The organism is Chitinophaga sp. SYP-B3965 (genome assembly GCF_009647655.1).
Taxonomy (GTDB): Bacteria; Bacteroidota; Bacteroidia; order Chitinophagales; family Chitinophagaceae; genus Chitinophaga.
In genome coordinates, this window is record NZ_WJFD01000004.1 from 1 (window position 1) to 230686 (window position 230686).

The following is a 230686-nucleotide window of genomic DNA, read 5'->3' on the forward strand; positions in this document are numbered from 1 at the left end:
ATGAGATGGGGACTAATACACAACATGGGCCTCCAGCCCAGTCACTCACTTAGTTCACCCCATCTCTTTCCTTCAATTTAATCCATTATTTTATCCATACAAATCTAAAGGTCACTCACTTCGGCGGTTTTTTTACTACTGAACGGCAGCTTTGTTTAGTCTGTCTCAACTCTTGACATAGGGTCAGTGTTTGACTGAGGTTTGTCCAGTCTTCGATAGCCGTATTTACTAATACTAAAGAAAAAGGCCGTCCTTTTCAGAACAGCCCCTTCCTTTTTAAGCAGGTATTAATTATTTCAACAGCGTTCCTTTCAAACGCATTAACTCAGTTTCAGAGATCTTTGTATTATACCGCGCCTGGATCAAACGGTAAGCTGCCAGCTCCAGACTTTGCTGCGCTTCTTTCAATTCCAGTGTGGTAGATACGCCCTGGCGGAAACGCTCCAACGCTACCATCACATTTTCCCTGGCGAGGTCCACACTTTCTTCTTCCAGCGTGAGGGACATCTTATAGTACTCATAATCCTTAAAAGCATTCCGCAGGAAAAGGTTCACCTGTGATTGCTGATTATCTAAGGAGAGCTGCTGATATTGAATATCCAGCTTTGCCGCCTTCACCTGCCGGTGTACGTTCAGACCATTGAAGATGGGCACGGTAGCAGAGAAGCCATAGTTAAAACCCTTATTCTGGTTAAACACCGGGCTGAACTGGTTCACCGCAGCATTGGCCCTTGATTGAGAAAAGTTATAAGCAGAGTTGAAAGAGAGGATCGGAAAGAAATCTCCTTTCGCTTCCTTCAAAGCAAGGCGGGAGATCTCCACGTTCTGTTTCGCCATCTGCAACTGCGGATTCGTCTGATACAGGTTTTCCTGGATCTCCCCAAAAGAAAGGGAGAGGTTCACCGGAATAGTATCCAGCACATCGTAATTGGTACTTTCATCTGCAATGGCCAGTAACTGGTTGAGGGAAGCTTTGCTTTGCTCAATGGTTGTCTGCTGGCGAAGCCACATAGCACGTTGCGCATTGTAATCCACTTTTGCCTGCAGCCAGTCCGTTTTAGGCCCAAGCCCCGTCTGGAATTTGGCGTCACTCAGTTTCACTCTTTCTTCAGAGATGCTCATCTGTTCTGCCAGTGCACGCAGCTGTTGTTTTTGTTGCGCAATGTTATAATAGCCATTGATGATAGCCGCGATCGTATTCTCCAACTGGTTCTTTACTCCCATCTCTCCTAAGATCTCAATAGCCTGGATACGCTGGCGGGTAGCAAACATCTTAAACCCGTCAAACAATGTCCAGTTAAGGTTTAGCGCTGCCTGGGCCTGCCGGTTTTTAATACCGCTGGTGTCCCGTTTAGTGCCATTACCAAACTCCTGTTTGGTGCCGGTGTTGGTCCATGTTTTTGATGCCGTTCCATTCAGGCGGGGAGCAAAAGCAAAGTTGGCATACGCATTATCATTGGCAGCAACAGCTGCGTCATTACGGGCTAGGCGGATGTCAAAGTTGTTCTTTAATCCCAGATCTATGGCCTGTTCCAGCGTAAGCACCTGTTGTGCTTTGGCGCCAGGTACAAGCAATAGTGAAATGATGCCGGCTAAAAATATTCTGATCAGTTTCATTGTATTGATTAATGATTCTTATGCATGTGCTGATGCGGCAGCCGCTTCCGGATTTTCCTGCAACAGCGCTTCTTCATATTCAACATTCTTTTTTCTGCGGCTCAGGAAAGTATACATCGCCGGGATCACATATAAAGTGAGCACCAGGGAGAACATAATACCACCTACGATCACAATACCCAGCGGAATACGACTGGTAGCAGCAGCTCCAAGACTCATGGCAATGGGCAATGCACCTAAGGCCATGGCAAGGCTCGTCATGAGGATGGGGCGCAAACGCATCACAGAACCTTCAATGGCAGAGGCCGCTTTTTCTTTACCCGCATCACGCATATGGTTGGCAAACTCCACAATGAGGATACCATTCTTCGTTACCAATCCTATCAACATAATTACCCCGATCTGCGAGAAGATGTTCCATGTTTGACCAAACGCCCACAGGGAAAGTAATGCACCCGCAAATGCAAGCGGTACTGTTAACATGATGATGAATGGATCTACCCAGCTTTCAAACTGAGCAGCCAGTACCAGGTAGATCAATACAAGTGCCAGCACCAATGCGAACATCGTATTGGAACCACTTTCCGCATAGTCACGGGAAGAACCGCTCAGTGCAGTTGCAAAAGATTCATCTATCAGTTTTTCTTTTTCCAGCTTATCATAAATGCTATTCATGGCCGCGATGCCATCACCGATCGTTTTACCCGGAGCAAGGCCTGCAGAAATAGTAGCAGATTTCATCCGGTTAAAGTGGTAGATGATGGGCGGGCTTGTTTCTTCATTGATGGTAACGAGGTTATCCAGTTGTATGGGTTCACCACGGGAGTTACGTACATAAATACTTTGCAGATCTACAGGATCATCCCGGTCGTCCCGGAATACCTGGCCCATTACCTGGTATTGTTTACCATTACGGATAAAATATCCAAAGCGCCTGTTACTCAGTGCCAGTTGTAATGTAGAAGAAATGTCTTCCACGGAAACACCTAATTCACTGGCTTTAGGACGATTGATCTGAATGCGTAATTCCGGTTTATTGAACTTAAGGTCCACATCCACACCCTGGAAAGTAGGATTGGCGTTGGCCTCATCCATAAAGCGGGGGATCACAGATGCCAGTTTATCAAAGTTCACATTCTGCAATACAAACGATACCGGCAAACCGCCACGACGGCCTACCTGGATAGTTTGTTGTTCTATCGCAAATACTTTTCCCAGCGGGAATTTGTACATGTTCCTGTTCACCATATCCACGATCTGCTTCTGAGAGCGGCTCCTTTCCTTTGGTTCCGGTAAGGTCACAAATATAAAGGCCGTATTCACAGAACCACCACCAGAAAAGCCAGGTGCTGTAACAGACATGATGATCTGCTTTTCCGGAATGGAGTCCAGCAGAAAATCTACCAGGCTATTCACATATTTATCCATCGCATCGTAGGAAGTTCCTTCCGGTGCGGTAACAGATAAACGGAAAGAGTTCCTGTCTTCCATCGGCGCCAGTTCTGATTGCAGCGTAGTGAACAGCCAGTAGATCATACCTAAGCAGACCAGGATGATCACAACCGCCATCGCTTTCACCTTCATAAATGCGGAGAGCGACTTCTGGTAACTACTTTCCATCCATTGGAAGAAAGGTTCTGTTTTTTCATAGAACCAGGAGTGTTTATGTGTTTTATGTGCCAGCTTAACGTTGAGCACAGGGGTGAGCGTTAAGGATACAAATGCAGAGATCAATACCGCGCCAGCTACCACGATCCCAAACTCCCGAAACAAACTTCCCACAAAACCCTGTAAGAAGATGATGGGTAAGAATACGAAAGCGAGTGTGATGGAAGTGGCAATTACCGCAAAGAAGATCTCTTCAGATCCTTCCTTCGCTGCACGCATCCGTGGTAAACCCGCTTCAATCTTTTTATAGATGTTCTCCGTTACCACAATACCATCATCCACCACCAGCCCCGTTGCCAGTACAATGGCCAAAAGAGTGAGGATGTTGATGGTAAAACCACAGACGTACATGATAAAGAAGGCACCGATCAATGATACCGGGATATCCAGGATAGGCCGCAAAGCCATCAGCCAGTCACGGAAGAAGAGGTATACGATCAGGATCACGAGCACTAATGCAATGATCAGTGTTTCCTGTACTTCGTGAATACTTTTCTTAATGAAAGCAGTATTATCTATCCCGATGTTCAGGCTAAAATCGTCTGGTATCTCTTTTTTAAGATGTTCATACCGTTTGTAGAATTCTTCTGAGATGGCCACATAGTTAGCACCAGGCTGAGGGATCAATCCCAATGCAATTTGTGCTATACCGGATTCCTTCAGCTGCGTTTCTTCATTTTCCGGTCCCAGTACAGCCTGCCCAACATCCCGGAGCCTTACTACAGCACCGTTCACATTCTTAATGATCAGGTTATTGAATTCATCTTCCGTATCCAGCCGTCCGAAAGTACGTACCGTTAACTCTGTGGAGTTTCCTGCAATTTTACCGGAAGGTAATTCCACGTTCTCTTTTGTGAGCGCGTCCTGCACATCCCCTGGTGTGAGGCTGTAAGCAGATAATTTGGAAGGGTCCATCCATATGCGCATGGCATATTTCTTTTCACCCATGATCTGGATAGAACTTACACCCGGAATAGTTTGTAATTTTTCCAGCAGTACGTTGGTAGCATATTCCGTTATTTCCAGCTGATTACGCGTATTACTCTGCACCGTCATCGAAATGATGTTATCAGAGTTGGCATCTGCCTTAGAAACTACTGGTGGTGCTTCCAGGTCAGGAGGAAGATTTCGTTGTGCCTGGGAAACTTTATCCCGCACATCGTTCGTAGCCGCTTCCAGGTCTTCTCCCAGTTCAAATTCCACCGTAATATTACTACTACCCTGGCTGCTGAGCGAAGAGATATTTTTGATCCCGGCCACACCATTGATAGCTTTCTCCAGTGTTTCCGTGATCTGTGTTTCAATGATATCCGAATTGGCGCCACCATAAGAGGTACGCACATTCACAACCGGAGGATCGATGGCCGGGAAATCCCGCACCCCCAGGAAAGTGTAACCCACAAGGCCGAAGATCACAATGATGATATTCATCACAATTGCCAGCACCGGCCGCTTGAGCGATATGGAAGGTAAACTCATGTTAATATTTTTGCGTTGTTCTACTGTACCTTATTGTACTTAAAAGGAGAACCGGGTTTTAATTGAAGAATACCACTTGTGATAACTGTATCGCCTATCTGAAGTCCACTTAAGATCTCCACATTACTTTCATTCCGGGAACCGGTTTCCACGATCACGAATTTGGCCCTTCCGCTGTCTGCCACGATCACCTGTTTATTACGGGTGCCGGGGATCACTGCCTGAGAGGGGATCATGATGGCTTTCGGTTTATCTTTTAAACGGATAGAAGTTTTAGCGAAAGAACCGGGGAACAGTTTGCCGGAAGGGTTTGGCACCAAAGCACGGATCATCACACTACGTGTGGCCAGATCTATCTTTGGGTCTATGGCATAAATGGTGCCTTTATATTTTGATGTATCACCTGTTACCGTGAAAGTCACCGGCTCTCCTTTACGGATAGCATTCTTGTATTTTTCAGGCGCCGCAAAATCTATTTTTAAAGGATTGAGCTGTTGCAAGGTGGTCATAATAGTAGCCGGACTCACAATAGCACCTTCACTCACATTCCTTAAACCCAGCGTTCCACTGAAAGGAGCACGGATCTCAGTTTTCTGCAATTGTGCCCTGTTAAATTCAATATCTGCTCCGTAAGCACTCACCTGGTTGCTGGTAACATCCACATCCTGCTGACTGATACCATTGATCTTCAACAGTTGTTGCTGGCGGGAGAGGGTGGTTTTGGATAATTCACGTTGTAATTCCAGTTTACGGATCTGTGCAGTGATATCTCCGTCATATATCTTAACAAGGAGGGCACCTTTACTTACGGTTGTTCCTTCTTTAAAATAGATATTGGTGATCCTGCCGGTGATTTCCGGTTTCAATTCCACTTCTTCATTACTCTGCAATGTACCGCTGGCTTCAATGGCTTCATCTAAAACAACGGGTTGAACAACATAAGCATCTGCGAGAATGGGTTTTCCTGCGCCGCGACCTGCTGCTTTTGGCGGACCGGCGGGTTCCTTGGGTTCACTCTTAGCGACCATTTTGTACACAAAAAAACCGGCTACCGCCAGGATTAGGAATAATAGAACGATTCTTAAGGTCTTATTGCGCATGATTAAATAAATATATTGTTTAGCTGGATTTCCTTTTCTGATTCAATTGCACGTGATCTGCGCCCATATGCAAGTTACGGTTTAGCCGCTGCACAAAATAGCGGCTAAAATTAATTATTGGACGTCAAGCGGACCCGGTTCCGGTTTTAAATGTGGTTAAGTGGTGCTATAAATGTTTGAATGGTCAACTTGTATGTCATAACATCTATAGTCCTAAAAGGGGGGTATAAGGATGCTTATACAATATATAATGGTGTATAATCGAGCAAAAGACGGTAAAAAGGAGAGCTGACATAAGGAATTTCACGTATATCGAAACCCGTTAAACAACCTCTCATCCCGCCACAAGGGCCATTCGTGAGGGATTTGGGGACATTGCCAAATTGGAAAATCTCCGTTAAAATTTGACTATGGTCTTGGCAATTCAATAAATATTATATTTTTGCAGTCAAGTTTTAAACCAAAAACACTTAAAATTATGTCAGACATTGCATCAAGAGTTAAAAAGATCATTATTGACAAATTAGGCGTTGACGAGGCCGAGGTAACTCCTGAAGCCAGCTTTACCAACGACTTAGGCGCTGACTCTTTGGATACTGTAGAACTGATCATGGAATTCGAAAAAGAATTCAATATCTCCATTCCTGACGAACAAGCAGAGACTATCACCACTGTTGGCCAGGCAGTAGCTTACCTGGAAGAACACGTAAAATAATCCAACTAATCAGAACTGTTTTAATGCAACCAAGACGAGTAGTCGTTACAGGTTTAGGCGCGCTGACACCGCTCGGCAATTCCGTTGATGCCTTTTGGCAGGGATTGGCGAACGGTGTATCCGGCGCTGACTTCATCAAGCAGTTCGACGCTGCCAAATTCAAAACCCGCTTCGCCTGCGAGCTTAAGAACTTCGATCCTACTCAATTCATGGATAAGAAGGATGCCCGCAAGATGGATCCCTTCACCCAAACAGCCGTTATTGCAGCCGATGAGGCAATTGCCGATGCAAAGATCGATCGCAATTCCGTGGATGTAGATCGCGTTGGGGTGATTTGGGGTACGGGGGTTGGAGGTATGATCAACTTCAGCCACGAGCTGAAGGAATTCTTTGCAGGAGACGGAACCCCGAGGTTTAGTCCTTTTCTGATCACCCGCCTTATTTTGGATATTGCCGCAGGGCATATATCCATCAGGCATGGTTTCAGGGGACCAAACTTTTCTGTGGTTTCCGCTTGTGCTTCCGCTACTAACGCTATTATTGATGCGATGTACCATATCAGATGGGGCAAAGCAGATGTAATCATTACCGGAGGATCTGAAAACATCATCAATGAACCTTGTGTTGGCGGATTTAACGCCATGAAGGCTTTGAGTGAAAGGAACGATGATCCTAAAACGGCTTCCAGGCCTTTTGATCTGGACCGTGATGGTTTTGTAATGGGCGAAGGTGCAGGAGCGCTTGTTCTGGAAAGTTATGAACATGCCATGGCACGCGGTGCAAAGATCTATGCAGAATTAGCAGGAGGTGGCGCTACCGCAGATGCACATCACATTTCTGCTCCCCATCCGGAAGGCCTGGGAGCTTTTAATGTAATGAAATCTGCACTCAACGACGCAGGAATGAAACCGGAAGACATTGATTACATCAATGTTCACGGAACTTCCACTCCCCTGGGAGACGTTGCCGAAGTGAAGGCTGTACAACAGGTATTTGGAGAAGCAGCATTTAAGCTGAATATCAGTTCCACTAAATCCATGACCGGCCACTTATTAGGGGCTGCAGGAGCAGTGGAGTCTATAACCGTTATCAAGAGCATTATTGAAGGCCTCGTACCACCCACCATTAACCACTTCACGGACGATCCCCAATTGGACGCCAGGTTGAACTTTACTTTCAATGTTGCCCAAAAACGCGAAGTAAGAGCTGCCCTCAGCAATACTTTCGGTTTTGGTGGACACAATGCCTCCGTTATTTTCAAAAAATTTGTTCCTTGATTGTGTGAAAATACTTCCAGGATTTCTATATAAGCTCATCTACGGGAAAAGGCAACTTTATAAAGACCTGTACAATTTACTCGGGTTTCACCCTGGTAACCTGGCTTTATATGAAGTAGCCTTGAGCCATCGTTCCAGCAAAGAGAAATTTCTCGAAAGCAACGAACGACTGGAGTACCTCGGTGATGCCATATTGGGAGCAATTATCGGAGACTATCTTTTCAAAAAATACCCCTACAAAACAGAAGGTTACCTCACTGAAATGCGGTCAAAGATCGTGAACCGGCAACAGCTCAATGATATTGCTATCAAAATGGGCTTGCGTAAACTCACTATCTACGATAAGTACAACAGTTTCTTAAAGATCAGCCAGATCTTTGGGAATACGTTGGAAGCATTGGTAGGAGCCGTTTACCTGGATAAAGGGTATAATCAAACCAAACAGTTCGTACACAAACGCCTGCTGGTTCCATACATTGATCTGGAAACGCTGGAGTCTGTGGAAATGAACCACAAGAACAAACTCTATGGCTGGGCTAACAAAAATGGCAAGACCCTGGAGTTTGAACTGATAGAAGAACAAATGGATAATGGCCGCCGTATTTTCACAGTGGGCGCCATGCTGAATGGTGAACTCATTTGCACCGGTAAAGCTTTCAATAAAAAAGATGCCAGCCAGATTGCAGCTTCCCAGGCTATAGAACTGCTGGGCATTGGAACAGATGATAAATAGGAGGTGGGCGTTTTTAAAACATCTTTACCTGCTACGTTAAAAAAATACCCCCCTTAAATTCTCTACTGGCTACTTCGATCTCATTTTTCCCCTCAGAGTTAGGGGAGGTAGAGTCTTTTTATTTTTTATGTCAATTTCACCTCAGAGCCAGGGAGTATGTCTTTTATATTTCATTTCTAAAAAAAAAGAATACCCCCCTTTACTCTCTGCTACTTAGACTTCACATCCAACCTTAAAATAGTCCTCAACTTCTCCATTGCTGTTTTGGAAGGATCTGTTATATACAGCTCATGATGTGGCCCGCATATATCCAGGTTATGTAATTTGATATAGGCCAGCAACTTCTCAATAGTGGGCAATTCATCATGGTAAGAGCCGGTATGTAAGATCTGCACAGCCAATGTACCAGGAAAATGTTCAAAGTGTAATTCATCCAGGTGGGCAAGTTTCTTGTTGCCAGCCAGCGCTGCTGCTTGCGTAAAATCATTCTTTGAAACAAAGTCCGGCAGCTGTATGCGCAGTTTCCACTGCCATTCATGCATCGGAGCCGCATTTACCTGTGCACCACTCTCCGTCCACCAAAAACCTTCCAGGTTGGCTACTTTGAAGTCTTTATCCTGCAGTTTGTTGATCTTTTTGATGTTGTACGCGGTGGCATACAACGCTTTTACTTTTGCATTGAACAGCGCGGAATTAGGATCGCCATCACCTTCAATGGTAATGAAGTTTGCAGCAGCAATCGTAACGATCTCCGGAGTGGCTTTCGCGCGATAATATTGTTTCTGTTCTTTGGCGAGGTCTGTCTTTTGCATATGTTGTTAGTTTATACAACAAAGAAAAGACGGGGTAGTGACAACATTATGTCAGCAGTGATGGGCTAATAATTCTTTAATTTTTACCTGCATGATGTCTTTCATATCCACGGGTGAAATAATGGTAGCCTTATTCCCCAGCATCAGCAACCAGCGGGCAATACAGGGAAGGCTGCCATAAAGGAAGGTCATTTCAATAAATTGCTCTTCCGTTTTTTCCTGCACAAAGCCATAGTAGTATTTCTGTTCAGTGAGGAAGCGCGCCACATCATGTGAAAACCGCACTTTCACTTCCGTAAGCTTTTCTTCATTTTCTTTATGTCCTTTGGCAATGAACTCCTGGAGGCTCATCCGCCCGTTCTTATTAAAAGTCTGATCTGTAACGGAGAGGCTCTTAATACGATCCGCCCTGAAATCCCGGTAATCCTGTCTTAAACGGCAGTAGCCGATCAGGTGCCAGCTGTTGTGCATGTGAAAAATACCGATCGGCTCAATATCCCGGCGGGCCGAAGTAGCATTGTAATGAGAATAATAATCGAGGGAAAGCACTTTCTGCCGGGCCAGCGCATCCTGGATCTCACTCAGGAAACGGTTAGGGAATTCTTCTCCCACATTGTTTGGCCGCGATTTGATCACCGCAATATTATCGTCCAGGGATTCCAGGAAATCCTTGTCCGTACCCCGCAGTACCGCTCTGATCTTTTGCATGGCATTGCTGAACTGCTGCTGATTGGAATGATCACTGTGTTTTTCCATCAGCTTTTCGCCGGTAAGGAGGGCAGCAGCTTCTGTACGATTGAACATGATCGGCGGCAGGTGGTAACCTTCCACAATATAATAACCGGTACCCGCCTCTGCCCCAATGGGAACACCCGCTTCCATTAAAGCTTTCACATCACGGTATACCGTACGGAGGCTTATTTCAAAGCGGTCGGCTATTTCCTGGGCCTTCACCACTTTTTTCCCCTGGAGCTGTACAAGTATGGCAGTTAGCCGGTCAATACGATTCATACCCCAAATTTACGTTTTCCGCAACGGCAAGGAAACCTCTGAATAACTTTTGACGTATTTAAACCTTGCCGGCCATTATTGGTCAAATAATGTGACGATTTGGAAAAGGGTGTTTCAACGCACATGTTTTTTAAAAGAACGTCGTCTAACTATTGAAAGGATAACCCCTTAACGATATTCAGCCTCCCGGAAGGGCGGTTTGTAAAGTACTAGTTGCTGTTACAGCATATAGTTAGGTTAAATGGTAAAGCCCTGGCAATTCCTTGCCGGGGTTTCTCTTTTTTAGTAACTCATCTCATTTAACTTCACTTTTCCCCTGAAGGTCCAGAAGACAAAAATAGTGTAACTCAGCACCAGAGGCGTCCCGATAGCAGCAATCAACAGCATGATCCTTAATGCTTTAGGCGAAGATGCGGCATGATAGATACTGATGCTGTTAGCCGGATCTGTAGTAGAAATAATAATATTAGGGTAGAGGCCAATGGCAAAAAGTATCAGCAGCATGGCCGTAATGCAGCTGGAGAAAACGAATGCAGTAAAGTATTTACGGCTGTCAATGTTCCGTTTGATATTCAAAACAGTCAGCACTGCCAGCAGGGGAATGGCAAACAGCCATGGATATTCCTTGAACTGGTCCGTCATATGGGGAATATAAATGAGGGTGGACATGGAAGCCAGGATAAAACAGAGGATGAAGAACTTGCTGCAATTGTTCACCAAAACAGTGAGTTTGGCATACAGCCGGTTTTCCGTTTTCATCACAAGATAAATTGCGCCATGCAGCATGAAGAGGGAAAGCGTGGTAAAAGCGATCAGGATGGAATAAGGATTAAAGAAAGTGAGCAGGTTGCCGGTGAACTCATGTTTCTCATTAAACGGCAGGCCATGGATCAGGTTGCCCAGTATCAACCCCAGCAAGAGGGTGATGAGTGTGCTGGAAGCCATGTAGCTGATATCCCACATTTTTCGCCACCAGGCCATGGTTTCCTTACTGCGGAATTCAATGGAGATGGCCCTGAAAATGAGCGCTACCAGGAACAGCATGAAAGGAACATAAAAAGTAGAGAGGATGGTACCGTATAATAAGGGGAATCCAGCAAACAGTGCACCGCCGGAAATCACCAGCCATACTTCATTTCCATCCCATACAGGCCCAATGGCATTAAGGGCAATGCGCCGGCTTTCTTCTTTATTAAAGAAAAGGTGCAGGGCGCCGGCGCCAAGATCAAATCCATCCAGTACACCGTAACCAGTGATGAGACCTCCAATCACCAGGAACCACAGGGTAGGGAGGTCTATGCCGAGAATTGTTTCCATTATGCCTGTAATTGTTTAATGTTACGTTTAGAGAATTCGTCACTGTCGTCTTCCTCATTGGGCGTCATTTCCGGACCATGAACGATCTTTTTATTCAGCAGGTAGAGGAAAAGCACCAGCAGTAAGGTATACACGAGACTAAATAATACGAGGGAGAAGATCACCTGTTCTGCTTTTACTTCTTTGGACAAAGCATCAGAAGTTCTCAGCAATCCATACACTACCCAGGGTTGCCTGCCCACTTCTGCAGAATACCACCCCACCTGGTTAGCAATCTGGGGCAGCATCACTGCCCAGACGAAAATGGTCATGAGCCATTTCTGCGAAAACAGTTTCTTTTTCCAGAGCAGGAAAGTGGCTGTGAGCGTGAGTGCTATCAGGAACATGCCGATGCTGATCATGATATGATAAGTCTGGAAAACGAAGTTAACGGCGGAAGGGCGGTCTGCTTTCGGGAAAGCATTCAGACCAGTAACGGGCGCGTTAAAACTGCCATGGGTAAGGAAAGAGAGTCCTCCCGGAATTTTAATGCCCGTTGTTTTCCCGGTTTTATTATCTACCCAACCCACAATATACATGGGCGCTACGGCGGAACTATCATAATGTCCTTCCATGGCAGCCAGTTTGGCCGGTTGGTATTTACTCACATAATGAGCGGAGCGGTGTCCGGTGAAAAGCTGTGCCAGTGCGGCAATGGTGGCTACACAAAGTCCCACTTTGAACATGGCCTGTGCAGCGGTAACAAAACGTTTTTTGATGATATACCAGGCGGCCACGCTCATCACGAGGAAAGAGCCTGCGAGGAAAGCACCAATGATCACATGGCTCAAACGGTCCATAGAAGAAGGGTTGAACACCATTTCCCAGAAATCCGTAATGATAGCGCGGGCTTGCATTCCTTCTCCTTCAATCACATAACCGGTGGGTGTTTGCTGCCAGGAGTTGGCAATCACGATCCACACGGCAGAAAACATAGAACCCAGGGCTACCATGATGGTTGAAAAGAAGTGCACTCCTTTGCTCACCCTGTTCCATCCAAATAAGAGGATGCCCAGGAAGCCTGATTCCAGGGCAAATGCGAAGATGCCTTCCGCTGCGAGGGCGCTGCCAAAGATATCTCCCACATAGCGGGAATAGACCGCCCAGTTAGTACCAAACTCAAATTCCATCACAATACCCGTGGCCACGCCAATACCAAAGATGAGGGCAAATATTTTGATCCAGAACCGGGTGATATCCTCATACATCTTTTTACCGGTACGGAGATACAGTCCTTCCATGATCACCAGGCAAAGGCCAAGACCTATGCTGAGCGGGGGGTATATATAATGGAAGGCAATCGTAAAGGCAAATTGGATGCGGGAGAGGATTTCAACAGAAGGCATGATCCAGGTATTTAATGATGGTCTTGCAAAGGTAGTCCGGTGACGATAGCATATAGTGATCTTCGTCAGGCATCGGGCCTGATGTTAGTCAAGTTAATAAAACAACGGCAGGAAAGGAAAGGTTTTCATACATAAATACGTGTATTACAGCTGGGTTTTAACCCAACAGGGCATTTTCGCATAGCACCTTCGTGTAATAACAAGCTTTTAACACTATCGCCCTGCCCTGATTTTTATATTTGAGCGTCATAGCAGCAGTACGTATAGCAGAACTGGCTGCCATGAGTTAAATTGGAGCGTATTTAACAGGTCTGGGGTTCCCCCCGGACCTGTTCATTTTTTGAACAAGGAAGATATTTATGTTAACCATCAGTTAACAATTCTTACCATTTTGTGTTATTAAATTAGGGTTAGAACACAAATAGCAAAACTGAACATATTATTATTACCAGATAGTTTAATAAGTTAAATTGGAGAGTAAACTTTACCCTGGCCCGATTTTCATCGGGCCATATTTTTTAAAGCGTGTGGATTTGTTAATCAATCGTTGCCCCGCCACCCGATTCATGCAGAAGAAAGAGCATTAATTTGTTGATAACCAAAATATTACTAAATAAACCGGTTTCATTTGTTTAGTTGATGGCATGTGAAAATGCCTTACATTTGATACAGGTATTTGTTTGAAAAATGATCTACCATCAATTCAATATCATTAAAAAAACAGGCCTTACCTCTGCCGTGAAAGACGATGATGCCCGCAAGGTGATGATCGTAAACTCTTTCAGCTTCCTAACCGCCCTGTTATGCACTTTTTGTGGTGTATCACTTTCTCTTATCTCTGGTCAATGGACCATCCTGTATACCGCCATGGCATTCGTTGCCGGCTTCCTCGGCATCCTGCTGCTCAATAAAAAACATCATTATTCCATGGCCAAGTTCGGGCTGTTGCTCGTGTATTGCATGGTGATGCTGTATTATGGCACAACTTTCGGCGAAAGCACACAAGTACATTTCCTGGGCCTTTTCCTCATAGGCGTTCCACTTTTGATCTGCTCCCAGAAGGAACGTGCATTGAAATGTGCCTGTATGGCCATGCCTGTTACCGGCCTTATTTTACTGGAAGCCAATTATTACTACGAGGTATTTGAACCCATGGAGCTCACCCGCGGTATGACCTTTGCCTTTCGCTGGCTGATCATGACCGTAGTAGTTGTATTAAATGGTATGGTGATCAGCTTCTACCAGATCAATATTGCCAGCCTCGTGAAAACACTGGGTATACGGAACAGGTCATTGCGGAAAACGAATGAAGAGATAGCCGGTAAAGAAGCACAACTGAAACTGGCCAATAAAGAACTGGAAAACTATAATGAGAAACTGGAAAGAGAAGTAGAGATCCGTACGGCGCAACTGAATATTAATTATAAGGTACAGGGAGATATGTTGCTGGACCTGCGGAACACCATGGCGCAGATGAAAAAGAAAGATCAGCAGCTGGAAGAATATGTGTCAGAACTCGAAGCGCTCAGGGCTAATCTTATTGTTGCCAGGGATGATGCGGAAAATGCCAATGCTGCCAAGTCCGCTTTCCTGCGGGAGATCAGTCATGAGATCCGTAACCCGCTCAACGCTATCATTGGTATCAGTTACCTGTTGCTGAACGACAAAGGCAATAAGAACAAGGTACCGCAGAGCATTGTAAGTTATATTGAGAACATCTATACCAGCAGCCACAGCCTGCTGGAGATCATTAATAATGTACTGGAACTGGCTAAGATAGAAGCGGGTAAAACAGATGATATCCGCCAGGAGTCCTTTGCCCTGAGAGAGTGGGTACGCAGTGTGGTGACCATTTACCAGAACGCGGCAAAACTGAAAGATGTAGGGCTGCAATTACAGATCGATAATGGATTGCCTTCCCATATCCTGGGAGACCGTGTGCATCTGACGCAGATCTTGAATAACCTGCTCGCGAATGCGATCAAGTTCACACCGGCCAATAAAAAAGTAACCCTCTACTGTTTCAAAAAGAGCTCCCAGCAATGGTGTATCAGGGTGGCGGATGAAGGAGTAGGTATTGCCAAGGAAAAACAAGGTTTGATCTTCCAGCCTTTTGAGCAGGCAGACAAAACTATTTATCACAAGTTTGGAGGAACAGGTCTTGGCCTGGCTATTTCCAAACGCATTGCAGAACTGATGGGCGGGGAAATTGAAGTATGGAGCCAACCGGGCGAAGGCACAGCGTTTACCGTAACGCTGCCATTGAAAATAGAGAAGAATCATCAGTTGCAGGAAATTGTTCCCGGTAAAAAACAATTCTCTGCATTGTCTTCCAGCAAACGGATCTTACTGATGGAAGATAACCAGACCAACCAGATGATCATGGAACGCTTCTTCTCCAATCTTGGTATCCAGATCATGATCGCGGATAACGGACAGGATGGTGTGGCCATGACCCGTGCCCATATGCCGGACCTGATCATTATGGATATGCACATGCCTAAACTCACCGGCCGCGAAGCATTGAAGCTGATCCGCGAAGATCCGGCGCTGCGTCATATTCCTATCATTGCTATTTCTGCAGATGCTTTCCGTGAGCAGCAGGAAGTAGCATTGAAAGCAGGGGTGAATGAATATCTCATCAAACCCGTGGAGTTCGATCGCTTATATGAAGTGGTAGATAAATATCTGGATGCACCTTGCTTTGCAGCAGCCAGTGAAATGATGGTGGCCAAGGTGAGTTAGCTATTATGGCGCCAGCATAAATTGCACCGTGCCTGCATGATCTCACAACGCCGGCAACCCTTCATACTCCACCCGCACAATCACTCCTTCATCATCCGGTTTTGCTTTTCTTACAGAATTCACCGGCCAGTATTCCAGATCGTCTGAAGGCAATGCGTATTGCAGGATGTTTTGTATCTCTATGTCTGTGAGATTAGGATTGAGCCATTCCTTTTCCAGTTCTATGGGAAGAATGAGCGGCATCCGTCCTGCATTATCTCCGCCGTTGTGAATGCGTTTCATGATGTCGTTCGCATCTCGTGTGAGTACCGTGAAGGTACCTGGCAGTTCTCCTGTTTCAGGATGCGGGATATGGGAATAAGCATACAGCCCTGCAATGAAGAACATGTTCCTGTTCTTTACGCGGATGTAATAAGGTACTTTGTTTTTCCATCCCGGTATTTCACGATGTTCAAAGAATCCGGTGGCCGGTATGAGGCAACGGTTCTTGCGGATGCGGCTCCAGTAGGCTTTCGTATCCAGCACTTTTTCAGAACGTGCATTCACCATCCACTTGCGGCCTTTCTTTATTTCTTCCGGTGTTTTCATATAACCGGGAATAACACCCCATTCAAATTTCAGCAGTTTCAGCTGGCCTTTGTCGAACACCACCACCGGCCACTTTGGATACCCCTGTGCCACTTTATGATAAGTGGGCTCAAAGTGCATATCCAGCTGGTTCAGGTCTTTTAGTTCCGGGAGGTAATCATATACAGATGCAATGCTGGCAGAAAAAGAGAGATCGTAACACATCGGGCTATAATTTTTCTATGTCAGATAAGGGTACTTTAATTTCTTCCTGATTCAATTTCAAGGTAATAAAAAGTTCTCCAAACTGAACGAAGAGTTCAGCCTGCACTTCATCTTTCCGTTCCGGTTTCCAGCCGGCTTCCGAAGTAATGTATCGTTTGATCTTTGCGCTGATATCATAAGAAGGTTTCCATGTTCTTTCTTTCAGCAGTGATACATATACCAGGTAACCGGATGGCTGCTCTGCTGCGCGGTAGAGTTTTTCCTGTTCCGCTAAAGTGTATAGATACCTGCGCGAATCTTCCGGTATGGCCTCATAATGCGCGAGGGCTAAGGACTTAGAATAGTAAGGAGAGAACAGGAACACTTCTTTCATCCGGGGATCTTTTCCGCGTGCATAAGATTGCCGCACAAAATAGACATGTCCGGCGGAGATCAATCCGTCGAGCACAACTCTGTCTAATAGTGCGAATGGATTATGCATGCTTTAAATTTTGATGTCTAACATTTCTCCCGGGCGGGTCGTGAAACAGGCAGATAATTTCTCCTGCCGCAGTTTCCACTTCCTGCCATTTCCCTGTATCGCAAACCGTACCATTTGTTTATTGTGAAAATGCTGGTTGATGCCATCCAGCACTTTCATTAAACGGGCATCCCTGGCAAGGTCTGCTTCAGAAAAAAGGTTCTGTTGCACCTGGTCTTCCGGCACAAGGTCCTGCGCCAGCACACCTACTTTCTTGAAATTGAAACCAGGTTTAAAGATCTTGTCCAGTCCCATCATGGCGTAATGGATCAGTTCTTTTGTGCTGTTGGAAGCAGTAGGCAATTGTATATTGATGGAACGGTAATACTGTTTATCCTGTGTGCGGAAATTATTGGTGTGCAGGAAGATGGTGATCAGCTTCGCACAACTTTTCTGGCGCCGCATTTTCTCTCCGCAGATAGCCATATAACTGGCCAGCGCTTCCCTGATATCATTTTTTTCCGTGAGTAATTTACCAAATGAGCGGGATACGCAAACGCCTTTTTTCGGTGGTGGTTCTTCCTGCATTTCAATGGAAGGGATGCCACGTAATTCATGCAGCATCCGTAATCCTACAACAGACATTTCTTTGCGCACCCAATCATCTGAGGCACGGGAAAAGTCCAGTGCAGTATGCATATTATGTTTATGCAGTAATGCAGCATATTGTGCGCCCACTCCCCAGATATCTTCTACGGGCGTAGCGGCCAGGGCGGCGGTTATCTTCTCCGGGGAATCCAGTACATGCACACCAAGATCGCGGGAATGTTTTTTGGTGAACCGGTTGGCGAGTTTTGCGAGTGTTTTGCTGGGGGCTACCCCAACAGAAACCGGAATACCTACATCTTGTGTGACCGTTGCTTTGATATTGACTGCAATATTGTAGAGGTCCTTCATGCCTGAAAAATCCAGGAAGGCCTCATCAATACTGTATATTTCCATGTTGGGGGAATAACGCGCCAGCACTGTCATTACGCGATTGGAAACACTGCCGTAAAGGGTATAATTAGAAGAATAAACAGCTACATTATTTTTCACCAGCATGTCTTCTATCTGAAAAGCGGCTTCTCCCATTTTAATGCCAAGGGCTTTGGCTTCTTCAGATCTGGCCACTACGCAACCATCATTATTGCTCAATACCACCACCGGCCTCGTTTTGATTTGGGGGTTAAAGAGCCGCTCACAGCTCGCATAGAAGTTGTTGCAATCTACGATGGCGATCATTGTCTTTTGCTAAGTTATTTAGCAAAATTAGGGAATAATTCTGGCACTATGCAAAATGTTTTGTAATCTCTTCCGCGAGTGCGGAAACGAGGGCCGCATCTACAGGATCCCCGCTGGTTAAAGCCCGCAGGTTATCTTCTTCATCCAGTTCAAAGATAATATTGCTGTTTTCCGTGCTGATGTGGAAGGAAATGGCGTACCCTTTGGCATAAGGGGTAATGAGGTAAGACAGTTCTTTGATGGTAACGGAGAAAGGCTCCATGCGTCGTCGGTTTATGCCTAAAGATACCAAATAAAGCCTCCGCTAAGGCCCGGATAACAACCGAAATTGCTACCCGGGTGGCCGAACGGAACTAGTCGAGTTACAAACGGTTAGGATTAAAAGGCCGGCTAGTCTTGTAGTCGCCTCACTTTCAGGAGGCCATTCACCTTTGATGCCAGTGCTTGCGGCACAAAGGGTTTATAGATGAATTCATCCGCTTCAATACCAAACCAGTCGTTGATAGCGGTTTCCATGAACGCGCCAAGGATAATGACCATGATCGGAAAAGGCCTTGCAGCCTGACTTCTGCGGATCTGGTCCGCCATTTCCCTCAGGTCATCGAACGGTAGTTTAAGATCTATCAGTACAAGATCATAATCGTTCAGTACAAGGTTAAGAATGGCTTCTTTGCCATTAAAGGCCAGCTCTGTGTCGAATCCTTCTCTCTTCAATATCAGCTCCAGCACACGGATCATCAGCAGGTCATCTTCTATCACCAGAATCTTTTTCATAAACTAAATACAATGGTTAACGAGGCACACATGAACATACGATGCCCTGCTGCTGTAGCCAGCGGCGCAATCCATGATGCTTCCATGAAAGTTTTTGTTTTGTTTTCTCTCGTTGTAGCGTGTATACGGTTCCGTTGGAATATGCTTATCGGTCCAGACGGTATACAGTTGCTCTATAGTGGCAAGGGCCTTAGGTTTCCAGTATCGGTATGGTTAAAACTATTTTGCAAAATGCATTTAGCTTCCATCATATTTGCCAATATTGTGCCAAAAATTATTACACTCTCACATGTTAATAGTCGTTAACAGCTTTCTGTTCAAATACCTCTTATTTAACGGCCACTTAACAAAGAGTAGGAAAATATTCTGCACCTTCCTATATTTGCCCCTGAGTTCTTTACTTATTCTTTCTTTCCACAGTGCGGTAGGCGATGAAAGTCGCCTTTAATTTGGAACCGTGTGTAAATCACGGGCTGTCGCGCAACTGTAAGTAACTGTATAAGTTACTGCCAATCATGTTCATTGCTCTAACCTGAATAGACGAGTGAGAAGAACGGTAGTAATGTTACAAGCCAGGATACTTGCCACACTGTGTAAGACAAATGCTTTCGCGAATTTGAAGCAGTAGTCGGGAACGGAAGGGCATGCCCTGACGTGTCTTTTCATTTCTCACCTCTACACAAGTCCTGAAAGCATACCAGAAACCGTAAGGGACATTAATTCACATTAATGTTTTAAAAGTTTTATGCGTATGCTCAAACACAATCTAGGCTACCCAAGAATGGGCGCCCAACGTCAGTTGAAGAAAGCCTGTGAACAGTACTGGCAAGGCCGTATTAGCCGCACAGAGCTATTTGTAACCGCTAAACGCCTGCAGGAAGAACACTGGGCTATCCAGCAGCAGGCCGGGATGGACCTCATCCCCTGTAATGATTTCAGTTTTTATGACCAGGTATTGGATATGACCTTACTCCTCGGGGCCATACCAGACCGCTATGCACCTGTGGTAACAGAAGTGGCAGACAATGCAGAAATAGACCTGTACTTTGCCATGGCACGCGGTTACCAGCAGGATGGATTGGATATCACCGCCATGGAAATGACCAAATGGTTTGATACCAACTACCATTACATTGTGCCGGAATTCACTGCCAAACAGGAGTTCCGCCTTTTCTCCAACAAAGTGTTCAGTGCTTTTGATGGTGCCCGCCACTATACCGGCAAAACACCTAAGCCGGTTTTGATCGGCCCTGTTTCTTACCTCCTGCTGGGAAAAGAGAAGGGGAGCGGCTTTCACAGGATCAGCCTGTTGAACCGATTGCTGCCCGTGTACATTGCTGTGCTGGAAAAACTACGGGCACAGGGCGCGGAATGGGTTCAGCTGGATGAACCTTTCATGGCCATGGACCTCACGGAAGAGGAAACAAAAGCCTTTAAACATGCTTACCAGGAGATCGCGAAACAATGCAAAGGGCTCAAGATCATGGTAGCTACTTACTTTGAAGGATTGAAGGAAAACACCACCCTGGCGGCTAACCTGCCGGTTTGTTGTTTACATATAGATCTTACGCGTGCGCCTCATCAGCTGGATGCTTTGCTGGCGGCTTTACCGCCAAAAACTTCCCTCTCACTGGGTGTGGTAGATGGCCGTAATATCTGGAAGAATGATTATGTGGAATCACTTACGTTCATTCAAAAGGCAGTAGCCGTTTTAGGAGAAGACAGGGTGATGATTGCACCCGGTTGTTCTTTATTACATACCCCGGCAGACCTCGATTTTGAAACAGACCTTGATCCGGAAATGAAGAGCTGGATGGCTTTTGCGCGCCAGAAGTTAGAAGAGGTGAATGAACTGAATGCGATCTTCAAAGGGAATGATGCCCTGTTGAAAGCAAACCAGGCAGCCATTCTATCCCGCAGTAATTCTCCGCGTATCCATAAGCAGGAAGTGAAACAGCGTACAGCTGCTATCACCAATGCAGATGCCAGCAGGAAGAGCGATTTCCCGCAAAGGCAAAAGGTACAGGAAGAAAGATTTCATCTTCCTTTATTCCCTACTACTACGATCGGCTCTTTCCCGCAAACAGATGATATCCGTCAGTTGAGAGCGCAGTTACGCAAAGGGGCTATCACACAAGCGCAATATGATACTGCCATTGAAGAGGCAACGCTTTCGGCTATACGCTGGCAGGAAGATGTAGGGCTGGATGTACTGGTACATGGCGAGTTTGAGCGGAATGACATGGTGGAGTATTTTGGCGAAATGCTGGATGGATTCACCTTCACCCGCAATGGATGGGTACAGAGTTATGGCAGCCGTTGTGTAAAACCGCCGGTGATCTATGGTGATGTGAGCCGCCCTGTGGATATGACCGTGAAGTGGACGAAATACGCGCAGGCACAAACGAAACTTCCCATGAAAGCAATGCTCACAGGGCCAGTTACCATTCTGCAATGGTCTTTTGTGCGGGATGATCAGCCGCGTTCTGCTACTACGAATCAGATTGCATTAGCGATCCGGGAAGAAGTGCAGGCATTGGAGAAAGCGGGTATTGGTATCATACAAATTGATGAGCCGGCTATCCGCGAAGGTTTGCCTTTACGGAAAGAAGACCGCGGGCAATACCTGCATTGGGCGGTGAAAGCCTTTAGGGTAGCGGCTTGTGGAGTGAATGATGACACGCAGATCCATACGCATATGTGTTACAGTGAGTTCAATGATATCATTGAACATATTGCAGCGATGGATGCAGATGTGATCACGATAGAAACATCCCGTTCACAAATGGAGTTGCTGGAAGCTTTTGCTGGTTTCCATTATCCGAATGAGATAGGGCCGGGTGTTTATGATATTCACTCTCCCCGTGTGCCAGGAGTTGAAGAAATGGTGAGCCTGTTGCAAAAGGCGGCGGTTCTCTTACCGGTTCGGAACCTTTGGGTGAATCCGGATTGTGGGTTGAAAACGCGCAAGTGGCCGGAAACGAAGGCTGCGTTGGAGAATATGGTACAAGCGGCTAAGGAGGCGAGGGTTATTTTTGAGGAGAAAGTGCCTTTATAAGGAAGGTGTCTCAAACACATATAAACCTTCTTCAGGAAGGCTCAATTTACCCTCCATGGAAGGTGTCTCAAATCACCCCTTCCCGTAAAATAAAAAACCTCCCCGTAGGGGAGGTTTTTTATTTATTTATTTTTCAAGAAAAGAGGTTTTTTCTTTCCCAATGGGAAGCCTTATTCCTTCCTAAGAAAAAAATCATCCTATTTCTTCTCCAACACCCGCCAAACAATCGCAGCTGCAATAGCCCCCACCAAAGGAGCCACAATGAACAACCAAAGTTGCTCCAGCGCTTTACCACCAGCAAAAACAGCCGGTCCAAAACTCCGGGCAGGATTCACGGAAGTACCTGTAATAGGGATCGCCACCAGGTGGATCAGCACCAGCGTCAAACCAATAGCCAGGCCGGCCATGGTGCCATTCCCCCATTTAGAGGTAGTGCCAAAGATCACAAAGAGGAAAAGGAAAGTAAGCACCGCCTCAGCAATGAAAGCGGAAACAATATTATATTCTGCCAGGTAGCCAGGTCCCCAGCCATTGGAACCTAAAGCCCATTCCCCCGGCATCCATCCCGGTAATCCTTTCTGAATAGCATACAAAACACCCGCCGCAATAGTAGCGCCAATGAATTGTGCAATGATGTAACCCAAAGCATCAGCCGCTTTGATCTTACCCGCCGTTAACATAGCCACCGTAATAGCCGGATTGATATGGCAACCGGAGATGCCGCCTATGGCATAAGCCATCACCACAACAGCCACACCAAAAGCGATCGCAATACCCAGTAAGCCGATCCCCGCAGGGCCGGTAGTAGAAATCCCGGACACCACAGCGGCGCCGCAGCCAAATAATACAAGGGAAAACGTACCTACCATTTCGGCAAAATACTTTGTGGATGATTTGATTTCCATAATAAAAGGGTTTGTTTTAGTTCTTCAATCTACAATTTAAACGGCTGTATTGTTCACCTACCCAAATGCAAACGGTTGCAAATGACGTCAAAGCATAGTAAATTAGCTACAAGATGAAAAAACTGCTATCCGCCATTTTGATCATGGCCACGTTCCACGTTTCCGCACAAACCGTACTGCTGGACAGTTATTTTAATAACGAACAGAAGACAGACGCCTCCGGCAAAACATTTTCCTGGCACTACAAATGGGGAGAAACGGCACTGAGCGGATTTTCGATCCTGGGCCAGGAATTCCTGAAAAATGGTGCGGACACCGCTACTTTATATGAAGCCCCTACCGCTGCCAATCTCAAAAAAGCGAATATTTATATTATCGTGGACGCGGATAACGCCAAAGAAAATCCCAACGCACAGCTGATCGAACAAAAACATATAGACGCTATTTACAAATGGGTAGAAAACGGCGGCGTATTGGTATTGATGGGAAATGACAGTGCCAATGCAGAGCTGCACCAGTTCAGCAAACTGGCCCAGAAATTTGGTATCACGTTTACAGACCGGAGCCGTAATATGGTGAAAGGGAAAGACCTTCCTACAGGCGCTGTGCCGATCCCTGCTAATCACCCTATCTTCCCTTCTATCAAAAAAGCCTATCTCAAAGAGGTAAGTATACTGGAAGTGAAAGCCCCCGCAAAAGCATCTGTGACCAAGGAAGGAGATGTGATCATGGCGGTTTCGAAAGTGGGAAAAGGAACCGTGTTTGCAGTAGGCGATCCCTGGTTGTATAATGAATATGTAAATGGTGATGGCCGCATTACGCCGGACTATGAGAATCCTGGTGCAGTGAAGGACCTGGTAAAATGGTTAGCGCAGCAAAGCAAACACTAATTTTGGAAAGCAGGCGGCAATATTTACCTTTAAGCGTTCAATTAAAAAGCCACCCATGCCTGATTTTTATTTTGATGATCCCGAAGGAGCTGGTCCCGCCAGGGAAACTTCTCATCCTGCTTTCGTTAGAATTATCAAAGAGGATTTTTACTATGATTGTATGGATGAATTTTCTCCCTTCGGCAATGACGACGGCGCAGATACTTTATTCAACTTACAGGACTGGTATGAAGAACACGGTAATTTGCAAGACCCGGAGAAATTCCTCAAAGACCTGATAGAAGGGGCTTTGGGAATGGACACACAACACCTGCGGCTCACGGACAGGAACCAGATCATCAAGATCCATGGCAACGAGGTATTCCTGTTCAACACCATCGATAATGTGATCATCGCTACTGCCTTTGGGCAATATAAGATAGAAGGAAGACTGGATGCATCTTTGCGCGAACTGGCACAAATTGCACTGGAAAGACAAAAAGTGATCACCCAATACCAGATAGATAATGATGAGCTGAGCCTGGAACAAGGTGGTGTAGACCCATTGTTCCTAACGTATCTTGCCAGGCTGGAGAAAATGCATGAGGATCTGCAATTGCTGAAATGATGAAGGATGATAACACGAAGATAATACACCGAAGAACACCGGAATCAGCAGCCATGCTGGCAAACACCAAACGGGCAATGGCCATCACGGCTACAATGAACCGGTTAACCTTCAACGATGTAGAAGAGATCCGCACCTTGTTCAGCGAACTCATCGGCAAAGAAGTAGACGAAAGTTTTATACTGATCCCTCCATTTTATACTGCCGGCGGCAACGAGATCCGCGTAGGGCAGAATGTTTTCATCAATCAGAACTGCACTTTATATGACCTTGGTGGTCTGGACATTGGGGACGATGTAATGATCGGACCGAATGTGAGCATCATCACAACAGGTCATCCCATTGATCCTTCAGAGCGCCGCAACGCCACTATCGGAAACCCCATCGTGATTGAGCGGAACGTTTGGATCGCAGCCGGTGCAACGATCATCGGCGGGGTAACAGTAGGCGAAAATTCCGTTGTGGCTGCAGGCTCCGTAGTAACCAAAGATGTTCCGCCGAATACCCTTGTGGGCGGAAATCCGGCAAAGATCATTCGCGAAATAAGGTAACTATGACCGTTTGTTAAATATAATTATCTTGCGATAGATACATACTACAACTATGCCTTTTCTCTGGTGGAATAATTCCTATTACCTCATCCTGATCTTACAGGGTATCTGCATCTTTCACGCGATGAAAACAGGGCGGAGAGATTACATCTACATCATCCTGTTCATACCGCTGATCGGTTGTGGTATTTATATTATCCGGGAGATATTACCGGAAATCAACCAGGGGGATTTCTGGAATAACCTGCAAAGGATATTCTTTCCGGGAGCCAGGGTGAGAGACCTGGAACGCAGGGTGCGTATTTCAGATACCATTACCAATAAGATGAACCTGGCGGAAGAATATATGCTGAGCAAGCAATATGATAAAGCCATCGCCTTAACACAATCCTGTATTGATCAGCGCCCTAATGATCAGGGCATCCTCCTGACGCTGGCAAAGATCCAGTTCCACAGTGGCCTGTTTGCAGAAAGCGCCGCCAATTTCCAGAAGGTGCTGTCTATTAAGAACAGGGTGAATAATTCCATCGATGAACTACTGTATGCGCAGGCATTGGAGCAAAGCGGGGAACTGGGAAAGGCGGAAGAAGAATATAAGCGCATCATCCGTTTGCATCATTCCCTGGAAGCCCGTTACCGCCTGGGGCTGCTGTTGAAACAACAACAGCGCAAACAGGAGGCCGGGGAACAATTCCAGGCGGCTGTAGATGAAATAGAATTGCATCCCAGATATGTAAGAAGGCTCCACGCACAATGGGCAAGAAAGTCCAAAAGAGAATTATCTTCCTTATAATGGCTATTTTTGCAGAAATTAAATCATATGGGAATTGCTGATAAACTGTTTAATATGAAGAATGAAAAAGCTGCTGCAAATTTGAAAGCCGGTGAAGATTTCCTGGAAGCGAATAAGAGCAAAGCGGGTGTAGTAGCCTTGCCCAGCGGCTTGCAGTATGAAGTGATCACAGAAGGATCAGGGCCCAAACCCACTGCCATGAACAAGGTGACCTGCCATTATCATGGTACCCTGATAGACGGGACCATCTTTGACAGTTCCGTACAACGTGGCCAGCCAGCCACTTTCCCCCTGAACATGGTGATCAAGGGTTGGACAGAAGGGGTGCAGTTAATGCCCCAGGGCAGCAAATGGCGCTTTTTCATCCCGCCGCACTTAGGTTATGGAGAAAGGCAAACCGGTTCTTACATCGGGCCAAATAGTACCCTGATATTTGAAGTAGAACTTTTAAGCATCAGCTAGATAAGAAAAGGCTCCGGGACACCGGGGCCTTTTTAAAAATATCGTAAATTAGGAGAAACACCCCCTCCAATGAAAAAAGCTTTTGGCTTCCTGGCCGCCTTTGTATTCGTCCTTTGCATCTACCTCGTTTCAGCAAAAGACAGATCCAGTTTCTCTGTTTCGGACAGCAATGAAACGTATAAGATCACAGCCTAAATTCTTCCCCGGTGAGTTGAAGATCAAACTGGATAAAACAAAGAACAGCGAAGCCTCTTATAGTAAGATCAAGAAAATGAGTGAAGAGTTGGGCGAAGCGCTGAAATAAAATTCACTTACCCAGTTTTTTACTGATAATAGGAACAGCCTGTTCCACTTGTCCGGCTGAAATTAATCCTGCTTTGAAAAGGTCCTGCGCAATATCCCTGCTCATGTAATCCCTGAGCCAGGAACTGATCGCTGCGAACTCCGCTGCATGTTCCGGGAATTGTTCCATATGAATAGCCCAGCCTATAGGGGTGCCTGAATATTCGCTGTCTTTCTTGTGAAGGTCTGCTCCCGCTTCCACCAATACGATCACGGATGCCAGGTCACGGGATGCAACTGCCTGGTGTAATGGCATGGAATGATCATGAAATCCCGGCGGACAGAAAGCATTTACATCAGCCCCTGCTTTGATGAGTTCCGTGAGTATTTCCGCATTACCGTAAACTGCCGCCAGCGCAAGACCTTGCTGTAATTCCTCTTTGCCGGCAGCCGTTATTAGCTGTTTTACTTCTTCCAGACGCCCTGTGCCAATAGCTGCCAGCAGGGTCATTTTCCCGCTTTTTTTGATCAGGTGTTCCAGGGCTTCTACTTCCTTGTGTATGGCGGCAGGTGCATAACTTTCTCCAGGATTTGCGCCTGCGGATACCAGCAGGTCTATCAATGCCAGCTGTTTGCCACTTTCCCGGGGTATCCTGCCTGAGCATACAAGCGCCAGGGTATAACCCACCTGTTCCGGCGTTTTCATGGCTTTAATGATCAGGGAAGCTACTGCTACAATGTTATCTGCCAGTTTGGGCTGGCGTACAGGATTGCCTGCAATGTACCAGAGCAGGTAAGGATCTTTAAAGTACCCTTCTTCCCCATTCAGCAGGCGTTCCGTTACCAGCCAGGGATTTTCTGCTAAAAGGGCTTCCAGGATAATGATATCGCCAGCATCTATGGCAGCTACTGCCTGACGGATGATCGGATCATTTTGCATGGGGGAAGATTTACTATTAAATTAACGATTCTTTTCAGCAGATGCAAGTACCTTAGTAATATGATTACCTATCGCACCCTAACCCCTGAAATGGCTGGCAAGCTGGCTGAAATTGACCGCTCAGAATCAATCGACAAGATCTATACCCTAAATGAAGGCAAACTCTCCACTATTGAAATGCATTGTGAAAGTTCCGGCTGGGATACTGTGGCATTAAGAGAAATGCAGGAACGTTTTGCATTTGAACTGAAGGAAGGTGGTATGGGTATCGGTGCATTTAAAGAAGAAAGGTTAGTAGGTTTTGGGGTATTGGGACATGCTTTTATCGGAGCAGCACAGGATCAGCTGCAGGTAGATCTGCTGTATGTTTCCCGGAATTACAGAAAACGGGGTATCGGAAAAACGATCCTGCAGATGATCAGTGAAGAAGCAAAGAAAAGAGGCGCTAAAGCACTCTATATATCTTCTACAGAAACAACCTCCGCTGTTTCATTTTATATGGGTAATGGTGCTGCGGTAACGGATACTGTAGATGAAGTGCTTTTTAGAAAAGAACCAAAAGACATTCATATGGTGAAGAAGCTGGAATAATTTTTTTTAGTACCGCAAATTAGAAAGAAGATCAAGGAGTGAAGTAACTCCCGGAATACTACCTCCATTCAGCACATACAGTACCCACAGCGGGAAAACAACAGCACCAAGAATAAGGATGTATTTCCCTTGCTTACGGGTTTCCTCAGAATAAGCAAACATCCTGGTGCCATCGGGCAAGGTCTTTTTTGCTATAATGATATATGCTCCAATAAAGAAGCCCAGCAGGCCGCCAATAGCAACAGACATATAACCAATGACGATCCATGTAACATTTCCTCTTTCAGGTGTAGCCAGTTGCTGTAGTCTTTTATCATTGATAGCCGCCAGTTGTACTGGCGTATAAGAGATGCCTCTTTTTTCCAATAGTTGCAATGCAAGCGTGTAATCATAACTTCCCCATTCGTCTTTCTTTTCTATCACTTCCTGTAATTCTTTATCTGAAAAAGATAACAGGTAATAATCTTCTTCCACATCTTGTTCATCGACCGTAATAGCTGCACGAAGAACCCCATCTGCTTTTCTGAAATAATCCGCTGGTATCTTCAGCAGAAAAGTATTTTCGAATTGCTGGCCTATCAATTGCTGATCCAGTAACACTGGCGTATTCTCCAGCTCAACAGGAATATTTTTCTCTTTTAACAATTCACTGATAGCGATGGCTTCTTCAGGTGTATCGAACTTGCGGAAAGTGAGAAACTTAGACATATAGGGATTTATATAATAGGATTAAATCTAGTGTAAATTTCCGTAACTTCCTTATAACAAAAACAATATCTTATGGCCACATTTGTTATCTCCCAAAGTTCAGATGGACAATTTCGTTTTACATTGAAAGCCACTAATGGCGAAACCATTTTGAACAGTGAAACCTACACGGCAAAAGCCAATTGTCTTGGCGGTGTTGAATCTGTCCGTGATAATTCCCAGCTGGATGAAAGGTATGAGAAGAAAAATGCTGCGGATGGAAAGCCCTATTTTGTATTGCTTGCAGCTAACAGGCAGCCCATCGGAACCAGTGAAACGTACGACAGTACATCTAACAGGGATGCGGGCATTGCATCTGTAAAAAAGAATGCGCCGGATGCTGACACAGATGATCAGACGGCTTAACCTCAGCGAAATTTAAAATGCCCGCAGATGTTTACCTGCGGGCATTTTTTTATAAGGGCATTTTGCTTAGCTGTACTTCCCTACCCACTTCGCTTTGATCTCTGCTCTTGCTTTGATGAATTCCACATCTGTTCCCTGCGCAATAGCATCCAGAGGATAACGTAAAGGCCGTGTTCCCTTATCCATATTGATCAGCTGTAACACACCATCCGCAATAGTTTGAGGATCCATCTTGAATTCAGCCATCTTACCAAATAAAGCGCCGCCCAAAGCATTGAACTGCTGTGTAGTGGCATCACCATATTCTGCAACGATGTCCGCTTTATCTGCATTGAATCCTGTCTTTGCACCCGTGTTCATTTCTGTAGGATACACACCAGGTTGTATGCTCACGTTCTCAATACCGTACTGACCTAATTCATCCTGCAAACCTTCTGTAATACTTTCCACCCCAAACTTGGAAGCCAGGTAAGGTACCATGAAAGGCAATGTATGACCGCTGGCGCCGGAAGTAAGGTTAATGATCAGGCCGCTTTTGTTTTTACGCATAGAAGGTAATACAGCCTGGTAAGTACGGATCACACCATAGAAATTTACTTCGAACAGATTCCTGATCTGGTCCAGCGTATAAGCTTCCAGTAATCCGAAACCAGCTACACCTGCATTATTCACCAGCACATCTATTTTACCGTGTTTACTTATTATTTGTGCTACTGCGCTGTTGACAGAATCATCGCTGGTAACATCCAGTTCTGCTACTGTTACATTGGGGAGGGCAGCGAGTTCTTTGGCAACCGCTGCATTTTTTCCGTTGATGCCACGCATGCCGGCTATTACAGTATGACCTGCTTTGGATAAGGTAATGGCCATGAGTTTACCAAAACCTGTACTTGTTCCTGTGATTAAAATTGTCTTTGACATGTTTGTTAAAATTGAGATACAAAATTACACCGGAGGGGAGGGGGCACCATTGACATTTGATACAATCCTTCTTGATAAATGTCAAGAACAAATAAATCCAGAGAGCATTATTAAACGTAATTAGATGTGTTGGTACATGTAACAGCCCTTGCAAAGCTTTATTTTAAAAACAGAAAAAATCATTTAACATGAACAACGTAAGATCTGTTGGGTTGATCCTGGCATGTATATTTTCAGTGAACATATCATTTGCACAAGAAAAAACTGTGATGGTGGGTGGTGCTGCCATGTATCCTTCAAAGAATATAGTGGAGAATGCTGTAAACTCTAAAGATCATACCACACTGGTGGCCGCTGTAAAAGCCGCAGGCCTGGTGGAAACATTACAAGGCGCAGGCCCTTTCACCGTGTTTGCACCCACTAATAAAGCATTTGACATGCTGCCGAAAGGAACGGTAGAAACCTTAGTGAAACCAGAGAACAAAGCTACCTTAACAGGCATACTTACCTATCACGTAGTAGCCGGCAAGCTGGGTTCCAAAGAACTCGCAGAGTGGATCAAAAAAGGAAATGGCACAGCGGAGTTAACAACCGTAAAAGGAGAAAAACTCTGGGTGATGATGAAAGGGAAAAATATAATTGTGAAAGATGAAAAGGGCGGTATAGCGATGGTGACCATCAAAGATGTGAATCAAAGCAATGGTGTGATCCATGTAATAGATCATGTGCTGATGCCATAAGTTTTTTTATTGGATAGGAGGAATGAAAAAAGGACTGGCTGAGGGGCCGGTCCTTTAATTTTCAGCCAGTACATGGTTGATTAAGGTATCCAGATTGGCAATTGCCTGATCAAAACCAGGCATTTTCGAAGTGGCCGCGTAGGACATTCCTTCCACGAAACGGTTATATTCGTTTTTGTATTCCTCATCTTCTTTGATAAGGGTAATAGCGCGTGCAAATTTTTCACCGGGCGTCAATCCCGTTAGTATTTCTGAACGACGGTCATCCTGTTCGAGAGTCGCTAATACCATATTTTTGAATTGCGGATGTGTTATCACTTTAGCCTGTAGCAGACTCAAATCATGCATATGCCTGACGATGGCGGGATCATCCTCATCTGTGCCTCGCTTACGCTCAACAGTCCGCCAAACAAAAGCACTCATTTTATCTGTTGCGTTTTCGACCGGATCTATGCATTCAATGGCAGCTACTTCTGGAGAAGTACCGGCTGCAATAGCTACAAATGAAGATACCGGAAGCGCGATACTGGGCAGCATAAGAGTGGCCACCGAGAATTCGAGCAGGACATGAGGCCGGAGGGCTGCCGCTGGATCAAATTGTGTAGGATAAGTGAGATTAATAGCAAAAAAACGATTGTTATCCCGCGCTGTAAGATCACTGTCCTGCAACTGCGGAAATTCGTTTTGCAGATAGGTAAGTAATGCCCTTTTTAGTGCAGATAATTTAGCCCGCCGCTGGCTTGGGTTCAAACCATCCAACTCTGGGCCGGTTATCCGGAAATCAATATCTTCTGAAAATCGATGTAAAATATTATGTGCTTTGGAAAGGGATGTTCCGCCGCTAAAAACCATGATAATGCCATCGAAGGAAAAATCTGCCATCAACTTTATCACCTGGGTAACATACCAATCCTTTTCAACAAAAGCGGGAGCAATTTCAAGTTCAGCTGCTACATCTTCAATAATCTGTTTTGCGGGCACCTCGTTCATAAAAAATAGTGGAATCTTTATAGCCAATCTTACGCGTTACACGATTGCTTACACCAATCATTCTACCTGTGGGTACTTGCGTCGTACGACCAGCTGCATAATCTTTTTCAGCCCTGGTTTGGAAAGTTTGTACCCCAAGACGTTTTAAGGCTCGTTTGGCCAAATTGGGCAAGGGCTCAGCGGGCAGGATTTTGCCATTTAGTGAAGAAATTCTGGTTTTTGCATACAGTCCATAGCCAAACCTCACCAATTTCCCTTTACTGACCAGATTCTTTAACGCACGGCCTACCTGGTCATACCCTCCGAGGTCATTAAAGTCCTCGCGCAGTAAAACCGGCGATTTTTTGCGTGCTACCCTGGCAGCAATCCTCCCTTCTATGGTGCTACTATATTTCATTAATTATCAACTAATTGAAAGCAAATAGTGACTTTCTCTTATTGCAAAAATACGACAATTTTCTGGACGGCCAAGGTGTTGGAATCGTACAATTACCCTTCTTTATTAGTACTATCCTCCTATATCCCTATATCACTGAAAGCCCATTCCTATAACACTCTTATAACATTCCTATATCGTTTCGATATACCTATGCTATAAGAATGATATAGCAGTGCTATAGGAGCGATATACCTGAGTATGGAGATCATCGAACTATTTCCCTGCTACTGTTGTTATAAAAAGCTGAAAAACAACCATTTTATGGCAAAAGCTGATAATAACGTACTGCTCAACGGGTTAACCGGCAGCATCGGTAAGCAGGTGACCATCAAACAAAGGGGTGGAAAAACCATCGTATCCAAAGCCCAGCAGCCCAGGGAAAAGGCCGCTACGGCAAAACAGCAGGAGGCACAGGACAAATTCTCTGAGGCTTCCGCTTATGCAAAAGGGATCATAAAGGACGAAGAAATGACTGCCATGTACAGATCCATGGCCCAACCGGGGCAAAATGCGTATAATTTAGCCCTGAAAGACGCCTATAATGCTCCCGTGATCGAAAACCTGGAAACAGGAAAATACCTCGGAAAACCTGGAGATACCATCCAGGTGCGGGCAACTGACGATTTCAGGGTATTCCGGGTAACCGTGGCCATTTATTCCGGGAAGGATGTATTGCTGGAAAAGGGGAATGCCCTGATGGCCAGGAATGGCAAAGACTGGGTGTATACCGCCACCGGGGAAACCAAAGGCAGCAAAGTGATCGTTACGGCAGAAGACCTGCCCGGGAATGAAACTAAGCAGGAAATAGAGATAGCGTAGTTTTTTTTCTATCTTTCTGCCAGATTAACGGAGGTATGGATAAGAAGGCTGCTTTTCCCGATTCTTTTTCGATGAGTGCACTACGGCGTGGAGATAAGGCTACGTTCAATTGCTTGTTTTCGGAATATTACCCCACTCTTTGTTTCTTCGCAGAAAAACTACTGAAAGACCGCTTCGCCGCAGAAGAAGTGGTCCAGGGTGTTATGCTTAAGGTCTGGGAAAAACAGGCAGATTTTGATGAATTCATCTCCCTCAAAGCATTCCTTTTTATCAGTACCCGCAACGCCAGTCTGAATTACCTGGATAAGATCCAGCGGCAGCGGAAACATGAACAAACCCTGGAAATGCTGGCCCCGGCTTCGGAAGAAGTGACCCTTACCACTATTTTTAAAGCAGAGGCGATGCGCGAGATCTATAACGCCATTGAACAGCTGCCGGAAAAATACCGCCTGATCATGGAACTGGCGTATAAAGAAGAATTGAAAAATGCAGAGATCGCAGAACGGCTGTCCATCCCCATCGGCACCGTGAACAAACAAAAGATGCGTGCCCTGAAAACCCTGCGGAAGCTCCTTTCCCCCAAATCTTTTTCCTTTTTGTTAAGTTTTTTTTAAAATAATTGACTCCGGTTGTCCCATTTTGGTTCCGGGGTCTGTTTCTATTTAAGTATATCGTCATTCACATGGAAGATCAGCAATTACACATTACTTTAAGGATGACGGGTTTACTGGCCGGTTATCTCCGGAACACCCTCAGCGATGCGGAGCGGCATGAACTGGAAGTATGGCTGGCTGCTAATGAACGCAACCGGGAAGTGCTGGAAGAATTGATGAGTGAAGAAAAGGCCGCAGCCGAATGGCGCAGTTTGGCCTATTACCGGGAAAGAACAGAAAAGGCCAGGGAAGAACTGGCGGCGGAAATAAAACGTCGCTCAGCCTCCCGTACAAGACGACTGTTCTTTTACAGGGCAGCGGGTGTGTTACTGTTCCTGTTAGGTGCAGCGTCCGTTATCTGGATGAAGACGTCCCGCAAACCGGATCATATCACCACAGCGGAGTATGCGGTGAATGTATTACCTGGTAGTCAGAAAGCACAACTGGTATTGTCTAATGGTAAACATGTAGAGTTGAATAAGGGTGGCGATACTTCTTTTATGCAGGGCGCTTCTATAAAGGTGCAACAGCAAAAAGGGATGCTGGCCTATGAAGATATTAATGAACAGTATGAAGAGATACAATTTCATCAGCTGATCACACCTAAAGGGGGAGAATATCATTTGTTACTGGAAGATGGTACGCATGTCTGGCTGAACGCTGCTTCCTCCATCCGCTTTCCTACCCGTTTTACAGGAAGGGAAAGAAGAGTGCAGCTAACGGGAGAAGCCTATTTTGAAGTCGCCAAAGATGCCAGCAAACCTTTTGTGGTGGATATCAACGACCAAACTTACATCCATGTTCTGGGCACCCATTTTAATGTAAATGCATACACAGACGAAGAGAAGATACACACTACACTGTTAGAAGGTTCAGTAGTCGTTTACAACGGCATTATGGCACAAGGAGGTACTCATGGACACCAGATACTTCCTGGCCAGCGGGCTGTTACAGATCCGAAAGGGAAAGGAAAAGGTGCTACCATTGTAGAACAGGCAGACACTGTTCGTGCCATAGCATGGAAAAATGGCGTATTTGATTTTAACGACACAAAGTTATCTGAAGTAATGCGCCAGGTATCCAGGTGGTACAACATTGATATTGTCTATGAAAAAGGAATACCAGATATAAAGGTTTGGGGCAGGATGGAAAGAAACCAAAATCTGCAACAATTAATAAGGATACTTAACGGGATGGACGTGAGAGTAAAACTGGAAAGTATCGATAAGCTGATCGTATTACAATAGCAAAAATCTAAAGAACGACATATGCCGACGCATGTATCGCGGACCATTCCTGGCCTGTGAGAGAAAGTGCGCCTTATTTATTCACTTACCAACCAAAGTCAATTACCTACTATGCGATTTAAAGCCTTAATGCTACTTGCATGCGCATTGCTCCTCTTTGACAAAGCGGCGGGACAAACTATTACCTATGCCGGTACAAAAGTACCCTTACAGGAAGTCCTTACCGAAGTACAAAAACAGACGAAGTTCCTCGTCATGAGCAACAGCCAGCTGATTAAAGAAGCCCCGCCTGTAACCATCAGTGCAAAGGGCACGCCATTAGTCTCTTTCCTGGATGAACTATTCAAGGGCCCTCATTTGGATTACGCCATTGAGAACCACACCATTATTATCCGGAAAAAAAGAGCCACGACTGTTATACCACGTGTGTATACAGATACCAGCCGCCAAAAAGAAATCGTTGGTGTGGTTACAGACAGCTCCGGACAACCATTACCCGGTGTGAGCATCCGCATTGTTGGCCGGCCCGGAGGAACTACCACCAATCAGAACGGACAATTTAGTCTGAAGGCAGATCATGATGCTGTACTGAGCGCATCTTATATCGGCTACAAGGCTGTAACGCTCAGGGTACCTGCAGTAGCGGCAATGGCCTCCATCAAAATGGCTGCCGCCTCCAATGATCTTAATACCGTATCGGTAGTGAGCAACGGTTTCCAGAACAGAAAGCAAATTGCTTCGGTAGGTTCCATCAGTACCGTCACGGCAAAAGACCTGGAGAATTCAGGCATCACCACTTTTGATAAAGCCCTGGCTGGAAAGATGCCGGGTGTTTATGTTCGAAGCGTATCAGGCCGCCCGGGAGAAACAGGGCAGATCATTATCCGTGGTGTGAACACCTTAACAGGTAATGCTCAGCCACTGTATGTACTGGACGGTATGCCTTTGCAGGGAGATGAAGTATCTGCCAGCATGAACAGCCTCATCACAAATGGTATCGGCAATGTACCGCCTGAAAATATAGAAAGCATCACCATTCTGAAAGATGCTACAGCCGCTTCTATCTATGGGTCGAGAGCGGCTAACGGCGTTATTGTGATCACAACCAAAAATGGAAAGATAGGTAGTGATTATATTAACTACACTGGCAAGTATGGTGTAACCATGCGCCCGGAGAATAGTTTCAACTTCATGAACTCCAAAGAAAAAGTAGCGTTTGAAAGGGGACTGCGGGATGATTATTATCCTCCTTATGAATCCGGTGGCCGTGTGATACAACTGCTGAGCCTGGCGGATAAAGGTGCACTTACTTATGATGAAGCAGAAGCGCAGATTGCACTATTGGAACAAACGAATACGGACTGGATCAAACAATTGTATCGGGTGGCGAACAGCCAGTCGCACAACATCAGCTTCAGTGGTGGTAATACCAAAACTACTTATTATGCCGGGTTCAACTTCCAGGATTCAAAAGGAAGCCTGATCGAAAATAAATTCCAGACCGGCGGCCTCACCATGAAACTGAGCCGTTTTGTTACCAGCAAATTACTGTTCAAAGTAAACCTCTATACGACTATTAAAAAGAATGTGGAAGGTCAGGCTGGTGTAGATCCATTCAAATATGCCGTATTTGCCAACCCTTATGAGAAACCTTATAATGCGGATGGCTCTTACGCTTCAGATGTTACGTATCGCGCTATTCCTTATGATGTGGGAGCTAATTCTGCGCTGTATTATAACACCTTTAATATTATCCGTGAGCTGAGAGAAAACAAACTCACGAATACTTATGGAAATATCAGGGCGCAGTTTGCGGTGGAATATGATTTCTTTTCACATTTCAAATACACCGGTAACGTAGTGGCATCTTATACAGCGGTACAGGATAAAGATGAATCTTTTGGCGGTACTTACCGGAGCTGGGTGAACAACTGGCTCAATCAAACATCTACCGGTGGTGGTGTTTTGCCTGAACATAACAGGGGATATTTACAGGAAGGGTCCGGCAGAACATTAGATTATACTGTTCGCAATACGGTAGAGTATACGAATACCTTTGCTGCGAAACATTTTGTGCAGGCTTTCTTCGCCAATGAATTCGGTGCTGTAACGAATGATAAGTTCTCTCATTTCAACCCGATCTATTTACAACAATATGGTATTGCCGGTTACCCCAGTTGGGACCTGGTACCGGATAACCGTTTCTCCAGTCTGCAGCTGGCAAAATTGGGAAGCACCTATACCCGCGAAAACAGAAGTGCTTCCTTCATTGGTTCCATGGCTTATGTATATGATAACCGTTATGTACTGAATGCTAACGTGCGGTATGATGGTGTGGATATCATTGGTTCAGATAATCAGTTCTCTCCTTTATGGTCTGCCGGTGTAAAATGGAATGCACATAGTGAAGAATTCCTGAAAGATTATCAGTCTACCATCAGCAGGCTGGTATTATCTGTGGGATATGGTTACAGGGGAAGCATCAACAGAAGTGTGTATCCTTTCCATACTTATGAACTCGGTACGGCAGTATATGCTAATATACCGGTGGCCACTAAATTTGCTTATGGCAACCCGGTGATCAAATGGGAAAAGAAAAGAGAAACCAACCTGGGCTTAGAGCTGTCCCTGTTTAATGGAAGGATCAATACAGACTGGCGTTATTTCACAGAAGAAGTAATAGACCTGCTGGATAATACAAGAACGGCACCTTCCGTAGGAAGGCCTTCTGCCATTGTGAACGTGGGCAATCTCACCAACAAAGGGCTGGAATTGAACCTCCGCGTGGAAGCCATTAAAACAAAGGATTTCCTCTGGGAAGTAGGCGCTAATATCACGAAGATCAAAAACAATCTGAGCAAGGTATTTGAAAAAGAGGTACCTGTTACCGGTAATAACTATACCGCTAATATAGAAGGTTATCCTATTAACAGCTGGTTCGGTTACAAGTTCTCCCATGTAGATCCTGTAACGGGCAGCCTGATCGTACTCGCGCAAAAAAGGAATTCAAAACTGGTAGACGGGAAAGTAGAAACTACTTATGCAGATGCGGAAGTAGATCTGAGCAGGACCAGCGCGGCAGATCTTACAGCCCTGTACAGGCCTTATTACCTCGGGCATAGCGATCCGGAATTATATGGCGGTTTCAACACAAGGGTTACTTATAAAACAATAGAGCTGACCGCCCAGTTTGTATATGCGGATGGAAATGACATCATCAGTTTCCGCGACAGAAGAGAAGGCCCCAGTGGCATTGTGAGTGATATTGTTGCGAGTCGTACCAACCGGTTGAAAGATAATCTCTACCGTTGGCGGCAGGCAGGTGATATCACAGATATCCCCGCTTACAGAACAGCATTGTCTAACTATACGCAGTATCTCATTTCCACAGATATTGAAAGTGGCGCTTACCTGAAATGTACGGAACTCGCATTGTCATGGAGAGCATCCCGTCAGTTGCTGTCCAGAACGGCTGTGAAAACATTCAAGGCTACTTTGTTAGCCAGCAATGTATTGGCACTGAGCCCTTACAGCGGAACGGATGCAGAAACAAAAACGCCGTTCGGATATCCTAACACAAGGAGTTACACACTGTCATTAACCGTTGGATTTTAAATTTTTTGTTATGAGGTTATTCTTATTAATAGTGGTATTAGCCACATCTTCCTGGAGCTGCAAACAATACTTAGACCTTCCCGCAAAGAACCAGCGTACCGTTGCAAATGTGGACGATATGAAAACGCTGCTGGCATCTTACCTGAAAGGTGTGGCGGAGTTACGGATAAAACCTTTATATGGTAACGTGATGTGCCTGGCGCCAGCCGCGGGCAACGTGATGTTTGAAGCCTATTCAGATAATATAGATTTTGAACTGGCCTTAACGCAAACTTACCTTAAACCCAATAACAATCACCTCAAGGTTGAACAGGGTTATGCAGACTTGTTGCTGTGGAATGATTTTAACACACCCGGTTTGATCTGGAATCAACACTATGAGATCATTGGTTTCCTGAACGCCCTGATAGATCAGATGGACGACATTGAAGCTACCCCGCAACAGCAGGACCAGTTATTGGGAGAGATGTATGTACATCGTGCTTATTACTTATTTAAGCTGCTCCAATATTTTGCGCCTTATAATAAAGGTGAACTGGGCATCCCCGTTTATCTCCATACAGGCGAAGGGGTTTTAGGAATTGATAATCCAAGGAAAACACAGGCGGAAGTATACAAGATCATCCTGGATGATCTGCTTGCGGCGGAAACCATGATCAAAAGAACAACGCCCGTTACCGGTTTCAACGTCTTTTATTCCAACCGTTATATTCATCACCTGATGGCGCAGGTATATTGGTTCAAAGCGGAATCACCTGCAAAAGAAGCTACAGATTATGAAGCTGTGAAAACAAATGCGGCCATTGCTATAGAAGGAACAGAACCTTTTATTCCTACAACGGTAACAGGCATGATCAATGCATATGGTGCTAAAGATCCCAATTATCCTGTCGTTTGCCAGGAGAGTAATTCACAAGGTGCCATCAGTTCTTTGTATGGCTCCTGTTATCAGTATCTCACCCCGGGTACTTTTGGTCCTGAAAATATTCCGTTGTCTGCAGAATTTGCGGCACTCTTCAAACCAGGAGATGTTCGTATCGCTGCGATCTTCAATGCAGATCCTGCGCGTGCAGGAGGGAAAGTAGGCACAGCGGGTAAAACATTGAACTGGGGATGGCCTTCTGATGGTACTGCCACCGGATCGCTCAAACGGGGAGATGTTTGCATCTTTAAACCGGAAGATGCATTCCTGATGCTGGCAGAAGCACAATTCAGGCTGAATGATGCAGGAGGGGCCATTACTACATTGAACAAATTCAAAGCATTCAGGAATGCAGGAACGGCAGATGGCCTTGCCGGCGATGCTTTGTTGCAGGAAATTGTGGATGAGCGCCGCAAGGAGTTCTTTGGTGATAATGATAAACGCTGGCTGGATCTGAAACGGTATGGTAAGAAAACCATCAACCGAAAATTCCTCTTCCTCAACAAGAATTATGATCTCACCGTAGCGCCCAACGATTATCGTTATGCACTGCCTATTCCTTTAACGGAAGTACAGGAGAACAAGGACCTTATACCAAATGAAGGCTGGGTAGCCATTGAGTATTAAACGCAAAAAAGAAACTTATGAACAAGCTATTAATAGGGCTTTTCTTCTTATTGGCGCTGGCCCAGGCCGGATGTAAAAAAGATGGATTCGCCTACAAAATGTACGAGCCAACAGCAGATGATGTAGATTCCATCTATTTGTCTGCCACAGATAAAATGATGATCGCAGATGGTCAGGCTACGCTGAACTTTATCGTGGAAGCGTATCGCACTGTGCATCTTCCTTCCGGGAAAGACACACTGGAATTCATCGACTACCGGAAATTACCTGCAGGCTCCCTGAGAATAATAGAAGAGAGATCAGGTAATGAAGTAGGGCTGAAATATTCCACCACTACCATTCCTTTTGATACCGTGAAATTCCATGCAGAGATAGGAGGAACGAAATCGCCCACCAAACCGGTGGCGTTAAGAGCTAAACCCGCAGACCCTGCCAAACTGTATGTAGATGTGATCTTTCATGTATGGGAGTTGAATACTACGCACCCTACTTACGATGTGTCTTCTTATCAGCCGGTGCAGTATGCACAGTTGGTAGAAGCGATAAGATACATGAACAGTGTGATCAATAATAAAGTGGGTAATAGCCCTAACGGTGCTACCGCTAATATTGAATTCCGTTTGGCCACAAAGAACCAGGCGGGGCAAACCTTACCAGATCCGGGAATTAACAAAATTATATATAGCGACAATGTGAAAGTGAATCCGTTAGCGCTTACTTTTAATGTAGCGGATTTCATTGCTTTCATCAACGCCAATAAAGCCACTACTATCTGGAGCCCGAAACAATACCTCAATGTGCAGGTAATTCCTTCCGGTGCCAATAACAGTATGGGTGTGGCATATCCTGCCAAACAACTGCCCCTGTTACCAGGCCAGCAGTCCATCCTGGGTGTGACTGCCACTGCGTTGAACGAAGATGATTTTATCACGGATTATGCCAACGCCTGTGTAGGTTTACCGCGTACGATGCTCTTCCCGGGTATTGAGCGGAAGATAGAAATATTCCGGTTTGTTGGAACGTTCTATGGATTGTATACACCTTCGTTGTCCACAGCCCGCTTGTATTCGGATTTTTGCTATGATACCCGCAAGTTCGACGGGCAGGATAAACGGAACAGTTATTCCTTTGCCGCCAAAGTAGGATTAGATAGTGAGAAATATATTGCAGACAATGCAATGGACGATAGCCGTTATCCTACATTGCTCAACTCTATCACAGCAGACCAGGTAACCAGGATGCGTGCAGTAATGACACGTTGCCCGGGAAGAATGAATTCCAAAAACCAATAAATATGAAAAAAGTAATGCTCTTAGCAGCGGCGGGATTGTTTTCCACCCTGCTGCATGCCCAGGAAGCTTTCACGCTGAATGGCAAGATCGATGACCTCGGAGAACCCGCCAAAGTAATATTAATGTATGCTTTCGATGGGAAGAGAGTATCAGATACCGCAGAACTGAAAGCTGGCGCTTTTAGTTTTTCGGGTAAGATCAACAAACCCCTCTCAGCCGTGATCACTATTGTGAAAAGCAGCGCCAACCCACGCATGAATTTCGGTATGGGATATGGTGGTGAGATCATTGGCCGTGATGGTTGTTCTTTTTACCTGGATAAAGGGAATATTACCATAACTGGTAAAACCATCAAAGAAGCTGAGATCAAAGGATCTGCTGCGCAGGAAGATTATGCTGTATTGCAGAAAGCGCGTAAGCCGGTAGTTGATAAACTCACTGCTATCAGCGATGAGATGAAACAATATGCTACAGACCGTGAAGGCGAAGCATATAAAAACCTCTATGCAAAACTCCTTGCTACCATGAAGGAAAATGCGCCTGTTGACAACGCTTTCATTGAGTCGCATCCAAATAGCTGGGTAAGCTTTAACCAGGTGACCGGTAAAAGCATGATCCCTAATCCAAAGGAAACAGAAGCACAGTACAAGAAGCTGAATGCTTCCATGCGTAATACCAAAGAAGGTAAAGAATTTGAAGAAAGACTGAAAGTTGCCTACAGCACTGCCATCGGCTCCAAAGCTCCTGACTTTGCGCAGAACAATACAGAAGGCGTACCTGTTTCTCTCGCTTCCCTGAAAGGCAAATATGTGCTGATCGATTTCTGGGCCAGCTGGTGCGGTCCCTGCCGTGCAGAGAATCCTAATGTGAAACTGGCATATGATAAATTCAAAGGCAAAAACTTTGAGATCCTGGCTGTTTCCCTGGATGAGAAAAAGGACGCATGGGTAAAAGCCATTGCAGATGATAATTTACCCTGGTTACATGTGAGTGACCTGCAAGGCTGGAAGAACATAGTAGCGCAATTGTACAATGTACGCGCCGTACCACAGAACTGGCTGATCGATCCTAATGGTAAGATCATTGCCGCCAACATGCGTGGTAAAGAACTGGAAGAACGCCTGGCGAAAGAATTACACTAAAACAATCTTATACTATGCATAAGTTATTATTAACACTGCTGGCCCTGCCATCTTTTGTTGTTGCTCAGCAAACAGTTACGATCAAAGGAAAGTTCTCCGGAGATACCAAAGGGTATAATAAAGTATACATCTACGGTACCGGCGTAAAGAACGATTCCTCCGTGATGACAGATGGCAACTTTGAATTTAAAGTGCCATTCGAAAAACCTTTCCTTCCGCTATTTTACACTGAGTACGACAAAACGGTAAAACGTATGTACTCCCCTTATCCGGTATTGGTAGAACAGCCCGGAGAGATCACACTTTCCGAAGGTGATATCACCAAAGGTATGGCGAGCTTTAAAGTATCCGGCCAGAAATCCGCAGAAGACTTCAGTGATCTTCGTACGCAGCAGAATGCCGTATACAAAAAAGTGAATGATAAGATCTCCGCAAAATTCGGCGATAAGTGGTACGACAGAAGTAACCCTAAAGCTGATGAAATTGGCAAAGAGCGGGAAAAACTGACAGGCGAAGAAATGGCTATCGTACTGAATGACTTCATTGGTTCACACCCTGATTCCTATGCTTCAGCACTGGCATTAAGCATGGGCCGTTCTTCCCTGAAAACGGAAGACATGGAAAAGCTGTACGCTAAACTTTCTCCTAAAGGCAAACAAACCGAAGAAGGGAAAAACGTAGCAGATTACCTGAATGGCCTGAAAAGCTCCGCTATCGGCAGCACCGTAAAAGACTTTTCCCTCAACACACCAGATGAGAAATTACTCAGCTTTGCTTCCCTCAAAGGCAAATATGTAATGATCGATTTCTGGGCCAGCTGGTGTGGCCCCTGCAAACAATCCTTCCCGCACATGAAGGAAGTATATGCCAAATACAAGAGCGATAAGTTTGAGATCTACAGCATTTCCATAGACAAGGATAAAGCTGCGTGGCTGAAGGGCTTAAAAGAACAAGACCTTCCCTGGTTGCAGACATTAGACACAAAGAACATTTCCCAAAGCGGTTTTGCCGTGACGGGGGTACCCACTACTTACCTGATAGACCCTAAAGGGAAGATCCTGATGAAGGAAGTTGGTTTTGAGCCAGGTGGAAATAGTCCGCTGGAGAAGAAACTGGTGGAGCTGTTTGGAGCGAAGTAATTGATTTTTGTTAATGAAAGCCACATGCATCGGAAGGTGTATGTGGCTTTTGGCTTTATAGCCCCTTCCGCTAATTTTTCTATCTTTATACCCTCAGATGGAGGAGCTGTTATATAAAGACAAACACTTGTTCAAAGAAATTGCCGATGGAGACGAAACCGCCTTCACGCAGATCTTTCATGAATATAACGCCCGCCTGTTCCCGTTTGTATGTAAGATCGCCAGGTCAGAAATGGTGGCGGAAGAGATCGTGCAGGAAGTATTCCTTCGTTTGTGGGTGAACAGGGAAGAGGTAGCCCAAATGGAACATCCGGTGGGCTGGCTTTACCGGGTGGCATCCAATCTTTCCATTTCTTACCTGCGCCAGCTGGCCGGCAAGGAAAAGAAATTGCAGCAGTTAGGAGAAACGCAGGAGCCTTCGGCCAATAATGTAACGGATGCCCTGGGGGCAAAGGAAATAGCAGCTTTAATTAATAAGGCCGTCGCGTTATTGCCACCTAAGCGCCAGCAGATCTATCAGCTGAGCCGGCAAACGGGGCTGAGCCATAAAGAAATAGCCGGGAAATTAGGCCTGTCGCAGAATACTGTCAAAGACCAGCTCGTCATATCGCTGAAATTCATCAAAGGATACATCCGCAAAGAAACCGGGATTTCCATTTCCATCCTTGTCATGCTTTTTAACCGCTGAAATATTTTTTTAGGAGGAACAGTCCTTCGTTACATCTGCTGCGTTCTATATTTAAAGGGTTTTCTAAGTGAAGCGAGAACAAATTTCCTATTTACTGCAACAATACCTGGAAGGTAAGATCACGGACAACGAGTCCGCGCTCCTCGTCAATGCATTACAGCAAGAGGAAAGTGAAGAGTTGGAGCTGGCATTACAGGAAATGGCCATGGCTAGTGAGAAAGACCTGGCCTACCGGAAAGAACGCTGGGATGATATGATCTCCGGCATCCTCCACACTGAAACTAAAAAACGCCCTGTCCGCCGCATCTTCCAATTCGCAGCGGCAGCGGCCGTGCTGGGTATCATCGCTACCGGCTTGTATTTCTGGAATGAAAACAAGATCAAATCCGCTACAGAAGCAACTTATGTAAAAAATGATGTAGCACCTGGCAGCAACAAAGCCGTACTTATCCTGGGAGATGGTTCCCAGGTGACGTTAGACAGCACAGGCAACCAGACACTCCGCCAGGGCTCCATCGCCATCCACCAGCAGGGCGGACAATTACAATATGATACACAGGGAGAGGAAACTTCCATTACCTATAATACATTAACTACCCCAAGGGGCGGTCAGTTCCAGATCATCTTACCGGATGGAACAAAGGTTTGGCTGAATGCGGCCAGCTCTTTAAGGTATCCAACCACTTTTACCGGCGGAGAGCGGAAAGTGGAAATAACCGGGGAGGCTTATTTTGAAGTAGCGAAGAATGCAGCTATGCCATTCCGGGTGAAAATGAATGATAACGCCACTGTAGAAGTACTGGGTACCCATTTCAATATCAATGCCTATGCAGATGAAAGCGCTATCAGGGCCACTTTGCTGGAGGGCAGGATCAAAGTGATGGATGTGGTATTAAACCCTGGTGAGCAGGCGCAAATAACAGCTGATGTAAAAGTCTTACACCAGGTGGATACCAGTGCCGTGATGGCATGGCGGTATGGCCTTTTCAATTTTGAAGGGCAGAACCTGAAGGAAGTGATGCGTCAGCTTTCCAGGTGGTATGATATAGACGTAATATATGAAGGAACAGTACCAGACATCGTATTCGGGGGTAAAATGCTACGGAACATCAACCTGTCCCAGTTGCTTAAAATACTGGAAGATGCGGAAGTGCACTTTTCGCTGGAAGAAGGCAGGAAGCTGATAATAAAGCCTGATTAGTAATCAACAGAAGAAGCCATAAAGAAAAAACCGGAAGTGATTGGACCCACTTCCGGCGGAAAGTTATGGTCAACCAAAAATTTCAAGGACTGAGAATTTTCTTATCAACCAAACCAAATGCAATTTATGCAAAAATCTCTTTGCTACGGCCACCCGTCTTGGTGGCAGCACCTTCACATTACCAAAATCGTGTTAGTTATGAAGCTAACGTTCCTTTTCCTCACCGTTGCTTTTCTAAGCGTACACGCTTCGGGCGTTTCGCAGACGGTTTCCCTTGCCGGTAAAGACCTGCCATTAAAGAAAGTGTTCTCTACCATAGAGAAGCAAACCGGCTATGTGGTTTTTTACAACAGGGAGTTGCTGGAAAATGCCCGTCCCGTTACAGTGGATGTCAATAAAATGCCGCTGACCACTTTCCTGGAAATTACTTTCAAGGACCAACCATTGAATTATCGCATTACAGACAAAATGATCACCCTGTTCCGCAAACAGGAAACACCTTCACCTTTCAAAATAGAAACGCTCTTTATGGAGTTCACCGGCACAGTGGTGAATAGTGCCACAGGGGCTCCTGTAGCTTCCGCTTCCGTAAAGATAAAAGGCGCCGGCACAGGTACTGTTACAGATGCTAAAGGTGCTTTCAAAATAGATCTGGAACCGGGTGGAATACTCGTGATCTCTTCGCTGGGTTATGAAACGAAAGAAATAAAAACAAACAGGAATGAAACAAGTATCACCATTCCATTAGCAGAGCAGGCATCGAAATTATCGGAAACAGTAGTGACGGCTTTCGGTATTGAAAAAAGTTCGAAGGAGATCGGGTACAGTGTGGCAAAAGTAAGCGGGGAAGATATTAACCGCGCAAATTCCGGCAACCTGCTCACAGGTTTGGCAGGAAAGGTATCCGGTTTGAATATCTCTATTCAGAGTGCAGATATGAATCCGCAGATGCGGGTGTTGTTGCGGGGTATCCGTTCTTTTGGAGCTACCAGTAATAACCAGCCCTTGTTCATCATGAACGGCACACCGCTGTCCTTTGGTTCTGATCAGGCATCCGCGAGTTTAGTAATGGATTTCATCAACAACATCAATCCGGCGGATATTCAGGATGTAACCGTTTTGAAAGGCGCAAACGGTACTGCATTGTATGGACCGGAAGGAGTGAATGGTGTGATCATCATCACCACTAAAAAAGGACAGAAAGGAAAACCGGTTTTCAATTACCGGAACAATGTTTCCTTTCAGCGGATGGACTTCCGGAATGATCTCAGCAAACAAAGATCGTTTGGTACCGGCACCGGCAATGTGGATGCAAATGGCAAAGGTATTTATAGCCCTGTAAACAATAATGGCTGGGGACCTGCTTATGATGGAACATTGGTGCCTATTGGCCGTCCGGATGAAAACGGAGATTACCAGCAGGTAACTTATTCAGATAAAAAAGATGCACGCCGGTTTTTCCAGGTGGGGCAAACGATACAGAACAATCTCTCCTTATCACAATCAGATGCCAACTCTGATTTTTACATGGGCTTGAATCATACCACACAGAAAGGGATGATCCCGGGAGACAAACAGAACGCGATCAACCTTTTCTTCAGTGGCGGCAGGAAGATGGGCAAACTGAATGTGCAGCTGAATATGAACTACACCCGCAATGTGTACAATACCGGACCGGAATTCTTATCACTGCTGAGTACACCTACTTTCATTCCGTTGTTGAGTTACAAGGACTATAAGAACGATAAATGGTCTGATAACAATCACTACTGGTATGATACTGACATGATGAGCCCTTACCAGGCTGCTGCCAATAACAGAAGTAATTCTACCGGCAATGCCATGGTGGCCGGGTTGGTATTAACCCTGAAAGTACTTCCCTGGTTAACGATCACAGAGAAACCGGGCATTGTGTACAACGGCATTATTGAAAAGAGCACCCGCGAGCCGATCTATTTTTCTGATTTCGCTAAGTTGTATGGCGGTTATCAAAGGTACCGTGATCAGCTGGCCTCGTTGAAAGAAGAATCCAGGTTGGCTACCTCCCTTAATAATGACCTGTTAGTAACGGCATTGAACAAAGCGGGGGATTTTAATTTCAGAACAACTTTCGGTGCTTCTGTACGCGAAAGTTTTACAAAGGAATTGATGGGTTCCGGTAATCCTATCGTACCGGTATTTAACCTGTCTTTTTCCCGGGACATTCCATACGGGAGTGAGAAATCCCTGCTGAGCCGTTTTTATTCTTTCTTCGGTACTTCCGGCATTGGGTACAAAGACCGTGTTTTTGTGGAACTGATGGCGCGGAACGATTGGGATTCCAAACGTGCGAGCGCCGGAAGAGGCAAAGATCTATACGTAGGCGCCAATACCTCTGTGATACTGAATGAGGTGATCCCTGCTCTCGGAGATCTCAAATGGTTATCCCGCCTGCAATTGCGCGCAGCGGTAAATGGTACCGCCAATATGAACATTGAGCCTTATCAGTCTGAAAGGACTTTGGAGCTGGCTTACGGCACTGGTTTCCCTTATGCCGGTACTACGGATGATGGTATATTAAGTTACGCGTTCATGGCCGGCAATCCCAATCCTTACCTGAAACCTGAAAAGATCCTGACACAGGAATACGGCGCTTCCTTCAATCTTTGGAAGGACCGTGTGTTACTGGATGTGTCTTATTACTCCCAGCGCAATAATGGGGTGATCATGAAAGTAGCCATCCCATGGTTAAGCAGTGGTAGTACCATCGATAACCTGGGCGTATTGCGCAATTACGGTTGGGAAATGGACCTTAAGTTCAATCCGATCTTCAAATCAAGAAGCGGCCTTACGCTTACTGCGGACGTACGACTGGCCATGAACAATAATAAAGTGATGTCTATCAGTGAAGTGTATGACGGCGTTTTCCCTTTGAAAAAACCTATGTGGGGAGCTATGTTTGGGATCATGGCCCGTACTGGCCAGACTGCGTTTGAATACCAGGTGTATGACTGGAAGCGTGATCCGCAGGGAAGGGTGATCGTGGATAAAACAACAGGAATGCCCGATCCGGATATGGCGAAGGAAATGTACAATGGCAAAACCCTTCCGAAATATACAGGCGGTTTGAACATAAACCTGTCCTGGAAAGGTTTCTCCCTGGCTGTGCTGGGTGAATTCAACACCGGCGCCATGCATTATTTTGAACAGGGAGGAGCGCAGATACAAAATGGTATGCATGTAATGACGACTTACAATAACCGCGAGCCCTTCATTATTCCCAATTCAGTGTATGAAGATGGTACACCCGGTAAGTATACAGAGAACACTTCTGTTTACGTGAGTAATACCAACCAGCAGCTCTACAGCCATTATCTGAATGCCAGTAGCCTGTATCTCACCAAAGCAGACTTCATTAAGATACGCGAGATCGTGATCGGGTATGAGCGCTTCTTTTCATCAAGGATCTTAAAGAAGGTGAACCTGAGCGTGTACGGAAGGAATCTTTTCAACTTCTATCCGAAAGACAATGTGTATGGTGATCCGCAATTGATAAAAGGCCCTGGCAGCAGAGGATACAGGACCATTCCTGATAACCTTACCGGTTCTTCTTCCGGCGTGTCTACCGTGGCTGGTGTTGCTCAGTATGGTGTTATTACCACTTTTAGTTTCTAATAAAATGAATGTTATGCGCAAACAATATAAATCACTGTTTATCACTTCTTTTATAGCTTGCGGGCTCTTATTCGCCGGTTGTAAAAAAGGATGGATCGATATCAACTATAATCCTATACAACTCACAGAGAATAACGCCACGCCGGATATTATCCTGCCGAACCTGCTTATTAGCAGCCAGTCTGCCGTTAACGAAGATTGGCTGCAGGGTTTGATGGGTTACTGGGCTTATGGGGAATATCCTACAGGTTCGCCGGAGATAGCGTATTATCCGCTGGACAATACTTTTATAGGTTCCGCCACACCAGATATCAATATATTTTTATTCGAACAAAATGCGCTGCGGCATGATCAGCCTTATTATGTGGGCATCGCAAAAGCGCTGAAGGCATTACAATGGAGCCGGGCCGTTGATATCAACAACAATATCCCTTATGGAGATGTGGGAAAAGTGGAAATAAGAAAACCCCGCTATGATGACGGCAGGGTAGTGTATGAAGGCCTGATGAAAGAGCTGGATGAGGCTACTACATTGATCAAAGGCGCATCGCAGGATAAGGCCATCCGTATTGGTATTGCGGATATCATGTTCAAAGGAGACAAGACCAAGTGGGTGAAATTCATCAACACCCTCAAGCTGCGTTTGCTGATGCACCAGGCCTGTAGAACAGACCGGGCTGCCTATATCCAGGCAGAAATAGCAAAGATCACAGCAGAAGGTTCCGGATTCCTGAATAGTGGTGAAGATGCAGATGTGAACCCCGGTTACACGGATCAGAAACCAGCCAGCTATTTTGCAAAGTATTCTGCTTTTGATATCTATGCCCGTAACTATATTCAAATAGGAGGAAATTGGCTTCCCGTTTGGCAAATGGCTTCAGCGAATGTAACGGCGATGAACATGCTGAAGGAAAATAACGATCCGCGCCTTGCTTTCTTTTATGGTCCTGCCCGCCTGCCTATGCCGGCTGGTGCTGCGGAACCATTTACACAACCCGGCCCGGTTGAGTACAGAGGTAATAAATTAGGATTACCGGCAGACAGGTTGCAATATCCTTATCAGCAAACAGATTATGTATCCCAGGTGGGAGGTGTGAGAGCACTACGGACTGCAGTATCTCCTGCATCTACCGGTATCATCAAAGGATACAATATGGATTCCTGGATCATCACCAGTATAGAAAGCATGTTCCTGCAAGCGGAAGCTGTTTACAGAGGCTGGTTGCCCGGTGATGCGGAAACAGCGTATAAAGCTGCGGTGAGAGAATCATTCCGCTGGCTGAACGTTGGTGGAAACAGTAATACACCTGCTTTATCAGATGCCATATTCAATAACTGGTACACACAGGAAGTGGCAAATACAAAAGTAAGCTGGGCAGCGGCACCTGATAAATACAAATTGCTCATGTTCCAGAAATATATGGCCTTCAATGGTATTGAACCTTTTGAATCATGGGTGGATTACCGGCGCAATGGCGCATTTCCTGCTATCCCTTTATCTTATGATCCTGCCCGCACGTCAGACAAAATGCCTATACGGCTTCCTTACCTTGTCAGCGAATTATTGCTGAACAAGGAAAATCTGCTGGCACAGGGAACGATAGATCCATTCACCAGCAAAATATGGTGGATGCCATAATTCAGTTAAAAATTAATGGGGTGTTTATGATACATTTTTGTGGCAGGATAGCCGCAGCGGCTATCGCTATTTCTATATTTTTTAATGGTCAGTTGTTTGCACAGGATGTGCCATTGGATGCAGCCGTGAAAGTAGGTAAACTCCCCAACGGGTTTACCTACTACATCAGGAAAAACGCTGTGCCTGAAAAGAGGGCCGTGTTGTACCTGGCAAACAATGTGGGCTCTATACTGGAAACCGATGCACAGCAAGGGCTCGCGCACTTCCTGGAACATATGGCCTTTAACGGTACCAAACATTTTCCAAAGAATGAACTGGTGAGTTATCTGCAAAAAGCAGGTGTGCGATTTGGTGCTGACCTGAATGCTTCCACTTCTTTTGATGAAACCATTTACCAGTTGCCGGTATCCACAGAAGATAAAACTTTGTTCCGGAATGCGCTGCAGATCATGCGGGATTGGGCACAGGATATTACGTTGGATGGCGAAGAAATAGATAAAGAACGGGGTGTGATCCTCGAAGAAAAACGCCAGCGGCTGGGTTCTGCCCAACGTATTCAGGATAAAACGATGCCGCTTTGGGTGAATCAATCCCGTTATGCTAATCGCCTGCCTATTGGTACGGAGGAAGTTTTGAAGAACTTTTCACATGAAGAGATCCGTAAATTCTATGAAGATTGGTACCGTCCTGATCTGCAAGCCCTCATTGTAGTTGGTGATGTGAATGTTGCCGCAACGGAGAAAGCGATCATCTCTCTGTTCTCTAATATGAAGTTACCACCCCATCCTAAAAAACGGGAGGAATATACAATCCCACTTTCCGGAAAAAATCAGTTCCTGATGGTGAACGATCCGGAAGTAGCTACTATGCGGATGGAGGTGATGGTTAAACATCCGGCCATGGAAATGAAAACTGTTGTGGATTTGCGTGAAGCCCTGAAAAGGACCTTGTTTGGTATGATGATGGCCAATCGTTTCAATGAGATCGTACAAAAACCAGACGCGCCTTTCCTGAATGCGAGTAGCAGTATCGGGCAAATGATGGGTGATCTGGATGCCTTTTCGGGCAGGGTAATATTGAAACCCGGTGGTGCGGAAAAAGGGATCAAAGCTTTCTGGATGGAATTGGAACGGGTAAAGCAATACGGATTCACAGCAAGCGAACTGAAGAGGGCTGGCATCAATTATATGAGCACGATTGAAAATGCCTATAAAGAAAGGGATAAAACACCTTCAGAGGGTTTTGTGCGGGAGTATGTGCAACATTTCTTACATGGTGTAGGCAGCCCCGGCGTTGTGTATGAATATGAACTGTATAAAAAGATCATCGCTGAGTTGGGTACTGATGAAATGAACCAGCTCGCTAAAAAATACATTACAGATACGAACAGGGATATTATAATTGTTGCCGATGATAAGCAAAAGGATTCCCTGCCTGTGATGCAATGGTTGCAGTCCGTAGGGCCTGTTACTGCATACGAAGATAAGAAGGTGACGAGAACTACATTATTAGATCAGGCTCCGAAAGCAGGTACAATCACCAGCGAAAAAGTGCTTAAGGAAGTTGGGGCTACCGAGTTGGTATTGAGCAATGGTGTGAAAGTAGTATTGAAGCCAACAGAATTCAAGAAAGACGAGATCGTATTTAATGCATTCAGTCCGGGTGGACTTTCCCTCGTAAGCGATGCTGATTTTTACTCCGCGAGGATGGCCTCAAGCCTTGTTTCCGCAAGCGGTGTATCTGATATGACATTGCAGGAATTACGCAATCTGCTGACGGGCAAAACTGTTTCTGTAGGGGCTTTCATAGATGAAACAACGGAAGGTATCTCTGGCGCGGCTTCCCGCGAAGACCTGGAAACAGCGCTTCAACTGGTGTATTTGTACTTTACCAAACCACGTAAAGACCCTGTTGCATTTTCCAATATGGTTGAACAGCTGCGTATTTCCTATTCCAACGCAGATCAATCTCCTGGTACCATCTTCAGAGATACGCTGTCTGCCGTTTTAGGCGATCATCATTTCCGTAAAATGAAAATGCCACCGGAGAAACTGGACATGCTGGATGCAGACAAGGCCTTACAGATCTATAAAGACAGGTTTGCGGACGCCAGTGATTTCACTTTCACATTCGTGGGCAGTTTTGATGTAGCGGCTATTAAACCATTACTGGAAAAATACCTGGGCTCATTGCCTGCTATACAACGGAAAGAAACCGCAAAAGACCTTCAGCTGAATTACCCGCAAGGAAGGATCGTAAGGAAAGTGATAAAAGGGAAAGAACAACAGGCAGTGGTAATGCTGGCTTTCGGGGGTGCTTTTGAATATGAAAAAGCTACTTCAGATCAGATGCGGGCACTGGCCTCCATATTGACCATCCGGTTGATAGAACGCCTCCGTGAACAGGAAGGTGGTGTGTATAATGCAAGGGCGAGTGTAAATATCAGGAAGTTACCTGCAGGAGAATATACTTTCCTCGTGAACTTCATCTGTGATCCCCGCAATGTGGAGCCGCTGATATTAAGTGTGAACAGCGAGATCATGAAATTGAAAATGGAAGGCGCGGCTGAAGAAGATCTTACCAAATATAAAGCCGGTGAAAAAAGCGGGCTGGACAGGGTAATGAAGGAAAACAGTTTCTGGTTGAGCTACCTCAGTGGTAAGTTCATAAATGGGGAAGAACCAGAGATGCCGGAAGTCCGCAACAGGATGAAGCTCATCACACCACAAAGCCTGCAGCAAACCGCCGTTAAGTATTTCAATAATGCAAATTACATCCGGGTCATATTAGTCCCGGAAACTAACTGATGATACTGAAAAACCCGCTATTATACCTGGTCTTCCTGATCCTGCTAACTGGCTTAAGTGCATATGCACAAAAAACCGGAACCGGCAGGATCAGGGGCCGGATATTGGATAAGGTTACCGGCAAAACATTGGAAGCAGCCAGCATTTCTGCCGTAGCTCGCAAAGACAGTACCTTACTGGCATACACATTCAGCAACAGTAAAGGGGAGTTTACACTTGGCGGGCTTCCTTTGGACCAGGAGCTGGAAGTATTTGTTTCCTTTTATGGTTTCAGGGATACGGTGATCTTACTGAAAGTCTCTTCTGATTATCAGACCTGGTCGTTAACACGGCAAAGTATAAATCTGAAAGAAGTGCAGATCTCCGGCCGCAGGCCTCCTTTTCAGATGAGGAATGATACGCTGGAATTTGATGCTACCGCTTTCAAACTATTACCAAACGCGGCTGTAAAGGACCTGCTGAAGAAGCTACCAGGTGTTGTAATAGACCAGCAGGGAAATATCACTGTGAATGGAAAGAAGGCCAATAAGATACAAGTGGATGGGCGGGATTTTTTTAATGGGAATATCAATGCGGCTACGGGAAACTTACCGGGCGATATGATCGATAAAGTACAGGTGATGGATACAAAGTCTGTTGAACAGCAACGTTCACTTGTTGTACGGCCTCCTTCAGAAGAAGTAACGATCAACCTGAAACTGAAAAAGAATAAGAAGGCGGGTGTGTTTGGGAATGCAGCTGTTGGTGGGGGTACAGCTTCCCGGTATGCAGGAAATGTTTCACTTAATTCATTTGGTGAAAAGGCGCGGCTTAGTTTTTATGGATCGGCAGGTAATGCACCGAATGCAGATGGGGGAGCAGTGATGGTGGCAAGTGTTGGTGGTGCCTCTTTTGGCGGGGTAGGTGGTATTTCAGATGATCAGTCTGCCGGGCTTAATCTGAATACGAAATATGGTCGCAAAGTTACTATAGACGCCAATTATAACTTCTCGCGTAATGAAAGCAGAAAGGAAACATTAAGGGACCGTATTAACCTTTTACCTGATAGCAGCTTCCGGTATATCAGCAGCGAGTCCGCCGTGAACCGTTCCCTCAATCATAATTTATCTGCGAGTGTTGTATACGAAGCGGATTCTTTTACAATGCTTACAGTAAGGCCCAGCCTCCAGCTGGGTAACTCACGTATGTTCTCTTCTATTGAAGTGAGTACTCCAGCTGTTTCGGCAATGAACCATAGTAAAGGAGACCAATGGAACTTTGGTAATGAGATCAGCTTCAACAAAACCACAAAAGACCGCAGGGTTAACCTGAATGTGGTTTGGAGGATGGGGGTAAATGACAGATCGGATCAGCAACAAAATTATTCAATCTTTCAGTTGAAGGATACCATAGATCAGCACACAGATCTACATGAAAAAACGATGAGCCATTATGCTGCTATTAGCTTGTCCGGCAAAATTGCCGGGCGTTTTTCGGCTGCATTGGAATATACGCTGGATCGTAATAATAATAGTCTGTTGAAAGAAACGTTTTCTTTTAAGCAAGGTTTAGATAGTGTTTTATCCGGTGATAACAGGAACACAAACCTTACGCAAGTGCCTTCTGCCCAGATCGCTTATAAGGACGATAAGCTGAGCATTGCATTGAATGCCGGCATCCGGTTCATGCAACAGGAAAACAGGCTGCTGTGGCTGGATTCAGTTGTAGAGATCAGGCAGCGGCAGTTTGCGCCCAATATCCAAATGAATTACTCACTGGGGCAAAATGGTAATGTAGGGTTAGGATATACCGTATCGTCCACAACACCAGCTGCAGAGCAATTATCTGCTGCAGTGGATAATTCCGATCCTTTATACATCAGGATGGGGAATCCAACATTAAAAACGGGGGTAACACACTCTCTGTATGCCAACATATATCGTTTCGTTCCACAAAAAGGAATAGGCATGAATATGAATGCGAATGGTTCCTTTGCACGTAACCAGGTGGTGAATGATGTGTTCTATGATACGCTGGGCCGGCAGGTGAGTACATACCAGAATGTGAGCGGAGGCAGGACGATGAACTTAATGGCCAGGGTGTTCATCACACGAAAATGGAAGGATTGGAATGTACAGGCGGGATTGAATACAACAGCCGGTAATAATCATGATATCGGATTTATAGAGAAACAAAGGAATGAATCCGACAGCTGGAGAGTGAATGCTTACCTCGATGTGTCCCTTAGCTGGAAAGATAAGTATTCCGTTTTCCTGACGGCAGACAATGGCTGGAATAAAACCACTTACTCACTTCCCCGGTTGCAGGATGTAACCTACAATACACAAGGATACACAACGCAGGTGCAGGTAACGGCTGTTAAACGATTGGAGATATCCTGTAACCTGAATTATAAATACAATTCAGCGATCAGGAGCGTGACCGTTTTGAATAGTGCGATTGGGTATCGTTTCGGGAAGAAAGAACAATTAACGGTACGGGCATCTGTGAATGATATATTTAATGGTAATACAAATATATCGCGTACAACAGGGCCGTCATTTATAGAGAATATGCAGGTGAATGCTTTGAAGCGTTACGGTATGCTTACTTTAAAGTATAATTTTAACCGGTTCAACGGTGAAGCTTCTCCTGCAGTAATGTTAAGATAAAAGCCGCCATTCTGATTAAGTTTCCTTTTCAGGTAACTTAAAGGGCTAAATGGTGGATTCCATTTAGCCCTTTTCTATTTATGCAGCTTGCGCCAAACTTTGTTGTGCTTCTTCCCTTGCCCTTGCTTTCACAAACAAGGTAAATGCCCCGATCAGTATCACTGAGAAACTAAGGTAGGCAGTGCCTAACAGGCTTTGGCTCTGAATAGGTATCGCGTTTACGATGCCGTAACTGAAGATCGAAGTAATGATATACATAGACCCTCCGGTAACACCACTTGCTATACCTGCGTTTTTGGTAAAACGTCCGAGACAAAAAGCAAATACATTATTGAAAATGAAACCTCCGAAAAAGTGGATAACCAGTGTGAAGCCCATGAATGTAAAGAAATTGCTGAACAAAGCAGATGTGCTTATCATGAGGACAGCCGCAATAGCCTGTAGTGCAATCGCTACACCTATCTTCCTGTTAAAAGGTTTTTTAATGAGCATCTTGGAAGTGATACCACCCAGCATCAGCGCCACACCTGAAAACAAGGAACTATAACCCGTTACCACGGGAGAAAAATGGAACACATGTTCAATGATGAAGGGGCTTGTCATACCATATACTACCAGCATTGCATAACTGATGGCAATGATCACCAGTCCTAATGCAAAATCCACTGTGGTGATGGTGGTGTGATAGACCTTCAGAATAGCTTTTGCTTTAAACGGCTGGAAATGTTTGAGGGATTCCCCGCTGTAGATCAGTTCAAATGCCAGTATAATAACGGCAAAGATGCCGAGGAAATAAAAGTTGGAAGACCAGCCAAAAACAGTTTGCAGATAACCACCGATGAAGGGAGCAATGATAGGGGCGGTGGCCCAGATGATAGAAAACAGGCTCACATAATGTTTTAATTTATCGCCGGAATAGACATCTACAAAGTAAGCTCTTTTACCTACTACGATCATGGCTACTGTGGTACCTTGTACAATACGCATGGCGTAGATCAGGTAGATATTGTGCGTGGCTGCGATGGTGAAACTGGCCAGTGCAAATATTAAAAGTGAACCGGTGCCTAATCTGAAACGGCCATAACTATCCAGCAGACTTCCTACAAACCATTGACTGATGCCATAGCTTACCATGAATAAGATCAGTGAAAGCTGCACCGCGGAATTGGTAACAGACAGATCACTTGCCATGGACGGCAATGCCGGAATATAAATATCCGTAGCGAAGCCGGAGAGGGGAAGCAGGGCAAACGATAAAAACGTGCTGATCCCCTGGTGATTGTCTTTTATGAGTTTCATGTGTGTGTGTTGAGAGGGCAAAAATAGACCATTTAGTTTATTTTATCCAAATATATTTTTACTGCTGATTGCTTCACTCTTCGTAATTAATTGATAATTAAGTGATTGTTTAGAGATAAAATAGACTGTTTGGTTTATTTTATTTAGTTTATATTTGCATTATTATGAGTAAAGCAGAACAAACCAGGCAATCCATCATTGAAACGGCAGCTGTTATCTTCAATGAAAAGGGGATTGCGGGTACATCTATAGATGATGTACTGAAAGCGGCGGATGTTGCCAAGGGCTGCCTGTATGGTCATTTTGAAAATAAAGAAGCGCTGGCTTATGCCAGTGTGGATTATATGCTGGACAAGATCCGGGCGAGAAGGGTGGCGGTGTTTGCCAAACATAAAGGGGCTATTGAAAAGATCCATGCTTACCTGGAAGTACAGCGGAATCCGCTGAATACTTTGCTGCAGGGTGGCTGTCCTGTTGTGAACCTTTCCGTGGAGTCTGATGATACCAATCCTGTGATCAAGAAAAAGTTGAAGGCTTTGTACGAAAGTGGCTTTAAGGCTTTTACGGAAGTGTTGCAGGAGGGAATTGATACAGGGGAGTTGTCTGACAAGCTGAATGCAGCAGAATTTGCTACAAAGCTGTATGCAGCAGTGCAGGGGGGAATAATGATCAGCCGCATTATGAATACGAATAAACCTATGCAGTTGGTGATACAGAGTTTGAAGGATGAGTTGGCGACTTATAGTTTACGTCCGATTCCAAATTGATCACCTGCACGTACCGCTTTATTTCCATCGAACTGCACTTCTATCATTTTCTCACTAGCCACACTGTTATTGAATTCATCCTTCAGTGTTAGTATAATTTTCCGGGTCTTCGTTTCGATCACCTCTCCACTTGAAGGGTAAGCATATTTGCCATCTATGCTGAATGTAACCCAGCCAGGCATATCCTGTACGGGGATAGTAGTAAGTTGCTGATAAGGTGCTGTTGCATTAAATACATGCAGGCGCATATTGTGACCATCACAAAGCCATATTTCTTTTTCGTCCGGTGTAAGACCAATGCCATGACTAGGGTTGCCATGTCGTCTTACCGGTCCCATTTCCCATCCTTCTACTTCTACATGGGCAATTTTTGTACCCTGCTTCAGATCACCTACTTCAAAACCAAGCAAGCTATCTACTGTTACATAAACAAGCGTTTCTTTTGAATTAATGGTAAAGGGCCGGATATTGCTATCGAAAATACCGACTTTCCGAACCAGCGTATGTGTTTTCGTATCGGCTATGTGCAGCCAGGGGCTTGCAATGTCTGCCATGTAAACAACGTTTCCTGATGGCCCATAAATAGTATTGTGGGCTCTTTTATGTACGTTGATCTTTTTAATGATCTCCCCTGTTTTGCAGTTTACTACATTCCAGAAACCTTTCTCGAGGGATGGGAGATACATGGTGAGGCCATCCGGAGAGATGGACATGCGATCACATCCTCCCTCGAATGCTTTTTCCCATATGACTTTTTCTGTGGTCAGGTCAATACGTTGTAATGATTCCAGGGTGCTTACATAAATGCTGTTGAGGGGTATGCTTACAGCGATGCCTTTTACATTGGAGGGTTTTCCGTTGGGGTGCAGTCCTTGGGTGGGGATCCTTTTAACAAAACGGTGGTTATCATTTATGTCAAAGACCAGGATACCATGTCCTCCGTATCCGAGGTAGTCGCGGATTCCAGGGGTGGCTACGTAGAGGTATTGCTTTTGTGCTGATGCTGTTAAAGAAATGAAATAGAGTCCGAAGAGTAATAGCAATGATTTCATGAGTATTAAAATACGGGAATTGCGGATATTTTAATAATTTATGTGATGGGCTGCTGCTATATAATAGCAGTATTGCTATGTAATTTTTAGCTATGAAGATCCTAGCAATGTACGAAGGGATGGCCAGTTTGTTCCCAAAGAAAGTATTGGTGACCCTGATCCATGCAGAGAGCGGCGCTGCCATAGGAGAATACAAAATTGGCCGTGAGCAGTTACCCGAAGTATTTAACAGGCCCACCACCCTGGATATGGGGGATCGTTCCTGGCGAATCGTGAAAGCCAGGCCGTTTTTATTGGAGGGGGTTAAAAAAATAACCTTACATGTAGTAGAACCGACAGCCCCTTTTGATAAATTCATAGTGCCTACCAAGAGTTATCCCCCTTCCGTGTTAATGGAAACCCCATCTAGTGACCTCATTATTAACATTTCACTGGAAGATTGGCGGCAGCTGGAGTTGCTTCCCGTTGCTCAACTGGAATTGATCCAGGAGCAAATAACCATTATTGAAGGCATGCTGGAGACTATAAATGAGGATGATGGATTGCTGGGATATGATACCATTCATGAACGGATTGATATAGAAGGTGCTGTTTTGAACATTCCCTTTGATGAATTCTTTCAGTTTGTAAATGGTGTTGAAAGAGGCTATGTACAAGGCGTAGCAGATAGCTTTGTGATCCGTTCAGAGAACTATCAATATTATGGTATTATGAGAGAGGGTGTGATAGTGAATTTATGCCTGTTGGAGTTTGATAGTGCCGAAGATGAATTTGCGGGAGTGGTGGAAAAATATGAGTTGCTACTTGCAGATTGGTGCAATGGGAAAATTATTTTTTAATTTTCTGATCCTCCACTTTTGTGTTATATTAGGAGTAGTATTCGAGAGTAACCATATCATCATTAACAAAAAGTTATTATTCTATTAACATTCCTGTAATAGTATATACTGTAATTGCACTCAGAAATTCTTGTAAATTTTTCTCCTCTTTATTTTAAGAAATCTAAAAATATCTGAAGTATATTGCCGGTCGAATAGAAACCTGCTAAGCTTTAAATATTTTATTTTTTGAATTTTCGAGGAAGCAAGGGTTTCCTATTGCTGTAACTTTTTTCTCCATGAGGTTTTCCCCTCCATACGTGTTAACCATATCACAGGCTGAGGCTTTAAGTTATTTTACTAGCTAATCGATTCTTTATTATGGACGATTCACTTATTCTTCAACGATTGAGGCAAGGTGATAAAAGTGCCTTCAAAGATCTATTTGACAAGTACTTTGATGCGTTACTTATTACGGCATTGCAATATTGCAAGGAGCCGAATGATGCACAAGATATTGTACAAGAGGTGTTTGTGGCGTTCTGGGAAAACAACCAGTTTGACAAAATGATCAACGACGCAGCTTTGCGCGGTTATTTATTCAAGACCTTACGAAATAAATGTTTGGATAAGCTGGATGCACAGAAGCGCCTGCAGCATAACCTGGACGCATATGCTTATTGCCAGCGGGAGGATACGGAGGAGTTTACTTTGGAGGCCCCTGGCCCTATGTGGCATGATCTGGCCAAGGGGTTGAAGATGCTACCTCCGCAGACCTTGAAAGTGGTGCAGATGGTGTACTTTAATCAGAAGAAACAGAAGGAAGCGGCGTATGAGCTGGATTTAAGTCCTAATACCATACGTAATCAGCTGGTTCGGGCAATGAGGCTGTTAAGGAAAAATCTTGAAGCTGGTAAGTAGTAGATTAAGGAGCAAATCGGGTCTATAAGTTATGACTGATAACAATTATTCGGATATTCAGGATCTTATTTCGTTGGAATTGGCTGATCAGACCAGCGCTTCAGAGAAAAAGTACTTGCATGATTTAATTCAGAATGATGAAGCAGTAAAGAAGCTGTGGGAGGAGAGATGCGCTCAGCATGCTTCCACAGCGGATGCGTATAATAGCGTGAATAGGGATGCTGCCTGGCAGACTTTTAGTTCCCGCATTGTTACCCCTTCTCATCGCCGCCGGCCTGTTTACAAGGTACTGCGGGTGGCAGCAGCAGCAAGTGTAGTTGTTGCTTTAGGTGTTTACACTTTTTTTAAGATTTATCCCTCAAATCCTACCCAGACATTTGATCATAACACTGCGCGGCTGACATTGGCCAGCGGAGAGGTAATTGATCTGAGTCGACCCCAAAAAACTATTGTTATACCGAATGGACCTACTGTTAATAATACTAACCGGAGTTTGAGTTACTCCGCTTCCGGGGCCTCTAATGAGATGAATGAACTTTGGGCTCCTGCAGGTTCTGATTACAAGATCGTGTTATCTGATAATACAGAGATCTGGCTTAACTCGATGACTCGGCTTCGTTTTCCTTTTCAGTTTACTCCAGGTAAGAACCGCGAGATCACCATTGATGGGGAGGCTTATATAAAGGTGGCCCCTAATGCTTCTTCTCCTTTTATTGTTCATTTACCATCTGGGGACGTGCAGGTGCTGGGTACGGAGTTTAATGTGAACACTTATAATCATACTACTGCTGTTGCATTAGTGAGCGGGTCAGTTAAGGTGCTCGTGAAGGAAGAAACAACTGTTGTGAAACCAGGTTACCGAGTTGTTTATAATGGTAGTTTTCAAACAAATGAGTTTGATTCTAAAGAGGTGCTGAGTTGGATGGAGGGCTTGCATTTGTTCAGCAATGCGAGTTTGGCGGAGATTGTGAAGGTGTTGCCCCGGTGGTATGGGGTGGAAGTTGTATTGGATGATGCTTCTACGGCTCAGAGCCGGTTTACGGGTTATATAGATCGTAACAGGCCAATCGGTGAATTTTTACATGAGATAAAGGCTACGGCTGATGCTGACTATTATTATAAGGACGGTGTGTTACATTTCCGTTAAGACAATTTTTGGATTGAAAGACTTCCTACATTCGCTTTTGAATATCGCTCCACTTTGATATAAATTCTATTTACTGTAAGCAAAACTGATTCGTGTTTAGGCATGGGTTGGGGTGCTGTGTGCTTATACGATCCATTTTAGCTTAAGTATATTTTTTTGTTAACTCATTGTGAATGTTTCTGAGGACTTATACTGTTGTTTAATACTACCGTTTATGGATATACGTAGAGTCACTTCTTCTTCGTTAATGAGTTGTTAATAAATGGTTGTTGTCTGCTATGGTGGCCGATTTGCTTAACATATAGGTAACATAACAGAGTAGTATTAAAATACTGATAACCGGTCTTTGAAGCATAGAATTTAAAAAAATGAAAACATCAAACTGCCGATCATGAGACTGACTTTTACTGCCTGTATTCGTAGGGTCCTCCTGCTAGTCCCTTTATTCTTATGTACCATTCTGTTGGCTAATGATACGCAGCATGGAGAAAAGATTACGCTATCTGAAAAAGCGATTCCGCTGAAATCAGTGTTCAAAAAAATTACGTCTCAAACAGGAATTAAATTTGTTTACAGTAACCGGTTGATTGATGATGAACAGAAGGTGAATGTTAGTGTGAAGGATGCAGATCTGGAGGAGGTGATGCAGCAGATATTTGTGGGGAAGAAGTTTGAGTTGCAGCGGACGAGTCCGAAGAGTGTGGTTTTGATTGTGCATGAGAAGGTGGTTTCTTCTATTCCTACCTCTGCTGTTACTAACGATATAGCTATCATTGATGTTTCAGGTACAGTTTCAGATGTTGCAGGGGAGAAACTTCCCGGAGCGACAGTATTGGTGAAGGGAACAAATAAAGCTACGATGACAGATGGCGAGGGGAGGTTTAGGTTGGCTGGAGTTTTGGCGAATGCGAGGATTATGGTGAGTTATACGGGGTATGAGGCAGAGGAGGTGAAGTTGCAGGGGCAACGGGAGTTACGTGTGAAATTACAGAGAGGGGAGAATAAATTGAGCGAGGTTGTGGTGGCTTATGGGATGAGTACCCAACGTTCTAATACCGGGGCTGTTACTGTTGTTAAAGGTGAACAGATACAGAATTTGCCTAATCGGTCGTTTGATAAGAGTTTGCAAGGACTCGTTCCGGGTTTGCAGATCACAAATGGAACCGGACAGCCAGGAGGAGGTGTGAGTAGCATGGTGCAACGTGGAATTTCAACAGGGGGAGATGCTTTTTCTGGGTCTACCGTAAGGAACCCACTGATTGTAATTGATGGAATTCCAGTTACACAAGATAATTTTCAGAATTTGATAGGAGTTTCGAATACTCCGATTAGTAACCCATTAGCTCAACTGAATCCATCAGATATTGAATCAATAACAGTTTTAAAAGATGCTGCTGCAATAGCATTATATGGATCTAAATCAAGTAATGGAGTAATACTTGTAACAACTAAAAAGGGAAAGATAGGGAAAACAGTTATTGGAATTCGCTCTCAATTGGACATGGCTGTTTTACCAAAACGAAACCTTAAAAATATTCCCACCCAAAATCAATATCTCCAGATGTTATTTGACAGTTACAGAGGAGCAAATCCAACGTGGTCAGATAACATAATAAAAAATGATTTATATAACAAATTTCCCTATCAAGTAATAGGAGGCGATACGGTATTTTATTCTACACCTGATTGGGGAGAAGTTATATACAACAATGCTGCTCCTACATTCAGTAATGAAATATCCGTGTCTGGTGGCAATGAAAAAGGAAATTTTTATATCAATTTAGAATATACTAAACAAGATGGGATTGTTCGATCAACAGGGTATGATCGAAAATCTTTGAGAATAAACTTTGAGAATAAGCCCATTGAATGGTTGACTTTAGGTACTAAAACCTCACTTTCTTACAATACTCAAAGCTATACAAATGCAACAGAAGGGGAAAATTCATATGGATTGGTTCAGACAATTTCGCCATTAAACCCAATTAGGAATTCTGATGGAAATTACATTCTTTATTATCCATGGGGAGGAACCTCCACTACTGGTGTATTAAATCCATTAGCGACTTTAGAGTATAATGCTTCTAAGAATACTTCCTATAGAGGAATTAGCAAGATTTATGGACAAGCGTCATTTCTTAAATATTTTAATTTTAGTTCAAGCTTAGGGATTGATTTCATGTTATCTGAGGCTATGGATAAAGTTGACCCAAGATTCAGAGGTGGGGTTGCAAATGCGGCAACAATAGTAGATAAGGATAGACGAAGGGCTAATGTTTTGACGACGAATCTTCTTTCAGCAAAGTTTCTTGTTAAGAATAACCATGATATTAATTTTTTGCTAGGTCAAGAGGCTCAGATATTATCTGAAAGGACAATTGGAGGAGAAGTTAAAGGGGATAGTACTGCATTGCCATATTATGATCAACTTACAAGCCCTGGATATACAGCCACGCAATTACAAGGATATAAATTTAGACAAACTTTGCTTTCCTGGTTTGGACAAGTTAATTATGGATTTAAAAGAAAGATCTTTTTTTCAGCCAGCATGCGTCGGGACGGTTCATCAAGATTTGGAAGTGGTGAGCTTTGGGGTACTTATTGGTCACTAGGTGGTGGATATGTCATGACAGAGGATATTCTTAAGAGCTACGCGAAATATGTTTCTTTCTTAAAGCTAAGAGGCAGTGTTGGGGTATCTGGGAATTCAGGAGCAGTAGATCCTTCTACAAAGTTTGATGTTTTGCGCCAAGGATTATATGTAAACCGAACTTCTGTTGTTAGTAGTGATGTGCCAGGAAACCCCGAGATAATGTGGGAGAAAACATTGTCATGGAATGTTGGTTTGGATGCTAGATTGTTTAACGATCGCTTAATGTTTAATATAGATGTATATGGGAAAAGTACTAAAGATTTAATCTATTCAATAAACCTGCCTACCATTAGTGGTTTTATATCAGTTAAGGATAATATTGGAGATATCAAGAATAGAGGAATTGAATTATCGATGGCAGTTGATATAATAAGACAACGAAATTGGCGGTGGAATGCTTCTGCAAGCCTGAGCTCTAATAAAAACATATTGGTTAGATCGTATGTCCCATTTTCATCACTAATTGCTGGAAACCTTGCAAATGAAGAAGGACGAAATTATAATTCTTTCTATTTGCGTCAATGGGTGGGTGTAGATCCTTCAGATGGAAAGCCATTGTGGGTCGATTCAACTGGAAAAAGTACAAGTGTTTATAATAACGCAAAAAGAGAGTTTGTTGGTAAGCCACAGCCAGATGGGTTTGGTACACTTAGTAGCACTCTATCATATAAGGAGTTTGAGTTTAGCTTTCAGTTCTACTATCAGTATGGGTTCCAAGTTTTAAATGAAAAAATGATGACACTTGTTAATGATGGAGCAACTCCATATATTAATCAAGCTAGCTATGCACTGGATTATTGGAAAAAACCTGGAGATATATCACCTAATCCGAGGAGGCTGCTTAATAATAAGGATGGTGGAAGAAATGCATCAACAAGATATCTCATAGATGGCGATTATATTAGGTTAAGTAACGTAGCATTATCATATAATTTTAATCCCAAGTTTCTAAATAGCATAAAGCTTAAAATGATCAAAGTTTTTGTTCAGGGGAATAATTTAGGCATTTGGACAAAGCTATCAGATCAAGATCCAGATAATGTTAACATAGCAGGAGGCTTAAGTAGCCCTTATCCGAATGCAAAAAATTATAGTATTGGTGTTCAAGCTAATTTTTAATATGAGTGTCATGAAAAAAAAGAAGTACAAATATTTACTGTTCTTATACATTATATGTTTTTCTTGTGGAAAGGATTTTTTGAATTTTCCAGTTCCAGGGGTATTAACAAGGCAAGATTATGTAAAAGATCTTCAAACAACACAAGAATTCCTGAATGGCATCTACAATAAGGTTTCACCTATTCTAGCTGGAAATACTTTATTATACCCAGAGGTGATTTCAGATAATATTAAGCCGGTTACTGGAGGTACAATGTTTAATGCACATTATAATTGGTCGCAACGTTCAAGCGATGTTAACTCAAACGATGCCAATTTGAATTTGCTTTCTGTTAATATATACAATGTCATATCAGGATGTAATTTTGTTATAGAATCATCTCTTAAGTTCGAGAAGGAAAATCAAATAAAGGCAGCTGATTTAAGAGGACAAGCTTTAACAATTCGAGCTTTAATGTATTATATGCTTGTTAACATTTATTCACAGCCATTTAATTATACTACTAATGCTTCTCATCCTGGAGTTGCTATAAATACTGAATCAGATTGGAACTCTATTCCCGTGAAACGTAACACTGTTTCCGAAGTTTACAACTTTATATTGGATGATCTAAAAAAGGCTGATGAATTACTTCCTCCTGTTACAGGAAATACTTTTTACATTAATTCTTATGCAGTAAAAGGGCTGTTAGCAAGAGTTTTGCTATCAAAAGGTGATCATAGAAGTGCTTGTGACTATGCAAGATATGTTTTAAGTGTAGTTCCAATTATGACAGCAAACTATCCCGGGAAATTATATACTCTGCAAGAGACGGAAGCGCTTTTTCAAATTCCTCAGAATTCTCAAGTTCCTATCCTTTTTTCATCATACTATTTTAGGACTTCTGTTCAGTTTCATGCATCATCAGACATTGCTAGCATTTTGAATGAAAGTACGACAGATTTACGTAGGAGCTGGGTGACAAAAAATGTAACAACAAATATATGGACTGTTACTAAATATCCACAAGGCATTATCGCTAATATATCTGTGCCTTCAATATCATATTATCATACTGTGATTAGATCTTCTGAAATGTGTCTCATCGCTGCGGAAGCATATGCTAAGCTTGGCGGTTCTTTTGAAGACAGTTCTCGATTTTATCTGAACGAGATAAGGAAAAGGGCTGATATTAAAGCAAAGGATATCGTAGCAAAAGGACCGTCATTGTTAGATTCGGTTTACAAAGAAAGAAGAAAGGAACTTGCTTTTGAAGGTTTTCGAATGTTTGATTTATTGCGATGGAACTTAGGTATAAATAGAACAGATGTGACAAACCCTTTATATAAGCAATTGCCATTCCCAAGTAATATGGCAATAGCACCGATACCAGAAAAAGATGTACTGCTTATTGGATTAGAACAGAATATGGACTATTAATCTTTAAATATTAAATTAAGTTAAAATGAATCTATTTCTTGCTGGTCTACTCTTTATACTCACAAAAAATACAGTAATCGAGCCACTTCCAGTCAAACAAAAAACTATCATTCAATTATCTGTCGATTCGACTGCTGCTGCTAATTATCATGAGTTACAATGGGTTGAAGCTGATTTTATTGGTGATAATCCGGAATGGGTAAAGATTAAACCAAAGGCAGGCAATAATATTTTTGAATGGGAAATTAACACAAGTGAGCCTATTATCATTAATAGTATTAAGCTATTAGGAACTTTTTTTAGTAATATGATTGAGCCTGGCGATAGTATCAGGATGGCATATTTGAATAAAAATTTGATTATATCAGGACGAGGAGCTGAAAAATTAAACGTCTTCAGAGAAATTCAAGACCACTTAAGTAAAAATAGAATAAAAAGTAAGGAATTGTTTGAGATTGGCTCGATCGATGATTATTTGGAATGCAGTAAGTATATAGACCATAGGCGATCCATTGCTGAGCAAGTATTGAAGAGATATGAATCACGCATTTCCCCTTTCGCAAATAAGTATATAGCAATAAAGGTCATATCTGCAATTGAACATGAATTAATACTTAAATTTATAACTCTTTATAAGAATCGTAATAAACTTGGATTATCTGAAAAGAATATTTGCGATATATATGATTCAACCATTGCAAAGCCTGAAGTGGCCTGGCTAAAGGAGTCGCAAGATATCTATTCTAATGTGTCATATCAGTATTATATGACTTTTTTTGAAATTTTGCGAGATAATAACTTTTCAGCACCGCAGATATTGAATGGAGGTAATGAAGATTATTATGCATATCGATGTAAACTTATTTTTGATCGTGTAGCTAAAACATTATCTGGTAGAATGAAAGAAGATGTGTTGAAGTATTTAGTTACGACATTGGGAATTCATGTAGCCAGCATGAACCCTATTTTTGAAGAACTTCTGGAACAGTATTACAATATGCCTGGTGATCAAAGATATAGAGATTTCGTTCATGAATATGAAGCAAAGCATATAAAAAGTAGTCTGCAACGGAATGCAAAAGCTCCTTTTTTCTCTTTGATGAATGAGCATAATGACTCATTTACTCTCCAGGAAAATTTGGGAAAAACAACGATATTATTTTTCTGGGAACCTAGCAATTTTGAGTGTAGAAAATCTGTAAAAGTAATTCGAGAAATCATGCAGCAGTATGATAAAGATTCAAATTTTGTTTTTGTCGGAATTTCTGTTGAAAATGATAGATTAAAGTGGACTAATTCATTAAATAGTAAATCTGAGATTTTCAGAGAGGGAGTACAGTTATATACAAATGGAAAGGGTAAAAACCATCCAGTAATTAAGGGTTATGGGATTAAAAAATTCCCGGCTCTGTTTGTAGTAAATGAAAAAGGTAAATTATTAGCCGACCAATTTGAAACACCGGGAGAAGACATGGGGAAACAATTGAGTTCAATATTATCTGTGCAAAAAGCCTCGTCTAATGATGGACCCTATGTGTTTTATTCAAGGGATTCTGTCGTTTCCTGGAAAGAGAGCGAAGGAAGTATCTTAAAACAATCATGGGAAGCAGGAAAAGATATCGAGTTACTTACTTATGGTGATAGTCCCGAAAGGAGATTTCAGTTTAAGTTGAAGAGAAGCCTAAAGAACGAACCGTCTGTTTATGAACAAGTAGACAAACTATTTGTTCTTTCTGATATCGAAGGTAATTTTGATGCTTTCAGAAAATTGCTCCAGGTAAACAAGATAATTGATAGTAATTATAATTGGATATTTGGAAATGGACATTTAGTTTTTGCAGGGGACATGTTTGATAGAGGAAAGCAAGTCGTAGAATGTTTATGGCTTCTTTATTCCCTTGAAGAAAAAGCAGACATGGCTGGAGGTAAAGTGCATTTCATATTAGGTAATCATGAAATAATGAATCTTAATGGCGATTTTAGATATGTTGATGGTAAATACCTTTCAAGCGCACAAAAGATGAATTTAACATACGGTGACATGTATAGATGTAATAGTGAATTAGGGAGATGGCTAAGAACAAAAAATATAGTTGAGAAGATCGGAGATTTATTGTTTGTGCATGGAGGAATTAGTAAGGAAATTGTTGATCTAAACTTACCATTGGAAGAATTGAATAAGATGGGGAGAGAGTATTATGACAAGGAGTTAGAAGGTCGTAATTCAGAGGAGGGATCTGTTTCATTGCTGTTCAACTTTAAGACTTCTCCATTCTGGTACCGGAAATATTATACGGTAGATACATCAGATATGTTAAATATTACATTAGTTATTGATGAAACTTTAAAAAGGTTTAATGTTTCTAAGATCATTACAGGACACACAATTGTTGCAAATGAGATCACTGAGCACCATGGGGGGACAGTAATAAATACGGATACGAAGCATTCAGCAGGAATGTCAGAAGCTCTGTTAATCGAAAATGGATTTTATTATCGGGTTGGATTAGATGGGATTAAAAAACCTTTGGAGCCAGCCCATTAGTGAGTTTGAAATTTGAATTATTAGCATACTGTACAATTTATTCAGTAGCGAAGAGTAAGTTTGTTCCTGTATGTAAATGGGAATGTCAACATTCCTTATCAGTTCAAGTTTAAAAAATTATAATTATGAAAAAGTATTCATTTCTTGGTATGGCTTTACTCGCTACTTCTGCCATTACCGCAGCTTTTATGCCTTCTAGTGCTAAATCAAGTTCAGGAGACGAATTAAATGGATTCTTACATCCTGATCCATTTGTTGTAGACAATGACCTGACTTGCACAAATTTGGATGAAGGGCAATGTTCCTATACTGTGACTACTGCGACTCCTGGGACAGTTCAGCAGGCAGGTGTTTCTGAAACTTTACAGTTCTCAGATACTCAGCTTCAAAGTGTTTATACTGAACCAGATGGAACTACACTGAATGAATCATAATCAAATGAAGCTATCGATTTGAATTAGTAAATAACTTTTCGTTTTTAGAGCGAAAAGTTATTTACTTGCTGTTTTTAACCCTCTTTTATTTTATAGCTTCTTAAGATGAAAAATACATTTATAGTTTACCTATTCATTACGCCTTTAATTTGCAAAGGTTGTAAGGAAGAACCTAAATCGAATTTGGTAGAAAGTTCCTATGAGTATATTGACCCAGAATACGACCAAGTTTCAATTGAAGCCACACCGGATAGCTTACATTTTTTGCTAAGCGATCATTTTTATAGTTCATTAAGATCTTTTAATGCATTCAGTTCAGGTGACTCGACTTATGTTTCCTTTTTCAATAAGCAGGCTCGTGCAATTGGCATTTATGATGTGGAAAACCAAAGGGTTGCGGGGTATGTTGAACTTGCAGATTCAATTATTGGGAAAAGAATGGATAACGTAACGGTCTTTTGCTATAATTTTGATACTATTCTGGTTGCTACAAAAACTAAACTCTTTTTAATCGATTCTTCAGGCAAAATTTTATCTTCATTCAAACTATTCGGAGATTATTTGGCATCTAAAGATCTTCAGGGTCAAAAGAGACTTACTACGCAAATTAATTTAGACAATACGAAGCCCCCCGTTTTTAAGGATAATGTATTGTATTCAGCAATTAGACCAGCTTATTATACTAATAGGACGTTATCTGCACAAAGACGGACTCATATCGCATATGCTATAGATTTGAGGGGGAACAAGGCAAGCTTGCTTTATAATTTCCCAAGATCATATTGGGAGAAATACTTTGGGTATTATTTTATTGATTTTTATTTTTGCCGTAATGATAAGGAGGACTTCATTATAAGTTTTAGTGGGGACTCAAATATTTATGCTACTGACCTTGCAGGAATTAGTCACTCATTCACGGGAAAAAGTAATCTGTTAAAAGGAGATATTTCCCCTTTGGGCAGAGAAACAGATTCAAGTGTAGTTGAAATAAAGCATTTTATGTCTTCGGATAAATATGGACCTATTTATTTTGATACTTATCGAAAACGCTATTTAAGAGCTGCATTGCAAGGGAATCAGGGTGATGATCAAACGTCTAGTAGGAAAGAGGAAATCAATCAATCTATACTTGTTTTTGACGAGAAATTTAAGATCATAGGTGAAAGCAAACTCCCTGGAGATATATCTTTGCGCCATATGTTTATTACTCCTAATGGGAAGATATATGCAAGGACACGAATGAGAGACGAATATAGAATTCATTTCGTTCGACTAGAGTATAAGGAAAATCATCTCAAAGTTTCAAAGAACTAAAATATATATAAAGATGAAAAATTGTAGCATTTTCATTAAAATGGTAATTTTTCTACTATTTTTTAGCTGTAATAATAGTACTTATAAAGGCTTATCAAATGAAGAGTTTATTGTCGATATGAAGCAGCAGAATTTATTATTTGAACAATTAAGCGAATTGGTTCAAGGGGAAATTCCAGTTAATAGATTGAATGACTCATTGATTTTTTTGATAGTCCCTCTAAAGGAAAGCTGCCCTTCATGTCTTAATAAAACACTTGATAGCATTTTAAAACATAAGAGCGATCTTTTGGCTAATAGACTCATAGTTCTGTCAATTAAGGGAGGGCGGAAAACCATAAACTCTTATTTTAGGGAGCGTAATGGGGAGCTACCCACCATTTCGGGTCAGTTGTTTCTAGATAGTACTAATCGTGCTTCTGATTTTAAATTATTTGAGGATAACCCTGTTTTTTATTATACAGTGAATAGAAAAGCATACAAGAAGGTGAAAGCTTTACCAGAAACAGTTAAGACCGATTTGAAAAATTATTTTTCTGGTAGAACAATATGATCTGAATTATGAGTAACCACGCAAAACTTCCATTAAAAATTCCTCATTCTGAGAATTCAAGAAGGTATTTTTCCATTAGGATAAAAGATATGCTCTTAAATGAAAATAGTTATTTTCAAGAAGCGGGAAGGATATTGGTAGTGTCAGCTATGGACGGGAACTTTGCAATACTTCTAGAAGTTTTGTATGCTGCTCGAGTAATTAATAAAAAGAATAACTGGATATTTGGTGATGGTAGACTTGTAATACTCGGAGGGTGCTTTGATAAGGGAGAACATGTCGTTGAGTGTTTGTGGTTAATCTATGATCTTGAGGAGAAAGCTAAGAGAGAAGGTGGGTATGTGCATTTTATACTGGGAGAACATGAAATTCTAAACCTGAATGGTAACTGGCGGCACATGCAACCTATATATGCTACGAACTTAAGAAAGCCAGGAAGTGCATATCTTACTTTATATGACGGAAATAATGAATTATGGAGATGGATTAGAACAAAAAATATTATTGAAAAGATAGGAAATTATTTATTTGTTCGCGGTGGGATATCTAGCAGTTTGGTGGAGCTAGGGTATTCCTTGTTTGATATTAACCGTATTGCTAGAAATCATTATTCTGAAATAAGTAGTCAATTTTCTGACCCATTACTGAACATCCTTTTCAATAGTGAAGAATCACCTTTTTTATACCGCGGTTATTATTTAGGAAATGAGAATTCTAGTACAATTGACAGGATTTTAGAAAGATTCAATGTTTCAAATATTATAACTAGACATAAACAGCCAGGAACAACTTCAATATTTTTTGAAGGGAAAATTGTAAATCTTGCTGGTAGTAGTGATGAAGATTATTACGCATTGTTAATTGTTAGCGGTAAATTTTTCCGACTGTATCGTGATGGCAGAATGGAAGATATTATTTAAATATTTCGTAATAAATCTTAAAATGGGGGTTTAATATTAGCAATATCACAATAACGAAGAAGGTAATAGAGTAGGCCACTTATGCCTTTGAAAAAATTTCCTACAGGTTGACGTTCGTCTTCTGTCAACCAATATGGGCCATGTAAAGGATGTGTTTTTTTGAGATGCATAATAGTTTGTGTGATTTTATCGGCATATGTAAGCCATTTTTCTTCCTTTAGTATCAAAAATGCTTCAAGGTATACATGACCTTTTCCTACAAGGCCAGTCATTTGATTGAGGAATTCTGGATGCTGTTCTTCTAATTGAAAGTTCAATGAATTTATTGCATATTGTCTGTATATTGGATCCTGAAAATATTCAAATGCTTTTAGAAAGGTGAAGCTTATACCAATAACTCCTTCACTCCATAGATTGGAGTATGTTTTCCCTTTTGAATTCACCCAATAACATGTCTCTCCTTGATTTTTTGCTTGAGAAATTAGCCATTTTAATCCATTCTTAGCAGCCTTTAGGGCCTCCGTATTATTATTCAGTTTTCCTACTTCAATAAGAAAGTAGATAACTCCCGCGGCGCCGTTATTAAAGCCTTTTGTTCTTCTTTTGCCGTAAGACCACCCACCATCAGATTGTTGATTTTCAATAATTTTAGTTGTAATCTTTTTTAATTTTTCCTGTACTTGTGCAGGTAGAAATTCTTGACATGCCAGATTGGCAATACCTTGTCCGGATAATCCACTAGAAAGAATAAGTGTTGTCGATTCTCTGCTAAGTAAGCGTTCCATCCATTCAATATGCTCTGAAGACCATGATAACAGCCCATTTTTTAGCGCATGGCTTAAAACAAACGCGATTCCGTCAGAGCCATTAAGTAAACCTATCCCTGATTTATCTATGTTCTTATTATATTTTTCATAAATTAATTCCCATGCCTTTTGAATTCCATATTCAGCTTTTGAAATATCAATCCCTGCTTTTTTTGCTATGGATAGAAAGTAAATAATTCCTGCTACCCCGATGCTAAAACTGCCATACCAAGCCTTTTCCATCTTATCTTTTTCAGGTTTGGGCTTTTTATTTTTAATCTCAGAGAACCATCCCTTTTCCTTATTGCAAAGTAAAGTGCTTCCAAATGTACTAATCGATTCTTGAACTGTTAAGATTATCTCCTCTTTGGTATAGGACTTTTTAATTGATGAAGGCCTTATTATATTTTTTTTAGCGTCATTTTTATATTCTGCGATAGTTTCTAGTAGATTATTGATATTAGGCCTTTCCTCTGGATCAGGATGAATACATTTTGTCACTATTTCAGCTATCCTTTTATCAGGTATAAAATATGATACTTTTCTCGTTATATCTTCTAACTTAACATCATTAAGCTTATATGCAGATATTCCAGCCCAAGACTGTAATGTTAACATTCCTAAAGAATAAATATCTTCTTTTTCAGATGGATTCTGGGACGCATTTTCTTGTTCAGGAGACATGTATCCTCTTGTACCAAGTAAAAAGGGGGGCGAAGGATATTGCAGTGTCATTGAATAGCTAAGTTCTAAATCAATGACAGCTACTCGGCCTCCAGGCATTATTATGAAATTATTCACAGTAATGTCTCTATGAATAATCCCAAAATTGTGCATGCGTTGGATTAGCTTGTATATTTGAATTAAATAATCAATAAATTGCAGCCCTCTTTTTGTCTTGTTGATTAAGTCGGTTCTTAGTTGCCTCTTCCCTTTTTTTAGTATTTTTCCCAAAGGGGATCCTTTTATGCGCTCAATCACTAGATAGTAATTACCATTTTCTTCAAAGGAACCTAATAGCCGAGGAATGCGTAGATTATTTTGCAGTAACTCATGCAATTCCCGTTGCCAAATTAATCGATCTCTAATATCTCGACCATAAGCATCTTTTGTATCTCCGTATGTCCCCTCCTTAATTACACAGGTACCAAAGTCAAATAAACTTTTAATATAAAAACATTTTACAACATCATTTTTCTGACTTTCTTTTAAGCTTTTTATAATGATATAATTATAGCCAATTCGCTTGCCAGCTTTTTTTTCTGCTTTTCCTTTAAATGTACTTTTCTCAGCTGTATCAATTATTTCCTCAACAGTTGTATTTCTATTATTATCAATCATACATAGGAATTTATCAAGAAGAATGTTTATTAAATAGTTATAAGTGATGATATCATTTTATTGATAGGACTTAAACTTAAACGATATTTTAAAGTATCCTTCCTCATCATAGTAATAACTCTGCCTACTATTATCAAACTTAATAGGCGCTCCAAAATCCTTCATCAGATTAAGGTATTTATAAACACATCTCTCAGATATGCCAATTCTACTGGCCAGTTTAGTAGGGGTTCCAGTGGCTTTAGTTTGGATAAGTCGGTCTATGCGCTCCAGGCGCTGCAGCGTGTCTTTTGTCATTGGATAACAAGAATTTTTAGGTAACTGTCTTAAAGCAATAATGAATGGTAGGGTAATAACATAACATAGCCACATCTAACTCTGCACTGCAATAGTTAAATATTCGCTCATATCTCAAGCTGAAAATATCGCCGGGTTAATTCTTCTGTGTCTTCAGTATAAAGTTGAGATATTTAACATTAAAATAAAATGGCTAAACAGACATATTTGTTGCCTAATTGGACTTTTCACCGCCGTATTACTTCACTGGGAGGGTGCCCGAAGTGTGCTCTGTACCTTCTGCTGAAGTTCCCATAGTCCCCGTAGCCCACCATTTCAGAGATCTTATGCATGGAGAGGTTGGTGGTAAGAATCAATTCCCGTGCGGTTTCCAGCCGGGCTCGCTTTACAAATGACTGCAGTGATTCGGCGTAAATTTTCTTGTATCCTGTCTTTAATTTGGATACGCTGATATTATAATCCCGCGCAATTTCCTGATTGCCTAGTTCCCTGGATAAATTATTCAGGATGTAAGCATGAATGGTGGTAAACAGAAGCGCATCGTCATTCATGGAAGAGGATGGAGAGGACTCCTCAGTATCTTTCAAGGTCAGGGCCAGTAACAGCGATATGTTAGCGGGCATTTCTATCTCCCTCATTTTATCGGAGGAAGGTGTCCGCCTTATTTCATTGATCAGTTCATAGAATTTGCTGGTCATTATACCTGTGGAAGAGGTCAGGTAGGTAGATTGATTTTTATCCGATTTGTCCAGCAGCTTTTTCATCAGATCTGAATAAGCGGAGAGTGTAAACAGCTGCTCTCTTGAGAAGTCAATGTGGAAGGACTCATATACCCCGCCCTTTTCCAGCCAGGCTTTATGTGATGCATTACTCACCTGGAAGAACCCAAACTGTCCTGCACGTAACCATAAGGATCCTGCATCTGCCAGCTCGCAGCGGATACTTCCCTTCATTGTAAAATGAAGCGCAGAGAGTGGTTCGGGGGAATGGGGAGCAATAAGTGTGTCTTTTTTAGGAAAGAATACGTGATTGCAAACGGTGAAGCCATTGATCTGCATTACCTGATGTAGGATATTTATGGATGTGGATTCTTCTAAAACGGCCTGGGCATAAGGATAAATATATGACCTATACTGCGATGGTATCTCAGTGATGATAGTGATCTCTGTCTCGGGAATGCCTTTAATGATAAACCGCATATGCGGTTTCGTAGAAAACGGGTAACTCAGCATATTTATATAGGGTTACTGTGATTTATGGTTACTAGGTTTTTAAAAAATATTCTGGTTCCAGGTTAAATAGTATGGTAATGCGTGGAAATCGATCTAGCTAAATTGTTATATCCGGTAATAATATGAGGGACTAACGAACGCAATTAAATGCAATTCTGCAATTATGCAGCAGTGAATGGAACAAAATCATAATTATTTAACATTGAGAGTAGTAGTTTTTCTACGCAGTACTTATTTATCTTGGCTCCTCCCAACTTTTTCGCTCGCGCAAACTGTCTACTCTTACATGAGCAAAGGTACAATATTCGAGATCGGCATGCATAAAGGGGAAGATACCGCGAACTACCTGCAGCAGGGATTTAATGGGTTGGCTTAACAACTAGTTTGACCTATAGTCTTAGCGACAAATAATTCTGAATCATTATTAATTTGAGGCATAATTAAGATATAAAACCAATGGAGCAATCAACGGTTAATAAATCATTTAATAAGTAACCATTATGTTCAATATTTCCAATTTTTATTTCATTTAATATAAAGTAGTCCTCAATAGATTTTTCTTTAGTATCAGGTTTAAAAAGAAAATCTATGAGTTCATTTAAAATGAAAGTCAGATAGTATCTCAGATTAGAGGCGATCTGCTCATTATTGGTATTGGTTGCTGCATCATGAATAATTTCGTTCCGAAGTCTGTAAATTCTTGTAAAATGAATCTCTAAGTTGTTTTTATGAATTCTTATATAGTCACTTGCATTAGCCGGTTTGCCAGCTTTGAAAAAGGATTGTTTATGTTTCATGCTACGATAGGCTAACAAGGGGGAAATGGTTAATAAATGCCGAAAAACTTCATCATAGAAGGTTTCCTTTTCCAGATAGCTATCATTAGATGAAGTATAAGAGGGAATCAAGGATTGATGAGGTCCGCTTAGCTGCGAAAACGATTTCTTGAAGTTATAGACGTTTCTTTTAACATACGCTAACGAATGTGCATTTATGAAATGGTCTTTAATTCTATTAATGGTGCTTTGGCTTTCATAATTAGAAAAAAGATATTCAAGCCCTATCCAATAGTTTATAAACTTGTGTTCAACTTCTGTTGATTGATTACCAAGTCTGAGATATCGAATAGCAGATTTTATTTTTTCTTTAGATTCATTTACAACTAATGGATTATTTAAGATGGCAGGCAATTTTTTAGTGAATTCAAGGTAATGGTCTTTAGCTACTCTATATTTACCATCTAGAATATTAACATTGTTTTGAAAATCGCCTCTTTGAGGTGAGCGAGAATCAATTACCAATGCTCTGTTATGTAATTGTAAGAACTCATCAGATAGACCAAGGTCAATTACATCTAAGTATTCTGATAAAATGCTTCTTGCCTTTTTTAAAGCAGCCAAATAATCTGTAGCAACTATTCTGCAGCGTATGAATTTTCTCGCATTAGCAGGGGCATTATACGAGGTTAGCTCACGTCGCTGAGGGCCATTTAACTGAATGTCATTAATATTATCTGAAAGGGTTAATTTTTGATGAGGAATAGCTGAGATGGAGTCATAAACTTTTTGAGTAGTATCAATTCTAAAAATGACTTCATAATCGCCTGGTAAATCTGAAATTCTAAGTTTAAAATTGCCAAAATGATCAGCGAATTTTTTTCCAGCATGTAGTGAATTGACAAATATTCCATAAACTAATTTATATAAAAAGCCCTTTGAGTAGCCTTTGCTAATTAGTTCGCTAAAAAGTATATTTAGTGTAGTGTCAATTTTTTCTAACTCGCACAGATTATCATCATTTGCAGTTAGTAGTATTTCTAATCCATCAATAACTGTTTTTAAGTATTGACAATTTTCTTTCAGTAGGATCTCAATGCAGGATATGACTTTTTTGTAATTATTTTCATCAATTGTTTTAAGGAGTTGTTCTAGATATTTATGTGAAATAGCGCCTAAAGTCAAATAATTTGGATGATAATTTAAAAGGGAACTTGCTTCATCTACTAACGCCTTTTTCTCTTTTTCTTTTGCTTTTAAGGTCTGGAAGTGCTTTATTCTGCCTATTTGAAATTCCTCTAAGCAGTATTTTAACTCTTCCAGTATAGTCTTGGGATTATTTAACTTAACTCTATAAGAATCAATACTTCCTAAATACAAAAGTTCTAAAGACTTCTCTATAAAAAACCTTTGACAAACAGTCAAACTTGCATTTTTATGGGCAATTATTTGCATGGTATCTTTATTTGGCCTAGCTTTGTATTAGAAATATTAAAATTATTTAAGATAAAAAAGGAAGATAGGTAGATTTGGATCTGGATGCAATTCCGCAATTCTTCGCTACTTCCTTAGATAGTAAGGGAACTTCATTGAAGTTCCCTTTTTTATTTTAACAGTATCTGTGCGAAATTTTTTGTTGCGTAGAACTTGTCTCAGCATTTCTATTTTATATTCTTCCTTTGATTTCAAGAACAACAAATACAAGTCGGCATTTTTGAATTTGTTATTCTTCTAGTTAATAAAGACCCTAATTACCTCTAATTGTACTACTGCAATAGTTCAGTTGTATAGAGAAATAATATTCAATTAAAAAGCCTTCAAATCTTTCGACTTGAAGGCTTTTTAGTTTTTCAGCGGAAAGGAAGGGATTCGAACCCTTGATACCTTGCGGTATACACGCTTTCCAGGCGAGCCAGATCAACCACTCCTGCACCTTTCCGGTTGCCGAATGAATAATTCGGGGCTGCAAAGATATACCTTTGTTCAAAAAATCCAAGTAAAAGCCGTATTTGTTTTAATTATATCTATTTGCCGTTATAAACCATATTCATATACTTCCCACCCTTCTTCAGTTCATCCAGCATCTGGTTTAGCCTTTTCAGCCTGGTTTCCTCCCGTTTGGCATTGCTGATCCAGTAGATATAGTCGTTTTGCTGGTAGGGTGGCCGGTTTTCGTAGGCTTCGAAGAGTTTATGTTTCGTCAGTGCTTGCTCTATGAAGGCCGGCATTGGATGTTTGGGGCGCTTTAAGGAACTGAAATCTTTTTTCATATGCTTCAAATGTAAGAATTTGTATTTTACTGAAAACCCAACATCATGCCATATAATCGCCGGGATTTTATTCAAACTATTGCCATGGCTGGAGCAGCATTGCCGTTTTCCTCTTTTGCCGCAGAAGCATTAAGAAAAGATTGGGAGATCCACGCTTTCTCCAAGCCTTTCCAGTGGATGGATTATAACCTGTTATGCGAAACATTCGCTGCCGCCGGTTTGGATGGGGTGGATTATACGGTGAGGCCGGAAGGGCATGTGTTGCCGGAAAGGGTCACCACGGACCTCCCAAAGGCTGTAGCCGCCGCTAAAAGCGCAGGCCTCAAAACAACTTTGATGACAACGGCCATCCGGGAGGCAAAGGACGCTGATACTTTACTAAAAACCGCGGCTGCTCAGGGTGTGCAATATTACCGCATGGGCTGGTATGATTACATAAAGGGGAAGTCAATTCAGGAGAGCATCCAAATAAGAAACCAACAACTAAAGGAGTTAGCGCAATTGAACAAGCAGTATAATATTCAGGCGGCTTATCAGAATCACTCAGGACTGAGAATGGGGGCCAGCGTATGGGACCTGTATGAAATGATCAAAGATGTAGATCCGAAATATGCCGGTGTGCAATATGATATCCGTCATGCTACTGTGGAAGGGGCCAACAGCTGGTCTTTGGGATTGGAGCTTATTCAGAAACACATCAATACACTGGTGATTAAGGATTTTAAATGGGTGAATAACAAACTGGAGAATGTACCACTAGGGGAGGGGATGGTAGATTTTAAAGCCTTCTTCCAAAAGGTGAAAGAGTTTAATATCCATGTACCCATCACGCTGCATCTTGAATTTGAAATGCTCAGCAAGGAGCAGGAAGCTTTGTCAGTGAAGGAAAAACAGCAGATCGTATTAGGCAAGTTGAAGAAAGATGTACAAACGCTGAAAGGAATGCTTGCCGGAATATGAAAGCAGGCTTAATGCAAAATGGCATCGTATAACTACAATGCCATGGTACAATATTGCGAAAGCGCAGTATTACTATAACTCCGGAGCCGCAGGTGTCAATTCCCCACGCAAAGGTTCCTCAATCAACCGCTTCATCTCTTCCATCGGAATATTCTGCCCCAGCAGGAACATCAACTTAGTAGTAGCCGCCTCAAAAGTCATATCATGCCCACTCACCACACCAACCTTTTGCAGCTGCTGACTGGTTTCATATTTCCCTAACTCAACAGAACCCCCATCACATTGTGTAATATCCACCATCAGGATCCCTTTATCCGCAGCCTTCTGCAGGCATTCTGTAAACCACGCTTGCGTAGTAGCATTACCACTACCAAACGTTTCGAGGATCAACCCCCGCATGCCAGGCGTATTCACAATAGCTTCAACAGCACGGCGTGTAATACCCGGGAATATTTTCAGGACACCAATGTTGGGATCGAGGTTTTTATGTACAGTAAGTGGCTTTACAGGCACAGGGAGTACATAGTTGTTTTTATATTTAATATCGATACCAGCCTCTGCCAGCGCAGGATAGTTCATGGAGTAAAACGCTTCAAACTTCTCCGCATTATACTTCTTGGCACGATTACCGCGGAAGAGCATGAAGTCGAAATAGATGCAGACTTCCGGTACCATACAGTGGCCATTGCTTTTGGTAGAAGCAATTTCCATGGCGGTAATGATATTCTCTTTAGCATCCGTACGGATCTTGCCGATCGGTAACTGGCTGCCGGTGAGGATCACGGGCTTGGAAAGATTTTCCAGCATGAAGCTGAGCGCTGATGCCGTGAAGGCCATGGTATCAGAGCCATGGAGGATCACGAAGCCGTCATAACGATCATAGCGGTCTTCAATAATACTGGCCAGTTCCGTCCAGATCTCAGGCAACATGTCTGAGGAATCCATGGGCGGATTGAAGGCGTAGACGTAAAAGTCAATTCCCATGCGATAAAGCTCGGGGAGGTTATTTCTGATCTCGTTGAAGCCGATGGGCCGTAATGCAGTCGTCTTTTCGTCGTAGATCATCCCTACGGTACCACCGGTATAGATGATTAAAATCTTCGTCATTAGCTCTTATAGAATTGCATGCAAATGTATTCACTTATCAGTTAGTGCGTTTTGAATAATTTCTGTGCATTACCTGTCGTTATTGCAGCTACTTCCTCAATTTTTAGATTTTTTATATCTGCGAGCTTTTGAGCGATCAATGGGATATAGGCACTTTCGTTCCTTTTTCCCCTGTAAGGTACTGGCGCCAGGTAGGGTGCATCTGTTTCTAAAACAACATGTTGCAGGTCGATATCTGCCAGCAGCACATCCAGTCCGGCCTTCTTAAAAGTGACCACACCACCTATTCCCAGGTAAAATCCCAGGTCTATAATTTCCTGCGCCTCTTCCTTAGTGCCTGAAAAACAATGAAATACGCCGGTTAAGGAACCGTTGTGCAGTTCTTTTACCACATCTATACAAGCCCTGGTGGCCTCGCGACTATGAATAGCAATTGGTAACTGATGCTCCATGGCCAGTTGGATCTGCCGGCGGAAAGCTGTGTATTGTTGTTCCCGGAACGTTTGGTCCCAGTAAAAATCCAGTCCAATTTCCCCTACGCCCCAGAATTTACGCTTTGATAACCAGTCCTGCACAATAGTTAGTTGTGCTTCCACGTTTTCTTTCACGTAACAGGGATGCAACCCCATCATCGGGAGGCATTCTTCCGGGAATTCGGCCTCCAGGGCCAACATTCCTGGTATGGAATCCTCATCAATATTAGGCATCAGCAACCTGTTCACGCTCTGCCGGATGGCCCTGGTGACCATTTCGCTCCTATCTGTATCAAACTCAGGGGAGTATAAATGGGCATGCGTGTCGATCCAGTTCATTATATATGGTTTTTTTCAATTAATTGTTTATCTTTAAGTTCTTAAAAATCCTAATATTTAAATTAAACCTTTTCACAAAGGTACAGTCTCAATTAGCCAATACCTATTAAAACCATTCTGATGAAACACTATTTTAACACCAATAAGGTGCTCTCCGTAACCGCATTAGCAATTGGCGCTATTACCATTTTCTTTGCATGTAAGAAAGATGATAAAGCAGGAGCCGACAACACAAGAGATAATCAAACAATAGCTGCAGCTACCCAGGAAGCTGAGATCAATGCTATATACGAAGACGCTTTCTCAGTTACCTTAGATTATAATACCACTGAATCAGATCTGAATGGTGGAAATAGAAAAGCACCGGACGCAACCTGGAATAATTACGCCAGGTGCACGGGAGTAGGTCTTAGTATAGTACCTGCAAACTGGGAAACTTATCCTAAAGTAGTGACGATCGATTTTCATGAAGGTTGTACAGATGATCATGGCCGTACCCGTAAAGGCAAGCTCATCATCACAGTAGATAAGATCTTTGTGAGCCCGGGCGCACAAGCGGTTGTTACTTTCGATAATTATTCCGTGAACGATATCAAAGTAGAAGGAACACAAACTATCCAAAACCTTTCTTCTGACGCAGGTTTCGGTTATTCCTATACTATTGTTGATGGTAAGCTGACCTACCCTTCCGGTAAGAAAGTTACTTACAGCGGCAACCGTAATGTATTGCAAAAAGAAGGCGCTACTACACCATGGGTTATCTTAGATGATATCTATGAACTGACTGGCAGCGCAAGTTTGAAAGACAGCAGCGTAATAGCGAATGTGACGATCAAATCCGGCCTGGTACGCAAGATCTCCTGTCCTTACATCAGTAAAGGTGTTGTGGAACTGATGGTGAATTCATTCAAAGCCAGTATCGATTATGGTAATGGTGATTGCGATAAGAAAGCCGTGCTGACAGTAGGTGATAAAACAAAAGAGATCGAATTACCGAGATAATACCTCTCCAAACAATATGCTCACGCCATAACCACAAGGTTATGGCGTTTTTTTATACAATTGCTTCTACCCGTAATCCTTTGCGGGCGCAATGTTCCAGTACCCTGGGCAGTGCATAGCTCATCCGGTCCCAGGCTTTTTCACTGTCGTGGAATACAACAATGGAGCCGGGTTGCAGTTTGAATACTACATTTTGCAGGCAGTCTTCTCCGGTGATGGATGTGTCGAAATCTGCGCTCAGGATATCCCACATAATGATCTTGTGATCATCTTTTAATTGTTTGATCTGAAAGGGGGAAATGCGTCCGTAAGGTGGGCGGAAGAGGTTGGAGCGAATGTATTTCGCGGCTTCTTTGATGTTGTCAAGATAAGCCTCCGTGCCGGTTTTCCAGCCATTCAAATGATTGTGGGTATGGTTTCCTACGGCATGCCCGTCCAGCAGGATCTGCTGATAGATCTCCGGGTGTTCTACCACGTTTTTTCCGATGCAGAAGAAAGTAGCTTTGACATTGTACTTTTTCAACTGTTCCAGTACAAAAGGGGTGGCTTTGGGATGTGGGCCATCGTCAAAAGTGAGATAGACGGTGGGCACGTCCGGAGAGAAGCTCCAGATGCAGCTCTTGTACAGTGATTTGAGGAAAGTGGGTGTTTTCGTAAAATAGAACATACTTTATAGGATTTGAAATCTCGTTCCCAAGCCCGAAATTATTATTTTTGCGCCGTATGAGTCAGAAAAAAGTAAGAGTACGCTTTGCACCCAGCCCTACTGGCGGTCTTCACCTTGGCGGTGTAAGAACGGTGCTGTTCAATTACCTGTTTGCCCGCCACCATGGTGGTGAGTTTGTGTTAAGGATAGAAGATACAGACCAAACCCGCTTTGTTGAGGGGGCGGAAGAATATATTTTGGAATGCCTCCGCTGGTGTGGCCTGGAGGCTGATGAAGGTCCTCATAAAGGAGGCCCTTATGCGCCTTACCGCCAAAGTGAGCGGAAAGCCCTTTACCGCCAGTATGGAGAACAACTGGTAAATGCCGGTTTTGCCTATTACGCTTTTGATACCCCGGAAGAGCTGGAAGCTATGCGGGAAGTGGAAAAAGCTCGGGGTAATCATTCTCCGCAGTATAACCATGCAGTACGCAAGATCATGCGGAACTCCCTTACATTGGAGGCTGCTGAAGTGAAAACCTTGCTGGATAAGGGCACGCCGCATGTGATCCGTATCAAAATGCCGGAAAATGAAGAAGTGAGCTTTACGGATATGATCCGGGGAGAAGTAAGCTTCCAGACCAATACTGTAGATGATAAGGTATTGCTGAAAGCAGACGGCATGCCCACTTACCATCTCGCGGTAGTAGTGGATGATTATCTCATGAAGATCACCCATGCTTTCCGTGGAGAAGAATGGCTGCCATCCGCTCCGGTACATATCCTGCTGTGGAAATACCTGGGCTGGGAAACGGATATGCCGCAATGGGCGCATTTACCACTGATCCTGAAACCGGATGGTAATGGTAAACTAAGCAAAAGGGATGGAGATCGTTTAGGCTTCCCCGTTTATGCCATGAACTGGCTGGATCCTAAAACAAATGAGCTCACCAAAGGATTCCGCGAAAATGGTTTCCTGCCGGAAGCTTTTGTGAATATGCTGGCTATGCTGGGATGGAACCCCGGTTCCGAACAGGAAATTTTTTCTATCGAAGAATTGGTGCAGGCATTCTCTATTGAAAGAGTACATAAAGGTGGCGCCAAATTCGATTATGATAAAGCGAAATGGTTCAATCACCAGTATATCGTAAAGAAGGATGATGCCACGCTGGCAAAGCTTTTCCAGCCTGTGCTGACAGAAAAAGGACTGGCACCGGAAGAAACTTATGTTGCTAAAGTAACGGGTCTGGTAAAAGAACGCTGCCACTTTATCAATGAGATCTGGGACCATGGTTTCTTCTTTTTCGTACGGCCGGATAAGTATGATGTAGATGCCGTGAAACCTAAATGGACACCGGAAAAACAAGCTTTCTTTGAATCCTGGATCACCGTGATCGAAGCACTGCCGGACTTTACGTTTGTTTCACTGGAAGAAAGTTTTAAACAACTGGCCACAGAAAAAGGTATCAAACCGGGAGAATTGCAATTGCCTTTCCGTATCATGTTGTGCGGAGGGAAATTCGGCCCGCCGGTATTTGTGATCGCGGAGACGTTGGGGAAGGAAGAAACAATTGAAAGGATCAAGCTGGCATTAGCAATTTTTGCTTAAATTCAATACATAAGACATAAAAAGGGCTGACTAATTACTATTAGTCAGCCCTTCTTTTTGATATTATTTTACCGGTTTGTTCCAATCGAAGAAGTAACAAACACGTAGCGAAGGCGTGATAAACACTAGACTTTTCCGGAGAAAGTTAAAAACCTATCAGTACTAAGCCTTTTTTACCTCTTTTGCCCAGGTATCCTTCAAAGTAACTGTACGGTTAAATACCAGTTTGCCGGGTGTTGAATCCGGATCCACACAGAAATAACCTTTGCGGAGGAACTGGAATTTATCTCCCTCTTTAGCGTTCAGCAGGAAAGGTTCGATATATGCTTTTGATACTACCTGTAAGGAATCAGGATTGATGAATGATTTGAAATCTCCTTCTTCGGCAGCAGGGTTTTCTACAGAGAAAAGCCTGTCGTACAAACGAACTTCAGCGGTGGCGGCATGTGCTGCACTTACCCAGTGAATGGTTCCTTTTACATTGATACCGCTGGTATCTGATCCGCTTTTGCTTTCCGGAATGTAAGTGCAGAAGATCGTAGACACATTCCCGTTAGCATCTTTCTCAAAACTATCGCACTTCAGGATGTACGCATGTTTCAAACGTACCATCAGGCCAGGGCCAAGACGGAAGAATTTCTTAGGCGGTTCTTCCATGAAATCTTCTCTTTCAATATAAAGTGTATTACTGAAAGTGAGGTTGTGATGACCGCTGGTAGGGTCTTCCGGATTGTTTTCTGCTGGTAATTCTTCTGTTTGCCCTTCAGGATAATTGGTGATCACCAATTTCACAGGGTCCAGTACAACCATTACACGATTAGCCGTTTTATTCAGTTCCTCGCGGATGCAGAATTCCAGTAAGCCCAGTTCTATCAGGTTGTCTCTCTTCGCAACACCCACTCTTTCTGCAAAGGTGCGGATGCTGGAAGGGGTATAACCACGACGGCGGAATGCACTCAGCGTTGGCATACGCGGATCATCCCATCCTGTTACATGTTCTTCTGTTACAAGTTGAAGGAGTTTACGTTTACTCATCACCGTATAACTCAGGTTCAGGCGCGCAAATTCATATTGGTGCGAAGGAAATATATCCAGTTGTTTAATGAACCAGTCATACAACTCGCGGTGTGGTATAAATTCCAGTGTACAGATGGAATGTGTGATCTTTTCGATGCTGTCACTTTGCCCATGGGCGAAATCATACATCGGGTAGATGCACCAGGCATCTCCTGTACGATGGTGATGAGCATGTTTAATGCGGTACATTAAAGGATCGCGCATATGCATGTTCACATGGGCCATGTCTACTTTAGCACGTAATACTTTTGCACCATCCGGATACTTACCGGCCTTCATGTCTGCAAATAATTGCAGGTTTTCTTCCACGCTGCGATCCCTGTGAGGGCTGTTCTTTCCTGGTTCGGTAGGCGTGCCTTTGAGGGCTGCGATTTCCGCAGCACTTAAATCATCTACATAAGCCAGGCCCTTTTTGATCAGCGCTACGGCAAAATCGTGCAGCTGCTCAAAATAATCAGAGGCATATAGTTCATTGGCCCACTGGAATCCGAGCCATTTAATATCCGCTTTGATAGACTCTACGTACTCTGTTTCTTCTGTTACCGGGTTGGTATCATCGAAACGGAGATTGGTCTTACCATTATATTTATTTGCCAGCCCGAAGTTCAGGCAGATGCTCTTGGCATGACCAATATGGAGGTAACCATTTGGTTCCGGAGGGAAACGGGTATGTATCCTGCCGCCATTAACGCCATTCGCAATATCATCTTCAACGATCTGTTCTAAAAAATTCAGGGATCTTTCTTCGCTCATATATTGTAGCTTTTGCTATAGTAGCTTTCTTTATTCTTTATATTTCTTGTAATTCTTATATTCCTTATATTTTTTGCAAATCTTATATTTCTTATATTTTGCCGAATTGCAAATGTAAGATAAATGGGCTTTTGTTGTCTATCGGCCCTCCTTGATCGCATCAACCCGGAAATCCTTACATTTACGATCCAATAAGGTAATATGGTCAACCAGGTTCAACGCCCCATTCGTGTATTGGTAGCCAAAGTAGGTCTGGATGGACATGACCGCGGCGCCAAAGTTATAGCAGCTGCCCTCAGGGATGCAGGGATGGAAGTAATTTATACCGGCCTTCGCCAAACCCCGGAAATGGTGGTGAGCGCAGCCTTGCAGGAAGATGTGGACGCCATTGGCATCAGCATCCTCTCCGGCGCACATATGACAGTTTTTCCAAAGATCATCCACCTCATGAAAGAGAAAGGGATGGACGATGTATTATTAACCGGCGGAGGGATCATCCCGGACCAGGATATGCAGGAATTATACGAAATGGGGGTGGGGAAATTGTTCCCCCCGGGTACTCACACCCAGGAAATTGCCACTTACATCACAGACTGGACAAAGGAACACAGAGAATTTTAACTTTTTTGAAACATTTTAAAAACCGGGTCGTCTTAATAAATAACGGCAACATGCTTTGGTCTTCCCCACACGGATCGGGAAGGCCCAAGCGGGTATACTGAGGCCTTATTCCATTAATAACCACGCAAAAGTTGAAAATTTATGAAAGTTATCCGCTACACTATGCTCCTCCTCCTGTTAGCAGCTACCACAGGGCTTTATGCACAGGATTCTACTGTAACTAAAAAGAAGATCTCCTACCATTTTCATATTTATGCACCCCCAAAACCGGGTAAAGGATACATTACCACAGGTGGTAACGGGCCTTTGCTTTCTTTTGCAGATATGAAGAATAATGGAGAGCACGTGAGGAATATCCCCCGTTTTACCATGTTCTTCAACGTTGGGAAGAACTATAACTACGATTTTTCCAACAATTTTGGGATCTTCTCTGGTCTGAACATCAAGAATATCGGGTTGATCAGCAAACCGAACGACTCCGTGAAGCTGAAACAAAGGGTTTACACCCTGGGTGTGCCATTAGGTATTAAAATAGGAAACCTGCGGGACGGCTTTTTCTTCTTTGCCGGTGGAGAGTATGACCTGGCCTTTAATTATAAAGAGAAATATTTCCTGGATGGCGATAAGAAAAGCAAGTTCAACGAATGGTTCAGTGACCGTACGGACCTGCTGATGCCCTCCGTTTTTGCAGGTGTTCGCTTCCAGCCTGGTTTTGGAGTGAAAGTACAATACTACCTGAACGACTTCTTCAATAAAGACTACTCCGAAACAGTGAATGGCGTTAAGCAACAGCCGTATAAAGATATTAAGGCACAAATGTTGTTTGTAACACTGAGTTATAACTTTACGGGTTTCAAATGTGACCCAGGCAGCAAACACTATCACAAGTCTAATAAAGAAAGAAAAGGAACTAAAGTGATCATTGAGAAAAGAACAGAGGTTGTTGACAAATAAATAATGTTTCTATATTTATGATCTGAGGGGCCGCATGCAAATGCGACCCCTTTTTTCATTTCGGCGCCTTGGGATTATGCGTTAATTTAGATGGAGATAAAAACGACTCATCATATGTATAACACGCTGACCACAAATGTTAAGGATGGCATCATGGAGATTGCCATCAATCGCCCGGACAAGATGAATGCCCTCAACCAGGAGCTCATGAAGGAACTGGCTCTGGCCATTGATGATGTGTATAAAAATACGGAAGTACATAGCGCCCTTATTACAGGCACAGGTCCCAAAGCTTTTGTGGCCGGGGCGGATATCAGTGAATTCCTTGCTTTGTCTGCAGAACAGGGAACTGAACTGGCAAAGCTGGGGCATATGGTATTTCAACGGATTGAAGAAAGCCCCAAACCCATAGCCGCCGCAGTAAACGGTTTTGCGTTGGGGGGAGGATGTGAACTGGCCATGGCTTGTCATTTCCGCGTGATGAGCGATAATGCAAAATTCGGGCAGCCGGAAGTGAACCTGGGGATCATTCCCGGTTACGGGGGCACGCAAAGACTGGTGCAATTGATCGGGAAAGGTAAAGCCCTGGAATTAATGATGACGGGAGATATGATCGGAGCGGAAGAGGCCAGGCGATTGGGATGGTCCAATCACGTGACCACGCTGGATGATCTGTTACCTAAAACCCGTTCTATCCTGCAAAAGATCCATGAGAAAGCACCTTTGGCCATTGCGAAAGTGATCAAGTGTGTGAATGCCTATTTTAAATTTGATGCCAACGGATTTGAAACTGAAATAGCGGAGTTTGCCAGCTGTTTTGCCACACAGGACCTGCAGGAAGGGGCTGCTGCTTTTATAGAGAAAAGGAAACCGGTTTTCAAAGGAGAATAATTGACTATTTTTGTGGCCTTAAAATTAAAACATGGACTATCGGATAGAGAAAGACACAATGGGAGAGGTGAAGGTACCGGCGAATGCATATTTCGGCGCACAGACCCAACGCTCCATCGACAATTTCAAGATCGCACAGGACATCAACAAGATGCCTAAGGAGATCATCAAAGCTTTTGCATACCTGAAAAAAGCAGCAGCTATCACTAACCTGGAAGCAGGCGTGTTGCCAAAAGAAAAATCAGACCTGATAGGAAAAGCCTGCGACGAGATCCTGGAAGGCAAGCTGGATGCAGAATTCCCATTGGTGGTTTGGCAAACCGGTTCCGGTACCCAATCCAATATGAATGTGAATGAAGTAGTAGCTTACCGCGCACATGTTATCAATGGCGGTCAGCTCACAGATAAAGAAAAAGCAGTTCACCCTAACGATGACGTGAATAAATCACAATCTTCCAACGATACCTTCCCTACGGCCATGCACATTGCGGCTTATAAGATGTTGATGGAAGTAACGATCCCCGGCATCAAAAAACTTCGTGATACCCTCGCTAAAAAGTCGAAGGAATTCATGCATGTGGTGAAGATAGGGCGTACCCATTTCATGGATGCTACCCCGCTCACACTGGGTCAGGAGATCAGTGGGTATGTATCTCAGCTGGATCATGGTTTACGTGCTATCAATAATACCCTGGCGCATCTGAGCGAACTGGCATTGGGTGGTACTGCTGTAGGTACCGGTATCAATACACCAGAAGGTTATTCAGAAAATGTAGCGAAGAAGATTGCGGAGTTAACAGGACTTCCTTTCATCACAGCAGAAAATAAATTTGAATCACTGGCAGCGCATGATGCTATTGTAGAAGCACATGGTGCTTTGAAAACAGTAGCAGTAAGCCTGATGAAGATTGCCAACGACATCCGGATGCTGAGCTCTGGCCCACGTTCTGGTATTGGTGAATTGCATATTCCGGATAATGAACCCGGTTCTTCTATCATGCCTGGTAAAGTGAACCCTACACAATGTGAAGCGTTAACGATGATCGCTGCACAGGTAATGGGGAATGATGTTGCCATCAGCATTGGTGGTGCTACGGGGCATTTTGAGCTGAATGTTTTTAAACCGATGATGATCTTCAACTTCCTGCATTCTGCACGTTTGCTGGGTGATGGTTGTGTGAGTTTCAATGATAAATGCGCAGAAGGGCTTGCTCCTATTGAAGCAAATATCAAAAAGCACGTGGATAATTCTCTGATGCTGGTAACTGCGCTGAATACGAAGATCGGTTATTATAAAGCGGCTGAAATTGCACAGACTGCGCATAAAGAGGGTACTACACTGAAAGAAATGGCGGTGAAATTGGGTTATGTGACGGCGGAGGAGTTTGATGCATGGGTGGATCCCAGCAAGATGGTAGGAAAGATCTGAGTGTAAAATGGGTATTCGAAACTGCTTGCGAGAGGTTCTTCATCCTAAAAAAATACCCCCCTGCACTCGTAGCTTAGAAAACACTCCTTATAAAATGAAAAGCGTCCAATCATAAGATTGGACGCTTTTTTTATGCAAGCAATTCTAAAACAGTTTTTCGAGGGAGCATGCCGCGCAGCAAAGGGCGGAGTTTTTTTCTTTTGAGAAGAGACTTTCTCTTCTTTTGGGAAGGGGTTTTTCTCTTCTCGGAAGGGACTTTTTTCTTCTTTTGGGAAGGCTTTTCTCTTCTTAGGAAGGGGACTCTTCTTTTGGGAAGGATTTTCTCTTCTTAGGAAGAGGGTTTTCTTTTCTTTTGAGAAGTGACTTTCTCTTCTTTTAGGAAGGGTTTTTTCTCTTCTTTTTTTAGCGGTTCTTATTTTCTAAACAAGTGGCTTTAAATTTTCCAGTGCCTCTTATTTCCAGAACACCAGAATAATAGTCCTGATACTCATGGCAATCACCAGCACACCCACCATGATCATCAGTGGTTTGCGCTTCATTTTCTTTACCAGTACGGCAGCAAAAGGAGACGCGATCACACCACCAAGGATCAATCCGATGATCACCTGCCAGCTGTCGATGCCATTAAATAAAAGAAAAGTACCTGCGCTGGAAACAGAGATAAAGAACTCTGCAGCATTCACGGAACCGATGGTATAATTCACGGTGCGGCCTTTGCTCAACAATGTAGAGGTAACAATAGGGCCCCAACCACCACCGCCAATAGCATCCATAAAACCGCCGAAGAAAGCCAGTGGCCCCAGTCTGCGGGTTTTGCTTTTTGGTTTTGTACGTTGTAAAGCTTTACGTAAGATCAATATCCCGAGGATCATGAGATAAGCACTCATGAAGGGTTTGATGATATTGCCATCTATTTTATCTGATAATAAATAAGCGCCGATAACGGCTCCTATCATACCAGGGATCAATAAATGCAGAAATAATTTCTTATTAACATTGCCCAGTTTAAAATGCGCAATGCCCGAGGCGCCGGTTGTGAAAACCTCTGCTACGTGCACGCTTGTACTCGTCATGGCAGGGGATACACCCAATCCTAATAACAGAGAAGAAGAAGTAGCGCCGTAAGCCATGCCCAGTGCACCATCAATCATTTGAGCCATTAAACCCACTCCCATAAAAAAGAGGAGCTTTTCGGTGAAAACACTTTGGGTGAAACGGGCAATGCGGGTTTGTGCATCCTGGGAGATGCCATAATTATAGGTGAAGTAGAGGCCGGCAGCCACTACCAATATAGAAACGCCAATGAACACCCAGATCCAGTGCTTCTTTTTATTGTCCTCGTTTACGAGGTCAATCAGCACCTTCTGTGTTTCAACGGTAGCTACGCGTTGCTCAACTTTATCGATCACCTCATTATGCGACATAATATATAGTAGTAATATAGTCTACAGGAATTGTGGACTAAAAATAGACTTAATCTATGGTATCTCCAAATATTTGGGGCACCCTTTTTTAAAATAACGGAGGCCTGGAATCAGGCCTCCGTTTGGTTGATAATGGTGGTGTTTGATCTGAGGGTTTCCAAGGTTAGAATCCCGATTGGCCTCATTGCTATTGGATAGCAGCAGGGGCAATTATTTGGTCAGCAGACCTTCCACGGTGATGGCTGCATAATACAATCCACCCAGGGTTGGCCCTGCTGCATATTGAATGTACCTGTTATTGAGGAGGTTAGATCCGCCCACTTTGATAGTGGTTTTGATCTTGGGGATGCGGTAATTTACCTGTGCATCTACTGTATTGTAAGCTGGCACATCTCCATTTGCCAAGGGACTTTCCCAATAGAAAGTATTTTGCCATCTCCATACCACATTGAAACCGAAGTTCTTGAGCAGCTCACGGTTACCGATAGAGATATTGGATACCCAATCAGGGGTATTGAAGCCGGTGGCGAATACATCTTTTTGCTTATTCTCTACAATGGCATTGTAATTCAGGTTACCTGCCAGCGTCCATTTTTTATAGAAATTATAAGTTAAACCGAGGGAGGCGCCGTAGTTATCATATTTCTGTTTGGCATTGGTGTACACCCGGTAGCGGGTTTGTTTGGTACGGTTAGCTGCCAGCATATCTATCACGGACTCATCGGTACCCACTTTTCCGGTAGAAGGCACAGCTACTTCCACCTGGCCCAGGAAGCCATCATAGCGGTTGTAGTAAGCATCTGCATCCACTACTATTTTGTTACCCAGCAATACACTGCGGTAACCCACTTCAAATGAATTGATACGTTCCGGCTGGGTAGGGGAGAGATTGGTGACCTCGAGCAATGCTTTATTTTTTACGGCTGCATTATTAGGTGTTAATCCATCAGCCACATCTTTATTTACGGCATTGTTGAAGTTATTTACGGAGTTAATGGTGTAGGAATTTTCCAGGTAACCCAGGCCTTCATTGATATAAGAAAGACCACCTACTCTTCTAACGTTACCGTTATTTACGAAAGACAATGCTTCAAATAATGCAGGGAACCGGAAACCATTCTGCCAGGATGCACGGAAATTGTGTTTCTCTGCAGCGGTATACACCGCTGCGATCCTTGGATTGATCTTGGGATCGAATTCTGTGTTATAGTCAACACGCAAAGACCCCACTAGTTTCAGTTTATCTTCAAAGAAGGTTTTGCTTACTTGTGCAAACCCGCCATATTTTTTATAGTATACATTCTTACCGCCAGGCTCTGTACGTTTATCCAGTGGTTTGCTAAAATCCACGAAGTTGTTACCGTCCGGGATTACTTCATACACACGTCCATCTACACCTACCAGCAGGTTAAAGATGTTCACTCTTTTGCTGAGGTCCCATTGTGCATCCACGTGATACACACGGCTATGTTGATCTAACCATGCACCACCTGTTGCAGGAGCGCCGGCCACTACATTTGCATGGTCCCAGTTATTGATACCGATGATGGTATTTTTCAGGGCATCGAATGCAGGTGTACCTGGTTCTACTCTTCCCTGATCGGCTACAGCACGTGCAAGGCGCATCGCTTCTGAGAGTTCTGTTCCGGCAGTGATCTCTGTTTGCAGTTTTGTTTTGAAAACATCTCTCCAGGCGTTGTTAGATTTGTTGGTGAGATCAAGGTTATCTGAAAGTGGTTTCAGGTTGTAAGAGTCGCCGGTGTTTTCAAGGGATACATATCCACGAATGAAATAATCAGCACCTTTTAATTCCAGTTTATGATTTTGTACTACTACATCATTCAGCTGGATCTTGTTACCACGTTGGAAAAGTCCGTCCATCTGACCACGGCGGTAAGTATAGGAGAGTTCTGCTTTTGAGCCCAGTCTCCAATATAAACCCGCGTCAAATTTTATGTTCTTAACAATAGGATCTGCGAGGTCTTTTTCCCAGTAGCCGGTACGGCGTACGTTGAAGGTTTCTGTTTTACCATTCAGTTGTACGGCAACGGAAACGTTGTTATTATTTTCATCGCCATATTTGTTCCATGCATCGTATGCAGGATTATTGGCAGCCCCGTTCAATGCAGGGAAACGTGTATTGGCAGCAGCATTCTGATCTGTGGGGGTGCTGGCGCGCCAGTCTGTTCCACGGAGATAACTCACATTCACTTTGAACGCAAACTTATCATGGAAGGATTGTGCATAGCGTATAGCCGTTTCCGTCAATACACTGGGATCTGCATCAATGCCATCCACATGATTTACACCTATCTTTTGATATACACTCAAACCTTTATAGAGGAAGGGGCTTTTAGTTTGAAGGTTGGCCATCCCGTTGATCGCATTCATGCCATACAGTGCGGAAGCTGCGCCAGGAGTGATCTCTACGCTGGCAATGTCCAATTCCGTTGGTCCGATAGCGTTACCTAATGGAACACCTAAAGTGGCAGCCTGCATATCCACACCATCTACCAGTTGCATGAAGCGGAAGTTGTTGGGGATGTTGAAACCGCGTGTGTTGGGCACTTTGAAGGTAAGACTGGAAGTGGTCATCTGTACGCCTTTCACATTCTCCAATGCATCATAGAAGCTGGGAGCGGGAGATTCTTTGATGGCGCGAATATCCAGTTTCTCAATGGCAACCGGAGATCTGAGGGCCTGTTCTTCCACGCGGGAAGCGGTTACCACTACTTCTTTACCCAGGAGGGTTTGTGTGGCTAATGCGATATCTAATTTAGAGCTGGTGCTTTTTACTTCAAACTCCTGGGGGGTAAAACCCAGACTGGAGAATACCAGTGTGAATGGAAATTTCAATCTTGTTTTAAGTGTGAAGACGCCTTTACTGTCTGTGGTGGTACCGGAAACAGTTCCTTTTACCTGGATGCTTACACCCGGCAGGGTTTCTCCTGTGGTTTGATCTCTTACCTGGCCAGTGATCTGAACGATACTGCTTTCCTGCGCAAAAGCGGCTGCAGTGAAGAGTAAGAGGAGCAAAGTAGATTTAATGGTATAGCTGATGACTTTCATGAACCTTAATTAATTGATATTAGATGCTCAATCCTATTAGTCTATAGAATTGGTGGACAAATGTAGATTGGGAATACTGAATTTGCAAATATTTCTGCAACAAAATGTTAAAACGCTTACTGGTGCGTGGTTTTGAGGGAAAGTTGGCTGCTGGATTTTAGCAGTACAAGCTGAATAGCGTACAAATTGTACAAGAGAGTGACACAACGGGGGCTGAGAAAAGAGCAGAAGCAGGTTACCAAAAAAGCCCTTAGATTGAAAAGACTATAAAAGAAAAGAGACGCTCATTAAGCGCCTCTCTATATATTTTTACATTACCTGTTGATGATCATCTACTACTGCGCCCGTTTCAATGGAAGGGGCTGCATCGTCTGCTTTCTTATGCAGGAATCTTTTCTGGAAGAGCAGGATGGTGATCACACCCACAGAAATGGCGGCATCGGCTATATTAAACACCGGGCGGAAAAAGATGAAATGTTCGCCACCCCAGATAGGTACCCATTTAGGAAAATTGCCATCAAAAATGGGGAAATAGAGCATATCTACCACATTACCATGGAGAAAAGTACCATAACCACCACCAGCTGGCAGGAATTGCGCCAATTCGTAACGGGTGCTTTCTGAAAAGATCATCCCGTAGAACATACTATCTATCAGATTACCCGCAGCTCCGGCCAGGATCAATGCGCCGCAGACCAGTAAACCTTTGTGATATTGCTCTTTCACTAATTTTTTCATGTAAATGAAACCCAGTACCACCGCCACTAAGCGGAAAAGGGTGAGGGCTATTTTACCGAATTCCCCGCCAAACTTCAGGCCGTAGGCCATCCCTTCATTTTCGATGAAATGGATGTAGAAAAAATTGGGTATAACAGAAAACTGCTCCGCAATAGTCATGTGGGTTTTGATCCAAAACTTCAACACCTGGTCCACCAGCAAGATGAGTACTACGATAAAGACTACGTGACGATATTTCAAAACTTCAAATTTTCTCAAAAATAACGTATTATTTGAAAGATGGTAACCGGAACATGTTATGATTTATTCCTGGAAATACACTCTTTTTACTCTTTGGGAAATTCCGGTGAGGATTTCATAGGGGATTGTATCCGCCCATTTGGCCAATTGCTGTACTGGCAGGCCTTCTCCAAACACAATTACTTCATCCCCTTCCTGTACATCAGCGATATGTGTTACATCCAGCATCAGCATATCCATGGCCACTACACCAATCACCGGTGCTAACTTTGTGCGGATCATCATTTTACCTTTTCCGTTACCCAGCATCCGGTCGTATCCATCCGCATAGCCTATACGAACAGTGGCGATCACGGAAGGAACTTTTGCTTTCCATTTACCGCCATATCCCACAGTATCCCCTATGGGTATACGTTTGAGCTGTGCCACGGTAGTTTTTAAAGTGCTGATATTCCGCAGTTTATCCTGGAAAGTGTCTGCACTGTCTATTCCATACATGCCAATTCCCAGCCGCACCATATCTAATTGCAGATCCGGGTGACGGTGAATAGCTGCACTGTTGGCAATGTGGCGGATCACGGCATAACCCAATTGCTGCTGCAATAGCGCACTCATTTGATTAAAAAGCTGCGTCTGCTTGCGTGTAAAGGCATCCATGGAAGGATCTTCACTGCCTGCAAGGTGACTGAAAATAGACTGCACCCTGAAGATACCATCTTCTTTCAGGCGGATAGCCAACTGATCCAGTTCGGCCTGTTCAAATCCCAGGCGGTGCATACCGGTATCCAGTTTGATATGTACAGGGTAATCTGTTTTATTGGCATACCTAACCACTTCCTCAAACTGTTCGAGGATGTGCATGGAATATAATTCAGGTTCCAGGTTCCATTGCAGGATAGCATCAAAAGTACTGGGCTCCGGGTTCATGACCATGATAGGCAGGGTGATACCTGCCCGGCGAAGTTCAACACCTTCATCTGCATATGCCACTGCGAGGTAATCTACACCATGGAACTGCAGCAGGCTCGCAATTTCAAAACTGCCGCTGCCATAGGAGAATGCTTTTACCATAGCCATTAACTTAATACCGGGTTTTAATAAAGCCTGGTATTGTTTCACGTTATGGGCGATGGCGCTGAGGTTGATCTCCAGGATAGTTTGATGCGCTTTTTGTTCCAGCAATTTGCCGATGCGTTCAAACTTGAATACCCGCGCGCCTTTCACGAGGATGGATTCATTCTGGAAATCTGCAGGATTTACTTCTTTGAGGAACTCTTCTGTGGTAGCATAGAAGGCGCTCTTTATTTTAGAGAAGCTCTGCTTTTCGCGGCTAATATTTTTACCGATGCCGATCATTTTCTGAATGCCTTTCTTTTCCAGCATGCCGGCTACTTCTTCATACAGGGAACCTTCGCTTTTTCCACTTTGCAGGATGTCGCTGAGGATCACGGTACGTTGCGGATGTTGCCGTTGTTGTTGCAGGAATTCCAGGGCTATGGCCAGGGAGCCAAGATCAGAATTGTAGCTGTCGTTAATGATGGTGCTGTTATTAATGCCCTGTTTCATTTCCAGGCGCATGGCAATATTGCCAAGGAGGTTCATACGTTCCTGGATCACTTCCTGTGATTTGCCCAGGTAGAGCATGAGTGCCCAGCAATGAATGGCATTTTCAATAGAACCTTCATCTACAAAAGGGATGCGGATGAAGAGTGGCTCCTGTTTGTATAATGCATCTATGCGGGTATGATTATCATTTTTATCTACACCAATGATGCGGAGGTCTGCATCTGTTTTTCGGCTCCAGGTAAGGAGCTGCAGATCATTATCAATTTCCCGTTTGCCTACCAGGTTATGGAAATTGTTGACGCATTCATTCAGGGCCAGGTAATCTTTGCAGTAAATGAGCACATCGCTCTTCATGAAGAGGATGAGTTTTTCATTTACTTTCTGCCGGATGTTCAGGAAACCTTCGTTATGTGCTTCGCCGATATTGGTAAAGATGCCAATGGTGGGGCGGATGATCTTTTCGAGGTTCACCATTTCTCCCGGCTGGGAAATACCTGCTTCAAAAATACCCATCTGATTCTCCGGCTTCATTTGCCAAACGGAGAGCGGAACACCTATCTGTGAGTTATAACTTTTAGGACTGCGTACGATGTTGTAATCTTTTTCCAATAACTGGAACAGCCACTCTTTCACGATGGTTTTTCCGTTGCTGCCGGTGATACCTATTACGGGTATCTGGAACTGGTGACGGTGATATGCTACCAGTGTATGCAGGGCTTGCAGGGAATTCTTAACAAGGATGATGTTAGCTTTGGGGTATTGGGTAGTGGACATAGGTTCACTACCCACGAAATTGCTGACACCTTTCTGGTACATTTCGTCAATGTACTGGTGGGCATTTCGCCTTTCACTAACAAGGGGGATGAACAATGAGGTTTCTGGAATAAGCAATTTGCGACTGTCCAGCAAAATTTGTTCTATCTCCGCATTTCCGGTCTGTTGCAACAATTCACCTTTCAGGATCTTGCTGATACTTTCTGCTGTATACAATTTTATATGGTTTTTTATAAAAAAGAAAGCGTTCAGGGACTCTACTCCTGAACGCTTTGGATCAACTATTTTTCTAACTCGCCCTCAGGCTGAACTGGTAATTTCTTGTCGTGATAAATGGAATAAACGATAGACCCTGCCAGGCAGGCTATGATCACCACCAATGATACCCATACTGGTAACTTGAAGTGGAAGATCTCCGCGAGCATCTTCAAACCGATGAACACCAGTACGATGGCAATACCTTGTTGCAGGTAATCGAACTTATCCACTGCACCACGCAGCAGGAAGAACAGCGAACGTAAACCTAATACGGCAAAGATGTTGGAAGTATATACCACCAGTGGTTCTTTTGAGATCGCAAAAACCGCGGGGATAGAATCCAATGCAAAGATGATATCTGTTACGGCGAGCATCACTACCACTACAGAAAGTGTGGTGAGGTATACTTTGCCGTTATGTTTTATAGTAAATCTGCCTTCTGGTTCCTGGTGAGAGATACGCATGTATTTCTGCATGAAACGGTAAGCAAAGTTTTCTTCCGGTTTAAATTCATCATGTTGATCCACGACGAACATTTTAACACCTGTGTAAACGAGGATGGCGCCGAATATATAGAGTATCCAGCCGAATTGTGCGATCAGGGCCACACCTACAGTAATAAAGATAGCGCGGAAAACAATGGCCATGAGGATACCGATCAACAGTACCCGGGCATAACTTGTTTCTTTGATCTTGAAGAAACCGAAGATGAGGATGAACACGAAAATGTTGTCAATAGACAATGACCACTCCATTAAGTAGGCACTCAGATACTCAACCGCCATGCGGCTACCGTCCTCATACCATATAAATGCGAAGAAGCCAAGTGACAGGGCAACCCAGAAAGAAGTTTGGACTAATGCTTTTTTGATGGAAATAGTTTCACCTTTTTTACTAAGCAATCCAAGGTCGAAAATAAGGGCCAAGACGATAACAATACCGAAAACGATGTACGTCCATTGTTGCGATGTCATGAAAGGAGGAAAATTTATTGAACTGCAAAGATAATGTATTATGGCATCCTTTTCCGGGGAAAACGGGTCTTTATGCTGCGTACCGGCGTTGGCGGATGAACTGGAACACCATGGCAAAGAGTAATATGGCCCCTATGGGCACTATAAAGGCGATCATTTGCCATTTGGTCTTATCCTGTTTTACTTTTTCCGCATCCAACAGCCGGAGGGTCAGTTCTTTATTACGGGTATCCATAATGGGTGTTTTGCTGGTGAGGTATTCCATGCTGTTGAGGAAGAACTCTTTATTGGCAAACACATATTGCGGATTAAACTCATTAACGCCCATTTGCATAGGGCCGTTCTTTTGGGAGAAAGCATTGAAGATCACATCTGCATCGCTTACCACGATCATCTTGTTAATGGTGTCGGCTATTCCTTTGAAAGGTACGCCGGATAAGGTTTGTATAGCTTGTTGTTGTGTACTGTTTAACCTGTGATTGAATAGAGAAGGGAAACGGCCTTCCAGCAAAACGGCTGTAGGAATGTTCCGCATACGGTATTCTCTTGGATTGGGCTGCTGTTGCACACTTTCCAGGCTGATCTCCACAGGGCCGGGAACTGTTTTGCTATGTTGGGAAGAGGTGAGCAGGATGGTTTTTTTGATATTCCCGTCCCTGATCGTATCTATTGAATTGGCAAAACGGCTCATCACCAGGTCCAGATTTTTGACGATGGGGTGGGCATTGGTGGAAGTAAAGAGTGGGAAATAAGGAAAAGGGACAGGCTGGATCTGTGGTTTGTCTCCAATATTCCCTACTACCAGCGGGATCATGTCGCTCTGCATATCCATGATCAGGTCAAGGTTTATGCGCACGCCGTATTTGAACAGGAGGTCTTCCAGTTTCAGATCCTGGTCGAAAGCTATAAAGCTTCGACCCCTTAAACTGTCTGTGGCTGCGCTGAGGTTATCAAGGAACCAGATCACCTTGCCACCGTTCATCACGTATTGGTCTACTTTCAGTTTATCTTCTTCTGTAAAGCTTTCCAGTGGACGGGCAAACAGGATGGCTGCAAACTCCCGGGGGATGAAGGTGCTGGTCTTCAGATTAATTGTATCTACCTGGTAGATCTCATGAAGGGTTTTGAGTGCATCATATATATTATTCCCTTCCGGTTCCCCGTGCCCCAGCATATAGCCCACCAGCGGGCGTTCCGGCTGTTGCAACTGGTAAATGGCATGGGCGAATTTATATTCCAGTAATGCTTCTGAACTGTTGAGTGCCTCCATGGGATTGAGGCCGCCCTGGCTTTTCAGCAGGTTGATACCACTTTCCTGTCCTTTATAAGTTAACAGGGCGCCGGGAAAAATGAGTCGCTCGGCGTAGGCATCTTTACTGTCCTCTTGTACCTGTAAATTGAAGGGGAGGATACCTTTGGACATCAGTGTATCCTGGTAACTCATGCGCATGGAGTCTGGTAATTCAGTACCGGGGTTTACAAAAGAGAAGCGGATATTATTACCCCCGTATTGCTGAAACTCCTCCAGCAACTCGCGTGTAGCATCAGCCAACTGACGGAAACCGGCAGGATAATTTCCTTTCAGGTATACTTCTATAGTAACGGGTGCATCCAGGTTTTTTAAGAGGGTACGGGTGGAAGGAGCAAGCGTGTAGCGCTTTTCAGCGGTAAGGTCCCAACGCCCGTGAAAATAAGAAGCAGCAATATTCACCGCTACCAGCAGCACCAGGATGCCCAATGTACGTTGCAGGTATTTCTTTCGTTTATCCGTTCTTGTTGCTTCCATAATTATCCCTGCCAGATTTTTCGTTCCAGCGAAATTTTAGTCAGATAGAGCATCAGCCCTGTTACGCTTAAAAAGTAAATGACGTCCCTGCTGTCTATCACCCCACGGCTGATAGAGTTATAATGGAAACGGATCCCGGCCATTTGCAGGTAATAATCTGCGCCGCCGCTAAAAACGGGCACTTTGCTTAACGCGTCAAAGCCATTATAGAATATATAACAGGTGAAAATAGCTACGAGGAAAGAGATCACGGCATTGCTGGTAATGGAGGAAGCCCAGATACCAATTGCGGTGAAAGTGCTGCCCAGTAAAAAGAGACCGAGATAGGAACCGATGATACTGCCATTATCCAAACCCGCATTGGTAGCGGAAAGCTGTGCCATGGCCACATAATAAACCACGGTAGGTAATAATGCAATGAGTACGATCAGCACGGCCGCCCAGAATTTGCCCCAAACGATCTGCCACCAGGTGATGGGTTTGGTGCTGAGCAATTCCATGGTGCCGGTTTTGAATTCATCCGCCAGGCTCCGCATGGTGATAGCGGGTATCAGCAAGAGGAATATCATGGGGGCCAGTTCAAAAAGCCCGTCCAGATTGGCGTAACCGGCATCCAGTAAACTGGTTTCCGGGAACACAAAGAGGAAGAGGCCATTGGCCAGCAGGAACAGGATAACGGCCAGGTAGCCGGTGATACTGCTGAAAAATTGATGGATCTCTTTTTTAAATATTGCTAACATATGGCGGTCAATGCAGCAAATATAATGGCCGCGTTGGATAAAATTATGTTAAAGAAAAAATATATTCAATGAAAAAGCCGTCTGGATACCATCCAAACGGCTTTTATACAATAAAATGTATGCTGCAAAGATTATACTGCGAAGCTTTCCCCGCATCCACAGGTGCGGCTGGCATTAGGATTGTTGAAATAAAATCCTTTACCATTCAGGCCATCAGAGAATTCAAGGGTGGTGTTGCAGAGGTACAGGAAGCTTTTCAGGTCCGTTACCACTTTAATGCCTTTATCTTCAAACACCTGATCTTTTGGTTTGGATTCATTGTCGAAATCCAGCTTATAGCTAAGGCCGGAGCAACCTCCGCCTACTACGGAAACGCGGAGGAAGGAGTCTGTTGCCAGTGTGCCTTCAGCCCTGAGCGCTTCTACTTTTTCCTTTGCTTTATCGCTTATGAAAATCATATCTTCTCCATTTAACTATTTAACGAACTCAATTCTCTTAAAGTATGTACCGTTTCCGTCACTACCCGGATGGTATAATCTATCTCTTCTTCTGTAGTGAACCTTCCTACAGCAAAACGTAGCGAAGAGTGTGCCAGATCATCACTCAGCCCCATTGCCTTTAGTACATAACTGGGTTCCGGAGAGGCTGAAGTACAAGCTGAGCCTGAAGATACGGCAATTCGCCTGTTAAAACCCATCATTAAGCCGTTGGCATCTGCATATTTGAACGAAATATTGCAGACATGTGGCAATCTGTGGGTAATTGACCCGTTTGTATGGGTTTCTTCGAGCGCCAGCAGGGCTTTTTCGAGTTTATCCCGCAATGCAGAAACCCTGTTGCTTTCTTCTGCCATTTCGGCACCTGACAGTTCACAGGCTTTGCCGAGACCAACGATCCCCGGCACATTTAAAGTACCGGAACGCATGCCTCTTTCATGACCACCACCATCCAGCTGGGCTGTTAATTTCACCCGCGGCTGTTTCCGGCGAACGTATAAAGCACCGACCCCTTTAGGGCCATAGAGCTTATGAGCAGAAAGTGCCAGGAGGTCGATGTTGTCCTGTTGCACATCTACGGGGATTTTGCCAACAGCCTGGGTAGCGTCCGTCATGAATATTACGTCCTGCTTTTTAGCGATGGCGCCAATTTCACGGATGGGGTTGATCACCCCTGTTTCGTTATTGGCGTACATCACGGCAATGAGGATGGTTTTCTCTGTGATAGCTGCTTCCAGCGTTTGCAGATCTACCAGTCCATCAGCGTTTACCGGGAGATAAGTTACCGCAGCCCCTTGTTTTTCAAGGTGTTTGCAGGTATCCAGTACGGCTTTGTGTTCTGTTTCTGTTGTAATAATATGATTGCCCTTGCTGCCATACGTTTCAAAAACCCCTTTGATAGCGAGGTTCACGGATTCGGTAGCGCCCGAGGTAAAAATAATTTCTGTTTTATCCGCTTTTATTAATGCTGCAACCTGTTCTCGTGCTACGTCTACCGCTTCTTCCGCAGACCATCCAAAGCTGTGCTGGCGGCTGGCCGCATTGCCAAAATGTGCTGTAAAATAAGGGATCATCACTTCCAGTACCCGCGGATCGCAGGGTGTGGTAGCATTATAATCCAGATATACAGGCAATTTTAACATATGTGTACCGGCTTTCACTTCCACAAAATTACGATATAAGTTCTACTTTTGGGGCTCTCTATAAGCCCATCAATAATAGCTATGTTAAAAGTGGAACACATTGGGATTGCTGTTAAATCGCTTACGGCTTCTATCCCCCTTTTCGAAAAACTCCTGAATGCCCCCTGTTATAAAAAGGAAGAAGTAGCCTCAGAAGGTGTGACCACGGCGTTTTTTCAGCAAGGGGACACTAAGATAGAATTGCTGGAATCCATGAAGGAGGACAGTGCTATTGCAAAATTCCTGGAGAAGAAAGGAGAGGGTGTGCATCATATTGCCTTTGAAGTGACTGATATTCACGCTGAAATGAAACGATTGGAAGGGGAAGGTTTTGAATTGATCCATAAGGTACCCAAACGCGGGGCAGACAACAAACTGGTTTGCTTCTTACACCCCAAAAGCACGAATGGCGTGCTGGTTGAATTAACCCAGGAAATTCAACCATGATAATCAGGCAGTTGGGCTTTAATTCCTAAAAAACATCTTTCTGTTTAAACCTTTTTGTTTTAATACATGTTGTATTAAAGTAAGTAAGGAAACTTACTTCATTTAGAGAAACGAATGCGAGCCACGTAGGCTTAAAAATACTCTAAAGTTGGCATAGGTTATGAAAACCTGTGGGTTTTTTAACTCGCAGGTTTATTTTTTTGCCCCCTTTTAAGCTTCCGGTAAAACCTTTTCCATTCCTACACTCCGGGACCCTTTCACTAAAAAATAAGTGTTTTCAAGACCCTGTTGGCGGACCCATTTTTTTGCACCTTCTGCATTTTGCAGGAAGATATAGGGATGGTTTACTTTGGCAAAATCGCCATCTACTAATATGACTGCTTTCCAGTGGGTGCGTTGTAATTGGTCTACCAGTGCCTGGTGTTCTTTCAGACTGTCTTCTCCCAATTCTTTCATAGCGCCCAGCAGTAACACTTTCTGTGGTGCATGGAGCCCTGCAAAATTTTCAATAGCCGCTTTCATGCTGGATGGATTTGCATTGTAAGCATCCATGATAAATACATTGCTGCCGCGATGCACCACCTGGGAGCGGTTATTGGAGGGAACATATCCTTCAATCACTGCTTTGATCTTTTCTGCCGGCACCTTAAAATGCAGGCCGATGGCGATGGCAGCCATTACATTCGGGAAGTTATAATCTCCCACCAGGTGTGTGCTGATATGCCCTGCGGCGGCTGCTTCCAGCTCCAGGAACGCTGTTCCGGGAATTGGTTTGCCTGTGTAATCTGCTTTCCCCTGGCCATAGGTAATGATGTGCTCAATACCCTTGCTCATGTCCAGCAGGTAATCATAATCACTGCAAACAAAAGCTGTTCCGTTAGTGGCCCTGAGATGATCATATAATTCTCCTTTGGCAATACGTACACCTTCTTCACTGCCAAAACCTTCCAGGTGAGCTTTGCCCACATTGGTGATGAGGCCATGGGTGGGAAGCGCGATGGTACAATATCCTGCAATTTCCCGCTGGTGATTGGCGCCCATTTCAATAACGGCCATTTCTGTATCCGCCGGAATACTGAGGATGGTGAGGGGAACGCCTATATGATTATTTAAATTGCCCACTGTGGCAGCCGTACGGTATTGTGCTCCCAATACGGTACGGATCATTTCTTTCGTAGTGGTTTTACCGTTAGTACCGGTAATGGCAATAAAAGGAATATTAAATTGTTGGCGATGATGCAGCGCCAGCTCCTGGAGGGTTTGCAGTACATCGTTTACAAGGATCATTTTATCCGGATCTGTATGAAAGGCCGGATCATCTATTACTGCATAAGCCGCGCCTGCTGCTAATGCTGCTGCCGCATACTGGTTTCCATTGAAGTTAGGTCCGCGCAGTGCAAAGAAGAGATCGCCGGTTTGTAGTTTCCGGGTGTCTGTTTGCACGCTGGGATGACTTAAGTAGATCTGGTATAACTGTTCAATATTCACGGCTTATCTGTTTGGCAGCAAAAATAATTATTATCTTTCGTGAAAGGCAACCGTTCCCTATATAGTTGCGTATTTAAATCCATGAAAACCTGTAATTCACCAACTCTCCAAAGTATGAAACAATTATTGACCGGCCTGGTTTTTATTTTCTGTATCAGTTGTACATCAGAAAAAGGACCGGCCCCAACGGACAATCCGGCCGACTGCGACACGGTATTAGTGACCAGTACACGTATGTATGCTATTATACAGGAAAACTGTACCAACCGTACCTGCCATCCCGGATCAGGATCTCCTGTGGTAGCTGATTTCTCTACCCTTGTCAAATTTAAAAATTACATCACTGATAATGGGTCCATGTTCCGCCTGCGGGTTACAGGCCCTAATGCGGATATGCCACAGATCATGGGTTATCCGCAACTTTCCCGTGCCACCAGGGATTCTATAGCCTGCTGGGTAGGAAAGGGCATGCCGGATTGATGAACCAAACCTAACCATTTATGAAGCAATTGTTATTAATTACCACCTTCTTACTGACCTGCCTGGCAGGTTCAGGCCAGGAGATCTACTCCTGCAAAGGACCTAAGATCAGCTTCTTTTCCAGCGCACCGATGGAAGATATCAGCGCTGTGAGTGACCGGGGTGTTTCTGCTATCAATATTAAAACGAAGGCTATTTATTTTAAAGTACACATGAATAGTTTTCAATTTAAAAAAGCCCTCATGCAGGAGCACTTCAATGAGAACTATGTAGAAAGTGAAAAATTCCCTTTCGCTGAATACAAAGGGAAATATGCAGAAGACGTGGACTTTTCAAAGAACGGCACTTATCCCGTAAACGTGGAAGGTACATTGAACCTGCATGGCGTGGAAAGATCGTATAAAGGAAAAGGCACCATTACCGTGAGGGACGGAAAGTTCAATGTGAACTCCAAATTCAATGTAACGGTGGCTGATCATAAGATCAAGATCCCCACCCTGGTAGTGAAAAACATTGCCGAGGTAGTAGAAGTTACGGTGAATGCCGATTATCAACCAGTTACCAAATAAATTTAAACCAACAATATGTTGCAGATCCGCATGCTGACAGCCCTTTTGCTTGTTGCGCCAGCTGTTATGGCCCAAGACGATCTTAGTAAGATGTTCGGAAAAGATTCCGTAAGCAGGCAACCCGTAATTGCCACCTTCAAGAGTACCCGCGTTATCAATGCGCAATCTAACGAAACCCTGAAAAAGGGGGAGCTGGATTTCCGCGTTGCTCACCGTTTTGGTGATCTTGCCGGTGGAGATGGCGGTGCCAAAACCTTCTTTGGAATGGATAATTCCAGCGATATCCGTATTGCTTTTGAATATGGTATCACAGATCGTTTGATGGTGGGGGTAAGTCGCGCCAAAGGAAGTGGTAATTTTTCTCAGCTGTACGAAGCGCTGGGTAAGTTCAAAATATTACAGCAGACCACGGATAACAGTATGCCATTGGGTGTGACCGTTTTCGGGAATGCTGTGGTAACCTCCATGAAGAGCAGTACAGAAGAACCGGATGCCAGTTATTTTGATAAGTTTAGCAGCCGCATGACCTATACGGGGCAGATCATCCTTTCCCGTAAGTTCGGTAACATCTTGTCCCTGGCGGTTTTGCCTACATATATTCACCGCAACCGTGTGGTGTTTATGGATCAAAATGACATGTTTGCTGTAGGTGTGGGAGGGCGTTTGCGTTTCTCCAAACGCTTAGCGCTGGTGGTGGATTACTTCCTGCCATTCCGTGAGCAGGCCAGCAAAGATTATTTTGAAGGCCGGGGCACCAAATTCTATAATCCGCTGGGTGTAGGATTGGAAATAGAAACAGGCGGGCACGTATTCAGTGTGAATTTCACCAATACCACGGCCATCCTGGAAAATCAATTTATTCCTGAAACCACCTCTACCTGGAAGGAAGGCCAGTTCAGATGGGGATTCAATATCTCCAGGCGTTTTTCTTTAGGGGGAAAATAATAAATTGCAGGAATGGATACCATTCGCTGCAGGATAAAAGAAAATTCAACCATTGCCCGAATAGCTGCCTGGAAGATGAAAGGCGGCAATATTGCTATTGTTTTTGGGCGGGTAATTCATTTACATGGGGTTAGCCGGGAGCGTTTCCTGGCTAATACCCGTTGGGTACGGCATGAGGTTTGCCATGTAAAACAGTACATGGAAAATGGCTTTTGGCGGTTTTTATGGCTATATATAGGAGACTGGATGAGGGTTGGATATTACGCGAATCGCTTTGAAAAGGCCGCCAGGCTTGCAGAGAGCAATGTTCGGGAATTGGATGGCGTAGAAATTACCTAAAGATTCGTTAAAACGAAACCCTTAGTGGAAAAAAAAGTTGCAACGCGGTTATTTTCCTTATTTTTACGGTAAAGGTTGATCATTATGGTAAAGAAAGTCACCGAAGGCATTACCATCAGCGTGGAAACGTTCTACCAGCCAGATTATTCCAATCCTATAGGTAGCGAGTTTATGTTTGCTTACAGGATCACCATAGAGAATAATAATACGTTTCCTATCAAGCTGTTAAGGCGCCACTGGTATATAATTGACTCAAATGGCTCCCACCGGGAAGTGGAGGGAGAAGGTGTTGTAGGGGTGCAACCACTGCTGGCACCATCAGAAAGCTATCAATATGTTTCAGGTTCCAACCTGCGCACGGAGATCGGGAAGATGTACGGCACCTATCAAATGGAAAACCAGCTGAATAAGAAATTATTCGAAGTAAAGATCCCGGAATTCCAGATGGTAGTTCCTTTCAAAATGAACTAAGGCCTGTACTTCGCCTCATTAAATATACTTATCACATCCTTCGTACCTAATAGCTTCTCCAGCGTTACATCAGGATGTTTTTCCATGAACTTTTTAACAATGCGGTATCCTGTGAATGAACCGATCTGACCGGGTACTTCTCCGGGTAATCCCTGTGTAGATGGCCCTTCTCCCGTATAACGCACAATATCCTGCCAGTCAGTTGTATACAGTAATTTATTCTGCACAAAGTATTGCCAGATCATCTGCTCATTCTCTTTACAATATTTCAATTGTTCTTTCGTGTAGCCTATCCTGATATCTTCGGGTACTTCCGGTAATACTTTCTCCAGGAAATACTGCTGCTTTCCTAATTCTATGAAACGCTCTATCAGCTTCACATTTTTATCATTCAGGGGAAAGTAGTTCTGGTATAATACCTTCATCACATTCGGTGTAATATTTTCTGGGGTGAACTTCCTCACGATATAATCAGGATAATCGGGTACCATGCCATAGATCGGGAAATCTGCTCCCATGTGCATATCCAGCCCTATGCCCAATATGGAATCTACCGTAATCGCAGCATAATTGCCGATGGCAGACATGAAGGTGATCACCCTCTTTGGTGCATGAAAAGCAGGCAGATAATATTTAGTAAGGCGAAAGGCCTGTGTGAGTTCTGCTTCCAGGGGCTTTATATCCGCAAAATGCACATCCACAGAATCCTGCAAAGCACGGAAATCCTTATTGGTAAGGAATTGATGTACCTGGGGTTCCAGCAGCCGGTTGGTATCAGACAGGGGGCCGAAGTTCATGATATCCTGTATGTAAGTAGGAAGGAATTCAGGATAATTAGGTTTCAGCAATTTTAAACCTTCCGCTACGTTATTGGTATCTATGAAGAAAAACTGGTTGTCAAAACGTTCTATGGTGACGTTGATCGGAATATGACTCACATTGGGCACATTTACCTTCGTACCGCAGCCAGATATCAGTAACACCACTAAAATGCCACGCAGGATATTTTTATTCGAGTAATTTTGCATCGCCTATTAAAATTGTAGAAATGGTAAAAATATTGAATAAGAACGTATTATCGAAATCTTTGATCTTCGTATTTGCATGTGTAGCCCTTTGCAGTAACCTTAACGCTCAAACACTGAGTGACCGGGCTTCCGGAGAAATTGGCCGTAAGGTACGGTTTGGTTTTAAGATCGACCCGGGAGTTTCCATCATGCGTCCACAGGAAAACGGTATAGAACGTAACGGGGGTAAATTTTATTTCAGCTACGGGATCATGGCAGATTTCTTCCTGGATGAATCCGGTAATTATGCCATTGCTTCCGGTTTGCAGATCAGCCATATGGGAAGTGTATTGATGTATGATGCCGGTAAAGGACTTGATAAATACAAAGCGGATCCTACCGAATATGATCTGCGTTTGCAGTATGTGGAGGTGCCCTTTGCGCTGAAACTTAAAACCAATACAAACAGCGGCATCGGCATCTGGGGCCAGTTTGGCACTTATGCCGGTTTCCCGATAAGAGCGAAGGCCAATGTGATCAGTGGTTTGCAGAAGTTTGAAAAAGAAAGTGTGCTACGGGAGATAACCCCTATCAATGCAGGTTTGCTGCTTGGCGCCGGGATTGAATATCCACTCACAGAAACCCTCACGGGCATAGTAGGTTTCAATTTCCAGAACGGCTTTGTGGACGCCACAAAAAATGGCAAATGGGACGATGGTAAAGTGAACATTAACAGTTTCGTATTGCGTTTAGGGGTGTATTTTTAACCGTACCTTTGCAGAGATAAAAACGAACGGATGAAAATCTTTTTAGCCCAGCAGAACTACCACATCGGGAACTTTGAAGCGAATACGGCAAAGATCATTACTGCCATTAAAGAGGCAGAGCAGCAGGGGGCAGACCTCGTAGTGTTCTCTGAATTGTGCGTGTGTGGTTATCCGCCAAGAGATTTCCTGGAGTTTGAGGATTTCATTGCAAAGAGTTACGCCGCTATTGATGAGATCAAAGCACATACTTCCAAAACGGCCGTACTGGTGGGTGCTCCCCACAAGAACCCCGTCAGAGAAGGGAAAGACCTGTTCAATGCAGCCTGGTTCCTCTATGAAGGTGAGGTGAAACAGATCATTCATAAAACCTTACTGCCCACTTACGATGTGTTTGATGAACACCGCTATTTTGAACCGGCGTATGAATGGAACATCGTGCCCTTCAAAGGGAAGAAACTGGCGGTTACCATCTGTGAAGATATCTGGAACCTTGGCAACAATCCATTATACCGCATCTGCCCGATGGACCATCTCATGGAACAGGCACCGGATGTAATGCTCAACCTCTCTGCTTCTCCTTTTGATTATGATCATGATGAAAGCAGGAAAGAGATCATCCGGGAAAATGTGCGCAAGTACCGCCTGCCCATGTACTATTGCAATACAGTAGGCTCACAGACGGAGATCGTGTTTGATGGCGGCTCGCTGATCTTTGACGGGCAGGGCAATATCGTAAAAGAACTGCCCTATTTTGAAGAAGCGATGGCGGGTGTAGACCTCAACTCCCTCGCAAAAGCAGATATCGCCACGGCCGTACCTTTCCATGGTACATCAGATATCACGGCACTGGAATTTGATCATAACATCCACCGCATCCATGATGCGATTGTATTAGGGATCAAGGATTATTTCGGGAAGATGGGCTTTAAACAAGCCATCCTGGGGTCTTCCGGAGGAATAGACAGCGCTGTTACTTTAGCCCTGGCTGTAAAAGCACTGGGCAAAGAAAATGTAAGGGCTGTAGCCATGCCTTCCCCTTATTCAACAGAACATTCCGTAGATGATGCCGTTGCGCTTTCCAAAAACCTGGAAACCCCTTTCGACATCATCCGCATCAATAACATTTACGAAACTTTCCTGGATACGCTGGACCCCTTCTTCCATGGCCTGCCCTTTAATGTGGCGGAAGAAAATACACAGTCCCGCATCCGTGGAAACCTGCTGATGGCCTTGTCTAACAAGTTCGGGTATATCCTGCTGAACACTTCCAATAAGAGTGAATTGAGCACAGGTTACGGGACGTTGTATGGAGACATGGCCGGAGGGCTTTCCGTTCTGGGAGATGTATATAAGATGCAGGTATATGCCCTCGCGGAATATATCAACCGGGAGAAAGAGATCATTCCTGCTAATATTATTCATAAAGCCCCGTCGGCAGAACTCAGGCCCAATCAGAAGGACAGTGATAGCCTGCCGGATTATGCTATATTGGACAGGATCCTGTACCAGTATATAGAACGCCGCCAGGGACCCCGTGAGATCATCGCGCAGGGCTTTGATGCTGCGCTGGTGGCCCGTACCCTGAAGATGGTGAATACCAATGAATACAAACGCAACCAATTCTGCCCCATTATCCGCGTGAGTTCCAAAGCCTTTGGTGTAGGACGCCGTGTACCGATCGTAGGGAAATATTTGAGTTAAAGTTATCTTTGTCCAAATCCAATAGGAAAATACAGATGTTACAGGTACAATTTATTCGTCAAAACAAAGAGCTGGTACTGGAAAGACTAGGGGTGAAGAATTTTAAAGAACCCGGACTGGTAGAAGAAATACTGGCATTAGATGATCAGCGCAAGAAGCTGACGCTGGAGTATGATGACACACAGGCGAAAGTAAATTCGGCCTCCAAAGAGATCGGAAAGCTGATGGCATCCGGTGATAAAGCCGCTGCGGAAGCGCGTAAACAGGAAGTAGCCAATTTCAAACAAGCCCTTGGTCCTATCAATGAATCACTGGCTGCTACAGAAAAATCACTGCACGATACACTGGTAAAACTGCCTAACCTGCCCGGTGCAAATGTACCAGCGGGTAAAACCCCGGAGGACAATGTAGAAGTACGCGGCGGCGGCGCTAAGCCTGTATTGGCACAAGGCTCCGTACCTCACTGGGACCTGGCTAAGAAATATGACCTGATAGATTTTGAACTGGGTAACAAGATCACCGGCAGCGGTTTTCCTGTATATAAGAACAAAGGCGCCCGTTTACAACGCGCACTGATCAGTTATTTCCTGGACTTCAACACCGCAGCGGGTTACATAGAAATGTTACCGCCTTACCTGGTGAATGAAGCATCTGCTTACGGAACCGGCCAGTTGCCGGATAAAGAAGGCCAGATGTATTTTGTAACAGAAGATAATTTTTACCTGATCCCTACAGCAGAAGTACCCGTTACCAATATTTACCGCGATGAGATCCTGAAGGAATCAGAACTGCCGGTAAAGATGACGGCCTATACGCCCTGTTTCCGCAGAGAGGCTGGTTCATATGGTAAGGACGTACGTGGTCTGAACCGTTTGCATCAGTTTGAGAAAGTGGAACTGGTACAGCTGGTACATCCGGACAAATCTTATGCGATATTAGAGGAGATGGTGATACATGTGGAAAAACTCATACAGTCCTTAGGGTTACCCTACCGCATTCTGAACCTTTGCGGAGGAGATATGGGCTTTACAGCTGCACAGACCTACGACTTTGAAGTATACTCTGCTGCACAGGAAAAATGGCTGGAAGTAAGCTCTGTATCTAACTTTGAGAACTATCAGACCAACCGGATGAAGATCCGTTATAAGGATGAGAATGGTAAGAACCAGCTGGTGCATTCTTTGAACGGCAGTTCCCTGGCATTACCAAGAATTCTGGCCTGTTTATTGGAGAATAATCAAACGCCTGAAGGCATTAATATACCGGAAGCGTTACAACGATATTTTGGAAGCGACCGCATAAGCAACGGTTAAGTATTTTATGCTATTTTGTTAACAGGTCCAAAAATGCAAATTATGAAGAAAACACTTGGTCAACTCTTTCTGATTGCAGTTGTATTATATGGATGCGCTAAAGGCATCAATCCTAATGATACCGCAAAAGTAGAAGCAGCTTTTTCAAAGTATGAAGATTCAGATGGTAAATCCATCTTCCGCGAGAAATGCGCAAAATGTCACGGTTACAGGATCCCTGAAACGCATACAGCGGGTCAGTGGCCTAAAATTATTGACAGGATGGCCTCTAAAGCAAAACTCACTGCTGATCAAAAATCGGCTGTATTGGCTTTTGTGACCAAACATGCGAAAGCATCCTGAGTTGTTACTTAAATGAACTTGAAAGGCGACCCCACCGGTCGCCTTTTCTATTATATTTGTATCCATGCAGCACTTCCTTCCCAATGGCAAAAAGCTGGTGATCCGCAGGCCGGAAGTCAGCGATGCGCAGGCTTGCCTGGACTGCTTTCTGCAATTGACGCAGGAAACAGATTTCCTGCTGTACACCCATGAAGAAGCAAAGAAATTTGACCTCGCGGCAGAAGAAGCTTTCATCCGTTCTTACCTTCATCATCCGGATAATTTATTCCTGATAGCAGAAGCAGATGGAGAAGTAGTAGGTACCTTAAGCCTGAACCAGGCACGTTTTCAGAAGCAAAAACACATGGCCCTGATGGGCGTGGCCGTATTGCACAGGTACTGGAATATGGGTATTGGCAGGCGATTACTTACCGCCGCCATCCGCTGGGTGGAAGAGCATCCGCATATTACCACCATTCATTTTGAAGTATTGGCCACCAATGAGCGGGCCATTCAATTATACCGTAATTTTAATTTTATTGAACATGGCCGTATACCACAGGGCCTGAGGCAAACGAATGGAGACTGGATAGACCTGGTGGTGATGAGTAAACGGATCAAACATTAATACCTATGCAAACTTACCAGGGAACTTATGCTTATGATTCTCCGGACAATGTTCAACCGGCAGCCATAACGGCCACCGGTAAACGAATTGAGATCCATCTGAAAGATGCAGATGGTAATCCCCGTACTGTATTCTGGTATTGGTATAATGTAGTGCCCGGAAAAGAAACCTATGGTGGCTGCACCCTTCATCACACAGGGCTTCCACAGCAAACCCTGCATGTTTCCTCCAATGAATTTGCTGCCTTCGCGTTGCAAAAAATGAAACATACTGCGCCTAATAATGCTTTAGCAGTTATGTTGGGTGCAGGTGTTTGTGTGATAGCATTGATTGCCATTGCGTGGTTCTGGTTATTACCTTTCGCTGCCGGCCGTGTGGCCAATACGCTACCTATTGAATACGAAGTGAAATTCGGAGAGCAATCTTACAACACCCTCATCAAAGATTTTAAAGTATTGCCTGAGCAAACAGAGCAGGCAAACGCATTCTATAAGGCCATGAATATTTCTTCCGCTTACCCCATACAGATCACCGTGGTGGAAAAAGCAGAGACAAATGCATTCGCTATTCCGGGCGGGCATATTGTAGTATTCAGTGGTTTATTGCAACAAATGCAACACCCGGAAGAACTGGCGGCATTGCTGGCACATGAATATTCACACGTGCAATTGCGGCATACTACCCGTTCCCTGGTACAAAGCCTGGGCACTTATGCCATGATCTCCATGGTGTTCGGTGATGTTACAGGGCTGGGGGCTGTGATCGTAGAAAATGCCAATACCCTCAAAAGTCTGGAGTATTCCCGCAAACTGGAAAAGGAAGCTGATCTGAATGGATTGCAATTGCTGCAACAGCGAAAAATTAACGGAGAAGGATATATCTGGTTATTCACTACCTTGAAGAAAGGTACAGGTTCAGGCGCCGCTACTTCAGAATGGCTAAGCAGTCATCCGGACCTTGAACGCCGCATGGAATATGTAAAAAGCAAACTTGTTGGAGTGGCTCCCATACCGGTTTCTGCCCCTATGCAAATAATTTGGAAGCAATTAAAAGCAGATTATTGACAGCAATAAAAAAATGCCGAAATTAGAGTAGAGAATACATCATATGAACCGATACGACCGACAAATTCGCCTGAATGGTTTTGGGCCAGACAAACAGGATCTGCTTCATGAAGCTGCTGTACTGGTAGTAGGTGCAGGTGGCCTGGGAGTGCCTGTACTGCAATATCTTACGGCAATGGGAGTGGGGAAGTTAGGGATCATTGAGCAGGATGCCATCTCTATCACCAATCTTCACCGCCAGGTTTTATATCGCACGGAGGATGATGGTAAACCGAAATTGCAAACGGCCATCAACCGCCTGAAAGAGCTGAATCCTGAAGTGAATTTTGTTGCACACAATACTTTCCTCACTACCGCCAATGCATTGGATATTGTAGCGAAGTATGATCTCGTGATAGATTGTTCCGATAACTTTGGTACACGTTACCTCGTGAATGATGCCTGCGTAATATTGGGCCGGCCATTTGTGTCCGGCGCTATTTTCGAATTTGAAGGGCAGGTGAGCGTATTTAATTACCAGGGCAGTGCCACTTACCGCTGCCTGTTCCCGGAACCAGGTATTGCACCGGATTGTAACGCCGTGGGCGTATTGGGTGTTTTGCCAGGAATTATAGGTTGCTACCAGGCCAACGAAGCTGTAAAAGTGATCTGCAACATCGGGGAGCCTTTGGCCAATCAGTTGTTAACGATCAATATCCTGGATAATACACAACAGATCTTTACTTTTCAGAATATCCCTGCCAACCACAAGATCAGTGAACTGCAGGAGAGTTATGGGGATAGTGTTTGCGATCCTCAGCATATGCAGCATCTTTCTGTAGAGGAATTACAACAATGGCTGGAACAGGGCATTGATTTTCAGTTAGTAGACGTGCGCGAAAAAGAGGAATGGGAGATCTGTCATATTGAGGGGGCCCTCCATATTCCTATGCGCCGTATTGAGGCCTCCATTGCCGGTCTTGCCAAAAAGAAACCCGTTGCCGTGATCTGCCATCACGGAATGCGCAGCAAAGCAGTAGCGCAACAACTGGTACAATCCGGTTTTAATGAGGTTTTTAATGTAACAGGCGGCATCCACGCCTGGGCCCTTGAAATAGACAAGAATATGAACGTCTATTAAATTCTCCCCCCTCTCTGGAATGAATTTTGTACTTTTTAGGAGAACCGGGCACACCCGGTTAAACTTTGCACGCATTAGTACGTCTCACTATCTATAAATTCTTTTGCATATGGCTGTTGTTCCAGAACAAACACAATTGCAGCACCTTGCCTGGAGAGCGGGATTTGGCGAAAGCCTCCCGGTAATTAATTCCTGGGCAAAGAAAAGGAGGAAGGAAGTAGTACGAAAGCTGATCCTTGGTCCTGAAGCTGCACTTGATCCCGTTAAAGTAATTGATGAAACTGATCTGCCGGATTACCAGCGCCAGCGTAATATGGGCGCAGAAGAACGCAAGGCAGTACAGAAAATGAACACAGATGGCATCAAAGACCTGAACGTGATGTGGACGCACGCCATGATCAATAATCCGCATCCCCTGCGGGAAAAAATGGCGCTCTTCTGGCACGGCCATTTTGCCTGCCGCACGCAAAACGTGCTTTTCAATCAACAGCTGTTACAAGTGATCCGCCAATACGGGCTGGATAATTTTGGCGGCCTGCTGCGCGAAGTGTCTAAAACACCCGCTATGCTGGCCTTCCTCAATAACCAGCAGAACCGCAAGCAAAAACCAAATGAGAACTTTGCCCGTGAAGTGATGGAATTATTCACCATGGGTCGTGGTAATTATACGGAAACAGATGTGAAAGAAGCAGCCAGGGCTTTCACCGGTTGGGGATATGATGAAGTGGGCCAATTCAAGTTCAGAAAGAACCTCCACGATGAAGGCACTAAAACCCTGCTGGGTAAAACCGGTAAGTTTGATGGAGATGATGTGATCAACATCCTGCTGGAACAAAAGCAAACAGCAAAGTACATCACCACCAAGATCTACCGCTACTTCGTCAATGAAGAAGTGAACGAAGCACACGTTAATAAACTCGCTGATAAATTCTATTCGTCTAATTATGATCTGCGTGCCCTCATGCAGGAGATCTTTTTAGCGGACTGGTTCTATGAAGAAAAGAACATCGGCAGCAAGATCAAATCTCCCGTGGAATTGCTGGTAGGATTGCGTAAATCCATCCCCATGCAATTTGAACAGGAAGAAGCGATGCTGGTATTCCAACGTGTGATGGGCCAGGTATTATTCTATCCGCCCAACGTAGCCGGCTGGCCTGGCGGACGCAGCTGGATAGACAGTTCCAGCCTGATGTTCCGCATGCGCGTACCACAGATCATTTTGTATTCGCAGGAATTTAATATCCGCCCTAAAGAGATCACACCAGAAATGGGAGAGGGCGCGAATTATAAAATGACGATGCAGGTGAATGAGTTCCTGAAAAAGCAATATGCACGAAGAGTGAATGCAAAGGTGGACTGGAATCCTTACCTGAAGGACTTCGAAGACACCCCGCGCGAAAAACTCGCCGATCAGATCGCGCAGTCTTTGCTGCTGAAGAATAATTCGATCAATAAAGAATTACTGGAAAAATATTCGGATAGTTCCTCACGTGAGAATTACATCAAAACAGTTACCATTGATGTAATGAGCACGCCGGAATACCAATTGTGTTAAACTGAAATCCGTAGTACTATGCAAGTTAACAGACGCAGGTTCTTACAAGTAGGATCACTCGCTTCAGCCAGCCTGATGCTGCCTAAATTCCTGAAAGCCATGGAGCAGGGCAACCTGGTCCCTCCCGGCAACAAAGTATTGGTAGTAGTACAACTATCCGGCGGCAATGATGGTCTTAATACCGTGATCCCTTACCGCAACGATATTTACTATAAAATGCGCCCTACCCTCGGTATCAAAAGAGAGCAGGCGCTGGCGCTCAACGATGAGCTGGGTATCCATCCCGCACTGAAAAGTTTCAAAGCTTTGTATGATGATGGCTCATTAGGTGTTCTCAATAGTGTAGGTTATCCTAATCCGGACCGTTCGCATTTCCGTTCTATGGATATCTGGCAAAGCGCCAGCGATTCCAAAGATTACTGGGGTACCGGCTGGTTAGGCCGTTACCTGGATGCGCAATGTAAAGGATGTGACATGCCAACGCAGGCGCTGGAAATAGATGATACACTCAGCATGGCTTTGAAGGGAGATGCCGTGAAAGGCCTTGCCCTCACAGATCCGCAACGTTTATTCGGCGCCAGCAATGATCGTTATTTCAAAGAGTTGCTGAAGCAATCTCATGAGGATGAACATCAGAATGTAGGGTATCTCTACAAAACAATGGCGGAAACTATTTCTTCTGCCGCTTACATTCAGCAACAGTTTAAAACATACAAGAGCAAGGAGTCATATCCTGCTACAGAATTAGGCCGCAATATGAAAACCATTGCGGAGCTGATCATGACGGATATCAATACCAGTGTTTACTATGTTTCGCATGGTAGTTTTGATACGCATGTGGGGCAGCAGGGACAACAGCAGCGATTGTTTGAGCAATTGAGTGATGCTTTGCAGACGTTCACTACTGATCTGAAAAAGAATGATCGTTTCAAGGATGTGCTGGTGATGACCTTCTCTGAATTTGGCCGCCGTGTGGGGCAGAATGCAAGTGGTGGTACGGATCATGGAACAGCGAATAATATGTTCCTGATAGGTGGTGGCTTGCAGCAGAAAGGTGTGCTGAATGAAGGCCCGGATCTGAATAATTTACAGGAGGGTGATCTGCAGTATAAAGTAGACTTTAAGAATGTATATGCTACCCTGCTGAAGAAGTGGCTGGGAGCGGATGATCAGGCGATCCTTAAAAAACAATACGAACATTTATCATTCATATAGTTTGTTGAAGAACCTGAATTTTGCTTATGAAGAAAGAAGCCGCCTCGATTGTGTTCGAAGGCGGCTTCAGATTTTTTATTTAAGACCCCTTCGGGGTCGGGGGTATTTTTTTACTGAAATTTAACTCCTGATTGGCTTTTACTTTTATACTTTAAAACCCACCCCGGAGAGGTGTTTTAATTGAAACTTAGCTCTTGATTAGCTTTTACTTTTATACTATAAAACCCACCCCGGAGGGGGTGTTTTTTGAAATTTGCTCTTGAGCGGCTTTTGCTTTTATACTATAACCAATTCCGGAGGGTGTTTTTTTATTGCAATTTAACTCCTGAGTAGGTTTTACTTTTATACTATAACCTACCCCGGAGGGGGGGTGAAATTAGCTCCTAAGCGGCTTTTGCTTTTATACTATAACCAATTCCGGAGGGTGTTTTTTTATTGCAATTTAACTCCTGAGTAGGTTTTACTTTTATACTATAACCTACCCCGGAGGGGGTGTTTTTGAAATTAGCTCCTAAGCGGCTTTTACTTTTATACTATACCCCCGAAGGGAGGTGTTTTTTATTGAAATTTAACCCCTGAGCAGCTTTTACTTTAATAGTATAAAACCCCACCCCGAAGGGGTGTTTTGATTGAAACTTAGCTCCCGGGCTACTTTTTATTGAAAGCCCTCAAGGCGCAGCTTTTACTTTTTATCAGAAGAAACCGCCTCATCATAAGCCGCCTTCGCCACTTTCGCAATCACTCCCTCTCTCGTTGCCTCATCGGCCTTACTCATAGACACAAACACCACAATCGCCAGCTTCTGGCCATTCGGCAGGAAAATGATCCCTGCATCATTGGTAGCAGCATACACCCCATCCTTACTCCCGGAAGTTCCCGTTTTATGCGCCACCACCACATTAGCCGGTAAAAGCCCCTTGATCCTGTGCGGCCCTGTAGAAGTCTCCGTCATGATCTTCCAAAGGAATGCATTGGTAGTTTTAGACAAAGCAGTGCCTTTGTTCAGGATCTCCAGCAGATCAACGATGGCGGTGGGTGTACTCCAGTTGGTAAATTGCACATCCCAGGAAGAAGCCATTTTAGCTTCGCTGGCGGCAATAGCAATATCCTTTACGCCCAGGCTGTGAATATATTCATCGATGGCACCTTCCCCACCGGCAAGGTCTATCAGCACATCACAGGCAATATTATCACTCTGCGAAACCATGAGGCTCAGCAAATGGGATAAAGTAACATCCATATTGCCGGCAGGAAATGAATCCCGCAGCGGGCTATGCGTATCCGGCACCATCCATTTTTTATCGATATAGATCTTTTGCTCCAGTTGTAATCTCCCCTGATCTACCTGGTGCAGGAGTGCCATGGCGATAGGGAATTTGAAAACACTATGCATGGCGTAATTAGTGGTATCATTAAAAGTGACCGTATCCCGGGTATCAAGATTACGGATAGATACGCCAACTTGTCCATCTATGGTAGCGGCGATCTGGGCTATCTGCAAACGGAGCCTGGAATCTGTGGAAGACTGAGTCGTGGGCGCATGGCACGCAGCCAGTACCAGTAAAGTGGTTGCGGATAAAACAGTGAATTTCATGGATGTAAGTATTTGGAAACGGAAGATAAAGGATAACGCGCATTCGTTTTGCTGTCATTTTGGCAAGTTTTTCATGTGGCTTGTTTTATGCGATAGAGGGGGAATAAAGAAGGAGGTTATATGGATGCGTATTCTGAAATCATCCATCATGCAGTAGAAGCTGCGAGCAGATCAGTTGTGAAGATAGAACGGCTGGATGCTCAAAGGAAAGTGACCGGAACCGGTTCGGGGTTCTTCTTTTCTTCTGATGGTTATTTATTTACGAACTCTCATGTAGTGCACAACGGCAGCTTTTTCAATGTAATGCTGCACGATGGCACTGTTTACCCCGCTACACTGGCGGGTGAAGATCCGGATACGGACATTGCCATCCTCAAATCTACGGCGTACGACTTTCAGGCAGCACAATTGGGCGACACAAACGATTTGCAGATCGGCCAGCTGGTGATTGCCATTGGTAACCCCATGGGCTTTCAGCATACTGTAACAGCAGGTGTGGTGAGTGCTTTAGGACGTTCCTTACTAAGTGAAACCGGCAGGTTAATGGATGACCTTGTGCAAACGGATGCGGCTTTAAATCCGGGAAACTCCGGTGGGCCGCTGATCAATTATAAAGGAGAAGTGATTGGTGTGAACACCGCTATGATCCGTGGCGCGCAGGGATTGTGTTTTGCGATCAGCATTAACACAGCCCGTGTGATAGCAGCGGAACTGATGAAATCCGGTAAAGTGAGAAGGGCTTATCTGGGCATGATGCTGCAACAGATCAACCTGGTGCCGAAGTTGCGCAGTGGCCTGGAGTTGAAGAACAAGAGCGCACTTTTTGTAACAGGTGTGGAAGCTGGCAGTCCGGCTGGAAAAGCGGGGATTGCAGATGGCGATATCATTGTGTCTTTCAATGACAACCCGGTAGAAACATCGGATGCATTATTCCGTCAGCTGGACCGTGAGAAGATCGGGCAATTCCAGTACATCCGCGTGATCCGCCAGAATCGTTTACTGGAACTGAGGGTAACGCCCACAGAGAAAAAAGCGGCTTAAAATTTTGCGGTCATCACTGACGAACCAATGATGACCGCAATTTTTTTATGGGTAATTCCTGTAGATCAATTTAAAATATCCATCCGTTACCTGCTTCAGCGATCCATCGTTCATACTCACCAGGGTGCCGCTAAACTGCCCTACTACCGTAGAGTCCTTCATTTCATGGATGGTTACGGACAAGTTGCCAAAGTTATAGTCAGCGCCTATCAGTTCCAGTGAGGGATTCATTTCCATGATCATTTCCGTACCATAGGTGGCGTTTGTATAAACACCAGGTGTTAATGTAGGATACGGAGAAGTGATGCGGATATTGATAGCGTCCCTGTTATAGGTATAACCCGTGATCAGCATTTCTGAATGATCATTGTCGGGATCAGCATCCGAGAGATTACCGGGAGAATAAAACACCCGGTGGACCTGTTCGGATAGGACTACTGCGTTATCCATCTTGAAAGAGATGAACTTACGCTGTGGCGCAACATCCGTGTCGTCTTTACAAGCTGTCAGCAATAGTGCAAATGCAGCTATTCCTAACAGGGTTAATTTCGTTGGCATAGGTAAAATATTTAAATATTGTCTATCGGCGCCTGCTTTTGCCGGCCAATACGGTATAGTACATAACCCATCACAGCAAAAAAGAGCACACCCAGTATCTGGTAACCACCGGCCCCAAACAAACTGGAAAGACCATGTTCCGCGCTGATGGACTTTAGGCCATCCGCTACTGTTTCGTTCACAGATAAAACAGCTACCACTACACCAGCTACTGCTCCTCCCGCTACGAGCCCTGTGGCAAAGAGATTGCCCTTACCCAGTTCCTCTTCTTCAGCGGTTAGTTTAATGCCGGAACGTTTCTGTTTCCACTCAACCAATCCACGGATCGCACCTCCTACAAAGATAGGCAAAGTAGTAGCCAGTGGAAGATAAACCCCTACGGCAAAAGACAGGGATTTTATGCCGCACAGTTCCAGTGTTATTGCAATGAACACACCAACCAGTACAAACTGCCAATCCAGATCGCCACCCAGGATGCCTTTGATGAGCGTAGCCATCAAAGTAGCTTGTGGGGCAGACAGATCTTCTGTTCCGATGGCGTGATGAATTCCGTTCGCCACCATTTCCCTTGTGGGGGTATCCAGGATATGCACTGTCCAGCCGATCACGAGGGAAGAAACAATAGCGCCGATAAATAACGCAATTTGCTGGTTCCTTGGTGTGGCGCCTACAAGATATCCTGATTTTAAATCCTGGGAAGTGGCGCCGGCATTCGCTGCAGCGATGCAGATCATACCTCCAACCACCAGGGCCATGGGTTCAAATACTTTCCCGGTCCATCCTACTGCTATGAATATCAGGCAGGTACCCATAATGGTGGCAATGGTCATCCCGGAAATAGGGTTATTGCTGCTACCGATCAATCCTACAATGCGGCTGCTCACTGTTACGAAGAAAGCGCCGAAGATCACAACCAGCAAACCTATCAGGAGTTTATTCCAGATGGATTCTCCGGGGATTTGCGGCAATAATGCCATCAATATCACCAGTGCAAGACTGCCGAATATCACGAATTTGAAAGAGATATCTTTTTCTGTTCTTGGTACTTCTGCCCCTCCTTCCTTTTTTTCTTTCAGGGAACCCATGCTGTCTTTGAAAGAAGATATGATGGTTGGAATGGTTTTGATGAGGGTGATGATACCACCTGCTGCTACAGCGCCTGCACCAATTTGTTTCACATAAGCTGCGTAAATGGCGCCGGCAGAATCTGCAAAAGTACGGGTAATAGGATTCCAGCCTCCGCTACCGCCGGCGGTATCCAAATTGGCCAGGAGCCCCAGTTTCACCAGTTGCGTGGCAATGATCTCGTTGGGAACAAGGGATGCCAGCAAGGGAATGAGGCAAAGCCAGGACAGTACGCCACCGGCCACCAGTACACCAGCAATCCTTGGCCCGATGATATAACCCACACCAAGATATTCAGGTGTAATGTCGCCACTCAGCCTCGCAGAGGGGAATACTTTATTGGCCTGGGCCGTAATAAAAGCAGGTGTTTCTGAGATCACGTGGAACACTCTTTGCAACATGGCATAGGCCAATGCAAAACCAAGGCCCAGGAAGGCTGTTTTGGCAAACTCCCCGCCTTTTTCACCAGCTTTCAGCACAGAGGCGCAGGCCGTACCTTCCGGATAGGGGAGTGTATCGTGTTCTTTTACAATGAGGGAACGCCTTAGAGGGATCATCATGAGCGTGCCCAGGATCCCTCCGAAAATAGCGAGTATGAGGATGGTGACGTAATCGAAATATGCTTCCCCGCCACTGATGCCAAATTCATTGGCAGAAAGGAAGAGAAATCCCGGCAAAGTGAATACCACGCCCGCGGCGATGGATTCTCCCGCAGAACCGGTAGTTTGAATGATATTGTTTTCGAGAATGGTGGTTTTGAAGAATTTGCGGCCTAACGTGATGGCTATCACGGCAATAGGGATAGATGCAGAAACAGTTAAGCCTGCTTTCAGGGCCAGGTAAACAGTGGCGGCGCCGAAGATCACACCTGCAAGACATCCCAGCAGGATGGACTTGAGGGTCAGTTCTTTCATCTTCACTTCAGGCGCAACAAAGGGTTTGAATTTGGTGTCTGACATAAGAAAGGTTGATAATCATTAAATATAGTAATAATAAATCAAAAGGGATACAAGTTGCCTTGTATCCCTTCAATATATAAGTTAAGATTTATTTTGATTCGTGCATCCATCTTCCCAAAAAGCGGGTCAGGAAGAAGAGGATGAGAGAGGCAACTCCCGCCATCACAACGAATAACATGAAAAAGTCGTAGAGTGAGGAGATGGAATAACCCAGGAAATGGGTGGTTTCGCCGGGAGGCGGGTACAAAGCACTCAATTTACCGGCTAATACATTCGCGGCAGCATTGGCCATGAACCATACCCCCATTAAGAGAGAGGCAAAACGTACAGGGGCCAGTTTATTTACCAGGGAAAGGCCAATAGGAGAAAGGCATAATTCACCCCAGGTATGTAAGGCATACATGCTGGTGAGCCACATCATATTTACTTTCTGCTGGGTAGGATTCTTTACGCCCATGGCTATCACTAAGAAACCCACTGCCAGTAAAAGCAAACCTATGGCCATTTTAGTAGGAGAATTCGGCTCTATTTTACGTTTGCCCAGGAACAGCCAGATAGCTGCAAACAACGGTGCAAAGATCACCACGAAAGCAGAGTTCAGGGATTGGAACCAGGAAGGCGGAACGGTAAAGTTCAGGAAAGGAATATCGCGGTCTGTTTGCTCATTGGCAAAGAAGGACAAAGAAGCCCCCGCCTGCTCAAATGCGCTCCAGAAGAAGATCACAAAGAAGGATACGATCAGGATCACACCCACTTGCTGCCTTTCAACAGTGCTCAGTTCTTTATCTGAAAAGATCACAAACAGGATCACTGCCAAACCCACTATCAGGAGAACGGTGATATCAACGATCTGATCAGCATGCAGATAGAGCAATCCAATTGCAGCTGCGGCGATGGCTAATATAAAGATCACAGACTTCAGGGAGAACGTTTTTTTAAGGAAGTGACTTTTGCCTTCCATACGTTCAGGGATAACCCCTACCGGTTTGCCATCATGAGATACAAGGTGTTTTTCCTGCAACAGTTTCATGGTGATCACGCTGAGTAACATGCCTATGCCTGCTGCCAGGAAAGCCCATTTGAAATCAGCAGGATTGCCTGTGTTACCTACAAGGCCGCAAATGAAGGGCCCGAGCATACCACCCACATTGATGCCCATGTAGAAAATGGTATAAGCAGCATCCTTTCTTGTATCTGTTTTAGCATACAGCTGCCCTACCAGGGAAGAGATGTTGGGTTTGAAAAAACCGTTACCGGCAATCATTAACCCTAATCCGGTATAGAACAACAGCCTGGATAGTTCCGGAGATGCCTGCAGTTCTGTGTAATAGCTGGCAAAACCAAATAAGAAGAACTCTGCCAGTGCCATGAAGAGACCACCTATAATAATAGATTGCCTGTTACCCCAATATCTGTCTGCTACATATCCCCCGATCAAGGGAGTAAGGTAAACAAGGCCGGTATAACCACCGTATAAATTAGAGGCAAAGGGTTTTGAGTACAACAACGCATCCGTCATAAAATAGATCAGGATGGCTCTCATTCCGTAGTAGTTGAAACGCTCCCACATTTCAGTGGCAAACAACACGTACAGCCCTTTCGGGTGCCCTTTCGGAGTAGCAGTTTGATTCATAAATGGTCAGTTAAATTTTGTTGTTTTCTGTGACGATAAGTTGACTATAAGCAGTATCAATATAAAATTTGCGCTGAAAGATAAAGAAAATCAGGCATCTCCATTAAAAAAGTGGCTTTTTTGACCGTACTTTGCAAAAATTTTCCGCTGGTTAAACATCGGTTATTATTATTGTAACTGGGATTCCCCTCATAACATTACGTTTCAATCCATTATGAATATTTTACTGTTAGGAAGTGGTGGCCGGGAGCACGCGCTGGCCTGGAAGATAGCACAAAGCACTGCATGTACACACTTGTATATTGCCCCTGGAAACGCAGGAACGGCAGCATATGGCACTAATGTGAACATGGGTGTAAGTGATTTTGAGAAGATAAAAAGCTTCTGCCTGGATAACCAGATAGATATGCTGGTGCCCGGTTCTGAGGAACCACTGGTAAATGGCGTATATGATTTCTTCAAGGCAGATGCGGCTTTACAGCATATTCCGGTGATCGGTCCTTCCCAGGAAGGCGCGCAAATGGAAGGCAGTAAAGCGTTTGCGAAGTTATTTATGCAAAGGCACAACATCCCCACCGCTGCATACCGGGAATTCAGTGAAGCTAATTTTGAAGAAGGCGTAGCCTATATCCGCCAGCATGCAGTACCTATTGTATTGAAAGCAGACGGATTAGCAGCCGGTAAAGGTGTAGTTATTACATCTTCTCATGATGAAGCTGTACAGGAGTTTGAAGAAATGATCCGGTCCGCCAAGTTTGGAGAGGCCAGTAAAAAAGTAGTGATAGAGCAGTTCCTCACGGGTATAGAATTGTCCGTGTTCGTACTCACAGATGGTAAACACTATAAGATCCTGCCTACTGCAAAGGATTACAAGCGGATAGGAGAAGGAGATACCGGTTTGAACACAGGAGGTATGGGTGCTGTTTCACCTGTTCCGTTTGCACAGGGTGCATTTATGGAGATGGTGGAAGACCGCATCATACGCCCTACAGTAGAAGGTTTAGCTAAAGAGCACATCATTTATCATGGTTTTATATTCTTTGGACTGATCAAAGTGGAAGGAGAACCCTTTGTGATTGAATACAATTGCAGGATGGGTGACCCGGAAACAGAAGTGGTGATCCCGCGCCTGCAGAACGATCTGCTGGAATTATTCACAGCCGTACAAAAGCAGTCCCTCAACGAAATGACGGTGTATGAGGATCCCCGCGCAGCAGCTACCGTGATGCTGGTGAGCAAAGGATACCCTGAAGCATACGAAAAAGGGAAGGTGATCACGGAAATACCAGCCCCTGCAAAGGATCAACTGGTGTTCCATGCAGGTACCAAAGCAGATGGAGATCAGGTACTTACAAACGGTGGCCGTGTGATAGCGGTTACATCTTTGGCAAGCGATTTGCAGCTAGCGCTCACCCACTCGAGGCAAACTGCCGAGCGCATTCAATTCGATGGCAAGTATTATAGGAGAGATATTGGATATGAATTTGTTAGTTAACAACTTCGTACATCTATCAGGTATAGATTATGTATAGTTGAGAAAATCCAATAATTGCATCGTATATTCGTTAGAATTATTCATTTTTGCATTCAAATATTTTTGACCGTATCAAACAATGGGCTTCTTTAACTTTTTAACTCAGGAGATTGCAATAGACCTTGGAACTGCCAATACACTGATCATTCATAATGATTCAGTTGTAGTAGACGAGCCTTCCATTGTAGCTATAGAAAGAGCCAGTGGCAAGATCGTTGCTGTAGGCAAAAAGGCGATGATGATGCATGAGAAAACGCATGAGTACCTGCGTACGATCCGTCCGTTGAAAGACGGTGTGATCGCAGATTTCAATGCGGCGGAAGGCATGATCCGGGAGCTTATCAAAATGATATACCCCAAAAAGCCATTGTTTGCACCAAGCTGGCGCATGGTAATTTGTATCCCTTCCAGCATTACAGAGGTAGAAAAACGTGCGGTGCGCGATTCTGCTGAGCAGGCGGGCGCTAAAGAAGTTTATCTGATCCATGAACCAATGGCTGCTGCCCTTGGTATAGGTATAGACGTAGAAGAACCTGTTGGTAATATGATCATTGATATCGGAGGTGGAACCACTGGTATCTCTGTAATTGCCCTGGCAGGTATCGTGTGTGACCAGAGTATCCGTATTGCCGGTGATGAGTTCACCGCTGATATCATGGAAGCCCTGCGCCGCTATCATAGCCTGCTGATCGGTGAAAGAACCGCTGAGCAGATCAAGATCGGCATCGGTTCTGCCCTGAAAGAACTGGATAACCCACCGGATGATATGCCGGTGAATGGCCGTGACCTTGTAACAGGTATCCCCAAGCAGATCATGGTATCTTACCAGGAGATCGCAGAAGCCTTAGATAAATCCATCTTTAAAATAGAAGAAGCCATCCTGAAAGCGCTGGAAACAACGCCTCCGGAGCTGGCATCAGATATCTACCGCCGTGGTTTATACCTTACCGGTGGTGGTGCATTGTTGCGCGGTTTGGACAAGCGTTTGGCCCAAAAGATCAAACTGCCTGTGCATGTAGCAGATGATCCGCTGCGCGCAGTTGTAAGAGGTACAGGTATTGCCCTGAAACATATTGGCAAGTATCCATTCCTGATGCAATAAAATTAGTACAGTCCCGGCAGGCCTCCCTGCCGGGATTGAAAAATCCGGAATCCTAAGACTCGAACCACAGTGCGAAATCTGATCATTTTCTTAAGGCGGTATTTCAACTTCTTTCTGTTCCTGCTGCTGGAAGTGATTTGCTTTATATTCGTATTCAGGAACAACAACTTCCAGCGTACTGTATACCTCAACTCTGCCAGTAGCATCAGCGGCAAGCTGTACACCAAATACAATGGCGTACAATACTACTTCCATCTTCAATCTACCAACGACAGTCTCGTAAAGGAAAACGTCCGTCTCCACAATGAACTGGCCTCCAGCTTCGATACCCGCGATACCGGTACCTTTATCAAATACGATACTTTAAGGAAATACAGTAATGACACGGCACGTAAACTGCTGAGCACCGAAATGCGTAAATACCTTTACCGGGAAGCCAAGGTGATCAACAACTCTGTGAACCGGGAGATCAATACCATCACTATCCGCCGTGGCAGCAAAGACGGTATCCGTCCGAATATGGGTGTGATAGGGCCGGATGGAGCAGTGGGCGTAGTAAGGAGCGTAAGTGAAAACTATGCCGTAGTGATCTCGCTGTTATATAAATCAACCGGCGCCGCTAACAACTCTAACTTTGGCTTTAGTGCCAAGCTGAGGAACTCCGGTGAAATAGGCACGGTGTACTGGGATGGCGCCAGTGGTGGTTATGGTTATATGAAAGATGTGCCCCGCAGTGCCAGATTGCATAAAGGCGATACCATCATCACCAGCGGATTCTCTGCTGTGTTCCCTGAAAATATAGCCGTAGGCTATATTGATACCTTCCGTTTGTCAGACAAGTCCAGCACTTCCTACAGCATCCGGATGAAATTTGCTACCAACTTTTACAACCTGCAATATGTGTATGTGATCGAAAACCTGCTGCGCGATGAACAAACGCGGCTGGAAGATTCTACACGCAACCTGCTAAAATGAGCGTACTGTTAAGAAATATTATCCGTTTTATACTACTGATACTTTTCCAGGTAGTGGTGCTAGATCGTATCCTGATCGAGCAGCATGTGAATCCTTATCTGTACATGCTCTTCATTTTGTTATTACCTTTTAACCTGCCCCGGCCGGCTTTGCAGCTCCTGGGTTTTTTACTGGGTATTACCCTGGATATGTTCTCGGATACATTTGGCCTGCATGCTGCTGCCTGTGTGTTCATTGCTTATCTGCGCCCGTTCATTCTAAATATCCTGTCGCCCCAGGGAGGGTTTGAAGTAACCCAGCGAACACCCTCTGTAACAAGTATGGGTACCTCGCAATATGCTATCTATGTTTCCGTTCTAGTACTGCTACACAACATCGTATATTTTTGCCTGTCCGTTTTTAGTTTTGCCGATCCCTTGTACCTGTTGCTGAAAATAGTGTTGTCCACTGTGGTGAGCCTGTTTTTGGTACTGATATATGAGCTGTTGTTCTTTAGCAGGAAATAAGCATATAATTATTTAATTTAGTTACCTGCATGTCTGTTTATAATCAGCCCAGAAAAAGAGTTATTCAAATGATCATCCTTGGCATGGTAACACTTATCGTGGTAAGGCTGTTCTTTTTGCAGGTAGTGGAAACTAAATACTCCAAACTTGCGGATGCCAATGCGGTACTCAAGAAAGTGATCTATCCCAGCCGGGGGATCATCTATGACCGCAAAGGGAGAAGCATTTTGCGCAATGAAGCCTTGTACGACCTGATGGTTATACCCGCCAGCGTCAAAAAAATAGATACTGCTTATTTATGTGAGATACTGAAGATAGACATGGAGGAATTCCGCAAACGGATCACCAATGCTATCAGAAGAGAAGGGCGTGTACGCCAATCCGTGTTTGCCAGTTTGCTGCCGCCGGAAACTTACGGTAAGCTCCAGGAAAGCATGTACCTCTTTCAACCCGGATTTGAATTATTACTTCGCCCCGTACGTTCTTATCCTTATGGCGCAGGCGCTAATTTCCTGGGTTATATAGGAGAGATCAATACCGAACAGTTGAAAAAACCGGCTTACAGTGCATACCAGCAGGGAGATTACATGGGCATTACCGGATTGGAAAATACGTATGAGAGCACACTCATGGGGCAACGGGGTATCCAGTATCTCGTAAAAGACAACCTGAACAGGCCACAGGGGCCACTGGAAAACGGAGAGTTTGATACGATTGCCATCGCCGGTAAGAATTTACGCCTGGCGCTGGATGTTGAATTGCAGATCCTGGGTGAGCAGATGATGAAAGGAAAGGTGGGCAGTATTGTTGCCATAGATCCTGCAACAGGAGGTATCCTGGCCATGGTGAGCGGCCCTACTTTTGATCCAAACTTATTATCAGGTTCCTATAAAGCCCTCAACCTCGGAAAGCTGATGGTAGATACTACCTCCCCGATGCTGAACAGGGCCATCCAGGCTTCTTATGCACCAGGTTCCACTTTTAAACCGGTGACCGGTTTGATTGCTTTGGATGAAGGAGTGATCACACCTGCTTTTGGATATCCCTGTGCTGGTGGTTATGCACAATGCGGACGGTTCATTGCCTGCACGCACAAAAATCCGGGTCACGCATCCAGCCTCCGGGTAGCCATGGCCAATTCCTGTAACTCTTATTTCATGCACCTCTACCGTTTGTCTGTAGATAACAATAAATGGGGCGGCACCATGAAAGGACAAGTAAAATGGACGGAGTATCTCAGCAACATGGGCTTTGGTCACAGGCTGGGTATTGATATCCCGAATGAAAAACCAGGTGTAATACCAGATACCGCACGCATGAACAGACGGTATACCGGCCGCTGGAATTCCTGCTCTGAAGTATATGTGGGAATGGGGCAGGGGCTGTTAGATCTTACGCCGCTGCAACTGGCCAATGCCATGTGCATCATTGCCAACCGGGGTTCTTATTACATCCCGCATTTTGTGGAAAGTATAGACACGGATAAATCTGACCTGCTTAAAAAGTATAAAGAGAAACACGACGTAGCCGCTCACATCAGTGCGGAAGCCTTTTCCCAGGTAATTTTGGGAATGGAAGATGTGGTAGTACAGGGTACGGCAAGAGGTGCACAGATAGAAGGAATAGCTGTTTGCGGAAAAACAGGTACAGCAGAAAACTACGCCAGGGTGAACGGGGTGATGACGAAACAACCCAACCACTCCCTGTTTGTAGGCTTTGCACCAAAAGATAATCCGAAGATCGCTATTGCCGTGATCGTAGAAAATGCAGGTTTTGGTGCTACATATGCAGTGCCTATTGCCAGCATCCTGATGGAGAAATACCTGACGGATACGATCTCTGTAAAACGCAGACCTATCCTGCAAAGGATGATGGAAACCGTTACCATGTCTGCTCCCATGCGTGCCAAATCAAAAGTGGATTCTCTGAACAGCGTAAGTTATACGGCTACCGCTGGAGAAGAGCTTCTGAAAAAGATCCTATCAAATTAACCGATAAAAATGAACCGCTCTCAAGCGAAACTTACCGCAGGAATTGACTGGCCCATTTTTGGGTTGTACTTCGCATTGGTAGCAATTGGTTTAATGGCCATTTTTGCTGCTGAGTACAGAGAAGGGGATGATGTGATCCGTAACCTGCTGAGCCAGAATAAAAACTGGGCAAGGCAAGTACTGTGGCTGGGCGTATCCATGGTACTGGCCACCGGCATATGGTTAACGGATAGTAAGTTCTTTACTGCTACGGCTAATTTGTGGTATGCATTCGGGATGTTATTACTCCTGATCGTATTGGCCGTAGGTACCGGTGTGAAGGGTTCTAATTCCTGGCTGGAATTAGGCGGTTTCCGTTTTCAACCGGCAGAGCTCACAAAACTATGTACCAACCTGGCTTTGGCGAAATACCTTTCCTCGATGGAAACGGATTTCTCCAAAATGCGTTCCCGTTTGATTGCTGCGGCCATGGTATTAATTCCCTGTGCTATCATTATCCTGCAGGATGAAACAGGGCTTGCCTTAGTGTATTTCTGTTTCTTCCTCGTCATGTTCCGCGAAGGTTTGCCTGCCGCATTACTGGTAATTGCTTTTTCTGGTATCATCTTAGTATTATCTGCTTTGCTGGTAGATAAATACATCCTCTTATATATTTTCACTGGTATCGCTGCATTGGTGATCTACTTTTCCAGGAGGGAGATCAGGCGAAAGAAGACCAGGCTGGCCTACATCCTTTCTATCTGGGCTTTCTGTTCTGCTTTCGTACTGTTCATTGTACCTTTTGCTTTCACCAAAGTGCTGAAAGATTACCAGGTGCGCCGTATTGAAGTAATGCTGGGGAAAGAAAATGATCCCAAGGCTACTTACAATACCCGCCAGAGTATGATTGCCATTGGTTCCGGCGGCTTCTGGGGCAAAGGATACCTGAAAGGCACACAAACCCGTTTCGATTTTGTACCGGAACAAAGTACAGACTTTATCTTCTGTACCATCGGGGAAGATTTTGGTTTTATAGGAAGCATCATCTTCCTTGGATTATATGTTGCACTGCTGTTCCGGATCATTTTCATTGCGGAACGACAGCGGTCTACTTTCAGCCGCGTGTATGCGTATGGGGTAGCCAGTATTATCTTCTTTCACCTCGCCATTAATATCTCCATGACCATTGGTCTTGCACCCGTGATAGGGATTCCGCTGCCCCTGGTGAGTTATGGCGGTTCCTCCCTCATGACGTTCACCATGCTCATATTTATTATGTTAAGATTGGACGCGGACAGGCAAATGGTATTACGATAAGCCCTACTTTTGTTGTATGGCACGAATCATACCTTTATCAGAAGGAAGTTTTACGGTAGACGGAACCAAGAAATTCCTTCCTTTTGATGATCATAAAGATTCCATGAAAGACAGGACCAGCGGCTCTTTGCTGGTAGAGATCCAACCTTTCCTGGTGATCACGGACCGGGATATCCTTTTACTGGATTCCGGCCTCGGTTTCCGCAATGCCAACGGCGTACTGCAGTTACATCAGAACCTTATTGACGAAGGCATCAACCCTATGGAAGTGACCAAGGTGCTGATGAGCCATCTTCATAAAGATCATGCCGGCGGTATCAGTGTGCAGGACCTGATCACAGGAGAACGCAGTCTGAGTTTCCCGCATGCTACTTATTATGTGAACCGGCAGGAACTGGATTATGCATTTGCCAATGATGGAAAATCTTACCTCAAAGAAGAAGTAGACCTGTTGCCCAAGAGAGACAATGTAGTACTCACAGAAGGCAATGGCACCATAGATGGTTATATTCATTACGAAGTAACAGGCGGGCATTGCCCTTACCACCAGGTGTTCCTGATAGACGACGGAGAAGATAAAGTGTTCTTTGGCGGAGATGTGGCACCGCAGATCTCCCAGATGAAAAGCAGGTTCATTGCCAAGTATGATTACGATGGCAAACGCACCATGGAATTAAGACAGGAATATATGGAGAGAGGTAAAGCAGAGGGTTGGACTTTCCTGTTCTATCACGATACAAAGCAACCCACTACAAAATTCTGATATGAGTAATTTTGCCAACGAATGGCTGCAGGCATGGAATTCACATGATCTGGACCAGATCATGGAACATTATTCGGAAGACATTGTTTTCTATTCTCCTTTTATCAAAAAAGTAAATGATGATATTACCGGGCGCATTACCGGTAAAAAGGCTTTACGCGAATATTTCCAACGCGCGCTGTCTGTTTACACAGATCTTCATTTTGAATTATACCATGTATTGGAAGGGGTAGATTCCCAGGTGCTCTACTATAAAAGTGTAGGGAACAGGCTGGCCGCAGAAATGATGGTGCTGAACAATGATGGGAAAATTGTAGAGGTAAGGGCGCATTATAAAGAGCAGTAACCTTTACGGGCGTTTCCGCAACATCCGGTTATCTTTCCTTTCTTTCAGCTGGCGGATCATCATGGCGCGGAACTCCCTTTCACTCCGGTAAATATTTCCCACTTTACGGGCAGGCAGTATTTTCATGAATTCCTGCTTGTAACGGGTTTTTATTTCCAGCATTTTACGCTCATATCCCAATTCTTTATCCAGGGCTTCTTCCGCTATGGCATCTGTACGCGGCTGGCCTTTCAGTTCTTTCGCCTTACGTTTCCGGTCTGCCAATAGTTCATTTACTTCTTTGGAGTATTTCTTATATACCGGCCAGAACTTCTCTGCTTCTTCAGAAGTGAGGTCCAGTTCCCGGGAAATATATAGCAATTCCAGTGCTTTGATCTTATCCTGCTTGGCATCTTCCTGGGTATTGGCATCCTGGGCCATTACCTGCCTGGCAGGTACCATTACCATGCTTAAAAATCCAAACACCAGCCATATCAGGTTTCTTCTCTTCATTATCATTATTGATTAAGAGGCAATTCTTTTAAAAGGTTATCCTCCAGGTAGCTGTCTATCTCTGAATCAGACAACTCATCCGGTAATACGGAGGGGGCATCATCTTCGAGTGAAACATTTGTAAAGATATTCTCATTATCGAATGCGTCTGTATTTGACTGTAGAAAATCTACAATTTCCTGGTCGCTGATCTGGGCCAGCTGCCTGTCCAGCGAATTATCCTTATAGGATTTGGACAACATCACGGCGCCCACACTGATCACACCGGCAACCGCTGCTGCGGCCAGGCATCTTTTAAACAGTTTCACCCTGCGCCCCATTGTTACGATCCTGCCCGGTTGTGTTTCATTTTTGCGGATGATCACCTCACGGCTCAATCCTTCAAAATAACCATCGGGAGCAGTAAAGGGTGTTTGCCTTGGCATGGAAGCCAAAAAAGGAGACAGTTCAGACAATTCTTCCGTCACTTCCTGCGTTCCTTCTTCAGCGTGGATAGCTGCCATGAGGCGTGCCGGGAATGCTTCAAAGTACCCGGAAGGCACTTCATATGCCGGGGGATCTCCCAAAACATCCAAAGAAGGCGCTACCTCCTTTAATTCATCCACTATGTCTTTCCCTTTGTGCATATTAATAAGACGATATTTATACCCTATGGTTTAATCAGTTGTTTTTTAGAAAATCTTCCACCTTTTTCACGGCATGATGATAAGATGCTTTCAGTGCCCCCTCTGATGTTTCCAATACCCTGCTCATTTCCTCGTATGGCATTTCCTCATAATACCGCAGGTTAAACACCACCCGCTGCTTTTCCGGCAGGCTGAGAATGGCTTTTTGCAGTTTCCACTCTATCTTATTCGCATCGTATTGGGTATCAGCTTGTAATTTGTTGCTCAGGCCAGTTTCTACGTCAGACAGGGAGATGGCTGATTTACGTTTCTGTTGATCCAGGAAAGTAAGGCTTTCGTTGGTGGCAATTTTATATAGCCAGGTATACAGGCGGGCATCTTCCCGGAAGGAGTCCAGGCTTTTCCAAACCTTAATGAACACGTTCTGCAATACATCGTTTGCATCCTCATGATCTATTACCAGCCGCCGGATATGCCAATACAATCGTTCCTGGTACTTCCGCACGATCAGGGTAAACCCCTTTTCTTTTGTATCCGGCTGCCCATATAGCGCTATTAACTCTTTATCTTCTTGCGTTACAGCCATAGACGGTTAAGCAGTGTAATTCCTTAAATATAACCAATATCCCTATAACAGAAAAAACCATCCTTAAGATGGTTTTTTCGCGGGAAAGTTTAATCTCCTTTAAATATTTAGCCTTTTTTACGGGCAATCACCTTTTCAGCAGCCGCTACGATCTGCGGTGTATCAAGGCCATATTTTGTTAATAATTCTGTGGGTTTGCCGCTTTCCCCGAATGTATCGTTGGTACCGATGTATTCAATAGGGATGGGGAAGTTACGGGCTGCCACCTGTGCAACACTGTCTCCCAAACCACCCAGCACGTTGTGTTCTTCTGCAGTTACAGCACAACCGGTTTTTTTGATAGATTTGATGATAGCTTCTTCGTCCAGCGGTTTAATGGTGTGGATGTTGATCAGTTCCACGCTGTATCCTTTTTCTTCCAGGATACGGCCGGCTTCTATACATTTCCATACCAGGTGGCCACAGGCAAAGAGGGTGATATCTGTACCTTCATTCAGGACCTGCGCTTTGCCGATCTGGAATTCCTGGTTCTCAGGAGTGAAATTAGGCCATTTTGGACGGCCAAAACGGAGATATACCGGTCCTTCATAATCAGCAATAGCGATAGTAGCCGCTTTGGTCTGATTGAAATCACATGGTACGATCACGGTCATACCCGGCAGCATTTTCATCATGCCGATATCTTCCAGGATCTGGTGCGTAGCGCCATCTTCTCCTAAAGTTAAACCAGCGTGGGAAGCACAGATCTTCACATTCTTGCCGGAATAGGCAACAGACTGACGGATCTGGTCGTACACACGGCCAGTGGAAAAGTTAGCGAAAGTAGTAGTATATGGGATCTTACCACCGATGGTCATACCGGCAGCTACACCTATCATATTGGCTTCTGCAATACCGCATTGTACAAAGCGGTCCGGGAATTCTTTGATAAAGGCCTGCAATTTCATAGAACCCAGCAGATCCGCTGTCAGCGCAATCACGTTAGGGTTTCTTTTGCCCGCTTCCAGGATCCCTTCACCGAATCCTCCACGGGTTTCCTTTTCGTTCAGTACTTGTATATCTTTTACCATTATGCCTGAGATTTGTGCCGCAAAGCTAGCAAAATAAAGAAATTAATTGTTCAAAACCCTATCACGCAGTGCTATCTCCCACTGCCAGGCTGTGCGCATCATATCATCGATGCCAAATTGGGGCGTCCATCCCAGTTTTTCCTTTGCTTTTGTATTGTTAGCATAGATGGCAATTACATCGCCGGGCCTTTCTGCGCCCAGTTCATAATTCAGCTTTACGCCGGAGATCTTTTCGAATGCTTTGATGGCTTCCAGAACGGTTACGCCGTCACCAGTACCCAGGTTGAATATCTCGAGTTTATCAGCGTTACGTTTTTCAATTAAGTATTGCAGCGCTTTTGTATGTGCGTTGGCAATATCACTTACATGCACGTAATCGCGGATGCAGGAACCATCGCGGGTATCGTAGTGAGTGCCGAAAACGGTTACTTTAGGCAGTTTGCCGATGGCAGTTTGTGTGATAACAGGTACCAGGTTATCCGGTTTGCCCAGCGGCAATTCTCCGATCAGGGCAGAAGCGTGTGCGCCTACCGGATTGAAATAACGGAGCAGGATGTTCTGTGTATCGTTCACCCGGCTGAAGTCCTCGATCATCTGCTCGCCCATTTGTTTGGTGCGGGCGTAAGGGGACTGGGCTTCACCCAGCGGCGTTTCTTCCACTACCGGTAAGGCAGTTGTGTTGCCATATACAGAGCAGGAAGAAGAAAATACGAAGTGAGGGATCTTATATTCCTTGATGCACTTCAGCACATTTACAAGGGAAGTAAGGTTATTCTGAAAATAGAATAAAGGATCATTAACGGATTCGCCTACGCTTTTCAGGGCCGCGAAATGAATAACACCCACAATATCCCTGTTCTCGTGGAATACAGCATTGGTATCTTCCAGGTTGCAAAGGTCCACTTTATAGTTACGTACCTTTTTGCCGGTGATCTTTTCCACGCCGTCCAGCAACTGCGGTGTGCTGCGGATATTGCTGTCTACGGAAACAACGTCAAATCCATTATTGATCAGATCTACGATGGTATGGGATCCTATGTATCCACAACCTCCTGTGACGAGGACTTTTTGCATTGCTTATTGGTTAGATGTTAAATGATGATTTATTTTATCAGGTTCATTAGATATTCTCCGTAACCGCTCTTCACCAAAGGTTTTGCGAGCTTTTCCAGTTGTTCTTTCTGAATGAATCCCTTGCGGTAAGCGATCTCTTCGATGCAGGCCACTTTAATACCCTGCCTTTGTTCTATCACCTGCACAAACTGGGAAGCCTGCATCAGGGAATCAAATGTACCGGTATCCAGCCAGGCGGTGCCGCGTGGCAGGATGGATACTTTCAATTTACCTCTGCGCAAATATTCCCGGTTCACGTCTGTGATCTCATATTCTCCACGTGGGCTCGGTTGCAGGTTTTCTGCAATCTCCACCACGGCATTATCGTAAAAGTATAAACCAGGCACAGCGTAGCTGGACTTTGGTTTTTCCGGTTTTTCCTCAATGGATACCGCCTGCATATTGGCATCAAATTCCACTACGCCATAACGTTCAGGGTCTGATACCTGGTATGCATATACGATACCACCATCCGGATTGGCGTTATTGGCCAGCTGGGTGCCCAGCCCTGCTCCGTAAAAGATGTTATCCCCTAATACCAGGGCTACATTGTCCTTGCCGATAAACTCCTTACCTATCACAAAAGCCTGGGCCAGTCCGTTGGGGATAGCTTGTTCCGCGTAGGTCAATTGCAGGCCAAACTGGCTGCCATCGCCAAACAGGCGTTGAAAAGAAGGAAGGTCGTGAGGGGTGCTAATGATCAGGATCTCCCGGATGCCTGCCAGCATCAGCGTGGAAAGGGGATAGTAGATCATCGGTTTATCGTAAACCGGCATGATCTGTTTGCTGATAGCATATGTGATGGGGTGCAATCTGGTACCTGAACCTCCTGCGAGGATAATTCCTTTCATGAGTAAACATTCTTTTGGAGGCACAAAAATAGGCGGTCTTCTTTACTTGCCATAATTTGATTTGTAAAAAAAGAAAAGCCATCCTGTGGGGAATGGCTTTTCTGGTATCTTAAAACATACATTATTTACATAAAAAGGCTCACGATAAAATACACCACAGAAGCCAGCAGGGCACTGATGGGAATGGTCAGGATCCAAGCCCAGAGCAGGTTTACCGTAACGCCCCAACGAACTGCGGAGAGCCTTTTGGTAGCGCCTACCCCAATGATGGAACCCGTGATGGTATGGGTGGTACTTACCGGAATAGCCAGGCTTTCAGAAAGGAACAACGTAATGGCACCGGCAGTTTCTGCACTCACACCTTCCAGGGGAGTTACCTTGGTGATGCGGGTTCCCATTGTTTTAACGATCTTCCAGCCACCACTCAGTGTTCCAAGCGCTATACAGGTAAAACAGGCAAAAGGTACCCAGGTTGGAACGTCCTTGAGGGTGTGAACCCCTTCAATACCGCCATGGGCCACCATCGCAGCTGCAATAATACCCATTACTTTCTGGGCATCGTTGCCACCGTGGCCAAGGCTGAATGCAGCGGAGGATACCAGCTGTAAACGTTTGAACCAGTTATCCGCCCGGTAGGGGTTGGCCCTTTTACAGATATTTACAATGATCACCGTAATGATAAAGGCCACTACCATACCAATGAAGGGAGCCAGCACAATGAAATATACGGTAGGTAATACTTTAGCGAAGTTGATCACATCAAAGGAACCACCTGCATTTGTAACGGCAGCACCAATGAAACCACCGATCAGGGTGTGGGAAGAACTGGAAGGGATACCATACCACCAGGTGAGCAGGTTCCAGGCAATAGCAGCCACCAGTCCGGAAAAGATCACTTTGAGGGTGATGTATTGTTCAAAGATGGATTTGGCAATGGTATTACCTACTTTAAACTCCCCGTACACATATTTGGAAATAAAGAATGCCGCGAAGTTGAAGAGGGCCGCCCAAAGTACTGCCTGAAAAGGAGTGAGCACTTTTGTAGACACGATGGTGGCAATAGAATTGGCCGCATCGTGAAAACCATTGATATAATCGAATATGAATGCCAGTATAATGATAACAACCAGAAAGACCATGGGAATAGAAAATTTACTGCAACTACGCGTATTTGATGATGATGGTTTCTATCACATTGGCGGAATCTTCGCACTTGTCAGTAGCGATTTCCAAAGCCTGATAGATTTCGCGCATCTTGATCAGTTCTACAGCATTGCTTTCCTGCTCAAACAGGTCTGCAATCGCTCTGTCGTAGATATCATCTGCATGGTTTTCCAGGCTGTTGATCTTTACGCAGGCATCTGTGATAATACGCATGTTGCTCATATTGCGCAGTTCAGGAATAGCACGTGCCAGTTCCTGTACGCCCTGGTTAATGAGATCAGCCAGTTTTCTTACACTGTCGTTGATCTCACCCACTTTGTATATATCGATCCTTTTAGCAGACCCATGGATATAATCCGCCACATCGTCCAGCGTGGAAGCGAGGTAGTGAATATCCTCCCGGTCAAACGGAGTAATGAAGTTCTGACCTAATTCAACAAAAATACGGTGTGTATAGTCGTCATTCTTATGCTCAAGGCGTTCTATGAGATGCACTTTGTCTTTGCGCACCTGCATATCCTTTGTTTCCACCAGTTCTACCAGCACTTTGCCCATTTCAACAAGGTTGGCTGCCACATCCTCAAAAAGTGAATAGAACACCCTGTCTTTAGGCATGAACAACTTAACGATAGAATTAAAGCCTCCCATATGTTTGTGTGTTAGTTGAAAAATTTGCCGCAAAAATAGACTTCAACAGGTACAGGAGCCAAGAAAAAATGAGAATTAATAATTTGGTAACACTGGGTTAATATAAAAGTAATATAGCAAATATTCCTTTGCATAAGGAAAATCATCCTACAACGCTCCCCTGTACTGTGAAATCAGCTTTGTCATATATTTTAACAATTATATATCAAAATAGTTTGAAAACAGTGCAAGTGGTTCACTTATAACAGAGAAATGTCCGATAAACGCCCATTAGATATAGTCGTAATCTCAGATGTACACCTTGGGATCTACGGCTGCCACGCAAAGGAACTGGTAAATTACCTGGATTCAATAGACCCCAGGATCCTCATCCTCAACGGTGATATCATCGATATCTGGCAGTTCAGCAAACGATTCTTCCCGAAATCCCATACCAAAGTGATCCGCCGCATCCTGAAAATGATCGGCAAGGGCACGGAAGTGTATTATCTCACGGGGAACCATGACGAAGCTTTGCGGAAATATGCCGGTTTCAACCTCAGCAATTTTGTGATCGATAATAAACTGATCCTGGATGTGGATGGCAAACGCCACTGGTTTTTCCATGGGGACGTATATGACGTGACCATGAAAAACTCCAAATGGCTCGCCAAACTGGGAGGGAAGGGGTATGATATCCTCATCATCCTGAACCGCCTCGTGAACCACCTGCTGGAAAAGATGGGAAGGGAAAAGATGTCCTTTTCCAAAAAAGTAAAAGAAAGTGTGAAGCAGGCCGTGAAGTTCATCTCAGATTTTGAACAAACAGTAGTGGATATTGCAGCAGATAAAGATTTTGATGTGGTTTGCTGCGGGCACATTCACCAGCCTATTATTAAAGAGATGGCGGCGAATGGCAGAACAGTTACTTACCTGAACTCAGGAGACTGGGTAGAAAGCCTCACCTCGCTGGAATACAGCCAGGGGGCATGGCAACTGTATCAGCATGCGGATAAAAAGGTAGTAACTACAGAAGAAGAGGAAGAAGGTGTGTTGGATTGGGGAGCGGCTGCCCGTGTGATCACTTTCCCTGCAAGTTAAAATAGCGTTTCAGCATATAATATATAAATACCTATGCTACTCTATCGCAGTCCTATGCCTTAGTATTCAATAAGTTGTTAATATTTAATTCATAATAACGTAACCTCCAGGTAATGTTTAATTAACCGTTAAACAGTAAGTTTGGGGAACCAGTAAGAATATATGATGAAGACGCTCAAGTTACATCCATTAATGACCATTTCCTTGTTACAGATGCAGATTCAGCGATTGCTCCATTGTAATGTGGCGGTATATATCCGTCACTCTCTGGCCAATACGTTTGATACTTTAAAAGAAGCTGGCCTGGAAAATGAAGCCATGATAGAACACCCGATCGATGAAACACTCAGTTTGCGGGAGTTCGAAGAAGAGTTGGAAGAGAAGTTCAACTTTTCCATGGAACTGTGCAACAAAGATTCCAAACCTTTTACTAATAAAAGCATCCGTTTATTCCAGATCACACCATGCAGTGAAGGAGAAACAGGAAGGCAACTGGATATTTCTTTAGAGTTACTGGCTAAACAGGCAAGATCATCTAATCAGCAAAACCGCGCTGTTTGAACTTTCAACCGGATCTAAAAAAAATAATTTGCAGCCCCTTACGAACTTTGTCCAGAATAAAGCGCGCACCTAACTACACTTAACAATTCCTTAATGCTTTGGTAACAATTCGATAATGGAAATTTAAAGGAGGCTTGTACCATTGCATCTACCTTTGCAGCATAAAATCCATACTTGTGGTGAAAAAATATCTACTATTACTCTTCATTTTAATCAGCGTTGTTCAAATTTCTCTTGCACAGAATGGAAAGGTGGAAGGCAAAGTGCTGAGTTCAAGAAACGAGCCATTGATAGGTGTTTCCGTGAGAGTGGTAGGTCTCTCTTCCGGTGCTACCACAGATGTGGAAGGCCGTTTTGTTATTACACTTCCTGCAGGCAAAAAGTACAGTCTTACGCTTTCTTACCTGGGATACACCACTAAAACAGTTGCAGACGTTAACATTGTAAAAGATGCTGTTGAGCACCTGGATGTTGTTTTGGAAGATAACAATAACCAGTTGAAAGGCGTAACCATTCAGGGTACTTCTTCTAATGCACAAAGGGAAACTACTAATTCCCTGGTTACCTTACAACGTAATAGTACGGCAGTAGCCAGCGTTTTAGCAGCAGATTTTATTCGCCGTACACCGGATAAGAACACAGGTGAAGTATTGAAACGTGTGAGCGGTGCAAGTATCAAAGACAATAAATTTGTAATTGTACGTGGCTTGAGTGACCGGTACAATGCGGCTTTCCTGAACAATGCACAAATGCCAAGTTCTGAGCCGGATAAAAAAGTATTTACTTTTGATGTGATCCCTTCAGTACTGATCGATAATATCGTTATCAATAAAACAGCCACCCCGGACCTTACAGGTGAATTTGCCGGTGGTATTGTACAGATCCAAACAAAAGACCTTCCTTCTAAAAAGATCTTCAACATAAGTGTGAGCCTGGGGTATAATACACAGTCCACTTTCAAGGATTTTACCAGTAACCAACGCAACAACCTTGACTGGTTGGGATTTGATAACGGCACCAGGCGTTTGCCTGCAGGTTTCCCTGAAAACCGCCAGCAGTATGCCGGTAAACCGGATGTTACTAAAGCAGAATACACGCACTTGTTTAAAAGTGATGTGTATAAAGAAGTTAAAAAAACAGCAGCGCCTATTCAATCTTATGCACTTACCTATGCAAATACAATAGACCTGAAAGGCGGCGCTAAGTTTGGAACAGTGGTAGGTTTAATCTATCGCCAGTCTCAAAATATTTTCCCCGACACAGAAAGGAGCCGGTATTATGCAGATCGCTCTAATACTGATAATGAATATATTTTCAAATACAGAGAAGACCAGAATGTATATAATGTAAACTGGGGCGCGCTCGCCAACTTCACTTATCTGAAAGGACGGCATAAGATCTCTTTCAAGAACCTGTTCAACAGGAACTTTGAAGATAAATATGTTACCCGTACAGGTACCAATGAAAATAATAATGCCAATGTAATGTTTAACTCATCCTTCCTGAATCAGCGGAGCTTATACAGCACGCAATTGGAAGGTGTGCACCAGTTAACTACTTCAGGCGTTCGTTTTACTTGGAACCTGAATGGTAGCATGAACTACAAAACGCAACCGGATTACAGGGTGGTGGAGTATCGTACTCCTCTTGAGAATCCTACCGCAACGCCTGTTCTAAATGATGACGAAACACGCCGTTTCTTTAGTGAATTGCAGGATTACAGCGCTGGTTTCAATGCTTCCCTGCTGATACCATTTAAATTATTTGACGAAAAGCAGTCACTGAAAATAGGTGGTTCCAGCTTATTGCGCCTGCGGAATTTTGAAGCAAGGAACTTCCAATATACTGGTAGCCAGGAAGCGCTGTTAAAACCAATTAATCAGATCTTTCAACCGGAGAATATAGGTGCGGATAAAATATTCCTGAACGAGGTTACGCAGAATACAGATAAGTATTTTGGTATCTCCGTAGTGGATGGTATGTACTTGATGTTCGACAATAAGATCACGGATAACCTGAGGGCTATCTGGGGCGTAAGAGCAGAATACTTTCAACAGTTCCTGCGTACAAGAGACCTCTCTGCAGAGAATGTGATCGTCAATACAGAGAAATGGGATTTCCTTCCATCCCTGAACCTTACTTATTCTCTCAATACAAAGAATCAACTGAGGTTGGCTGGTTCCATGACAGTAGCAAGACCTGAGTTCAGGGAAATAGCGCCATTCGCTTTCTTTGATTACGATGCCATTTATGGTGTGTCAGGTAATCCTGCACTGGAAAGAACACAGATTTATAATGCGGACCTGCGTTATGAATACTATCCTAAACCAGGAGAAGCTTTTTCATTCGGTTTATTCTATAAAGATTTCCGCAACCCTATCGAATTCATCATGAACCCTGCGAGCAATGCGGACAGGCAGAACTATGAATATGCGAATGCTGTAAAGGCAGTTACGTATGGTGCAGAAGTGGAAATAAGGAAAGAGCTGTTCAAGAATGTTTCTGTATTCAGCAACCTTACTTACTCTTTTTCAAAAGTGACTTTTAATAACGTGAGCGCTGGTGGAAAAGAAGAATCTACATCCCGTCCGTTACAAGGTCAGTCTCCCTACTTATTCAACGTAGGTTTCCAATATACCAATGTTAAAACAGGCCTTTCATCATCCATCCTGTATAACAAGATAGGCCCACGTTTGGCGTTGGTGGGCAGCCCTCCCCCAGGTGCAGGTTTCTATGATGTCTACGACAAGTCCAGGGACCTGGTAGATTTCCAGATTGCCAAGAGGATCATCAAGAGCAGAGGAGAGATAAAACTCACCGTATCTGATATCCTGAATCAAAGCATAACACAATACGATAATATAGGCGAAAAGGAAGGATACAATAGGGCACATGGAGACAGGTTCACGAATTCATACAAACCAGGCACAACTTTTACAATAGGATTTACCTATGATTTTATTAAGTAAACTACCAGCAAAACATACAACAATGAAACAACTTTTTGTTCTTTTATTTTCTGCGGCAATCTTTTCATCCTGTGTAAAGGTGAACTTTGAAGAAAATTACGGCAATAATAATGGTGGTGGTAAAGATTCTACCAGCACTGTGATCACTGGTAAGATCAGTACCAGCACAACGTATAAAAAAGGAAAATACACACTTAGAGGATATGTATATGTAACCAACAACTCAACCCTTACTTTTGACCCAGGTTGTGTGATCGTAGGTGATGTACAGGAAAAAGCAGCCCTGATCGTGGAAAGAGGATCTAAGCTGGTAGCAGAAGGTTCTGCCACTGAACCGATCGTATTTACTTCCGGTGCAGCATCCGGTTCCCGCAAGCCAGGTGACTGGGGTGGTATTATCCTGTTGGGTAAAGCACCTACCAACCGTCCTTTGCTTCCTGAGCCAATTATCGAAGGTGGTGTAAACCGTACATATGGCGGTACAGAACCTAACGATAATTCCGGTATCCTCCGTTATGTACGTATCGAGTTTGCAGGTATTGCTGCTGAACCCGGTTCTGAGATCAACGGTCTTACTTGTGGCGGCGTAGGTGATGGAACGATCATCGACTATGTACAGGTTTCTTATGGTAACGATGACGCCTATGAATTCTTTGGCGGAACGGTGAACGCTAAACACCTGATCGCTTTCGCAACAATGGATGATGATTATGACTTCGACTTTGGTTTTGGTGGTAAACTGCAATATGGTATTGCACTGAGAGATAAACCTTGCGATACGGATCAGGCAAATGGTGTTGAGTGTGATAATGATGGTAGCGGTACACTGGCTACTCCTTATACTAAACCACAAATGTCTAACTTCACATTGATCGGACCTTACGATACAACAGGTTCTGCTGCACTGCATGGTTTTGGTAACCGTTGGAGAAGAGCTACCCGTTTTGTTTTCCGTAACTCAATTTCTATCGGTCATAAACTGGGTGGTTTTGTAATGGAAAATGATCCTACGCTGGCTGGTTATGTAGCTGGTGAGTCTGAATACAAAAACAACCTGCTGCACGCTTATACCAAAGTATCCAGCAGCCCTAACCAAACGACCCTGACGGATGCTGCACTGCGTACCAAGATGCTGGCTGAAGGAACTGTTGTATTGGCAACAAGAGAAGACGCTCAGCTGGAAAATGCATTCAGCCTGAACACACCTAACTTCAAACCTAAAACAGGATCTCCTGCTTTAACCGGTGTTGATTACACTGGCATGCACGCCTTCTTTATCAGAGAAACATTCAGAGGTGCAATTGGTGCAACAGACTGGACTGCAGGCTGGAGCAATTTCAATCCGAAAACACAAGCGTATTAATTTTTTGCCATAATATTGTGGTTGACTAAAGGTGCTTTACTTTTAGTCAACCACTTTTTTTTACATAAATGCTGAACGAATGAGGAAGTACGGGATGATCCTTTTGCTGGCCATTTTTTGGAGTTGTGGTCAGCCATCCGATAATAAAACGAGTGAAAGCAAGGATACCCTTGCTGTGGAGAGATTTGATAAGGAGGTATTGAAAATGTTTCCTGAAACTGCGGATGTGGACAGTCTTGCTATATTGTATTTCACTGATAAAGTAAAGTTCCGTTATTATACCTACTATGCTACCGGAGATAAAGGAATCATAAATGCACTGTACAAAAACCTGGAAACAGTCACGGTGAGCCCGGATACCTGTACGAAGGACGGCACCATCTATTGTTATGTCAAAGGCAATGTGTATAATTCTATTTATTTCAATATTACAGATCCCTGTGCATACATCAGCATGATCGGAAATGGCCGCCTGCACAGGTATAAGATCTCCGAAGATCTGAAGGCGCAATTGCTGGATCTGAAAAGTAAAGCCGTGGAGCCTGTTGCCGCCGATGCAAAGAATAAATAACGCCTTTTATCTATCTGCAATAATTGTTTTTACCGCCAGGCATTAGCCGGGCGGTTTTTTTATGCCGGTTTGAAAGATTAACACACCCGTAATATTCTGGTAATATGGTGATGGTATATTCAGTGATGCGGATGCCCTATTTCACCATGTTTTAAACCTAGTTTATTTATGAAAACTCCACAGTTGAGAATTATTGCCATTCTCTTCACAGCCGCCATGTTCTTTGTGGCCTGTAAGAAAGAGACCAAATCCCATGAAGCCAAACCCGATACCGTATCCCGGCTGGAAGACAAATACCTCAAAGCCCTGCGCATTCTTAAGTATGATACTACAGGCGCCCATATTTTGGGAGATGGGGTTGTAGTAGAAGGAGACATACTGCTTGAATTGTCTTTTCTCGACCAGGTATTAAAAGATACCCTATTACCAAAAGACGCACGTCATGCGTTTTCGAGTGTGCTCCTGTTCGACAACAATACCAATATTACGATCAGTTTGCAGGATGACCTTATCCAGGATGCCGCAACCGTAACAGCATTGCGGGAAGCGATCTTTGAGTTGAACCAGATCAGTAACTGCCGTCTTAATTTCATGTACGCAGGAAATGACGCGGGTGCTGATATTGAGGTTCATCGTTGGTTTGATCCTGGATACTTTGCTTTAGCGCGGTATCCCCGTAATGGTCAGCCCGGCCCCAGGATCGATGTAAATATTGATCTGGTGAACACCAATGGCACATTGAGAACACCAAGCCAGCGAAAGCTGACGTTTGTGCATGAACTTGGCCACTGCGTGGGGTTAAGGCATGCAGATTGGGACAATATAGGAGAAGCTGCTAATGGCTCAGACTATGATGGATTTCCAGCCCACGCTGTTTATGTTCCCGGTACGCCTGCAGGAGTAGACCCTAACTCCGTCATGAATTCTAATATTGGTACTTTAGGCAGGTCATGGACCGGCTTTTCAGAATGGGACCTGTACACTCTCCATTATTTATTCCCCCTGCTTTCAACAAGTGTTTTTGAAAATTATATTTTAGGCCCATCTACCATTGGAGGCGGGCAGAATTTCCATTTTTCAGGCGCCCTTTATCCATGTGGCGCTTATTCCTGGAGACTATTGGATATGAACGACCAGTTGATCCAGAATTTCTCTGATGTGGATTGTGGCGGATTGGAATGGAGTTATAGTTTAGCGCCCGGCCAATATAAGCTGCAATGTTATCTCTGGGGAGAAGTCCCATCTACCTGGGTTACCAAAATTGTAACCAGACCTTAATCTTGTTTCAGGTATCCGCATACAGGGAAGATGGCTCTATGCTATCTTCCCTTTTTACTTACTTTTGCCCAAATATTTAGGGCAAAGCATGAAATTATTCGGCAAAATCTCTTTTTTCTTCCTGTTTTTGGTATTAACGACCACATCCGCGCGTGCGCAATTCCTTATGGATATGATAGATACCACTACAGACCTGGGAAAAGGGATGATCTCCATCTATAAGAAATTTGACCATCTGCGGATCAGCGGTTACATGCAGCCCCAGTTCCAGTATGCTTCGGGGAAAGGGATAGAAACCTTTTCCGGCGGCAATTTTAACCCGCAGGCCGATAACCGTTTTATGCTGCGCCGGGGCCGTGTACGCTTTGATTATGCGCATTTTAACAAACGGGACCTGCCCACTGTGCAGTTTGTATTTCAATTTGACGGAACAGAGAGAGGGGTGAATATCCGCGACTTCTGGGGCCGGGTGTTTGACGGAAAATGGGATGTGGCAGCTTTTACCATGGGGATGTTTGCACGCCCTTTTGGATATGAAGTGAACCTTTCCTCCGGGGACAGGGAAGCACCTGAACGCGGACGCATGAGCCAGATCCTCATGAAAAGCGAACGGGATATGGGGGCTATGCTCACTTTTGAACCCCGGAAGAAATCACATCCACTGCATCTGCTCAAAATAGATATCGGCGCATTTAACGGGCAAGGACTTTCCGGACCTTCGGACTTTGACAGTCATAAGGACCTGATTGCGAGGGTGGCCCTGAAACCCATGAACATTGATCACAGCGGATGGTTATTATCTGCCGGAGCCTCTGTATTATATGGCGGGATGGAACAGTTCACGAAAGTGATCTATACCATGGAAGATGCGAAGAATGATTTTAATGTGGATTCATCCGCGGCCAATGTGGGTAAAATTGCGCCACGCCATTATTACGGGGCAGATGCACAATTGCTCATTCCTAACGCACATGGGTCTACGCAATTCAGAGCGGAATATATCAGGGGATCACAAACCGCTACCAACAAAACAACAGAAACGCCCGGTATTATTCCTATGGAGAGAGACGTTCTGGCGCCACTGTATATAAGAGATTTTGATGGCGCTTATTTTTGTTTCCTGCAACATCTTGGCAGTGCCAAACACCAGCTGGTATTGAAATACGACTGGTACGATCCCAACACCCATATCAAAGGCAAACAGCTGGGCCAGCCGGGTACACACATCAGCCCCGCAGATATCCGTTATGATACTTTCGGCGCCGGGTATGTGTTGTACTTTAATGAGAATATGAAAGCCACTTTCTGGTTCGACAGGGTGTGGAATGAAAGCACTTCACTGGAAGGATTTACTTCCGATGTAGATGATAATGTATTTACTGCACGGCTGCAATACCGGTTTTAGGGTTGCCGCACAAAAGTCCTGCCCATAGTACCGCCCGAAGTCATAACAATGTGTGTGTTGGAAGCAACTGCAACGGTAAAGATCGTGGGGATGCCTGTTCCCGTTAATGTTACATCTAATACTCTAAAATCGCTGCTTTGTGCATTAAGCCGGTAAGTGCCCTGTTCTGTGATCACCAGGTTTATGTTGCGCTTTTCATAAGTACTGTCTCTCCGGAAGGTGAAATATTCAGACGTTTTGCTGGAATGCGGGGGCAGTAACTCTTTCCAGGTACCCTGCAAGGTTTCCGGTGATGCCGGTTCTATTTTTGATTTCTTACAGGCGGAAGCTACTGCTATTACGATCAGGAGGAATAGTATGATACGTTTCATAAAGGTGGTTTTTAAGGTACACGCACAAAAGGCCTGCCTGCAGTGCTGCCATTATAATAAAGAACAAAACGGTTCCGGGAAGTAAGTTCAATACGGGCATTGGTTGATACAGAAGTTCCATTTGCAGGAATCATTGTAATGTTCACGATACTTGCTGCAGTAGTACCGATGGGCACAAGCTGATAAGCGCCCTGCTCTGTGGTTATGCCATAGGACCTCATATAGGTACGATCTGTTTTGAAGGAATAAGTATTGGGGAGCATGCTGGAGGAGAGTGCCAGATTTTCGTCCTCCCAGTTACCGATCAGGTTCTCCACTGATACCGTGGGCGTGGGCTGTGGTTTTTTGGGCTTTCTGCAGGCTGCGGATACAGCTGCAATGAGTACGAGAAATAATAAAATACGTTTCATAAAAGTAGTTTAAGGGGATTATTAATTTACTACTGTACGCGGACGTAGGTTATGCCCATGGTGCCTCCAGACGATATGATCATCTGATTATGAGTCTTAAGTTCGATCGTAAACGGGGGAGTTGTTCCACCCGCCCTTGAGAATGTTACGTCTAATATCCTTACACCGCTCCCTGCTGCATGAGCACTGAAAGTACCATGCACTGTTCCCACAAAATCTCCTGCCACCATCGTATAGGTACTATCCTGCCGGAAAATGTAACCATTAGAACGTGCACTTGAAACAGGAGAGAGTTGTTCTTGCCAGGTGCCTATCAGGCTATTGATCGTTACGATCTCTTCTTTTTTAGATTTCTTGCAGGATGCGAGGATAATAACCGCAAGGGTAAGGTATAAAATTTTTTTCATGGTAGCTGGGAATTGTCTTGTGGAGCGGATCGGCCCCCCAAAATGTTACAGCCTCGGGAAAATTAACTTTCCCGGCCCAGTTCCAGCGTAAACCCAAAGGTAGAACCTACTTCTATCTTGCTGCGTACATTGATGGTCTGGTCATGTGCTTCCACAATGTGTTTTACGATGGCCAGTCCTAAACCGGTGCCGCCAATATCCCTGCTGCGGGCGCGGTCTGTTCTGTAAAAGCGTTCAAATACACGGGGGAGGTGTTCTTCTGCCATGCCGATGCCGGAGTCTGAGATCTCTATCAGCACGCGTCTGCCATCCATATTGTAAATGCTGGCAATGGTATGGCCTTCCTGTTTGCCGTATTTTACGGAATTCTCTATGAGGTTGATCAATACCTGGCGGATCTTTTCTTTATCTGCGGAAACGTGAATGGGGGCTTCACATCCTTTTTTAATACTGAATTTGATCTCTTTCTGGTTGGCTTTCAGGGAGAGAGTATCAAACACATCTTTCACAAGGTCCTGGATCACAAACACTTCCTTGTTGATGGTCATTTCCCCGCTTTCCAGTTTGGAGATCTCATCCAGGTCGTCTATCAGTCTGCAAAGGCGGTCGATGTTCTTGGTGGCGTTCTTCAGGAACATCTTGTTCACGGCGGGATCATCAATGGCCCCGTCCAGTAAAGTATGGATGTATCCCTGTACGGCAAAGATGGGTGTTTTCAGTTCATGGGAAAGGTTGAGCAGGAACTCCTTGCGGAAGGCTTCGTTCTTACGCAGGTTTTCCAGTTCTTCTTTCTTTTGAGACGCCCATTTTTCTACGTCCTCACTTACCTCGTCTATCGTTTTCAAGGGCAGGATGTTCTTGTTGAAGAAGTCTTCCCGTTTGGAAGCTTTGGTTTGGTAAATGAACTTGTAGATCAGTTTGATCTTGCGGTAGATAAAGTTCTGTAACGTATAGAGATACAGGTAGTAAGCTACCAGGAAGGTAAGGCCGAAAGCGATCAGGGTTTCCCGATAACCTACTTCCAGGATCAGGCAACCCAATCCCATTATAAGTGACAGCACAAGCGCCGTGAAAGCGGCCAGCTTCTGCGGTGAAAGATTTTTAGCTTTGAACATGCTCCAGAGTGAGTAAAGATTGTAATACCGGGAAATTAACTCAAATTTTTTATTCGCCATAATCAAACACTATCGCCCGGCCCCCGGGAGAGCTTTTCACTGAACAGTAAAATAGAAAATTGGGGGTTATTACATCTCGAATTTGTAGCCTACACCTTTAACAGTTGTGATCAGGTCAACGCCCAATTTCTGGCGGATCTTACGGATGTGTACATCAATGGTACGGTCTCCTACGATCACTTCAGTGCCCCATACCTGGTTCAGGATCTCGTTGCGGAGAAATACCCGGCCTGGTTTGGATGCCAGCAATGTTAACAGTTCGAATTCTTTTTTGGCGAGAACGATCTCTACACCTTTATAGGTAACAGTGAATTTTTCGCGGTCAATGATCAGGTCGCCCAGATGCATTTGCTGTTCTTCCACTTTGTTGAGGCGGCGGAACAATGCGTTGATCCTGCTTACCAGCAACTTGGGTTTAATGGGTTTGGCGATATAATCATCTGCACCCATTTCCAAACCTTCAATCTCACTTTTCTCGTCATTCAGGGCGGTTAAGAACAATACCATTGTTTCTTTAAACTCAGGCAACTTACGGATCTCTTTACAGGTGTCTATTCCGTTCTTGTTGGGCATCATGATGTCCAGCATGATCAGGTCCGGTCTGAAGATCTTGGCTTTTTGAATGGCTTCGAGGCCATCCTTGGCTGTCACTGTTTCGTAACCGGCACTTTTGAGATTGTAACTGATGATTTCGAGGATATCCATTTCATCATCCACTACAAGAATTTTACCTACTGCTACTGCTGGTTCCATCAACATAATGAGTTTTTTAAGATGGCACAAAATTAACTTGCTAATTCCCGATTAATAGAATGATAACATTATAAAATTGTTAAGTTAAGCCATCCTGGCATTTTTCATGCCTGTATGTAAGGTACGGAATTCAAAACGGATTTGTGCATTTGTGTACCTAGTTCGTTGGTATGATGGAATTTTTAAATGACAGTAAAATCTAATAAATATGAGGGGATTGCTATTTCCACATAATTGGTAGTAAATTTGCAGTATAGCGAGGAGTAATACACTTATATGAGAAAATTATTACTGATTATATGTTTGGGAATTGTATACAGCAATTGGGTATCGGCGCAACCACAGCAGATCAAGATCCCCATCCAGCGGCAGATCTTCCACGATAACATTGATAAAGAACAGGTTACTGCAGATAAATTCGACAGTAAAACGGATAACTATATCAAAGTGGGAGATGATGAGGCTATAAACCTGCAGGTGACCAACGCCCTCATCAAACAGGTAGATGATATTCAGATAGAAATAGAAAAAGATACCGCTTTAGACCAAAGGCTCAAGGTGAAATACCTTTCCGGCCTCCAACAGGTGCTCAAAGATTATAACAGCAAACGTGCTTTCCGGAGGATAGATGCCGCAGAGGCACCATCTATCGTACAAGCCTATCGCAGCATGATGCTGGCGGACATTAAAGGCCAAAGCATTTACCCCATTGCCCGCAAACTGAGCTTTGAATCAGGTGATAAACTGGTAGAGGTGTTCAACGATAACCCCGGCTACAAAGAATCCCGCCAGGAGATGTTTTCCAAATACGCCTTTAAGAACCTGGAGGATATTATGCCCAAACTGGGGCCTTACCTGGATTACCCGGTTACAGACTCCGTGATTGCCACGGTAGCCCGCCTGTACCCCAATAAATTACTCACTTACGCTACTTCTTATACTCCCACAGCCAGCGCCATCCGTCGTAATCCGGACCACCTGGTGCAACAGATCGTGCAGATAGGCCGTTCCAGCCAGTCTACCAAGCTGATGCCTTTCATTGATCAGTTACTGGATGGTTCTTCCACCGTAGCTGAACTGGAAGCCTCGGTAGAGAATGATGACAACTACTTCCGCCAGATGGTGAAAACCTCCATCCTGCTCCAGAAGAAGAAAGCAGAAGGGCAGAACCCGCTGGGGCTGAAATCCATGAGCGAGAATATGCGGGCTAAATCTATGCGGTATATCCGGGAGATGAATGACCTGCATGAGGAACCTCATCCCGTACGTTTCCGGATCGTAAAGGATTTTACGCCGGAAGAGCTCTATTACCTGATCGTGAACGGGCAGGAGGAGCTTTATACCTCCAGCTATACGAACGCTGCTAAAATGGGCTTATATGACCAGATGATGGCGCGTATGAAACCTCCCCGGGGAGATAGTCTGCTCATGCTGGTAAGTTTTGATAAGTTCAAGAAGTTCATTGCCATGGCGGCGGGCTTCAACACCTTAGATAATTTCCTCAAATCCATGGATCCCGAAAACGCCAACTACCTCATGGTGAAATTCGTACGGAGCCTGGAGAAAACGGAGGACCTGGAAGATGCGGTGGATGTGGCCAATTCCTTTGGCAGTATCAGAGACCCCAAACTCCTGGACTTCCTTCGCACAGAAGTGAAAAAGAACCTGGTATTTGTTACCGGCAAAAAGGATAAACGCGGGATCACCATTTACGAATTGCTGAACAGTATCTTTACGGAAGAAGGGAAAGGCAATGACTCCACTGTGGCATCTGACATGGCGGCCAAATTATCACTGCCTCCCATCAATTACGTGGAATACAGTACCCTGCCAAGTGATAGCGGCCGGGTATACCAGCAGGTTTTCTTCTATGGAGATGAAGATGGGGCCAGTTCCTACGCCAGCTTTATGGGTAATTTCCCCAGTTCTTCCTGGAGCGTGAGCAAAAACGCCTTCTGGACTACTATTACTTCTACCAAAGGGAAACCTACCACGATATACGCCAATCTCCCTCTAAAAGAGCCGGAAGATAAAACCGCCATCGAGAAGCTGGCGGAATATCTGGATGAAAAAGATATTCATCCCACGGTGTTCATTCACCGTGGCCACAGTTACCACGTGAACACTACGCTGGATAACCTGCAAAGTACTGCCCGCATCGTGATCTTAGGATCTTGTGGTGGCTACCATAACCTGGCCACCGTATTGGAAAAAGCCCCGGAGGCACATATTATCTCTTCCAAGCAGGTAGGTACCCGCTGGGTAAATGAGCCCATAATCCTGAGCTTAGAAGATATTATCCGTGCCGGCAAGAATGTGGATTGGGTGCAAATGTGGGCCGGCCTGAGCAAGAAATTTGCCGGAGACGCCCGCAACAAACCCCTGTTTGATGACTATGTACCCCCGCATAAGAACCTTGGGGCTATATTCATCAAGGCTTACAGGCAGGTGATGAAAGATTAAGAATTGTATTCTTCTATATGAGAAGGCTCGCCGGCAGGCGGGCCTTTTTTTGTTTAGGGCGCCCCGGCGGCAGAGAGGGAGTTTTTTATTTAAGGGAATTCCCTGCCGGCAGAGAGAGGTTTTTTATTTAAGGAAACTACCTGGCGGTAAAGAGAGGTCTTTTTATTTAAGAAGCTCCCCCCTGCCGGCTGAGAGGGTATTTTTTATTTAAGAAAGAAGTTCTTTTAAAAAAGTCGCCTATCTGAAAAAGAGAAAAAAAACCGCCCTTTCCTGCGCGGCAAACTCCCTGCCGGCAAAGAGTTTTAGGGAGGTTTCTTTTTCATAGAAAGGTACTTTTTTGCCCAAAAAACCTATCAGGGGCGAAAATATCGCCATTATCCCATCAATGCACCCTCCATCCCGGCTCTATAGTTGTATATCCCTATATCACTGAAAGCCCATTCCTATAACACTCCTATAGCATTCCTATATCGTTTGGATATACCTATGCTATAGGAATGATATACCAGTGCTATAGGAGCGATATAGGAGAGAGCCGAAATAGTACCAGGATAACCCTGCCAATCACCCACTTCTTTGCGAAATAGATTTATCAATTTACTTTTACAGGAATGGACAACGTAAAGGCTAAAAAGCAGGTTTTTGATTTCAGTTTGCTAAAGCGGGTATTTTCCTTTGCAGCGCCATACAAGCGCTACTTTTATCTCTCCATGTTCCTCACGGTGATGCTGGCCTTGCTTTCACCCGTACGGCCATACCTCATCCAGCTTACAGTAGACAAATACATCACAAACCAATGGGCACAGATGCTGATGGTGATGACCATCATCCAGGTGGTGATGCTGCTGATCGAAACAGCCGTAAGGTTCTTCTTCTCTTTCCTCACCAACTGGCTCGGCCAATCCGTGATCAAAGACCTCCGTGTAGCCGTCTACCGCAAAGTCACCCGCCTCAACCTGGCGTATTTCGACAAAACCCCCATCGGTACCCTCACCACCCGTACCATCAATGATATTGAAGCCATCAACGACATCTTCTCAGAAGGCATCATCTCCATCGTGGCAGATCTGCTCATGATCCTGGCCATCCTTGGCGTAATGGTGTACGAAGATTGGAGGCTGACACTCATCAGCCTTTCCCCATTCCCGGTATTGATCCTGGCCACCTGGTGGTTCAAGGAAAGCGTGAATAAATCATTTCACAGGGTACGTAATGCCGTGGCGGCTTTAAACGCATTTGTGCAGGAGCATATCACCGGCATGCTGGTAGTACAGGCCTTTTCAGCAGAAAACAGGGAGTTCGGGAAATTTAGGACCATCAATAAAGATCACCGCAAAGCCAATATAGACGCCATTTTTGCTTACTCGGTATTCTTCCCGATAGTGGAGATCATCCTCGCTATCTCGCTGGGGCTGATGGTTTGGTGGGGTGCCAACAAAGTGCTCAACTATGAAGTAACGCAAGGGGTGATGATCGCTTTTATTATGTACCTGAATATGCTGTTCCGCCCGCTGCGGATCCTCGCGGATAAGTTCAATACCCTGCAAATGGGTATGGTGGCCAGCGAACGGGTCTTTAAAGTGCTGGACAGTGATGAATATATTGCAGACCATGGCACGCATACCGCCAATGGCATGAGAGGAGAGATCAGTTTTGATCATGTGTGGTTCGGGTATAAAGAAGACCGGTTTGTGCTGAAGGATATCACCTTCCATGCAAAACAGGGGCAGACGATTGCCCTGGTAGGGCATACCGGTTCCGGCAAAACCACTATCATCAGCATCTTAAACCGGCTATACGAGATCCAGAAAGGCCGGATCATGATAGACAATATTCCTTTGCAGGATTACAAACTCTCAGAATTACGCAGCAGGGTAGGGGTAGTGTTGCAGGATGTGTTCCTGTTCTCCGGCTCCGTGATGGATAATATTACCCTTAGGAATCCTGCCATTAGCAAAGAGCAGGTGGAACATGCGGCCAAACTGATAGGCGTGCATGATTTCATTCTAAGATTGCCGGGTGGGTATGATTACCAGGTAATGGAAAGAGGCGCTACCCTCAGTTTGGGGCAACGCCAGCTGATCTCTTTTATCCGGGCCTTGTTATATAACCCCGCTATCTTAATTTTAGACGAAGCCACTTCTTCCATCGATACAGAATCAGAAATGCTCATCCAGCATGCCATCGATAAACTGATTTCCGGCCGTACGGCCATCGTGATCGCCCACAGGCTGAGCACCATCAGCAAAGCAGACCAGATCATTGTGCTGGATAAAGGAGAGATCAAAGAAATGGGTAACCACGAAGCACTTATGAAACAGGAAGGATATTATTATAAATTATATACGATGCAATTTCAGAAGGCAGGTGCTGTTGTGAACAACTAGCTTCGTGTATATTTGACATATTGATATACGATCCTAACGCGTTATGAATCAATGCAAAAGAACGAGCCACCCCATCGTTGAAAAATACCACATGATCCTCGTCAGTTTTTTCATTCTGCGTTACTATTTTATTTAAAATCGCCTACCTTTGCACAAAATTTCAGAAAACTGTGATTTCTTTCAATCGGTTCAAATATAAGCTGGTAGCCCTGATAATGGTCTTTTCAATGGCCGTTACGGGTGTATTTGCCAATGGCAATGAGGATCCCCATACAAGTGGTGATCATCCCAAAAAGGAAAAATTCAACGTAAAGGAAGTGATCTTCGGGCACGTTAAAGACGCGCACGACTGGCACGTGATCAGCATTGGCGAGTTGCATGTAACCGTGCCTTTGCCTGTGATCATGTACAGCAAAACACGCGGTATTTCCAGTTTCTCTTCTTCTGAATTTCATCATGGCCATGATGCGCACGACGGTTACCGCCTGGTAACAGCGCATTACCTGAAAGAAAAAGGCCTGAGCGATAAAGTATATACAGACGGCAGTGTGATTGCAGTAGATGGCAACGATATGCCAACCAATGAAAAGGTGTACGATCTGTCCCTGACCAAGAACATCACTTTCATGCTGATAGGCGCTTTGCTGCTGGTAGTATTGATGCTGAATGTAGCCAAGAGTTACCGCATCCGTGGTTCCAAACAGGCGCCTAAAGGTTTCCAGAGCCTGATAGAGCCGGTGATCATCTTCATGCGTGATGAAGTGGTAAAACCAAATATCCCCGGTGGTAAAGCAGACAAATACGTTCCTTTTATATTAACTATTTTCTTCTTCATCCTGATCAACAACCTGATAGGTTTGTTGCCGGGTTCTGCTAACGTAATGGGTAATATTGCCGTTACAGCAGCGCTGGCACTGATCAGTTTTGTAGTAATGATGGCCAGCACCAACAAGTATTTCTGGGGCCACATCTTCAACCCTCCGGTACCCGGCGGTGTTAAAGTAATCCTGGCGCCTGTGGAACTGATCGGTGTGTTCACTAAACCTGTTTCCCTGATGATCCGGTTGTTTGCCAATATCCTGGCGGGCCACATCATCATCCTGAGCATTATATCCCTGGTATTTATCTTTGGTTCCCTGAACGCAATAGCAGGTTATGCATTTTTACCGATCACGATTGCCTTTAACATTGTGATGATGTTGCTGGAATTGCTGGTAGCTTTTATCCAGGCGTTCATCTTCGCCAACCTTACCGCTGTATTCATCGGTCAGGCTATGGAGCACCAGGGTGATCATCATCATTAATTATGTGGAATTCATAACCGAATTTTACAACCAGAACAACAAACGCGTTAATTTTTAATTTCAAATACACATTTCATTATGGCACTTTTATCTGTTTTAATGCAGGCTACTGAAGCTGCTGCTTCAACCGGACTGGCTCAAGCTGGTGGTGCAATCGGTGCTGGTATCGCTGCTATCGCAGCTGGTATCGGTGTTGGTAACATCGGTAAGGCTGCACTGGAATCTATCGCTCGTCAGCCAGAAGCTGCGAACGACATCCGTGCAAACATGATCCTGGCTGCTGCACTCGTTGAGGGTGTTGCACTGTTTGGTGTTATCGCCGGCCTGTTGGCTGTAGTTCTTTAAGAACATCTTTATTACTGCATCCGGCGCACAGGGCAATGGATGCAGTAATACCTTTTCCCGAAAGCATAATAATATATAAACACTGATATATGGATTTGTTGTTACCGGCCTTTGGCCTGTTTACCATCTCTCTCCTGATCTTCATTATCGTTTTCCTGATACTGAAGAAATTTGCCTGGAAGCCTATCCTTTCTGTTTTGAAAGAAAGGGAAGATTCCATCACTGACTCCATTGCTACTGCAGAAAGAGTAAAAGAGGAAATGGCGCAGATGAAAGCTGAACATGAGCATGTACTGGCTGAAGCTAAAGCGGAACGCAGCATGATATTGAAAGAAGCGAAAGAAGCAAAAGATAAGATCATCAGCGAAGCCAAAGCAACTGCTCAGGCTGAAGCCAAGAAGATCATCCAGGATGCTTCTGTAGCCATCGAGAACCAGAAAATGGCAGCGTTAACAGACGTGAAGAATCAGGTGGGTAACCTCGTGATAGAAGTGGCAGAGAAAGTGTTACGCAAAGAACTGTCAGACAAGCAGAACCAGGAAGCTTACATTAAGCAACTGGCTACTGAAATCAAAATGAACTAATTAACCGGCTGAATAAAAGATTATGCAAAATCCCCGTTTAGCAGGCAGATACGCTAAATCACTGATAGAACTGGCGGTTGAAAAGAACCAGCTGGAAGCTGTGCATAGTGATATGCTGCTGTTAAAAGCTATCAGCCGCAGTAATGCGGATGTGGTTGCTTTGCTGAAGAGCCCTGTTATCAAAGCCGATAAAAAGGTGAAGATCCTGGGCGCCATCCTGGATGGTAAGATCAGCGCCATCACTTCCGGTTTTATCCGCCTGCTGGCAGTAAAAGGCCGTGAAGGTGTACTGGACGAAATTGCCGTGGCATTTGAAGAACAGTATAATGTACTGAAGAACATCACCCGCGTGAAACTCACTACTGCCGCTCCTTTAGACTCAGTGCTGCTGGCTCTGATCCGTGAGAAAGTAGAAACTTCCGCAGGCCGTAAAGTAGAGATCGAAACCTCCGTGAATCCTGACCTCATCGGCGGATTTGTACTGGAAACAGGTAACGAACTCTTTGATGCTTCCGTAGTGCGCGACCTGAAGGATATCAAAAAACAATTCCTCAAGAATATTTATATTCCTGAGATCAGATAAAGTTCTTAACAGCAGCCGCTGCGTAACCGCAAAGCTGTTGTCGTTATATTTAGTTTAAACCTTAACGACTCTTTAAAAAAAGCATAAAAATGGTTGACATTAAGCCAGACGAAATTTCGGCGATATTACGCCAGCAACTCAGCAACTTCAACGCTTCTGCAGATTTGGAAGAAGTAGGTACCGTGTTGCAGGTGGGTGATGGTATCGCCCGCGTGTATGGATTGAACAATGTGCGCTCCGGTGAGCTGGTAGAATTTGAGAACGGTACACGTGCTATCGTTCTGAACCTTGAAGAAGATAACGTGGGTGTGGTATTGATGGGTCCTTCTGCAGGAATTAAAGAAGGTGCTATTGTTCGCCGTACTAAACAGATCGCTTCCATTCAAGTGGGTGAAGGTCTGGTTGGCCGCGTATTGAACACACTGGGCGAACCTATTGATGGTAAAGGCCCTATCACAGGTGATCTGTATGAAATGCCGCTGGAGCGTAAAGCACCGGGTGTTATCTTCCGTGAGCCCGTAAAAGAACCACTGCAAACAGGTATCAAAGCCATCGATGCGATGATCCCTATCGGCCGTGGTCAACGTGAGCTGGTGATCGGTGACCGTCAGACTGGTAAAACTGCCATCTGTATCGATGCCATCATCAATCAGAAAGAATTTTATGAAGCCGGCAAACCGGTGTATTGCATATATGTAGCGATCGGCCAGAAAGCATCCACTGTTGCAGGTGTGATGAAAGTACTGGAAGAAAACGGTGCAATGGCTTATACTACCATCGTATCAGCTTCCGCTGCAGACCCTGCTCCTTTGCAGTTCTACGCGCCATTCGCAGGTGCTGCGATCGGTGAATTCTTCCGTGATACCGGCCGTCCTGCATTGATCATTTATGATGATCTGTCTAAACAAGCCGTGGCTTACCGTGAGGTTTCCCTGTTGCTCCGCCGCCCTCCGGGTCGTGAAGCATATCCTGGTGACGTATTCTATTTGCACTCCCGTTTACTGGAACGTGCAGCTAAGATCATCGCAAAGGATGAGATCGCTCAGCAAATGAACGATTGCCCTGAATCTATTAAACACCTCGTTAAAGGCGGTGGTTCCCTGACAGCTTTGCCTATCATTGAAACACAAGCTGGTGACGTATCTGCATACATCCCTACCAACGTGATCTCCATCACGGATGGTCAGATCTTCCTGGAAAACAACTTGTTCAACGCCGGTATCCGTCCCGCTATTAACGTAGGTATCTCCGTTAGCCGTGTGGGTGGTAACGCGCAGATCAAATCCATGAAGAAAGTATCCGGTACTTTGAAACTGGATCAGGCGATGTACAGAGAGATGGAAGCGTTCTCCAAATTCGGTGGTGACCTTGATGCTGCTACCAAATCCGTTCTGGAAAAAGGTGCACGCAACGTGGAGATCCTGAAACAGGCACAATTCAATCCATTCTCCGTGGAGAAACAAGTAGCCATCATTTACCTCGGTACAAATGGTTTGCTCAGTGGTATCCCCGTGAAAAATGTGAAAGCGTTTGAAGATGCTTTCCAGCATGAAATGGAAGTAAGACTGCCTGAAGTATTAGGAGAGTTTAAAAAAGGTAACCTGCCTGAAGATGGTATCAAGAAAATGGTAGCATTGGCTGACGAACTGAAACCAAGATTTGCGTAATCGCAAAAAGTTAATATACTTAAAATGGGCTGTTCCTGATCATCGGAACAGCCCATTTTTTTGGCCACAACCCTTGTAGGATATGTACTACAGGTTGACGAGTTAAATTATATTAATATATATTAATGCCTGCAAGTAAATAATAATTTTGGATAAATAAGTTTGTACACTTATTTTAGTTTAAACATTGAACCCAATAAGCTCTTATTGTTTTGTAGTATTCGTTTTTTCTCCTCCCACTTAAGCAATTCACCATTATAACCTATAAGCCTTCCTAAAGAGTGTTATTAAAATCTAGCTGTATGCGCCGCATTGGAGCATCGCTATCATTCATTATAACGCTTCATGCATGGGGAATTTCTACAACTTTTTTCGCGCAATCGAGATAAGCAAAGCCGCGCGTTTTATTTTCATCCTTTTGTTTTCATTACTGCCACTGCAGTATGCAATGGCGCAAGCTACCTGTTCAGACCCGCAACGGGTTTGTGAAACGATTAACTTTCCAGCCAAAACTAATACCACCAGCCTGGGTACTATCCGCTGTTTGGTAACCACGCCCAATCCCACCTATTTATTTTTTGAAGTAGCCACTGCCGGAAATGCTACTATCCGGGAAACAAACTCTACTAACGTAGATGTGGATTTTACTTTGTTAGGGCCTTACTCTTCTGTTAGCAATATGCTGGCAGCCTGCGGTAATTTGTTAGGGAATGCACAACCGGTGGAATCCTGCAGTTACTCCACCAATGCAAGCGAAAACATTACTTTCACAGGTGCCGTTGTAGGTGAATTTTACTTGCTTATCATTACCAACTTCGAGAATAAAGCTACTAATATAAACCTGGCAAAAACGGCAGGTTCCGGTAATGCTACTTTTAAATGTTGTACGTTAGATGCCACTGCAGTGGCTACACCAGATTGTACAGGCAGTTCAGGGTCTATCACCGTAACTGCTACCAACACCAGCACCAATGTGCAATACAGCAAGGATAACGGGGCTACTTTTCAAACCAGCAATGTCTTCAATGGTCTCACGCCTGCTACCTATTCATTAGTAGTAAAGGACGACAGCCGTTGTGTAAAATACCTTACTGCCACAGTTGCACAACCTGTGCAGAATAATATTGTAACACCCCCTTCGCAAGACCTTTGTATTAATACACAACCCGCTACATTACAGGGAACAACACCTACAGGCGCCACCGGCACTTATACTTACTTATGGCAGCAAAGCACCACCAGTGCCACAGCAGGATTTACGACGGCTGCTGGTGTGAACAATCAACAGAATTATACACCGGGGCTTATCACGCAAACAACATGGTATAGAAGAGTAGTTACTTCCGGCCCCTGCAGCAGTACTACCACCGGTGTTCCCGTGAACATCACACAAGCCACTACCATAGCGGCTGCGGGCAATGATCAGGGTTTATGTAACGTAACATCTGTTACACTTGCCGGTAATACACCTGCAGCCGGAACAGGTACCGGTACATGGACCAAACAATCAGGCCCCGCTGCAGTGATCACTACACCTTCCAGTGCCAGCACAACAGTAACGGGCCTTACACCCGGTACTTATATTTTCAGGTGGACGATCACGAACACCCCCTGTGGTTCCAACTTTGATGAAGTACAGGTGGTTGTTAACTCGTTACCTATTGCGGCGGCAGCAGGGAATGATCAGAACCTGTGTAATGTTACATCCACTACATTTGCAGGCAATGCGCCACCCACAGGTACTACATCCACAGGCGCATGGTCAAAGATCAGTGGCCCTGCTGCTACGATCACCAATGCAGCCAGTCCTACGAGTACTGTTACAGGATTAACACCAGGCACGTATGTCTTCAGATGGACGATCTTTAATGGCACTTGTACGCCCACTACAGATGATGTAACGATTGTAGTGAATGCATTGCCTACTGCTTCAAATGCAGGTACCGATCAAAGCTTATGTAATGTAACTGCTGCCACACTGGGTGGTAACACACCCGTAGCAGGTACCGGCGTTTGGACCAAAGTGAGCGGCCCAACAGCTACTATTACCAATCCAGCCAATGCTACTACAAGTGTTACGGGTTTAACACCCGGTACCTATATTTTCCGCTGGACGATCAGCAGCGGTAATTGTACTGCTTCCTCCGATGATGTACAGGTGACCATCGCAGCCAATCCCACTACTGCCAACGCAGGGCTGGATCAAACGTTATGTAACGTAACCAGCACTACCATGGCTGCCAATGCAGCCGCATCAGGAACAGGGCAATGGTTTCCCATTTCAGGCCCAACAACCCCTGTATTTACAACACCTGCCAGCCCCACAACCACTGTTACAGGATTGGTTGCGGGTACTTATGAATTTGTATGGGTGATCAACAATGCACCCTGCGCAGCCAGTACGGATAATGTGAAAGTGGTGATCAATGCATCACCCAGTGTGGCAAATGCAGGAGCAGATAAAACACAATACAATAGCGGTGCTTTTGTGATGACGGCCAATACGCCAACCGTTGGTGTTGGTACATGGACGGTAGTAACGGGCAGTGCAACGATTGCAAACCCCAATGCACCGAACTCGAATATTACCATCGCTCCTAATACCACTGCTACTTTACGCTGGACCATCAGTAACGGCAATTGTACTGCTTCAACAGACGATGTAACGCTCACCTATACACTAAACACTGATCTGAAGATCACAAAATCTGATGTGGGTAGTGTTTATCAGACCGGTAAAAAAGTAGTGTATACCATTACAGTGGAAAACCTTGGCCCATCAGATGCGCAAGGATTCAGCATACAGGATAATCTGCCAGCTCAGCTGGAGAACTATACCTGGAGTGCACAGGCAGATGGGAATGGAGTGGGCATAACCCCTTCCACCGGAACAGGAAGTATTAATGCGCTTGGTACCATACCTTTTGCAGCCGGGAACAAAATTGTTATTACGGTAGAAGGTTTTGTAAAACCCGGCGTAGTGGGAGCAGCTGTAATTCCTAATAGCGCCAGTGTTACTGCCACCGCTGGTGTAACTGATCCTGTGCCTGGTAATAATAGTTCTGCCGTAACAGGCACCGTGCAGAACAATCCGCCGGTAGCCAATAATGATCAGTACACCACTGTGAGAGATGTAGCTGTGAGTGGGAATGTTTTAACGAATGATACCGATCCTGAAAATGATCCGCTTACAGTGACCATTACGCCGGTAACACCACCTGCACATGGTACGCTGCTATTAAATGCTAATGGTACATTCACGTATACGCCAACGCCAGGTTTTGCCGGTACAGATGGTTTTGTTTACACGGTATGTGATAATAAGGGTGGTTGTGCGCAGGGCACCGTAACCATTTCAGTAACGGCACCAGTAGCAGATCTTTCTGTTACTAAAATAGCTACGCCTGCGCAGGTGGTAGCAGGTTCTCCATTATCCTATACCATCACTGTTACCAATGCAGGCCCTTCCACCATTCTTGCCGCTGAAAGATTTTTGGTAGAAGATAATCTTCCTGCGGAATTCACAGCAGATACCTATACTGCCAGCGAGGGAACATTTGATGCAGTGAGTGGTGGCTGGACCGGTGTGCAGTTTACACCGGGTAAAAGTATTACGCTCATCATTGCAGGGCATATCAGTGCTTCATTCACCGGTAATTCCATTGTGAATACGGCTAATGTAACGCCTCCGCCAAACTTTACAGATCCCACGCCTGCCACCGGCAGTGTAACCACACCAGCCAGCAGGGTGATTGAATTACAGCTCACCAAAACAGATGGTAAAACATCCTATGTACCGGGTACTAATACTACTTATACTATCACGGTTACAAACACCGGACCTTCAGATGTAGTGGGTGCACAGGTGAGTGATGTACTTCCTGCAGGCATTTCCGTTGCATCATGGACAGCAAATGTTTCAGGTGGTGCCAGTGTTCCTGCCAGCAGTGGTACGGGTGCCATCAGCCAGTTAGTGAACATACCGGTGAATGGCACCATCGTGTATACGTTCACGATGGTAGTGCCACCTGCATTCACCGGTAACCTGGTGAACACGGCAACGGTAAGTACACCATCCGGTTATACAGAAAATAATACAGCCAACAATACAGCTACGGATACAAATACGCCAGACCTGCAATATGATATCAACATTTCTAAAACAGCACCATCAAGTGCAGTGGCGGGTGCTGCTATTCATTATGAAATAACGATACAGAATGCAGGACCATCCAATGTGGTGAATGCAGCCATTGCAGATGTGGTGCCAGCTTCTGTTCAGAGCGTTACATGGACGGTGAGTACACAAGGCGCCACCACCGCCAGTGTAGCCAGTGGTACAGGGAACGATATCAGTTTTACCGGCAGCCTTCCTGTTGGCAATGCGAATATAATTGTAGTGGCCGTGAATGGTACTATCAGTGCCAGCGCCACCGGTGTAATTCAAAATACGGCGAGTATAACACCATCGGGTAAACCAGTGATCAACTCTAACCCGGCTGTCACTACGTTGCTGAAACAAACGGGCCTTACTGTAGTAAAATCCGGCCCTGTTTCAGGAAGCAGTGCTGCGGGTGCTCCAATAGAATATATTATTCAGGTCACCAATGCAGGCCCTTCCGATGCAACAAGCATTGTGATCACAGATGTGGTACCTGCAGATGTTACCAACGTTAGCTGGACGGCCACGCCACGTGGAAGTGCCAGTGTAGTAACAGGCAGCGGTACCGGTAATAATATCAGCACAACAGGTGCTGTTGCTGCCGGTGCTGGTAACATGATAGAGATCCGTGTGAACGGAACCGTGCGGCCATCTTTCACCGGCGTACTTACCAACGTAGCTACTGCCACACCGCAAACCGGCACACCAGCAACGGATTCAGACGTTACAACTATTGAGAATACTCCCGGCCTTGTTATTACAAAAGCAGGCCCCGCACAGGTAGATGCAGGTGGCGCTATTTCATATACTTTATCAATTAGCAATACCGGGCCATCAGATGCAGTGAATGCAAGCATCACGGATGTTATTCATACAGACATTCAGAATGTACAGTGGACGGCTACCGCAGGTGGTGCAGCTACTATACTTTCAGGTGCCACCGGTACAGGAAGTAATGTTGGCTTAACGGCAAATATTCCTGCAGGTAGTGGTAACACTATTACGGTGCAGATAACAGGTACGGTGAAGCCAGGCGCATCAGGCAGTGCCAGGAATACGGCCAGTGTGCAGGTACCAGGCCAGCCACCTGTTATATCCAATGAGATCAGCACACCTATCAGTAACCGCCCCGGCATCTCTATTATCAAAACTGCGGCGGACACGGTGATTGCCGGTGAACAGATCACGTATCTCATAACAGTTCAAAACGCAGGCCCGTCTGATGCATTCAATGTAGTGATCAGGGATACATTACCTGCTCAGTTACAACATGCCGTGTTGAATACAGTAGACAATGGTAATGCAGAAGTATTGTCTGATGCGGTGAACGGCCAGATCGTTGAAGTGAGGGCCAACATTCCTGCTGGCAGCGCCAACAACGTGTTGATAGTAATTAATGCCACAGTAGCTCCTTCTTATACCGGTGATATTTTCAACAGGGCTACGGCGGTATTGGCCAACGGAGATATTATTCCGAGTGCACAGATAAAAACAGTAGTGAAGAGCGAGCCGCTCATTAAGATCTCAAAAGCTGCACCTGCAGAAGTGGCGGCTGGCGATAATATTACTTATGTATTGACGGTGACCAATGAAGGGCATTCTGATGCGCCTGAAGTGAACATAGAAGACCTCGTACCTGCGGAGATCAATAATGCTACATGGATAGCGCAAGCAGAGGGTAGCGCATCTGTTTTGTCCGGTGCAAACGGCACTGGTAATGTTGTAAGGGTAAGAGGTGCATTACCCGCAGATCCGCAGGGCAAGATCATTGTTACCATCACCGGCAAAGTAAACCCTGCTGCTACGGCAAACCTGGCAAACTTTGCAACTGCCACACCACTGGGCAAACCTACTATCAACTCAGATACAACAGATACCCGGCTTATTTCTGAACCAGCATTACAGATCTCAAAAGCTGCTCCTGCAGCTGTTTCAGCAGGTAACGCGATTGCTTATACGATCATTGTTAGCAATAACGGTTTGTCTGATGCAAAAAATATAACCATTACGGATCTATTGGAAGCAGAAGTGAAAAATGCAACATGGACGGCTACAGCTGCTAATGGTGCAACAGTACTGAGTGGCGCAACAGGAAATGGCAGCAATGTAAATGTAACGGGAAATATTCCTGCCGGCAGCGGCACCATCACTATTACTATTAATGCTACAATAGACCCTTCTTTTAAAGGGGTAGCGAATAATACAGCTACTGCAACCGTGAGTGGCCAGCCACCGGTGAGCAGTAACGCCAATATCAGGATAGATAATACGGCAGCAGTGCGCGTTAAGAAAACAGGCCCGGCTGCTATCATTGCAGGCAATCGCCTTACTTATGATCTTGTGATCACCAATGATGGGCCTTCAGATGCCACAAACATTAAGATCTCAGATATAGTCCCTGCAGCTATATTAAATCCTGCCTGGACGGCTACTGCCATTGGATCAGCTACTTTGTTATCCGGTGCAACCGGGAGTGGTGCTAATATGGAGGTCAGTGGAAATATTCCGTTTGGAAGCGGAAACCGTATACAGATCACTATAGCCGGAACAGCAGATCCTGCATTTGAGGGAAATATTACTAACAGCGCAACGGCCAAAGCAGACGATCAGCCGTTGGTATATTCAGATACCGTATCAACAAGTATTACCAATAAGCCCAACCTCTCTGTATCTAAACAGGGAAGTGTATCACTTGCAGCCGGCAGCAGGATCAGCTATATAATAGCTGTTGCAAACAATGGCCCCGCATCTGATGCAAAGAACATTACTATCACAGATGTAATACCTGCACAAATTAAGAATGCTACATGGGCAGTGGTAACAACAGGCAGTACACAGGTATTAAGCGGTAATAGCGGCAGTGGCAATAATGTAACTGTAACGGCCAATATACCTTCTCAGCCTGCTTCCACCCTGAGTATATATATAGACGGAGATGTAGACGCTAACTTTACAGGAACAATGGAAAACCATGCCAGTGTGCAGGTTCCGGGTCAGCCATTGCTTGTTTCTGATACAGTGAGAACTACGGTTACCAATGAAGTGGATATGCAGATAGTGAAGAGCGCACCACCTAAACTGGCGGCAGGTGAGCAGATCACATATACTGTGAATGTCACTAATAACGGGCCTTCCAACGCCAAGAACCTGCAAATAAGGGATACCGTACCTGCTGCTATCGCGAATATTACCTGGGTAGCTACTGCCAGTGGTAATGCGCAGATCGTTGGCACCGCTAACGGCACTGGCAATATTATCGGTTTAACAGGTAGTTTCCCTCCGGGTGTTGCCAATGCAGTGATCGTAACTGTTACGGGGGTGATACAACCTGGTTATACAGGCGCACCAATAGAAAACCGTGCTTACGCTTTACCCGTTGGCAAACCGGTGGTATCAGATACCGCCACTACCATTATAGAAACCAGGCCGGGCATCAATATTACCAAGTCTGGCCCCGTTTCCCTGAAAGCTGGTCAGCCGGTTACCTATAATATTCACATCACCAACGCAGGGCCTTCAGATGCAATAGGGCTGGCCATAAAAGATACCATCAATGCAGCTATTCTTAATCCTGCATGGACAATTGCAGTGGCTGGTGCAGGCACTACCATAAGCAGTGCCAGTGGCACCGGCAATATTAATGTAACAGGTAATATTCCTGCAGGCGCAGATCGTGTGATTGATATCACCATAACGGGTGTGCTGGACCCTACCTTTAGCGGAACTTTTATCAGGAATGTGGCGTATGCAGTGCCGGTTGGTTTACCAGGCGTATCTTCTTCCGTCTTTACCAATACCAGCAAGTCTGCCGATGTACGTATTTCTAAAAGCGGGCCTTCTAATGCAACCGCCGGGGAGAACATTACATATACCCTGGAAGTTACCAACAACGGGCCTTCCAATGCTACTAACATCAACATAAAAGATACCTTGAATGCATTGATCACCAATGTAGTCTGGGGAGCTTCCACCACTGGTGGTGCAACTGTGAGCGATGCCGGTAGTGCCGGAAATGTGATCAACCTTATCGGTAATCTGCCTGCGGATGGAAGTAAGCTGATCATTACCATCAATGGTAAAATAAATCCCGCAGCACCAAACGGCGCCATCACCAATACGGCGAGAGTTGTGCCGCCGGCAGGTGTAACAGATTTTGCAGCAGATGCGAGTACTGTTACCACCAGCGTGTTGAGGCAGGCAGATCTTGTGCTCGTGAAAAGCGGCCCGGCCAACAGGACCGCAGGGGAAAGCATTACTTACAAACTGGTGGTTACAAACAAAGGTTTGTCTGATGTTACCGGAGCAGCTATCATTGATTCCTTACCGGCAGATATCCTCAACCCGGTAGTAACTGCAACACAAACGGGTAGTGCCACATCTGTGATCTTACCGATTGTGAATAATGTAGTACGTGTAACGGGCAATATACCTGCCGGCAGTGCTAATTCTATTACGATCACTATCACCGGCCTGGTAGATCCCGGATCACAACCTGTAGCTATTCGTAATACCGCGAAAGTGCTGCCTCCAGCTGATGTGACGGAAACCATACCGGAAACAAACACCAGTACCATCCAAACGAATATCACTACTGATGTGGGTGTACTGATCTCAAAATCCGGTCCTGCATCTGTAAATGTGAAAGATCCTATTACATATACAATTGAGGTCACCAATACCGGCATCTCCCTTGCAAGCCCTGTAAAAATAGCAGACACGATTCCACCAGAGATCACAGGTGTAACATGGACGGTAGCTGTGGAAGGAGCTGCCACCAGTGCCACACCGCTAAGCGGATCAGGTAATATCATAGCTGTGACAGGTGCCATTGAAGGGCTTTCTGCAGGGCCGCGCGGACGCATCATCATTACGGTGAACGGAACGGTGAGCACAAGTGCAGGATTAACCATCACCAATACTGCCAGCGCAGAAATTGATGGTAAGAGAGAAAGCACGGTGATCACCAGCGTAAATAAATCTGTAGATCTTTTCCTGAATAAAACGGCGCCAACCAGTATTGCTGCGGGCCAGCGGATCGTATATGGATTGACGCTTACCAATAACGGACCTGCGGATGCCGTGGGTGCATCTCTTACAGATAATGTGCCGGCTGGAATACAGAATGTAACCTGGACGGCGACGCCAACCGGTGGCGCAACCGTAAACACGCCTGCCGGTTCTGGTAATAATATTGCAGTAACTGCAGATGTACCTGCCAATACAGGGATGGTGTTCTTTAGGATTGAAGGCACCGTAGATCCTGCATATGCCGGTACACTGATCAATACTGCCACCGCAGTGCCTGCTGCCGGTGTTACAGACCCACGGCCTGCAACGGTGAGTGTGTCTACTATAGTGAATAAACAAACCGGCCTGTCTATCACTAAATCTGGTCCATCTGTTGTACCAGCTGGTTTGCCTGTTACATACACACTGAATGTGATGAATGCAGGGCCTTCCAATGCTACTGCCGTAAATATTACAGACCTGGTACCGGTACAGATCACCAATGTAACCTGGTCTTCTTCCGTAAGCAACGGAGCGCTTGTAACTGCCAATGGAACCGGTACCGGCAACCCGGTAGCGTTAACAGCCAACATACCCGCAAATGGTGCTGTGGTGGTAAGGATAGAAGGAACGGCCGATCCGTTGTTTAATGGTACTATCAGCAACGTAGCCACCGCAGGTAATAATGATCAAACGGTGATCAGTGATTCACTTAAAACACAGATCAGCTATTCACCTACACTGGAGATCTCTAAATCCGGCCCTGCTAATATCAATGCAGGTGAACGTATTAATTATGTGATCACACTTTCCAACAACGGGCCATCCGTTGCGCAAAATATAAATGTAGTGGATGTGATACCAACTGCATTGCAGGACGTTAAATGGTCTGCCGTAGCAAATGGTACTGCAGCCATCAGTGGTGGTGATCTTACAGATCAAACAGGTAATGTTGGTTTTGCGGCTACTTTACCTGCGGGCACCACCAACAATATCATCATCACCGTGAATGCACAGGTGGATCCTGATGCGGTAGGTAATATCATGAACATTGCACGTGCCATTCCGGGAGGAGGATTACCGGAAACAGCAGATACAGTGGTGACCGCTATCCGGAATATACCCACATTACGCCTGGAAAAATCCGCTCCTGGAGCAGTAAGTTCCGGCAGTGAGCTGAACTTTAGTATCAATGTATTTAATGATGGTCCTTCCAATGCGAAGAACGTAACCATCACGGATACATTATCTGCCCAAATGCAGAACGTTACCTGGTCTGCCACAGGGGTGGGTGCAGCTACGATCATTGGCGGAAATCTTGTGAACCAAACCGGGAATGTGAACTTCGTGGCCAACATACCTTCCGGTACTGCGAACATCATTAGTGTAACTATTAATGGTAAAACAGCTGCTGCATTTGCCGGTGTACTGCAAAACACTGCTTATGCCAAACCATTAGGTGAACCACTGGTAGCATCCAATACTACCAGCACTACTTTAACAAATCAACCGGGATTACGCATCATCAAAAATGGCCCGCAAACTGCCAGCGCAGGTACTGGTATCAGTTATATGATAGAGCTTTCCAACAGCGGCCCATCTGATGCAGCAAACGTAACAGTAGCAGATGTGATCCCTGCGCAATTGAAAAATGCATTGTGGTCTGCAACCGCAACCGGCAGTGCTTCCATTACCGGTGGAAATATTACAGACAGCAATGGCGATGTGAATTTCACAGCCAGCATTCCTGCAGGAGATGGCAACCGTGTAGCAGTAACTATCAGAGGAACATTGGATGCAGGAGATACAAATACCGTCACTAACATTGCCACATACACAATACCCGGAGCGCCACTGGTAAGCAGTACACCTGTTGTAACAAAAGTTACGCTGGACCCTGGTATTGAACTGAGTAAATCAGGGCCGGACAGTATTGCAGCAGGGAACCGTGTACGTTATGTGATCATGGTAGAAAATACAGGGCCTTCCAATAGTGGTAACATCAATATTACAGATACAGTGCCTGTTCCTATCCGTGGTATTACATGGACGGCCACCGCTACAGGAACCGCTACTATTCAGGGAGCCGCTAATGGTGCAGGTAATCTCATCAGCCTGCCGGTGAATATTCCTGCAGGCAGTGGTAATACTATCATGCTCACTGTTGAAGGCACTGTTCCTGCAACATATGCAGGCCAGTTGAAGAATATTGCCACCGCTAAAACAGGAAATGTGGTGCTCTCCATAGATTCCATTACCACACTGGCTTATGTAAGCACCAACCTGAATATTACAAAATCAGGGCCGCAGGTGATAGCAGCTGGTTTACCTGTGCAATATACCGTGAGCGTTAATAACAGCGGTGTATCTGATGCCACTAATGTAACGATCAAAGACCTGGTGCCTCCTCAGATCAGGAATGTAGAATGGACGGCAACCTTACAGGGAGCAGCACAACTGATCAATAATAGCCCGGCTAACGGAACAGGTAATGATATTCAATTACAGGCCTACATTCCTGCAGGTACAAATAATGTGATACAGATTGAAGTGAACGGAACAGTTGATCCTGGCTTTACAGGTACCATGCTCAATACGGCCATTGCCGGAAATATAAATGGCGATGCAGATACAGCTGCTGTAAGTACAAGTGTAACAAAAGAAGGCCGTATCCTGATCAATAAAACAGGCCCGCTGAAGATCGCTGCAGGCAATACGGTGAGTTATAACCTCAGTATCACCAATGCAGGGCCTTCAGACCTGGAGGACCTTGATATTACAGATGTGGTGTCTCCTGCTATTACAGATGTGAACTGGACTACTTCCACTACCGGTAATGCTCTCGTAACAGTTGGCAAAACCGGCCAGGGAAATAATGTGGTGATCAGGGGAAATATAGCCGGTGATGTGGGCAATACCATAACGGTGCAGATCACAGGTAAATTAAATGCAGATGCAACCGGCAGTATCACCAATATGGCCTTCGTTAAAAAACCGGATGGCAGCGTAGATCATTCAGATACGGCAACGACACAAATAGAACAGGAAGCAGATCTGCAGATAAAGAAAGTAGCACCGGATAAAGAAGATGCCGGTACGCCAATGGAATATGTAGTGACCTTGCAAAACAATGGCCCTGCCAATATCAAAAACATGACGGTGAGGGATACTGTAGCTGCACAGCTCACCAATGTTACCTGGACGGCTGCTACCAGCGGTAATGCAACGGTGAGTACACCAAATGGTACAGGTAATCTCATTGTTTTCAATGCAGATCTTGCTGCCGGTAGTGCCAACCAGATCCGCTTGCGGATCACCGGTACTATTGACCCTTCATTTGCCGGTATTGTGTCAAATATGGCAGTAGCAGAAACTACAACGGGCAAACGGATCACTTCCAATATCACAGAAACAGTTGTCGGCAGAAATGCGGATATCTCCATCACTAAAACAGGAAAGGATAACGTGATCAATACAGACAGTATGTCTTACATCATCACTGCATCCAATGCAGGTCCCGGGGTGGCAGATGGAGCTGTGATCACAGATCAGTTGCCCGCAGCCATGAATAACATCAACGCAAGGGTGGTAGGTACAACAGGCAATGCAGGAAACGTAACACTTAGTGTGGTGAATAAACTACTGAGTGGAACAGTGGGAACTTTCCCTGCCGGAAGTAGTGTAAGGATCCTGGTATCCGGTACAGTGAGCGGAACCGGGCGAATGACGAATATAGCTTCCATTGCTCCGCCATCACGTGTACAGGATGCAGATACCGCAGATAATAAAACACCGGGTGTAAATACAGACATCGTACCGCAAACAAAACTGAAGGCTACGAAGGAAATATTAACCGCTGCACCTTATCCTGTTGGCAGCACCATTCGTTACAGGTTAACAGTGAATAACCCTGGCCTGCTGGCATTAAACCCTGTTGTTTTCACAGACCAGTTACCTGCACGCACCAAAGTGTCTGCCCCTGTTATAACAGCGCCTGCAAAAGGAACGGCGGTGTATAATGCAAATACACAGCAGATAAATTGGAACATTGGTTTAATGGATGGCAACACCAGCGCACAACTGGAATATGCATTAACGATCATAGATACGGGCGCTATTTCCAACAAAGCAGTAGTAGATGTTCCGGGCACCAATGGTTTCACACCAGCCATCCCGGATTCAGGGTTGATCAATGTTACGAGCGAATACCTGGCTAATCTGAAAGTGGTGAAAGAGCTGAATACGGCGGCGCCTTATAAGATCAGGGACGTTGTTACGTTCACCATCACTTTAACGAATGCAGGGCCGAATAAAGCTACACGTGTTATTGTGGAAGATGTGATTGCCGCCAACCTGGATGTTCCGAGAGATATCATTGTAAGTGCTGGTGCTACCAGCTACGATCCAGGCACCCGCCGTTTTATATGGACGCTGGATAGCCTGGCCGCAAATGGCACCGCCACCTTACGATTCGGTATCAGGATCAACAGCGGGGGTAGTGTTACCAACACGGCCAGCGGTACATCCGCAGAAAAAGACCTGGTGCCGGGAGATAATACTGCTGTGGTGCCAGAACAACCCATCACCGGAGAAGTAGTGTTCATTCCGAACACCTTCACACCAAACGGAGATGGCAAGAACGATAAACTCGTGATCCTGGATATCACGAAATTCCCAGGCTCTGCTTTGGTAGTGTATAACCGTTGGGGAAACATAGTATATCAATCCAAAGATTATCAAAACCAATGGAATGGTTCCGGACTGAATGAAGGAACCTACTACTATACCCTGGAAGTAAAAACACCACAAGGTGTGAGAGTATTTAAAGGATGGATTGAATTGTTACGATAGCTATTAAAAGAACATCTATGACGCGCTTGAAATACAGGATATCCATATGGCTGATCATGTGCTGCACAGCAACCGGTTCTTTGCAGGCACAGCAGAATGTGCAGTTCAGTCAATATGTATTCAACGGACTCAGTGTAAATCCTGCCTATGCAGGTTATAAGGGAGACTGGTACCTCAATACCATTTACCGGCATCAATGGGTAGGGATCCCTGGCGCTCCGCGCACAGGCGCCATCTCTGTAGACGGGCTCACCAATGCAAAAGATGACAAGGTGGGCGTAGGGTTACAGGTGATGTTTGATAAACTTGGGCCGCAGGAAGCACTGTCTGCCTATGCTTCCTACTCTTACCGCATTCCATTGGATGATGCAGATACCAGGCGTTTATGCATTGGTTTAGGTGCTGGCATCACGCAGTATTCGATAGATGGGAAGGCGCTGACCTATGTAGACGATCTGGATGAAGCCATCCCTGCCGGCAAAACATCCGTACGTATTCCGGATGCACGTTTTGGTGTGTATTACTACACGTCTTCTTTTTATGCAGGTGTTTCCGTGATGGACCTTTTCTCTTTGTATACAGACAATAGTAAATATTACTGGAACGGTTACAGTTATAAGGTGATCAAAAAAACACAACACATGTACCTCACCACAGGTTTCCTGTGGAAGCTGTCTGAACACCTGCAATTAAAACCATCCCTGTTAGTGAAAGAAGATTTCAAGGGGCCTACCAATGTAGACCTCAATGCTTTCCTGCTGATAGAGGATAAGATCTGGCTGGGTGCCTCCTACCGTACAGGCATGCGTTTATGGAATAAACCACAACTGGAAAAGGGCCTTGATCCTATTGATGCTGCCAGTTTTATGGTGGAGTATTATGCAGGAGAACGTTTCCGTTTTGGTTATGCCTATGATCTTACGATCAATAAAATGGCCAGCCAGCAACAGGGCTCACATGAGATCTCCATCGGCGTATTTTTCACGAATCGTAACAACCGTTTGCGGGTGAGCAGTCCGCGTTATTTCTAATTGTAAAAGCGAACTATGTTCTTGAGACGCAGCATTATCATTGTATTTATTGTATGGGGTGCATCTGCGAATGCGCAGGAACAACGTTCCCTGCAACAGCGGGCGGATGCGCATTTTCAACGTGCGGAATATGCACCCGCAGCTGCATTATATGAAGTGATCGTACGGAAGGAACCATCTGCAGCGATCATGGAAAAGCTGGCCACTTCTTACAGGGCCGTCAATAAATATGAAGCCGCCGCAGGATGGTATGAAAAACTATTACAACAGCCCGGTGCGGCAACCATCAATAAAAAATACTATGGAGATATGCTGAAAAGCATGGGGCAATATGAAGCCGCTAAAGTACAATACGCTTCAGACCCTGCTGCAAAAACACTGATAGCCGGTTGTGATTCTGCATTGATCTGGTTGCAAAACCCGGTACCCTTGCAATGGCAGGACCTTACTGCCCTCAATACGCCCAATAGTGATTGGGGAACGGTGAAGTATGGAGATAAAATTGTTTTTGTATCAGACCGGGGAATGAATAAACGCACGTATAAACGCAACAAACATCCTTTTCTTAAATTGTATACAGCAGCACCCAATGGCGCGTATGTAAGTTCTTTCAGTTATGCCATGGACCATTTCCCCTATCATTCAGGCCCGGTATGTTTTTCAAAGAACCAGGATACGGCATGGCTCACCGTTACGCATCCATGGAAAGTGAATTTTGAAAAAGCAGAACGCCCTGCTGTATATGGCAACCGCAGGCTTGAATTACTCACCTATGTAAGAAAAGGTGCTACCTGGACTTTGCTGGCTCCCTTTCCCTATAATAATGTGGCTGCTTTCTCATTAGGCCATGCGGCTATCAGTAATGATGGTAATACACTTTATTATACATCAGACCAGCCGGGTGGTATTGGGCAAACAGACATCTGGTATAGTACCCGGATGGGAGATGGAAGCTGGTCTGCACCCATCAACTGTGGCCCGCAGATCAATACAACGGAAGCAGAAGAATTTCCGGTAATAGCGAGTGATGGTACTTTATATTTTTCCAGTAAAGGGCATGCAGGAATGGGAGGGTTTGATGTGTTTGCTGCAAAGGGTTTAGGTAAAGAATGGGGTACGCTGGTGAATATGCGTTTCCCTGTAAACTCCTCCGCAGATGATTTTTCTTTCATGATAGATGAACAATCCCGCGGGTATTTATCTTCTAACCGCAAAGGAGGGATGGGTGATGATGATATCTATGCTTTCAAAATGGAAGTGAGCAGTACGCCATGGCAACAACCAGTTAAAAAAGTACAGATCCTTGCTGTAACAGTAATTCCACCGACGGATGCCATTACATTGATCAAACAACCATCTAAAGAAAGGCAATGGACAGGAACCAATTATCTCGTATTAGACAGTGGCAGCAAGTATACCGTAGAAGCATATAAGGGAAACCAGAAAGCGTTGCCGGTGGAAGTACCAGCTTCTGATGACGATACCATTCATGTAACGCTTTACTTAAATGATGAAGAGCTGGCCATTTATTACGACTACAATAAAAGTTTCATCCGCACAGATGCAGCTGCCATATTAGATAAGCTGGTAATAATGCTTAATGAAAACCCAACTACTACCGTATTACTCACGGCACATACAGATGCAAGGGGCAGTGATGATTATAATATGGCCTTATCCCGCCAGCGGGCAGAGAAAGCAAAAGAATACCTGCTGCAAAAAGGTATTCCCGCCGGCAGGATCACCACTAATTTCCAGGGAAAAAGAGTCCTTAGCGAACATTGTGCCCCTTGTGAGGAAGCCCAACATCAACGCAATCGGAGAACAAATATCCAAATTATCAAAAAATAATGCGCTCATAATCAATGCATAGCGAAATTATTATACTGGTATTTGGTTTATAACATAAACTACTTTACTTTTGGTTCACAAACCTAATCTAACTATATGTTTAAGTTATTCCCAACCCTGATCTTCTTCACCTGCATTCCCCTGCTGTTGCAAGCCCAGTCGACAATAAGCGGTAAGGTAACAGATGCAAAAAAGAGACCGCTTGCCGGCGTGAACATCAGCATCAAAGGTTCTTATGATGGAACTACCAGTGCTAAAGACGGCACCTTTTCCTTTTCCAGTACTGCTAATGGAGAAAGGATCATCACAGCCAGCCTCACCGGTTATCAGTCCCTTGAAATAAAAGCAGAGCTGGGCACGGCACAACAGTTTATCCTGGTATTAAAAGAAACGGTGAACCAGTTAAACATGGTCACCATCTCGGCAGGGAGTTTTGAAGCCAGCGATGAAAAGAAGAACACTGTATTGAAACCGCTGGATATTGTAACTACTGCCGGTGCCAATGCAGATATCGTAAGTGCCTTGAAAACATTACCCGGCGCACAACAGGTAGGAGAGAAGGAAGGTCTTTTTGTAAGAGGTGGCACCGGTTACGAAACGCAAACTTTTATTGACGGGATGATGGTGCGGAATGCATTTTTCAGCGGTATGCCGGATTTTGCGGCACGCGGCAGGTTCTCCCCATTCCTCTTTAAAGGCACCACTTTCAGCAGTGGCGGTTATTCCGCACAATACGGACAGGGCTTATCTTCTGCGCTGGTATTGGAATCCACTGATCTACCGGAGCGTTCTTCTTATTCCTTAGGTATCGGTAGCGTAGGTCCCAGCGTTGGTGTGGACATTCTGACGAAGGACAAAAAGAAAGCCTACGGTTTTGAAGCAGATTACTTCAATCTCTCTCCTTATTACAAACTGATGCCTCAGAAGCAGGACCCTACCATTGCCCCACAGGGCACAAATGGTTCTGCTAACTATCGTTTAAAAACATCCAAGACGGGTATGCTGAAGATCTTTGTTACCGGCAGCTACCAGCGTTTTGGATTTGAAGGAGAGAGTTTGGAGTACCCCGGTTTTAAAGAAGCATTTGAACTGGAAAGTTTCAATGTGTACACGAACATCAACTACAAAGAAAACCTGGGCAAGGGCTGGCGTATGAACCTCGGTACTTCTTACAGCACCAATCGGGACAGGATCTATATGGACACGATCAATAAAGTACCTGCGCCCACCCGCATCAAAGCACGGCAGGACCTCAGCCAGGTAAGGCTGATGTTCACAAAGGGATTGGGGAAATTCTCCGTACTCCGTATTGGTAGTGAGTATCAGTATGGCGATGAACGTTCCCGCTTTAATGAATTTGATGCAAATTATGTGGATGGCTATACAGCAGGTTTCGTGGAGAGTGATGTGTATTTTACACCGCGCTTTGTAGGCCGGTTTGGAGCAAGATATGAGTACACTTCTATACTGGCGAAAGCAAGTATTGCACCGCGGGCATCACTGGCCTACAAGCTGGATAATAAAAGCCAGGTAGCATTTGCTTACGGGGATTTTTATCAGAAGCCGGAACCGCAATACCTGCGCTTTACACATGAGTTGGGGTTCATGAAAGCCACGCATTACATTGCCAGTTACCAGCGCCTCGCACAATTCTACACCTTCCGTGCAGAGGTTTTTTATAAGAAGTATCACGATCTCCTGAAAACCACACCGGATTATAATAACAATGGTACGGGTTATGCTAAAGGACTGGAGATCTTTTGGAGAGACAGGAAGTCCATTAAAAATGCAGATTACTGGATCTCTTATTCTTACCTGGATACCAAACGGGATTACCTGAACTATCCATTTGAAGTGCAGCCAGATTTTGCCGCCAAACATACGGCTACACTGGTGTACAAACATTACATCCCATCCACCCAACTGAACCTGGGTGCAACGTATACATTTGCCACCGGCAGGCCTTATTACAATCCCAATCGCCCGGAAAGTGAATTCATGAAAGATCGTACGAGGTCTTTGAATACACTCAGCATGAATGTGAACTACCTTACTTCCATCGGAAAAGCATTTACCGTATTCGTATTCACCATGACCAATGTACTGGGGAATGACCAGGAGTATGGATTCCGTTATTCTTCGGACAAGTTGCGCCGTAATATGGTGGGGCCTATGGCACCGCGGTTCTTTTACCTGGGCATGTTCATGAGCTTTGGTATTGACCGCCGCCAGGAACAAATAGACAGACAATAATTCATCTTCTTAAAATCTACAATCATATGAAACAAATCCTTTTTTCTCTTTTAATGGTTACCGGGATCACATTTGCCGCCCAGGCCCAGAGTGAACAATACCAGCAAGCCATGAATCAGCAGGTAGCCCTGCTGGACAGTGCCAGCTATTTTACACAGGGCGGCACGCAGCAGCTGGCCAATACATTTGAACGGATCGCTGAAGCGGAAAAAACGCAATGGCTGCCGTATTATTATGCAGCTTACTGCCGCGTAAATGAGGCTTTTCTTACAACAGATAAAAGTAAAGTAGACGAAATAACGGATAAGGCTCAACTGAATATTGAAAAAGCATCCGCATTGAAAGGAAAGGATTCAGAGATCAGTTGTATATTGTCCCTTATCGCATCCGCCCGCATAGGCGTGGATCCGATGACCCGCGGTATGAAATACGGTATGGAATCCGGTCAGCACCTGGAAGAGGCCAAAAAGCTGAACCCGGAGAATCCAAGGGTGCCCATGCTGGAAGGCCAGGCCTTACTGTATACACCGGAAGCTTTTGGCGGCAGCAAATCAAAAGCAAAAGAAAAATTTGAAGAGGCCCTGTTAAAATTCGCAGCGGATAAACCAGGAGATAAGATCACACCGCATTGGGGTGAAGCTTATACAAAGATGCTCATGACGGAGCTCAGCAAATAAATTATTACAGCATACAGGCGGGTGGTCCTTGCCTGTATGCTGATTCCATCTTTTACACGCAACTGAACTAAATGGACTTTAAAGAATTGGATCCGGTGTTACATTCCCAGCTACGGCTGGCGGTGATGTCTGTATTGATCAGCGAACAGGAAGCAGAATTTACGCATCTGAAAGAAAAAACAAATGCTACGGCAGGCAACCTGAGCGTGCAGATCAATAAATTAAAAGATGTGGAATATATTGAAGTACACAAGCAATTCAAGGATAATTATCCGCAAACGATCTGTAAGATCACACCCAAAGGAGTGAAAGCATTTCAGGGATATGTAAAGTCTATACAATCCTATTTGCATACCGGTAAAAAGTAACGTCACTGTTACATCAATGCAGCGTAAACCCCTATCTTCATTATCTTAAAGACACAGATAATGGAACTTGTTGACCATACCCTGAAAGTGGCTCCTACGGCCGCTCTTGTGCTATACCATGCACGCTCGTTATATGAAAGTGGCCCAGCAAAAGCCTACTACTCCCATATTGATTTCAGTGATATTCAATCGCTTTCCGAAAAGATGGAAGCATCGTATAAAGACCTCGGCTATACGGTAATGTGCCGCAAGCGTTTTATCCGTTATTTGCTGGAACAGAATTTATCGGAAGATGCTCCGGTACAGGTGTGTATTTTGGGAGCAGGCCTTGATCCGATCTCTTTTCATCTGCTGGAAGAATATGATAATGCCGTCACGCATATTTTTGAAGTGGATATGGACCATATGGATATGAAAGCGCAACTTTTTGAGCGTTTGCTGCCGGGCAATAAAAAAGTGGATTTTATTCAGGCGGATATCACAGATACCCTGCATTTGCTGGATCGCCTCCGCGATGCGGGGTATTCTTCTGAATTGCCTGCGCTGGTGATTTTGGAAGGAGTGGTGCCTTATATTCCCGATGAACAGTTCCTCAATATCATGCAGTTGTTCAGGACCCCGAATAAAACGAACCTGGTATTGATGGATTACATACTCCCGGAAGAGTATCTGCCGGATAGTGCTTTGCCGGCTTACTTTGCTATAAAGAAAGGCCTTGAATCTTTTACCGGATGCAGCCTATCTGCTTATGCCCGCCAGCAGGTATTTAACATGGTAGCCATTTTACACGGAGATGTTGCCAGCGTTGATTCCATGCAGGACGTGGAATTCAAGCTCAATGGCCGGAATGAGGTGTATTATGAAGATGGAGAAGGTTTAATTGAAATGATATCGTTCTACATCTGAGTTACAGACCTTCTGATGCCAGTTCTGATTTCTTCAGCGGATTGCGGGTTGCTTCCGCATAATCTTCCCTTTGCATAATGATGTCAATGCAGGTGTATACTGCCTGCCTGAAAGAGGCTTCGTCCGCCGTATTCTTACCGGCAATGTCAAATGCAGTACCGTGATCAGGAGAGGTGCGTACAATAGGAAGGCCTGCGGTGAAGTTGATCCCTTCTCCGGTGGCTAAAGATTTGAAAGGGATCAGGCCCTGGTCGTGATACATGGCCAGTACGCCATCGAACTTCCTGAACATTTCCCTTGCAAAGAAGGCATCTGCGCTGTAAGGGCCAAAACAAAGCAGGCCATTGTGTTTGGCTTGTTTGATGGCAGGGCCGATGTGTTTGATCTCTTCGTCGCCAATGAGACCTTCATCTCCGGCATGGGGGTTGAGGCCTAATACAGCAATACGGGGTTTATCTATTCCAAAATCCTTGATCAGGCTGTCCTTCATGATGTTCAGCTTGCTCAGGATATTTTCTTTCGTAACATATTTTGCGATCTCGGAAACGGGCACATGTTCCGTGAGCAGGCCCACGCGCATGTTCTCTGCCGTCATGAACATCAGTACATCCTTGCTCTGGAAAGCATCCTGGAGGTAAGGCGTGTGACCGGTGAAATTGAAATCTGCACTTTGAATGTTCTTTTTATGGATAGGCGCTGTTACCAGGCCATCGATATCTTTATTTTTCAGGCATTCAATGGCCACTGCCAGGGAACGGGCGGCATACTTGCCACCAGTTTCGTTCAGGATGCCGGGAGTGATCTGCACTTCTTCTTCCCAGCAGTTGAAAACGCTCACCTGCTTTGGATTGAGACGGGAAAAATCTTTAATGCTCTGGTAATTGAAGTTGTTTTCGTTGAGGAGCTTCCGGTAGAAGTTCACCGTTTTGTTGGAAGCAAATATTACAGGCGTACATAGTTCCAGCATGCGCGGATCAGCGAAGGTCTTAATGATGATCTCAGTTCCAATGCTGTTAAGATCTCCAACGGAGATCCCGATCACGGGCCGGTTTATTTGTGCGGAGGCTGTTGTACTCATGCGTTTTCCTTGTAAGAATATTCCAACAAATATACATGGAATTGTTGACAGATTAGGAGCGAGGCGGCCAAACTCGGTAGTATTCCTTAATTTTGCGGGATGTATACGCTAAAAAAATCACTGGGTCAGCATTTCCTTAAAGATGAGATCATCTGTAAACAGATCGTAGGATCGCTGCCTGTGGAAAAGGGTATGCAGGTTTTGGAAGTAGGGCCGGGGGCAGGTGCTATAACCAAATACCTCCTGGAGATCCCGGATATTCACTTCAAAGCCGTGGAACTGGATGCAGAAAAAGTGGAGTACCTGGAGAAAACATTTCCGGCCATCCGGGGCAAACTGGTACTGGATAGTTTCCTGGAAACACCGGTTCCTTTTGAAGGCCAGTTCTCCGTGATCGGGAATTTCCCTTATAATATTTCCACACAGATCATGTTCCGGGTGCTGGACTGGAGAGCACAAGTACCCAGTGTGGTGGGCATGTTCCAGAAAGAAGTGGCGGTAAGGATAGCAGCAAAAGAAGGAAACAAGGACTATGGGATACTGAGCGTATTCCTGCAACGGTTCTATGATATAGAATTCCTCTTTGAAGTACATGAAGATGCTTTTAATCCTCCGCCGAAAGTAAAATCAGGTGTGATCCGCCTTACCAGGCTGGAAAATCCGCTGGCTGTGAAGAGTGAAAAGAAGTTCACCCTGCTGGTGAAAACAGCATTTGGCCAGCGCCGTAAACAACTGCGCAATCCGCTGAAGGGATTTTTTGATAAGGAATATTTAAAGGAACCAATATTTACAAAAAGGGCAGAAGAGCTCACTGTAGCAGACTTCGTAGGCCTTTGCGAACACATGTTATGAGCCAGAAAGTTTTAATTACCGCCAAAGTACATGAGTACCTGATCAATCAGCTGGAAGCAAAAGGATACACCGTGAATTACCAGCCCTCCATTACTTACGATGGAGTGATGCAGGAGATCCATGATGTGAAAGGGATGATCGTTACCACCCGTATCAAAGTAGATAAGGCCATGATAGACCGTGCGGCAGAACTCTTATGGATAGGGCGTTTGGGCTCCGGTATGGAATTGATAGACGTGCCTTATGCAGAAAGCAAAGGCATTCATTGCGCCAGCAGTCCGGAAGGAAATATGGATACGGTGGGCGAGCAGGCGGTAGGTATGCTTATCATGCTCATGCATAACCTGCTCCGCAGTAACCTGCAATTGCGCGAAGGGATTTGGGAGAGAGATGGTAACAGAGCCTGGGAGTTAGGCGGTAAAACGATCGGCATTATTGGTTATGGCCACACCGGCAGTTCATTTGCCCGTAAGCTGCGTGGGTTTGATATGCGCATCCTGGCTTACGATAAATATAAAAAAGGGTACGGTAATGACTTCGTGGAAGAGGCGGACATGGAAACTATATTCCGGGAAGCAGATGTGGTGAGTTTTCACCTGCCGCTGACAGAAGAAACCCGGCATCTGGGGAACGCAACATTCTTCGGCTCATTTACAAAACCGGTGTATGTAATGAATACTTCCCGCGGAAAAGTGGTGAACACTGCGCACCTGGTGCTGGCACTGGAAGCAGGTATAATTGGAGGCGCCTGCCTGGATGTACTGGAGAATGAAAAACTCGAAACCTTCAATGCAGAAGAGAAAGCACAATTCCAATATTTACTGCAAAATGACCGCGTGATCCTCAGTCCGCATATAGCTGGTTATTCCCATGAAGCCAGTATAAAAATGGCGCAAATTGTACTTAAAAAGCTAAACGTTTAGCCCCTCTGTATTAGGGATTTTTATATGTGAAAGGGGCTAGGGATCGGAATAAATTTTAGTTATATTTGCAATAATCACTACTTAATGACGTCTTTGCGCAAGCGGGGGCGTTAATTTTTTTTTCTAATAACTAAATCATAAGGTTATGTCAGGCGTAAATTATGTAACCAAGGTAACCCTTGATTCAATGAGGGATGAACTTACGCAGCTTAAAACAAAAGGCCGCTCAGAGATTGCCAAGGCTATTTCCGAGGCACGTGAAAAAGGGGATCTGAAAGAGAATGCAGAATACGATGCCGCAAAGGAAGCGCAAGGCATGCATGAAGCCAAGATCGCTGTCCTGGAAAATGCTATTGCTACTGCAAGGATCGTGGAAGCGGATTCTATTGATACATCCAAAGTATCTGTACTCTGCAAAGTAACGATCACCAACATGGCGAATAAAAAAACAATTACCTATCAGCTGGTGTCAGAATCTGAAGCAGATCTGAAACTGGGTAAGATCTCTGTAACTTCCCCTATCGGAAAAGGATTGCTGGGTAAGAAAGTAGGAGAGGAAGCGAGTATCATTGCGCCTAACGGCAACAACATGAAATTCAAGGTAGAAGAGATCACGATCTAAGTAAACGAAATTTATAAGCATGAAGGCCTTCCGATGAGACCGGGAGGCCTTTTTTAACTCAACCCGTTATGACCATCTTTTCAAAGATCATCAAAGGAGAAATTCCTGGTTACCGCATTGCTGAGAATGACAGGTTCTATGCTTTCCTGGATGTTTTCCCCTTAGTGAAAGGGCATACCCTGATCGTGCCTAAAGTAGAGACAGATAAATTTTTTGATGTGGCGGACGATCTCCTGGCGGAGTGGCTGTTGTTTGCAAAACCTATTGCCAGGGCGATAGAAAAAGCCATCCCCTGCAATCGTGTAGGATTGAGCGTGGTAGGGCTCGAGGTACCACATGCGCATATGCACCTGGTGCCCATCAACTCTGCTGATGACCTTAATTTTACCCGTTCCAAACTGAAGTTATCTCCGGAAGAATTCAGGGAAGTACAGGAAAAGATCCTGGCTCAATTATAATGTTGATACATAGAACTTGAAGCCGATCCCGTGGAGTGTTTCGAGTTTTACTTCTTTATCGTCACTGAAGTGTTTTCTGATCTTGGTGATAAAAACATCCATGCTTCTGCCGAGGAAATAATCATCTTTTCCCCAAACGTGGTATAGGATCTCTTCGCGTTTAAGCGTTTTGTTTGCGTTTTCGCAAAAGAATTTCAATAGGTCTGCTTCCTTTTGTGTCAGAGAGGCTTTCAATTTGCCGCTCTTGTCTGTCAGCTTGAGTTCTCCATAATCAAAGGTAGTTTTACCTACCGCAAACGTAGTCCGTTTATCTGCATTGAGCGGACGGGTACGTTTCAGGAAAACTTCAATACGGAGTAATAATTCCTGCATGCTGAAAGGCTTGGTAACATAGTCGTCTGCACCATGTTTGAATCCGCTGATCTTGTCCTCATCCAGTGACTTGGAGGTAAGGAACAGTATAGGGATCAAGTCGTTCCGCTGCCTGATCTGCTTAGCCAGTTCGAAGCCGTTTTTCTTAGGCATAACAACATCCAGCAGGCATATATCATACAGGCTTTTCTGAAACGTTTTCCAGGCTATTTCGCCATCTGAACAGTGGGTCACCTCGTATCCGGATTCTTCCAACCGCTTTTTGGTAATTGCACCCAGGTTATAATCATCCTCCACTAGTAATATTCTAGCCTTCGTATCCATCTACGAAAAATATTAGGGGTGATAAAAGAGATAAACAATCATTATTTAACATGTGTAACATTCACTTAATACGTGTTCTTTAAGTGACTCAGCCATAATTTAGTTCAAAATAAGTACATTTTCCCAATTAACAAACAGCAGCTATGCTCTATTTGTTCAAAAGGTTAGCTAACCCTTTGATACTCTTTCAGGGTGTTGCTGCAGGAATTTATCCCAACCCTTGGCTTTTCCGATGCCGGCGAGGGGATTATTTTCCTGAAAATGATGACAAACCGCCACTGCCAGCGCATCTGTAGCATCTAAGTACTCTGGTTGTTCCGTAAAGTGGAGAATCCTTTGTAACATCTGCCAAACCTGTTCCTTATTGGCATTACCGTTGCCGGTAATAGACTGCTTCACTTTTTTCGGGGAATATTCGGCTACCATTACCCCGGCCTGCATAGCTGTGGCAATAGCCACGCCCTGAGCCCGGCCCAATTTTAGCATACTCTGAACGTTCTTCCCAAAGAAAGGAGCTTCAATGGCACAACTGTCCGGCTTATGTTGCAGAATGAGTTCATTCATGCGATGGTGGATCTTCTGCAGCCTTTCATAGTGATCTTTCTTGGGGTTGAGCTTGAGTACATTCATTTCAATGATCTGAATTTTCTGGCCGGTAACGGCAATCAATCCATAACCCATGATAATAGTACCTGGATCAATGCCGAGAATTATTTTAGTGTTGTTTGCCAAGCGAAAGTTATTTTTGCCAAAATCCGTACGTCTGAACAAAAGTACCAAATTAATACTCAATTACGTGTTGGGCGCTGCCCTCTTCATCTGGTTAACCTTTGCACTGTATCAGCAGATCATGCATCAGCCAGATCTTCCTGCCGCTTGGAAGCACATGAAAGAGTCCTTAGTACAGAAAGGTGTTTTCCTTTTATTACTGGTGCTGGTGCTCATGTTCGCCAACTGGGGGCTGGAAGCCCGAAAGTGGCAATTATTAGTGCAGCCATTGGAAGAAGTGCCCTTTCACAGGGCCTTTGGGGCTATCCTGAGCGGGGTATCCTTATCGGTGAACACCCCCAACCGGATGGGTGAATATGGAGGCCGCATCCTCTATCTGAATAACCGTAACAAGCTGAAAGCCATTGCTGCCACCATCGTGGGCAGCTTTTCACAGTTGATCACCACCATCGTGTTCGGCATGATCGGGCTGATCTTCTATATTAATAATTACGCCATGAACGAAGGGGACCATCAGTTTGTTCCCCATTTCAAGGAAAAATTATTGTTAGCAATTCTTCCGGTGATCATAGTATTGGTGTTAATGCTCTATTTTCGGTTACGGATCATCGTAGTTATATTTGAAAAGATACCCTGGCTACGAAAAGTGAAGGTGTTTATCCAGATCATAGCCCGTTATTCACCCAAAGAACTGGAGAAGCTTTTACTCCTGAGTGCCATACGGTACGTGGTTTTTACGGCACAATATTTGATTTTATTATATGCGTTGGGTGTGACATTTGTGTGGTGGCAAGGGTTCTTTATGATCAATGTTATCTACCTTGTAATGGCCATGGTACCCACTATAGCCATCGCAGAAATAGGCATCCGCGGAAAAGTGAGCGTGAGCTTCCTGGGGCTGTTAAGCGCTAATGCGGCCGGAATTCTTGCTGCAACAGTAGCCATCTGGCTGATTAACCTGGTATTACCCGCTGTAATGGGCAGCATTTTGCTGCTGGGCGTAAAAATTTTCAAGGATAAATAGCGATTGATCGATGAAGTATTTTTTAATGTTACTTATCGGGTTAACCCTTTCTGAACGCTCTCATGCGCAGGATAACTTCTGCGGGACAAAAAACACCAGCTTTAAAGCCGGCGAATCCCTCACCCTGAAAGTATTCTACAACCTCGGCAGTATGTTCGTAGGGGCCGGCGAAGCCACTTTTAACACTAAACAAGAAAAGTATAACGGCAAAGAAGCTTATCATGTGACAGCGGAAGGCCGTACTTATCGTACGTACGACTGGATCTTTAAAGTGCGGGACAAATATGAAACTTATATGGATACCGCCACCATGTTACCTATCCGTTTTATCCGGAATGTGAATGAAGGCGGATATAAGATCTATAATAATGTAGGCTTTAATCGTGAAGCAGCCAGCGCCACCAGTACTAACGGTACTTTTAAAGTACCTCCCTGCATCCAGGACGTGATCAGCGCTATTTACTACGCCCGCAATATCGATTTCTCCAAATACAAACCCGGCGATAAGATCCCTTTCAGCATGTTCCTGGACGATGAAGTGTATGAGATCTATGTGCGTTATATAGGGAAAGAAGAGGTGGATACCCGTTACGGTAAATTCCGTGCCATCAAGTTCAAACCCTTGCTGATAAAGGGTAACACATTTAAGGGTGGGGAAGATATGACCGTTTGGGTGAGTGATGATGCTAATAAGATCCCGCTTCGTATAGACAGCCCCATTTCTGTAGGAAGCATCAAAGTGGATATGATCGGTTATGCCAACCTCCGTCACGAACTGACCTCTCTGGTGAAGAAAAGATAAGTTATATTTGTTTTAGCCTAAAAGCTTTTAATTATGGAAGAACGCAAACCTAAGATACTGTTGGCGGAAGACGATACCAACCTTGGCATGGTACTGAAGAACTACCTGGAGCTGAACGATTATGAGGTGGAACTTTGCAGGGATGGCATTCTGGCCCTTGCTGCTTTCAGGAGAGAGAAATTTGATATATGCCTGCTGGATATCATGATGCCCAATATGGATGGGTTTAAACTGGCCGAAGAGATCCGGGACGTTGATCCGGATATTCCACTCTTCTTCCTGTCTGCCAAAACCATGAAAGAGGACATTATCCAGGGTTATAAACTGGGCGCGGATGATTACATCTCCAAACCTTTCGACAGTGAATTACTTTTACTCAAAATAAAAGCCATCCTGAAACGCAACCAGGAGCTGAACAGTAAAGAAGAAGAAACTTTCGAGTTCAGCATTGGCTCTTACGCCTTCAATTCCCGCCTCCGTACGCTGCAGAAAGATGGTGCTGATTCGCACACGCTTTCTCCTAAAGAGAATGAACTGCTGCATATGCTTTGCGAACATAAGAATGACCTGTTACCAAGAGAAGTGGCTTTGAAGAAGATCTGGGGCAGCGATACTTATTTCAACGGCAGGAGCATGGATGTGTATATTGCGAAACTGAGGAAGTATCTGAAAGAAGATACGAATATCGAGATCGTGAATATCCATGGGAATGGGTTCCGGTTGGTGGTGAAGGATTAGGAGATCTTTTTATTAAAAGAAACGCTCGTTGAGAAAGACCTTTTCATCAGAAAAATAATAAAAAGCGTCCCGCAGGGAATAATCTTTTCATCGAAAAAAAAACAATAAAAAAGCATCCCTACGGGATGTTTTTTTATTTTATGAGAAGGGTTGGCCAGTTGTAAAAAATGAGGGCGGTCTTTTTAAAAGTCAGCCCTTCGTTTTTTCAGAATAACATATTTGGTCCTCTTAAGGGCGTTTTGCCCATGTGGGTATAAGCTTTCTCCGTTACTTCCCTTCCCCGCGGTGTGCGTTTGAGAAACCCTTCCTGGATCAGGAATGGTTCATATACTTCTTCCAATGTTCCGGCTTCTTCTCCTACAGCCGTAGCAATCGTGGTAAGTCCAACCGGGCCGCCTTTAAAGTTTTCAATGATCACATTCAGGATCCGGTTATCCATTTCGTCCAATCCGTATTCATCTACACTCAGCGCTTTCAGGCTATACTTCGCAATCTCCATATCTATCACCCCATTCCCGATCACCTGTGCAAAATCCCGCACACGGCGCAAAAGCCCATTGGCAATACGCGGAGTACCACGGGAGCGGCGGGCAATTTCCATCGCAGCATCTGATGTGATCTTGGTGCCCAGAATTTCTGCAGCGCGCCAGAGGATCTTTTGCAAGGTAGCGGAGTTATAATATTCCAAACGGGATTTGATCCCGAACCTGCTTAAGAGGGGAGCGGTGAGCAACCCGGAACGGGTAGTAGCACCGATCAGTGTAAAAGGATGAAGGTTGATCTGTACAGAACGTGCATTAGGGCCGGAATCGATCATGATATCTATCCGGTAATCCTCCATGGCAGAATACAGGTATTCCTCCACTACCGTGCTCAGGCGATGTATCTCATCTATGAACAGTACGTCTTTCGGTTCCAGGTTGGTAAGCAACCCTGCCAGATCACCGGGCTTTTCAATAACAGGGCCGGAGGTTTCGCGGATGTTTACGCCCAGCTCATTGGAAACGATCCGGGAAAGTGTTGTTTTCCCTAAACCGGGAGGGCCATGAAAGAGGATATGATCCAATGCTTCGTCCCGCAACTTGGCTGCCTGGATAAAGACCTTCAGGTTCACAATGATCTGTTCCTGCCCGGAAAAATCAAGGATCTCCCTGGGCCGGATCGTATTTTCGAACTCCTTCTCTGCGGCACTTAGCCGATTCTCATCTGGTCTTATGTTTGAATTGGTCATTGGATCACCTTTCGGATTCATCAAATGTAGTTAGAATCTAGTATTTTTAGGCAAATACAGAACCCGCTCATGAAAATTAAAGTACTTAGCCTGTTCGGTTTGTTACTGGCAGGAATGATTCCATTAAAAGCACAACAGATCAATGAACAGGAAGTTAGCCGTATTATCAGTGTGCTTGCAGCAGATAGTCTGCAAGGCAGAGGTACCTATACACCTGGTATTGAGAAAGCATCTTTGTTCATAGAAGCAGAATTTGCAAAAGCCGGATTGGTACCCCTGCCGGGTGCTTCCGACTTCCGCCAGCGTTTTGCTACTGTGGGCAGAAAGATATACGCACTGGATTCTATACCTGCAGGGCAGGACCCTAAGTTCCTCCACAATGTGGCAGGTATGATCAAAGGCAGCAGCAAACCAGATGAGTATGTGATCTTTTCCGGCCACTATGATCATCTTGGCATCATAAAAGCAGATGGTACAGATAGTATTGCCAATGGTGCAGACGATGATGCGTCCGGCATTACAGCCGTGATCCTGCTGGCAGATCATTTTGCAAAACATCCCCCGGAACGCAGTGTGATCTTTGCCGCATTTACAGCAGAAGAAATGGGCGGTTTTGGTTCCCGTTATTTTTCACTGCAACTGGACCCTGCAAAGATCATTGCCATGTTCAATATAGAAATGATCGGTAAGGAATCTAAGTTTGGAAGGAATAGCGCATTTATCACCGGTTACGAGCGATCTGATTTTGGAAAGATCCTGCAAAAGAACCTGGATGGTTCCAGTTTTCAATTCCACCCGGACCCTTATCCGGAGCAGCGTTTATTCTATCGTTCAGATAATGCCACACTGGCTAAGTTAGGTGTGCCGGCACATACTATTTCCACTACACAGATAGATAAAGATACTTTATACCATTCCGTGAATGATGAAATAGAGAGTATGGACATGAAGAATATCGCAGATATTATTGAAGCGATTGCCGTGAGCGCCAAGAGTATTGTGGGAGGAAAGGATGCGCCTACAAGGATTGAAGAGGAGAAGGATCGTGCTCCGGTGAAGGCACAATAGCAAATTTTTTAAAAAAGGGTGTTCTCTTCACTAGAAAGAGAACACCCTTTTTTTTATTTATCTAAAGTAAGGTTGGCGATCTGTGCAAAGTGGTCTGAAGCAAATAAGCCAGCCCATGATTGTGTGAGGCAGGCATGTTGCCATACTGTCCATTTTCCACCTTTCAGGAAAATATAATCGATCGGTTCGGTACCTATCTCTTTTGCCTGGAAACCACTGAAAGTACTGGTAGGCCCGTAATGCGGCGTTTTGCTCAGGAATTTTGCATCTTTCAGGTGTAAGGGATTTTTAGTATCCACGATCACCTGGATCGGCTCATCATTTGGCTTGGAGTTGAAATCTCCCGTGATCACAACAGGCATTTTCCCTGCTATCTGATCTACTTTTTGCAGCAGCAGTTTAGCGCTTTCGCGGCGGGCGATGGGGCCTCTGTGATCAAAGTGTGTGTTGAAATGATAGAATTCTTTTTTTGTTTTTCTATCCCGGAAGCGGGCATAGGTAACAATGCGGGGGAGCATGGCATCCCAGCCTTTGCTGCCCACTTTATCAGGTGTTTCAGAAAGCCAGAAAGTTTTTGAATCTAACAACTGGAGGCGGATGGTATCATAAAAGATGGCGGATAGTTCTCCTTTTTTATCACCATCGTCCCGGCCTACACCTACATGTTTATATTGCGTGAGGGCTTCAGAAAGATCAGTGATCTGACCCCAGAGGGCTTCCTGCAGGCCAATGGTATGCGGGTGATGGAAGAGTATCTGTGAGGATACTTTATCCTTGCGGTTTGGCCATGCATTGATACTGTCTCCGGCGTTATTGTAGCGGATGTTAAAGGTCATTACCTGCAGGCTGTTGTCCTGTGCCATGGCTGAAACAGCAATGAAAAGGCATAACAGGAATGTAGATGTGGCTTTTTTCATAATAAACAAGATAGTGTTTTTAAGCTCGATTTTCTAAGAGTGATATATTGTTGCTGAAAGTGATAAAGTGTTCGGGTATTTCGAGTGCATACTATACATTTTGAAATAGATTTGATATTATAAAATCATTACCAGATGCCTAAGATAATTTCAGTAAGCGGGATGCCTGTCAGGAGTACTTATCTTCCGGGGATACTCTTTAAGGATGATCAGTCTTATTACCACGCGCATGTTCCGTCACTGGATATTACGGGGTATGGTAGTACGAAAGAAGCAGCGAAGGATTCGTTGCTGGTAACCATGAAAACTTATTTTGAGAAACTGATGCAGGAACGTGGATTGCTCAAAGACCTGCAGGAACTTGGCTGGATGATAGGGCCCCATGATATTGTACCACCTGATCTTTTGAAGAGTGGTTTAGGCGGTCTGGAAAAATGTATTGAAAACGGGGCCAGTGTTTACCAGATCGGTTGCCGGATAAAGTGGCCGGAGGGAGGATTGTTCAGATGATTAAATTGTATTGTTAACCCATAAAAACACACTATGAATTTTATTGCTTTATCTGATGTGCCACTGGATGTTTTCCGGTCCTTCTTACAGGAGCAGGGATATCGTTTTGGATGTATTCCCTCCGGGCATGAGAAGTGGTGTAAAAAAGGAAAACTGCGGCCCATTGTTATAAGGATGCATGCAGATCCTGTGCCCGCGTATATTATAATGAATGCATTAAGGGCAATGGGAGTAGCAGTAGGTGAGCTGCTGCATTTTCTGGAGATGAAACGTTATGCTATAAAAAATGGGCCGGATATACCGGCCCATTCGTAAGGATATTTTATTTCAGGTCTTTTAATATTTCCTGTACAGCTCTTTCCAGTTGGGGGTCTTTGTCTTCCAGCCGGTCTGTAAAGGAGGTCTTTACATAGATGTCTGGCGCTACGCCTTCTTTCTCCAGGTTCTTGCCATCCAGGGTATAACATCCCCAGGAAGGTAAGCGATAGAAAGATCCGTCTACCAGTCCTTTGCCGGAAGTGAAAATGATCCAGCGGTAAGATTCTGTACCAATGATCTTACCCAGTTTGAGGGCTTTGAAACCAGCAGCCGTCATTTCTGCATCGCTGAGGGATTGCTCATTGATCAGTAATACAATGGGTTTACCTGCAGGTGCAAAGTTGGGTTGCGGAGATAATTTTCCTCCGCGATATTGCCATTGCAGGTAAGGGCGTTGGGAGAGGAATTTCAATACTTCATCGTGCACATTACCGCCGGTATTGTAACGGAGGTCCAGGATCAGCGCATCTTTGCTGTCCAGTTTGGCGGCCATGTCAATGAGGAATTTTTCCAGTTCGCCACCACCCATGTTCTTCATGTAAGTGTATGCGATCTTGTTGTTGCTGAGTTTGTCTACGCGTAACTGGTTGTCGTAGATCCATTCATCGTAGAGCTGTGTGCTATTGGCATAGAAGTTTTGCGGATGCAGTCTTACATCGTAAGGTTTACCGTCCCGCTCAAATGTAAGCGTGATCTCTCTTTCCATCGCCGGGCGTGTAAAGTAGAGGTCCCTGTTGCGGTTTTTGTCTACAGTAACGCCGTTTACTTTGGTCAATACATCACCGCTGCGTACCGTTACACTTTGCTTGTCTGCATTACTGTTTGCCAGTATGCGGGATACAGTATATGGTTGCTTTGGTTCAAAGAGGATACCCGTTTCCATGGTGCGGTAACTGAGTGTGATGTTCTCTTCTGCGCCAAAGGAATTGAAGCCCAGATGCGAAGAGTTCAGTTCGCCCAGCAGGTCGTTCAGCATGATGCGGAGGTCTGCCCGGTTATTGAGGTAAGGAAGATATTTGCCGTATTGGTCCCGTAGCTTAGCCCAATTGGCGCCATGGAATTCTGCATTGTAGAAGTTCTCTTCCACATTGGCCCAGGTTTCGTAAAAGATCTGGTCAAATTCCTGGCGGAGATTGCGATAGAAGGATTGGCCGATATCGATCTTGTCTACTTTGTTGGCGTCTGCATTTAACTTGTGAATGTTGCCGCCTACCAGTATGAAGAGTTTGCCGTCCACTTCTTTTATTTCATCTACACCGGATTCGGTACCTACTATCCTATCCGTCTTAGGCGCTTCAAATGGTTCCAGTACTGTTTTCCAGGCACTGAATCGTCCGTCTGCATGGTTGGATACATAGTAGATAGTGGTTTTGTCGCCCTTTTGCGAAACATGCATTGGGCCATATTGTGTGCCAAAATCAGGACTGATCCTTTCAACGCGTTCCATGATCCGGGCAGTATTAATATTGATGGTATTAGGTGCCGGAACAGGTTTGGTCGTATCTTTTTTGTCGTCTTTCTTATCATCTTTCTTCTCGTCCTTTTTCTCTTCTTTTTTGAAGAGTTCATCAAACTTGTCCGCGCGGAAAGGATCATCGAATTTATCCAATGCAACGCGGTATACTTTGGCATTGTTCAGGCCAAAAGGATAAGCCGGTTTGGTGCGGGAAGAAGTGAAATAGATATATTTCCCGTCAGGAGACCATATGGGATTTGTTTCTGTAACCCCTGTATTGGTAAGGTTTGTGGTAGTGTTCTTTTTCAGGTTATGTACCAGCACGTCCTGTTCAAAATTGCGGTAAGCAGTGAAGAGTACATACTCGTCGTTAGGAGAGAAAGTGGGTTCTGAATTCTGGAAGGCCCAGATCTCATCTTTCACAATGGTTTTGGATTCCAGTGTTTTGAGGTCCATTACCCGTACTTCGTCACGGCCGCTGAGGTATACTGCCTGCGTGCGGTTTTTGTTAGTGTTCAGCGAACGGTTATTTCTTTTGTCGCTGGTATGTTGTTTAGGTGTGCCGTTCCCGTCTGCAGCAACAGTAAACCAGTTCAGGTAACCATCCACGGTTTGGTTAAAAAGCAGCGTGCGGTTATCTGCCAGCCATTGCACCTGTACGGCGCGTTCTGCAGAACGGGGGATCTGGCGTATGAACTTACCGTCGATATCAGAAACAAAGATCTCTCCCCTGGAAATGAAAGCGAGTTTCTTGCCATCAGGAGAAACATCATAATAAGAGATCCTGTCCCGCACTTCAAAGCCTTGTTCTTTAGGCAATACAAGGTTGCGGAAAAGGTTCAGTTCCAGTTTTTCTGATTTGCCGGAAGCTATATCATACAGCCATACCTGGTAATCTTTTTCGAAAACCACTTTGCCGCCATTAGCGTTTGCGAAAGGACGTTTGATAGAAGTAGGGAAATTGGTGAGGGCCTTTTTCTGGCCGTTCGCAAAAGTATAGAGATTGTATTCCCCATTGGCTTCGTCAGACGCAAAGAAGACCTCTCCTTTCCGGTTGATGGTAGGCCACATGTCTTTACCGATGTATGTTGTATAACGTTTGTATGCTTTGGTGGCAGGAATATAAGACTGGATATCAGGGTTGAACTCACCTTTATACCTTTTACGGTTAGCGGCATTGCTGCTTTCCCAGGTATCGTTGAAGAACAGTTCACCACTGGTAGGATGTTCCGTTACATTGTGAATGAGGTTGAAGAAATGATCAAATACCCTTACCGGTGTAGTACCTTCTATGCTTACTTTAAAGCTGGTAGTATTGCCCTCCCGGCCGGAAGTAATGTAAACAGATTTGGAATCCCAACTCCAGGATTCCAGCTGATCACCTGCTTCATGCACCGTGAGTTGTTTTACTTCCCCGCCCTCTATGGGTAACAGGAAGATATCCGCATTGCCATACTGGTAGGCCGTAAAGGCAATCCACTTGCCGTCCGGGGATACTTTTGGTGCTATCTCAGTTCCCTGCATGGCGGTGAGGCGCACTGCCTGAGGGTTTTGTACATCTGCTTTCCAAAGGTCTCCTTCATAGCTGAAAACAACAGTTTTGCCATCCGGGGTTAACGTTGGATAAGTAGTGAAATAGGTTGCTGTGCTCTGGGCAATGGCCGGCAGGGATAAAGCGGTGGCCAGCATGCCTGTAAGTAAGGATCTCATGAAGGGTTTATTTTGGTTGCGACAGTAAATTAAGAAGGAATTGGCGGTTATAGAAACCATTCATCCAAATATAGGTAAAAAACAGGGGCAGGTTCAGCACCAGCGCTGAATCTGCCCCATAAGTATTATGCTTAAAATGGTTAGATCACCACATTGATCATCTTACCCTTTACAAAGATCACTTTCTTCGGCGTTTTGCCTTCCAGCCATCTTTGTATCACTTCATTGGAGAGCGCAATCTTCTCTACATCTTCCACACTCGCATCCAGTGAAATATTAATGGTTGTGCGCAGTTTACCATTTACGGAAACAGGATATTCCTTCGCGCTTTCTGTTACATGTTTCGCTTCAAACACAGGGAATGGAGCATCCAGTATGGAACCGCTGTTACCTATCAATGCCCATAACTCCTCGCTTACGTGTGGTGCATAAGGAGTAAGTAACACAAGCAATTGTTCCAGTACCGCTTTCTTATTGCATTTGAGGTCTGTCAGTTCATTTACGCAGATCATGAAAGTACTCACCGCTGTGTTGAAAGAAAGTCTTTCCGTATCCTCTTCTATCTTGCGGATAGTGTTGTGTAATACTTTCAGTTCTTCCGGCGTAGGCGCTTCATCCTTCACCAGTAATCCTTTTTGTTCATCTGCAAAAAGGCGCCAGAACTTTTTCAGGAAACGGTGTACGCCTTCAATGCCTTTGGTTTCCCAAGGTTTGCTTTGCTCTACCGGACCAAGGAACATTTCATACATCCGGAAGGTATCAGCACCAAACTTCTCTACGATCACATTAGGGTTCACCGTATTGAAAAGGCGTTTACTCATTTTCTCAGTGAGTGTTCCGCAGATGTATTTGCCATTCTCTAAAATGAACTGCGCAGTAGCAAAATCCTGGCGCCAGTTTTTGAAGGCCGCCGTATCCAGTTCCAGGCCATCCACGATGTTCACATCCACATGGATCTCATCTGTTTCATATTGTGCACGCAAACCGGCAGATACGAACTGGTTAGTACCACGCACCCTGTAAACGAGGCGGGAACTACCTTGTATCATACCCTGGTTCACCAGTTTCTTGTAAGGTTCTTCAAAGCCGATGTGTCCGAGGTCAAATAACACCTTCGTCCACATGCGGGAATACAGCAAATGCCCTACAGCATGTTCTGTACCACCAATGTAAAGATCCACCTGGCCCCAGTAATCTGAGATCTTGCGGTCACAGAATGTTTCCGTGTTATGAGGATCCATGTAACGCAGGAAATACCAGCTGCTGCCGGCATAACCGGGCATGGTATTGGTTTCGCGGCGTAAAGAAGAACCGGGCGCTGCAGGCAGGTTCACCCAGTCTGTGATATTGGCCAGCGGGCCTTCACCATCTTCGCCAGGTGTGTAATGTTCCACGTGCGGGAGTTCCAGCGGAAGGTCTTTTACATCCATCGCTTCCGGAATGCCATTGCGGAAAACAATGGGGAAAGGTTCTCCCCAGTAACGCTGACGGCTGAATCCTGCATCCCGCATCCTGTAATTGATCTGCCTTTTACCGATCCCCAGGTTTTCTATTTTAGTGGTCACGGCTTCCATCGCTTCTTTCATTTCCATACCGGTAATGAAATCGCTGTTGAAGAGTTTGCCTTCTTTAGTTGGATTGGCTTCTTTACCATCAAAGGCATCGCCCAGGATATTAGTAACAGGGATGGAGAAGTGATTCGCGAAATTGAAGTCCCGCTGATCACCACAAGGCACCGCCATGATGGCGCCGGTGCCATATCCTGCCAGTACATACTCGGAGATCCAGATGGGTATTTTACGCCCGTCGAAAGGATTTACGGCATATGCACCCGTAAAGCAACCTGTTATCAGTTTCACTTCGGCCATCCGCTCTCTTTCAGAGCGGCTTTGTACATATTCTTTATAAGCCGTGATGGCTTCTGCTTGTTCGTCTGTTGTAATCCCGTCTACCAGTTCATGTTCAGGGGCCAGTACCATAAAGTCCACACCAAAAATGGTATCCGGGCGGGTGGTGTACACCACTACGCTTTCCATAGAACCGGCTATGTTGAACTTGATCTCCGCGCCCTGGCTCTTGCCGATCCAGTTGCGTTGCATATCTTTCATGGCATCGCTGAAGGTGATCTCATCGAGGCCTTTCAGTAAACGGTCCGCATATTCCGTGATCCGGAGGAACCATTGCCGCATTTTCTTTTTCTGTACAGGATGGCCGCCGCGTTCGCTTACACCATTGATCACTTCATCATTGGCCAGTACGGTCCCCAGGGCAGGGCACCAGTTCACTTCTGCATACGCCAGGTAGCCCAAACGGTACTGCATGAGGATCTCCTGTTGCTGCTCATAAGTGGATTCGTTCCAGGTTTCTGCACTGAAGCGGATGCTGCGGTCTCCGGGGCATTCATGATGATGGTTGCCGGCTGCTTCAAAGATGCGTACCAGCAGGTCGATCGGCTCTGCTTTTGCGGCATGGCGGTTATACCAGCTGTCAAACAGCTGCAGGAAGATCTGTTGTGTCCATTTATAATATTCGGGCTGGCTGGTCTGGATCTTCCGGCTCCAGTCATAGCAAAAACCGATATTATCCAGTTGTTTCCGGAAAGTTTCGATATTTTCTGCTGTGGTTACGGCAGGGTGCTGACCAGTTTCGAGGGCATATTGTTCCGCAGGGAGGCCAAAGGCGTCATATCCCATGGGATGCAACACGTTAAAACCCTTCAGGCGTTTAAAACGGGCATAGATGTCTGAAGCAATATAGCCCAGGGGATGCCCCACATGCAAACCGGCCCCGGAGGGGTAGGGGAACATGTCCAGCACATAACATTTGGGTTTGTTGCTGCTGTTGCTGACAAGATAAGCCTGGGTGTCCACCCAGCGTTGTTGCCATTTCCGTTCTATTTGCCTGAAATTGTATTCCATACTAAAATCTTTGATTGTCGCGCGCTTTCAGTAATTTAAATCTTTGTTCCTCAATTTCCAAAGCGGCGCAAAACCTATATAATAAAAAATGTTAAAATACCGTTTGGGAGGGCAAAAGTAAACATAACTGCCAATTTTTATTATTTTCGCCCATAAACTATAGATGAATGGCTCAATCAGGGAAATCGTCAGCTAAGAAATCGAAGCCTTCCTATGTATATTCCATTATAGGCATCACCCTTGTGCTTTTGTTGTTAGGGGTTCTTGGTCTGTTCATGATCTATGCCAAAAACCTAAGCGACTATTACAAGGAAAGCATTGAGTTGCAAGTGATCCTGAGGGATAATGTGAAGGAAAACCAGGCTTTACTATTGAAGGACTCGTTGGCTGTTATGCCGGCTGTGAAGAAGATCCAGTACGTATCTAAAGAGATGGCGGCTGAAAAGTTTAAGAAAGAAAACCCGGAAGAGAACTTCGCCGTATTGGGTTTCAATCCGTTATATTCCAGTATCGATATCAGTCTGTATGCCCGGTATGTACATCCGGACAGTCTGAAGATGATCGAACAAAATATTGTCGGCCGCAGCATGGTCCGGGAGCTTTATTACCAGCGTACCCTTGTAAGTGAGGTGCTGGATAAAGCCAAACAGATAGGTCTGGTGATCCTGGTGATCAGTATCGTAATGGCTATTGTGGTGCTGTTCCTGATAGATAATACCATCCGCCTGGCTATGTTCAGCAACCGTTTCCTCATCAAAACCATGCAAATGGTTGGGGCTACCCGCTGGTTCATTGCCAAACCTTTCGATATCCGGAGCATTATTAATGGTGGGGTGAGTGCCATTCTGGCCATTGGCGGCCTGATCGTGCTGATCTATTACGCAGAATCCAGCCTCATTGGTTTAAGGGGGATGCGGGATTATTTCATCACCGGGTTATTGTTCCTGACCCTGATCGTGATAGGTATAGGTATCTCACTGGTGAGCACACACCGCTCCGTGATGAAATACCTGAAATTGAAACTGGATGATTTATATTGATTAAAAGTTAATTTGCAATATGTCTAAAGAAATTAAACACACAGAAGAACGCAGCCTTTTCGGCAAAAGTAATTATCAGCTGATGCTGGCAGGCGTGGTACTGATCGTGATCGGCTTCCTGCTGATGATGGGTGGCGGCGGAGAAGGCCGTTTTGATCCTAAGGAAGTGTACAGCTTCCGCCGCATTACACTGGCTCCTATCGTGATCCTGCTGGGTCTGGTCCTGGAGATCTTTGCCATCATGCGCAAGCCCAAACAATAATCTTAAAAAGATAACATAAACATAGCGATGAGCCTCTCATCGCTTTTCTTATTTTGAGCACCATGAGCACAATAGAAGCCATTATCATTGCGATAGTAGAAGGATTGACGGAATTTATCCCGGTGTCTTCCACCGGGCATATGATCATTGCCAGCAGCCTGATGGGCATCAATAAAGACGAATTCACCAAACTGTTTGAAGTGTGTGTGCAGCTGGGAGCCATCCTGGCCGTAGTAGTGTTGTACTGGAAAAAGTTCTTCAACTTCAGCAAACCCGCTTTCTATTTTAAATTGTTCCTGGGTGTTTTGCCCGCACTGATCTTAGGATACATGTTTGGGGACCAGATCGATAGCATGCTGGAAAAACCGGAAGTAGTAGGGGCAGCCTTATTGCTGGGTGGGATCGTTTTGCTGTTTGTAGATAAATGGTTCCAGAATCCTACCATCGATTCAGATGAAAAGATGAATTACTTCTCTGCCATCCGTATTGGTTTCTTTCAGTGTATGGCGCTGATCCCCGGTGTAAGCAGAAGTGCGGCCACCATTATTGGCGGTATGCAACAGAAATTAACCCGCCATGCTGCGGCTGAATTTTCTTTCTTCCTGGCAGTGCCTACCATGGCTGCCGCCACCGGTTATAAAATATTAAAACATCACGACCTCCTGCTGAGCTCCTCCGAAAACATCAAATTGTTGCTGATAGGGAATGTGGTAGCTTTTATCGTAGCGATGCTGGCTATTAAGTTCTTTATCGGCGCGTTGCAGAAATACGGATTTAAGATCTGGGGTTATTACCGCATTATATTAGGCGCCGTTATCCTCGTGGCCTTTTTTGCGGGGTATAAAATGAGCGTGTAGGAGGCAATATATAAATTATTTTTATATATTGCGGGTAATGAATCCTATGAAAAACGATGCATTCCTCGAATCCCTGAAGGAAGCTGTTCTGCTAAAAGAAGGCTATGAGCTTCAGGCGGCAAAAGGACAGATCAAGATCATTAAGCAGGCCGGGGAAGTAACAGAAGGTGTTTTCTTCAAGTATGATACAGCTTTCCTGGTGCAGGGGCTGACCTTTTTCAAACGCTTTCCTTCCGTAGAAAGGTTCTTCATCGAGATCATGGGTGGAGATCCTGAACAGTTCAATACGCTTGTCCGCGTACACCCGGAAAAGATCCAACTCAATTCTCCTGATGAGGTCCGGAAGTTTGTACAGGATTCACTGCCGGTGCTGGCTGAATTCCCCACACTAAAAGAGGTGAACAACTGGCTTTCCGCCACTCCCTTTGAACAACATCCTGAATTAATAGGAAATAATGGCAATACCGTTACGATGCGGGAACTGGTGATCCTGCGGCTGGAAGGGAATGCCCGTTATAAAGAATTATATGCAAGGTTCAGGAGCATGTTATGCCTGAAGGCCGCAGAGGGGCAATCTCCTTATGTAAAAATGTATAAGGTGTTCCAGAAACTGGAAAAGGACCTGAAAGAAATGGCGCCTTAACCTTTTACGGCCAGCAGCAATTCCAGGTCTGTATACTTCAGTTTGAACTTCTCGCTCAGGTGGTAATTGGTGAGCGCTCCTTTATAGAGGTAGATGCCGTTCCGTACTCCTCTCTTGATCCATACGAGGTTTTCAAATCCTCCATCTTCCGCAGCTTCCAGCAGCAGGGGCATCAATACATTACTGATAGCCTGGGAAGCGGTACCTGCAAAACCGGAAGGGATATTAGGTACACAATAGTGGATCACATCATATTTCTTGAAAATGGGATTTTCGTGTGTGGTTACTTCAGAGGTTTCAAAACAACCGCCACGGTCAATGCTCACATCCACGATCACAGAACCGGCTTTCATATTACTCACCATGGATTCACTCACTACAATTGGCGTACGCCCGCTTTGAGAGGAAAGTGCACCTACGGCCACATCTGCATTGCGTAGCTGTTCTGCCAGTACGCGGGGCTGGATCACGGAAGTAAATACCCTCACGCCTATATTGTTCTGCAGCCTTTTCAGCTTATAGATATTATTGTCGAATACTTTTACGGAAGAGCCCAAAGCCAGTGCAGTGCGGGCAGCAAACTCCCCAACAATGCCAGCGCCGATGATCACCACCTTGGTAGGAGGGATACCGGTGATCCCGCCCAGCAGGATGCCTTTGCCTTTGTTACTATTGCTGAGGTACTGACCTGCTATCAACATCACGGCACTTCCGGCAATTTCGCTCATAGCGCGTACAATGGGATAAGTGCCCGCATCGTCTTTCAGGTTCTCGAAGGAGAGCAGGGTGATCCTTTTATTCATCATCTGCTGCAGCTGCTCTGCTTTGAGCATGGAGAGATGAATAGGGGAAATAACGATCTGGTGAGGATGGAGGAGTTCTATCTCTTCGTCATTCAGTGGAGCTGATTTAACGATGATGCCTGCTTTGAACACTTCTTTTTTATCGTACACTATCTCGGCGCCTGCCTCTGAATAGTCTGTATCATAAAAGTGGGAACCGTCCCCTGCCTTATGTTCCACCACAATGTGGTGGCCGTTATTACTAAGTATATTAACGGCGTCCGGCGTTAGCGCTATCCTACTTTCCTGGAAAGAAGTTTCCTTTGGTATACCGATGAATAAACGGGAATTTTTTTGTGGATATTCCAACGTTTCTTCCATTGGTGAATAAGTAAAGCCCGCACTCACAACAGGTTTTTGCCTTTGCTCCATAATCGTAGACAATTGTGTTAGGTCTGTTTCAAAGATACATTTATTATTGAAGGGAAGGTTCAAATTCGCCGGGGTTGGCGGAACCGGCTATAAGCTTCCTTTTATGGTCTGGTGTAACGGATAAAAAGAGGTATACGGTATCTGCAGGTAAGAGTGGTGCCACCATGTCCGGCCACTCTACAAAACAAATGGCATCCGGATGGTAGAGGCAATCCTCCACGCCGGCCTCTACGGCCTCTTCCAGGCTTTTTAAACGGTAAAGGTCCAGGTGGTAAATGATCCGTTCCCTTTGCCCGTTCTCTTTAAAACGGTATTCGTTGATGATAGAAAAGGTGGGACTCCCCGTGGTGTCTTCCACCCCTTTAGCCGCGCACAGGGCTTTCACGAAAGTGGTCTTTCCCGCGCCCATTTCTCCGTTGAGGGCAAATACCTGCTGCTGTGGAAATGTTTCCCAGAAGCGTTCTGCTACCTGGGCAAGCTCTGCATGTGAAAACGTCAGTCTCATAAATGATAATGCCTGATCAGGGGCTAAAATTAGCAATTCCGTTGCATTAAATGTTGCCGCTTCCGCGGCTTCCTGCAAAATGGGCTGCTATGGCCTCAAATGCCGCTGCCAGTATGGCTAAAAGCACCTGCGTTGCATTAATTTCTCTATGATAAGATCAGCTATATGGTAATTTTGGGGCATGGAAACGATCAGTTGTAAAGTAAAAGGAATGAACTGCTCCAGCTGTGCGCTTACCATCTCCAAATACCTGGAGAAAAAAGGCATGGAAGATGTGGCCATCAGCGTGGCTACAGAAGAGTTACGCTTTAATTTACCACAAGGCAAAGATGCGGAAGAAGTGATCAACGGGATCAATAGCCTGGGGTATGAAGTGATCCTTCCCAACCAGGGCGCTAAAAAACGCCCTATCTATACTACACTCACTTTTAAGTTCATATTCTGCGCCATCTTCACAGCCCCTTTGTTATTACACATGTGGGTAAACTGGCACTGGCTGCATAATGCATGGGTACAATTAGCTTTAACCACTCCTGTATACCTGGTGGGCATGGCGCATTTTGGCCGCAGCGCTTTCCGCTCTTTACGTAATGGCATGGCCAATATGGATGTGCTCATTACCATCGGGGCCACGGCGGCATTTGCTTACAGCCTTACGGGTACATTGCAAAACCTGGGCGCTGATTACCTGTTCTATGAAACCACGGCAGCCATCCTTACCCTCGTTTTCCTGGGTAACCTGCTGGAAGAAAGGTCCGTGAAATCCACCACAACTGCCATTGCAGAACTCGCAAAGATGCAGTTTACCACTGCCCGCCGCATTCATTCTGTGGAAGGGGTGGAACATATAGACGAAGTAGATAACAATGATCTCCGCACCGGAGACCTGGTATTGGTGAATACCGGAGATAAGATCCCTATGGATGGTACCATCTATTGGGGAAGCGGGCATGTGAACGAATCCATGATCACCGGGGAAAGTGAACCGGTGGCCAAAAATGAAAAGGACAAAGTAATAGGCGGCACCATCCTGGAAGATGGTAATCTCAAAATGTATGTTACCGCTATTGGCAAGGATACGGTGCTCTCTTATATTATAGACCTCGTAAAACAGGCGCAGAGTAACAAACCGCCCATGCAAAAGCTGGCGGACAAGATCAGCGCCATTTTTGTACCCCTCGTGCTCGGTATTGCACTGGTTACTTTCCTGGGCTGGTACTTCATTGGCCACACTACATTGGATGTAGCCATTATGCGAAGTGTAGCCGTGCTCGTTATTGCCTGCCCCTGTGCCATGGGATTAGCCACACCGGCTGCCGTAATGGTGGGCCTTGGCCGGGCTGCCCGGAATGGCATCCTTATAAAAGGTGCGAATACGCTGGAAATGTTCCGCAATATCCGCCAGATCGTATTTGATAAAACAGGCACGCTCACCACCGGTAAATTGCAACTGGGAGAATGGAAAGCGATCGGGATGGATGAAACTATGTTCAAGTCTACCGTACTCAGCCTGGAGAAATTCTCCTCACATCCCATTGCCCGCTCTATTACCACTTTATGGAAAGGCCACCCGGAAGTAGCTTTACAGCAGATCAGGGAACAAAAAGGCCTGGGCATGAAAGCCGTAGATAAAGAAGGAAACGAATGGCAGCTGGGTTCTTATATTATGGCAAAGAATACGACAACAGACGATGGACATAATATCTATCTGCTCAAAAATGGTGTGCTGGCAGGCTGGATCGATTTCATTGATGAACTGAGACCCGAAGCAAAGAGCGTGATAGAACAGCTGAAAAAGAATGGTATCCGTACCATCCTGCTTAGCGGGGATATGAAGCGTAAATGTGATCAGATCGCGGAGGAGTTGGGTATTGATGAAGTATATGCAGAACAGAGCCCACAGCAAAAACTGAATAAAATAGACGGCCTTATGCAAACAGCTCCTACCGCTATGATAGGAGATGGCATCAATGATGCACCTGCACTGGCCAAAGCCAGCATCGGTATTTCTTTGAGCGATTCCACACAGGTAGCTATGCAAAGTGCCAATGTGATCCTGCTGAATAATCACCTTGGGGCTTTACCATTGGCCATGGGGCTGGGTAAACACACCTACCTTACCATTAAGCAAAATCTCTTCTGGGCATTTATATACAATGTGGTGGCCATTCCTGTGGCAGCTTTAGGTTACCTCAATCCCATCGTGGGCGCGCTCATTATGGGTTTATCAGATGTGGTGCTGGCCATTAACTCCGTGCGTTTGAGATTTAAAAAAGTGCTGTAAGGATTTTTATCGTTAATTCGTATATCATAATTCGTTCAGGAAATGATATACTGGTTAGACCTTATCGGCACATTCGTATTTGCCATATCCGGCGCACTCGCCGCCTGGGATAAGAAAATGTACCACGATATCTTCGGGGTGAGCTTCACCGCTTTCGTGACTTCCATTGGAGGCGGTACCATGCGGGACCTGATACTTGGTGTAAGGCCGGTATGGGTAGGAGATAAGAATTATATCATTGCCATTGCCGTGGGCGTTTTGGTGACCATCCTGTTCCGCGCACGCCTGCTGCGTTTCCGCAGATCCATTTTTGTATTTGATACCATTGGTATTGGTTTTTATACGGTGATAGGTTTGCAGAAAGCATTGTTCTATGGCGTGCATCCCTGGGCTGCAGTGATCCTGGGCATGATCTCTGCCATCTTTGGTGGTGTGATCAGGGATATGATGGTGAATGAGATCCCATTGATCTTCAGCCGCCAGATCTATGCCACAGCTTGTTTAGCGGGAGCTGCATTATACATCGGGTTGCGTTATGCCGGTGTGGATGAAGACTGGAATATGGTGGCCAGCATTTTGCTGGTGATCGCTATCCGTTTAACCGCTTTACGCAAAGGCTGGTCTTTACCTTATTTACAGAAAGAGTGAACATGTCATCTGCACTTTCCATATTACACAAGTTCTGGGGGCACCAGCAATTCCGGCCCATGCAGGAAGAGATCATCGCATCCGTGGTCAGTGGCCGGGATACGTTGGCGCTCTTACCTACCGGCGGCGGTAAATCTATTTGCTTCCAGGTACCAGCTATGATGAATGATGGGCTTTGCATGGTGATCACGCCACTCATTGCACTCATGAAAGACCAGGTAGAGAACCTGAATAAAAGAGGTATTCCGGCTTTTGCTATCTATGCCGGCATGCATGCAAAAGATGTAGAGAAAGTGATGATAATGGCGCGGGAAGGAGAAATAAAATTCCTCTACGTTTCCCCGGAACGTTTGCAGAGCAGGCGTTTTCAATGGTACTGCGAAGTATTGCCTGTGAAACTGATTGCAGTGGATGAAGCGCATTGCATTTCCCAATGGGGATATGATTTTCGTCCGGCCTATCTGCAGATCGCCACTATCCGTCAGCTTTTCCCTGAAGCACCTATCCTGGCACTAACGGCTACGGCCACACCTAAAGTGAAAGAAGATATCTGTGAACGGCTGCAGCTGGATGATCCTGCCATCTTTGTGAAAAGCTTCGCACGCGCCAACCTCTCTTACAGCGTTGCGGAGGAAGAAGGTAAACTCACCCGCATCCGCCAGATCCTGGACCGTGTACCCGGCAGCGCTATTATCTATTGCAGGAATCGGCGGCAGACAAAAGATATTGCCGGATTACTCAGTGGCCAGGGGATCACGGCCAGTTATTATCATGCGGGTTTATCAGGTATAGAAAGAAGCACCCGGCAGGAAGCCTGGATCAATAATGAGATCCGGGTGATGGTTTGTACCAATGCTTTTGGCATGGGTATCGATAAACCGGATGTGCGTATGGTGATCCATGCGGATGTACCGGATAGTATTGAAGCCTATTACCAGGAAGCAGGCCGCGCCGGCAGGGATGAGCAAAAAGCATATGCCGTACTGTTGTATAATGAACGGGATATTGTGGAAATGAAAGAGCGTGTTGCCCTGCAATTCCCCACACTGGAACAGATAAAGGAAGTGTACCAGGCAGTCGTGAATTACCTGCAGGTACCTGTTGGCAGCATAGAAGGGGTGTATTATGATTTCGATATCAACGATTTTGTAAAACGCTTTTCCCTCAATATCACCGTAGCATTCAGCACCCTGCGCATCCTGGAACAGGAAGGTGTATGGCAGCTTAGCGAGAGTGTGTTCATGCCTTCCAAGCTGGAATTTGTGACCAGCAGAGATGGGTTATATGAATACGAACAGGTGAACCCTTCCATAGAACCACTCCTCAAAACATTACTCCGTACTTACGGCGGCATCTTTGATAATGCAGTACCCATCTTTGAACGCCAGCTGGCTAAACTGCTGCGCATAGATGAACAGGATGTGATCCTCGATCTGCAGTTATTACACAGGCAGGCAATTGTAAAATACCAGCCCCGTAAAGATCAGCCGCAATTGAGCTTCCTGCAGGAGCGGGTGGCAGTACAACATCTCACCATTGATTATGCACTCCTGAAACGCAGGCGGGAAGCCATGGAAGAAAGGATCGAGGCAGTGGCCCAATACCTGCGGAATCATGATACCTGCCGTACGCAACAGCTGGTAGCTTATTTCGGGGAGAAAGATGCGGCGCCTTGCGGCGTTTGTGATGTATGTGTAAAGAAACAAAAAGGAGAACTCCGGCCTAAGGAGTTTGGAGAACTGGCTACGGTTATCCTGGCTGCATTGCAAACACAATCTACCATAGAAGTATTAATGCAAAATATAAATGCGCCGGAAGACAGGGTGTTGGAAATACTGCAGTTTTTGATCGCGGAGAAATCTGTGTTACGTGATCAGGATGGACTGTTAGTAGCAGTGAAGGTACTTAAGGTATAAGTTAAGCACCTTCACTGATTATAATTAAAGTGTTACGATCTTACCTTCTTTGCTGCTCAGGAAACCAGCTTCTATCACCTTCACTACATTCAAACCTTCTTCTGCTGTTACCGGGTTCGGTTTACCTTCTCTGATAGCCGCGTAAATACCCTGGTAATAATCGAGGTAATTACCATTTACAGAAGGCAGGAATTCTTTTACAGCAACGCCATCTATTTCTGTATGTAATAAACCCCATTCAGCAGGTGTTTCTGCTCCCCAATCTGGTGTATCGGGCAACACGCCTTTCATGAGCAATGCTTCCTGCACGTCTGATTTCGATTTAATGAAGGAACCTTTTCTGCCATGCATGATATAAGAAGGCAGTGCTTCTCTTACCAGGTAACTGGATTTAAGACGCACGCGTAATTGATCATAATACAGCAGCAGTTCAAAATAATCATCTACCACAGAATCTCTGCGGATGATCCGTACATCTCCAAACACAGCCTTCGGCATACCAAAAATGGTCAGTGCCTGATCTATCAGGTGAGAGCCCAGGTCATACAAACAACCGGTGCCATTGTTGGCTAATTCTTTATGTGCTTTGTAGCTAAGCTCTTCTTTAAAACGGTCGTAATGGAATTCTACTTCCAGGATATCGCCTAATAACCCTTCCTGCACTACTTTCTTTACGATCTTGTAATCACTATCATAACGGCGGTTCTGGTAAACACTCAGCAGGAGTTTCTTAGATGCTGCCAATTGCATCAGTTCTTCGCCCTGTGCAGAATTAACCGTGAAAGGTTTTTCCACGATCACATGTTTGCCCGCCAGCAAGGCGGCTTTTGCATAATCGTAGTGGGTACTATTGGGTGTGTTCACCACAATTAATTCGAGGGATGCATCATTGAAGAGATCCTTTACATCTCCGTATATTTTCACGTACGGATAGCGTTGTTGTGTGAGGTGTTTGCTGCGTTCTACTACGGCAGTCAGTTCAAATCCCGGATGCACATGTATGAAAGGTGCATGGAAAGCGTAACCACTATGGCCATAGGAGCAAAGGCCTGTTTTAATCGGTGAAGGCATATCAATAGTTGTATTATTTTTTAAAACCAGCTTGTTCCTTTTTTCTTGCTGCGGCCGCCTAAACCTAATGCGCCCAGCAAACTCCGCGTGATCACATTAGCAGCAGTACGCCCTACCTGGCGGGCAGCAGAGCTGCTCATCATGGTTTCCAGCAAACCCTTTTCTTCTTTCACTTTACCTTTTTTTGCCGGCGCCGCTTCTTCTTCCTGTTTACTCTTTTCTGCGGCTTCTTCCAGTTTGGCGTTCAGGATCTCGTAAGCGCTTTCGCTATCTATTTCCTGGTTGTATTTTTTAACCAGTTTGGAAGAGTTTACCAGCGTATCTATTTCCGCATCACTCAATATATCCATACGGGAACGCGGAGATACCAGCATAGTAGCGGCCAGTGGTGTAGGCGTACCTTTTTCACTGAGGCAGGTCACCAATGCTTCTCCAATCCCAATCTGGGTAAGGAGCTCATCTGTTTTATAGTAATCAGATAAAGGATAGTTCTCTGCCGTTTGTTTGATGGATTTACGGTCGTTTGCAGTAAAGGCGCGCAATGCGTGTTGTACTTTGAGACCTAATTGTCCCAACACAGAAGCCGGTACATCCATCGGGTTTTGCGTACAGAAGAAGATGCCTACACCTTTTGAACGGATCAGCTTGATAATGGTTTCAATCTGTTGCAGCAAAGCATCACTGGCTTCCTGGAAGATCAGGTGGGCTTCGTCTATGAACATCACCAGCTTCGGTTTGTCCAGATCTCCTTCTTCCGGCAGGCTGGCATATAATTCTGCCAACAGGCTAAGCATGAAGGTAGAAAAGAGTTTGGGCCTGTCCTGCAGGTCCGTTACCCGTACGATGGAGATCTTACCACGGCCATCCTCGCTGATGTGCATCAGGTCATCTACCTCAAAGGACTTTTCTCCAAAGAACAATTCAGCGCCCTGTTGTTCCAGTTCTATCACCTTACGCAGGATAGTACCGGTAGAAGTAGTGGAGATCTTACCGTAATCTTTTTCCAGTTCCTTCTTGCCTTCGTCGCTCACATATTGCAGTACCTTTTTGAAATCTTTCAGATCCAGCAAAGGCAGTTTATTATCATCGCAATATTTGAAGACCATGGAAACAAAACCAGATTGCGTATCGTTCAGTTCCAGTATTTTAGACAGTAACACCGGCCCGAATTCACTTACTGTGGCCCGCAGGCGGATACCTTTCTCATTACTGAGGCTCAGTAATTCCACCGGATACGCAGCCGGTTTGTAAGTGCCGCCTATCTTTGCATACCGTTCTTCTATTTTTGGATTGGAAGCACCTGCAGCAGCAATGCCACTCAGGTCTCCTTTAATATCCATCAGCATAACAGGCACGCTGGCATCACTCAATCCTTCTGCAATTACCTGCAGGGTTTTGGTTTTACCGGTACCGGTAGCGCCTGCTATCAGTCCGTGGCGGTTTAATGTTTTCAGGGGAAGGAGTACGTCTGCACCAGCTACTACTTCACCATTCAACATGGCGCAGCCCAGCTTGAAATGCTCTCCTTTAAAAGTGTAACCGTCCCTGATGTATTCGAGAAATGCTTCTTGATTTGCCATGGTGGGTTATTTATTATTCTTCTTTCAAAAGGCTCTTGGCGTCCTGGATACTCTTCAGCATCAGGGCTCTTACTTCTCCTATCTTCTTCTCTTCTGCTTCCAGGTAAGCTTTTTTCTCTGCCATGGTTTTACCCTGCATCTGCATATCGTATGCATGCATCCAGGTGTTCATGGCGTTGTTGGCACTGTCCAGCAAAACGCCGGTAGCGGTATATATATCTGCACTGGCTTTCTTCTTTTGCAGGCTGTCTGTTACTTCTGTTACACGGGTCCTGAGACGGCGGATCACCATCATTTTGGCCATACCTTCGTCGTGGATGCTCATCACCACACCTGAAAGCGAATCTACTGCCAGGGAATCTTTGATCACCGCATTATCTTGTGCAGGCGCTTTGTTGCTACCCTGGCAGGCCGCCAGGCCTATCATTACGGCAACGGGTAAAATGTATTTAAACATAACATATGGATTTTAGGATTAAAGTGCGCTCAAAGGAAATGCTTCCTTCAGGCGGATACCTTTTTCAGTAGACTCTAAGATACCACATTCATTAGCAGCATCATGCTCAAAATAGAGCACGTACTGTTTTTCATTTGCTTCCGTGAGGAAACGTTTTTTCTCTTCCAGTGTGGTGAGCGGGAACATATCATATGCCATCACATAAGGCAATGGAATATGCGCTGCAGAAGGTAAAAGGTCCGCCATATAGATGATGGTATGACCCTTATAACTGATCTCCGGCAACATCATGGCATCTGTATGACCATAGGCAAAACGTACACGGATATGGTCCGAAAAAGAAACACCGTCGTGCTGGTCTATAAATTTCAGCTGCCCGCTTTTTTCAATGGGCAGGATGTTTTCTTTCAGGAAAGATGCTTTCTCGCGGTCGTTGGGGTTTACCGCCCATTTCCAGTGTGCCGTATTGCTCCAGTAATGCGCATTTTTGAAAGCGGGTACCAGGTTATCACCTTCCCGCTCAATACTGCCGCCGCAATGGTCAAAATGGAGATGGGTGAGGAATACATCTGTGATATCGTTTCGGTGGAAGCCTGCGGCCGCCAGGGACTTATCCAGCGTATCTTCTCCATGGAGGTAATAATGACTGAAGAATTTATCATCCTGTTTATTACCGATGCCATTATCGATGAGGATAAGGCGGTTGCCATCTTCTACCAGCAGGCAGCGCATGGCCCAGGTGCACATATTATTTTCATCCGGGGGATTCAATTTCTGCCACATGGTTTTAGGCACTACGCCAAACATGGCGCCCCCGTCGAGTTTGAATAATCCGGTGTTAATTGTGTGTAGCTTCATGTTTTGCTAATCTACGTTGTTTATCTAAAGCAGAAAAAAGCCAGATGAGCCCAATGGTGAAAAAGCCTATCAGCACGAGTACAGAATTACGCATATTACCTGAGATATGATCTATCCAGCCAAAGCTGAACAGCCCTATCACGATCGCGAACTTTTCTGTTACATCATAATAGCTGAAGAAGGAAGTAGTATCCTTTGTTTCCGGGATCAGCTTTGCGTAGGTAGAACGGCTGAGTGATTGTATACCACCCATTACCAAACCTACGAGTACCGCAAGGAAGTAGAATTGCATTTCAGTTTGAACGAAATAAGCACAGATACAAACACCGATCCATAACAGTACGGTAAGGATCAGTATTTTGAAGTTACCGTGCCTTTCTGATAAGCGTGCCATACCCCAGGCGCCAAGGATAGCTACCAGCTGGATCAGTACCACACAGGCGATCAGGTTGCTGCTCTCCATTTTCAATTCTTTGCTTGCGAAAATGGTAGCTACCATCATCACGGTTTGTACACCCATGCTATAAAAGAAGAAAGCCCGTAAATATCTTTTCAGTACAGGCATCACACGCACCTGAGCATATACTTTCTTCAGTTCGATAAACCCTTCTGTAAATACATTTTTGGAATGCTGCTCTACGGCAGGTTGTGATTTAGGCAGACGTTTAAAAGTGATCTGTGCAAAGCCCAGCCACCATAGCCCTACCAGGAAGAAGGTAACCTGTACGGCCATCGGTTCATCTATTCCAAAAGGCTTGATCAGTACGATGGCAAATCCTATCAATTGTAATATTACACTTCCAATATAGCCAAAGGAGTAACCCCGGGCACTTACCCTGTCGCGATATTCTACAGGAGCTATTTCAGGGAGGTAGGAATTATAAAACACCAGGCCTCCGCAATAACCAATTGTTGCCAGTATGAAGAAAATGGTACCGTATTCAAGATTGTCTTCTGTAAAATAACAGAGCGCTCCGCAAGAGATAGCTCCTACATAGCAAAAGAACCGGAGGAAGTTCTTTTTATTACCCCGGGTATCTGCAATGGAAGATAGAATGGGAAGACTGAGAGCGATGAGGAGGTAGGCAAAAGCCAGCGCATAATCGAACAATACGGAATTCTTGATGGAATACCCGAAGAAGCTGACAATATCTCCACCGAATTTCTTCTCCGTTACGCCAATAAAATATATTGGGAAGAAGGTAGTGGTGATCACCAGATTATACACTGAATTGGCCCAATCGTACATGGCCCATCCATTAATGACTTTTTTGTTCGGCAAGCTCATAGGTTGTGCAGTTACATGAATTAAAAATTCGCCTGCAAAATACCATTTGCAAGGCACTACTTATAGTCCGTAATATGAATTCTTTCTTTACAAAAACCGTATTCTGCTTCATCATTTGAACTGACGATCACCATACGCTGGCTGCAGTATTTGCTGATGAGTTGCTGGTAAAGGCTTACGCCATCTGCATCCAGGTTGGTGCAGGGTTCATCCAGCAGGAGTACGGGAACGTCTGAAAAAATGGCCATGGCCAGCCTTGCACGTTGTTTCATACCGGAAGAAAAATTGCGTACCTGTTTGCGCCAGGCTTTTTCCAGGCCAACGGTTTGAGCAATTTCCTTTGGTGTTAAGCCAGGGAGAAAAGATTTGAAATGGAGATGGAAATCGAAACATTCTTCCAGGGTGAATTCTTCCACCAGCTCCAGGTAGGGTGCTACTATGGCGCTATGGCGGAAGAACTGTTCCTGTGGGAGGGGTTGCCCCTCCTCTGATTTGTATTGTATGTCGCCCTCACTGTGGTGGTGATGGCCGCTGATAATTTGCAGCAAAGTAGATTTACCGGAACCGTTGGCTCCAAGTATGGCATAATGTCCCGTACCGGTGAACGTAAAGGAGAAACGACGGAAGATCCAGTCGTAATTATATCGCTTTCCTACCTGGTTAAGCGAGATCGTCATTAGCCCTCGTACTATATCCTCTCATAATACCACGACCGGAATCGCGGATGAAGGAGAGTATTTCATCTCTTTCATCTGTGGCCGGAAATTCGGCTTCTATGATACGGATAGCTTTGGAAATATTGTTTCCTTTTACAAAGAGGATACGATAGATATCCAGGATGTGATTGATCTTTTCAAGGGTAAAACCTCTGCGTTTCAGCCCTACGGAATTTACACCCACATAGGAGAGAGGTTCGCGGGCAGCTTTAACATAAGGAGGCACATCTTTACGTACCAGCGAACCGCCGGTTACAAAAGCATGGTTGCCTATTTTGCAGAATTGCTGAACAGCTACCATACCTGCCAGTACAACATGGTCTCCCACGGTAATGTGCCCTGCAAGGGTGGTATTGTTAGAAAAAACGCAATAATCACCAACATGGCAATCGTGCGCAATATGGCTATAGGCCATGATCAGGCAGTTATTGCCGATGATGGTCTTCAAACGATCTTTTGTACCACGGTTAATGGTTACATATTCGCGGATAGTAGTATTATTTCCTATTTCCACACTGGTGTCCTCACCTTCAAATTTGAGGTCTTGCGGAATAGCAGAGATAACAGCTCCGGGGAAGATGCGGCAATTTTTGCCGATGCGGGCACCTTCCATGATGGTCACATTGGAGCCAATCCAGGTGCCTTCCCCGATCTCAACATTCTTGTGAATAACGGTAAACGGATCGATCTTGACATTGGGCGCAACTTTGGCGTCCGGATGAATGTACGTGAGCGGATGAATCATGCTGTTATTTTCCTTCGCGTTTAACAATTTGGGCAACCATGTCAGCTTCTGTAGCTACTTTGTTGCCAATGAATACCGTACCGCGCATTTCAACGAGACCTCTGCGGATAGGGCTTAACAGCTCCATCTTCAGGATCATGGTATCACCGGGTAATACCTTTTGTTTGAATTTACAATTATCGATCTTCAGAAAATAGGTATCATAGTTTTCAGGATCCGGTAACGGATTGAGGGCCAGTATACCACCTACCTGAGCAAGTGCTTCACATTGTAATACACCAGGCATTACGGGGTTTCCGGGAAAGTGACCCTGGAAGAAATGCTCATTGAAGGTAACATTCTTGATACCTACCACACGGGTGTCGCTCAGTTCAATGATCTTGTCCACCAGCAGCATCGGATAGCGGTGGGGCAAGGTTTTTTCTATACGGCGGATATCAAAAATGGCAGGCTGGTTAGGATCGTAAATAGGCACGTCCTTATTGTGCTTGTTCTTTTTGATGTATGCTTTGATCTTACGGGCAAACTCCACATTGGAAGCGTGGCCGGGACGGTTAGCAATGATATGTGCCTTGATAGGATATCCGATCAGGGCAAGGTCTCCTACAATGTCCAGCAGCTTGTGGCGGGCTGGTTCATTGGGGAAATGCAGTTGTGCGTTGTTGAGGATGCCTTCGCGTTGTACGGAAATGGTATCACGGCCAAAAGCAGTGGCGAGGCGTGTCAGTTCCGCTTCCGTCATCTGCTTATCGACCACCACGATGGCATTGTTGATGTCTCCCCCTTTGATGAGGTTATTGGCAAGCAGGTATTCCAGTTCGTGCAGGAAAACGAAAGTACGGCAGGGCGCAATTTCCGTTTTAAAGTCGGCCAGGCTTTTGAGGTTGGCGTGCTGGGTGCCCAATACCTGGGAGTTGAAGTCGATCAGTGCAGTGATGCGGTAATCTACAGCAGGCAAGGCAACCATTTCCACTTTTTTCACATCATCATAATAGTTGATGTTGGTATCGATGGAGTAATAGATCTTTTTAGCATCCTGTACCTGTATCCCTACTTCTTCTATGAGCTCAATAAAAGGCATGGAACTTCCATCCATGATGGGGATCTCGGGGCCATTCAGTTCAATCAGCACGTTATCTACCCCCATACCTACAAGTGCAGCCAGGATATGTTCTACAGTGCTTACACGGGCGCCATTGTGCTCCAGTGTTGTACCCCTGGCGGTATCTACCACATAATCCACATCGGCCTTTACGATCGGTTGATCCGGAAGGTCAATGCGCTGGAATTTAATACCAAAGCCGGGCATTGCCGGCTTAAGGGTCATATTCACGTGCGATCCTGTATGCAAACCAACACCCGAAATGGTTACGGGGCCTTTTAGGGTTTGTTGATTTGGCTGCTGATTTTCCATCATTATAGCTTCGTATTCAATGCGTTTTAAATCCCTGACTAACGTGGTTACACCCCTTCTTTTTCAGATAACAGTTGTTTTACCATCTCTTCCAATTCTTTCACGCGCTTTTCAAGATCGGGCAAATTTCTAAAAATTGCCTGACTTTTCAGTGAACTTTTATAATCATATGCCGGAGAACCGGTCAAAGACGTGTTGGGAGAGGTAATTGATTTAGAAAGGCCGCTTTGCGCATTGATCTTTGTTCCATCAGCGATCTGGATGTGGCCAACAATACCAACCTGTCCGCCGATCACACAGTTCTTACCGATCTTGGTGCTGCCGGAAACCCCGGTTTGTGCAGCAATCACAGTATTGTTGCCTATTTCCACGTTGTGGGCTATCTGGATAAGGTTATCCAGTTTTACACCTGAATGTATGATGGTAGAGCCCATAGTGGCCCTGTCTATCGTTGTATTGGCACCAATTTCTACGTCGTCGTGGATCACCACGTTGCCCACCTGGGGGACTTTTTTATAGGTACCATCTGCCTGGGGGGCAAATCCAAAGCCATCCCCGCCAATTACACAACCTGCATGCAGGATCACCCGGTTACCCAGTACACAATTATCATAGACCTTTACACCAGGGTAAAGAACGCTGCCACTATTGATCTTCACATTATCGCCCAGGTAAACTCCCGGATAGATCTTCACATTATCTCCCAGTACCACGTTTTCGCCGAGGTACGCAAAAGCGCCAATGAACACATTCTGCCCCATTTTAACGGTAGCAGGCACATGAGAAGGTTGCTGAATACCGGTTTTTGCACCAGCGCCCACCATTTGCTGGTATTTCTCCAACAACAACGCAAAGGAGCTGTAAGCATCCTTTACCCTGATCAGTGTGGGCTTAATAGTGCCTTCGATCTCCAGGGAATCATTTACGATCAGGATAGATGCCTGCGTCGTATAAATGAACTCCTCATACTTGGGATTGGCAATAAAACTCAACATCCCATCCCCTGCCTCTTCGATCTTGGCGATATTGTGCACCTTCACTTCCGGGTCTCCTTCCAGCTTCCCATTCAGGATGGTAGCCAGCTGTAATGCGCTAAATTGCATAGTTAATAATTGAAATGTTACCTTCTAGGCCGCCTCCGCTTAATATGAATAGATTCAATAACATGTTAAGTTCGTATAAAACGTTGTTAGCCTAGAATTTTGGATGACAAATGTAGAATTTTTTTATCGGTCTTGCCAATGTATGCGACACAAGGGCATTATCTACCGAAGAAATATCTCTAACTGTACCATCTTTAAATAGAATATTGATCTTTTCATCTATTGAGTCATAGGCTTTTAGACTGGCAGTATCCGTAAATACTAAATATTCTGCCTCTTCATTGGTTAGCGCCCATCTTTGCTTCACTTTTTCTTTCAGATCTGTTACCTGGCTGCCTTCAAATGGCTCATTACTGAGGGTGACTTTGAATAATTCCCTGTTTACCAGCCATTTGCATAGGAGGCTGAGGACTTTATCCGGATGTTGGCTCCAAACTTTAATGGCCCCCATAATATCATAGTCGTCTAATAAACAAAATTGTGTCAGGCATTCTTCGCCCCTTTCAAATTCCACCCTGCCTATCTTATTATATAAGAAGTAGCGGAGGGCGGGAGAGCAAAAAAGTTCTTCTCCCTTGATTGCCAGTGCTTTAGCCCGGTGAAGGATCTGTACCAGCATATTTTCCGCACTTAATACGGTTTTGTGGAGGTACACCTGCCAATACATCAGCCGGCGGGCTACGATGAATTTCTCTATGGAATTAATGCCTTTCTCTTCCACCATCAGCTCACCATTATATACGGTAAGCATTTTTATGATCCTGTCGTAGCTGATCACCCCTTCAGAAACGCCTGTATAAAAGCTATCCCGGCTCAGGTAATCCATCCTGTCCACATCCAACTGGCTGGAAACCAATTGATGGAGGAACTTTTTAGGATACCGGTCATTAAAGATCTCTATGGTAAGGTCCAGTGCTCCGTTCATTTCCCGGTTGAGGCGCTGCATTAATAATTGAGAGATCTCTTCATGTGATACGCCTTCCACCACGGTATGTTCCAAAGCATGGGAATAAGGACCGTGCCCTATATCATGCAATAATATGGCCATTTTAGCGGCTACTTCCTCTTCTTCCGTAATATCCACCCCTTTCGACTTGAGTTCAGTGAGGGCGCAACTCATCAAATGGAAAGCGCCCATACTATGGTGAAAGCGGGTATGCATAGCTCCGGGGTACACCAGGTGCGCCAGGGCCATTTGGTGGATCCGGCGTAAACGCTGGTAACAGGGATGAGAGATAATGCTGAATATCAATGGATGATCGATGGTAATGAACCCGTGGACAGGGTCGTTCACAATCTTTCGTTTGCGGTCAGTCATTCGGATGTTTTAAAAACTATCGGTGCAAAGCTACAGATTTGGATGTAACTTTTCCGGTAGAAAGGTATTTCGTGACAGTCTGTAATTTACAAAATAGACGCGGCTCAGCTGATGTTCCCCTATGAAACCAGCTGCCTTTCCCCATTTTTTAACAAATTGTTGCAGATTGCCATATTTTGGAGGAATGATTTTTGACAGATAGTGGTAATTTTAAGCAGTACCAAAAAAGTTACATGAACCAAATCAACATACTCTGGGTAGATGATGAAATAGAATCTTTGAAATCGCAGATCATTTTCCTCGAAAGCAAAGGCTATAAAGTTTCCGCCCTTACAAATGGCTACGACGCCCTGGAATTCCTGAAAGAAAATATTGTAGATGTAGTGCTGCTGGATGAATCCATGCCCGGCATCACCGGTTTGGAAACATTGAGTAAGATAAAGGAGATCAATCAGCAGATACCTGTTGTAATGATCACCAAGAATGAGGCAGAGAATGTGATGGACGATGCGATCGGCTCCCAGATCACGGATTACCTGATCAAACCTGTGAACCCGAACCAGGTGCTGCTTTCCCTTAAAAAGATCATAGACAATAAAAGACTGGTAGCTGAAAAGACCACCACGGCCTATCAGCAACAGTTCCGTACCCTGTTCATGGCCCTGAACGATAATCCGGATCATGCGGAATGGGCGGACATCTATAAGAAACTGGTGTACTGGGAAATGGAAATGAGCAAGAGCGATAGTCCTGAGATGATGGAGATCCTCCATTCCCAGAAAGCGGAAGCCAATGCTGAATTCGCCAAGTTCATTGCCCGCAATTACAGCAGCTGGATGCAGCCTAAAGCAAAGGATGCTCCCATTATGAGCCATACACTGTTTTCTCAGAAAGTAGTGCCCAACCTGGATCCTAATGTGCCTAACTTCTTCATCCTGATAGATAACCTGCGGTACGACCAGTGGAAAACGATCCAGCCTATCTTCGCTGATTCTTTCCGTCTGGTAGAAGAAGAAACCATTTACAGCATCCTCCCCACCTCTACGCAATATAGCCGTAATGCCATATTTGCCGGGATGTTGCCCATTGATATTGAAGCTAAATATCCCCAGGAATGGCGGAATGATGATGAGGAAGGAGGGAAGAACCTGCATGAAGAGTTTTTCCTGAAAGAGCAGCTGGCGCGACTTAAAATGGACCCACGGTTCTCTTATACCAAGGTAACCAACCATGCGGACGGGCAGCATATGGTGAACAATTTCCATAACCTGCTTGATTTTCCGCTGAATGTGATCGTTTATAATTTTGTGGACATGCTCAGCCATGCGCGTACGGAAATGGAAGTGCTTAAGGAACTGGCCGCAGATGAAATTTCCTACCGTTCCATTACTGCCAGCTGGTTTGAACATTCCCCGCTTTACCAGGCTTTGAAGCGGATAGCGGATAAAAAGGTGAACCTCATCATCGCCACAGACCATGGCAGCGTAAGGGTGAAAAACCCGGTGAAAGTGATCGGGGACAAGCAGACCACTACCAACCTGCGGTACAAACATGGCCGCAACTTAAATTATGATCCGAAAGAGGTGCTGGCCTTCCGTGATCCGAAAGAAGCCGGCTTGCCAAGGCCGAATGTCAATTCTTCTTATATCTTTGCGCGCGAAGACGGGTATCTTTGCTATCCCAACAATTATAATTATTTCGTGAACTATTACCGCAATACATTCCAACACGGCGGCATTTCCCTGGAAGAAATGATAGTACCGCTGGTACGGATGGTAAGTAAATAGCGGATAAAAAAAGGAGAAATCATGAACCTGAAAAGTACCCCCAACAATCTGGCGAAGCTGGAGAAGATATTTGAGGAGGCGAAGTATATACTGCGGTACGAGAAAGGCACCTTCAATTCCGGTTACTGCATACTGGAACATAAGAAAGTGGTAGTGGTCAATAAATTCCTGAATATGGAAGGTAAGATCAATACACTGATGGACATCCTGCCTTCCATTACCCTGGAAGAAGGTTTTCTGACGCCGGAATCGCAGAAGATGTACCGGCAGATCAAGGATAACCGGGATGCGGAAGATGCTGCGGACCTTGCGGAAGATGAAAGGCGTGATGCAGAAAATGCTGCCGCTGCTGAAGAAAGCAGTAATGCGGAAAATGCTGCTGCTGAAGCAAGTGGTGATACAGAAGAGCCACCCGCAACTCCTGCAGAAGAAAAACCAACTGAAACACCAGAATAATTACGTTTTGAAAGTTACATTCCTCGGAACGGGCACTTCACAAGGCGTACCAGTTATAGCCTGCCCCTGTAAAATATGTGCATCTAATGATCCGCGCGATAAACGATTGCGCAGCAGTATCCTCATTGCCTCTGATGCAGGGAACATTGTAGTTGATACTACACCCGACTTCCGTTACCAAATGTTACGCGCACAGGTAAAACACCTGGAAGCCGTATTGATCACGCATTCCCACAAAGATCATATAGCCGGGATGGACGATATCCGGGCTTTCAATTATTTCCAGCAACAACCTATTGATATCTATGCATCAGACTTTTCACAGAATGTGATCATTCGTGAATTCTCTTATGCCTTTGCCGATTTTAAATATCCCGGCATTCCGGAAATGAACCTGCGCACCATCATGGACGATCCCTTTGTGATCAATGGCCTGCAATTCATTCCCATTAATGTGATGCATCATAAAATGCCCGTACTGGGTTTCCGCTTCGGAGATTTTTCTTACATCACAGACGCTAACTTCATTGCGCCGGAAGAGAAGGAAAAGATCAAAGGTTCAAAGGTGTTAGTGTTAAACGCACTCCGCCGGGAACAACACATCTCCCATTTTACGCTGGATGAAGCCATTGCGTTAGGTAAAGAGTTAGAAATACCCCAGGTGTATTTCACCCATATTAGCCATCAGCTTGGATTACATGCGGAGGTGAATCCCACGTTGCCGGAAGGGATGGCCCTGGCATACGACGGCTTGGAAGTGGATTTGTAAGGATGAAATAAAAATGCGACCTTCCCTTACGTAACAATCCATTGTTTGTGCCGAAGAATTTTTTCACCTTTTCCCGCCGTGAGCGTACGGGAATTGCCTGTTTGTTAAGCCTGATCGTATTGCTCTACTGCATACCCATCGCCTGGTCTTATTTCCGTTCGGATATTGCTTTTACTGATACTATTGGATTCCATCATGCTGCATTCGAGTTGCGTGAGATGATGAAAGATACGGTTACTGAGCGGCCGAGGTATAAGAAACAATTCTATAAACATAAGGAGTTTACGCCTTTCAAACGGGATAGCTTTCGCCGGTTTGAAAAGTTTGAAAAGAAGGTATTGGTTGTAGATATTAATAGGGCGGATTCCTTACTATGGGAACAATTACCCGGCATCGGACCCGTGCTCGCCAGAAGGATTTTATACTTCCGGGAGCGGCTGGGAGGCTTTCATTCCATCACCCAGGTAGGAGAAACCTACGGATTGGCGGATTCTGTATTTAATAAAATTCAACCGTTGTTACGGCTGGGTGATGTTTCACTAAGAAAGATAGACCTCAATGAGACAGATGAAAAATCTTTGGCCGATCATCCATACATCAACACGAAACTGGCCCGTGTGATCATAAGGTATCGCAGCAGCCACGGGCCTTTCAGGCAGGTAGAAGGCCTTAAAGGCATCGCTTTGGTGGATGATTCTATTTATCGTAAACTTGAAAAATACTTAGTGGTCAATTAAAACATAAATTCTGGTTATGAACTTTCAGCCAACGGAAATGCAACAACAGATTGCGCAAGTGATCCGCGATTTCGGTAAAACACACATCCAACCCCATGTTTTGGAATGGGATGAAACACAGTTTTTTCCGGTAGATCTATTTAAAAAATTGGGAGAACTGGGCCTGATGGGTGTACTGGTACCAGAACAATATGGCGGCTCCGGGCTGGGGTATCTTGAATACGTTACTGTAGTGAGTGAGATCTCCCGTATCTGTGGTGCCATCGGATTGAGTGTGGCAGCGCATAATTCATTATGCACAGGGCATATCCTCCAGTTTGCAAACGAAGAACAAAAACAGAAATATCTCCCCAAACTTGCTTCCGCAGAATGGATCGGCGCATGGGGTTTGACAGAACCCAACACCGGTTCTGATGCCATGAACATGAAATGTGTGGCCAAAAAAGAAGGTAATGAATGGGTGCTGAATGGCACCAAATGCTGGATCACACATGGAAAGAGCAGTGATGTAGCGGTTGTGATAGCGCGTACAGGAGAAGTTCGGGATAGCCGTGGCATGAGTGCTTTCATTGTGGAAAGAGGTACGCCAGGCTTTAGTGGTGGCAAGAAAGAAAACAAGTTAGGGATGAGGGCTTCTGAAACAACGGAGATGATCTTTGATAACTGTCGCATTCCTGCAGAGAACCTTTTAGGCAAAGAAGGAGAGGGCTTTATCCAATCCATGAAAGTATTGGATGGCGGTCGTATTTCTATTGCAGCGTTATCATTGGGTATTGCAAAAGGAGCGTATGATGCTTCTCTCAAATATTCAAAAGAACGCCATCAGTTTGATCAGCCTATTGCAAATTTCCAGGGTATTTCTTTTAAGCTGGCGGATATGCATACAAATATTGCTGCTGCTGAATTGCTCACCCTGCAGGCCGCAGATATGAAAAACAAACACCTGCCTATGACGAAGGAAGCTGCGATGGCTAAATATTATGCTTCGGAAGTGGCGGTGAGCACAGCAAATGATGCGGTACAGATCTTTGGTGGATATGGCTATACAAAAGATTTTCCTGTTGAGAAATATTATCGGGATGCGAAGTTGTGTACGATAGGGGAGGGAACTTCGGAGATACAGAAAATAGTGATAGCGCGGGAAGCGTTGAAATAATAAAAAAAGGGGGATGGTTTTAAACCATCCCCCTTTTACTTTATCAGCACCTCTATTTTTTATTATAGATCTCTACTTCCGTCACATTCAGGTTACCATCTGTTTTGATGGTGAATTCCAGTCTCATGTAGCGTCTTGTTACCGTAGTGAAGTTGGCATCTTCTGTTAGCACAGGCGCAGATGTTTTCTCATACAGCGTTTCCCAGATAGCTTCATCGTTTGATACAAGTACCTTATAGCTTTGTATTAGAGCATTCCCCACCGTCCAGTAATGTTTCACCTGGTTGAAAGTTTTTGGCGTTCTCAGATCTACAGTTACCCATACCTTTTTATCATCTGTGCGGTCTGCTGCCAATGGCTGCCAGAAAGTAGTCAGATTGCCATCTACTAATGTTGTAGCAGCGGATGAGCTTTGCTTCACAGGTTTGGCAAGTGCCATATTCAATGCCTTGGAGGAATAAGCTGTATAGAAAGTGTCTAGACTCAGAGGAGATGGTTTGTAAAGAGAACGGAAAGTTACGGAAGAACCTTCCTGTACATCTTCCAGGAGTATTACACTTTCGTTGGCGGCAATATAGGTGCGGCGGTCAACACCAGCAATGTCCACATAATTGATCTCGGTACTGAAGGATGCTGTATCTCCGGTCAGCCAGTTCAACGTTACATCGTCTCCTGCAATGGCAACGGTGCCAATGGTGCGGGAAAGGATCACAGATTCATATACTGTGTTGTATACCGTGCCCTGCACATCTACCCGGATAGACCTGTTCTTGTCAGCATCCAGTGTGTAGATACTGAATGTATAGGTATTCTCCGGCATGTTGTTCAGCATCACGCTTACAGTGTCCTTTGGATTTTTTTGTGTAACCGGAAAAACAAGCGAATCGGCTTTATTATTCCAGTAAACTACTGCTTGTGTTGTTTTAGGATCAGTACCACGTAACCATGTTATTTTGATCCTTCCCCTGCCCGGGTGCACATTTATTGAATCCGCTCTTCCCACATAAGTGATACCATTCGGCACTACATAGTCTTTGAAAGTGGCATCCATTTTACTGCAGGATATGAACAGTACGGCCAGCAATACTGGTAGCAGCAGGCGGCATACAGGATATTTTTGCATTGGATTTGAATTAATAAGTTGAAAAATGTCTTTATTTTTTAGCACCCCAGAACATCAATTCTGAAATATAGATATACTGGAACAGTCCCCATGTTTCAAGTGTTTTGAAACGGAGATACCTTACGGAAGGAGTGCCAGGCGGAAACTCAAAATCCTCCCCGTTGATTACGGCAAATGCTTCATCTTCGGTGGTATTAGTACCTAATGCTGCGCCGGAAGGTTTAACGGAGTTGAAAGTGGCTAATAACGTCCAGCTATCCCAGCTACCGTCTGTATTCGGGCTGTTGCTTCCCCATACTTCAAATCTCTTGGGATCTCCTCCGCGGTAGAAACCACTGGTACCCCCACGATGATAAAGTTTGAACCGGCTCAGGTTGCTTTCTGCACCAATGTCAAAAGTGAACCATTGTGGCATTTTGGGTTCATTGGGCCTTGTGTGGAAACAATCATTTGCGTTAGCCGTTCCATAGATATTGTTGAATAAAAAGCTGATGTTACGTGGGCTCAGGTTAGAGAAAACGTGGCCTATGTTTACGTCTGTAGGCAGTAAAACTTCTTTAAAGCCAAGACGGTCCAGTTTTGTTTCAAAAATTGGTTTGAGCGTTAGGGTGAGTGTATCGGACTTATTATTCCAACGGTCCCGTATATAAGTGGCAAACTTAATGGGAATAGTATCAAAGCCGCGTGCAGAGAAAGCTCCCTTGGCAGATGCGGAATAATAGGTAGTTACGTCTGCCCAGTCTCCTCTTCCGGTAGTGTCTCTCATCAACACAATGGCAAGAGAAGCTTCCGCCGGATTTAGAAAAGTAATGGAAGCACCACCGAATGTTTCCTTTAATGTGAGGGTGGCAAATACTGTATGCACCGGAGGAGTTAACGGGGTAACCGTAACACTTACAGGTGCGGACTCTTTTTTATTCCGGCCCACGGAATAGATCTTCACTTCATGTGGTTGCGTATCCCCAAAACCTTCTAATACCAGGGTGTCCTGGAAAATAGAAGTTTCAGTTTCCCGGAATACACCCGGTTGGATATCATATACTGCTTTTACAAAAAGCAGGTTTTTATCTGAAGGGATCTTGTAATGCAGCTTAGCGCCACCGGCAGTCTGAACAACAGTGATATCAGTCACCGGAGCGGGAGCAGGTGCACTGTCGTCCAGGTATA

The 230686-nt window shown here is 44.7% G+C and carries 192 protein-coding genes, 1 tRNA gene and 1 riboswitch (1 of these 194 cut by a window edge); of the genes, 114 read left to right on the forward strand and 79 right to left on the reverse strand.

Features of this window, described 5'->3' with window-relative positions; all coding sequences use genetic code 11:
- Positions 1-291: 291 nt before the first annotated feature.
- From GFS24_RS21095 to GFS24_RS21105, 3 genes are read right to left on the reverse strand one after another with little or no spacing between them, the layout of a single operon-like run.
- On the reverse strand, positions 292-1617 hold the full coding sequence (locus GFS24_RS21095) for a TolC family protein (protein WP_153662955.1): 1326 nt from the start codon (positions 1615-1617) through the stop codon (positions 292-294).
- 18 nt (positions 1618-1635) lie between these two features.
- Positions 1636-4764 (reverse strand): efflux RND transporter permease subunit, encoded by a 3129-nt coding sequence (locus tag GFS24_RS21100; RefSeq protein WP_153662957.1) that lies wholly within the window; start codon positions 4762-4764, stop codon positions 1636-1638.
- Between the two features lie 20 nt (positions 4765-4784).
- Complete coding sequence (locus GFS24_RS21105; protein WP_173003145.1) at positions 4785-5792, reverse strand: efflux RND transporter periplasmic adaptor subunit; 1008 nt, start codon at positions 5790-5792, stop codon at positions 4785-4787.
- A gap of 550 nt (positions 5793-6342) precedes the next feature.
- Between GFS24_RS21105 and GFS24_RS21110 the strand changes: the two genes are divergently transcribed.
- The 3 genes from GFS24_RS21110 to rnc are packed head-to-tail and all read left to right on the forward strand — an operon-like array spanning position 6343 to position 8589.
- The gene (locus GFS24_RS21110; protein WP_012788038.1) at positions 6343-6579 is read left to right on the forward strand and encodes an acyl carrier protein; all 237 of its coding nucleotides are present in this window, start codon (positions 6343-6345) and stop codon (positions 6577-6579) included.
- Between the two features lie 23 nt (positions 6580-6602).
- Complete coding sequence (fabF, locus tag GFS24_RS21115; protein ID WP_153662961.1) at positions 6603-7856, forward strand: beta-ketoacyl-ACP synthase II; 1254 nt, start codon at positions 6603-6605, stop codon at positions 7854-7856.
- A gap of 4 nt (positions 7857-7860) precedes the next feature.
- Positions 7861-8589 carry a ribonuclease III gene (gene rnc, locus GFS24_RS21120; RefSeq protein WP_371731296.1) on the forward strand — a complete coding sequence of 243 codons (729 nt, stop codon included), beginning with the start codon at positions 7861-7863 and terminating at the stop codon, positions 8587-8589.
- A gap of 209 nt (positions 8590-8798) precedes the next feature.
- On the opposite strand, the gene GFS24_RS21125 is transcribed toward rnc, so the two are convergent.
- The 4 genes from GFS24_RS21125 to GFS24_RS21140 all read right to left on the reverse strand — a co-directional run bounded on the left by GFS24_RS21125 (position 8799) and on the right by GFS24_RS21140 (position 13114).
- Complete coding sequence (locus tag GFS24_RS21125) at positions 8799-9401, reverse strand: GyrI-like domain-containing protein (protein WP_153662963.1); 603 nt, start codon at positions 9399-9401, stop codon at positions 8799-8801.
- Between the two features lie 51 nt (positions 9402-9452).
- On the reverse strand, positions 9453-10412 hold the full coding sequence (locus GFS24_RS21130) for a YafY family protein (RefSeq protein WP_153662965.1): 960 nt from the start codon (positions 10410-10412) through the stop codon (positions 9453-9455).
- Between the two features lie 282 nt (positions 10413-10694).
- Entirely contained in the window at positions 10695-11729 is a 1035-nt protein-coding gene (cydB, locus tag GFS24_RS21135; protein ID WP_153662967.1) for a cytochrome d ubiquinol oxidase subunit II, read from the reverse strand.
- Positions 11729-13114: a cytochrome ubiquinol oxidase subunit I gene (locus tag GFS24_RS21140; RefSeq protein ID WP_153662969.1), complete on the reverse strand. Its 1386-nt coding sequence runs from the start codon at positions 13112-13114 to the stop codon at positions 11729-11731. Before GFS24_RS21140 ends, cydB begins: the two co-directional genes overlap by 1 nt.
- A gap of 687 nt (positions 13115-13801) precedes the next feature.
- Between GFS24_RS21140 and GFS24_RS21145 the strand changes: the two genes are divergently transcribed.
- Positions 13802-15859, forward strand: a complete 2058-nt coding sequence (locus GFS24_RS21145) for an ATP-binding protein (protein ID WP_153662971.1) — start codon at positions 13802-13804, stop codon at positions 15857-15859.
- Between the two features lie 42 nt (positions 15860-15901).
- Here the strand turns inward: GFS24_RS21145 and GFS24_RS21150 are convergent, their stop codons facing one another.
- From GFS24_RS21150 to GFS24_RS21170, 5 genes are all read right to left on the reverse strand, one after another.
- Positions 15902-16651, reverse strand: coding sequence for an SOS response-associated peptidase (locus GFS24_RS21150; RefSeq protein WP_153662973.1), 750 nt, complete (start codon positions 16649-16651; stop codon positions 15902-15904).
- A 4-nt stretch (positions 16652-16655) separates the two neighbouring features.
- Entirely contained in the window at positions 16656-17132 is a 477-nt protein-coding gene (locus tag GFS24_RS21155; RefSeq protein ID WP_153662975.1) for a hypothetical protein, read from the reverse strand.
- A 3-nt stretch (positions 17133-17135) separates the two neighbouring features.
- On the reverse strand, positions 17136-18395 hold the full coding sequence (locus tag GFS24_RS21160) for a Y-family DNA polymerase (protein WP_153662977.1): 1260 nt from the start codon (positions 18393-18395) through the stop codon (positions 17136-17138).
- A 46-nt stretch (positions 18396-18441) separates the two neighbouring features.
- Positions 18442-18657: a hypothetical protein gene (locus tag GFS24_RS21165; RefSeq protein ID WP_153662979.1), complete on the reverse strand. Its 216-nt coding sequence runs from the start codon at positions 18655-18657 to the stop codon at positions 18442-18444.
- A gap of 128 nt (positions 18658-18785) precedes the next feature.
- A complete protein-coding gene (locus GFS24_RS21170; protein ID WP_153662981.1) occupies positions 18786-19169 on the reverse strand; it encodes a response regulator in 384 nt (127 codons plus the stop codon).
- A gap of 405 nt (positions 19170-19574) precedes the next feature.
- Positions 19575-19773, forward strand: a riboswitch (cobalamin riboswitch).
- Between the two features lie 147 nt (positions 19774-19920).
- Between GFS24_RS21170 and metE the strand changes: the two genes are divergently transcribed.
- Positions 19921-22227, forward strand: a complete 2307-nt coding sequence (gene metE, locus GFS24_RS21175; protein WP_153662983.1) for a 5-methyltetrahydropteroyltriglutamate--homocysteine S-methyltransferase — start codon at positions 19921-19923, stop codon at positions 22225-22227.
- Positions 22228-22424: 197 nt separating this feature from the next.
- Here the strand turns inward: metE and GFS24_RS21180 are convergent, their stop codons facing one another.
- A complete protein-coding gene (locus GFS24_RS21180; RefSeq protein WP_153662986.1) occupies positions 22425-23132 on the reverse strand; it encodes an MIP family channel protein in 708 nt (235 codons plus the stop codon).
- A gap of 113 nt (positions 23133-23245) precedes the next feature.
- Between GFS24_RS21180 and GFS24_RS21185 the strand changes: the two genes are divergently transcribed.
- The 7 genes from GFS24_RS21185 to GFS24_RS29350 all read left to right on the forward strand — a co-directional run bounded on the left by GFS24_RS21185 (position 23246) and on the right by GFS24_RS29350 (position 26739).
- Positions 23246-24022 carry a DUF4350 domain-containing protein gene (locus GFS24_RS21185; protein WP_153662988.1) on the forward strand — a complete coding sequence of 259 codons (777 nt, stop codon included), beginning with the start codon at positions 23246-23248 and terminating at the stop codon, positions 24020-24022.
- A 55-nt stretch (positions 24023-24077) separates the two neighbouring features.
- Entirely contained in the window at positions 24078-24629 is a 552-nt protein-coding gene (locus tag GFS24_RS21190) for a MolR family transcriptional regulator (RefSeq protein ID WP_153662990.1), read from the forward strand.
- Positions 24629-25180, forward strand: a complete 552-nt coding sequence (locus GFS24_RS21195; RefSeq protein WP_216647480.1) for a sugar O-acetyltransferase — start codon at positions 24629-24631, stop codon at positions 25178-25180. Before GFS24_RS21190 ends, GFS24_RS21195 begins: the two co-directional genes overlap by 1 nt.
- Before the next feature lie 52 nt (positions 25181-25232).
- A complete protein-coding gene (locus GFS24_RS21200; protein WP_153662994.1) occupies positions 25233-25973 on the forward strand; it encodes a tetratricopeptide repeat protein in 741 nt (246 codons plus the stop codon).
- A 27-nt stretch (positions 25974-26000) separates the two neighbouring features.
- Positions 26001-26435 carry an FKBP-type peptidyl-prolyl cis-trans isomerase gene (locus GFS24_RS21205; protein ID WP_153662996.1) on the forward strand — a complete coding sequence of 145 codons (435 nt, stop codon included), beginning with the start codon at positions 26001-26003 and terminating at the stop codon, positions 26433-26435.
- 69 nt (positions 26436-26504) lie between these two features.
- Entirely contained in the window at positions 26505-26630 is a 126-nt protein-coding gene (locus GFS24_RS29345) for a hypothetical protein (RefSeq protein ID WP_256379094.1), read from the forward strand.
- Complete coding sequence (locus tag GFS24_RS29350; RefSeq protein WP_256379095.1) at positions 26605-26739, forward strand: hypothetical protein; 135 nt, start codon at positions 26605-26607, stop codon at positions 26737-26739. Before GFS24_RS29345 ends, GFS24_RS29350 begins: the two co-directional genes overlap by 26 nt.
- A 3-nt stretch (positions 26740-26742) precedes the next feature.
- Here the strand turns inward: GFS24_RS29350 and GFS24_RS21210 are convergent, their stop codons facing one another.
- Positions 26743-27657: an ankyrin repeat domain-containing protein gene (locus GFS24_RS21210; protein WP_153662998.1), complete on the reverse strand. Its 915-nt coding sequence runs from the start codon at positions 27655-27657 to the stop codon at positions 26743-26745.
- Positions 27658-27717: 60 nt separating this feature from the next.
- On the opposite strand from GFS24_RS21210, the gene GFS24_RS21215 reads away from it, so the two are divergent.
- On the forward strand, positions 27718-28248 hold the full coding sequence (locus GFS24_RS21215) for a GNAT family N-acetyltransferase (RefSeq protein ID WP_153663000.1): 531 nt from the start codon (positions 27718-27720) through the stop codon (positions 28246-28248).
- A 6-nt stretch (positions 28249-28254) separates the two neighbouring features.
- On the opposite strand, the gene GFS24_RS21220 is transcribed toward GFS24_RS21215, so the two are convergent.
- Positions 28255-28956, reverse strand: coding sequence for a hypothetical protein (locus GFS24_RS21220; protein ID WP_153663002.1), 702 nt, complete (start codon positions 28954-28956; stop codon positions 28255-28257).
- Positions 28957-29028: 72 nt separating this feature from the next.
- Here GFS24_RS21220 and GFS24_RS21225 point away from each other — a divergent pair, with 72 nt between their 5' ends.
- Positions 29029-29361 carry a YegP family protein gene (locus GFS24_RS21225; RefSeq protein WP_153663004.1) on the forward strand — a complete coding sequence of 111 codons (333 nt, stop codon included), beginning with the start codon at positions 29029-29031 and terminating at the stop codon, positions 29359-29361.
- A 66-nt stretch (positions 29362-29427) separates the two neighbouring features.
- Here GFS24_RS21225 and GFS24_RS21230 read toward each other — a convergent pair whose 3' ends face one another.
- Entirely contained in the window at positions 29428-30282 is an 855-nt protein-coding gene (locus GFS24_RS21230; RefSeq protein WP_153663006.1) for an SDR family oxidoreductase, read from the reverse strand.
- A 188-nt stretch (positions 30283-30470) separates the two neighbouring features.
- Between GFS24_RS21230 and GFS24_RS21235 the strand changes: the two genes are divergently transcribed.
- Positions 30471-31022 (forward strand): fasciclin domain-containing protein, encoded by a 552-nt coding sequence (locus GFS24_RS21235; protein ID WP_153663008.1) that lies wholly within the window; start codon positions 30471-30473, stop codon positions 31020-31022.
- Positions 31023-31076: 54 nt separating this feature from the next.
- On the opposite strand, the gene GFS24_RS21240 is transcribed toward GFS24_RS21235, so the two are convergent.
- Together GFS24_RS21240 and GFS24_RS21245 are read right to left on the reverse strand one after the other, a co-directional pair.
- Positions 31077-32012 carry a nucleotidyl transferase AbiEii/AbiGii toxin family protein gene (locus tag GFS24_RS21240; protein WP_153663010.1) on the reverse strand — a complete coding sequence of 312 codons (936 nt, stop codon included), beginning with the start codon at positions 32010-32012 and terminating at the stop codon, positions 31077-31079.
- A complete protein-coding gene (locus GFS24_RS21245; protein WP_153663011.1) occupies positions 31981-32409 on the reverse strand; it encodes a DUF6088 family protein in 429 nt (142 codons plus the stop codon). Before GFS24_RS21245 ends, GFS24_RS21240 begins: the two co-directional genes overlap by 32 nt.
- Positions 32410-32712: 303 nt before the next feature.
- Here GFS24_RS21245 and GFS24_RS21250 point away from each other — a divergent pair, with 303 nt between their 5' ends.
- The 14 genes from GFS24_RS21250 (at position 32713) to GFS24_RS21315 (ending at position 56547) form a co-directional block, all read left to right on the forward strand.
- Positions 32713-33270, forward strand: coding sequence for a hypothetical protein (locus GFS24_RS21250; RefSeq protein ID WP_153663013.1), 558 nt, complete (start codon positions 32713-32715; stop codon positions 33268-33270).
- A gap of 35 nt (positions 33271-33305) precedes the next feature.
- Entirely contained in the window at positions 33306-33884 is a 579-nt protein-coding gene (locus tag GFS24_RS21255; RefSeq protein WP_153663015.1) for an RNA polymerase sigma factor, read from the forward strand.
- A gap of 68 nt (positions 33885-33952) precedes the next feature.
- Positions 33953-35170 carry a FecR family protein gene (locus GFS24_RS21260; RefSeq protein WP_153663017.1) on the forward strand — a complete coding sequence of 406 codons (1218 nt, stop codon included), beginning with the start codon at positions 33953-33955 and terminating at the stop codon, positions 35168-35170.
- Positions 35171-35299: 129 nt separating this feature from the next.
- Complete coding sequence (locus GFS24_RS21265) at positions 35300-38785, forward strand: SusC/RagA family TonB-linked outer membrane protein (RefSeq protein ID WP_173003146.1); 3486 nt, start codon at positions 35300-35302, stop codon at positions 38783-38785.
- A 10-nt stretch (positions 38786-38795) separates the two neighbouring features.
- Positions 38796-40334, forward strand: coding sequence for a RagB/SusD family nutrient uptake outer membrane protein (locus GFS24_RS21270; protein WP_153663022.1), 1539 nt, complete (start codon positions 38796-38798; stop codon positions 40332-40334).
- A gap of 17 nt (positions 40335-40351) precedes the next feature.
- Entirely contained in the window at positions 40352-41626 is a 1275-nt protein-coding gene (locus GFS24_RS21275; protein WP_153663024.1) for a hypothetical protein, read from the forward strand.
- Between the two features lie 2 nt (positions 41627-41628).
- On the forward strand, positions 41629-42768 hold the full coding sequence (locus tag GFS24_RS21280) for a TlpA disulfide reductase family protein (RefSeq protein ID WP_153663025.1): 1140 nt from the start codon (positions 41629-41631) through the stop codon (positions 42766-42768).
- Between the two features lie 14 nt (positions 42769-42782).
- Positions 42783-43907, forward strand: coding sequence for a TlpA disulfide reductase family protein (locus tag GFS24_RS21285; protein WP_153663026.1), 1125 nt, complete (start codon positions 42783-42785; stop codon positions 43905-43907).
- Between the two features lie 97 nt (positions 43908-44004).
- The gene (locus tag GFS24_RS21290) at positions 44005-44595 is read left to right on the forward strand and encodes an RNA polymerase sigma factor (protein ID WP_153663028.1); all 591 of its coding nucleotides are present in this window, start codon (positions 44005-44007) and stop codon (positions 44593-44595) included.
- A gap of 67 nt (positions 44596-44662) precedes the next feature.
- The gene (locus GFS24_RS21295; protein ID WP_153663030.1) at positions 44663-45796 is read left to right on the forward strand and encodes a FecR family protein; all 1134 of its coding nucleotides are present in this window, start codon (positions 44663-44665) and stop codon (positions 45794-45796) included.
- A gap of 198 nt (positions 45797-45994) precedes the next feature.
- Positions 45995-49450 carry a SusC/RagA family TonB-linked outer membrane protein gene (locus GFS24_RS21300; protein WP_173003147.1) on the forward strand — a complete coding sequence of 1152 codons (3456 nt, stop codon included), beginning with the start codon at positions 45995-45997 and terminating at the stop codon, positions 49448-49450.
- A gap of 13 nt (positions 49451-49463) precedes the next feature.
- Positions 49464-51089: a SusD/RagB family nutrient-binding outer membrane lipoprotein gene (locus GFS24_RS21305; RefSeq protein ID WP_173003148.1), complete on the forward strand. Its 1626-nt coding sequence runs from the start codon at positions 49464-49466 to the stop codon at positions 51087-51089.
- A 26-nt stretch (positions 51090-51115) separates the two neighbouring features.
- The gene (locus tag GFS24_RS21310; RefSeq protein WP_153663037.1) at positions 51116-53896 is read left to right on the forward strand and encodes a pitrilysin family protein; all 2781 of its coding nucleotides are present in this window, start codon (positions 51116-51118) and stop codon (positions 53894-53896) included.
- The gene (locus tag GFS24_RS21315; RefSeq protein ID WP_153663039.1) at positions 53896-56547 is read left to right on the forward strand and encodes an outer membrane beta-barrel protein; all 2652 of its coding nucleotides are present in this window, start codon (positions 53896-53898) and stop codon (positions 56545-56547) included. Before GFS24_RS21310 ends, GFS24_RS21315 begins: the two co-directional genes overlap by 1 nt.
- 78 nt (positions 56548-56625) lie before the next feature.
- On the opposite strand, the gene GFS24_RS21320 is transcribed toward GFS24_RS21315, so the two are convergent.
- The gene (locus GFS24_RS21320) at positions 56626-57846 is read right to left on the reverse strand and encodes an MFS transporter (RefSeq protein ID WP_153663041.1); all 1221 of its coding nucleotides are present in this window, start codon (positions 57844-57846) and stop codon (positions 56626-56628) included.
- 164 nt (positions 57847-58010) lie between these two features.
- On the opposite strand from GFS24_RS21320, the gene GFS24_RS21325 reads away from it, so the two are divergent.
- Positions 58011-58613, forward strand: coding sequence for a TetR/AcrR family transcriptional regulator (locus GFS24_RS21325; protein WP_153663043.1), 603 nt, complete (start codon positions 58011-58013; stop codon positions 58611-58613).
- Here the strand turns inward: GFS24_RS21325 and GFS24_RS21330 are convergent.
- Complete coding sequence (locus GFS24_RS21330; protein WP_153663045.1) at positions 58586-59665, reverse strand: YncE family protein; 1080 nt, start codon at positions 59663-59665, stop codon at positions 58586-58588. The two genes, GFS24_RS21325 and GFS24_RS21330, sit on opposite strands and share 28 nt — an antisense overlap.
- A gap of 92 nt (positions 59666-59757) precedes the next feature.
- On the opposite strand from GFS24_RS21330, the gene GFS24_RS21335 reads away from it, so the two are divergent.
- The 10 genes from GFS24_RS21335 (at position 59758) to GFS24_RS21380 (ending at position 73509) form a co-directional block, all read left to right on the forward strand.
- A complete protein-coding gene (locus GFS24_RS21335) occupies positions 59758-60504 on the forward strand; it encodes a hypothetical protein (RefSeq protein WP_153663047.1) in 747 nt (248 codons plus the stop codon).
- A 360-nt stretch (positions 60505-60864) separates the two neighbouring features.
- Positions 60865-61404, forward strand: coding sequence for an RNA polymerase sigma factor (locus GFS24_RS21340; RefSeq protein ID WP_153663049.1), 540 nt, complete (start codon positions 60865-60867; stop codon positions 61402-61404).
- Positions 61405-61435: 31 nt separating this feature from the next.
- Complete coding sequence (locus tag GFS24_RS21345) at positions 61436-62551, forward strand: FecR family protein (RefSeq protein WP_153663051.1); 1116 nt, start codon at positions 61436-61438, stop codon at positions 62549-62551.
- 391 nt (positions 62552-62942) lie between these two features.
- On the forward strand, positions 62943-66323 hold the full coding sequence (locus GFS24_RS21350) for a SusC/RagA family TonB-linked outer membrane protein (RefSeq protein ID WP_153663053.1): 3381 nt from the start codon (positions 62943-62945) through the stop codon (positions 66321-66323).
- Positions 66324-66333: 10 nt separating this feature from the next.
- A complete protein-coding gene (locus GFS24_RS21355) occupies positions 66334-67743 on the forward strand; it encodes a RagB/SusD family nutrient uptake outer membrane protein (RefSeq protein WP_173003149.1) in 1410 nt (469 codons plus the stop codon).
- A 25-nt stretch (positions 67744-67768) separates the two neighbouring features.
- On the forward strand, positions 67769-70288 hold the full coding sequence (locus GFS24_RS21360) for a metallophosphoesterase (RefSeq protein WP_153663057.1): 2520 nt from the start codon (positions 67769-67771) through the stop codon (positions 70286-70288).
- Positions 70289-70413: 125 nt separating this feature from the next.
- A complete protein-coding gene (locus GFS24_RS21365; RefSeq protein WP_153663059.1) occupies positions 70414-70722 on the forward strand; it encodes a hypothetical protein in 309 nt (102 codons plus the stop codon).
- A gap of 105 nt (positions 70723-70827) precedes the next feature.
- On the forward strand, positions 70828-72036 hold the full coding sequence (locus tag GFS24_RS21370; protein ID WP_153663061.1) for a DUF4221 family protein: 1209 nt from the start codon (positions 70828-70830) through the stop codon (positions 72034-72036).
- A gap of 13 nt (positions 72037-72049) precedes the next feature.
- A complete protein-coding gene (locus GFS24_RS21375) occupies positions 72050-72589 on the forward strand; it encodes a hypothetical protein (RefSeq protein ID WP_153663063.1) in 540 nt (179 codons plus the stop codon).
- Between the two features lie 8 nt (positions 72590-72597).
- On the forward strand, positions 72598-73509 hold the full coding sequence (locus tag GFS24_RS21380; protein WP_153663065.1) for a hypothetical protein: 912 nt from the start codon (positions 72598-72600) through the stop codon (positions 73507-73509).
- A gap of 17 nt (positions 73510-73526) precedes the next feature.
- Here the strand turns inward: GFS24_RS21380 and GFS24_RS21385 are convergent, their stop codons facing one another.
- The 6 genes from GFS24_RS21385 to GFS24_RS21410 form a co-directional block, all read right to left on the reverse strand.
- Positions 73527-75656, reverse strand: coding sequence for a lanthionine synthetase LanC family protein (locus GFS24_RS21385; RefSeq protein WP_153663067.1), 2130 nt, complete (start codon positions 75654-75656; stop codon positions 73527-73529).
- Positions 75657-75713: 57 nt separating this feature from the next.
- On the reverse strand, positions 75714-76028 hold the full coding sequence (locus GFS24_RS21390) for an HTH domain-containing protein (RefSeq protein ID WP_371731297.1): 315 nt from the start codon (positions 76026-76028) through the stop codon (positions 75714-75716).
- 152 nt (positions 76029-76180) lie between these two features.
- Entirely contained in the window at positions 76181-77152 is a 972-nt protein-coding gene (locus tag GFS24_RS21395; RefSeq protein WP_173003150.1) for an AraC family transcriptional regulator, read from the reverse strand.
- A gap of 473 nt (positions 77153-77625) precedes the next feature.
- The gene (locus GFS24_RS21400; RefSeq protein ID WP_153663073.1) at positions 77626-79416 is read right to left on the reverse strand and encodes a hypothetical protein; all 1791 of its coding nucleotides are present in this window, start codon (positions 79414-79416) and stop codon (positions 77626-77628) included.
- Between the two features lie 399 nt (positions 79417-79815).
- A tRNA-Ser gene (locus GFS24_RS21405) sits at positions 79816-79900 on the reverse strand.
- 85 nt (positions 79901-79985) lie between these two features.
- On the reverse strand, positions 79986-80231 hold the full coding sequence (locus GFS24_RS21410; RefSeq protein ID WP_153663075.1) for a YdeI/OmpD-associated family protein: 246 nt from the start codon (positions 80229-80231) through the stop codon (positions 79986-79988).
- 45 nt (positions 80232-80276) lie between these two features.
- On the opposite strand from GFS24_RS21410, the gene GFS24_RS21415 reads away from it, so the two are divergent.
- On the forward strand, positions 80277-81191 hold the full coding sequence (locus GFS24_RS21415; protein WP_153663776.1) for a sugar phosphate isomerase/epimerase: 915 nt from the start codon (positions 80277-80279) through the stop codon (positions 81189-81191).
- 72 nt (positions 81192-81263) lie between these two features.
- Here GFS24_RS21415 and GFS24_RS21420 read toward each other — a convergent pair whose 3' ends face one another.
- Together GFS24_RS21420 and GFS24_RS21425 are read right to left on the reverse strand one after the other, a co-directional pair.
- Complete coding sequence (locus GFS24_RS21420) at positions 81264-82298, reverse strand: asparaginase (protein WP_153663077.1); 1035 nt, start codon at positions 82296-82298, stop codon at positions 81264-81266.
- A gap of 41 nt (positions 82299-82339) precedes the next feature.
- A complete protein-coding gene (locus GFS24_RS21425; RefSeq protein ID WP_153663079.1) occupies positions 82340-83110 on the reverse strand; it encodes a TatD family hydrolase in 771 nt (256 codons plus the stop codon).
- Between the two features lie 120 nt (positions 83111-83230).
- Between GFS24_RS21425 and GFS24_RS21430 the strand changes: the two genes are divergently transcribed.
- Positions 83231-84112, forward strand: coding sequence for a hypothetical protein (locus GFS24_RS21430; RefSeq protein WP_153663081.1), 882 nt, complete (start codon positions 83231-83233; stop codon positions 84110-84112).
- A gap of 52 nt (positions 84113-84164) precedes the next feature.
- Here the strand turns inward: GFS24_RS21430 and GFS24_RS21435 are convergent, their stop codons facing one another.
- On the reverse strand, positions 84165-84779 hold the full coding sequence (locus tag GFS24_RS21435; protein ID WP_153663083.1) for a polysaccharide deacetylase family protein: 615 nt from the start codon (positions 84777-84779) through the stop codon (positions 84165-84167).
- Between the two features lie 56 nt (positions 84780-84835).
- Between GFS24_RS21435 and gltX the strand changes: the two genes are divergently transcribed.
- Entirely contained in the window at positions 84836-86365 is a 1530-nt protein-coding gene (gene gltX, locus GFS24_RS21440) for a glutamate--tRNA ligase (RefSeq protein ID WP_153663085.1), read from the forward strand.
- Positions 86366-86527: 162 nt separating this feature from the next.
- Here gltX and GFS24_RS21445 read toward each other — a convergent pair whose 3' ends face one another.
- On the reverse strand, positions 86528-88195 hold the full coding sequence (locus GFS24_RS21445; RefSeq protein WP_153663087.1) for a glutamine--tRNA ligase/YqeY domain fusion protein: 1668 nt from the start codon (positions 88193-88195) through the stop codon (positions 86528-86530).
- 201 nt (positions 88196-88396) lie between these two features.
- On the opposite strand from GFS24_RS21445, the gene GFS24_RS21450 reads away from it, so the two are divergent.
- The 4 genes from GFS24_RS21450 (at position 88397) to fumC (ending at position 92090) form a co-directional block, all read left to right on the forward strand.
- On the forward strand, positions 88397-88816 hold the full coding sequence (locus tag GFS24_RS21450; protein ID WP_153663089.1) for a cobalamin B12-binding domain-containing protein: 420 nt from the start codon (positions 88397-88399) through the stop codon (positions 88814-88816).
- 141 nt (positions 88817-88957) lie between these two features.
- Positions 88958-89770, forward strand: a complete 813-nt coding sequence (locus GFS24_RS21455) for an outer membrane beta-barrel protein (protein ID WP_153663091.1) — start codon at positions 88958-88960, stop codon at positions 89768-89770.
- Between the two features lie 114 nt (positions 89771-89884).
- Positions 89885-90661, forward strand: coding sequence for an enoyl-CoA hydratase/isomerase family protein (locus GFS24_RS21460; RefSeq protein ID WP_153663093.1), 777 nt, complete (start codon positions 89885-89887; stop codon positions 90659-90661).
- 31 nt (positions 90662-90692) lie between these two features.
- Positions 90693-92090: a class II fumarate hydratase gene (gene fumC / locus GFS24_RS21465; protein ID WP_153663095.1), complete on the forward strand. Its 1398-nt coding sequence runs from the start codon at positions 90693-90695 to the stop codon at positions 92088-92090.
- 452 nt (positions 92091-92542) lie between these two features.
- On the opposite strand, the gene GFS24_RS21470 is transcribed toward fumC, so the two are convergent.
- From GFS24_RS21470 to GFS24_RS21510, 9 genes are all read right to left on the reverse strand, one after another.
- Positions 92543-93514 (reverse strand): sulfite exporter TauE/SafE family protein, encoded by a 972-nt coding sequence (locus tag GFS24_RS21470; RefSeq protein WP_153663097.1) that lies wholly within the window; start codon positions 93512-93514, stop codon positions 92543-92545.
- Between the two features lie 210 nt (positions 93515-93724).
- Positions 93725-96583, reverse strand: a complete 2859-nt coding sequence (locus GFS24_RS21475) for a TonB-dependent receptor (RefSeq protein WP_153663099.1) — start codon at positions 96581-96583, stop codon at positions 93725-93727.
- 309 nt (positions 96584-96892) lie between these two features.
- Entirely contained in the window at positions 96893-97561 is a 669-nt protein-coding gene (locus GFS24_RS21480) for a lipoprotein signal peptidase (protein ID WP_153663101.1), read from the reverse strand.
- A 63-nt stretch (positions 97562-97624) separates the two neighbouring features.
- A complete protein-coding gene (locus GFS24_RS21485) occupies positions 97625-100117 on the reverse strand; it encodes a bifunctional UDP-N-acetylmuramoyl-tripeptide:D-alanyl-D-alanine ligase/alanine racemase (protein ID WP_153663103.1) in 2493 nt (830 codons plus the stop codon).
- A gap of 65 nt (positions 100118-100182) precedes the next feature.
- Positions 100183-101133: a TerC/Alx family metal homeostasis membrane protein gene (locus GFS24_RS21490; RefSeq protein WP_153663105.1), complete on the reverse strand. Its 951-nt coding sequence runs from the start codon at positions 101131-101133 to the stop codon at positions 100183-100185.
- A 70-nt stretch (positions 101134-101203) separates the two neighbouring features.
- Entirely contained in the window at positions 101204-102919 is a 1716-nt protein-coding gene (gene gldG / locus GFS24_RS21495) for a gliding motility-associated ABC transporter substrate-binding protein GldG (protein ID WP_153663107.1), read from the reverse strand.
- A gap of 2 nt (positions 102920-102921) precedes the next feature.
- Entirely contained in the window at positions 102922-103659 is a 738-nt protein-coding gene (gene gldF, locus GFS24_RS21500) for a gliding motility-associated ABC transporter permease subunit GldF (RefSeq protein WP_153663109.1), read from the reverse strand.
- Positions 103660-103790: 131 nt separating this feature from the next.
- The gene (locus tag GFS24_RS21505; protein ID WP_153663111.1) at positions 103791-104117 is read right to left on the reverse strand and encodes an iron-sulfur cluster assembly accessory protein; all 327 of its coding nucleotides are present in this window, start codon (positions 104115-104117) and stop codon (positions 103791-103793) included.
- A gap of 11 nt (positions 104118-104128) precedes the next feature.
- Positions 104129-105298: an IscS subfamily cysteine desulfurase gene (locus GFS24_RS21510; RefSeq protein ID WP_153663113.1), complete on the reverse strand. Its 1170-nt coding sequence runs from the start codon at positions 105296-105298 to the stop codon at positions 104129-104131.
- A gap of 81 nt (positions 105299-105379) precedes the next feature.
- Here GFS24_RS21510 and mce point away from each other — a divergent pair, with 81 nt between their 5' ends.
- Positions 105380-105784, forward strand: a complete 405-nt coding sequence (gene mce, locus GFS24_RS21515) for a methylmalonyl-CoA epimerase (protein ID WP_153663115.1) — start codon at positions 105380-105382, stop codon at positions 105782-105784.
- 210 nt (positions 105785-105994) lie between these two features.
- Here mce and murF read toward each other — a convergent pair whose 3' ends face one another.
- Positions 105995-107272 carry a UDP-N-acetylmuramoyl-tripeptide--D-alanyl-D-alanine ligase gene (gene murF, locus GFS24_RS21520; protein ID WP_371731299.1) on the reverse strand — a complete coding sequence of 426 codons (1278 nt, stop codon included), beginning with the start codon at positions 107270-107272 and terminating at the stop codon, positions 105995-105997.
- Between the two features lie 114 nt (positions 107273-107386).
- On the opposite strand from murF, the gene GFS24_RS21525 reads away from it, so the two are divergent.
- The 5 genes from GFS24_RS21525 to apaG all read left to right on the forward strand — a co-directional run bounded on the left by GFS24_RS21525 (position 107387) and on the right by apaG (position 110076).
- Positions 107387-107752, forward strand: coding sequence for a hypothetical protein (locus GFS24_RS21525; RefSeq protein ID WP_153663117.1), 366 nt, complete (start codon positions 107387-107389; stop codon positions 107750-107752).
- Positions 107753-107772: 20 nt separating this feature from the next.
- Positions 107773-108321, forward strand: coding sequence for a YceI family protein (locus GFS24_RS21530; protein WP_153663119.1), 549 nt, complete (start codon positions 107773-107775; stop codon positions 108319-108321).
- A 15-nt stretch (positions 108322-108336) separates the two neighbouring features.
- Positions 108337-109266, forward strand: a complete 930-nt coding sequence (locus GFS24_RS21535) for a DUF5777 family beta-barrel protein (protein WP_153663122.1) — start codon at positions 108337-108339, stop codon at positions 109264-109266.
- A 12-nt stretch (positions 109267-109278) separates the two neighbouring features.
- Positions 109279-109605 (forward strand): DUF4157 domain-containing protein, encoded by a 327-nt coding sequence (locus tag GFS24_RS21540; RefSeq protein ID WP_153663124.1) that lies wholly within the window; start codon positions 109279-109281, stop codon positions 109603-109605.
- 84 nt (positions 109606-109689) lie between these two features.
- Entirely contained in the window at positions 109690-110076 is a 387-nt protein-coding gene (apaG, locus tag GFS24_RS21545) for a Co2+/Mg2+ efflux protein ApaG (RefSeq protein ID WP_146859995.1), read from the forward strand.
- On the opposite strand, the gene GFS24_RS21550 is transcribed toward apaG, so the two are convergent.
- Positions 110073-111104, reverse strand: coding sequence for a hypothetical protein (locus GFS24_RS21550; RefSeq protein ID WP_153663126.1), 1032 nt, complete (start codon positions 111102-111104; stop codon positions 110073-110075). The genes apaG and GFS24_RS21550 overlap by 4 nt on opposite strands.
- Before the next feature lie 20 nt (positions 111105-111124).
- On the opposite strand from GFS24_RS21550, the gene GFS24_RS21555 reads away from it, so the two are divergent.
- From GFS24_RS21555 to GFS24_RS21595, 9 genes are all read left to right on the forward strand, one after another.
- Positions 111125-111850, forward strand: coding sequence for a porin family protein (locus tag GFS24_RS21555; protein WP_153663128.1), 726 nt, complete (start codon positions 111125-111127; stop codon positions 111848-111850).
- A 30-nt stretch (positions 111851-111880) separates the two neighbouring features.
- The gene (locus GFS24_RS21560) at positions 111881-113551 is read left to right on the forward strand and encodes an NAD+ synthase (RefSeq protein WP_153663130.1); all 1671 of its coding nucleotides are present in this window, start codon (positions 111881-111883) and stop codon (positions 113549-113551) included.
- Between the two features lie 35 nt (positions 113552-113586).
- A complete protein-coding gene (gene serS / locus GFS24_RS21565; protein ID WP_153663132.1) occupies positions 113587-114864 on the forward strand; it encodes a serine--tRNA ligase in 1278 nt (425 codons plus the stop codon).
- Positions 114865-114906: 42 nt separating this feature from the next.
- Positions 114907-115206 carry a hypothetical protein gene (locus tag GFS24_RS21570; protein WP_153663134.1) on the forward strand — a complete coding sequence of 100 codons (300 nt, stop codon included), beginning with the start codon at positions 114907-114909 and terminating at the stop codon, positions 115204-115206.
- A 64-nt stretch (positions 115207-115270) separates the two neighbouring features.
- A complete protein-coding gene (locus GFS24_RS21575) occupies positions 115271-115813 on the forward strand; it encodes a GNAT family N-acetyltransferase (protein ID WP_153663136.1) in 543 nt (180 codons plus the stop codon).
- A 5-nt stretch (positions 115814-115818) separates the two neighbouring features.
- Positions 115819-116877 carry a M48 family metallopeptidase gene (locus tag GFS24_RS21580; protein WP_153663138.1) on the forward strand — a complete coding sequence of 353 codons (1059 nt, stop codon included), beginning with the start codon at positions 115819-115821 and terminating at the stop codon, positions 116875-116877.
- Positions 116878-116920: 43 nt separating this feature from the next.
- Entirely contained in the window at positions 116921-117997 is a 1077-nt protein-coding gene (locus tag GFS24_RS21585) for a ThiF family adenylyltransferase (RefSeq protein WP_153663140.1), read from the forward strand.
- A gap of 109 nt (positions 117998-118106) precedes the next feature.
- A complete protein-coding gene (locus tag GFS24_RS21590; protein WP_173003151.1) occupies positions 118107-119552 on the forward strand; it encodes a DUF1800 family protein in 1446 nt (481 codons plus the stop codon).
- Positions 119553-119570: 18 nt separating this feature from the next.
- The gene (locus tag GFS24_RS21595) at positions 119571-120767 is read left to right on the forward strand and encodes a DUF1501 domain-containing protein (protein ID WP_153663142.1); all 1197 of its coding nucleotides are present in this window, start codon (positions 119571-119573) and stop codon (positions 120765-120767) included.
- Positions 120768-121449: 682 nt separating this feature from the next.
- Here the strand turns inward: GFS24_RS21595 and bla are convergent.
- Positions 121450-122361 carry a class A beta-lactamase, subclass A2 gene (bla, locus tag GFS24_RS21600; RefSeq protein ID WP_153663144.1) on the reverse strand — a complete coding sequence of 304 codons (912 nt, stop codon included), beginning with the start codon at positions 122359-122361 and terminating at the stop codon, positions 121450-121452.
- A gap of 120 nt (positions 122362-122481) precedes the next feature.
- Here bla and GFS24_RS21605 point away from each other — a divergent pair, with 120 nt between their 5' ends.
- Entirely contained in the window at positions 122482-123402 is a 921-nt protein-coding gene (locus tag GFS24_RS21605) for a S1C family serine protease (RefSeq protein ID WP_153663146.1), read from the forward strand.
- Between the two features lie 45 nt (positions 123403-123447).
- On the opposite strand, the gene GFS24_RS21610 is transcribed toward GFS24_RS21605, so the two are convergent.
- The 3 genes from GFS24_RS21610 to GFS24_RS21620 all read right to left on the reverse strand — a co-directional run bounded on the left by GFS24_RS21610 (position 123448) and on the right by GFS24_RS21620 (position 127677).
- Positions 123448-123960 (reverse strand): hypothetical protein, encoded by a 513-nt coding sequence (locus GFS24_RS21610; protein ID WP_153663148.1) that lies wholly within the window; start codon positions 123958-123960, stop codon positions 123448-123450.
- 11 nt (positions 123961-123971) lie between these two features.
- Positions 123972-126044, reverse strand: a complete 2073-nt coding sequence (locus GFS24_RS21615; protein WP_153663150.1) for an OPT family oligopeptide transporter — start codon at positions 126042-126044, stop codon at positions 123972-123974.
- An 88-nt stretch (positions 126045-126132) separates the two neighbouring features.
- Positions 126133-127677: a peptide MFS transporter gene (locus GFS24_RS21620; RefSeq protein ID WP_153663152.1), complete on the reverse strand. Its 1545-nt coding sequence runs from the start codon at positions 127675-127677 to the stop codon at positions 126133-126135.
- 214 nt (positions 127678-127891) lie between these two features.
- On the opposite strand from GFS24_RS21620, the gene purD reads away from it, so the two are divergent.
- The 8 genes from purD (at position 127892) to GFS24_RS21660 (ending at position 136190) form a co-directional block, all read left to right on the forward strand.
- A complete protein-coding gene (purD, locus tag GFS24_RS21625) occupies positions 127892-129172 on the forward strand; it encodes a phosphoribosylamine--glycine ligase (protein ID WP_153663154.1) in 1281 nt (426 codons plus the stop codon).
- A 118-nt stretch (positions 129173-129290) separates the two neighbouring features.
- Positions 129291-130313, forward strand: coding sequence for a rod shape-determining protein (locus GFS24_RS21630; RefSeq protein WP_153663156.1), 1023 nt, complete (start codon positions 129291-129293; stop codon positions 130311-130313).
- A gap of 69 nt (positions 130314-130382) precedes the next feature.
- On the forward strand, positions 130383-131288 hold the full coding sequence (gene mreC, locus GFS24_RS21635) for a rod shape-determining protein MreC (protein ID WP_153663158.1): 906 nt from the start codon (positions 130383-130385) through the stop codon (positions 131286-131288).
- Positions 131285-131794, forward strand: a complete 510-nt coding sequence (locus GFS24_RS21640) for a rod shape-determining protein MreD (RefSeq protein WP_153663160.1) — start codon at positions 131285-131287, stop codon at positions 131792-131794. Before mreC ends, GFS24_RS21640 begins: the two co-directional genes overlap by 4 nt.
- Positions 131795-131823: 29 nt before the next feature.
- On the forward strand, positions 131824-133785 hold the full coding sequence (gene mrdA, locus GFS24_RS21645) for a penicillin-binding protein 2 (protein WP_153663162.1): 1962 nt from the start codon (positions 131824-131826) through the stop codon (positions 133783-133785).
- A gap of 9 nt (positions 133786-133794) precedes the next feature.
- Positions 133795-135081: a rod shape-determining protein RodA gene (rodA, locus tag GFS24_RS21650; protein ID WP_153663164.1), complete on the forward strand. Its 1287-nt coding sequence runs from the start codon at positions 133795-133797 to the stop codon at positions 135079-135081.
- 16 nt (positions 135082-135097) lie between these two features.
- Positions 135098-135844, forward strand: coding sequence for an MBL fold metallo-hydrolase (locus GFS24_RS21655; RefSeq protein ID WP_253906552.1), 747 nt, complete (start codon positions 135098-135100; stop codon positions 135842-135844).
- 1 nt (position 135845) lies between these two features.
- Entirely contained in the window at positions 135846-136190 is a 345-nt protein-coding gene (locus GFS24_RS21660) for a nuclear transport factor 2 family protein (RefSeq protein WP_153663167.1), read from the forward strand.
- 3 nt (positions 136191-136193) lie between these two features.
- Here the strand turns inward: GFS24_RS21660 and GFS24_RS21665 are convergent, their stop codons facing one another.
- From GFS24_RS21665 to GFS24_RS21700, 8 genes are all read right to left on the reverse strand, one after another.
- Positions 136194-136682: a hypothetical protein gene (locus GFS24_RS21665; RefSeq protein ID WP_153663169.1), complete on the reverse strand. Its 489-nt coding sequence runs from the start codon at positions 136680-136682 to the stop codon at positions 136194-136196.
- 5 nt (positions 136683-136687) lie between these two features.
- Positions 136688-137308 (reverse strand): hypothetical protein, encoded by a 621-nt coding sequence (locus GFS24_RS21670; protein WP_153663171.1) that lies wholly within the window; start codon positions 137306-137308, stop codon positions 136688-136690.
- 34 nt (positions 137309-137342) lie between these two features.
- Entirely contained in the window at positions 137343-137894 is a 552-nt protein-coding gene (locus GFS24_RS21675) for an RNA polymerase sigma factor (protein ID WP_153663173.1), read from the reverse strand.
- A 107-nt stretch (positions 137895-138001) separates the two neighbouring features.
- Positions 138002-138964 (reverse strand): transketolase family protein, encoded by a 963-nt coding sequence (locus GFS24_RS21680; RefSeq protein ID WP_153663175.1) that lies wholly within the window; start codon positions 138962-138964, stop codon positions 138002-138004.
- Between the two features lie 42 nt (positions 138965-139006).
- Positions 139007-140038, reverse strand: coding sequence for a UDP-glucose 4-epimerase GalE (galE, locus tag GFS24_RS21685; protein WP_153663177.1), 1032 nt, complete (start codon positions 140036-140038; stop codon positions 139007-139009).
- A 29-nt stretch (positions 140039-140067) separates the two neighbouring features.
- Complete coding sequence (rfbA, locus tag GFS24_RS21690; RefSeq protein ID WP_153663179.1) at positions 140068-140928, reverse strand: glucose-1-phosphate thymidylyltransferase RfbA; 861 nt, start codon at positions 140926-140928, stop codon at positions 140068-140070.
- 125 nt (positions 140929-141053) lie between these two features.
- A complete protein-coding gene (locus tag GFS24_RS21695) occupies positions 141054-142067 on the reverse strand; it encodes an inorganic phosphate transporter (protein ID WP_153663181.1) in 1014 nt (337 codons plus the stop codon).
- 22 nt (positions 142068-142089) lie between these two features.
- Positions 142090-142740, reverse strand: coding sequence for a DUF47 domain-containing protein (locus GFS24_RS21700; RefSeq protein WP_153663183.1), 651 nt, complete (start codon positions 142738-142740; stop codon positions 142090-142092).
- A 252-nt stretch (positions 142741-142992) separates the two neighbouring features.
- Between GFS24_RS21700 and GFS24_RS21705 the strand changes: the two genes are divergently transcribed.
- The 7 genes from GFS24_RS21705 to GFS24_RS21735 all read left to right on the forward strand — a co-directional run bounded on the left by GFS24_RS21705 (position 142993) and on the right by GFS24_RS21735 (position 151967).
- Positions 142993-143820 (forward strand): UDP-2,3-diacylglucosamine diphosphatase, encoded by an 828-nt coding sequence (locus GFS24_RS21705; protein ID WP_153663185.1) that lies wholly within the window; start codon positions 142993-142995, stop codon positions 143818-143820.
- Between the two features lie 162 nt (positions 143821-143982).
- Positions 143983-144381 carry a hypothetical protein gene (locus GFS24_RS21710; RefSeq protein ID WP_153663188.1) on the forward strand — a complete coding sequence of 133 codons (399 nt, stop codon included), beginning with the start codon at positions 143983-143985 and terminating at the stop codon, positions 144379-144381.
- A 179-nt stretch (positions 144382-144560) separates the two neighbouring features.
- Complete coding sequence (locus tag GFS24_RS21715; RefSeq protein ID WP_173003152.1) at positions 144561-147350, forward strand: TonB-dependent receptor; 2790 nt, start codon at positions 144561-144563, stop codon at positions 147348-147350.
- A 22-nt stretch (positions 147351-147372) separates the two neighbouring features.
- Complete coding sequence (locus GFS24_RS21720; protein WP_153663192.1) at positions 147373-148713, forward strand: T9SS C-terminal target domain-containing protein; 1341 nt, start codon at positions 147373-147375, stop codon at positions 148711-148713.
- 79 nt (positions 148714-148792) lie between these two features.
- Positions 148793-149284, forward strand: a complete 492-nt coding sequence (locus GFS24_RS21725; RefSeq protein ID WP_153663194.1) for a hypothetical protein — start codon at positions 148793-148795, stop codon at positions 149282-149284.
- A gap of 168 nt (positions 149285-149452) precedes the next feature.
- Positions 149453-150562: a M57 family metalloprotease gene (locus GFS24_RS21730; RefSeq protein WP_153663196.1), complete on the forward strand. Its 1110-nt coding sequence runs from the start codon at positions 149453-149455 to the stop codon at positions 150560-150562.
- Positions 150563-150734: 172 nt separating this feature from the next.
- The gene (locus GFS24_RS21735) at positions 150735-151967 is read left to right on the forward strand and encodes a porin (RefSeq protein WP_253906553.1); all 1233 of its coding nucleotides are present in this window, start codon (positions 150735-150737) and stop codon (positions 151965-151967) included.
- Here GFS24_RS21735 and GFS24_RS21740 read toward each other — a convergent pair.
- The 5 genes from GFS24_RS21740 to GFS24_RS21760 all read right to left on the reverse strand — a co-directional run bounded on the left by GFS24_RS21740 (position 151964) and on the right by GFS24_RS21760 (position 155089).
- A complete protein-coding gene (locus GFS24_RS21740; RefSeq protein ID WP_153663198.1) occupies positions 151964-152338 on the reverse strand; it encodes a hypothetical protein in 375 nt (124 codons plus the stop codon). The genes GFS24_RS21735 and GFS24_RS21740 overlap by 4 nt on opposite strands.
- 11 nt (positions 152339-152349) lie before the next feature.
- Positions 152350-152748 carry a hypothetical protein gene (locus tag GFS24_RS21745; protein WP_153663200.1) on the reverse strand — a complete coding sequence of 133 codons (399 nt, stop codon included), beginning with the start codon at positions 152746-152748 and terminating at the stop codon, positions 152350-152352.
- Positions 152749-152777: 29 nt separating this feature from the next.
- Entirely contained in the window at positions 152778-153155 is a 378-nt protein-coding gene (locus GFS24_RS21750) for a hypothetical protein (RefSeq protein WP_153663202.1), read from the reverse strand.
- A gap of 62 nt (positions 153156-153217) precedes the next feature.
- Complete coding sequence (locus tag GFS24_RS21755; RefSeq protein WP_173003153.1) at positions 153218-154270, reverse strand: cell wall metabolism sensor histidine kinase WalK; 1053 nt, start codon at positions 154268-154270, stop codon at positions 153218-153220.
- Between the two features lie 129 nt (positions 154271-154399).
- Positions 154400-155089, reverse strand: a complete 690-nt coding sequence (locus tag GFS24_RS21760) for a response regulator transcription factor (RefSeq protein WP_216647484.1) — start codon at positions 155087-155089, stop codon at positions 154400-154402.
- A 270-nt stretch (positions 155090-155359) separates the two neighbouring features.
- Here GFS24_RS21760 and GFS24_RS21765 point away from each other — a divergent pair, with 270 nt between their 5' ends.
- From GFS24_RS21765 to GFS24_RS21830, 14 genes are all read left to right on the forward strand, one after another.
- On the forward strand, positions 155360-157546 hold the full coding sequence (locus GFS24_RS21765; protein ID WP_153663210.1) for a hypothetical protein: 2187 nt from the start codon (positions 155360-155362) through the stop codon (positions 157544-157546).
- A gap of 611 nt (positions 157547-158157) precedes the next feature.
- Entirely contained in the window at positions 158158-159933 is a 1776-nt protein-coding gene (locus tag GFS24_RS21770; protein WP_153663212.1) for an ABC transporter ATP-binding protein, read from the forward strand.
- A 170-nt stretch (positions 159934-160103) separates the two neighbouring features.
- Entirely contained in the window at positions 160104-161237 is a 1134-nt protein-coding gene (gene atpB, locus GFS24_RS21775) for a F0F1 ATP synthase subunit A (protein ID WP_371731300.1), read from the forward strand.
- 78 nt (positions 161238-161315) lie between these two features.
- On the forward strand, positions 161316-161582 hold the full coding sequence (atpE, locus tag GFS24_RS21780; RefSeq protein ID WP_153663214.1) for an ATP synthase F0 subunit C: 267 nt from the start codon (positions 161316-161318) through the stop codon (positions 161580-161582).
- Between the two features lie 89 nt (positions 161583-161671).
- The gene (atpF, locus tag GFS24_RS21785) at positions 161672-162166 is read left to right on the forward strand and encodes a F0F1 ATP synthase subunit B (RefSeq protein WP_153663216.1); all 495 of its coding nucleotides are present in this window, start codon (positions 161672-161674) and stop codon (positions 162164-162166) included.
- Between the two features lie 22 nt (positions 162167-162188).
- Positions 162189-162749 (forward strand): ATP synthase F1 subunit delta, encoded by a 561-nt coding sequence (gene atpH, locus GFS24_RS21790; RefSeq protein ID WP_153663218.1) that lies wholly within the window; start codon positions 162189-162191, stop codon positions 162747-162749.
- Positions 162750-162838: 89 nt separating this feature from the next.
- Positions 162839-164416, forward strand: a complete 1578-nt coding sequence (atpA, locus tag GFS24_RS21795; protein ID WP_153663220.1) for a F0F1 ATP synthase subunit alpha — start codon at positions 162839-162841, stop codon at positions 164414-164416.
- Between the two features lie 418 nt (positions 164417-164834).
- Complete coding sequence (locus tag GFS24_RS21800) at positions 164835-178436, forward strand: Ig-like domain-containing protein (RefSeq protein ID WP_173003154.1); 13602 nt, start codon at positions 164835-164837, stop codon at positions 178434-178436.
- Between the two features lie 17 nt (positions 178437-178453).
- Complete coding sequence (locus GFS24_RS21805; protein ID WP_153663225.1) at positions 178454-179467, forward strand: type IX secretion system membrane protein PorP/SprF; 1014 nt, start codon at positions 178454-178456, stop codon at positions 179465-179467.
- Between the two features lie 15 nt (positions 179468-179482).
- Complete coding sequence (locus GFS24_RS21810) at positions 179483-181318, forward strand: OmpA family protein (protein ID WP_153663227.1); 1836 nt, start codon at positions 179483-179485, stop codon at positions 181316-181318.
- 96 nt (positions 181319-181414) lie between these two features.
- Complete coding sequence (locus tag GFS24_RS21815; protein ID WP_153663229.1) at positions 181415-183571, forward strand: TonB-dependent receptor; 2157 nt, start codon at positions 181415-181417, stop codon at positions 183569-183571.
- 26 nt (positions 183572-183597) lie between these two features.
- A complete protein-coding gene (locus GFS24_RS21820) occupies positions 183598-184248 on the forward strand; it encodes a hypothetical protein (RefSeq protein ID WP_153663231.1) in 651 nt (216 codons plus the stop codon).
- A gap of 71 nt (positions 184249-184319) precedes the next feature.
- The gene (locus GFS24_RS21825; RefSeq protein WP_153663233.1) at positions 184320-184616 is read left to right on the forward strand and encodes a transcriptional regulator; all 297 of its coding nucleotides are present in this window, start codon (positions 184320-184322) and stop codon (positions 184614-184616) included.
- A gap of 60 nt (positions 184617-184676) precedes the next feature.
- Positions 184677-185522, forward strand: a complete 846-nt coding sequence (locus GFS24_RS21830; protein ID WP_153663235.1) for a class I SAM-dependent methyltransferase — start codon at positions 184677-184679, stop codon at positions 185520-185522.
- 1 nt (position 185523) lies between these two features.
- On the opposite strand, the gene pdxA is transcribed toward GFS24_RS21830, so the two are convergent.
- Complete coding sequence (gene pdxA / locus GFS24_RS21835) at positions 185524-186600, reverse strand: 4-hydroxythreonine-4-phosphate dehydrogenase PdxA (RefSeq protein WP_153663237.1); 1077 nt, start codon at positions 186598-186600, stop codon at positions 185524-185526.
- A 99-nt stretch (positions 186601-186699) separates the two neighbouring features.
- Between pdxA and rsmA the strand changes: the two genes are divergently transcribed.
- The 4 genes from rsmA (at position 186700) to GFS24_RS21855 (ending at position 189455) form a co-directional block, all read left to right on the forward strand.
- Positions 186700-187452, forward strand: coding sequence for a 16S rRNA (adenine(1518)-N(6)/adenine(1519)-N(6))-dimethyltransferase RsmA (gene rsmA / locus GFS24_RS21840; RefSeq protein WP_153663239.1), 753 nt, complete (start codon positions 186700-186702; stop codon positions 187450-187452).
- The gene (locus GFS24_RS21845) at positions 187449-188375 is read left to right on the forward strand and encodes an NAD(P)-dependent oxidoreductase (RefSeq protein ID WP_153663241.1); all 927 of its coding nucleotides are present in this window, start codon (positions 187449-187451) and stop codon (positions 188373-188375) included. The genes rsmA and GFS24_RS21845 overlap by 4 nt, the downstream gene beginning before the upstream one ends.
- Before the next feature lie 145 nt (positions 188376-188520).
- Positions 188521-188997 carry a transcription elongation factor GreA gene (greA, locus tag GFS24_RS21850; RefSeq protein ID WP_153663243.1) on the forward strand — a complete coding sequence of 159 codons (477 nt, stop codon included), beginning with the start codon at positions 188521-188523 and terminating at the stop codon, positions 188995-188997.
- Between the two features lie 68 nt (positions 188998-189065).
- A complete protein-coding gene (locus tag GFS24_RS21855; protein ID WP_153663245.1) occupies positions 189066-189455 on the forward strand; it encodes an HIT family protein in 390 nt (129 codons plus the stop codon).
- Here GFS24_RS21855 and GFS24_RS21860 read toward each other — a convergent pair.
- Both GFS24_RS21860 and ruvC read right to left on the reverse strand, forming a co-directional pair.
- Positions 189450-190151 carry a response regulator transcription factor gene (locus tag GFS24_RS21860; RefSeq protein WP_074240929.1) on the reverse strand — a complete coding sequence of 234 codons (702 nt, stop codon included), beginning with the start codon at positions 190149-190151 and terminating at the stop codon, positions 189450-189452. The two genes, GFS24_RS21855 and GFS24_RS21860, sit on opposite strands and share 6 nt — an antisense overlap.
- Positions 190152-190319: 168 nt before the next feature.
- The gene (gene ruvC, locus GFS24_RS21865) at positions 190320-190883 is read right to left on the reverse strand and encodes a crossover junction endodeoxyribonuclease RuvC (protein WP_153663247.1); all 564 of its coding nucleotides are present in this window, start codon (positions 190881-190883) and stop codon (positions 190320-190322) included.
- Between the two features lie 13 nt (positions 190884-190896).
- Here ruvC and GFS24_RS21870 point away from each other — a divergent pair, with 13 nt between their 5' ends.
- The 3 genes from GFS24_RS21870 to GFS24_RS21880 are packed head-to-tail and all read left to right on the forward strand — an operon-like array spanning position 190897 to position 193444.
- Positions 190897-191904 carry a lysylphosphatidylglycerol synthase domain-containing protein gene (locus tag GFS24_RS21870; protein ID WP_173003155.1) on the forward strand — a complete coding sequence of 336 codons (1008 nt, stop codon included), beginning with the start codon at positions 190897-190899 and terminating at the stop codon, positions 191902-191904.
- A 10-nt stretch (positions 191905-191914) separates the two neighbouring features.
- Positions 191915-192706, forward strand: coding sequence for a DUF3108 domain-containing protein (locus GFS24_RS21875; RefSeq protein WP_153663251.1), 792 nt, complete (start codon positions 191915-191917; stop codon positions 192704-192706).
- 33 nt (positions 192707-192739) lie between these two features.
- The gene (locus GFS24_RS21880; protein ID WP_153663253.1) at positions 192740-193444 is read left to right on the forward strand and encodes a response regulator transcription factor; all 705 of its coding nucleotides are present in this window, start codon (positions 192740-192742) and stop codon (positions 193442-193444) included.
- 205 nt (positions 193445-193649) lie between these two features.
- On the opposite strand, the gene ruvB is transcribed toward GFS24_RS21880, so the two are convergent.
- A complete protein-coding gene (ruvB, locus tag GFS24_RS21885) occupies positions 193650-194675 on the reverse strand; it encodes a Holliday junction branch migration DNA helicase RuvB (protein ID WP_153663786.1) in 1026 nt (341 codons plus the stop codon).
- 69 nt (positions 194676-194744) lie between these two features.
- Between ruvB and GFS24_RS21890 the strand changes: the two genes are divergently transcribed.
- A complete protein-coding gene (locus GFS24_RS21890) occupies positions 194745-195743 on the forward strand; it encodes a M28 family peptidase (protein ID WP_153663273.1) in 999 nt (332 codons plus the stop codon).
- A 53-nt stretch (positions 195744-195796) separates the two neighbouring features.
- Here GFS24_RS21890 and GFS24_RS21895 read toward each other — a convergent pair whose 3' ends face one another.
- Entirely contained in the window at positions 195797-196660 is an 864-nt protein-coding gene (locus tag GFS24_RS21895; RefSeq protein WP_153663275.1) for an endonuclease/exonuclease/phosphatase family protein, read from the reverse strand.
- A 135-nt stretch (positions 196661-196795) separates the two neighbouring features.
- Here GFS24_RS21895 and GFS24_RS21900 point away from each other — a divergent pair, with 135 nt between their 5' ends.
- Positions 196796-197170, forward strand: coding sequence for a hypothetical protein (locus GFS24_RS21900; protein WP_153663277.1), 375 nt, complete (start codon positions 196796-196798; stop codon positions 197168-197170).
- A 33-nt stretch (positions 197171-197203) separates the two neighbouring features.
- Positions 197204-197485, forward strand: a complete 282-nt coding sequence (locus GFS24_RS21905) for a hypothetical protein (protein ID WP_153663279.1) — start codon at positions 197204-197206, stop codon at positions 197483-197485.
- 7 nt (positions 197486-197492) lie between these two features.
- On the opposite strand, the gene GFS24_RS21910 is transcribed toward GFS24_RS21905, so the two are convergent.
- Both GFS24_RS21910 and leuS read right to left on the reverse strand, forming a co-directional pair.
- Entirely contained in the window at positions 197493-200654 is a 3162-nt protein-coding gene (locus tag GFS24_RS21910) for a S41 family peptidase (protein WP_173003156.1), read from the reverse strand.
- 140 nt (positions 200655-200794) lie between these two features.
- A complete protein-coding gene (leuS, locus tag GFS24_RS21915; RefSeq protein WP_153663280.1) occupies positions 200795-203572 on the reverse strand; it encodes a leucine--tRNA ligase in 2778 nt (925 codons plus the stop codon).
- Between the two features lie 167 nt (positions 203573-203739).
- On the opposite strand from leuS, the gene GFS24_RS21920 reads away from it, so the two are divergent.
- From GFS24_RS21920 to GFS24_RS21935, 4 genes are all read left to right on the forward strand, one after another.
- Positions 203740-204612: an ABC transporter permease gene (locus GFS24_RS21920; protein ID WP_153663282.1), complete on the forward strand. Its 873-nt coding sequence runs from the start codon at positions 203740-203742 to the stop codon at positions 204610-204612.
- A 19-nt stretch (positions 204613-204631) separates the two neighbouring features.
- The gene (locus tag GFS24_RS21925) at positions 204632-204874 is read left to right on the forward strand and encodes a DUF3098 domain-containing protein (RefSeq protein ID WP_153663284.1); all 243 of its coding nucleotides are present in this window, start codon (positions 204632-204634) and stop codon (positions 204872-204874) included.
- A 62-nt stretch (positions 204875-204936) separates the two neighbouring features.
- The gene (locus GFS24_RS21930) at positions 204937-205731 is read left to right on the forward strand and encodes an undecaprenyl-diphosphate phosphatase (protein ID WP_153663286.1); all 795 of its coding nucleotides are present in this window, start codon (positions 204937-204939) and stop codon (positions 205729-205731) included.
- 37 nt (positions 205732-205768) lie between these two features.
- A complete protein-coding gene (locus GFS24_RS21935; protein WP_153663288.1) occupies positions 205769-206374 on the forward strand; it encodes a hypothetical protein in 606 nt (201 codons plus the stop codon).
- Here GFS24_RS21935 and GFS24_RS21940 read toward each other — a convergent pair.
- Positions 206371-207588 carry an alanine dehydrogenase gene (locus GFS24_RS21940; RefSeq protein WP_153663290.1) on the reverse strand — a complete coding sequence of 406 codons (1218 nt, stop codon included), beginning with the start codon at positions 207586-207588 and terminating at the stop codon, positions 206371-206373. The genes GFS24_RS21935 and GFS24_RS21940 overlap by 4 nt on opposite strands.
- Before the next feature lie 43 nt (positions 207589-207631).
- Complete coding sequence (tsaE, locus tag GFS24_RS21945; protein ID WP_153663297.1) at positions 207632-208093, reverse strand: tRNA (adenosine(37)-N6)-threonylcarbamoyltransferase complex ATPase subunit type 1 TsaE; 462 nt, start codon at positions 208091-208093, stop codon at positions 207632-207634.
- Positions 208094-208274: 181 nt separating this feature from the next.
- Between tsaE and GFS24_RS21950 the strand changes: the two genes are divergently transcribed.
- Genes GFS24_RS21950 through GFS24_RS21960 form a run of 3 tightly spaced genes read left to right on the forward strand, consistent with a single transcriptional unit; the run spans position 208275 to position 212941 of the window.
- A complete protein-coding gene (locus tag GFS24_RS21950) occupies positions 208275-210377 on the forward strand; it encodes a cation-translocating P-type ATPase (RefSeq protein WP_153663299.1) in 2103 nt (700 codons plus the stop codon).
- Positions 210378-210419: 42 nt separating this feature from the next.
- Positions 210420-211025, forward strand: coding sequence for a trimeric intracellular cation channel family protein (locus GFS24_RS21955; RefSeq protein WP_153663301.1), 606 nt, complete (start codon positions 210420-210422; stop codon positions 211023-211025).
- A 2-nt stretch (positions 211026-211027) separates the two neighbouring features.
- Positions 211028-212941: an ATP-dependent DNA helicase RecQ gene (locus GFS24_RS21960; protein ID WP_153663303.1), complete on the forward strand. Its 1914-nt coding sequence runs from the start codon at positions 211028-211030 to the stop codon at positions 212939-212941.
- A 24-nt stretch (positions 212942-212965) separates the two neighbouring features.
- Here GFS24_RS21960 and GFS24_RS21965 read toward each other — a convergent pair whose 3' ends face one another.
- The 10 genes from GFS24_RS21965 to GFS24_RS22010 form a co-directional block, all read right to left on the reverse strand.
- Positions 212966-214012 (reverse strand): Gfo/Idh/MocA family oxidoreductase, encoded by a 1047-nt coding sequence (locus GFS24_RS21965; protein WP_153663305.1) that lies wholly within the window; start codon positions 214010-214012, stop codon positions 212966-212968.
- 20 nt (positions 214013-214032) lie between these two features.
- Positions 214033-215592 (reverse strand): helicase HerA-like domain-containing protein, encoded by a 1560-nt coding sequence (locus GFS24_RS21970; protein WP_153663307.1) that lies wholly within the window; start codon positions 215590-215592, stop codon positions 214033-214035.
- Positions 215593-215605: 13 nt separating this feature from the next.
- The gene (locus GFS24_RS21975; protein WP_153663309.1) at positions 215606-216049 is read right to left on the reverse strand and encodes a hypothetical protein; all 444 of its coding nucleotides are present in this window, start codon (positions 216047-216049) and stop codon (positions 215606-215608) included.
- A gap of 18 nt (positions 216050-216067) precedes the next feature.
- Positions 216068-216907: an MBL fold metallo-hydrolase gene (locus tag GFS24_RS21980; protein WP_153663311.1), complete on the reverse strand. Its 840-nt coding sequence runs from the start codon at positions 216905-216907 to the stop codon at positions 216068-216070.
- Positions 216888-218195 (reverse strand): MFS transporter, encoded by a 1308-nt coding sequence (locus tag GFS24_RS21985; protein ID WP_153663313.1) that lies wholly within the window; start codon positions 218193-218195, stop codon positions 216888-216890. Before GFS24_RS21985 ends, GFS24_RS21980 begins: the two co-directional genes overlap by 20 nt.
- A 56-nt stretch (positions 218196-218251) precedes the next feature.
- Positions 218252-218872 carry an ATP-binding cassette domain-containing protein gene (locus GFS24_RS21990; RefSeq protein ID WP_153663315.1) on the reverse strand — a complete coding sequence of 207 codons (621 nt, stop codon included), beginning with the start codon at positions 218870-218872 and terminating at the stop codon, positions 218252-218254.
- Entirely contained in the window at positions 218856-219656 is an 801-nt protein-coding gene (lpxA, locus tag GFS24_RS21995; RefSeq protein ID WP_153663317.1) for an acyl-ACP--UDP-N-acetylglucosamine O-acyltransferase, read from the reverse strand. Before lpxA ends, GFS24_RS21990 begins: the two co-directional genes overlap by 17 nt.
- A gap of 4 nt (positions 219657-219660) precedes the next feature.
- Positions 219661-221073, reverse strand: a complete 1413-nt coding sequence (locus GFS24_RS22000; protein WP_253906555.1) for a bifunctional UDP-3-O-[3-hydroxymyristoyl] N-acetylglucosamine deacetylase/3-hydroxyacyl-ACP dehydratase — start codon at positions 221071-221073, stop codon at positions 219661-219663.
- 44 nt (positions 221074-221117) lie between these two features.
- Positions 221118-222173, reverse strand: a complete 1056-nt coding sequence (gene lpxD, locus GFS24_RS22005) for a UDP-3-O-(3-hydroxymyristoyl)glucosamine N-acyltransferase (RefSeq protein WP_153663319.1) — start codon at positions 222171-222173, stop codon at positions 221118-221120.
- A 91-nt stretch (positions 222174-222264) separates the two neighbouring features.
- Positions 222265-223491 (reverse strand): HD domain-containing protein, encoded by a 1227-nt coding sequence (locus tag GFS24_RS22010; protein ID WP_153663321.1) that lies wholly within the window; start codon positions 223489-223491, stop codon positions 222265-222267.
- 233 nt (positions 223492-223724) lie between these two features.
- Here GFS24_RS22010 and GFS24_RS22015 point away from each other — a divergent pair, with 233 nt between their 5' ends.
- The 5 genes from GFS24_RS22015 to GFS24_RS22035 are packed head-to-tail and all read left to right on the forward strand — an operon-like array spanning position 223725 to position 228396.
- On the forward strand, positions 223725-225278 hold the full coding sequence (locus GFS24_RS22015) for a bifunctional response regulator/alkaline phosphatase family protein (RefSeq protein WP_153663323.1): 1554 nt from the start codon (positions 223725-223727) through the stop codon (positions 225276-225278).
- Positions 225279-225299: 21 nt separating this feature from the next.
- Complete coding sequence (locus GFS24_RS29110) at positions 225300-225734, forward strand: hypothetical protein (RefSeq protein ID WP_216647486.1); 435 nt, start codon at positions 225300-225302, stop codon at positions 225732-225734.
- Between the two features lie 7 nt (positions 225735-225741).
- Positions 225742-226503 carry an MBL fold metallo-hydrolase gene (locus GFS24_RS22025; RefSeq protein WP_153663325.1) on the forward strand — a complete coding sequence of 254 codons (762 nt, stop codon included), beginning with the start codon at positions 225742-225744 and terminating at the stop codon, positions 226501-226503.
- Positions 226504-226550: 47 nt separating this feature from the next.
- Complete coding sequence (locus GFS24_RS22030; RefSeq protein ID WP_153663327.1) at positions 226551-227240, forward strand: helix-hairpin-helix domain-containing protein; 690 nt, start codon at positions 226551-226553, stop codon at positions 227238-227240.
- Positions 227241-227256: 16 nt separating this feature from the next.
- Positions 227257-228396 carry an acyl-CoA dehydrogenase family protein gene (locus tag GFS24_RS22035; protein ID WP_153663329.1) on the forward strand — a complete coding sequence of 380 codons (1140 nt, stop codon included), beginning with the start codon at positions 227257-227259 and terminating at the stop codon, positions 228394-228396.
- 52 nt (positions 228397-228448) lie between these two features.
- On the opposite strand, the gene GFS24_RS22040 is transcribed toward GFS24_RS22035, so the two are convergent.
- Both GFS24_RS22040 and GFS24_RS22045 read right to left on the reverse strand, forming a co-directional pair.
- Positions 228449-229519 carry a DUF4998 domain-containing protein gene (locus tag GFS24_RS22040; protein ID WP_153663331.1) on the reverse strand — a complete coding sequence of 357 codons (1071 nt, stop codon included), beginning with the start codon at positions 229517-229519 and terminating at the stop codon, positions 228449-228451.
- A 31-nt stretch (positions 229520-229550) separates the two neighbouring features.
- On the reverse strand, positions 229551-230686 hold the 3' portion of the coding sequence (locus GFS24_RS22045; protein ID WP_173003157.1) for a DUF5000 domain-containing lipoprotein. 76 nt of this gene lie beyond the right edge of the window; 1136 of the gene's 1212 nt are visible here — the last part of the coding sequence; its start codon lies off the right edge, out of view; the stop codon is at positions 229551-229553.

Excerpts from the sequence above, each read along its gene's own strand:
- GFS24_RS21590 (WP_173003151.1), top strand. The coding sequence starts at position 118,107 with ATGGCTGTTGTTCCAGAACAAACACAATTGCAGCACCTTGCCTGGAGA.
- GFS24_RS21965 (WP_153663305.1), bottom strand. The coding sequence starts at position 214,012 with ATGCCTTCACCGATTAAAACAGGCCTTTGCTCCTATGGCCATAGTGGT.
- GFS24_RS21200 (WP_153662994.1), top strand. The coding sequence starts at position 25,233 with ATGCCTTTTCTCTGGTGGAATAATTCCTATTACCTCATCCTGATCTTA.
- GFS24_RS21580 (WP_153663138.1), top strand. The coding sequence starts at position 115,819 with ATGCAAACTTACCAGGGAACTTATGCTTATGATTCTCCGGACAATGTT.
- GFS24_RS21980 (WP_153663311.1), bottom strand. The coding sequence starts at position 216,907 with ATGAAGCTACACACAATTAACACCGGATTATTCAAACTCGACGGGGGC.
- GFS24_RS21360 (WP_153663057.1), top strand. The coding sequence starts at position 67,769 with ATGAATCTATTTCTTGCTGGTCTACTCTTTATACTCACAAAAAATACA.
- GFS24_RS21095 (WP_153662955.1), bottom strand. The coding sequence starts at position 1,617 with ATGAAACTGATCAGAATATTTTTAGCCGGCATCATTTCACTATTGCTT.
- GFS24_RS21875 (WP_153663251.1), top strand. The coding sequence starts at position 191,915 with ATGAAGTATTTTTTAATGTTACTTATCGGGTTAACCCTTTCTGAACGC.
- tsaE (WP_153663297.1), bottom strand. The coding sequence starts at position 208,093 with ATGAGACTGACGTTTTCACATGCAGAGCTTGCCCAGGTAGCAGAACGC.
- GFS24_RS21540 (WP_153663124.1), top strand. The coding sequence starts at position 109,279 with ATGGATACCATTCGCTGCAGGATAAAAGAAAATTCAACCATTGCCCGA.
- purD (WP_153663154.1), top strand. The coding sequence starts at position 127,892 with ATGAATATTTTACTGTTAGGAAGTGGTGGCCGGGAGCACGCGCTGGCC.
- GFS24_RS21555 (WP_153663128.1), top strand. The coding sequence starts at position 111,125 with ATGGTAAAAATATTGAATAAGAACGTATTATCGAAATCTTTGATCTTC.
- GFS24_RS21985 (WP_153663313.1), bottom strand. The coding sequence starts at position 218,195 with ATGAGCTTGCCGAACAAAAAAGTCATTAATGGATGGGCCATGTACGAT.
- GFS24_RS22015 (WP_153663323.1), top strand. The coding sequence starts at position 223,725 with ATGAACCAAATCAACATACTCTGGGTAGATGATGAAATAGAATCTTTG.
- GFS24_RS21435 (WP_153663083.1), bottom strand. The coding sequence starts at position 84,779 with ATGTTCTATTTTACGAAAACACCCACTTTCCTCAAATCACTGTACAAG.
- GFS24_RS21475 (WP_153663099.1), bottom strand. The coding sequence starts at position 96,583 with ATGAAAGTCATCAGCTATACCATTAAATCTACTTTGCTCCTCTTACTC.
- GFS24_RS21105 (WP_173003145.1), bottom strand. The coding sequence starts at position 5,792 with ATGGTCGCTAAGAGTGAACCCAAGGAACCCGCCGGTCCGCCAAAAGCA.
- GFS24_RS21535 (WP_153663122.1), top strand. The coding sequence starts at position 108,337 with ATGTTGCAGATCCGCATGCTGACAGCCCTTTTGCTTGTTGCGCCAGCT.
- mce (WP_153663115.1), top strand. The coding sequence starts at position 105,380 with ATGTTAAAAGTGGAACACATTGGGATTGCTGTTAAATCGCTTACGGCT.
- GFS24_RS21395 (WP_173003150.1), bottom strand. The coding sequence starts at position 77,152 with ATGCGGTTTATCATTAAAGGCATTCCCGAGACAGAGATCACTATCATC.
- GFS24_RS21990 (WP_153663315.1), bottom strand. The coding sequence starts at position 218,872 with ATGACGATCTCGCTTAACCAGGTAGGAAAGCGATATAATTACGACTGG.
- GFS24_RS29110 (WP_216647486.1), top strand. The coding sequence starts at position 225,300 with ATGAACCTGAAAAGTACCCCCAACAATCTGGCGAAGCTGGAGAAGATA.
- GFS24_RS21195 (WP_216647480.1), top strand. The coding sequence starts at position 24,629 with ATGAAGGATGATAACACGAAGATAATACACCGAAGAACACCGGAATCA.
- GFS24_RS21185 (WP_153662988.1), top strand. The coding sequence starts at position 23,246 with ATGAAAAAACTGCTATCCGCCATTTTGATCATGGCCACGTTCCACGTT.
- GFS24_RS21935 (WP_153663288.1), top strand. The coding sequence starts at position 205,769 with ATGAATCCTATGAAAAACGATGCATTCCTCGAATCCCTGAAGGAAGCT.
- gldG (WP_153663107.1), bottom strand. The coding sequence starts at position 102,919 with ATGGAAGCAACAAGAACGGATAAACGAAAGAAATACCTGCAACGTACA.
- GFS24_RS21750 (WP_153663202.1), bottom strand. The coding sequence starts at position 153,155 with ATGAAAAAAATTTTATACCTTACCCTTGCGGTTATTATCCTCGCATCC.
- GFS24_RS21585 (WP_153663140.1), top strand. The coding sequence starts at position 116,921 with ATGAACCGATACGACCGACAAATTCGCCTGAATGGTTTTGGGCCAGAC.
- GFS24_RS22035 (WP_153663329.1), top strand. The coding sequence starts at position 227,257 with ATGAACTTTCAGCCAACGGAAATGCAACAACAGATTGCGCAAGTGATC.
- GFS24_RS21755 (WP_173003153.1), bottom strand. The coding sequence starts at position 154,270 with ATGTTCAAAGCTAAAAATCTTTCACCGCAGAAGCTGGCCGCTTTCACG.
- GFS24_RS21950 (WP_153663299.1), top strand. The coding sequence starts at position 208,275 with ATGGAAACGATCAGTTGTAAAGTAAAAGGAATGAACTGCTCCAGCTGT.
- GFS24_RS21895 (WP_153663275.1), bottom strand. The coding sequence starts at position 196,660 with ATGAAAAAAGCCACATCTACATTCCTGTTATGCCTTTTCATTGCTGTT.
- GFS24_RS21655 (WP_253906552.1), top strand. The coding sequence starts at position 135,098 with ATGGCACGAATCATACCTTTATCAGAAGGAAGTTTTACGGTAGACGGA.
- GFS24_RS21575 (WP_153663136.1), top strand. The coding sequence starts at position 115,271 with ATGCAGCACTTCCTTCCCAATGGCAAAAAGCTGGTGATCCGCAGGCCG.
- GFS24_RS21320 (WP_153663041.1), bottom strand. The coding sequence starts at position 57,846 with ATGAAACTCATAAAAGACAATCACCAGGGGATCAGCACGTTTTTATCG.
- GFS24_RS29350 (WP_256379095.1), top strand. The coding sequence starts at position 26,605 with ATGAAACGTATAAGATCACAGCCTAAATTCTTCCCCGGTGAGTTGAAG.
- fabF (WP_153662961.1), top strand. The coding sequence starts at position 6,603 with ATGCAACCAAGACGAGTAGTCGTTACAGGTTTAGGCGCGCTGACACCG.
- galE (WP_153663177.1), bottom strand. The coding sequence starts at position 140,038 with ATGCAAAAAGTCCTCGTCACAGGAGGTTGTGGATACATAGGATCCCAT.
- GFS24_RS21280 (WP_153663025.1), top strand. The coding sequence starts at position 41,629 with ATGAAAAAAGTAATGCTCTTAGCAGCGGCGGGATTGTTTTCCACCCTG.
- GFS24_RS21315 (WP_153663039.1), top strand. The coding sequence starts at position 53,896 with ATGATACTGAAAAACCCGCTATTATACCTGGTCTTCCTGATCCTGCTA.
- ruvB (WP_153663786.1), bottom strand. The coding sequence starts at position 194,675 with ATGACCAATTCAAACATAAGACCAGATGAGAATCGGCTAAGTGCCGCA.
- GFS24_RS21610 (WP_153663148.1), bottom strand. The coding sequence starts at position 123,960 with ATGCCAACGAAATTAACCCTGTTAGGAATAGCTGCATTTGCACTATTG.
- gldF (WP_153663109.1), bottom strand. The coding sequence starts at position 103,659 with ATGTTAGCAATATTTAAAAAAGAGATCCATCAATTTTTCAGCAGTATC.
- GFS24_RS21225 (WP_153663004.1), top strand. The coding sequence starts at position 29,029 with ATGGCCACATTTGTTATCTCCCAAAGTTCAGATGGACAATTTCGTTTT.
- GFS24_RS21720 (WP_153663192.1), top strand. The coding sequence starts at position 147,373 with ATGAAACAACTTTTTGTTCTTTTATTTTCTGCGGCAATCTTTTCATCC.
- GFS24_RS21860 (WP_074240929.1), bottom strand. The coding sequence starts at position 190,151 with ATGGATACGAAGGCTAGAATATTACTAGTGGAGGATGATTATAACCTG.
- GFS24_RS21285 (WP_153663026.1), top strand. The coding sequence starts at position 42,783 with ATGCATAAGTTATTATTAACACTGCTGGCCCTGCCATCTTTTGTTGTT.
- GFS24_RS21805 (WP_153663225.1), top strand. The coding sequence starts at position 178,454 with ATGACGCGCTTGAAATACAGGATATCCATATGGCTGATCATGTGCTGC.
- GFS24_RS21890 (WP_153663273.1), top strand. The coding sequence starts at position 194,745 with ATGAAAATTAAAGTACTTAGCCTGTTCGGTTTGTTACTGGCAGGAATG.
- GFS24_RS21170 (WP_153662981.1), bottom strand. The coding sequence starts at position 19,169 with ATGAAAAAGATTCTGGTGATAGAAGATGACCTGCTGATGATCCGTGTG.
- GFS24_RS21455 (WP_153663091.1), top strand. The coding sequence starts at position 88,958 with ATGAAAGTTATCCGCTACACTATGCTCCTCCTCCTGTTAGCAGCTACC.
- atpE (WP_153663214.1), top strand. The coding sequence starts at position 161,316 with ATGGCACTTTTATCTGTTTTAATGCAGGCTACTGAAGCTGCTGCTTCA.
- GFS24_RS21560 (WP_153663130.1), top strand. The coding sequence starts at position 111,881 with ATGAAAATCTTTTTAGCCCAGCAGAACTACCACATCGGGAACTTTGAA.
- GFS24_RS21110 (WP_012788038.1), top strand. The coding sequence starts at position 6,343 with ATGTCAGACATTGCATCAAGAGTTAAAAAGATCATTATTGACAAATTA.
- GFS24_RS21410 (WP_153663075.1), bottom strand. The coding sequence starts at position 80,231 with ATGAAAAAAGATTTCAGTTCCTTAAAGCGCCCCAAACATCCAATGCCG.
- rsmA (WP_153663239.1), top strand. The coding sequence starts at position 186,700 with ATGTATACGCTAAAAAAATCACTGGGTCAGCATTTCCTTAAAGATGAG.
- GFS24_RS21570 (WP_153663134.1), top strand. The coding sequence starts at position 114,907 with ATGAAGAAAACACTTGGTCAACTCTTTCTGATTGCAGTTGTATTATAT.
- fumC (WP_153663095.1), top strand. The coding sequence starts at position 90,693 with ATGGACTATCGGATAGAGAAAGACACAATGGGAGAGGTGAAGGTACCG.
- pdxA (WP_153663237.1), bottom strand. The coding sequence starts at position 186,600 with ATGAGTACAACAGCCTCCGCACAAATAAACCGGCCCGTGATCGGGATC.
- GFS24_RS22000 (WP_253906555.1), bottom strand. The coding sequence starts at position 221,073 with ATGATGGAAAATCAGCAGCCAAATCAACAAACCCTAAAAGGCCCCGTA.
- GFS24_RS21430 (WP_153663081.1), top strand. The coding sequence starts at position 83,231 with ATGAAACACTATTTTAACACCAATAAGGTGCTCTCCGTAACCGCATTA.
- GFS24_RS21340 (WP_153663049.1), top strand. The coding sequence starts at position 60,865 with ATGGACGATTCACTTATTCTTCAACGATTGAGGCAAGGTGATAAAAGT.
- GFS24_RS21130 (WP_153662965.1), bottom strand. The coding sequence starts at position 10,412 with ATGAATCGTATTGACCGGCTAACTGCCATACTTGTACAGCTCCAGGGG.
- GFS24_RS21740 (WP_153663198.1), bottom strand. The coding sequence starts at position 152,338 with ATGAAACGTATCATACTATTCCTCCTGATCGTAATAGCAGTAGCTTCC.
- GFS24_RS21330 (WP_153663045.1), bottom strand. The coding sequence starts at position 59,665 with ATGAAATCATTGCTATTACTCTTCGGACTCTATTTCATTTCTTTAACA.
- GFS24_RS21735 (WP_253906553.1), top strand. The coding sequence starts at position 150,735 with ATGATAGATACCACTACAGACCTGGGAAAAGGGATGATCTCCATCTAT.
- GFS24_RS21550 (WP_153663126.1), bottom strand. The coding sequence starts at position 111,104 with ATGCAAAATTACTCGAATAAAAATATCCTGCGTGGCATTTTAGTGGTG.
- GFS24_RS21680 (WP_153663175.1), bottom strand. The coding sequence starts at position 138,964 with ATGGTAAAAGATATACAAGTACTGAACGAAAAGGAAACCCGTGGAGGA.
- GFS24_RS21510 (WP_153663113.1), bottom strand. The coding sequence starts at position 105,298 with ATGTTAAAATTGCCTGTATATCTGGATTATAATGCTACCACACCCTGC.
- cydB (WP_153662967.1), bottom strand. The coding sequence starts at position 11,729 with ATGGAAACAATTCTCGGCATAGACCTCCCTACCCTGTGGTTCCTGGTG.
- GFS24_RS21445 (WP_153663087.1), bottom strand. The coding sequence starts at position 88,195 with ATGAGCGAAGAAAGATCCCTGAATTTTTTAGAACAGATCGTTGAAGAT.
- GFS24_RS21310 (WP_153663037.1), top strand. The coding sequence starts at position 51,116 with ATGATACATTTTTGTGGCAGGATAGCCGCAGCGGCTATCGCTATTTCT.
- GFS24_RS21240 (WP_153663010.1), bottom strand. The coding sequence starts at position 32,012 with ATGAACGAGGTGCCCGCAAAACAGATTATTGAAGATGTAGCAGCTGAA.
- GFS24_RS21390 (WP_371731297.1), bottom strand. The coding sequence starts at position 76,028 with ATGTGGCTATGTTATGTTATTACCCTACCATTCATTATTGCTTTAAGA.
- GFS24_RS21675 (WP_153663173.1), bottom strand. The coding sequence starts at position 137,894 with ATGGCTGTAACGCAAGAAGATAAAGAGTTAATAGCGCTATATGGGCAG.
- serS (WP_153663132.1), top strand. The coding sequence starts at position 113,587 with ATGTTACAGGTACAATTTATTCGTCAAAACAAAGAGCTGGTACTGGAA.
- metE (WP_153662983.1), top strand. The coding sequence starts at position 19,921 with ATGCTCAAACACAATCTAGGCTACCCAAGAATGGGCGCCCAACGTCAG.
- rfbA (WP_153663179.1), bottom strand. The coding sequence starts at position 140,928 with ATGAAAGGAATTATCCTCGCAGGAGGTTCAGGTACCAGATTGCACCCC.
- GFS24_RS21335 (WP_153663047.1), top strand. The coding sequence starts at position 59,758 with ATGAAGATCCTAGCAATGTACGAAGGGATGGCCAGTTTGTTCCCAAAG.
- GFS24_RS21810 (WP_153663227.1), top strand. The coding sequence starts at position 179,483 with ATGTTCTTGAGACGCAGCATTATCATTGTATTTATTGTATGGGGTGCA.
- GFS24_RS21525 (WP_153663117.1), top strand. The coding sequence starts at position 107,387 with ATGAAACAATTATTGACCGGCCTGGTTTTTATTTTCTGTATCAGTTGT.
- GFS24_RS21595 (WP_153663142.1), top strand. The coding sequence starts at position 119,571 with ATGCAAGTTAACAGACGCAGGTTCTTACAAGTAGGATCACTCGCTTCA.
- GFS24_RS21490 (WP_153663105.1), bottom strand. The coding sequence starts at position 101,133 with ATGACATCGCAACAATGGACGTACATCGTTTTCGGTATTGTTATCGTC.
- GFS24_RS21705 (WP_153663185.1), top strand. The coding sequence starts at position 142,993 with ATGTCCGATAAACGCCCATTAGATATAGTCGTAATCTCAGATGTACAC.
- GFS24_RS21400 (WP_153663073.1), bottom strand. The coding sequence starts at position 79,416 with ATGCAAATAATTGCCCATAAAAATGCAAGTTTGACTGTTTGTCAAAGG.
- GFS24_RS21815 (WP_153663229.1), top strand. The coding sequence starts at position 181,415 with ATGTTTAAGTTATTCCCAACCCTGATCTTCTTCACCTGCATTCCCCTG.
- GFS24_RS21300 (WP_173003147.1), top strand. The coding sequence starts at position 45,995 with ATGAAGCTAACGTTCCTTTTCCTCACCGTTGCTTTTCTAAGCGTACAC.
- GFS24_RS21140 (WP_153662969.1), bottom strand. The coding sequence starts at position 13,114 with ATGCCTTCTGTTGAAATCCTCTCCCGCATCCAATTTGCCTTTACGATT.
- GFS24_RS21730 (WP_153663196.1), top strand. The coding sequence starts at position 149,453 with ATGAAAACTCCACAGTTGAGAATTATTGCCATTCTCTTCACAGCCGCC.
- GFS24_RS21640 (WP_153663160.1), top strand. The coding sequence starts at position 131,285 with ATGAGCGTACTGTTAAGAAATATTATCCGTTTTATACTACTGATACTT.
- GFS24_RS21615 (WP_153663150.1), bottom strand. The coding sequence starts at position 126,044 with ATGTCAGACACCAAATTCAAACCCTTTGTTGCGCCTGAAGTGAAGATG.
- GFS24_RS21145 (WP_153662971.1), top strand. The coding sequence starts at position 13,802 with ATGATCTACCATCAATTCAATATCATTAAAAAAACAGGCCTTACCTCT.
- GFS24_RS21460 (WP_153663093.1), top strand. The coding sequence starts at position 89,885 with ATGTATAACACGCTGACCACAAATGTTAAGGATGGCATCATGGAGATT.
- GFS24_RS21165 (WP_153662979.1), bottom strand. The coding sequence starts at position 18,657 with ATGGAGCCTTTCTCCGTTACCATCAAAGAACTGTCTTACCTCATTACC.
- mrdA (WP_153663162.1), top strand. The coding sequence starts at position 131,824 with ATGTCTGTTTATAATCAGCCCAGAAAAAGAGTTATTCAAATGATCATC.
- GFS24_RS21365 (WP_153663059.1), top strand. The coding sequence starts at position 70,414 with ATGAAAAAGTATTCATTTCTTGGTATGGCTTTACTCGCTACTTCTGCC.
- GFS24_RS21420 (WP_153663077.1), bottom strand. The coding sequence starts at position 82,298 with ATGACGAAGATTTTAATCATCTATACCGGTGGTACCGTAGGGATGATC.
- GFS24_RS21770 (WP_153663212.1), top strand. The coding sequence starts at position 158,158 with ATGGACAACGTAAAGGCTAAAAAGCAGGTTTTTGATTTCAGTTTGCTA.
- GFS24_RS21250 (WP_153663013.1), top strand. The coding sequence starts at position 32,713 with ATGGCAAAAGCTGATAATAACGTACTGCTCAACGGGTTAACCGGCAGC.
- GFS24_RS21160 (WP_153662977.1), bottom strand. The coding sequence starts at position 18,395 with ATGATCGCCATCGTAGATTGCAACAACTTCTATGCGAGCTGTGAGCGG.
- GFS24_RS21370 (WP_153663061.1), top strand. The coding sequence starts at position 70,828 with ATGAAAAATACATTTATAGTTTACCTATTCATTACGCCTTTAATTTGC.
- GFS24_RS21700 (WP_153663183.1), bottom strand. The coding sequence starts at position 142,740 with ATGGGAGGCTTTAATTCTATCGTTAAGTTGTTCATGCCTAAAGACAGG.
- bla (WP_153663144.1), bottom strand. The coding sequence starts at position 122,361 with ATGAAATTCACTGTTTTATCCGCAACCACTTTACTGGTACTGGCTGCG.
- GFS24_RS21380 (WP_153663065.1), top strand. The coding sequence starts at position 72,598 with ATGAGTAACCACGCAAAACTTCCATTAAAAATTCCTCATTCTGAGAAT.
- GFS24_RS21230 (WP_153663006.1), bottom strand. The coding sequence starts at position 30,282 with ATGTCAAAGACAATTTTAATCACAGGAACAAGTACAGGTTTTGGTAAA.
- GFS24_RS21355 (WP_173003149.1), top strand. The coding sequence starts at position 66,334 with ATGAAAAAAAAGAAGTACAAATATTTACTGTTCTTATACATTATATGT.
- lpxA (WP_153663317.1), bottom strand. The coding sequence starts at position 219,656 with ATGATTCATCCGCTCACGTACATTCATCCGGACGCCAAAGTTGCGCCC.
- GFS24_RS21425 (WP_153663079.1), bottom strand. The coding sequence starts at position 83,110 with ATGAACTGGATCGACACGCATGCCCATTTATACTCCCCTGAGTTTGAT.
- GFS24_RS21270 (WP_153663022.1), top strand. The coding sequence starts at position 38,796 with ATGAGGTTATTCTTATTAATAGTGGTATTAGCCACATCTTCCTGGAGC.
- GFS24_RS21385 (WP_153663067.1), bottom strand. The coding sequence starts at position 75,656 with ATGATTGATAATAATAGAAATACAACTGTTGAGGAAATAATTGATACA.
- GFS24_RS21205 (WP_153662996.1), top strand. The coding sequence starts at position 26,001 with ATGGGAATTGCTGATAAACTGTTTAATATGAAGAATGAAAAAGCTGCT.
- atpA (WP_153663220.1), top strand. The coding sequence starts at position 162,839 with ATGGTTGACATTAAGCCAGACGAAATTTCGGCGATATTACGCCAGCAA.
- GFS24_RS21375 (WP_153663063.1), top strand. The coding sequence starts at position 72,050 with ATGAAAAATTGTAGCATTTTCATTAAAATGGTAATTTTTCTACTATTT.
- leuS (WP_153663280.1), bottom strand. The coding sequence starts at position 203,572 with ATGGAATACAATTTCAGGCAAATAGAACGGAAATGGCAACAACGCTGG.
- GFS24_RS21235 (WP_153663008.1), top strand. The coding sequence starts at position 30,471 with ATGAACAACGTAAGATCTGTTGGGTTGATCCTGGCATGTATATTTTCA.
- GFS24_RS21900 (WP_153663277.1), top strand. The coding sequence starts at position 196,796 with ATGCCTAAGATAATTTCAGTAAGCGGGATGCCTGTCAGGAGTACTTAT.
- GFS24_RS21830 (WP_153663235.1), top strand. The coding sequence starts at position 184,677 with ATGGAACTTGTTGACCATACCCTGAAAGTGGCTCCTACGGCCGCTCTT.
- GFS24_RS21275 (WP_153663024.1), top strand. The coding sequence starts at position 40,352 with ATGAACAAGCTATTAATAGGGCTTTTCTTCTTATTGGCGCTGGCCCAG.
- GFS24_RS21725 (WP_153663194.1), top strand. The coding sequence starts at position 148,793 with ATGAGGAAGTACGGGATGATCCTTTTGCTGGCCATTTTTTGGAGTTGT.
- GFS24_RS21260 (WP_153663017.1), top strand. The coding sequence starts at position 33,953 with ATGGAAGATCAGCAATTACACATTACTTTAAGGATGACGGGTTTACTG.
- GFS24_RS21150 (WP_153662973.1), bottom strand. The coding sequence starts at position 16,651 with ATGTGTTACGATCTCTCTTTTTCTGCCAGCATTGCATCTGTATATGAT.
- GFS24_RS21245 (WP_153663011.1), bottom strand. The coding sequence starts at position 32,409 with ATGAAATATAGTAGCACCATAGAAGGGAGGATTGCTGCCAGGGTAGCA.
- atpH (WP_153663218.1), top strand. The coding sequence starts at position 162,189 with ATGCAAAATCCCCGTTTAGCAGGCAGATACGCTAAATCACTGATAGAA.
- GFS24_RS21210 (WP_153662998.1), bottom strand. The coding sequence starts at position 27,657 with ATGCAAAATGATCCGATCATCCGTCAGGCAGTAGCTGCCATAGATGCT.
- lpxD (WP_153663319.1), bottom strand. The coding sequence starts at position 222,173 with ATGCAATTTAGCGCATTACAGCTGGCTACCATCCTGAATGGGAAGCTG.
- GFS24_RS21745 (WP_153663200.1), bottom strand. The coding sequence starts at position 152,748 with ATGAAACGTATTTTATTATTTCTCGTACTCATTGCAGCTGTATCCGCA.
- GFS24_RS21220 (WP_153663002.1), bottom strand. The coding sequence starts at position 28,956 with ATGTCTAAGTTTCTCACTTTCCGCAAGTTCGATACACCTGAAGAAGCC.
- GFS24_RS21665 (WP_153663169.1), bottom strand. The coding sequence starts at position 136,682 with ATGAAGAGAAGAAACCTGATATGGCTGGTGTTTGGATTTTTAAGCATG.
- GFS24_RS21470 (WP_153663097.1), bottom strand. The coding sequence starts at position 93,514 with ATGTCGCATAATGAGGTGATCGATAAAGTTGAGCAACGCGTAGCTACC.
- GFS24_RS21910 (WP_173003156.1), bottom strand. The coding sequence starts at position 200,654 with ATGAGATCCTTACTTACAGGCATGCTGGCCACCGCTTTATCCCTGCCG.
- GFS24_RS21155 (WP_153662975.1), bottom strand. The coding sequence starts at position 17,132 with ATGCATAATCCATTCGCACTATTAGACAGAGTTGTGCTCGACGGATTG.
- GFS24_RS21100 (WP_153662957.1), bottom strand. The coding sequence starts at position 4,764 with ATGAGTTTACCTTCCATATCGCTCAAGCGGCCGGTGCTGGCAATTGTG.
- GFS24_RS21350 (WP_153663053.1), top strand. The coding sequence starts at position 62,943 with ATGAGACTGACTTTTACTGCCTGTATTCGTAGGGTCCTCCTGCTAGTC.
- GFS24_RS21695 (WP_153663181.1), bottom strand. The coding sequence starts at position 142,067 with ATGGTCTTTCTGGTTGTTATCATTATACTGGCATTCATATTCGATTAT.
- GFS24_RS21290 (WP_153663028.1), top strand. The coding sequence starts at position 44,005 with ATGGAGGAGCTGTTATATAAAGACAAACACTTGTTCAAAGAAATTGCC.
- GFS24_RS29345 (WP_256379094.1), top strand. The coding sequence starts at position 26,505 with ATGAAAAAAGCTTTTGGCTTCCTGGCCGCCTTTGTATTCGTCCTTTGC.
- GFS24_RS21620 (WP_153663152.1), bottom strand. The coding sequence starts at position 127,677 with ATGAATCAAACTGCTACTCCGAAAGGGCACCCGAAAGGGCTGTACGTG.
- GFS24_RS21505 (WP_153663111.1), bottom strand. The coding sequence starts at position 104,117 with ATGATTTTCATAAGCGATAAAGCAAAGGAAAAAGTAGAAGCGCTCAGG.
- GFS24_RS21415 (WP_153663776.1), top strand. The coding sequence starts at position 80,277 with ATGCCATATAATCGCCGGGATTTTATTCAAACTATTGCCATGGCTGGA.
- greA (WP_153663243.1), top strand. The coding sequence starts at position 188,521 with ATGTCAGGCGTAAATTATGTAACCAAGGTAACCCTTGATTCAATGAGG.
- rodA (WP_153663164.1), top strand. The coding sequence starts at position 133,795 with ATGAACCGCTCTCAAGCGAAACTTACCGCAGGAATTGACTGGCCCATT.
- GFS24_RS21765 (WP_153663210.1), top strand. The coding sequence starts at position 155,360 with ATGAGAAAATTATTACTGATTATATGTTTGGGAATTGTATACAGCAAT.
- GFS24_RS21825 (WP_153663233.1), top strand. The coding sequence starts at position 184,320 with ATGGACTTTAAAGAATTGGATCCGGTGTTACATTCCCAGCTACGGCTG.
- GFS24_RS21345 (WP_153663051.1), top strand. The coding sequence starts at position 61,436 with ATGACTGATAACAATTATTCGGATATTCAGGATCTTATTTCGTTGGAA.
- GFS24_RS21190 (WP_153662990.1), top strand. The coding sequence starts at position 24,078 with ATGCCTGATTTTTATTTTGATGATCCCGAAGGAGCTGGTCCCGCCAGG.
- GFS24_RS21180 (WP_153662986.1), bottom strand. The coding sequence starts at position 23,132 with ATGGAAATCAAATCATCCACAAAGTATTTTGCCGAAATGGTAGGTACG.
- GFS24_RS22010 (WP_153663321.1), bottom strand. The coding sequence starts at position 223,491 with ATGACTGACCGCAAACGAAAGATTGTGAACGACCCTGTCCACGGGTTC.
- GFS24_RS21265 (WP_173003146.1), top strand. The coding sequence starts at position 35,300 with ATGCTACTTGCATGCGCATTGCTCCTCTTTGACAAAGCGGCGGGACAA.
- GFS24_RS21920 (WP_153663282.1), top strand. The coding sequence starts at position 203,740 with ATGGCTCAATCAGGGAAATCGTCAGCTAAGAAATCGAAGCCTTCCTAT.
- atpF (WP_153663216.1), top strand. The coding sequence starts at position 161,672 with ATGGATTTGTTGTTACCGGCCTTTGGCCTGTTTACCATCTCTCTCCTG.
- GFS24_RS21530 (WP_153663119.1), top strand. The coding sequence starts at position 107,773 with ATGAAGCAATTGTTATTAATTACCACCTTCTTACTGACCTGCCTGGCA.
- GFS24_RS21710 (WP_153663188.1), top strand. The coding sequence starts at position 143,983 with ATGATGAAGACGCTCAAGTTACATCCATTAATGACCATTTCCTTGTTA.
- GFS24_RS21970 (WP_153663307.1), bottom strand. The coding sequence starts at position 215,592 with ATGGCAAATCAAGAAGCATTTCTCGAATACATCAGGGACGGTTACACT.
- GFS24_RS21955 (WP_153663301.1), top strand. The coding sequence starts at position 210,420 with ATGATATACTGGTTAGACCTTATCGGCACATTCGTATTTGCCATATCC.
- GFS24_RS22040 (WP_153663331.1), bottom strand. The coding sequence starts at position 229,519 with ATGCAAAAATATCCTGTATGCCGCCTGCTGCTACCAGTATTGCTGGCC.
- GFS24_RS21255 (WP_153663015.1), top strand. The coding sequence starts at position 33,306 with ATGGATAAGAAGGCTGCTTTTCCCGATTCTTTTTCGATGAGTGCACTA.
- GFS24_RS21820 (WP_153663231.1), top strand. The coding sequence starts at position 183,598 with ATGAAACAAATCCTTTTTTCTCTTTTAATGGTTACCGGGATCACATTT.
- GFS24_RS21940 (WP_153663290.1), bottom strand. The coding sequence starts at position 207,588 with ATGGAGCAAAGGCAAAAACCTGTTGTGAGTGCGGGCTTTACTTATTCA.
- GFS24_RS21960 (WP_153663303.1), top strand. The coding sequence starts at position 211,028 with ATGTCATCTGCACTTTCCATATTACACAAGTTCTGGGGGCACCAGCAA.
- GFS24_RS21925 (WP_153663284.1), top strand. The coding sequence starts at position 204,632 with ATGTCTAAAGAAATTAAACACACAGAAGAACGCAGCCTTTTCGGCAAA.
- gltX (WP_153663085.1), top strand. The coding sequence starts at position 84,836 with ATGAGTCAGAAAAAAGTAAGAGTACGCTTTGCACCCAGCCCTACTGGC.
- GFS24_RS21975 (WP_153663309.1), bottom strand. The coding sequence starts at position 216,049 with ATGTTTAAATACATTTTACCCGTTGCCGTAATGATAGGCCTGGCGGCC.
- GFS24_RS21660 (WP_153663167.1), top strand. The coding sequence starts at position 135,846 with ATGAGTAATTTTGCCAACGAATGGCTGCAGGCATGGAATTCACATGAT.
- apaG (WP_146859995.1), top strand. The coding sequence starts at position 109,690 with ATGGTAAAGAAAGTCACCGAAGGCATTACCATCAGCGTGGAAACGTTC.
- GFS24_RS21325 (WP_153663043.1), top strand. The coding sequence starts at position 58,011 with ATGAGTAAAGCAGAACAAACCAGGCAATCCATCATTGAAACGGCAGCT.
- GFS24_RS21855 (WP_153663245.1), top strand. The coding sequence starts at position 189,066 with ATGACCATCTTTTCAAAGATCATCAAAGGAGAAATTCCTGGTTACCGC.
- GFS24_RS21760 (WP_216647484.1), bottom strand. The coding sequence starts at position 155,089 with ATGTTGATGGAACCAGCAGTAGCAGTAGGTAAAATTCTTGTAGTGGAT.
- GFS24_RS21930 (WP_153663286.1), top strand. The coding sequence starts at position 204,937 with ATGAGCACAATAGAAGCCATTATCATTGCGATAGTAGAAGGATTGACG.
- GFS24_RS21215 (WP_153663000.1), top strand. The coding sequence starts at position 27,718 with ATGATTACCTATCGCACCCTAACCCCTGAAATGGCTGGCAAGCTGGCT.
- GFS24_RS21670 (WP_153663171.1), bottom strand. The coding sequence starts at position 137,308 with ATGCACAAAGGGAAAGACATAGTGGATGAATTAAAGGAGGTAGCGCCT.
- GFS24_RS21905 (WP_153663279.1), top strand. The coding sequence starts at position 197,204 with ATGAATTTTATTGCTTTATCTGATGTGCCACTGGATGTTTTCCGGTCC.
- GFS24_RS21450 (WP_153663089.1), top strand. The coding sequence starts at position 88,397 with ATGGTCAACCAGGTTCAACGCCCCATTCGTGTATTGGTAGCCAAAGTA.
- GFS24_RS21880 (WP_153663253.1), top strand. The coding sequence starts at position 192,740 with ATGGAAGAACGCAAACCTAAGATACTGTTGGCGGAAGACGATACCAAC.
- GFS24_RS21845 (WP_153663241.1), top strand. The coding sequence starts at position 187,449 with ATGAGCCAGAAAGTTTTAATTACCGCCAAAGTACATGAGTACCTGATC.
- GFS24_RS21125 (WP_153662963.1), bottom strand. The coding sequence starts at position 9,401 with ATGCAAAAGACAGACCTCGCCAAAGAACAGAAACAATATTATCGCGCG.
- GFS24_RS21630 (WP_153663156.1), top strand. The coding sequence starts at position 129,291 with ATGGGCTTCTTTAACTTTTTAACTCAGGAGATTGCAATAGACCTTGGA.
- GFS24_RS21605 (WP_153663146.1), top strand. The coding sequence starts at position 122,482 with ATGGATGCGTATTCTGAAATCATCCATCATGCAGTAGAAGCTGCGAGC.
- GFS24_RS21305 (WP_173003148.1), top strand. The coding sequence starts at position 49,464 with ATGCGCAAACAATATAAATCACTGTTTATCACTTCTTTTATAGCTTGC.